At 41.0% G+C, this 230,686-nt stretch carries 186 protein-coding genes, 1 other RNA gene, 4 pseudogenes and 1 riboswitch (2 of these 192 only partly in view); of the genes and pseudogenes, 33 read left to right on the top strand and 158 right to left on the bottom strand.

The window, feature by feature from the left end; translation table 11 throughout:
• The 5 genes from HMPREF8571_RS04910 to HMPREF8571_RS04890 all read left to right on the top strand — a co-directional run.
• Positions 1-543: the 3' portion of a metal ABC transporter permease gene (locus tag HMPREF8571_RS04910; RefSeq protein WP_000559774.1), read on the top strand. The gene continues 306 nt to the left of window position 1, outside the view; only the last 543 of its 849 coding nucleotides appear in the window; its start codon lies beyond the left edge, outside the window; its stop codon occupies positions 541-543.
• A 25-nt stretch (positions 544-568) separates the two neighbouring features.
• Positions 569-1,501, top strand: a complete 933-nt coding sequence (locus tag HMPREF8571_RS04905) for a metal ABC transporter substrate-binding protein (protein ID WP_000733054.1) — start codon at positions 569-571, stop codon at positions 1,499-1,501.
• A 114-nt stretch (positions 1,502-1,615) separates the two neighbouring features.
• Positions 1,616-2,110 (top strand): thiol peroxidase, encoded by a 495-nt coding sequence (gene tpx / locus HMPREF8571_RS04900; RefSeq protein ID WP_000206539.1) that lies wholly within the window; start codon positions 1,616-1,618, stop codon positions 2,108-2,110.
• A gap of 83 nt (positions 2,111-2,193) precedes the next feature.
• Positions 2,194-2,844 (top strand): metal-dependent transcriptional regulator, encoded by a 651-nt coding sequence (locus HMPREF8571_RS04895; protein WP_000188534.1) that lies wholly within the window; start codon positions 2,194-2,196, stop codon positions 2,842-2,844.
• Positions 2,845-2,951: 107 nt separating this feature from the next.
• Entirely contained in the window at positions 2,952-3,365 is a 414-nt protein-coding gene (locus tag HMPREF8571_RS04890) for a hypothetical protein (RefSeq protein WP_000732799.1), read from the top strand.
• Positions 3,366-3,395: 30 nt separating this feature from the next.
• Here the strand turns inward: HMPREF8571_RS04890 and dtd are convergent, their stop codons facing one another.
• The 19 genes and pseudogenes from dtd to HMPREF8571_RS04795 all read right to left on the bottom strand — a co-directional run bounded on the left by dtd (position 3,396) and on the right by HMPREF8571_RS04795 (position 25,529).
• Positions 3,396-3,839: a D-aminoacyl-tRNA deacylase gene (gene dtd, locus HMPREF8571_RS04885; RefSeq protein WP_000691424.1), complete on the bottom strand. Its 444-nt coding sequence runs from the start codon at positions 3,837-3,839 to the stop codon at positions 3,396-3,398.
• Positions 3,840-3,857: 18 nt separating this feature from the next.
• Complete coding sequence (locus tag HMPREF8571_RS04880) at positions 3,858-6,074, bottom strand: RelA/SpoT family protein (RefSeq protein ID WP_001123769.1); 2,217 nt, start codon at positions 6,072-6,074, stop codon at positions 3,858-3,860.
• Between the two features lie 148 nt (positions 6,075-6,222).
• The gene (locus HMPREF8571_RS04875) at positions 6,223-7,353 is read right to left on the bottom strand and encodes an ABC transporter ATP-binding protein (RefSeq protein WP_000229943.1); all 1,131 of its coding nucleotides are present in this window, start codon (positions 7,351-7,353) and stop codon (positions 6,223-6,225) included.
• A 113-nt stretch (positions 7,354-7,466) separates the two neighbouring features.
• On the bottom strand, positions 7,467-8,336 hold the full coding sequence (locus HMPREF8571_RS04870) for a helix-turn-helix domain-containing protein (RefSeq protein ID WP_000879847.1): 870 nt from the start codon (positions 8,334-8,336) through the stop codon (positions 7,467-7,469).
• Between the two features lie 2 nt (positions 8,337-8,338).
• Positions 8,339-8,725, bottom strand: coding sequence for a Mini-ribonuclease 3 (locus HMPREF8571_RS04865; protein WP_000567922.1), 387 nt, complete (start codon positions 8,723-8,725; stop codon positions 8,339-8,341).
• On the bottom strand, positions 8,718-10,061 hold the full coding sequence (gene cysS, locus HMPREF8571_RS04860) for a cysteine--tRNA ligase (RefSeq protein WP_000591117.1): 1,344 nt from the start codon (positions 10,059-10,061) through the stop codon (positions 8,718-8,720). Before cysS ends, HMPREF8571_RS04865 begins: the two co-directional genes overlap by 8 nt.
• 17 nt (positions 10,062-10,078) lie before the next feature.
• Entirely contained in the window at positions 10,079-10,600 is a 522-nt protein-coding gene (locus HMPREF8571_RS04855; protein ID WP_000301980.1) for a dihydrofolate reductase family protein, read from the bottom strand.
• Positions 10,601-10,608: 8 nt separating this feature from the next.
• Positions 10,609-10,869, bottom strand: a pseudogene (locus HMPREF8571_RS04850) (phosphorylase); the annotation flags it as partial.
• Between the two features lie 2 nt (positions 10,870-10,871).
• Complete coding sequence (cysE, locus tag HMPREF8571_RS04845; protein ID WP_000539990.1) at positions 10,872-11,489, bottom strand: serine O-acetyltransferase; 618 nt, start codon at positions 11,487-11,489, stop codon at positions 10,872-10,874.
• Positions 11,490-11,503: 14 nt separating this feature from the next.
• Positions 11,504-13,717 carry a polyribonucleotide nucleotidyltransferase gene (gene pnp, locus HMPREF8571_RS04840; protein WP_000166432.1) on the bottom strand — a complete coding sequence of 738 codons (2,214 nt, stop codon included), beginning with the start codon at positions 13,715-13,717 and terminating at the stop codon, positions 11,504-11,506.
• Positions 13,718-14,506: 789 nt separating this feature from the next.
• Positions 14,507-15,373 (bottom strand): methylenetetrahydrofolate reductase [NAD(P)H], encoded by an 867-nt coding sequence (gene metF / locus HMPREF8571_RS04835; protein WP_000089957.1) that lies wholly within the window; start codon positions 15,371-15,373, stop codon positions 14,507-14,509.
• Positions 15,374-15,465: 92 nt separating this feature from the next.
• Positions 15,466-17,715, bottom strand: coding sequence for a 5-methyltetrahydropteroyltriglutamate--homocysteine S-methyltransferase (gene metE / locus HMPREF8571_RS04830; RefSeq protein WP_000108256.1), 2,250 nt, complete (start codon positions 17,713-17,715; stop codon positions 15,466-15,468).
• Positions 17,716-17,974: 259 nt separating this feature from the next.
• The gene (locus tag HMPREF8571_RS04825) at positions 17,975-18,268 is read right to left on the bottom strand and encodes a helix-turn-helix domain-containing protein (RefSeq protein WP_000797751.1); all 294 of its coding nucleotides are present in this window, start codon (positions 18,266-18,268) and stop codon (positions 17,975-17,977) included.
• 188 nt (positions 18,269-18,456) lie between these two features.
• On the bottom strand, positions 18,457-18,822 hold the full coding sequence (locus tag HMPREF8571_RS04820) for a TIGR02328 family protein (RefSeq protein WP_001241807.1): 366 nt from the start codon (positions 18,820-18,822) through the stop codon (positions 18,457-18,459).
• Entirely contained in the window at positions 18,806-19,210 is a 405-nt protein-coding gene (locus HMPREF8571_RS04815; protein WP_000435149.1) for a YbgA family protein, read from the bottom strand. The genes HMPREF8571_RS04820 and HMPREF8571_RS04815 overlap by 17 nt, the downstream gene beginning before the upstream one ends.
• A gap of 171 nt (positions 19,211-19,381) precedes the next feature.
• Positions 19,382-20,287, bottom strand: a complete 906-nt coding sequence (locus tag HMPREF8571_RS04810; RefSeq protein ID WP_080542776.1) for a DUF4238 domain-containing protein — start codon at positions 20,285-20,287, stop codon at positions 19,382-19,384.
• Positions 20,288-20,309: 22 nt separating this feature from the next.
• On the bottom strand, positions 20,310-21,566 hold the full coding sequence (locus HMPREF8571_RS04805) for a hypothetical protein (protein WP_001166912.1): 1,257 nt from the start codon (positions 21,564-21,566) through the stop codon (positions 20,310-20,312).
• 119 nt (positions 21,567-21,685) lie between these two features.
• Positions 21,686-22,447, bottom strand: a complete 762-nt coding sequence (locus HMPREF8571_RS11405) for a DUF6261 family protein (RefSeq protein WP_000167732.1) — start codon at positions 22,445-22,447, stop codon at positions 21,686-21,688.
• Positions 22,448-22,895: 448 nt separating this feature from the next.
• The gene (locus tag HMPREF8571_RS04795; protein ID WP_000901158.1) at positions 22,896-25,529 is read right to left on the bottom strand and encodes a DEAD/DEAH box helicase family protein; all 2,634 of its coding nucleotides are present in this window, start codon (positions 25,527-25,529) and stop codon (positions 22,896-22,898) included.
• Positions 25,530-25,662: 133 nt separating this feature from the next.
• Here HMPREF8571_RS04795 and HMPREF8571_RS04790 point away from each other — a divergent pair, with 133 nt between their 5' ends.
• Positions 25,663-26,280 (top strand): TVP38/TMEM64 family protein, encoded by a 618-nt coding sequence (locus HMPREF8571_RS04790; protein ID WP_000076178.1) that lies wholly within the window; start codon positions 25,663-25,665, stop codon positions 26,278-26,280.
• A gap of 277 nt (positions 26,281-26,557) precedes the next feature.
• Here the strand turns inward: HMPREF8571_RS04790 and scrK are convergent, their stop codons facing one another.
• Together scrK and HMPREF8571_RS04780 are read right to left on the bottom strand one after the other, a co-directional pair.
• Positions 26,558-27,445: a fructokinase ScrK gene (scrK, locus tag HMPREF8571_RS04785; protein ID WP_000164304.1), complete on the bottom strand. Its 888-nt coding sequence runs from the start codon at positions 27,443-27,445 to the stop codon at positions 26,558-26,560.
• A gap of 158 nt (positions 27,446-27,603) precedes the next feature.
• Positions 27,604-29,490, bottom strand: coding sequence for a sucrose-specific PTS transporter subunit IIBC (locus tag HMPREF8571_RS04780; protein WP_001064513.1), 1,887 nt, complete (start codon positions 29,488-29,490; stop codon positions 27,604-27,606).
• A gap of 376 nt (positions 29,491-29,866) precedes the next feature.
• Here HMPREF8571_RS04780 and HMPREF8571_RS04775 point away from each other — a divergent pair, with 376 nt between their 5' ends.
• Together HMPREF8571_RS04775 and HMPREF8571_RS04770 are read left to right on the top strand one after the other, a co-directional pair.
• On the top strand, positions 29,867-31,321 hold the full coding sequence (locus tag HMPREF8571_RS04775) for a sucrose-6-phosphate hydrolase (protein WP_000455346.1): 1,455 nt from the start codon (positions 29,867-29,869) through the stop codon (positions 31,319-31,321).
• The gene (locus tag HMPREF8571_RS04770; protein WP_000225975.1) at positions 31,302-32,267 is read left to right on the top strand and encodes a LacI family DNA-binding transcriptional regulator; all 966 of its coding nucleotides are present in this window, start codon (positions 31,302-31,304) and stop codon (positions 32,265-32,267) included. The genes HMPREF8571_RS04775 and HMPREF8571_RS04770 overlap by 20 nt, the downstream gene beginning before the upstream one ends.
• A 35-nt stretch (positions 32,268-32,302) precedes the next feature.
• Here HMPREF8571_RS04770 and HMPREF8571_RS04765 read toward each other — a convergent pair whose 3' ends face one another.
• From HMPREF8571_RS04765 to HMPREF8571_RS04650, 24 genes are all read right to left on the bottom strand, one after another.
• Entirely contained in the window at positions 32,303-33,577 is a 1,275-nt protein-coding gene (locus tag HMPREF8571_RS04765; protein WP_000704360.1) for a hydroxymethylglutaryl-CoA reductase, degradative, read from the bottom strand.
• A complete protein-coding gene (locus tag HMPREF8571_RS04760; RefSeq protein WP_025168432.1) occupies positions 33,577-34,749 on the bottom strand; it encodes a hydroxymethylglutaryl-CoA synthase in 1,173 nt (390 codons plus the stop codon). The genes HMPREF8571_RS04765 and HMPREF8571_RS04760 overlap by 1 nt, the downstream gene beginning before the upstream one ends.
• Positions 34,750-34,867: 118 nt before the next feature.
• Positions 34,868-35,323 carry a threonine/serine exporter family protein gene (locus HMPREF8571_RS04755; RefSeq protein WP_000176906.1) on the bottom strand — a complete coding sequence of 152 codons (456 nt, stop codon included), beginning with the start codon at positions 35,321-35,323 and terminating at the stop codon, positions 34,868-34,870.
• Position 35,324: 1 nt separating this feature from the next.
• Entirely contained in the window at positions 35,325-36,083 is a 759-nt protein-coding gene (locus HMPREF8571_RS04750; RefSeq protein WP_000344544.1) for a threonine/serine exporter family protein, read from the bottom strand.
• A gap of 87 nt (positions 36,084-36,170) precedes the next feature.
• Complete coding sequence (pknB, locus tag HMPREF8571_RS04745) at positions 36,171-38,084, bottom strand: Stk1 family PASTA domain-containing Ser/Thr kinase (protein WP_000614507.1); 1,914 nt, start codon at positions 38,082-38,084, stop codon at positions 36,171-36,173.
• On the bottom strand, positions 38,081-38,821 hold the full coding sequence (locus HMPREF8571_RS04740) for a Stp1/IreP family PP2C-type Ser/Thr phosphatase (protein WP_000401535.1): 741 nt from the start codon (positions 38,819-38,821) through the stop codon (positions 38,081-38,083). Before HMPREF8571_RS04740 ends, pknB begins: the two co-directional genes overlap by 4 nt.
• A 15-nt stretch (positions 38,822-38,836) precedes the next feature.
• Positions 38,837-40,150, bottom strand: coding sequence for a 16S rRNA (cytosine(967)-C(5))-methyltransferase RsmB (gene rsmB, locus HMPREF8571_RS04735; RefSeq protein WP_004239843.1), 1,314 nt, complete (start codon positions 40,148-40,150; stop codon positions 38,837-38,839).
• A complete protein-coding gene (gene fmt / locus HMPREF8571_RS04730) occupies positions 40,143-41,078 on the bottom strand; it encodes a methionyl-tRNA formyltransferase (protein ID WP_000163716.1) in 936 nt (311 codons plus the stop codon). Before fmt ends, rsmB begins: the two co-directional genes overlap by 8 nt.
• Before the next feature lie 12 nt (positions 41,079-41,090).
• Complete coding sequence (locus HMPREF8571_RS04725; protein ID WP_000951896.1) at positions 41,091-43,487, bottom strand: primosomal protein N'; 2,397 nt, start codon at positions 43,485-43,487, stop codon at positions 41,091-41,093.
• 65 nt (positions 43,488-43,552) lie between these two features.
• Positions 43,553-43,867: a DNA-directed RNA polymerase subunit omega gene (rpoZ, locus tag HMPREF8571_RS04720; protein ID WP_002875802.1), complete on the bottom strand. Its 315-nt coding sequence runs from the start codon at positions 43,865-43,867 to the stop codon at positions 43,553-43,555.
• A 24-nt stretch (positions 43,868-43,891) separates the two neighbouring features.
• Complete coding sequence (gene gmk, locus HMPREF8571_RS04715) at positions 43,892-44,518, bottom strand: guanylate kinase (RefSeq protein WP_000775041.1); 627 nt, start codon at positions 44,516-44,518, stop codon at positions 43,892-43,894.
• A gap of 134 nt (positions 44,519-44,652) precedes the next feature.
• Positions 44,653-46,266, bottom strand: coding sequence for a ribonuclease Y (locus HMPREF8571_RS04710; RefSeq protein ID WP_000404961.1), 1,614 nt, complete (start codon positions 46,264-46,266; stop codon positions 44,653-44,655).
• Between the two features lie 202 nt (positions 46,267-46,468).
• Positions 46,469-46,723 carry a Txe/YoeB family addiction module toxin gene (locus HMPREF8571_RS04705; RefSeq protein WP_000924735.1) on the bottom strand — a complete coding sequence of 85 codons (255 nt, stop codon included), beginning with the start codon at positions 46,721-46,723 and terminating at the stop codon, positions 46,469-46,471.
• A 3-nt stretch (positions 46,724-46,726) separates the two neighbouring features.
• Complete coding sequence (locus tag HMPREF8571_RS04700; RefSeq protein ID WP_000388572.1) at positions 46,727-46,981, bottom strand: type II toxin-antitoxin system Phd/YefM family antitoxin; 255 nt, start codon at positions 46,979-46,981, stop codon at positions 46,727-46,729.
• Positions 46,982-47,113: 132 nt separating this feature from the next.
• The gene (locus HMPREF8571_RS04695) at positions 47,114-48,211 is read right to left on the bottom strand and encodes a nucleotidyltransferase (protein WP_000028743.1); all 1,098 of its coding nucleotides are present in this window, start codon (positions 48,209-48,211) and stop codon (positions 47,114-47,116) included.
• Positions 48,212-48,220: 9 nt separating this feature from the next.
• Complete coding sequence (locus HMPREF8571_RS04690; RefSeq protein ID WP_000257064.1) at positions 48,221-48,961, bottom strand: class I SAM-dependent DNA methyltransferase; 741 nt, start codon at positions 48,959-48,961, stop codon at positions 48,221-48,223.
• A gap of 321 nt (positions 48,962-49,282) precedes the next feature.
• Entirely contained in the window at positions 49,283-49,636 is a 354-nt protein-coding gene (gene rsfS, locus HMPREF8571_RS04685) for a ribosome silencing factor (RefSeq protein ID WP_001003009.1), read from the bottom strand.
• Positions 49,637-50,230, bottom strand: a complete 594-nt coding sequence (gene yqeK, locus HMPREF8571_RS04680; protein WP_000331219.1) for a bis(5'-nucleosyl)-tetraphosphatase (symmetrical) YqeK — start codon at positions 50,228-50,230, stop codon at positions 49,637-49,639.
• Positions 50,230-50,859, bottom strand: a complete 630-nt coding sequence (locus tag HMPREF8571_RS04675) for a nicotinate-nucleotide adenylyltransferase (protein ID WP_000963694.1) — start codon at positions 50,857-50,859, stop codon at positions 50,230-50,232. Before HMPREF8571_RS04675 ends, yqeK begins: the two co-directional genes overlap by 1 nt.
• A 50-nt stretch (positions 50,860-50,909) precedes the next feature.
• Complete coding sequence (gene yhbY / locus HMPREF8571_RS04670; RefSeq protein WP_000060171.1) at positions 50,910-51,221, bottom strand: ribosome assembly RNA-binding protein YhbY; 312 nt, start codon at positions 51,219-51,221, stop codon at positions 50,910-50,912.
• 214 nt (positions 51,222-51,435) lie between these two features.
• The gene (gene yqeH / locus HMPREF8571_RS04665) at positions 51,436-52,542 is read right to left on the bottom strand and encodes a ribosome biogenesis GTPase YqeH (RefSeq protein WP_000391179.1); all 1,107 of its coding nucleotides are present in this window, start codon (positions 52,540-52,542) and stop codon (positions 51,436-51,438) included.
• A gap of 2 nt (positions 52,543-52,544) precedes the next feature.
• The gene (locus HMPREF8571_RS04660) at positions 52,545-53,072 is read right to left on the bottom strand and encodes a YqeG family HAD IIIA-type phosphatase (protein WP_000963746.1); all 528 of its coding nucleotides are present in this window, start codon (positions 53,070-53,072) and stop codon (positions 52,545-52,547) included.
• A gap of 14 nt (positions 53,073-53,086) precedes the next feature.
• Entirely contained in the window at positions 53,087-53,995 is a 909-nt protein-coding gene (locus HMPREF8571_RS04655; protein WP_000497409.1) for a magnesium transporter CorA family protein, read from the bottom strand.
• 57 nt (positions 53,996-54,052) lie between these two features.
• Positions 54,053-54,613, bottom strand: a complete 561-nt coding sequence (locus HMPREF8571_RS04650; protein WP_001154833.1) for a mechanosensitive ion channel family protein — start codon at positions 54,611-54,613, stop codon at positions 54,053-54,055.
• A 179-nt stretch (positions 54,614-54,792) separates the two neighbouring features.
• Here HMPREF8571_RS04650 and HMPREF8571_RS04645 point away from each other — a divergent pair, with 179 nt between their 5' ends.
• Positions 54,793-55,746 carry an aromatic acid exporter family protein gene (locus tag HMPREF8571_RS04645; protein ID WP_000029013.1) on the top strand — a complete coding sequence of 318 codons (954 nt, stop codon included), beginning with the start codon at positions 54,793-54,795 and terminating at the stop codon, positions 55,744-55,746.
• Positions 55,747-55,948: 202 nt separating this feature from the next.
• Here the strand turns inward: HMPREF8571_RS04645 and asp5 are convergent, their stop codons facing one another.
• From asp5 to HMPREF8571_RS04515, 27 genes and pseudogenes are all read right to left on the bottom strand, one after another.
• Positions 55,949-56,173 carry an accessory Sec system protein Asp5 gene (gene asp5 / locus HMPREF8571_RS04635; protein WP_000129745.1) on the bottom strand — a complete coding sequence of 75 codons (225 nt, stop codon included), beginning with the start codon at positions 56,171-56,173 and terminating at the stop codon, positions 55,949-55,951.
• Positions 56,174-56,177: 4 nt separating this feature from the next.
• Positions 56,178-56,357 carry an accessory Sec system protein Asp4 gene (gene asp4 / locus HMPREF8571_RS04630; RefSeq protein WP_001278707.1) on the bottom strand — a complete coding sequence of 60 codons (180 nt, stop codon included), beginning with the start codon at positions 56,355-56,357 and terminating at the stop codon, positions 56,178-56,180.
• A 1-nt stretch (position 56,358) separates the two neighbouring features.
• Positions 56,359-57,696, bottom strand: a complete 1,338-nt coding sequence (gene gtfB, locus HMPREF8571_RS04625) for an accessory Sec system glycosylation chaperone GtfB (RefSeq protein WP_000571765.1) — start codon at positions 57,694-57,696, stop codon at positions 56,359-56,361.
• Positions 57,689-59,200 carry an accessory Sec system glycosyltransferase GtfA gene (gene gtfA / locus HMPREF8571_RS04620; protein WP_000158448.1) on the bottom strand — a complete coding sequence of 504 codons (1,512 nt, stop codon included), beginning with the start codon at positions 59,198-59,200 and terminating at the stop codon, positions 57,689-57,691. Before gtfA ends, gtfB begins: the two co-directional genes overlap by 8 nt.
• 11 nt (positions 59,201-59,211) lie before the next feature.
• Complete coding sequence (secA2, locus tag HMPREF8571_RS04615; protein ID WP_000489761.1) at positions 59,212-61,584, bottom strand: accessory Sec system translocase SecA2; 2,373 nt, start codon at positions 61,582-61,584, stop codon at positions 59,212-59,214.
• Positions 61,577-62,017 carry an accessory Sec system protein Asp3 gene (gene asp3, locus HMPREF8571_RS04610; RefSeq protein ID WP_000587533.1) on the bottom strand — a complete coding sequence of 147 codons (441 nt, stop codon included), beginning with the start codon at positions 62,015-62,017 and terminating at the stop codon, positions 61,577-61,579. The genes secA2 and asp3 overlap by 8 nt, the downstream gene beginning before the upstream one ends.
• Positions 62,014-63,549: an accessory Sec system protein Asp2 gene (gene asp2, locus HMPREF8571_RS04605; protein WP_000032129.1), complete on the bottom strand. Its 1,536-nt coding sequence runs from the start codon at positions 63,547-63,549 to the stop codon at positions 62,014-62,016. Before asp2 ends, asp3 begins: the two co-directional genes overlap by 4 nt.
• Positions 63,533-65,113: an accessory Sec system protein Asp1 gene (gene asp1 / locus HMPREF8571_RS04600; protein ID WP_000291165.1), complete on the bottom strand. Its 1,581-nt coding sequence runs from the start codon at positions 65,111-65,113 to the stop codon at positions 63,533-63,535. The genes asp2 and asp1 overlap by 17 nt, the downstream gene beginning before the upstream one ends.
• Positions 65,114-65,122: 9 nt before the next feature.
• Entirely contained in the window at positions 65,123-66,340 is a 1,218-nt protein-coding gene (gene secY2, locus HMPREF8571_RS04595) for an accessory Sec system protein translocase subunit SecY2 (RefSeq protein WP_000161865.1), read from the bottom strand.
• A 56-nt stretch (positions 66,341-66,396) separates the two neighbouring features.
• Positions 66,397-67,299, bottom strand: a complete 903-nt coding sequence (locus HMPREF8571_RS04590; protein WP_001292318.1) for a glycosyltransferase family 2 protein — start codon at positions 67,297-67,299, stop codon at positions 66,397-66,399.
• A 75-nt stretch (positions 67,300-67,374) separates the two neighbouring features.
• Positions 67,375-68,601, bottom strand: a complete 1,227-nt coding sequence (locus HMPREF8571_RS04585; protein ID WP_004239824.1) for a glycosyltransferase family 8 protein — start codon at positions 68,599-68,601, stop codon at positions 67,375-67,377.
• A 102-nt stretch (positions 68,602-68,703) separates the two neighbouring features.
• A complete protein-coding gene (locus HMPREF8571_RS04580; RefSeq protein WP_000444658.1) occupies positions 68,704-69,576 on the bottom strand; it encodes a glycosyltransferase family 2 protein in 873 nt (290 codons plus the stop codon).
• Between the two features lie 228 nt (positions 69,577-69,804).
• Entirely contained in the window at positions 69,805-72,246 is a 2,442-nt protein-coding gene (locus tag HMPREF8571_RS04575; protein WP_001044149.1) for an SP_1767 family glycosyltransferase, read from the bottom strand.
• A 9-nt stretch (positions 72,247-72,255) separates the two neighbouring features.
• Positions 72,256-73,266 (bottom strand): sugar transferase, encoded by a 1,011-nt coding sequence (locus HMPREF8571_RS04570; RefSeq protein ID WP_000766251.1) that lies wholly within the window; start codon positions 73,264-73,266, stop codon positions 72,256-72,258.
• Positions 73,267-73,294: 28 nt separating this feature from the next.
• Positions 73,295-74,170 (bottom strand): glycosyltransferase family 2 protein, encoded by an 876-nt coding sequence (locus HMPREF8571_RS04565; RefSeq protein WP_000426746.1) that lies wholly within the window; start codon positions 74,168-74,170, stop codon positions 73,295-73,297.
• Positions 74,171-74,405: 235 nt separating this feature from the next.
• A complete protein-coding gene (locus tag HMPREF8571_RS04560; RefSeq protein WP_000163337.1) occupies positions 74,406-75,617 on the bottom strand; it encodes a glycosyltransferase family 8 protein in 1,212 nt (403 codons plus the stop codon).
• A gap of 12 nt (positions 75,618-75,629) precedes the next feature.
• Positions 75,630-76,850 (bottom strand): glycosyltransferase family 8 protein, encoded by a 1,221-nt coding sequence (locus tag HMPREF8571_RS04555; RefSeq protein ID WP_000709336.1) that lies wholly within the window; start codon positions 76,848-76,850, stop codon positions 75,630-75,632.
• Position 76,851: 1 nt separating this feature from the next.
• Positions 76,852-77,745 carry a glycosyltransferase family 2 protein gene (locus HMPREF8571_RS04550; protein ID WP_000613914.1) on the bottom strand — a complete coding sequence of 298 codons (894 nt, stop codon included), beginning with the start codon at positions 77,743-77,745 and terminating at the stop codon, positions 76,852-76,854.
• A 62-nt stretch (positions 77,746-77,807) separates the two neighbouring features.
• Entirely contained in the window at positions 77,808-78,695 is an 888-nt protein-coding gene (locus tag HMPREF8571_RS11565) for a glycosyltransferase family 2 protein (protein WP_033682714.1), read from the bottom strand.
• Positions 78,696-79,040: 345 nt separating this feature from the next.
• A pseudogene (locus tag HMPREF8571_RS11560) lies at positions 79,041-79,535 on the bottom strand (glycosyltransferase family 2 protein); the annotation flags it as partial.
• Positions 79,536-79,546: 11 nt separating this feature from the next.
• Positions 79,547-80,755 (bottom strand): glycosyltransferase, encoded by a 1,209-nt coding sequence (locus HMPREF8571_RS04540; protein ID WP_000379908.1) that lies wholly within the window; start codon positions 80,753-80,755, stop codon positions 79,547-79,549.
• 9 nt (positions 80,756-80,764) lie between these two features.
• Positions 80,765-81,643, bottom strand: a complete 879-nt coding sequence (locus HMPREF8571_RS04535) for an acyltransferase (RefSeq protein ID WP_000739281.1) — start codon at positions 81,641-81,643, stop codon at positions 80,765-80,767.
• Complete coding sequence (locus tag HMPREF8571_RS04530; protein WP_000341090.1) at positions 81,640-83,724, bottom strand: glycosyltransferase; 2,085 nt, start codon at positions 83,722-83,724, stop codon at positions 81,640-81,642. Before HMPREF8571_RS04530 ends, HMPREF8571_RS04535 begins: the two co-directional genes overlap by 4 nt.
• 148 nt (positions 83,725-83,872) lie before the next feature.
• Positions 83,873-85,792, bottom strand: coding sequence for a sialoglycan-binding domain-containing protein (locus HMPREF8571_RS11555; RefSeq protein WP_419991868.1), 1,920 nt, complete (start codon positions 85,790-85,792; stop codon positions 83,873-83,875).
• Positions 85,793-85,846: 54 nt separating this feature from the next.
• A pseudogene (locus HMPREF8571_RS11550) lies at positions 85,847-88,354 on the bottom strand (accessory Sec-dependent serine-rich glycoprotein adhesin); the annotation flags it as partial.
• A 624-nt stretch (positions 88,355-88,978) separates the two neighbouring features.
• A complete protein-coding gene (locus HMPREF8571_RS04520) occupies positions 88,979-90,523 on the bottom strand; it encodes a peptide chain release factor 3 (protein ID WP_000155099.1) in 1,545 nt (514 codons plus the stop codon).
• A gap of 143 nt (positions 90,524-90,666) precedes the next feature.
• Positions 90,667-91,359 (bottom strand): TIGR02206 family membrane protein, encoded by a 693-nt coding sequence (locus HMPREF8571_RS04515; RefSeq protein WP_000468952.1) that lies wholly within the window; start codon positions 91,357-91,359, stop codon positions 90,667-90,669.
• A gap of 165 nt (positions 91,360-91,524) precedes the next feature.
• Here HMPREF8571_RS04515 and gatC point away from each other — a divergent pair, with 165 nt between their 5' ends.
• The 9 genes from gatC to nusB all read left to right on the top strand — a co-directional run bounded on the left by gatC (position 91,525) and on the right by nusB (position 98,850).
• The gene (gene gatC / locus HMPREF8571_RS0101870; protein ID WP_000705414.1) at positions 91,525-91,827 is read left to right on the top strand and encodes an Asp-tRNA(Asn)/Glu-tRNA(Gln) amidotransferase subunit GatC; all 303 of its coding nucleotides are present in this window, start codon (positions 91,525-91,527) and stop codon (positions 91,825-91,827) included.
• Positions 91,827-93,293 (top strand): Asp-tRNA(Asn)/Glu-tRNA(Gln) amidotransferase subunit GatA, encoded by a 1,467-nt coding sequence (gatA, locus tag HMPREF8571_RS04510; protein WP_000143682.1) that lies wholly within the window; start codon positions 91,827-91,829, stop codon positions 93,291-93,293. Before gatC ends, gatA begins: the two co-directional genes overlap by 1 nt.
• A complete protein-coding gene (gene gatB / locus HMPREF8571_RS04505; protein WP_001008664.1) occupies positions 93,293-94,738 on the top strand; it encodes an Asp-tRNA(Asn)/Glu-tRNA(Gln) amidotransferase subunit GatB in 1,446 nt (481 codons plus the stop codon). Before gatA ends, gatB begins: the two co-directional genes overlap by 1 nt.
• Before the next feature lie 56 nt (positions 94,739-94,794).
• Complete coding sequence (locus HMPREF8571_RS04500) at positions 94,795-95,190, top strand: hypothetical protein (RefSeq protein WP_001031998.1); 396 nt, start codon at positions 94,795-94,797, stop codon at positions 95,188-95,190.
• Positions 95,191-95,289: 99 nt separating this feature from the next.
• The gene (locus HMPREF8571_RS0101865; RefSeq protein ID WP_000715070.1) at positions 95,290-96,246 is read left to right on the top strand and encodes a zinc-ribbon domain-containing transport protein; all 957 of its coding nucleotides are present in this window, start codon (positions 95,290-95,292) and stop codon (positions 96,244-96,246) included.
• An 8-nt stretch (positions 96,247-96,254) separates the two neighbouring features.
• Positions 96,255-97,382 (top strand): SPFH domain-containing protein, encoded by a 1,128-nt coding sequence (locus HMPREF8571_RS04495; RefSeq protein WP_000505826.1) that lies wholly within the window; start codon positions 96,255-96,257, stop codon positions 97,380-97,382.
• An 81-nt stretch (positions 97,383-97,463) separates the two neighbouring features.
• Entirely contained in the window at positions 97,464-98,024 is a 561-nt protein-coding gene (efp, locus tag HMPREF8571_RS04490; protein ID WP_000568640.1) for an elongation factor P, read from the top strand.
• Positions 98,025-98,045: 21 nt separating this feature from the next.
• Positions 98,046-98,435: an Asp23/Gls24 family envelope stress response protein gene (locus HMPREF8571_RS04485; protein WP_000510587.1), complete on the top strand. Its 390-nt coding sequence runs from the start codon at positions 98,046-98,048 to the stop codon at positions 98,433-98,435.
• Complete coding sequence (nusB, locus tag HMPREF8571_RS04480; protein ID WP_000203658.1) at positions 98,428-98,850, top strand: transcription antitermination factor NusB; 423 nt, start codon at positions 98,428-98,430, stop codon at positions 98,848-98,850. Before HMPREF8571_RS04485 ends, nusB begins: the two co-directional genes overlap by 8 nt.
• Before the next feature lie 49 nt (positions 98,851-98,899).
• On the opposite strand, the gene HMPREF8571_RS04475 is transcribed toward nusB, so the two are convergent.
• The 17 genes and pseudogenes from HMPREF8571_RS04475 to HMPREF8571_RS04400 form a co-directional block, all read right to left on the bottom strand.
• Positions 98,900-99,625 carry a CPBP family intramembrane glutamic endopeptidase gene (locus HMPREF8571_RS04475; protein WP_025168430.1) on the bottom strand — a complete coding sequence of 242 codons (726 nt, stop codon included), beginning with the start codon at positions 99,623-99,625 and terminating at the stop codon, positions 98,900-98,902.
• Between the two features lie 198 nt (positions 99,626-99,823).
• Positions 99,824-100,545 (bottom strand): annotated as a pseudogene (locus tag HMPREF8571_RS04470) (CPBP family intramembrane glutamic endopeptidase).
• Between the two features lie 17 nt (positions 100,546-100,562).
• A complete protein-coding gene (gene briC, locus HMPREF8571_RS11255) occupies positions 100,563-100,748 on the bottom strand; it encodes a biofilm-regulating peptide BriC (RefSeq protein WP_025168429.1) in 186 nt (61 codons plus the stop codon).
• Positions 100,749-100,967: 219 nt separating this feature from the next.
• Positions 100,968-101,693 carry a CPBP family intramembrane glutamic endopeptidase gene (locus HMPREF8571_RS04465; protein WP_000732992.1) on the bottom strand — a complete coding sequence of 242 codons (726 nt, stop codon included), beginning with the start codon at positions 101,691-101,693 and terminating at the stop codon, positions 100,968-100,970.
• A 231-nt stretch (positions 101,694-101,924) separates the two neighbouring features.
• Positions 101,925-102,692 carry an acetyl-CoA carboxylase carboxyl transferase subunit alpha gene (locus HMPREF8571_RS04460; protein WP_001017369.1) on the bottom strand — a complete coding sequence of 256 codons (768 nt, stop codon included), beginning with the start codon at positions 102,690-102,692 and terminating at the stop codon, positions 101,925-101,927.
• Entirely contained in the window at positions 102,689-103,555 is an 867-nt protein-coding gene (gene accD, locus HMPREF8571_RS04455; protein ID WP_001173373.1) for an acetyl-CoA carboxylase, carboxyltransferase subunit beta, read from the bottom strand. The genes HMPREF8571_RS04460 and accD overlap by 4 nt, the downstream gene beginning before the upstream one ends.
• 35 nt (positions 103,556-103,590) lie before the next feature.
• Positions 103,591-104,958: an acetyl-CoA carboxylase biotin carboxylase subunit gene (accC, locus tag HMPREF8571_RS04450; protein WP_000488665.1), complete on the bottom strand. Its 1,368-nt coding sequence runs from the start codon at positions 104,956-104,958 to the stop codon at positions 103,591-103,593.
• Between the two features lie 11 nt (positions 104,959-104,969).
• Entirely contained in the window at positions 104,970-105,392 is a 423-nt protein-coding gene (gene fabZ, locus HMPREF8571_RS04445) for a 3-hydroxyacyl-ACP dehydratase FabZ (RefSeq protein ID WP_000565515.1), read from the bottom strand.
• Positions 105,389-105,877, bottom strand: a complete 489-nt coding sequence (gene accB, locus HMPREF8571_RS04440; protein WP_001052294.1) for an acetyl-CoA carboxylase biotin carboxyl carrier protein — start codon at positions 105,875-105,877, stop codon at positions 105,389-105,391. Before accB ends, fabZ begins: the two co-directional genes overlap by 4 nt.
• A gap of 2 nt (positions 105,878-105,879) precedes the next feature.
• On the bottom strand, positions 105,880-107,115 hold the full coding sequence (gene fabF / locus HMPREF8571_RS04435; protein WP_000774042.1) for a beta-ketoacyl-ACP synthase II: 1,236 nt from the start codon (positions 107,113-107,115) through the stop codon (positions 105,880-105,882).
• Between the two features lie 25 nt (positions 107,116-107,140).
• Positions 107,141-107,872, bottom strand: coding sequence for a 3-oxoacyl-[acyl-carrier-protein] reductase (gene fabG, locus HMPREF8571_RS04430; RefSeq protein ID WP_001176207.1), 732 nt, complete (start codon positions 107,870-107,872; stop codon positions 107,141-107,143).
• A gap of 43 nt (positions 107,873-107,915) precedes the next feature.
• Positions 107,916-108,836, bottom strand: a complete 921-nt coding sequence (fabD, locus tag HMPREF8571_RS04425; RefSeq protein WP_000167646.1) for an ACP S-malonyltransferase — start codon at positions 108,834-108,836, stop codon at positions 107,916-107,918.
• The gene (gene fabK / locus HMPREF8571_RS04420) at positions 108,829-109,803 is read right to left on the bottom strand and encodes an enoyl-[acyl-carrier-protein] reductase FabK (protein ID WP_000857459.1); all 975 of its coding nucleotides are present in this window, start codon (positions 109,801-109,803) and stop codon (positions 108,829-108,831) included. The genes fabD and fabK overlap by 8 nt, the downstream gene beginning before the upstream one ends.
• Before the next feature lie 119 nt (positions 109,804-109,922).
• Positions 109,923-110,147: an acyl carrier protein gene (locus HMPREF8571_RS04415; protein WP_000257839.1), complete on the bottom strand. Its 225-nt coding sequence runs from the start codon at positions 110,145-110,147 to the stop codon at positions 109,923-109,925.
• A gap of 56 nt (positions 110,148-110,203) precedes the next feature.
• Positions 110,204-111,178, bottom strand: a complete 975-nt coding sequence (locus HMPREF8571_RS04410) for a beta-ketoacyl-ACP synthase III (protein WP_000852938.1) — start codon at positions 111,176-111,178, stop codon at positions 110,204-110,206.
• Positions 111,178-111,612 (bottom strand): MarR family winged helix-turn-helix transcriptional regulator, encoded by a 435-nt coding sequence (locus HMPREF8571_RS04405; RefSeq protein ID WP_000386339.1) that lies wholly within the window; start codon positions 111,610-111,612, stop codon positions 111,178-111,180. The genes HMPREF8571_RS04410 and HMPREF8571_RS04405 overlap by 1 nt, the downstream gene beginning before the upstream one ends.
• 89 nt (positions 111,613-111,701) lie before the next feature.
• Positions 111,702-112,487 (bottom strand): enoyl-CoA hydratase, encoded by a 786-nt coding sequence (locus HMPREF8571_RS04400; protein WP_001015591.1) that lies wholly within the window; start codon positions 112,485-112,487, stop codon positions 111,702-111,704.
• A 277-nt stretch (positions 112,488-112,764) separates the two neighbouring features.
• Between HMPREF8571_RS04400 and HMPREF8571_RS04395 the strand changes: the two genes are divergently transcribed.
• From HMPREF8571_RS04395 to serS, 3 genes are all read left to right on the top strand, one after another.
• Positions 112,765-114,129, top strand: coding sequence for an aspartate kinase (locus tag HMPREF8571_RS04395; RefSeq protein ID WP_000869648.1), 1,365 nt, complete (start codon positions 112,765-112,767; stop codon positions 114,127-114,129).
• Between the two features lie 2 nt (positions 114,130-114,131).
• Positions 114,132-114,503: a DUF956 family protein gene (locus HMPREF8571_RS04390; RefSeq protein ID WP_000079375.1), complete on the top strand. Its 372-nt coding sequence runs from the start codon at positions 114,132-114,134 to the stop codon at positions 114,501-114,503.
• A gap of 215 nt (positions 114,504-114,718) precedes the next feature.
• A complete protein-coding gene (gene serS / locus HMPREF8571_RS04385; RefSeq protein WP_000884226.1) occupies positions 114,719-115,993 on the top strand; it encodes a serine--tRNA ligase in 1,275 nt (424 codons plus the stop codon).
• A 24-nt stretch (positions 115,994-116,017) separates the two neighbouring features.
• Here serS and HMPREF8571_RS04380 read toward each other — a convergent pair whose 3' ends face one another.
• From HMPREF8571_RS04380 to zapA, 6 genes are all read right to left on the bottom strand, one after another.
• Positions 116,018-116,917 (bottom strand): TDT family transporter, encoded by a 900-nt coding sequence (locus tag HMPREF8571_RS04380; RefSeq protein ID WP_000735942.1) that lies wholly within the window; start codon positions 116,915-116,917, stop codon positions 116,018-116,020.
• 111 nt (positions 116,918-117,028) lie between these two features.
• Positions 117,029-117,577, bottom strand: coding sequence for a carboxymuconolactone decarboxylase family protein (locus tag HMPREF8571_RS04375; protein WP_000196656.1), 549 nt, complete (start codon positions 117,575-117,577; stop codon positions 117,029-117,031).
• 130 nt (positions 117,578-117,707) lie between these two features.
• A complete protein-coding gene (locus HMPREF8571_RS04370; RefSeq protein WP_000891452.1) occupies positions 117,708-119,030 on the bottom strand; it encodes an alanine/glycine:cation symporter family protein in 1,323 nt (440 codons plus the stop codon).
• A gap of 89 nt (positions 119,031-119,119) precedes the next feature.
• Positions 119,120-119,208: riboswitch (glycine riboswitch) on the bottom strand.
• 168 nt (positions 119,209-119,376) lie between these two features.
• On the bottom strand, positions 119,377-121,713 hold the full coding sequence (locus tag HMPREF8571_RS04365) for an endonuclease MutS2 (RefSeq protein WP_001092919.1): 2,337 nt from the start codon (positions 121,711-121,713) through the stop codon (positions 119,377-119,379).
• Positions 121,714-121,813: 100 nt separating this feature from the next.
• Positions 121,814-122,362: a CvpA family protein gene (locus tag HMPREF8571_RS04360; RefSeq protein ID WP_000623535.1), complete on the bottom strand. Its 549-nt coding sequence runs from the start codon at positions 122,360-122,362 to the stop codon at positions 121,814-121,816.
• Entirely contained in the window at positions 122,359-122,661 is a 303-nt protein-coding gene (gene zapA, locus HMPREF8571_RS04355; protein WP_000002028.1) for a cell division protein ZapA, read from the bottom strand. Before zapA ends, HMPREF8571_RS04360 begins: the two co-directional genes overlap by 4 nt.
• Before the next feature lie 86 nt (positions 122,662-122,747).
• Between zapA and rnhC the strand changes: the two genes are divergently transcribed.
• From rnhC to HMPREF8571_RS04340, 3 genes are all read left to right on the top strand, one after another.
• Positions 122,748-123,629: a ribonuclease HIII gene (gene rnhC / locus HMPREF8571_RS04350; RefSeq protein WP_000146897.1), complete on the top strand. Its 882-nt coding sequence runs from the start codon at positions 122,748-122,750 to the stop codon at positions 123,627-123,629.
• Between the two features lie 3 nt (positions 123,630-123,632).
• On the top strand, positions 123,633-124,247 hold the full coding sequence (lepB, locus tag HMPREF8571_RS04345; protein WP_001083993.1) for a signal peptidase I: 615 nt from the start codon (positions 123,633-123,635) through the stop codon (positions 124,245-124,247).
• A 127-nt stretch (positions 124,248-124,374) separates the two neighbouring features.
• Positions 124,375-126,744, top strand: coding sequence for an ATP-dependent RecD-like DNA helicase (locus tag HMPREF8571_RS04340; RefSeq protein WP_000454532.1), 2,370 nt, complete (start codon positions 124,375-124,377; stop codon positions 126,742-126,744).
• A 47-nt stretch (positions 126,745-126,791) separates the two neighbouring features.
• Here HMPREF8571_RS04340 and tig read toward each other — a convergent pair whose 3' ends face one another.
• The 18 genes from tig to HMPREF8571_RS04255 form a co-directional block, all read right to left on the bottom strand.
• On the bottom strand, positions 126,792-128,075 hold the full coding sequence (gene tig / locus HMPREF8571_RS04335; protein ID WP_000116500.1) for a trigger factor: 1,284 nt from the start codon (positions 128,073-128,075) through the stop codon (positions 126,792-126,794).
• 90 nt (positions 128,076-128,165) lie between these two features.
• Positions 128,166-128,822, bottom strand: coding sequence for a DNA alkylation repair protein (locus tag HMPREF8571_RS04330; protein WP_001054497.1), 657 nt, complete (start codon positions 128,820-128,822; stop codon positions 128,166-128,168).
• Positions 128,823-129,455 (bottom strand): response regulator transcription factor, encoded by a 633-nt coding sequence (locus tag HMPREF8571_RS04325; RefSeq protein ID WP_000698422.1) that lies wholly within the window; start codon positions 129,453-129,455, stop codon positions 128,823-128,825.
• A 10-nt stretch (positions 129,456-129,465) separates the two neighbouring features.
• Positions 129,466-130,464 (bottom strand): sensor histidine kinase, encoded by a 999-nt coding sequence (locus HMPREF8571_RS04320; protein ID WP_000744924.1) that lies wholly within the window; start codon positions 130,462-130,464, stop codon positions 129,466-129,468.
• Complete coding sequence (gene liaF, locus HMPREF8571_RS04315; protein WP_000714495.1) at positions 130,461-131,159, bottom strand: cell wall-active antibiotics response protein LiaF; 699 nt, start codon at positions 131,157-131,159, stop codon at positions 130,461-130,463. The genes HMPREF8571_RS04320 and liaF overlap by 4 nt, the downstream gene beginning before the upstream one ends.
• A gap of 117 nt (positions 131,160-131,276) precedes the next feature.
• Positions 131,277-132,278 (bottom strand): type 2 isopentenyl-diphosphate Delta-isomerase, encoded by a 1,002-nt coding sequence (fni, locus tag HMPREF8571_RS04310; RefSeq protein ID WP_000210632.1) that lies wholly within the window; start codon positions 132,276-132,278, stop codon positions 131,277-131,279.
• Complete coding sequence (locus tag HMPREF8571_RS04305) at positions 132,262-133,269, bottom strand: phosphomevalonate kinase (RefSeq protein WP_000562388.1); 1,008 nt, start codon at positions 133,267-133,269, stop codon at positions 132,262-132,264. The genes fni and HMPREF8571_RS04305 overlap by 17 nt, the downstream gene beginning before the upstream one ends.
• On the bottom strand, positions 133,256-134,209 hold the full coding sequence (gene mvaD / locus HMPREF8571_RS04300) for a diphosphomevalonate decarboxylase (protein WP_000375375.1): 954 nt from the start codon (positions 134,207-134,209) through the stop codon (positions 133,256-133,258). The genes HMPREF8571_RS04305 and mvaD overlap by 14 nt, the downstream gene beginning before the upstream one ends.
• On the bottom strand, positions 134,191-135,069 hold the full coding sequence (gene mvk, locus HMPREF8571_RS04295; RefSeq protein WP_000163325.1) for a mevalonate kinase: 879 nt from the start codon (positions 135,067-135,069) through the stop codon (positions 134,191-134,193). The genes mvaD and mvk overlap by 19 nt, the downstream gene beginning before the upstream one ends.
• 117 nt (positions 135,070-135,186) lie before the next feature.
• Positions 135,187-136,206 (bottom strand): choline-binding protein CbpC, encoded by a 1,020-nt coding sequence (gene cbpC, locus HMPREF8571_RS04290; RefSeq protein ID WP_000771068.1) that lies wholly within the window; start codon positions 136,204-136,206, stop codon positions 135,187-135,189.
• Positions 136,207-136,223: 17 nt separating this feature from the next.
• Positions 136,224-137,234 (bottom strand): choline-binding protein CbpJ, encoded by a 1,011-nt coding sequence (gene cbpJ / locus HMPREF8571_RS04285; protein ID WP_000670352.1) that lies wholly within the window; start codon positions 137,232-137,234, stop codon positions 136,224-136,226.
• Positions 137,235-137,333: 99 nt separating this feature from the next.
• Positions 137,334-138,023: a response regulator transcription factor gene (locus tag HMPREF8571_RS04280; protein WP_000518001.1), complete on the bottom strand. Its 690-nt coding sequence runs from the start codon at positions 138,021-138,023 to the stop codon at positions 137,334-137,336.
• An 11-nt stretch (positions 138,024-138,034) separates the two neighbouring features.
• Positions 138,035-139,459, bottom strand: a complete 1,425-nt coding sequence (gene gndA, locus HMPREF8571_RS04275; protein ID WP_000158765.1) for an NADP-dependent phosphogluconate dehydrogenase — start codon at positions 139,457-139,459, stop codon at positions 138,035-138,037.
• A 75-nt stretch (positions 139,460-139,534) separates the two neighbouring features.
• A complete protein-coding gene (gene mapZ, locus HMPREF8571_RS04270) occupies positions 139,535-140,974 on the bottom strand; it encodes a cell division site-positioning protein MapZ (RefSeq protein ID WP_000039237.1) in 1,440 nt (479 codons plus the stop codon).
• 12 nt (positions 140,975-140,986) lie between these two features.
• Positions 140,987-142,144, bottom strand: coding sequence for a THUMP domain-containing class I SAM-dependent RNA methyltransferase (locus HMPREF8571_RS04265; RefSeq protein ID WP_000711365.1), 1,158 nt, complete (start codon positions 142,142-142,144; stop codon positions 140,987-140,989).
• An 84-nt stretch (positions 142,145-142,228) separates the two neighbouring features.
• An RNA gene (rnpB, locus tag HMPREF8571_RS11055) (RNase P RNA component class B) lies at positions 142,229-142,609 on the bottom strand.
• Between the two features lie 28 nt (positions 142,610-142,637).
• Positions 142,638-142,967 carry a cell division regulator GpsB gene (gene gpsB, locus HMPREF8571_RS04260; protein ID WP_000146521.1) on the bottom strand — a complete coding sequence of 110 codons (330 nt, stop codon included), beginning with the start codon at positions 142,965-142,967 and terminating at the stop codon, positions 142,638-142,640.
• Between the two features lie 69 nt (positions 142,968-143,036).
• The gene (locus tag HMPREF8571_RS04255) at positions 143,037-143,564 is read right to left on the bottom strand and encodes a DUF1273 domain-containing protein (protein ID WP_000556609.1); all 528 of its coding nucleotides are present in this window, start codon (positions 143,562-143,564) and stop codon (positions 143,037-143,039) included.
• Between the two features lie 67 nt (positions 143,565-143,631).
• Here HMPREF8571_RS04255 and recU point away from each other — a divergent pair, with 67 nt between their 5' ends.
• Complete coding sequence (gene recU, locus HMPREF8571_RS04250) at positions 143,632-144,228, top strand: Holliday junction resolvase RecU (protein ID WP_000248765.1); 597 nt, start codon at positions 143,632-143,634, stop codon at positions 144,226-144,228.
• Positions 144,225-146,378, top strand: coding sequence for a penicillin-binding protein PBP1A (gene pbp1a / locus HMPREF8571_RS04245; RefSeq protein ID WP_001041269.1), 2,154 nt, complete (start codon positions 144,225-144,227; stop codon positions 146,376-146,378). Before recU ends, pbp1a begins: the two co-directional genes overlap by 4 nt.
• A gap of 170 nt (positions 146,379-146,548) precedes the next feature.
• On the opposite strand, the gene HMPREF8571_RS04240 is transcribed toward pbp1a, so the two are convergent.
• The 21 genes from HMPREF8571_RS04240 to HMPREF8571_RS04140 form a co-directional block, all read right to left on the bottom strand.
• Positions 146,549-154,804 carry an SIALI-17 repeat-containing surface protein gene (locus HMPREF8571_RS04240; RefSeq protein ID WP_000373800.1) on the bottom strand — a complete coding sequence of 2,752 codons (8,256 nt, stop codon included), beginning with the start codon at positions 154,802-154,804 and terminating at the stop codon, positions 146,549-146,551.
• A 141-nt stretch (positions 154,805-154,945) separates the two neighbouring features.
• On the bottom strand, positions 154,946-161,371 hold the full coding sequence (locus HMPREF8571_RS04235; RefSeq protein WP_000361149.1) for a SpGH101 family endo-alpha-N-acetylgalactosaminidase: 6,426 nt from the start codon (positions 161,369-161,371) through the stop codon (positions 154,946-154,948).
• A 276-nt stretch (positions 161,372-161,647) separates the two neighbouring features.
• Entirely contained in the window at positions 161,648-163,630 is a 1,983-nt protein-coding gene (locus HMPREF8571_RS04230; RefSeq protein WP_000842549.1) for a peptide ABC transporter substrate-binding protein, read from the bottom strand.
• 204 nt (positions 163,631-163,834) lie between these two features.
• Positions 163,835-164,863: an acyltransferase family protein gene (locus HMPREF8571_RS04225; RefSeq protein ID WP_000837703.1), complete on the bottom strand. Its 1,029-nt coding sequence runs from the start codon at positions 164,861-164,863 to the stop codon at positions 163,835-163,837.
• A 25-nt stretch (positions 164,864-164,888) separates the two neighbouring features.
• Positions 164,889-165,893 carry a glycosyltransferase family 2 protein gene (locus tag HMPREF8571_RS04220; protein ID WP_000823374.1) on the bottom strand — a complete coding sequence of 335 codons (1,005 nt, stop codon included), beginning with the start codon at positions 165,891-165,893 and terminating at the stop codon, positions 164,889-164,891.
• Between the two features lies 1 nt (position 165,894).
• Positions 165,895-166,932: a hypothetical protein gene (locus tag HMPREF8571_RS04215; RefSeq protein WP_000384542.1), complete on the bottom strand. Its 1,038-nt coding sequence runs from the start codon at positions 166,930-166,932 to the stop codon at positions 165,895-165,897.
• A gap of 15 nt (positions 166,933-166,947) precedes the next feature.
• Complete coding sequence (locus tag HMPREF8571_RS04210; protein WP_000789629.1) at positions 166,948-167,739, bottom strand: DUF4422 domain-containing protein; 792 nt, start codon at positions 167,737-167,739, stop codon at positions 166,948-166,950.
• A 15-nt stretch (positions 167,740-167,754) separates the two neighbouring features.
• A complete protein-coding gene (locus HMPREF8571_RS11050; RefSeq protein ID WP_000708844.1) occupies positions 167,755-168,900 on the bottom strand; it encodes an SDR family NAD(P)-dependent oxidoreductase in 1,146 nt (381 codons plus the stop codon).
• A gap of 14 nt (positions 168,901-168,914) precedes the next feature.
• The gene (locus HMPREF8571_RS04200; protein ID WP_000455729.1) at positions 168,915-169,964 is read right to left on the bottom strand and encodes a hypothetical protein; all 1,050 of its coding nucleotides are present in this window, start codon (positions 169,962-169,964) and stop codon (positions 168,915-168,917) included.
• 4 nt (positions 169,965-169,968) lie between these two features.
• Entirely contained in the window at positions 169,969-170,898 is a 930-nt protein-coding gene (locus tag HMPREF8571_RS04195) for a LicD family protein (protein ID WP_001170757.1), read from the bottom strand.
• A gap of 13 nt (positions 170,899-170,911) precedes the next feature.
• Positions 170,912-172,330 (bottom strand): oligosaccharide flippase family protein, encoded by a 1,419-nt coding sequence (locus tag HMPREF8571_RS04190; RefSeq protein ID WP_255261431.1) that lies wholly within the window; start codon positions 172,328-172,330, stop codon positions 170,912-170,914.
• 1 nt (position 172,331) lies between these two features.
• On the bottom strand, positions 172,332-173,273 hold the full coding sequence (locus HMPREF8571_RS04185) for a hypothetical protein (RefSeq protein ID WP_141553696.1): 942 nt from the start codon (positions 173,271-173,273) through the stop codon (positions 172,332-172,334).
• 247 nt (positions 173,274-173,520) lie between these two features.
• Positions 173,521-174,630, bottom strand: coding sequence for a UDP-galactopyranose mutase (glf, locus tag HMPREF8571_RS04180; protein WP_000528847.1), 1,110 nt, complete (start codon positions 174,628-174,630; stop codon positions 173,521-173,523).
• Positions 174,631-174,709: 79 nt separating this feature from the next.
• Positions 174,710-176,077 (bottom strand): sugar transferase, encoded by a 1,368-nt coding sequence (locus tag HMPREF8571_RS04175; protein ID WP_000391459.1) that lies wholly within the window; start codon positions 176,075-176,077, stop codon positions 174,710-174,712.
• Between the two features lie 22 nt (positions 176,078-176,099).
• Positions 176,100-176,792, bottom strand: a complete 693-nt coding sequence (locus HMPREF8571_RS04170; RefSeq protein ID WP_001142577.1) for a tyrosine-protein kinase — start codon at positions 176,790-176,792, stop codon at positions 176,100-176,102.
• Positions 176,793-176,801: 9 nt separating this feature from the next.
• Positions 176,802-177,494 carry a capsular polysaccharide biosynthesis protein CpsC gene (cpsC, locus tag HMPREF8571_RS04165; RefSeq protein WP_000660475.1) on the bottom strand — a complete coding sequence of 231 codons (693 nt, stop codon included), beginning with the start codon at positions 177,492-177,494 and terminating at the stop codon, positions 176,802-176,804.
• Positions 177,495-177,502: 8 nt separating this feature from the next.
• Positions 177,503-178,234 (bottom strand): capsular polysaccharide biosynthesis protein Cps4B, encoded by a 732-nt coding sequence (gene cps4B, locus HMPREF8571_RS04160; protein ID WP_000565335.1) that lies wholly within the window; start codon positions 178,232-178,234, stop codon positions 177,503-177,505.
• A gap of 1 nt (position 178,235) precedes the next feature.
• Positions 178,236-179,681, bottom strand: a complete 1,446-nt coding sequence (locus tag HMPREF8571_RS04155; protein ID WP_001082011.1) for an LCP family protein — start codon at positions 179,679-179,681, stop codon at positions 178,236-178,238.
• A gap of 192 nt (positions 179,682-179,873) precedes the next feature.
• A complete protein-coding gene (locus tag HMPREF8571_RS04150; RefSeq protein ID WP_001056337.1) occupies positions 179,874-181,832 on the bottom strand; it encodes a peptide ABC transporter substrate-binding protein in 1,959 nt (652 codons plus the stop codon).
• 148 nt (positions 181,833-181,980) lie between these two features.
• A complete protein-coding gene (locus HMPREF8571_RS04145; RefSeq protein ID WP_001256760.1) occupies positions 181,981-183,948 on the bottom strand; it encodes a peptide ABC transporter substrate-binding protein in 1,968 nt (655 codons plus the stop codon).
• Positions 183,949-184,117: 169 nt separating this feature from the next.
• On the bottom strand, positions 184,118-185,728 hold the full coding sequence (locus tag HMPREF8571_RS04140; RefSeq protein ID WP_001170330.1) for a glycoside hydrolase family 13 protein: 1,611 nt from the start codon (positions 185,726-185,728) through the stop codon (positions 184,118-184,120).
• Between the two features lie 152 nt (positions 185,729-185,880).
• Between HMPREF8571_RS04140 and HMPREF8571_RS04135 the strand changes: the two genes are divergently transcribed.
• Together HMPREF8571_RS04135 and HMPREF8571_RS04130 are read left to right on the top strand one after the other, a co-directional pair.
• On the top strand, positions 185,881-187,365 hold the full coding sequence (locus HMPREF8571_RS04135; protein ID WP_000743593.1) for a DUF1846 domain-containing protein: 1,485 nt from the start codon (positions 185,881-185,883) through the stop codon (positions 187,363-187,365).
• A 94-nt stretch (positions 187,366-187,459) separates the two neighbouring features.
• Positions 187,460-187,942 (top strand): S-ribosylhomocysteine lyase, encoded by a 483-nt coding sequence (locus tag HMPREF8571_RS04130; protein WP_000032557.1) that lies wholly within the window; start codon positions 187,460-187,462, stop codon positions 187,940-187,942.
• Positions 187,943-187,996: 54 nt separating this feature from the next.
• Here the strand turns inward: HMPREF8571_RS04130 and HMPREF8571_RS04125 are convergent, their stop codons facing one another.
• From HMPREF8571_RS04125 to pflB, 3 genes are all read right to left on the bottom strand, one after another.
• Positions 187,997-190,102 carry an ATP-dependent Clp protease ATP-binding subunit gene (locus tag HMPREF8571_RS04125; protein WP_001063447.1) on the bottom strand — a complete coding sequence of 702 codons (2,106 nt, stop codon included), beginning with the start codon at positions 190,100-190,102 and terminating at the stop codon, positions 187,997-187,999.
• Between the two features lie 451 nt (positions 190,103-190,553).
• Entirely contained in the window at positions 190,554-194,960 is a 4,407-nt protein-coding gene (locus tag HMPREF8571_RS04120; RefSeq protein ID WP_025168428.1) for a Spy0128 family protein, read from the bottom strand.
• Between the two features lie 320 nt (positions 194,961-195,280).
• Positions 195,281-197,596, bottom strand: coding sequence for a formate C-acetyltransferase (gene pflB / locus HMPREF8571_RS04115; protein WP_000260647.1), 2,316 nt, complete (start codon positions 197,594-197,596; stop codon positions 195,281-195,283).
• A 236-nt stretch (positions 197,597-197,832) separates the two neighbouring features.
• Between pflB and dinB the strand changes: the two genes are divergently transcribed.
• From dinB to HMPREF8571_RS04105, 3 genes are all read left to right on the top strand, one after another.
• Positions 197,833-198,894, top strand: a complete 1,062-nt coding sequence (gene dinB / locus HMPREF8571_RS04110) for a DNA polymerase IV (RefSeq protein ID WP_000904540.1) — start codon at positions 197,833-197,835, stop codon at positions 198,892-198,894.
• A 532-nt stretch (positions 198,895-199,426) separates the two neighbouring features.
• Positions 199,427-199,750 (top strand): hypothetical protein, encoded by a 324-nt coding sequence (locus HMPREF8571_RS0101850; RefSeq protein ID WP_000748279.1) that lies wholly within the window; start codon positions 199,427-199,429, stop codon positions 199,748-199,750.
• A 99-nt stretch (positions 199,751-199,849) separates the two neighbouring features.
• Entirely contained in the window at positions 199,850-200,482 is a 633-nt protein-coding gene (locus HMPREF8571_RS04105; RefSeq protein ID WP_000226067.1) for a TetR/AcrR family transcriptional regulator, read from the top strand.
• A 156-nt stretch (positions 200,483-200,638) separates the two neighbouring features.
• Here the strand turns inward: HMPREF8571_RS04105 and HMPREF8571_RS04100 are convergent, their stop codons facing one another.
• A complete protein-coding gene (locus HMPREF8571_RS04100; RefSeq protein WP_000273572.1) occupies positions 200,639-201,484 on the bottom strand; it encodes an undecaprenyl-diphosphate phosphatase in 846 nt (281 codons plus the stop codon).
• 59 nt (positions 201,485-201,543) lie between these two features.
• The gene (locus HMPREF8571_RS04095; protein WP_000747711.1) at positions 201,544-203,439 is read right to left on the bottom strand and encodes a DUF2207 domain-containing protein; all 1,896 of its coding nucleotides are present in this window, start codon (positions 203,437-203,439) and stop codon (positions 201,544-201,546) included.
• Positions 203,440-203,569: 130 nt separating this feature from the next.
• On the opposite strand from HMPREF8571_RS04095, the gene HMPREF8571_RS04090 reads away from it, so the two are divergent.
• Positions 203,570-205,132, top strand: a complete 1,563-nt coding sequence (locus HMPREF8571_RS04090) for an ABC transporter substrate-binding protein/permease (RefSeq protein WP_000732053.1) — start codon at positions 203,570-203,572, stop codon at positions 205,130-205,132.
• On the top strand, positions 205,132-205,872 hold the full coding sequence (locus HMPREF8571_RS04085; protein ID WP_000081948.1) for an amino acid ABC transporter ATP-binding protein: 741 nt from the start codon (positions 205,132-205,134) through the stop codon (positions 205,870-205,872). The genes HMPREF8571_RS04090 and HMPREF8571_RS04085 overlap by 1 nt, the downstream gene beginning before the upstream one ends.
• A gap of 90 nt (positions 205,873-205,962) precedes the next feature.
• On the opposite strand, the gene HMPREF8571_RS04080 is transcribed toward HMPREF8571_RS04085, so the two are convergent.
• From HMPREF8571_RS04080 to rpmB, 19 genes are all read right to left on the bottom strand, one after another.
• Complete coding sequence (locus HMPREF8571_RS04080; protein WP_001130043.1) at positions 205,963-206,178, bottom strand: hypothetical protein; 216 nt, start codon at positions 206,176-206,178, stop codon at positions 205,963-205,965.
• Between the two features lie 107 nt (positions 206,179-206,285).
• Positions 206,286-207,182 (bottom strand): SPFH domain-containing protein, encoded by an 897-nt coding sequence (locus HMPREF8571_RS04075; protein WP_000242872.1) that lies wholly within the window; start codon positions 207,180-207,182, stop codon positions 206,286-206,288.
• Between the two features lie 77 nt (positions 207,183-207,259).
• The gene (gene ilvA / locus HMPREF8571_RS04070; protein WP_000947310.1) at positions 207,260-208,510 is read right to left on the bottom strand and encodes a threonine ammonia-lyase IlvA; all 1,251 of its coding nucleotides are present in this window, start codon (positions 208,508-208,510) and stop codon (positions 207,260-207,262) included.
• Between the two features lie 77 nt (positions 208,511-208,587).
• Positions 208,588-209,610, bottom strand: coding sequence for a ketol-acid reductoisomerase (gene ilvC / locus HMPREF8571_RS04065; RefSeq protein WP_000290689.1), 1,023 nt, complete (start codon positions 209,608-209,610; stop codon positions 208,588-208,590).
• A gap of 91 nt (positions 209,611-209,701) precedes the next feature.
• Entirely contained in the window at positions 209,702-210,178 is a 477-nt protein-coding gene (gene ilvN / locus HMPREF8571_RS04060; protein WP_001253812.1) for an acetolactate synthase small subunit, read from the bottom strand.
• The gene (locus HMPREF8571_RS04055; RefSeq protein WP_000411728.1) at positions 210,171-211,871 is read right to left on the bottom strand and encodes an acetolactate synthase large subunit; all 1,701 of its coding nucleotides are present in this window, start codon (positions 211,869-211,871) and stop codon (positions 210,171-210,173) included. The genes ilvN and HMPREF8571_RS04055 overlap by 8 nt, the downstream gene beginning before the upstream one ends.
• A 324-nt stretch (positions 211,872-212,195) precedes the next feature.
• Positions 212,196-214,277, bottom strand: a complete 2,082-nt coding sequence (fusA, locus tag HMPREF8571_RS04050; RefSeq protein WP_000090334.1) for an elongation factor G — start codon at positions 214,275-214,277, stop codon at positions 212,196-212,198.
• A 388-nt stretch (positions 214,278-214,665) separates the two neighbouring features.
• The gene (gene rpsG, locus HMPREF8571_RS04045) at positions 214,666-215,136 is read right to left on the bottom strand and encodes a 30S ribosomal protein S7 (protein ID WP_000087874.1); all 471 of its coding nucleotides are present in this window, start codon (positions 215,134-215,136) and stop codon (positions 214,666-214,668) included.
• Positions 215,137-215,155: 19 nt separating this feature from the next.
• Positions 215,156-215,572: a 30S ribosomal protein S12 gene (gene rpsL, locus HMPREF8571_RS04040; protein ID WP_001142333.1), complete on the bottom strand. Its 417-nt coding sequence runs from the start codon at positions 215,570-215,572 to the stop codon at positions 215,156-215,158.
• 319 nt (positions 215,573-215,891) lie between these two features.
• On the bottom strand, positions 215,892-216,491 hold the full coding sequence (locus HMPREF8571_RS04035) for a response regulator transcription factor (protein WP_000772060.1): 600 nt from the start codon (positions 216,489-216,491) through the stop codon (positions 215,892-215,894).
• Position 216,492: 1 nt separating this feature from the next.
• Positions 216,493-217,590 (bottom strand): sensor histidine kinase, encoded by a 1,098-nt coding sequence (locus HMPREF8571_RS04030; RefSeq protein WP_000890464.1) that lies wholly within the window; start codon positions 217,588-217,590, stop codon positions 216,493-216,495.
• Between the two features lie 4 nt (positions 217,591-217,594).
• On the bottom strand, positions 217,595-218,329 hold the full coding sequence (locus HMPREF8571_RS04025) for an ABC transporter permease (RefSeq protein ID WP_000794229.1): 735 nt from the start codon (positions 218,327-218,329) through the stop codon (positions 217,595-217,597).
• A 12-nt stretch (positions 218,330-218,341) separates the two neighbouring features.
• Complete coding sequence (locus HMPREF8571_RS04020; protein WP_000268378.1) at positions 218,342-219,217, bottom strand: ABC transporter ATP-binding protein; 876 nt, start codon at positions 219,215-219,217, stop codon at positions 218,342-218,344.
• Positions 219,204-219,398, bottom strand: a complete 195-nt coding sequence (locus tag HMPREF8571_RS04015; protein WP_000709166.1) for a hypothetical protein — start codon at positions 219,396-219,398, stop codon at positions 219,204-219,206. Before HMPREF8571_RS04015 ends, HMPREF8571_RS04020 begins: the two co-directional genes overlap by 14 nt.
• Positions 219,395-219,601, bottom strand: a complete 207-nt coding sequence (locus HMPREF8571_RS04010; protein ID WP_000390696.1) for a hypothetical protein — start codon at positions 219,599-219,601, stop codon at positions 219,395-219,397. The genes HMPREF8571_RS04015 and HMPREF8571_RS04010 overlap by 4 nt, the downstream gene beginning before the upstream one ends.
• Positions 219,602-219,712: 111 nt before the next feature.
• Positions 219,713-228,163 (bottom strand): YSIRK-type signal peptide-containing protein, encoded by an 8,451-nt coding sequence (locus HMPREF8571_RS04005; RefSeq protein WP_004239759.1) that lies wholly within the window; start codon positions 228,161-228,163, stop codon positions 219,713-219,715.
• A gap of 176 nt (positions 228,164-228,339) precedes the next feature.
• The gene (locus HMPREF8571_RS04000; protein ID WP_000036664.1) at positions 228,340-230,004 is read right to left on the bottom strand and encodes a DAK2 domain-containing protein; all 1,665 of its coding nucleotides are present in this window, start codon (positions 230,002-230,004) and stop codon (positions 228,340-228,342) included.
• A gap of 2 nt (positions 230,005-230,006) precedes the next feature.
• Positions 230,007-230,372 (bottom strand): Asp23/Gls24 family envelope stress response protein, encoded by a 366-nt coding sequence (locus HMPREF8571_RS03995; RefSeq protein WP_000216432.1) that lies wholly within the window; start codon positions 230,370-230,372, stop codon positions 230,007-230,009.
• Between the two features lie 152 nt (positions 230,373-230,524).
• Positions 230,525-230,686: the 3' portion of a 50S ribosomal protein L28 gene (rpmB, locus tag HMPREF8571_RS03990; RefSeq protein WP_001140948.1), read on the bottom strand. 27 nt of this gene lie beyond the right edge of the window; the window shows 162 of its 189 coding nt (coding positions 28-189); the start codon falls outside the window, past its right edge; its stop codon occupies positions 230,525-230,527.

Below are 230,686 nucleotides of genomic sequence, written 5' to 3'. Positions count from 1 at the left end.
TTCTTAGCCTTAGGTGTCATCTTGATTAGTGTTGCCAAGAGTTCGACAGACCTCTTCCATATCCTTTTTGGGAATATCCTCGCTGTCCAAGATACGGACATGTGGATCACCATTGGTGTGGGGGCATTGATTCTCTTGATTATCGGGATTTTCTTTAAACAACTATTGATTACATCCTTTGACGAGCTTTTGGCTAAAGCCATGGGAATGCCCGTCAATTTCTACCACTATCTGCTCATGGTGCTCTTGACCCTTGTGTCAGTCACTGCCATGCAAAGTGTTGGAACGATTCTTATCGTAGCCATGTTGATTACCCCAGCTGCGACGGCTTACCTTTATGCGAATAGCCTAAAGAGCATGATTTTTCTTTCATCAACCCTAGGGGCAACCGCTTCTGTTTTGGGACTCTTTATCGGCTATAGCTTCAATCTCGCAGCAGGATCCAGCATCGTGCTCACATCTGCCAGCTTCTTCTTAATCAGTTTCTTTATCTCTCCAAAGCAACGATACTTGAAACTAAAAAATAAAAAAATCAATAAATAAGGGGAAACCCTTCTGGAGGAATCTAATGAAAAAATTAGGTACATTGCTTGTTCTTTTTCTTGCTATCATTGGATTAGCTGCCTGTGCTAGCGGAAAAAAAGACACAGCATCTACAAACCAAAAACTAAAGGTTGTAGCAACTAACTCTATCATTGCTGATATTACTAAAAATATCGCTGGTGACAAGATTGATCTTCATAGTATCGTTCCTGTTGGTCAAGACCCACACGAGTACGAACCACTTCCTGAAGACGTAAAGAAAACTTCTGAGGCTGACCTCATTTTCTATAACGGTATCAACCTTGAAACAGGTGGCAATGCTTGGTTTACCAAATTGGTTGAAAATGCCAAGAAAACTGAAAACAAAGACTACTATGCAGTTAGTGATGGCGTAGATATCATCTACCTTGAAGGTCAAAACGAGAAAGGTAAAGAAGACCCACACGCTTGGCTCAACCTTGAAAATGGGATAATTTATGCTAAAAATATCGCTAAACAGTTGATTGCAAAAGACCCTAGCAACAAGGAATTCTACGAAAAAAATCTCAAAGACTATACTGAAAAGCTAGACAAACTGGACAAGGAAGCTAAAGAGAAATTTAACAATATCCCTGCTGAGAAAAAACTCATTGTAACCAGCGAAGGATGCTTCAAATACTTCTCTAAAGCTTACGAAGTTCCAAGTGCCTACATCTGGGAAATCAACACAGAAGAAGAAGGAACACCTGAACAAATCAAGACCTTGGTTGAAAAACTTCGCCAAACAAAAGTTCCATCACTCTTTGTTGAATCAAGTGTCGATGACCGTCCAATGAAGACTGTTTCACAAGACACAAATATCCCAATTTACGCGCAAATCTTTACTGATTCAATCGCTGAAGAAGGTAAAGAAGGTGACAGCTACTACAACATGATGAAATACAACCTTGACAAGATTGCTGAAGGTTTGTCAAAATAATCCATTAAAAACGTCATTCTCACCGAATTGGCGTTTTTTTACACTTTCCGGTCAAATCATTGGAAAAATCTGACAATTCTCGGTAAAATGAAAGAAAAAAGAATGGAGTAGTTTATGACCACTTTTCTCGGAAATCCTGTAACCTTTACAGGTAAACAACTGCAAGTCGGAGACAAGGCACTTGACTTTTCTCTTACGACAACCGATCTCTCTAAAAAAACGCTAGCTGACTTTGATGGAAAGAAAAAAGTCTTGAGTGTTGTCCCATCTATCGATACCGGTATCTGCTCAACGCAAACACGTCGCTTCAACCAAGAACTTGCTAACCTTGATAATACCGTCGTTCTTACCGTTTCTATGGACCTACCATTTGCCCAAGGACGCTGGTGTGGGGCTGAAGGTCTTGACAATGCCATCATGCTTTCAGACTATTTTGACCATTCTTTCGGACGTGATTATGCCCTCTTGATCAACGAATGGCATCTCCTTGCACGTGCCGTCTTTGTTCTCGATACTGACAATGTCATCCGTTACGTAGAATACGTTGATAACATTAACACGGAACCAGACTTTGAAGCTGCTATTGCTGCAGTTAAAGAACTAGACTAAAATCACAAGCATTATGACAGAAAGCTAGAGAAATCTAGCTTTTTTTGGTATACTAGATGGAGAGAATGAACAAGAGGAAACGAATGACTCCAAATAAAGAAGATTATTTAAAATGTATTTATGAAATCGGTACGGACATGCAAAAAATCACCAACAAAGAAATTGCTGCCCGTATGCAGGTCTCTCCACCTGCTGTAACAGAGATGATCAAACGCATGAAAAGTGAAAATCTCCTCCTCAAGGATAAGGAGAACGGCTATCTATTGACAGATATTGGCCTCAAACTGGTCTCTGAGCTCTATCGTAAACACCGTTTGATTGAAGTCTTTCTAGTTCACCATTTGGACTATACTAGCGATCAGATCCACGAAGAAGCTGAGGTCCTAGAACACACAGTCTCTGACCTATTTGTAAAGAGACTGGATAAACTGCTGGGTTTCCCTCAAACCTGCCCCCACGGTGGAACCATACCAGCCGAGGGAGAACTCTTGGTTGAAATCAATAACCTGCCACTAGCAGCCGTCCAGGAAGCTGGAACCTATCTCCTGACTCGCGTTCATGATAGTTTTGAACTACTCAAATATCTAGAAAAGCACGCAATTCATATCGGTGACCAACTCCAAGTCAAGCAGTTTGATGGCTTTTCCAATAGCTTTACTCTAGTCAACAAAGACGAAGACCTCCAAGTTAGTATGGATATCGCCAAACAACTCTATGTCGAAAAAATCAACTAACCCCTTATTCCTGAAAGAAATTCCTTTCAGGGATTTTTTATTATGTTAGTTGCAACTCCCATTCATTTGGTGTAGAATGAAGGTAGATAAAAGAGGGAGGTCATCCTATGAAAAAGCTCTTTAGACTCCATTTTGCAGCCATTGCAGTCAGCGATTTGCTACTATTAGCAATTTTTATCTCCAAAACCGATCTCTCTGTAGACTGGCTCCTGCTGTCTGGTTTTATTTTCATCCTTGCTCAAGGACTACTGCTATTTCGCTTAGTCAACCGACTCAAACATCATTTCGTTGAGATTTATCCTCAAATCAATAAAAAGTTTCGCTTCTACTATTTAGGGGTGCTCATTAGCGATTTTCTATTATTTGTCCTTTTAGCCTTCACTAGTTCTCAGCAATTTTCATCTCTTATGCCAATCGTCACTGGTTGTCATTCTACTTTATATTATATGACGGCTAGCCACCTAAGGGAAAACTATCCAGACTTTTACGATAAACACATCTCTTTCTGGGAGTGTTTCTAAACAAAAACCAAGCTGACTGGCTTGGTTTTCTTATCTATTTTTTGTATCAAGGATAATGGTGACCGGTCCGTCATTGACCAGCTCCACCTGCATATCCGCTCCAAAGATACCTGTCTGAACAGGTACTTCTTGTACTAGTTTTTGATTAAAAGCGTCATAGAAGTCTGATGCCCTATCAGGCTTGGCTGCTCCTGTAAAGGCTGGACGATTGCCCTTCTTAGTATCTGCAAAAAGGGTAAACTGAGAAATCGAAAGGATTTCGCCCCCAATATCCTTAACAGACAGATTCATCTTGCCTTCTGCATCTGAAAAAATCCGCATGTTGACAAGCTTTCGGACAGCATAATCCAGATCTTCCTCTTGGTCCTCTGGGCCTACACCGACCAACAGTAAAAGCCCCTGATTGATTTTTCCCTGAACCTGACCTTCGATACTCACTTGGGCTTTTTTAACCCGTTGAATGATGATTTTCATAAGCGCCTTTCTATTCAATTATCCGTTGGTTCGTTTGACTGAGTATACCTCTGGCACACTCTTGATTTTGTCAACGACCGTTGTCAGCGTAGAAAGGTTTGAGATTCCAAAGGACACATGGATATTAGCAAATTTCATATCCTTGGTTGGTTGGGCGTTAACGGTTGAGATATTCTTAGTGGTGTTGGAAAGAACTTGCAGAACATCATTTAAGAGACCTGTACGGTTGAGGCCATAGATATCGATATGGGCGATGTATTCCTTGCTTGAGTATTGGTCTTCCCATTCCACATCAAGGAGACGTTGCTCGTAGTTTTCTTGGGCACGGAGATTCATACAGTCCACGCGGTGAATAGCCACTCCACGGCCCTTGGTAATATAGCCAACAATATCATCACCAGGCACTGGATTGCAACACTTGGCAATCCGTACTAGGAGACCTGAGGCTCCTTCAATGACCACACCACCCTCATGTTTGACCTTGAGGGTTTCTTTATTCTCAACCTTAACCTCGCCACCTTTGACAAGCTCTTCTGCTTCCGCCTTGGCCTTGGCACGCTCTTCCTCACGGCGTTCCTTTTCGGTCAGACGATTAAAGACCGTAATGGCACCGATTTCTCCAAAACCAATGGCCGCAAAGAGAGACTCTTCTGTCTTGTAGCTAGTCTTTTGAAGGACTTGGTCCATGTGACGCTTGTCCATAAATTTATTGGCTACATAGCCGTTTTCTTGGAACTGAGCCATCAGCATTTCACGGCCCTTGTTAACAGACAATTCCTTGTCTTGGTTTTTAAAGAACTGACGAATCTTGTTGCGTGCCTTGCTAGTCTTGACCATGTTGAGCCAGTCACGACTCGGGCCAAAGGAGTTAGGGTTGGTGACAATTTCGACCTGATCCCCAGTTTTGAGCTTGGTTGTCAGAGGAACCATGCGGCCATTGACCTTGGCACCAGTTGCTTTTTCACCGACTTTGGTATGAATTTCATAGGCGAAGTCAATCGGGCCTGAATCTTTTGGAAGGGAACGTACAGCCCCATCTGGGGTAAAGACGTAAATCTCCTCAGCTAGGTAGTTTTCCTTTACAGAATCCACAAATTCCTTGGCATCATCAGCCTGGTCTTGCAACTCAATCATTTCCTTGATCCAGTTCATCCCAATAGCTGATTCTTTGCTGTTGACCTGCCCCTTGATTCCTTTTTTATAAGCCCAGTGAGCCGCAACCCCGTACTCAGCAACCTCGTGCATTTCCTTGGTACGAATCTGGAATTCAATCGGCCCTTTTGGTCCATAGACAGTCGTATGGATAGACTGGTAACCATTGGCCTTACGGTTAGCGATATAATCTTTAAAACGCCCAGGCATTGGTTTCCAAAGCTCATGCACATAGCCAAGCATGGCATAGACATCACTATGAGTCTCTAAGATACAGCGAATGGCAATCAGGTCATAGATTTCCTCAAAGCGTTTCTTCTTATCCTGCATCTTGCGATAGATAGAGTAGATATGTTTGGGACGGCCATAGATTTTCCCTTTTAGATTGCGTTCGGAAGTGTAGTCCTCTAACTTTGTCACGACTTCATCGACCAAAGCCTCACGCTCTCTGCGTTTTTCCTTCATCATGTGAGTGATCTTGTAAAACTCAGTTGGATTGAGATAGCGGAAGGACAAGTCTTCTAACTCCCACTTGACGCTGGAAATCCCCAGGCGATGAGCAAGTGGTGCATAGATTTCCATGGTCTCTCTGGAAATCCGTTCCTGCTTGTCTTTTCGTAGGTGGTTAAGCGTTCTCATGTTATGCAAGCGGTCAGATAGTTTAACCAAGATAACGCGGATATCCTCAGACATGGCCATGAGCATCTTACGGTGGTTTTCCGCTAATTGCTCCTCGATCGATTTGTACTCCACCTTACCAAGCTTAGTCACTCCATCAACAATAATGCGAACATCATGACCAAACTCTTGCTCTAAATCATCCAGTGTCGCATCCGTATCCTCAACCACATCATGCAAAAAACCACAGGCAACCGTCACGGCATCTAGCTTGAGCTTAGCTAAAATCCCTGCCACCTGAATGGGATGAATAATATAGGGCTCGCCAGATTTACGGTATTGACCACTATGGCATTCAACGGCGTAAACCAAGGCTTTATGTACAAAAGCAACATCTTCTTTTGATAAATATTTTTGCGTTAAAGCGACAACCTCATCGCCCGTCAAATTCACTTCTTTCGGCATCTATTCTCTCCAATTCTTCCTACCATTTTATCACTTTTTTAAGAATATTAAAACTAGAAAAACCTATTTTCATGCCTAGTCTATGCATTTAAAAGAAAAAGCACTGCAAGAGAAACTCTGCAGTGCTTTGCTATTCTATTTATTTATCTTAGTAGATAGTTTTCTCAGTTTCTACGTCGAAGAAGTGCGCTTTGTTCAAGTCAAATCCAAGTTCAACTGTTGCACCTGTTTGCAAGTAGTCACGAGCATCCACTTTTGCAACAAATTCATCTTTACCAACTTGGCAGTAAAGGTGAGATTCTGAACCAAGCAATTCTGATACAGAGATAGTTGCTTTAACAACTGATTCTGGGAATGTTTCAAGGAAAGCAGGTTCTGCATTCACATCTTCTGGACGGATACCGAAGATCAATTCTTTACCTTCGTAGCCTTTATCACGAAGAACTTTCAAAGCTCCTTCTGGAACTTTCAAGCGGAAACCGTCAGAAACAATTTCGCTACCAACCAATTTCACATTGATGAAGTTCATAGCTGGGCTTCCGATGAATCCTGCTACGAATTTGTTAACTGGGTTTTTGTAAACTTCTTGAGGAGTACCGATTTGTTCTACACGTCCGATAGTACCTGTACCAGCAGGGTTCTTAGTAGCTGACATGATAACGATACGGTCTGCCAATGTCATCGCTTCTGTTTGGTCGTGCGTTACGTAGATGGTTGTAGCACCGATACGACGGTGGATCTTCGCAATTTCAGCACGCATAGATACACGAAGTTTGGCATCCAAGTTTGACAAAGGTTCGTCCATCAAGAATACTTTTGCATCACGGACAATCGCACGACCCATGGCAACACGTTGACGTTGACCACCAGAAAGGTCAGCAGGTTTACGATCCAAGAACTCTTTCAAGCCAAGGATTGCTGCAGCTTCTTGCACACGTTTGTCGATATCTTCTTTGCTGTATTTACGCAATTTCAAACCGAAAGCCATGTTGTCATATACAGTCATGTGTGGGTAAAGAGCGTAGTTTTGGAATACCATGGCGATGTCACGGTCTTTTGGAGCTACGTCGTTGACAACCACGCCATCGATAGATGCAGTACCTTCTGTGATGTCTTCAAGACCTGCAATCATACGAAGAGTTGTTGATTTACCACATCCTGAAGGACCTACGAAAACGATAAATTCCTTGTCTTTGATGTCCAAGTTGAAGTCTTCAACTGAGTAGTGTTCGCTGTTTGGATATTTTTTGTAAATGTTTTTAAGATTTAATTCTACCATCGAGGTAAACTCCTTTTGTCTTTTGATAGTTTTATTATAGATGAAAACGCTTTACTTTTCTATGGCAAGGTGACCAAAAAAATAAAAAAGTTCTGTGCAACTTGCACAAAACTTTAGAGAATATCTGGTAAAATCAACTGATAACAAAGGCTGAGATCCGTCAACTCCTTCAACTGAAGTCCTGTTAATTCTTCCCATTTATCAATCTTGTATTGGAGAGAATTGCGATGCAGATAGAGTTGCTGGGCTGTTTTAGTTAAGACAGCACTGTTTTCCCAGAGAGTAAGAATGATCTCCTGAATCTGATCTTGGTCCAGAATCAACTGACGAAGGTATTCTTTGATAATTCTATGGTCAACCAGCCCTTCCCCAAGACTCCAAAGATAGAGCTGTGAAAAAGTATGAACCCCTTGATGCCCCTGACGCCACCAAGCCTTAAACAAGTCCCGCTCTGCTTGGATTAAATCTGACAAAGCCTGATACCCAGTCTGTGACCAAACCTGCCCCAACATGATAGACAGACGAAGACCAAAGTCATACTCTACTGCCTCAATCGTATCGGATAAGATTGAGCGAACAGAGCTGTATTTATCTTGCTGGAGAATAAAAACATAGTCCTGAACTCCGACCTGCAACACTGTCTGGCAGTTAGGAAAGAGGGTCTGCATCATATCCAGCCAAGAGGCTAGATTTTCCTGTTGGTAATAGGATAGATGGCAATAAACCAGTTGTATCTTTTTAAAAGTTTGAGGTGCCTGCCCCTTTCCCTCGATCAGATAGGAATACCAAGGATTGAGTGAACTAGCCTGCTCCTGCTGGGTTAAAAGGGCAATTAACTGCTTTTCACGCTCGCTGAGCCCAGTTTCTTCCAGTAAAATCCACTGTTGAGAAGATAGAGGAAGTGTAAGATATCCTAGTTTCTCTATTGGCTGATCTGAAATCTGAGCCTCAGGAAACCAGTCTAGTAATTCTTTTGCAAGCATTTCTACGCCTCCACTTTTTGGATACACCACGAAATCAAGGTCTCTAGACGCTCCATATTATCAGTCAGATGAAGATAACCCATGACAGCTTCAAAGCCAGTCGACATCCGATAAGTTACGACATCTGCATTTTTAGCCTTTGTGTGGCTATTGGTATTGCGCCCACGTTTATAGATTTCTTCTTCTTTTTCCGTTAAAACTTGCTCCTCCAACATGAGGGAAATCAGGCGAGCCTGAGCCTTGGCCGAGACATACTTGGTCGCCTCTTGGTGAAGTTTATTGGGCTTGGTCATGCCTTTTAGGATGAGGTGGCGGCGAATATACATGGAATACACCGCATCCCCTTCAAAGGCTAGCGCAATTCCGTTAATGAGATTGACATCAATCACGTGTCCACCTCACTCCATCCTTGGTATCAAGGAGCTTAATCCCTTGAGCAGCCAGTTGATCACGGATTTGGTCTGCTGTCGCAAAGTCACGATTAGCACGCGCTTCTTGTCGTTTTTGGATCAAGGTTTCGATCTCTGCATCCAAAACTTCCTCGACAAAGACAATTCCGAAGACCTCTAACATAGCCGCAAGAGCTTCCTTGACACTTGCATCATAGTTACCTGAATTGATCCATTTGGCCATTTCAAAGACAACTGTGATACCATTGGCAGCGTTGAAGTCCTCATCCATAGCCGCTACAAACTTATCTTTAAAGTCTTGCAACTCTTGAATGTCTACAGTCCCAGAAAATGGTTGCTCGTAAGTGTTTTTCAGATACTTGAGATTGGTCTCGGCATCCCGCACTGCTTTTTCCGTAAAGTTGATTGGTTTACGGTAATGCTGAGTCGCAAAGAAGAAACGCAACACTTGACCATCAAGAGTTTTAAGGGCATCATGGACTGTGATGAAATTCCCCAAGGATTTAGACATCTTGACATTATCGATATTGACAAAGCCATTGTGCATCCAGTAGTTGGCGAAAGTCTTGCCTGTTTTTGCTTCTGACTGGGCAATTTCGTTGGTATGGTGAGGAAACTCCAAATCAGCTCCACCACCGTGGATATCAATGGTATCTCCCAAAATCTCTGTTGACATGACCGAACACTCGATATGCCAGCCCGGACGACCAGGTCCCCAAGGACTGTCCCAAGAAATCTCACCTGGTTTTGCAGCTTTCCATAGGGCAAAGTCCACAGGATTTTCCTTGCGAGCCGTTTCTTCATCGGTACGACCTGAAGCACCCAGCTCCAAATCTTCCAAGGTTTTATTGGCTAACTTGGCATAGTTGTGGGATTTTTCCACACGGAAGTAAACATCCCCTTGACTCTCGTAAGCATAACCTTTTTCAATCAAGTCAGCGACAAAACGAATGATGTCCTCCATAAACTCCACCACACGCGGATGGCGAGTCGCAGGTTTCACGCCCAAGGCCGTCACATCCTCACGAAAGGCAGCGATGTACTTGTCCGCAATCTCCTGAGGTGTGATGCCTTCTTCCTTGGCGCGATTGATAATCTTATCATCTACATCTGTAAAATTGGAAATATAGGCAACTTCGTAGCCACGGTATTCGAAATAACGACGAATGGTATCAAAAGCTACCGTCGAACGTGCATTCCCCACGTGGATATAGTTATATACGGTTGGCCCACAAACATACATCTTGACTTTGCTGTCCTCAATCGGGACAAATTCTCGCAAATCACGAGACATGGTGTCATAAATTTTAATCATGCGGTCCACTCCCTTCTCTATTTCTGACTTTTTCGGCTGAAAACCAGCTCTGCAAAAGGGCCAAATTGTCTGAGGCTATCCAGTTGGTAAAAGCGCTGCCCTTCCTCTTGAGTAAAGAGGGGAACTCCCTTTCCTAGGATAAGGGGCGCTATCTGAATAATGAGGTGGTCGAAAAGATCCGCATCCAAGAGCGGTCCTACCAAGGAATTACCACCAATCACAAAGACATTTTTGCCTTTGTCAATCTGCTGAACAAAGTCCACCACATCCCCAGCTACTGGCTGGTAATTGCTGACAGGCAGGTGCCTATCATGCGTAAAGACATAGTTTTCCGTAGCTTGATAAAAACTTTCTACATCTTGCAAATCTTGGATTTCCTCAAAGGTCCGCTTGCCCATGATGGTGATATCCATTTGCCTGTAAAAGTCATCATAGCCTGTATCCTCTACAGAACCAAGCTGATGCAGCCAGTCTATCCTGTGCTGGCTGTCTGCCAAGTAGCCATCCATGGTGATACAGCCGTAAAAATATACTGCCATTCTTGTAGTTACCTTTCTAGTTCCTTTGCTATTATCAAAGCGATAGTGAAAAAAGTCATGGCATCAGCTGTCCGCTCTTCATGGCGGGCATCCCAGGCTCGGTTATGATGATCCACATAGTCAGCTGTGTAGAAGAACTGATAGACTTTACTCTTGCGAAATTGACTCCAAGCCATGATAGCTGAAGCTTCCATGTCCACCACTTGTGCACCAGCAGCCAAGCGACGCTTGACCTTATCAGGCGTTTCTCGATAAAAGGCATTACTACTCTCTACAACCCCGACGATCTGTGGCTGGCTTCTCTAGCCTGCTCGAGTTTATTGACGTAGTACTCTCGTTTTTCTTCGACTTCGTGGATTGTTGGTTCATCCTTCTGTCCATGAACTCGGACGATCTTGGCCGGAATTCCGACAACTGTCACATCACTAGGAACATCTGCCACAACTACTGCTGCTGCACCGACTTTGGCATTTTCACCGATTTCAACGGGTCCAATGACTTGGGCATGAGCCGATATGAGAGCTCCCTTTCGAACGGTCGGATGGCGTTTGCCACAGTCTTTCCCTGTCCCACCAAGAGTAACCCCATGGTAGAGAAGAACACCTTTTTCAACGATAGCTGTCTCCCCAATCACCAAGCCAGAACCATGGTCGATAAAGACACCTGATTCTATCTGAGCACCCGGATGGATCTCAATCTGAGTCCAGAAGCGCCAAAACTGACTGTGCATCCGAGCCAAGAGTTTAAAGCCATGCTTCCAGAGAAAATGCGAGAGACGGTGGGCAGCCAAGGCCTTGACACCTGGATAGGTCAGTAGAACCTCCAAAGTAGTGCGCGCCGCTGGATCATTTTCTTTTACGATATCAATGGTTTCGCGCCACCATCCCATACATTTCTCCTTTCTTATTCTGAATCTTTTGGTTTGTGTGTAAATTCTTTTTTCGGTTTGTGGTCCTTGTGATGACGTGGACGGTGAGGACGTTCAGACTTTTCACCTTTTTCGTCACGCTCTGGTTTTGGTGGACGAGGAAGAAGAGCCTTCATAGAAGCATCAACACGTCCTTTTTCATCAATCTTGATAACTTTGACATCGACTTCGTCTCCAATTGCCACCAAGTCTTCGACATTATTGGTACGCGTCCAAGCCATTTCTGAAATGTGAACAAGTGCATCTGTCTTGTCAAAGAGGTTGACAAAAGCACCGAATTTCTCGATACGAACAACCTTGGCATGGTACACTTCGTCCACTTTGGCTTCACGCACCAAGCCAGCAATGATTTCTTTGGCACGGTTAATAGCATCTTGGTCGCTCGAGTAGATAGACACATTTCCTTCTTCGTCGATATCAATCTTAACGCCTGTTTCAGCGATAATCTTGTCAATCGTTTCTCCACCTTTACCGATGACAATCTTGATCTTGTCCACATCAATCTTGATGGTATCAATTTTCGGTGCAGTTGGAGCCAATTCTGGACGAACTTCTGGGATGGTTGCTTCAATCACATCAAGGATTTCAAAACGGGCTTTCTTGGCTTGGGCAAGGGCTTCTGTCAAGATTTCTGCAGTAATTCCTTGAATCTTGATATCCATTTGTAGGGCTGTAATCCCGTCACGAGTACCTGCAACCTTAAAGTCCATGTCTCCAAAGTGGTCTTCCAAACCTTGGATATCTGTCAATACGGTATAGTTGTTTCCGTCGGAGATGAGACCCATGGCAATACCAGCTACTGGCGCCTTGATTGGTACACCACCAGCCATAAGGGCAAGAGTTCCTGCACAGATAGAGGCTTGAGAAGAAGAACCATTTGATTCCAAGACCTCTGCTACCAGACGGATAGCGTATGGGAATTCTTCCAAACTTGGCAAGACTTGGGCAAGAGCACGCTCACCAAGAGCACCGTGACCAATTTCACGACGACCTGGTGCACCGTAACGACCAGTTTCCCCTACAGAGTATTGAGGGAAGTTATAGTGGTGCATAAAGCGTTTCTTGTACTCTGGGTCCAAACCATCGATGATTTGAGTTTCTCCCATCGGAGCCAAGGTCAAGACAGAAAGGGCTTGAGTTTGACCACGAGTGAAGAGACCGGAACCATGTACACGAGGAAGGAAGTCAACAACCGCATCCAAAGGACGAATTTCATCGACCTTACGTCCGTCAGGACGAACCTTGTCTTCTGTGATCAAACGGCGCACTTCAGCGTGTTCCATTTGTTCCAAGATTTCAGCCACATCACGCATGATACGGTCAAATTCTTCGTGGTCTGCATATTTTTCTTGGTAAACTGCAGTCACTTGGTCTTTAACAGCTTGAGTAGCAACTTCACGCGCTAATTTTTCTTCTACTTGAACCGCTTTTTGGAGGTCACTGTTGTAGGCTGCGATGATTTCAGTCTGTAATTCAGCATCCACATGAAGCAGTTCCACTTCTGCTTTTTCCTTACCAACCGCAGCAACGATCTCTTCTTGGAAAGCAATCAATTCTTTGACTGCTTCGTGCCCTTTGAGAAGAGCTTCCAACATGATTTCTTCTGACAATTCTTTGGCACCAGACTCAACCATGTTAATAGCGTGTTTGGTACCAGCTACTGTCAATTCAAGAAGCGAACGCTCTGCTTGTTCTTGACTAGGGTTGATGATGATTTGACCATCGACATAGCCCACTTGTACCCCAGCGATTGGTCCGTCAAATGGAATATCTGATATAGAAAGCGCCAAGGATGAACCAAACATAGCTGCCATTGGTGCAGAGGCATTTTCATCATAAGAAAGAACCGTATTGATCACTTGCACTTCATTACGGAAACCTTCCGCAAACATTGGACGGATTGGACGGTCAATCAAACGCGCTGTCAAAGTCGCATCAGTTGAAGGACGTCCTTCACGTTTCATAAAGCCACCAGGAAACTTCCCAGCTGCATACATTTTTTCTTCGTAGTTGACTTGAAGTGGGAAGAAATCCCCAGTTGCCATTTTCTTAGACATCACGGCTGCAGTCAAGACAGTTGACTCACCGTAACGCACGACAACAGAGCCATTTGCTTGCTTAGCAACCTTACCAGTCTCTACAACCAACTCACGACCCGCAAAAGTCGTTTGAAATACTTGTTTTGTCATGTTAATCCCCTTTGGATTGATAATATTATACGCCTTGCCTACAAAAATCAGGATACTAAGCCGTTAAGCAACTCAAAGGAAAATAGGAGTCGAACGACGGAGCGACTGCTCCTAGGTAGATTTATCTTTTTCCACAGAGTTGTAGGCGTGTTCAATTAATCAAGATATTTTGGACGGTTCGGCTTGCCGAACATTTCTGTAGAAAAATAGGAAGCTTGTCTTTTTTCCTAAGAAATGAGGCCAAAATTCAATTAAGTAGTTTTTTTGATATTTCACTGGAATAGTGCGGACGGAAGGTAAAATTATCCAGTGGATGATTTTAGAAATCCAGGGAATTTCATTCCTAATTTTTGAACACTTCGCCTTTTTATTTCTATGCTCAGGCTAAAATAGTTCCCCGAACTATTTTACTCTCAAAAATTCCGTCCTAGAAAATAACAGAGTTATTCTCTAGGATACCACTATAGCGTGAAATATCTTTTAAATACTCACTCCGTTCGCGTTTTTTGAGACACCTATTATCATATTCTGTTTAAAAAATAATCCACTTTAAACAAACTTCTACAACCTAAATACCCTCATCTTTGTATCAAGTACGTACAGAGTCTATTTTATCATATTTTTCTTAAAAAGTGCGGGCTTTTCTATTAAAAAGGAACCATTCCCCCATGAAAAGAGGAATGGTTTGTTGTTTATTTTATTTAGCAAACTCTTTGGCTTTCGCAACTGTCATTTTTCATTTAAAAGCATGTAAATGACAAGCTGTCGTCTCAGTGGTTAAAGAATCAATTACCCTAAAGACTGATGATTAAACAAGGCATGGGTTGCTTGGTGGATGTATTTTGCTGTTTCAGCATTGTTCATGGTGTAGAGATGGACACCTGCAACATCCTGGGTCACCAAGTCCACTATCTGGTCCACGGCATAGGCAAGTCCTGCTGCTCTGAGCGACTCAGGGTCATGCTCATACTTGTCTAAGATGGCCTTAAATTTACGTGGAAGGTGGATATTCTCACAAGTCTTCAAGAGACGAAGCGCTTGGTTACGGTTCAGAATGGGCATAATCCCCGCATGAATAGGAACATCAATCCCTGCCAAGGTACACTTGTCTTGGAAATCATAGAAACGCTCATTGTCAAAGAAAAGCTGCGTTACAAGGCTTGAACAACCTGCATCCACTTTCTTCTTGAGATTTTGGATATCCGAGATCTGGTTTGGCGAGTCAGGGTGCCCTTCTGGGTAACAAGCTCCGACAATCTCAAAGTGAGGGGCTTGTTCCTTGATGAACTCGATCAAGTCCGTTGCGTAGCGGAAATCCTTTTGTGGTTCCACATCAGGGATAATATCTCCACGCAAGGCCAAGATTTTCTGTACCCCAACCTTATCCAAGTCTGCAATGGTTTCAGCAACCTTTTCCTTGGTCAGATAGATAGCTGGCAAGTGGGCAATAGTTGGAATCGCCAAATCATTCTGGATAAAGTCAGCCAAACGAACCGTCGTTTCCTTGATATTAAATTTATTATTGCTGGCAGTCACACTGATAAAGTGAGGTGCTAGCTCCTGCATATCTTGAAGAGCAGAAATAATCTTATCATTACCCACAGCTGGGTTGGGAGGGAACACTTCAAATGAGAGTGACGGTGTTTGGCGTGACATAGTTTTTGTCCTTTTCTTTGATTTCGATATTGCTTAGCTAGATAGGGCTAAGCAGTCCCTTGATCAAACAGTGTCAAGCGAGAAATCGAATCTTACAATTTCTCACGCGCAGCTTTAGCTGCTTCGACAAGGCGGATCAAGCTTTCTTTTGTTTCTGGAATACCACGTGTTTTCAAACCACAGTCAGGGTTGATCCAAACTTTTCTGCTTGGAACTTTAGCAAGAATAGCATCGATTGTGTGGTCGATTTCGCCTTCATTTGGCACACGAGGAGAGTGGATATCGTAAACCCCAGGTCCCACTTCTGTTTGGAAGTTTTTCGCTTTGAGTTCGTCCAAAATTTCAAGGTTTGAACGGCTTGCTTCAAAAGAAATAACGTCCGCATCCATGTTGTCGATAGCTGGGATGATATCTGTAAATTCTGAGTAACACATGTGAGTGTGGATTTGAGTATCTGGTGCAACTGTAGAGTGGACCAAGCGGAAGGCTGGAATAGCCCAGTCAAGGTAGTCTTCGTACCAGTCGCTACGACGAAGTGGCAATTTCTCACGAAGAGCAGCCTCATCGATTTGGATAATCTTCACGCCTGCAGCTTCAAGGTCAAGAACTTCATCCTTGATAGCAAGGGCGATTTGAAGAGTTGAGTCCTTGATAGAGATGTCTTCACGTGGGAATGACCAGTTGAGGATGGTAACAGGTCCAGTCAACATACCTTTAACAGGTTTGTCAGTACGGCTTTGAGCATAGCTAGACCATTTTACAGTGATAGGGTTAAGACGAGTGACATCGCCCCAGATGATTGGCGGTTTCACCCCACGCATACCGTATGATTGTACCCAACCATTCTTAGAGAAGAGGTAACCTGACAAGTTTTGACCGAAGTACTCAACCATGTCGTTACGCTCGAACTCACCGTGTACAAGCACGTCAAATCCAACTTCTTCTTGCCATTTGATCCATTCGTCGATGGTTTCAGCAAGGAAGGCATCGTATTCTTCTTGTGACAATTCACCCTTACGGAAGGCCAAACGTTTCGCACGAACTTCTTTAGTTTGAGGGAATGAACCGATGGTTGTTGTTGGAAGTGCTGGAAGTTTGAAGGTTTCTTCTTGGATCGCTTCACGTTCTGCAAAGGCTGGCAAACGAATGTAGTCTGCATCTGTCAATCCAGCAATACGGGCACGAAGTTCAGTATTTTCACCCACACGCTCAGTCGCAAAGAGTTCTTTGTTAGCTGCAAGAGCTTGTTCACCTTGACCGTTGCGAATAGCATCCAAATCACGAATTTCATCCAATTTTTCAACTGCAAAAGCAAAGTGGTTCAAAATTGCTGGTTCAAATTCTTCGTTAGCTGTTGTAAATGGCACATGAAGAAGTGAACATGAGCTTGTCAAGACAATGTTTTCAGCTGGGATTTGCTCAAGAACAGCCAAGCTCTTTTCGTAGTTGTTTCGCCAGATGTTTTTACCATTGACAATCCCTGCATAGAGAGTCTTGTCAGATGGGAAACCACCTTTAACGAGTTCAAGAGTTTTCTTACCTTCAACGAAGTCCAAACCAATGGCATCTACTGGCAAGTTCACAAGATCAGAGTAGACGTCACGAACGTCACCGAAGTATGTTTGAAGCAAGACTTCAAGACCTTTTTTGTCAGACAAGAGTTTGTTGTAGAGGTTCAAGAAGAGAGCTTTTTCTTCAGCTGTTAAATCTTTTACAAGAGCCGCTTCGTCCAATTGGATACGAGTCGCACCAAGTTCAGACAATTTTGCAAAAACTTCTTGGTAAGCAGCGACAAAGCTATCTACGAAGTCTTCTGCTTTCACCCCTTCTTCAAAGTCTGACAATTGAAGGAAAGTGAATGGTCCTACAAGGACTGGACGAGTGTTCAATCCAAGTTCTTTGGCTTCTTGGAACTCATCAAAGATCTTGTGACCAGCCAATTTTACTTGAGTGTCTTTTTCAAATTTAGGCACGATGTAGTGGTAGTTGGTGTTGAACCATTTCTTCATCGGAAGGGCACGAACATCCCCTTTTTCTCCTTGGTAACCACGCGCCAAAGCAAAGTAGCGCTCAAGGTCAGACAAGTCCAAGTTTTGAACAGAAGCTGGCACCACGTTGAAGAGGAAGGCTGCATCTAGGAAGTTGTCATAGTGAGAAAAGTCATTTGATGGGATTTCAGTGATGCCTTTTTCTTTGACGATGTTCCAGTGTTTCGCACGCAATTCTTTTGCTGCTGCAAGGAGTTCTTCTGCTGTGATTTCTTTTCTAAAGTATTTTTCAGTTGTAAATTTTAATTCGCGGAATTCGCCCAAACGAGGGAAACCGATGATCGTAGTTGACATGATGTGTCCTCCAAAATTTGTTGTTGAAACTATCTTAACAGAAAAGAAAGCGCCTGTATAATTGTAAAAAATTAGGATTTGATATAGTTTGAAACTATATCTCTCTTTTAAACAAAAGAAAAGGACTTGAGACCAGTGCCTCAAATCCTTTGTATAGCTTGCTTTATGTTGTCTTTTAGTTGAAATGCTCAAACGAGCTATTGACTATTCTTATAAGTTCCTATGGCTTGTTATTAAAAAAGACTATAGGTCAGTTTAATCAACTTTTTTCCTGTTCAAGTGGAACGACAGCTAGTGTCTTTCCTAAACTGGCTAAGACTTTTAAGACCGTATCCAACTGAGGACTGGTCTTTCCTGTCTCCATCCTAGCTATAACAGGCTGGCTTACTCCACTTAGTTCCTCTAGCTTTTTCTGACTGATACCTTGCTCATGCCTAGCCTCAATCAACTCACTCATAATAGCCACTCGCATATCACTTTCAAGGATTTCCTCCTTGGTAAATAGTTCTGTTCGAACATCCTTCCAATTACTTCCAATAGCACTATTCTTCATCACTTAACCCTCTTTCTTTTAAGTCCTTCAGTTCACGCTTGGCTTTTTAAATTAATTATAACTCAAAAGTTATTAAAAGTAAATCTTAACACTCATAAAAAGAAGACCTTAGAATCATTCTAAAGGTCTCATATTTATTATTCGAAAAAATTACGAGAAGAGTTATAATATGGAGCTAATCCTGACTCTTACTCCAGCTCAATGCCTTTCTCTCGGAGATTAGCTAAGCACTCCTCATAGTATCCTGCATCATGCTCACTATAGATGGGCTTGCCTAGCTTCTCCTCAGGCAAGTCTTCATAGGGAGTGCAAATTTTGCCACGGTAGTTCTTGTCCAGCCACTCTGGACTGACATTATAGCCACGGTTAGTCATCTCCTCCATGATCAAGCGATGATAGGCATAGAGACGATAGGGCGAGTGGGTAAAGACATAGTTCACCGTCGCATGCTTTCTACCCCAGCCATTGCCACGCAGGGCGCAACATTCTCGATGTTGCCCCAAAAGCTGAGGACGGGGAAGTTGTGAAATCAAAGCCTCATGCCAAAGTCTCATGGGAGTCTCCTTTCAGTAAAGTCGAATGTTGCAAATAGGTATTGGGATAGTGATCCAGCAAGTCTCGGGTCTTAGCGATTAAGTCTTCCTTAGAAGCCTGACCAAAGCGGTAGTGATCCAGCAAGAGCATGTAGTCCTTGCGCTCAGCATCAGTCGCTTTCTTTTTAAAATAGCCCCAAATATGCTGAAAGGCATTGCAGACCTGACCTCTGTGTTCTGGGATTTGACAGGCACGGTTGATCAGTTCTTGAACATGACTTACTTCCACCTCTTCATTCTTGAGATACTGACGAATCTCATTGTAAATATTGCTAGAATGGCTCAAAACAAGGTATTTGTTTCTAGCCCAGAGTTGTTGGCAATGGGATTTTTGATTAATTTGTTCCATGATTCTCCTTGCTTTTTATCAGTTTCCAGGAAATATGGAAACAAAGTTGTAAATTAATTTTTTAAGGAAATGTATTTTCTCTCTATTTTATCAATTTTTTGTAAAAAACGAACTATGAGAGACAAGAGCCTTATATCTTGATATAAAAATGAAAATATCAAGTTATTTTGGTTATGTATTAGAAATAGTCTTTAAGAAATCCATGAAATCTGGATGAACAAATATCTGTCTTTCAGAGTGCCTAACTTGAAGATTATTAACTGAATTTATAAAAGGAGTATCATGATTCGAAAGAACTGCTCGTGTATTATTCAAACTTTCCCCTTTTACTCCCAAAAAGTTCCTTGGTACTATTTTAATAAGAATTTTACTAGATAATGGATAGTAGATAAATGTATCATCTCTTCCTACACCATTGTCAGCGTAAGAAACTGAGTTTCTAATAAAATTATACATCACAACCGGAGAGTCGCTTGTAATAAATGGAACACTAGAATTATTGAAACAAACTAACCAAATTTTATCAGCTAATACCTTAGAAAGTTTTTCCAGTCTATCTACCTCTGCAATTAATGGAATAGTCATATCTCTTATAAAGTCATTTTTATTATTTACAAAATCTTCTAATATGCCTTTTATTATTTCAGGATGTAATTCAAACTGTTCTGATGTTTCGTTGATCTTTTCATCAAAAATAATTTCCCCATGTTCAAATCTACGTTCTAAAAATCCTGGTACTCGTAATATTTGAAAGGAGATCATTTTAGATAACGAGTGAATCTGAGAAACTGTTAAAACATCATTCTTTTTTTGAGATAACGTTAGTGAAGCAATTATGTTATTCATCTCTGGTCCATATAAAGGTTCAATCTCGCTGGAGAAAAATTTCTCCCAATGTTTAGAATCTTTTTTATCACTAACGTCATAAAAGTTTTTCCTGAACGCCACATTATCAACTGAATCTATAAAAATTTTATTAGATTTCAATTGTTTAACTGCTATATTATAGCCTTTATTATTCAGATTTTTCTTACCGAATCGTTTCAAATAACTTTTAGGAACAACGTGCTGTTTAATATTTGATTTAATCGTATTCCTCCTATCTATCTAATTCACACAAGCCGACTTCTCGGAAACGAGATAGTATATCTTCTGAACTTAATTTTCCTGTTTTAAACTGTTCAAACATTTTTAAGAAAATAAGACTATCTACTATCAACACATTATTAGCCGCATTCCTGGCTACTTCAATAACATTATTGCTAACAGGTAGCCGTTCCTCAGGTTTTATATCTTTAAATCGATTTACTATGATTATCTTTTTAATTACGTCTGGAACAACTTCTTTTGTTTCTTCATAAATATGTCCGTGAGTCACTAATTGTGAAACATTTGATTTTTTTACATCTTTTGTTAACCCTTTAAATTCAAAAATGTAATGAATCCCATTTTTCTCGAAAGAATAATCTTCATTTTTTCTATCTTCGAATTCACTTTGAGCATCACACATTATTTCTAACATTTCTATCAAAATTACTTCTAATTCCGATCCTGATTTAAATAAAATTGATTCAAAACGTTTATTTTCACGAATAATTTCTTTTGAAATTTTTATTTTATCTTTAGACTCTTCAATCTTTTTATTTTCTATTTGTATAGCTTCATTTTGATTAATATCATCAAAAAAATGTAGTTCTTGAAACCAGTCAGGTGCCTCTTCTTTGGTTTCATCCATCAAAACATTTTGTACCAAGACTGATAATTCATCATTATTTTTAGCTTGTAGAGTAGTTAATGAATACTTGCCATGTGATACAAATACTAATTTTTCGCTTCCGTCTGAATAGACCATATCCTCTGGTAGATTATAACCGTCATAATAATTCTCCCCCATTTTTGAGTCAAAGTAGAAATCAGCTGATAGTTTAGTACCTGACAAATTTGTATGAGTTTTTTCGTAATACAAATCAATATCTGTTGGTATAACTTTTTCTAAATTATGAACCAAATACCTGATAATATCTTTAAGTTGCTCCCTAGCCAAAAAATCTTTGCCTCTTCCTCTAATTGGTGTTGCATATTCCGTTTTAAAGCTAATATTTGGTGGTAGAATGTATAAGAATTTTGTCTTAGATGAGTGACAAACGCTAGTTAATAGCGTTTGAAAGTCATTATCGCAGTCTAGTTTTTCAAAATCCTTATTATAACAATGGTTTAACCAAATTGAGGAATCAGTCAAATCGATAATATTTAAATCATAGGAATCTAATGAATGAGCCTGTCCAAATGAATTACACTCCGTTACACTATAATCATTTTCATTACGTCCATTATAATTTATTAACTGTATCTGCATTCTTTTCCTTTCTATCTTACATCGAATCTATTTTCTCTTTTTAATTTTCCTACCAAAATTATACCACGAATCCACCAAAAAACGCCTTTAGATAATAATATATCTAAAGACGTTTATTTTTATCCTGCTACTTGTGTATTTTCTTCTGTTTTCACTTTCTTCTCCTTCTTACCTGAACCAGTCAATCGACGTTTACTGTCTCGGATTGTGTTCAAGTCTTTAAGGAGTTTGGTCAGGTGTTCTTTTTCAGGATAGGCTTCTGCACTGGCTGCGGTATAGCGCATAAATAGGTCGTAGATGCTGGTTAGTTCGGTACGGACTTGTCTGGTCTTCCCGACCTCCTTAGCAGACTTATGCGCACGCGCCTGACTTTCGACCTTATCATACTCTTCCTGCGCACTAGTGACTGCAAGGAGCATGGGTGTCAGTCCTAGGCTAGTAACTGCCGTCTGGTAGGGGTCTTCACTTAGGGTTTTGAGCAGACTCTTGATTTCTGCCGTTTCCACATCATTGCTGTGCTTAGTGATATCCTTGTACTTAGTAAAGACTGGTTTCAGAGTCTCATGAGCTTCTTTGAGCTTGGTCTCCTTAATCTTAGCAAAGCCCCTATGAAGAGTAAAGAGACCGACTAGGGCACTATCACGATTGCGATCGACTTCGGTCAGGTTCGTCGCCTCTTTCTTTTCCACGATAGCGAGTTGGCCTTGGAAGTCTGCTAGCTTGCTCTTGAAGGAATCGAGATGCTTACTATACATAGGCTCGTCCTTATGTGCCTTGGCAAAAACTTCTAGTAGCTGACCCGTATCTACCATGAGACTTTCAAACTCACGGTTGGTAAAGTTGGTGTAGCTTAGCGGACGGATGGTAAATGTTTTTGTCATGATGATAACCTTTCTTTTTTCATTATTTCAAAAAGGAGTTTTCCCTTAAATTTATAAATCCATTCTAACAGTTACCTAAAAAATTTTGTCTCTCATCCGCTCAACTGTCTACTTTATCATCCCAACAGCACTTTTTCAGTCTATTTCTTACTTTTACTGGATAAATCAGTCATTTCAGAAATAGAAAATCCCTATCTGACTGGAAACATACCCGTCTGTCAGATAGAGACTCTTACTATTTTTAGATTTTAACTTTACTAACTTTAGAATACATCTAAACTTTAGGAAAGATGGCTATTCGAAAGCTAGAAGACCTCAAAACTTTCTCATATAGACTATTCGAAGCTCAGAATACTCATAAATTTATGTACTTCTTGCTATTCTAAGTTTAGAATACATGTAAACTTTAGGAAATTCATATCTTCGAAACTTCGAATAGCTACCTACCCTACTCGAATCGGCTTTTAACCTTCTTCTTAGTCAAGGTACGGTCATTTTTATTGGAGAGAGCTTTGATACGAGCTTCGAGAAGAGTTTTCCGTCCTGCCTCTGTTCGTGTGTAGACGAGATGATAACGTCCGATAGTCGGCGTCAGAAAGTCGAGGAATTTCTGTGCTTCATCCTTGCGCTTGTCAAAAAGACTAGGCACGACATAGTAAGGTGACTGACCTTGTCGGACTTTCTCTGCCTTCAAGAGATAGCGCTGGTTGTCCACTGGAGCAAAGAACTCTCCCACTGTCTGAGCAAACAACTCCTTGTCCCTCATGCTTCCTCCCTTGAGATAGGCGAAAACCATATAATTTTCCTTGTCCTCCTCTACATGAACACGGGATTGATCGTCCGTTAGATGCCCCGAATCTAGCAGAGCCTTTCGGATCTGCTCACCCAGAGATTGCAAACGTTTATAGGGACTTTTATAACGGAGGTAGCGCCAAGATGCAAAGACCAAAAAGAGGAGACAGGCTGCTGTAAGCCACCAAACACCAATCAGTCTCAGTCTAAATAGCAAGACCAACAAATCTACTGCCAACAAGAGCAATGACATGCGAACCCATTTTAATGCATCAAGCAAGAGCATGACTGGGACCTTCTGTTTTTGAGTCGCGACTTCTGTAACTATCTCAAATTGATCCGCTACGACAAGAGCTTCCTGCCATTTTTGTCTCAAGCCTGCTCGATCCTTGGAGAGACTCTTAACTCGCTCATTGTACTCACTAATTTGCTTTTTCTTAAAAGGGGGCTTTGGAAAATCCAAACGATCCAAACCGGTCTCAATACTCTCCTGATTATAAGCCAATCCAAGAAAATGCTCCATCCGTCGCGACAAGGTCTGCAGATCCTGATTGCTCTCTGGTCTAGGCTCCTCACCAGGAAGAGTGATAAGTGCTTGCGCTTGAACGGCTACCAGATGCCAGATGTTGCTGGTCTTTTCTGGATGCCCCGGCCAGATACGAATGGCACGCCCGCGCATCTGGTTACTCAGCATAAAGCTCCCCACAAAGCTTCCGAGGATTAGGGAATTAACACAAGGAGCATCCCAACCCTCTCCGAGGAGAGATTTGGTTCCGACTAGGACTTGAATCCGCCCTCGTTGAAAAAGCTCCGTCACTGTCGCTACGATTCCCTTAGCTGAGCTTGGAAAACCAACCTGCACATAATCTTTTTGATCTAAGTGACCAATAGATGAGAAACTAAGAGGAACCTGAGGCAAGAGTTCCTTCAACTCTGCTGCCACATCGGTAGGCAAAATAACGACACTACCTGACAAGACAGCCAAAGACACAGGTATCTCTTGCTCCTGAGCTTTTCGACGAATGCTTTCAAAATAAGGGAGTACCCCCAACTGAGAAATGGTTGCCTGATTATCTCCCAGATAGGTAGCAAAATCCTTGCGAATATAGTCAGCTAGTACTAACTGTCTCAGTTCCTGACCTAGACTCTCATACTCCGTCAAAAAGATATCGGCAATGGCAGACAACTTCCCCAGAGATTGAGTTAAAAGCTGGTCAGAAGCCTTAGACTTAACCAGATAAACCTGACGTTTTTCCACCAACCCACGCGCCTTCAAATCAGCCTCTAACTTTTTCTTATATCCATCTGGATCCTCATACCAATCTGGTGTCTGATAGAGTATGCTCTGCAACAGCGTCTCCAGCCAGTAGGAGGTCAATGCTGGAAGCTTCTGGGTTCCCAGTAAATTTTGCAAAGAGGGAGGAATCGTTAGCCCCTGAGAATGCATATAAATCAATATAGCGGATAAGTACTTGGGATCTTCTAAGAGCAAATCAGATGAAATATCCCCTTTGAGGACCTTAGACCCTGCTACAAATGTTTGAAAATAAGGATCGACTATAAGGTGATGAATATAGTCCCACTTAGTCTCCTCAAACCGTTTGAGACGTTCCGCCTCTTCAGCTGTTGGTGAACACATATAGACAAAGTCCTGATGAGGGCAAAGAGTGTCTTCCTTTACTAGTTCAGGTACCGTGATTTCTTGGTCGATCTCCCCGCACATACGGATATAGCGTTCCCAGAGTTCAGGATCGCTGTCATAAGGTGGTGTCGCTGTCAGGGAGATGAGTTTCAGCTGTCCATACTGCTTGCGAAAGGCTTCAAGACTTTTCCACCATTCATTGCGCAGGTGGTGGCATTCGTCCAAACAAAGAGTCGCAACTTTCTGAGCTCTTAGGCTTGCAAGCAAATCAAACCCCACAAAATCCTCTACTTCACCATCTTCTTGTGATTGCAATTGGTTCATGGCGCTATGAAAAGCCTGATAGGTCACAATCGTTAATGCCTTCATCTCCTTTAAGTTTTGGGAAACGAGGTCTGAAATCTTCTGTTCGTTCTCTAAAAAGGCTGTTTGAATCCTCTCTACCCATTGTTCGCGAATGGTGACAGTCGGAACCAAGATGAGGGCTGGGTTGCCAAAACGAGCGATTAGCTCGATACCAATGGTTGTCTTTCCAGACCCTGGGGCAGCCACTAGATGAACATGACCGTCTGCTTGATAGTCCTGAAAACGATCCAAGACCTGTTTTTGATATTGGCGCCAGCTTCCTTTAAAGTTTAAACCTAACATGATACCCCCTCATTCTATACCGTCATTTTCTTATTCTCATTTTACCACACTTATTTCACCAGTCAGATAATCCAGATAGTTTTTATTATCAAAATATGGTATAGTAGTATCATACTATCTATGAGGAGTTTACATGTCACAGGATAAGCAAATGAAAGCTGTTTCTCCCCTTCTACAGCAAGTCATTAATATCTCATCTATCGTCGGGGGAGTCGGCACCTTGATTTTCTGTATTTGGGCCTATCAGGCGGGTGTTTTACAGTCCAAGGAAACCCTATCGGCCTTTATCCAGCAAGCTGGGGTTTGGGGACCACCACTCTTTATCTTTTTACAGATCTTACAAACCGTTGTTCCGATCATTCCGGGAGCTTTGACCTCAGTGGCTGGGGTCTTTATTTACGGCCACATCATCGGAACCATCTATAACTATATCGGCATCGTGATTGGCTGTGCCATTATCTTTTATCTCGTGCGCCTCTATGGAGCTGCCTTTGTCCAGTCCGTCGTTAGCAAGCGCACCTATGATAAGTACATCGGCTGGCTAGATAAGGGCAATCGTTTCGAACGTTTCTTTATCTTTATGATGATCTGGCCTGTTAGCCCAGCTGACTTTCTCTGCATGCTGGCAGCACTGACCAAGATGACCTTCAAGCGCTATATGATTATCATTGTTTTGACCAAACCCCTTACCCTAGTGGTTTATACTTATGGTTTGACCTATATCATTGATTTCTTCTGGCAGATGTTTTGAGAATAGGAAATAGCCTGATACTAAATATACTTTGGTATGGAAATCATGCTTATTTGTCGATAGTGAAGCGAGGACTTACCTAGCCTTTCCGCCGTGATAAAAACACCTGAAGTCTAATGGTTTCAAGTGTTCGGAAACTTTGAGACATTAGGCTCAAAGTTTCGATATGGATTTTCGAAGAAAGTCGCTACCGTCCGTCATCACTAAAGGAAAGGCTCAAAAAAATTGTCTTCAAACAAAACATCCGTTTGGTTGCCCAAGCGGATGTTTTTTTGTTTTATTTTGCGACACTCTTAGCAAGGACAAAGTTCCCCAGTGTAGCAGAACCATTGCCTGCGACTGCTGGAGTCACGATATAGTCACGCACGTCTGGTACGGGTAGGTAGCCATTGAGAAGAGCTGTGAATTTCTCACGTACACGGTCCAGCATGTGTTGTTGGGCCATAACCCCACCACCAAAGACGATCACATCTGGACGGAAAGTCACTGTTGCGTTGACCGCAGCTTGAGCGATATAGTAGGCTTGAACATCCCAAACAGAGCTATTAAGTTCGATGTTTTCACCACGAATACCTGTACGAGCTTCAAGACTTGGACCAGCTGCGAAGCCTTCCAAACAGCCCTTGTGGAAAGGACAAACACCATTAAACTCTTTCTCCTCGTCCATTGGGTGTTTGGCTACATAGTAGTGCCCCATTTCAGGGTGACCTGCACCACCGATAAACTCGCCTCGTTGGATGACACCTGCACCGATCCCTGTACCGATTGTGTAGTAAACCAAGTTTTCGATACGGCCGCCAGCATTGTTACGGGCAACCACTTCACCATAAGCAGAGCTGTTTACGTCTGTAGTGAAGTACATGGGTACGTTGAGGGCACGACGAAGGGCACCAAGTAGGTCTACATTTGCCCAGTTTGGTTTTGGAGTCGTTGTGATAAAGCCATAGGTTTTTGAGTTTTTGTCGATATCGATGGGACCAAAGGAACCGACAGCAAGACCAGCAAGATTATCGAATTTTGAAAAGAACTCGATGGTTTTATCGATTGTCTCGATAGGAGTTGTTGTTGGAAATTGTGTTTTTTCCACAACATTAAAGTTTTCATCACCGACAGCACAGACAAACTTTGTACCGCCCGCTTCTAAGCTTCCGTATAATTTTGTCATGATAAACCTCTTGTTTTTATTTTCTTTATTATAGCACATTTTGAAAGTCTAGATTTCTCTATATTTTAGATTTTCCTCTGTAAATCTTACCATTCAAGCAAAAACGAACAAACATGTCATTTGTTCGTTTTGTTTTTAGATTTGATTTTTAAAGAGGATTAGGCTTTCACTTCGATGATAGCGTCACCCTTGACAACTGAACCACTTGCGACTGGTGTCACAGAAGCGTAGTCTGCTGTGTTGGTTACGATAACCATTGTTGTGTCGTCAAGACCTGCAGCAGCGATTTTGTTTGAGTCAAAGGTTCCAAGAAGGTCACCAGCTTTGACCTTGTCGCCTTGAGCAACTTTTTGTTCAAAGCCTTCACCGTTCATAGTCACCGTATCGATCCCAACGTGGATCAAGATTTCAGCTCCATTGGCTGTCTTCAAACCGTAGGCATGTCCTGTAGCAAAGGCGATCGATACTTCTGCATCAGCTGGTGCGTATACCACGCCTTGGCTTGGTTTTACAGCGATTCCTTGTCCCATTGCACCACTTGAAAAGACTGGGTCATTCACATCAGCAAGCGCTACGACATCACCAACGATAGGAGTTTGGATTGTTTCATTTTGAGGAGATAGTGGAATGTTACCAGTTGTTTCTTCTTGGACCAAACGTTCTGTCGCTACTTCAGAAGCAACTTCTTTTTCATCCTCGTAACCGAACATGTAAGTAAGGGCAAAACCAAGTACAAATGATACACCTACCATGAGAAGGTATTGGAACAATTGACCATTCCCAACGTAAAGCATTGTACCAGGGATGATGGTGATACCATTACCAGTACCAGCAAGACCAAGGATAGAAGCCAAGCCACCACCGATAGCACCAGCGATCAATGAAAGGAAGAATGGTTTACGGAAGCGCAAGTTTACCCCGAAGATAGCAGGCTCTGTAATACCGAGGAAGGCAGAAAGAGCAGCTGGGAAAGCAAGTGTTTTTAGTTTAGGATTTTTCGTTTTAACACCAACGGCAACTGTCGCAGCACCTTGAGCTGTCATCGCTGCAGTGATGATGGCGTTGAATGGATTCACATGGTCAGAAGCAAGCAATTGCACTTCAAGCAAGTTGAAGATGTGATGCACACCTGATACGACGATCAATTGGTGAACCCCACCGATGACCAAACCGCCAAGACCAAATGGCAAGGCAAGAATCGCTTTTGTTCCGAGAAGGATGTAGTTTTCAACCACGTGGAAGACTGGTCCGATGACAAAGAGTCCAAGGATAGACATAACCAAAAGTGTCACGAATGGTGTCACTAAGAGATCCAAGACATCTGGAACTACTTTGCGGAGAGCTTTTTCAAACTTGGCTCCGACTACCCCGATGATGAAGGCTGGAAGAACGGAACCTTGCAAACCAACAACAGGAATGAAGCCAAAGAAGTTCATAGCTGTTACTTCACCACCTGATGCTACTGCCCAAGCGTTTGGAAGCGAACCAGAAACCAGCATCATACCGAGGACGATACCAACAGCTGGGTTACCACCGAATACGCGGAAGGTTGACCATACAACCAAACCTGGCAAGATGATGAAGGCTGTATCTGTAAGGATTTCTGAGTAAATCTTCACATCATCTGGAAGTGTCATTCCAAGAGCGTTCATGAGACCACGAAGACCCATGAAGAGACCAGTCGCTACGATAACTGGGATGATTGGCACGAAGACGTCACCGAAAGTACGGATAGCACGTTGGAACCAGTTTCCTTGTTTAGCAGCTTCTGCTTTCATGTCTTCTTTAGAAGATGTTGGCAAACCAAGTGCAACCACTTCGTCGTACATCTTGTTTACTGTACCAGTACCAAAGATGATTTGGTATTGGCCTGAGTTAAAGAAAGCTCCTTGAACTTTATCCAAGTTCTCAATCACTTCCTTATTGATTTTCCCTTCATCTTTGACCATGACACGTAGACGAGTCGCACAGTGGGCTACACTGTTGACATTTTCACGTCCGCCAAGGGCTTCGATGACCTTTTTTGCAATATCCTGATTGTTCATTTGCAAAAATCTCCTTATAAAATTTTGTTCTTGTTTGAAAGCGATTTTATTCGCCCTACGACTATTATTTTATCACGTTTCTAAAATATGTCAAGCGTTTTGCAGAAATTTTTATTTTTCTCCTCTTCTTTATATTCCTTTATGATAGTTTTTGAATGAGTTCTTCTTTTTACTCATAAAAATATCTTGTTATTAGAGGGTTCAAAGCTTTTATTTTTCAATCTCTTTCATATTTTCGTGAAAATTAACCGAATCCTCTTCTTGTATTTTGTGGCAATCGTTTGACATATTTTTCTATTTTTTAACATAAAAGACTTGCTTTTTTGGTCGAAAACGTTTACTATTAAGATAGTAGAACTTTCGGAGGAATGATATAATGGAATGGACAACAGAGCGTCGCTACAGACGCTACGAGGATTGGACAGATGATGAAGTCAAGGAAATCAAGGAAAAGATGGCACAATCTCCATGGCACACTCATTACCATGTTGAGCCAAAAACAGGACTTCTCAACGACCCAAATGGCTTTTCTTACTTTGATGGCAAATGGATTCTCTTTTACCAAAACTTCCCCTTCGGAGCAGCTCATGGCTTGAAGTCTTGGGTGCAGCTTGAAAGTGATGATTTGGTGCACTTTTCAGAAACTAATGTCAAAGTCTTGCCTGATACAAAACTAGATAGTCACGGTGCCTACTCTGGTTCTGCCATGCAATTTGACGATAACTTGTTCCTATTTTATACAGGCAATGTCCGTGATGAAAACTGGATCCGTCACCCTTACCAAATTGGCGCTCTTTTGGACAAAGGTGGCAATCTTTCGAAGATTGACAAGGTCTTGATTGACCAACCAGCAGACTCTACTGACCACTTCCGTGACCCACAAATTTTCAACTTTAAGGGTCAATATTATGCTATCGTTGGTGGACAGGACTTGGAGAAAAAAGGCTTCGTCCGTCTCTACAAGGCTGTAGACAATGATTACACAAACTGGCAAGCAGTTGGTGACCTTGACTTTGCTAACGATCGCACTGCCTACATGATGGAATGCCCAAATCTGGTCTTTATCGGTGAACAACCTGTCCTTCTCTACTGCCCACAGGGATTGGACAAGGATGTTCTAGACTATGACAATATCTACCCAAACATGTACAAAATCGGGGTTTCCTTTGATCCTGAAAATGCCAAAATGGTAGATGTGTCACCCCTTCACAACCTAGACTATGGTTTCGAAGCCTATGCGACTCAAGCCTTTAACGCTCCAGACGGACGTGCATTGTCTGTCAGCTGGCTTGGACTACCAGATATAGCCTACCCATCTGATCGTTTTAACCACCAAGGAACTTTCTCCTTGGTCAAGGAACTCACTATTAAAGATGGCAAACTCTATCAATACCCTGTCGCAGCTATCAAAGAACTTCGTGCCTCTGAGGAACCCTTTTCAAATCGTGCTCAAACCAATAACACCTATGAACTGGAGCTCAACTTGGAGGCCAATAGCCAGAGCGAGATTGTCTTACTTGCTGATAAAGAAGGCAAGGGACTTTCAATCAACTTTGACCTTGTAAATGGTCAAGTTACAGTAGACCGTAGCCAGGCTGGAGAACAGTATGCCCAAGAATTTGGAAGCACTCGTTCTTGCCCAATCGGCAATCAAACTACTACTGCTAACATCTTCATCGACAATTCTGTCTTTGAAATTTTCATCAATAAAGGAGAAAAAGTATTTTCTGGTCGCGTCTTTCCGCATGCCGTTCAAAATGGTATCCTGATCAAATCTGGAAAGCCAACCGGAACCTACTATGAATTAGATCATGGTCGCAAAACTAACTGATGTCGCCAAACTTGCATGCGTCAGCCCCACTACCGTCTCACGGGTTATCAATAAAAAAGGCTATCTGTCTGAAAAAACCATTCTCAAGGTCAATGAAGCCATGAGAGAATTGGGCTATAAGCCCAACAATTTAGCTCGTAGCCTCCAAGGAAAATCAGCTAAGCTAATCGGCTTGATTTTCCCAAATATTTCCAATGTTTTCTACGCAGAATTGATTGGTAAGTTGGAACACCAACTCTTCAAAAATGGCTACAAGACCATCATCTGTAACAGCGAGCACGACTCTGAGAAGGAACGGGAGTACATCGAAATGCTGGAGGCCAATCAGGTCGACGGTATCATTTCTGGAAGTCACAACTTGGGAATCGAAGACTACAATCGTGTGACGGCACCGATCATTTCCTTTGACCGAAACTTGTCTCCAGACATTCCTGTTGTCTCCTCTGACAACTACGGTGGCGGGGTTCTCGCAGCTCAAACCTTGGTCAAGACAGGTGCCCAGTCTATCATCATGATTACAGGGAATGACAATTCCAACTCGCCTACTGGACTGCGTCATGCTGGCTTTGCATCCGTTCTCCCAAAAGCTCCTATTATCAATGTTTCGAGTGACTTTTCTCCCGTCAGAAAAGAAATGGAAATCAAGAATATCTTGACTCATCAGAAACCAGATGCTATCTTTGCTTCAGATGATTTGACAGCCATTTTGGTTATCAAAATCGCTCAGGAACTGGGAATCTCTGTTCCTGAAGAGCTCAAAGTCATCGGCTATGACGGGACTTACTTTATTGAGAACTACTATCCTCAACTCGCGACCATCAAGCAACCCTTGGAAGAGATTGCCCACCTCACTGTTGATCTTCTCTTGCAGAAGATTGAAGGCAAGGAAGTCGCGACAACTGGTTACTTCTTACCAGTCACCTTATTACCAGGAAAAAGTATTTAAGTACAAAAAACTCAGACGAATTCGTCTGAGTTTTTTTATGATCTTAAGTTTTCTAGATAGCGCTGGGCTGTCTCTAAGTTAAAGGTTTTCTCTGCGATGAGGCGCTCAACTAGGGGAGCAACTTCAGACTCACTAGCACCAGCTAGGAGAGCTAAGGATTTGGCCTGCAATTTCATGTGGCCCTGCTGGATGCCCGTACTCACCAAGGCTTTCAGAGCCGCAAAGTTTTGTGCAAGACCGATGGACACGATAATCTGGGCTAATTCTTTGGCTGAAGGATTTCCCAGTAGTTCATGACTAAGAGCTACACGGGGGTTGAGACCGATAGAGCCACCCTTGGTCGCTACAGGCATTGGTAGTGTCATCTCACCGACCAATTCTTCTGTGTCCCTATCTAGACTCCATCGACTAAGTCCTTGATAGCGTCCATCTCGACTGGCAAAGGCATGAGCCCCAGCTTCGATAGCACGCCAGTCATTACCAGTGGCGATTAAAATGGCATCGATACCATTAAAAATCCCTTTATTGTGAGTAGCTGCTCGGTAAGGATCAGCCTGCGCAAACTGGCTAGCCAAGGCTATTTTCTCTGCTATTTCTCTGGCTTCATCCTTTTGTCGGCTCAAGTAGCGAAAGGCAAGACGACAGCTTGCTGTCACTAGAGAATCTGTCGCGTAATTGGACAGGATTCCCATGAGACTCTGCCCCTGACTGAGTTCTTCTAAGACCGGCTTCAAGGCTTCTAGCATGGTATTGAGCATATTGGCTCCCATGGCTTCCTGGGTATCGATATGGAGATAGACGACGAGAAAGTCTGTTTCTCCCTTGATCTGCTCTACATGCAAATCACGCACCCCACCACCACGTTTAACGATGGAGGGATAGGCTTGATTGGCAAGTTCCAAGAGTTCGGCTTTCTTACTAGCAATCTTCGCTTGCGCTTGTTCAGGTTCAGCAACTTGGTAAAGGGCTACCTGACCAATCATCTGGCGCTGATGAACCTGAGCAGTAAAACCTCCTGCTCGCTTGATGATTTTGCTGGCATAGCTAGCCGCAGCAACCACTGACGGCTCTTCTGTGACATAAGGAACTGTATAATCCTGACCATTCACCAAAAGTTCTGGAATGATCGAATAAGGCAGAGAAAAAGTTCCTACCACATTCTCACTCAGCTGATCAGCAACAGCCAAGCTGACTTGTTCATCCAGCTCCAGACTCCTTTGCTTTTCAGGACTAAGGAGCGCCTGAGCTCGCAACAACTCAAGGCGCTCATGGTATGATTTTTTAGAAAATCCATTCCAACTTATCTTCATTATTTTTCAACCTTGCTATAACGGCGTTGGTGGTCGACAATCTCCACCAAGGCATAGTCTTGATGTTCATAGGCTGCAAATTGGGCTGAACCAGATTCATCCAACTGCACTTCTTCGAAGAAGACTTTTTCATAGTCTGCAACGGATAGGACTGTGCGTTGTTGGAGTTTGCTCAAGCGCTCTTTGTCGAGATAAGCTTCATAGCCTTCGACCAATTCACCACTAAAGAACTCTGAAACAGCTCCGCTTCCGTAACTGTAGAGGGCAATTTTATCGCCAGCCTTCAAAGTCTCTGCATTTTCCAAAAGGGAGAGGAGCCCGAGGAAGAGGGAACCTGTATAGATATTCCCAATCATCTGACTGTAGAGAATTGATTTGTCAAAGTTTTCTTGCAAACTATCCTGTTTTTCCTGAGATAGAGTCTTGTCCATCATCTTGCGCAAGCCTTTTAGGGCAAGCTTAGGATAAGGCAAGTGGAAACAGATGGCCGCAAAGTCACCCATGGTCCAATCGTAGCGCTTCTTGTATTCATCCCAAGTTGTCATGAGACTGTCCAGATATTGCTGGGTTGAATAAACACCATTGACATAAGGAGTCGTTGAATAGTTTGGACGCCAGAAATCCATGATGTCACGAGTTTGAGCAACATTATCATTGTTAAAGGCCATGATGCGTGGATTTTGCGTGATTAGCATGGCCACACTTCCAGCACCCTGAGTTGGTTCGCCCGGAGTTCCGACACCATACTTGGCAATATCACTGGCAATGACCAAAACCTTAGACTCTGGAGAAGTTTCCACATGTAACTTGGCATAATGAAGGGCAGCTGTTGCTCCATAGCAGGCTTCTTTGATTTCAAAGCTACGGGCGAAAGGCTGGATGCTTAACAGACCATGAACAAAGACTGCTGCCGCCTTACTCTGGTCAATTCCTGACTCGGTCGCCACGATGACCATGTCGATTTCTTCTTTATCTGTATCTGTGAGGATAGAGTCGCTTGCACTAGCAGCCAAGGTAACAATGTCCTCAGTCAGTGGTGCAATGCTAATTTCATTTAACAAGAGTCCCTTGCTAAATTTTTCGGGGTCAACTCCCCTTGCTTCTGCTAGGTCTTGTAATTTCAAGACATATTGACTGGTTGCAAAACCAATCTTATCAATACCGATTGTCATATTTACCTCTGTTTTTTCATTCATTGTAAAAAATCGTTTCATTCTATTTTATCACAAATAGGGGCAAAAGAGAGAAAAAAGACTTGATTCACCAAATCAAGCCTTTGCTTTGACTGCATTAGGAAGAGATTCCTCGTTGTTTTCGGATGTAGTAATAAAGCTTTAGAATTACCGTTCCACTTGCCATTCCAATAGAAATAACAAGGGCTAACATAACTACCAAAGTCGCGCTGGCAAGGGCATGACTGTAATCGCCTGTCACAAAGAAAGCTGTCGTCCGATAGGATAAATAACCTGGCACCAAGGGGGCAAGAATGGCCAAGACAAATACCACCGCTGGTGTCTTATAGACAATACTTAAAATCTGACTGATACAAGATCCAACCACCGCCGCGATAAAGGTCGCAACGATGACATTGGTCGGTTCTTTTAGAACAAGATAGAGGAGCCAAACGCCCATTCCCAAAATACCACCAGGTAGGAGCATGGAGCGTTGGACATTCAGTACGATTAAAAAGGTGATAATGGCGAGTAAACTCGCCACCGCTTGGAGTAAAATACTTGTTAGAGTCATCTTATGTCATCAAAACCAGGGCGACCGAAGTGCCGGCCCCTAAAGCGAGGGTAATGAGCAGAGATTCAAACATCTTGCTCATACCAGAGTTGATATGGTTAGTCATGATATCCCGAACCGCATTTGTCAGAGCAATCCCTGGAACAAAGGGCATGACCGCTCCTGCTATAATCAGGTCTGCTGTCGAAGGAAATCCAGTGTAGCGGGCCCAGAACTGGGCAATCAAGCCAAAAACAAAGGCACCCGCAAAGGCCGTTACAAAAGGAATGCGGACAAACTTCTCTACGTAGAGAGAGAAGGCAAAACCAAATAAGGTCGCAATAGCCGCACCAAAAGCGTCATAGACATTGCCTCCAAACATAATCGAGAAGAAAGGGGCACTGAGGGTCGCTGCTACAGTCACTTGGAACTTGGTATAAGGAAGGGCTTGATTGCCGATTTCTTTGAGCTTATTAAAGGCTGTCGAGAGATCAATCTGCCCTCCGACGAGCTCCCGTGATACTTGGTTGACATCACAGACTTTTTCAATGTTATAAGAGGATGAGGTCACCCGTTTCATCCGAGAAATATTGGTGTTTTCAATAGAAAAGAAAATAGCTGCGGGCATGGCAAGAACATTGCAATCCATTATTCCTTGCGAATGGGCAATACGGATCATAGTATCCTCAACCCGATGAATCTCTGAGCCACTTTTCAGGAGAATGGTTCCTGCTAGCATAATCACATCAATGACGGCATTCAACTCTCTCGATTCGTCCATTTTCTCCTCCTTTTTTCTACTTCCTATATTTTATCACAAAATCTTGTGAAAAAAAATCTTTGTCATGATTTCATGACAAAGATTCGTTTAATCTCGAGAACTTTCGCGGTTTCCTTCATTGTTTGGTTGATTCGTTGGAGGATTATTTCCTTGTTGATTTCCTTGCTGGTTCCCTTGTTGATTCCCTTGTTGGTTCCCTTGATTTGGTGTTGTTGTAGAACCCTGGTTCCCTCGTTGAGCAGGGGTAGAGGATGAAGTTGACGGCGGTGTTTTCGGTTTGTAAATCGAAATCTTGATACGTGTGTATGTAAGGTCAAGCTTTTCTCCAGCTTTTGGTGTTTGATCTACAACCGTACCCTCTGCTGTTCCTTCAGGAGCAGTCGATACTTCAATAACCTCGATATTAGCCTCTTTTACTCCGACAATCTGAGTCAGATTATTCTTAGTAAATTCGAGACTTGAACCGATGTAGTTCGGCATGCCCTTCTTAGCAACTGTTAAGGTGATCGTAGTGGCTTTTGAGAGATCATAGGTCGAACCCGAAGCAGGAGTCTGTCTGAGGATAGTTCCCGGTTCGCTTTCGCTGGATACTTCCTCTTCCATCTGGATTAGATTTTCTGGTACCTTTTTCTCCTTGAGCTCAGCTACAACTTCTGTATACTTGCGTCCGACGTAATTGCTCAATTGGAAGGATTGCTTGCCTGAAGAAACAATCAAATTGACCTTGGTCCCTTCTTTTCGGCTGCTGCCTGCTTCAGGATCGGTTCGAATAACGCGGCCTTCTGCTACTGTATCACTAGCCTCCGATTTCTCCTCACCAGCTTCAAACTTGGATTTTTTGAGTGCTTCTTTGGCCTCTGCAACGGTTTGTCCAGCTACGTTAGGAATGGCAATTGTTGCAGGTGTTCTTGACAAAATCCAGATTAAAGAGGCTGCAACCAATAGAAGGCTAGCTAAAAGAATCATATAGCGAGCTTTAAACTTCCGTTTTTTAGCTGGCTTTGGTGCAGGTGCTGGCTCAGCGACTGGTTGAGTTGCTTTCTTTGGCTGAGGGCGTTCTTCTTGCGCAGGCGCTTTAGGAATAGATGTCAGTGTACTTTGTGGAACTTTAGGCAAGGTCTTGGTATCTGCCTTGCTGGCATCATCAAAGACCAATTTTGGTTCATTTCGGCGATTGTAGGACAAACTACTCGATAAATCTACATACATCTCCGAAACAGACTGATAGCGATCCGTCAATTTCTTGGCCGTTGCCTTGATGACAACATTTTCTAAAGCCTGAGGGACAGATGGATTTTCAGCAATGACTGATGGAAGTGGCTTCTGGAAATGCTGGAGAGCAATCGTAACTGCACTATCCCCATCATAAGGGATATGTCCCGTCAGCATCTCATAGAAGATAATCCCCATTGCATAGATATCGCTCTGGAAAGTCGCTTTAGAACCACGCGCTTGCTCTGGTGACAAATAATGAACCGAACCCAGCATCGAGTTTGTCTGGGTCAGACTGGTCTCCGCAAAGGCTACTGCAATTCCAAAGTCAGTGACCTTGGCTGTGCCATCAGGTGTCAGTAGGATATTTTGAGGTTTCAAATCGCGGTGTACAATGCCTCTAGTATGGGCTAAGCGCATCGCCAAGAGGATTTGTCCCATGATTCGAACTGCTTCTTCATTTGAAAGAGGATGGTGTTCTTTGATATAACGCTTAAGATCAAGCCCTGCTACGTACTCCATAGCTAGGTACTGTTGACCTTCTTCCTCACCAATATCTGTTATCCGAACGATATGAGGATGGTCCAGATCTGCCATAGCCCTCGCTTCACGCTGGAAACGTGCTACAGCAATCGGGTCTGTCTGGTAGTTGGTCCTCAGGACCTTGACCGCCACTTCTTCCCCGTCTAGGATCAAATCCTTGGCCAGGTAAACATCTGCCATGCCCCCTCGACCAATCTGTTTGATAATCCGATACCGCCCGGCAAAAATCTTGCCGATTTGGATCATTCTGCTTCCTCCTCGTTCATGTAAACAAGGGCAACCGTAATGTTGTCTAAACCTCCTGCATTGTTAGCGAAACGAATGAGGGTTGCCGCCTTGTCTGCTAAGGAAATATCGCTGGTTACGATATCATAAATCTCGCTGGCCGAAATCATATTGGTTAGGCCGTCACTGTTGAGCAGGAGATAATCCCCTGACTCAAGTGTAATCATTCCAAAATCTGGTTGAATCTCATCTTTTTGTCCGATGGACTGAGTGATGATATTTTTTTGGGGATGCGCTTCAGCTTCTTCTGGAGTCAACTGGCCAGCCTTGAGCAATTCATTGACCAAGGAATGGTCACTGGTCAACTGGTGGTACTCTTCTCCACGAATCAAACCAATACGAGAATCTCCAATATGAGCATAGATAGCTTGGTTGCCAATAATAGCCATGGCTTCTAGCGTAGTTCCCATACCTTTGTAGTCTTCGTCCTGACCTAGTTGATGAATTTTTTGATTTTCAATCTCTAGGTAGTGGGCAAACCACTCACGAACTTCATTAACTGAGTCGATTTGGGTATCCACCCAAGCCACGCCTAGGTCTGTTACCGCCATTTCACTAGCGATATTTCCTGCACGGTGCCCTCCCATCCCGTCAGCCAAGAGGATCATAGTGCGTCCTGCTCGGTTGACAAAGTGATTGACATAGTCTTGGTTATTTGTTCGTTTCTGACCAACATCTGTTAATAATGCTATTTCCATTGTGTCAGTTCCTTCCTAATCTGATATCTTACGAAATTGGCTAATGAAGAATCCATCACTTCCGTACAATTCTGGAGTAATCAGGATACAGCCATCTTTCAGGATATCTATACATTCGTGTTCTAGTTTAACCTGCTCGAACTCGGGATGACTTTCTAAAAACGCCTCAACGACTTGAAAGTTCTCCTCAGAGACAATAGTACAGGTACTATACGTTATTATACCACCTTTTCGTAGTGTTTGACAAACACTACCTAATATTTCCAGCTGAATTTCCTGTAGGGACGTGAAATCTGCCGTTTCCTTATTGTATTTGATATCTGGTTTGCGGCGCAAGAGGCCGATCCCAGAACAAGGGGCATCTACTAAAATCTTATCAAAAGAGTCTTTTTCAAAAAACTCATGCACTTTTCTGGCGTCCAATTTTTGCGTTTGCACTCGATCCGCCACACCCAGACGTTGGGCGTTTTCTTGGATCAAGTCCAACTTGTGATCATAAAGATCCAAAGCCGTCACCTTACCAGATGTGAGGTAAGAGGCCATATGGACTGTTTTCCCGCCCGGAGCCGCACAGGCATCCAGGACCTGTTCATCACCCTGTAGATCAAGAGTCGGAGCAACCAGTTGACTGGACTCATCTTGGATGGTAATAGCACCCTCTGAAAACAAATCATGTCCCGCAAAGTGTCCCTGCTCCTTGACCAAACCAGAAGCGGCCAAAGGTGAATCATTCGCCTCTAACACGGCCTTGATTTCCTCCTTTCGGCTCAAGTCTGTCACTCGAATACTAGCTTTGTTGCGCACCAAGAGGCTTTCAAAGATGGCTTGGGCTCGCTCTTCACCGTATTCTTCCTTGAGTTTAGACACTAGCCAAACTGGGAGAGAATAGGCAATGGAATCACGCTTGTTTTTGCGTTTGATAGTTTCAAAATCTGGCCACCCTTCTCTCAAGATACGACGAAGGACAGCGTTGACCAATTTTTCACTGCCTTTTTTACGTGCTTTAGCTATTTCCACTGCTTCATTGACCACAGCATGGTCAGGCACCTTATCTAGAAAACGGACTTGGTAGGCGCTCATGAGAAGAAGGACATAGAGCCAGTTATCTAGCTTGTCTCGGTCTTGGATAAAGTGGGACAGATACCATTCTAAGGTGAGTTTGCGGGCTACCGTTCCGTAGACAATCTCTGTCACCAAACCCTTGTCTGCTGCTGAAAGTTGACTGCCCTTGAGGTGTTTATTTAAGGCAATATTGGAGTATGCTTGGTTGACAAAAACATCCTCTAACACTGCTAGAGCTAGATTTCTAGCCGTTTCTACTTTAGTCACCAAATCGTTCTCCTACAGTCAATGTCCTTCCAACTCCGTTGAGGAAGGAAGCAATGTCCATCTTAGGCTTACCTGCTGGCTGCACTTGCTTGAGGGATAGAGCTCCTTCAGCCGCTGCAACGATCAATTCTTTCTTGCCAATAGAGAGGATCTCACCTGGATCTCCCTGACCTTCTACTGGTAGGGCTTCATAGATTTTAAAGCGGTCTCCCTTGAGAAAAGTGTGGGCAACAGGCCATGGATTCATGCCACGGATTTGGTTGAAGAGTTGACGGTTAGTCTTATTCCAGTCCAACTTTTCTTCCTCTGGCTTAATATTTGGTGAGAAAGTAACCTGACTTGGATCTTGTGGTTCAGGTTGGATTTCTCCTGCTAGGTAGCCAGGTAGTGTATCCAAGAGTAAATCACGGCCAACGATTGCCAATTTTTCAAACAAGGTGCCAACATTGTCCTCATCTGTGATGGGAATACTGCGACGGGAAATCATATCCCCTGCATCCATTTCCTTAACCATTTCCATGATAGTCACACCAGCCTCCTCATCTCCTTGAATCAGGGCATAATGAATGGGAGCGCCACCACGGTGTTTGGGAAGAAGGGAAGCGTGAACATTGACCGCAAAGTCCATGCTATCAAGAAGTTTGCTTGGGAGAAACTGCCCAAAAGCAGCGGTCACAATCCCATCCGCTCCTAAATTCATAATAGCTTCCAGCTCTGGACTTCCAGATAATTTTTCAGGTTGGTAGATAGGGAGACCCGCTTCTTTGGCAGCCTGCTTGACTGGGGTTTCTTGGATTACTTTTTTACGGCCGACAGCGCGGTCTGGCTGGGTCACAACAGCTAGGATCTCGTAACGGTCGTCTGATAACAACCCCTTCAAAACTGTCGCTGAAAATTCAGGGGTCCCCATAAAGATTAGTTTTGTCATTTCTTCTCCTTCTTATAAAAATTGCTGCGGTTCGTGGTCAATGCTGAGACGAAGCTCGCTATTTTCACGTTCTTGAGTCAAGGCCAAGACCTGATTGAGGGTTGGACCCAGCTCATCTTCTAAACGGTATTTAATCAAAATCTGGTAATGATAAAGGTTGTGGGTACGGGCAATGGGTTTTGGCGTTGGTCCAAGGATTTTACTAGTTTCCGATAAACCTGAGCGCAAAATCCCCATAACTTCATAGGCACGTTTGACAACCTCTTCTTCTTTCTTGTGAGAGAGGGTAATCCCAATAGTGAAATAATAAGGCGGGTAGCCAAGTTGGCGTCTGATACTCATTTCATAGGCATAAAAACCTTCATAGTCCTGTTCCTTGGCAAAACGAATGGCATAGTGATCAGGATTGTAAGACTGGATCAAGACCAGTCCAGCTTTTTCCGCTCGACCTGCACGGCCTGCCACCTGGGTTAAGAGCTGGAAGGTTCTCTCAGAAGAACGGAAATCAGGCAGATTCAAGGCCGTATCTGCATTAAGCACTCCAACTAGGGTCACATTTGGAAAATCCAAACCCTTGGCAATCATCTGAGTTCCCAGCAAGATATCTGCTTGCCCTTGGCCAAACTGGTCAAGAAGAGCTTGGTGACTACCCTTCCTACGGGTCGTATCCACATCCATCCGCAGAATGCGTGCCTGAGGAAAGAGCTCTGCTAGCTCATCATAGGCTTTCTGAGTCCCCGTCCCATAGTATCGAATACTGCGACTCTGACAGTTAGGACAGACATGAGGAATTCCCTTCGAAAAGCCACAGTAATGGCAATTCATAGTCTTGGTATCCATGTGGAGAGTCAGAGAAATGTCACAGTTGGGACAAGTATCCACCGTCCCACACTCCCGACACATAACAAAGCTAGAATAACCCCGACGATTGAGCATGAGGACTACCTGCTCTTTTTTATCCAAACGGTCTTGGATGGCCTCTAGCAAAGGAGGTGTAAAGTTTGATGTCTCATTCTGTCCGATATAGTCCCGAAAGTCAATCACTTGAACCTCAGGAATAGTGGCTAAAGGATTGGCCCGTTGGCTTAGACGTAAGTGGTGATAGACACCTTTTCCAGCTCGCGCACGACTCTCTAAGCTCGGTGTAGCCGAACCAAGGACCAGGGACGCTTGATTGTACTGGGCCCGTAGAATGGCGACCTCTCTAGCATGGTAACGCGGATTGCTATCTTGCTTGTAACTAGATTCATGTTCTTCATCGATAATGATGACACCTAGATTTTTCAGCGGAGCAAAGATAGCTGATCTAGCGCCAACGACAACTTGAGCATCTCCACGCTCGACCTTGCGCCATTCGTCGTACTTTTCACCATTGGACAGACCTGAGTGGAGAATGGCTACTTTTTCGCCGAAACGAGCAATAAAACGCTCCGTCATTTGCGGCGTCAAGGAAATCTCAGGTACCAGCAAAATGGCTGTCTTGCCCTTGTCCAAGGCGCCTTGGATAATCTGCAAGTAAACCTCTGTTTTCCCACTTCCTGTAATCCCTTGAAGGAGGAATGGTGGTTGCTGACTGCCAATAGCACTGATAACAGCATCGCGAGCTTGTCTTTGTTCAGGATTCAATTCCAAAGGTTGGCTGGCTTCAATGCCTTCAAAATAAGCGGCTGAGCGTTGCACTTCCTTGTGGACAAGGCTTAGAGCTCCTTGCTCCACAAAGAAGTTGATTTGCTCTCGCGAATAAGACTCTAATAAGCTAGCCAGAGGAGCACTTTCCGGATGAGCCAGTAAATAGTCTCTCAGCTCTGCCTTTTTCTTAGCACGCGCAGAAATCTCAATCTGCTCTAGTCGATTATCATCAACCTCATACCAAGACTGGGTCTTGACCTTCTTTTGATCAACAGCCTGGTACTCTAAGCGGAGCAGCCCTTTTCTCGTCAAGCGCATCATTTCTGCCTGCTTGGCCAAATCTAGAGATGAAAAGGCTAGCGAATCTCCTGAACCGAACAAGCGCTCTCGGTCTGCCTGACTCAGACCTTCCACAGGATAGAGAATCTTATCATAGCTAGAGTTTAAAAAGCCTGGAAGCATGGCTTTTAGAATGGAGATTTTGTAAGAAAAGACAGACTTACGTAGCTCCTCAGCTAGCCAGAGTTGCTCTTGGGTCAAGACTGGAGAAAAGTCTAGCACCTCCGCAATCTCTTTCAAGTCCTGATTGACAGCTTCTTCATCCGAATGGGACTCCAAGCCTAGCACAATCCCTTGGATCAAACGATTGCCCTTGCCGAAGGGGACATGGACCCGCATACCGACTTCCAGCATCTCTACAAATTCCTCAGGGACCTTGTAACTGTATGGCTGATCCGTCTGCATCAGGGGAACATCCACGATAATCTTTGCGATAGCCATCTTCTCACCTCCTTCTTGTCACTACATTCTTGTAATAGAAAAAATAAGATTGAGTCCCCCCAACCTTAAATTTTTTCACCATCTTCTTTTTCTTTAGCGATTTGCTCTTTGATTTTCTTTTCTTCTTCTTCTCTGCGGCGTTTTTCTTCTTCGATACGGAGACGAACCGCTTCACGTTTTCCTTCTGGATCTGGGTGAATGGTTACATTTCCAGACTCGATTTCTTCCAAAGCACGAAGAGTTGATTTTTCAGACTTAAACTCTTGAGTTGCAGGTGCTCCAGCTTCTAATTCGTGGGCACGCTTTGCTTCCAAGATTACGAGTGAATATTTTGATGGCACCTTGTCTAGCAAGGTATCGATAGAGGGTTTTAACATCATTTGCTTGTACCTGTTTCCTATAGTTTATCGAGTAGTTGGAGATTTTGGCAACATCTCCTGGTAGTGACCAATGACACGGTCCACACGGAAGTGTTCTGCTTCGATCACACGCTTGACACGTTCAGCAGCGAGGGGCACCTGATCGTTGACAATGGCATAATCATACTCACGCATGAGAGCAATTTCTTCCTTGGCTTTTTCGATTCGTTGGGCAATCACTTCAGCGCTATCTGTTCCACGACCTACCAAACGATCTTGCAATTCATCCAAATCTGGTGGTGTTAGAAAGATAAAGACAGCATCTGGAACCTTTTTCTTAACCTGAAGGGCTCCTTGGACTTCAATCTCAAGAAAGACATCGATTCCCTTGTCCAGAGTTTCATTGACATAGGTCAGAGGAGTTCCATAGTAGTTACCGACATATTCTGCATATTCCAACATCTGGCCTTGACGGATCAGCTCTTCAAACTCTTCACGAGTACGGAAGAAATAGTCCACCCCGTCCACTTCACCAGGACGTTGCGCACGTGTCGTCATCGATACAGAGTATTGAAATTGATTCTCAGAACTCTCAAAAATCTCTCTTCTAACCGTTCCTTTCCCAACTCCTGAAGGACCAGAAAAAACGATTAGCAAGCCTCGGTCTGCCATTATGTCTCCTTTAGTTAGTCTGTGAAATAAAGTAAAATTTCTCTCGGATACTGATGATAGCGTCAGTTATCCTTCTACAGTCTTTCTATCTAGTGTAACAAAAAAGCAGTAATTTTTCAACTGCTCTTTCTTATTTATTTAGCATAATCTACTGCACGAAGTTCGCGGATCACGGTTACCTTGATATTTCCTGGGTAATCGAGATTATTTTCAATTTTCTCACGAACTTTGTGAGCCAAGATTGTGACTTTGTCGTCTTTGATTTGTCCTGGATTAACCATGATACGGATTTCACGTCCTGCTTGAAGGGCAAAGCTATTTTGCACTCCTTCAAAGCCATTGGCGATTTCTTCCAAGTCATGGAGACGCTTGATATAGCTTTCAAGAGATTCACTACGAGCACCTGGACGCGCTGCACTCAAGGCATCTGCTGCAGCAACAATCACTGCAATGACACTTTCAGCTTCGACATCGCCGTGGTGGCTAGCAATCGTATTCACCACAACTGGGTGTTCCTTGTACTTACGAGCCAACTCCGTACCAATCTCAACGTGACTGCCTTCAACCTCGCGGTCAATAGCTTTCCCGATGTCATGAAGGAATCCAGCACGACGGGCAAGAGCTGCATTTTCACCAAGTTCACTCGCGATGATACCAGATAACTTAGCAACTTCAATCGAATGACGCAAGACATTTTGTCCATATGAAGTACGGAACTGCAAACGTCCCATAATCTTCATCAAGTCTGGATGGAGGTTTGGCGCACCAATCTCATAGGCAGCAGCCTCCCCATATTCACGGATTTTATTGTCTATCTCCTGACGGTTTTTCTCAACCAACTCCTCGATACGAGCTGGGTGGATACGGCCATCCTTGAGCAACATTTCCATGGTCATACGAGCAATTTCACGACGAATCGGATCAAATCCTGACAAGGTTACCACTTCCGGAGTGTCGTCAATGATGACATCTACCCCTGTCAAACTTTCAAAGGTACGAATGTTTCGACCTTCACGACCGATAATGCGCCCCTTCATGGTATCATCTGGTAGGTGAACTGTAGAGTTTGTTGACTCCGCTACATAGTCACCAGCGATACGCTGCATAGCCTGAACCAAGATATCCTTGGCAATCTTGTCTGAACGTTCCTTGACTTCTTGCTCAGCCTCACGAATACGGCTAGCAATTTCCTTGGTCAAGTTTTCCTCTGTCTGAGCCAAGATAATATCTCGAGCCTCAGTTTGGGATAGGGAGCTGATACGTTCAAGTTCGGCTTCTTTTTGTCTTTCGACTTCCTCTAATTGCTCTTCACGTGCATCAAGGTTTTTTGCTCTATCAGAAATACTTTGTTCTTTTTGTTCAAGTGTTTTTTCTTTGTTCGTCAAATTGTCGTCCTTACGGTCAAGGCTCGTAGCTCTCTCCGTCAAACGACTTTCAATTTGCTTGAGCTCCTGACGTTCTGACTTAAATTCAGCGTCCACTTCTTCACGGTATTTTCTGGCTTCCTCTTTGGCCTCCAATAGTGCTTCTTTTTTAAGAGACTTGCTTTCGCTCTTGGCTTCATTTAGCAATAAATCCGCTTCGCGCTCAGCTTGTCCTCGTAAATTAGTTGCTTCTTGTTCAGCATTTAGAAGCATCAACTCTGCAGCCTCTTGAGATGATTTCATCTTAGCTGAGATGCTGACATATCCAATGACTAAACCAATGATGACGGCAAAAACAGCAATCGCAAGTGTCATGATTTCCATGTTTTTACCTCATTAAATTTGTTTATCGAATGACATACATTCCTTAATATTCTATCATAAAAAACCGATTTTCACAAACCCAAATTGAAGAGTTTTGTGTGAATTTTAGGAGAAAGTTCTGAAATCCCCAAACAAACTTTCTAACACTTAAAAATGACATTTTCATTAAAACATACAATAAAAAGCCTACCTTTTAGTAGACTTAGTAGTGATCTTTGAAGGACAAGAAAACGATGTTATCCCCATCCATCATATAAATCAATCGATTTTCTGCATCAATACGACGTGACCAGGCTCCTTGGTAGTCATACTTGAGTGGTTCTGGTTTCCCAATTCCTGAAAAAGGATCACGTTGAATATCCTTGATTAATTTATTGATTCTTTTTAATGTTTTCTTGTCCTGAGTTTGCCAGTAGCAATAATCTGCCCAGGCTTCTTCTGTAAATTTGAGCAGCATTTCTCACTCCTCAATCACATGTACCTGAGTGCTTCCAGCTCGGACTTGAGCCATTCCTCGCAAAACCTTATCAGAAAGTTCCTTATTTTGAGCGATTCTCAGGGTTTCCTGAATACTGTCCCATTCGCTCTTTGAAAGGACTACAATATCCTCGTCTGGATTTTTATTGACCACCGTTAAAGGTTCAAACTCATCGTTCACCTTCTTCATGTAGTCTTTTAAATGATTTCGGAATGTTGAATAAAGAACTGCTTCCATAACCATACCTCGTTTTACCTCTTTTCCACTATTATACACAAAAAGAAAGGAATTGTCAGGAACTTGTACAAGATTTTTCTTTTCTATCTATTTATTCGAAAATATGCTAAAAAAGCCTACCTTTCTGTAGACTTAGTTTGTTTCTATTCTAATCGGCACTCTGCCGAAATTCTGCTCTGCGATGCTTGGGTGTCCTAGTTGGTAAATCTGGTCCGCCTTTTGGGTTATGGCATCCCAGGGTTCTTTACCGATACGGCTGACGAGATTGACCTGCTCCTTGAGAGCTTTAAGGTGCTGTCTGCCTTTTTCTGTAAATCCTAGGACATGGATGCCCTCTGGCAAGTCACTTTCTCTGGCCTGGACAAAGATATAGGTCAAGAGGCGTCTGACACGCGCCTTGGTATAGCGCTTGGTAGCAACTGCCTCGACCAATTCGTCAACAGACTGGGCTGTCTTGATAGCTTCCTTGATGCGCACAGCCATTTCTTGATTGACCTGATAAATTGTGGTTAGATCTGGATTTGACAAGATTTGATAGCGGAGCAAGGGAAAATAGTCATCCCAGCTCACCTTACAGGCCTGCTCAAAGAGGTCAACAGAAGGCATAAAGCATTCTAAGAAATCTTTGTCCCTCTGGTGCTGACGGAGGGCTGTCGCCGAGGCGAAGTCCACATCCTTATCCACAGAATGATAACCCGCTCCCTGACGCTGAATCGGATGCAGTTTGATGTTGCGTCCCGCAACCGCCTTGGCATAGGCCAGAGCAAGGACATGATTAGGCGTATTGCCTGAAAAATCTAGATCTGCAAATTCTTGCCACATAGCTTGGGTTTTCTGGGGATAAGAAAGGGAATCAGGTAGATTTTCCACAAAACTCTCCATCTCAGTACCTTGCTCTGTGTATAAGTCAGATATCTTTTGATAATCCAGAACTTCCTCTGTCCCGAAAGCTAGCCTATCAATCCCCAAGCGAGCCAAGATATCCACAGCTCCTTGGCCAAAGAAATCTGCCGCCTGAACACTGACTAAAAAGGGCAATTCCACTACCAAGTCTGCACCATTTTCCAGTGCCATCTGGGCCCGTACCCACTTGTCCACGATAGCCGGCTCTCCTCTTTGCATGAAGTTCCCAGACATGGCAACAATTTTCAGCCCCTCTGCCTGATCCAGCAGGTATTTGTGCCCATTATGAAAAGGATTGAACTCCGCGATAATACCTGTGATGCTCATAGAAATCTCCTACTTCTGTGCGACAAAAAACCAACGTCTACTGTTTTCTGTCGGTTCCTTGTCCTCAAAGTCCGCATAGAGTCTGAAAGACTTGAAGCCAGCTTGTTCCAGCAAAATATCATAGGTCAAAACCTCATAAGTCCGCTCCTCATGCACTTCATCGTGGCGACTAAAGGACCCGTCAGCCTCCTTGACAAAGAAAGTCAACTCATGCACGATGGAGTGAGGAGCTTCGTCCTCATAGGTGTCCCAAAGCATGGCGAAATCTTCCGCATTTTCATGGTAGGAATAGCCTGGAAAAACTTCATCTGTCTGGTAGGTCGAATGCACATCAAAGATAAAGACACCATCTTCGTTGAGGGAATTATAGACTTCTTTAAAGACATCCCCTACTTCCACCTCATCCTGCATGTAGCAGATAGAATCTGAATAGCAGGTCACGAAGTCGTATTTACCTGCCTTGGACAAATCTAGCATATTGCCTTCAATAAAATCAATCTTTTGCTTGGCTGAAGTAGCTCTCTTCTCGGCAATCTTCAACATATCAGCACTCAAGTCCAGTCCAGTCACATCAAAACCAGCCTGAGAAAAGCGAACAGACTGGATCCCTGTCCCACAAGCCAATTCCAAAAGCTTCTTTCTCCCCTTGGTCTTAGGCAAATGTCGCAGCGAAAAATCCGTCCATTTATCGTATAAACTATCGTCCATCACAGCATCGTAAACAGCCGCAAAGGTTTCATATGTAGCCATAAATCAAGATACCAAGTCCGCCCGTAATTCGATAGAAAATTAGGAGCCTGACGATGGAGCCGAGCTCCAAGGAAGGCTGTCTATTTTCCGACGATTACAGGACGGGTTCAAATCCTTTCTAAGATACAAAGAGCGTTAAAAGTAAAGAGAAAATAGGAAACTTTCTGCTGTATCGTCAGATACAAAGGAAGTTTATCTTTTTCTCGCAGCTTTTAGCTCGTGTTCAGTTCTGAAATAAACAAAACACGACGCCCTCACCTTTCCATCAATTTCTTTTAAAATAAGCAAAGAAACCCAGTTGACTACAACTGAGTTCATCTCCTATGCCAAGGCTTCTGAAATGTCTACTGAATCCGCCTCATGCCAGAGTTTTTCTAGGTTATAGTGGGCACGCATTTCTTCTGAGAAGATATGCACGACGACACCACCGAGGTCTAGCAAGACCCAGCCTCCAGCTGCATCACCTTCAACATGGCTGCCTTTAACACCAGCTTCGGCTACTTTTTCACGGATATTATCAGCGATAGCGTCCAACTGACGGCTATTCATCGAGCTAGTGATAACAAAGTAGTCTGTCACACTGGTCAAATCTTGTACATCAAGTGCAAGGATATCCTCCGCACGTTTCTCATCAGCCGCTTTCACGACTAGTTCTAGTAATTCTTTTTCGTTCATTTAGTCCTCTTTCAAATAGTGCACAAAGGCGTTATAGGTTTCAAGGGTTTGGGGATAGATGGGGAATCCCTGATGAGCTAGATGCTCCACGGTACGAGCTGTTTCGTAGGCCACTGCCTTATTGAGCGATGAACTTGCAATCTCACGCGCCTGGTCCACTCCTGGAAAGGCACGATTGTGCTCGATGTAGTCTGCTATATAGATGACCTTGTCTAAGTCCGTCATCTGACCAGCCCCGACTGTATGGATTTCAATGGCTCGCAGGATTTCAGAATCTTGTAAATCCAAATCTTCTTTGATTTTATAAATTCCGACCATGCCATGCCAGACATTATTGCCCCAGTTTTTGAGGTCAGGGTCTAGCTGATAACGGTCAATCAAGTTTAGGAATTCCTGATCTGACAACTTTTTAGCATAGTCATGGAGAAGACCTGCTAGTCCTGCTTTCTCGGCATCGACTCCAAATCTCTCAGCTAGTTCTATGGCTGCACGCTCTACACCCAGACAATGAGTTAAACGTTTTTCAGGCAGAAGCTCTGCCATTTTTTCCAACAAAGCCTCACGGGAGCAGTTGATATAGTCTTGATAGGCCATCAGTAGAGCCCCTCCTTCTCGATGTAGTCTAGCACTGGCTGAGGTAGGAGAAAGTTGGGTTTCCGACCTTGGGCAAGGAAATCGCGCACCATGCTGGATGAGATATCCATGAGAGGTACATCCACCCAGATAACTGGATAGGAAGTCCCTGCCTTGTAGCGTGGGCGCTGGACCCCCACAAACTGAACCATATCGACTAGCTCATCAATTCGGTACCACTTAGGCAGATAATCCACCATATCAGCTCCGATAATGAAGTAATAATCCGTATCTGGATGTTGCTCTGTCAAAATCTTCATGGTGTCGTAGGTGTAAGAAATGCCCTTGCGCTCCAGCTCAATAGTTTCAATAGCTAGACCGTCAATCCCCTCAATCGCTAATTCAAGCATCTTGAGACGGTGATGTTCAGGGATGGTTTCTTTTTTATCTACATGAGGTGGTTGGTATTCGGGCATAAGCAGGACCTGGTCCAGTCCTAACTGTTGTCGTACTTGGTCCGCCACAACAAGATGGGCATGGTGAACAGGGTTAAAATTCCCTCCTAAAATCCCAACTTGTTTGCGTTTTTTCTCCTTGATTTCTGGCTCCAACTCTACCTTGGTAAAGGGAGTCAATAATTCGATTGCCATAGGCTCGTCTTCCTTTAATTCTCTGTAAAAACAGTTGTTTGGAGTAGGTTTTAGATTTCTTTGACTTTCTTGGAAATCTTGCGATTTTCTTTCTTGCTGGATTGTTTATACAAAATCAAGATGCGTCCGATTTTTTGGACTGTATCCACACCGATTTCTTCTTCCAAGATTTCAGCTACTTCGTGGATGTTTTCATCTGTGTTTTGCAAGAGAGTAACCTTGATCAATTCACGCGCGTCAAGAGCTTGACGGACGCTGGTTTTGATTTGGTCGTTGAGACCATTTTTTCCAATTTGAATGATGGGTTTGAGGGTGTGTGCCTGGCTGTTGAGGAAGGCACGTTGTTTTGATGTTAATGACATAATTTCTTTAAAAGAGTTTCTTTTTATACTTTTATAAAGTGGTGACGGACGTCAGCAAAGTCCTTCGGACTTTCATGACTAAAATTTGAGTCTAAGGTCTCAAATTTTCCGCAGTTGGTACAATCACTTGTACCAACTGACACCACAGCGAAAAGTATTCTCCATGGGGCTCGCAATGCTCGCCTTAATAAAGACAACCCTTTCCTTTCTGTGTTTAAATAATTGCTTTTCGTGTGACGACTGCGACGCCTTCTGGTGCCCAGACGGCGACTTTGGCGGTGCCTGTTACTCGGATCCAGCCGAGTCCTGAGATGACTAGGTCAGTCTTGTCCTTGATGGTAAAGACATGCTCAACCAGTTTTGGAAAATCTTCCTTTTCCTTGCTATTTGGTGGAGTCAAAAGGGTTCCTAGGTGCTTGTCATAGAAAGCACTAGCACCTTCTAGCTTGGTACGATGGAGTTTGAGTTCATTGTCAAAGAAGGCAGTAAAACCTTGCTTTTCTCCTGCAATAAAGTCAAATCGTCCTAAACCGCCTAAAAACAGGGTTTGCTCCGAATTGAGCTGATAGGTTTTAGGCTTGATTTCCTTTTTAGGGCTGACATACTTAAGATTTTTAGCCGTCAAGTAGTGAGCCATCTGGTGGCGGTGGATAATCCCCGGCGTATCGTAGATATAAGATCCGTCATCAAGTGGGATCTCAATCTTGTCCAAGGTTGTCCCTGGGAATCGCGAAGTCGTAATGACATTCTGATCACCCGTGATTTCCTGGATGATGGCATTGATGAGGGTTGATTTCCCAACGTTTGTCACGCCAACGACATAGACATCGCGGCCCTTACGGTAGTGTTCAATCTTGTCAATGACTTCCTTGATGGCATGTTTATTTTGCGCCGAAGTTAGAACGACATCTACTGGACGAAGTCCTTCTTCGTGGGCACGTTCCAGGAGCCACTGGCTAATCTTGCCCGGTTTAACAGACTTGGGCAGGATATCTTTTTTATTTCCAACCAAGAGGACATCATTGCCCGATACAAAGCGTGGCAAGCCTGGGATGACAGAGCCATTAAAGTCAAAGATATCAATGACATTGACCACCAAGGCATCACTGTCTCCAACCTCGTGCAAGAGTTTGAGGAAATCATCGTCCGTCAACTGGACATCTGTGATTTCATTGTAATGACGGAGACGGAAACAGCGTTGGCAATAGACTTCGCCTGTCTCCAATCCTTTTTCGAGTGCCGACTGGGGAGTAAATCCAAGACCAGCCTTGTCTGTCGTCTGAATGGTTGCTCCACAACCAATACAGAGAATTTCTTCCATAGTTAGATTCCTTTTTTATATGTAATCGGTCCGTACTTTTCAGTAATTTGCTTCATGACACGGCGCTCGCGAGCCCGGTTAATCTGCGTCTTGACAGAGTCATGTTGAACCAAGGGTTTGACTAAGATCGAGCGAATACCCGCACGATGCGCTGCCCGAATATCGGTCATGAGCTGGTCGCCGACCATGACCACTTCATTTTTCTCATAGTGGAATTCCTTCATGGCACGGTCAATCCCAAATGTGAAGGGTTTCAATGCCCAATAAACGTAATCAATCCCAAATTTCTCAACTGCGCGTTGAACTCGTTTTTTGGTATTATTTGAGACCACGATGATGCGAATACCTGCATCCCGAAGGTCATGTAGCCACTGTTTCATCTCTGGTGTCCCATCAGGGTTGTTCCAAGCAATGAGGGTATTGTCCAAATCGACCAAAACAGCCTTGATCCCCTGCGCCTGCAGGCTTGGGACTGTCAGATCATAGACTGCTTCCACAGCAAAATCTGGCATATAGTTTTCAATCGCCATTCTGGCTCCTTTTCTTAACTTTTTTTCGCAATTTTTCTCAAAATCAATGACAAGACCAGCCATAAAACTGCACTAGCCAAGCTGATGTAGACCCAAGCATAGGGCTCGTCTGTGAAGGGGAGGGGAACATTCATCCCGAAGAAGCCCGTCACTACTGCCAAGACTGCTAGTAAAACTGAAATAATGGTCAAGGTTGTCAAGTTATCATTCAGGTTGTTGTTTAGGATATTGTTGTAAGAGGCTGAGAGTTGTTTCAGAACTTGAGAAATCAAATCGGTCATCGAAACCAGCTGGTGAGCCTCAATCATGGCATCATCAAACTGTTCTCTCTCAACTTCGTTAAATCTGCGATAAAGGGCATGTCCTTGGATATGTTCTAGCAACATGCGATTTTGCTTGGCAGCCGCTGTCAGATAGACCATACCAGTCTCCAAGTCGGAAAGGGCAAAGAGGTTTTTCTTGGTCGTTCGCTGACGCAAGAGGCCATTGACCTCATCCTTACTTTTATCCATCTGTTCGATGACAGGATAGTAGGCATTGCTGATGATTTCCAGACTAGCAAAGAGAAATTTGTAGATAGAAAGCATATCATGACTCTCTAAATAACGTGTCATCTGTTCAATCACATAGGCATTTTTCTTATTACTAATCGTAATCAAGCGATGATGCTCCACGATAAAGGTCATGGGAAAGGCTTCATAGTATTCCTTGTCCTTTTTCAAATCCAATACATTGTAGATAAAGGTGACGGTTCCACTTTCGCGGTGGTAGTCCATGTGGGCGCGCTCATTTCTATCCAGTGCGTATTCGATGGTTTCCTTGTCCAATCCATAGATTTCAGAGAGATCTTCTAGTTTTTTCAATTTTCCCAAATCTAGGTTAATCCAAGTGCATCCATTGCCCAACTGCTTTTCTACAAACATATTTTCTCCTTTACCAAACTCTTTCTATTGTACCACAAATCTGCCAAAATAGCAGACCTACTCTGTGCGGGAAAAGTTACTGACAACAGTGATATTTCGGTTTGGAACAAAGTGAAGGGCTTGGTCCTCACTTCGAAGTTGGGTCGTGCGGATTCCGACACTGACAACCTTGCCAGAGACGGTAATCGGTCCATTTGTGAGAACCACCTCGTCGCCCACATCGAGCTGGCGTTCAAAGAGGATGAAAAAGCCATTGATGACATCGGATAGAAAACCTTGCGCCCCCATCCCAATGGCAACCCCAGCAATTCCTGCCCCAGCAAGGAGGCTGGAAACTGGCAAACCTAAAATGGACAAGATACAGTAGATTAAAAAGAAATAAAGGGTATAGTTAAAGATATTCTCAAGCAAACGAGAAATGGTCTTCTGTCTGCCAGCATCTCGATTTGAGAATTTAAGCGAGGGCTTGACAATCTTTCGGACAGTCGCATGGAGGATCTTTTTGGCTATATAAAATAGAAGGATGAGAATCAAAAGAGAGATTAACTTGGTCAAAAGATTCTCTAACATGGTTGTTAAATCAAGTTTATCAAAATAACGTTGAAAAAATTCTTGCATACAAAACTCCTTTTTCCTATTATACCATAACTTATCTGAAGACTATTCCCTATAAATATTCAAATTTCATTTGATTATTTAGTCAAATCTTGATTTTATGGCATATTTATACTATAATCAACAAAAGCGTGGGATTTGCTCCTTTCCGCTCTCTATTATCAACTTTTTAGGAAATTCTCATGTCTATCACCCAACGTACGACAAAACTGATCTTGGCGACCTGCCTTGCTTGTTTTCTCGCTTATTTTTTAGATTTATCATCAGCAGTTTCAGCTGGAATCATCGCTCTCTTAAGCCTCTCCGACACGCGCAGAAGCACGCTGAAATTAGCACGCAACCGCCTCTTTTCCATGCTCCTAGCGCTCGCGATCGGTGTTCTAGCCTTTCAGCTGACCGGCTTTCACATCTGGAGTCTAGGCCTCTATCTGGCTCTCTACGTGCCTCTTGCTTACAAAATGGGCTGGGAAATCGGCATCACACCTAGCAGTGTCTTGGTCGGTCATCTCTTGGTACAGGAGTCTACTTCTCCAGCTCTCTTGCTCAATGAAGTGTTCCTCTTTCTCATCGGGACAAGCTTTGCTCTGTTGGTCAACCTTTACATGCCCTCTCGGGAAAAGGCCATTCACAGCTATCACCTTCAGGTCGAAGAAAAGTTAAAAGACATCCTGCTTCGCTTTAAATACTATCTGTCAAGAGGAGATGGGCGCAATCAAGCCCAACTCGTTGACGAGTTAGATAGCCTTCTTGATGAAGCCCTCAAGCTGGTCTATTTGGACCACTCGGACCACCTCTTTCACCAGACGGACTACCACATCCACTACTTTGAGATGAGACAGCGACAAAGTCGTATCCTGCGAAATATGGCCCAGCAGATCAATACCTGTCATCTGGCTGCAAGTGAGAGTTTGATTTTGGCCCAACTCTTTTCTAAGATCGCTGCCCAACTAAGCCAGACCAATCCTGCTCATGACTTACTTGATGACATCGAACGCTATCTACAAGTCTTCCGCAATCGGAGTCTCCCTAAAACACGCGAGGAGTTTGAGACCCGTGCCACCCTCCTACAGCTACTACGCGAAGCCGAAACCTTTATCCAGGTCAAGGTCGATTTTTACCAAAAATATGGACAGTAATACTCTTCGAAAATCTCTTCAAACTACGTCAGCTTCACCTTGCCGTAGGTAAGGTTACTGACTTCGTCAGTCTTATCTACAACCTCAAAACGGTGTTTTGAGCAGCCTTCGGCTAGCTTCCTAATTTGCTCTTTGATTTTCATTGAGTGTAAAAAATAAAACTTCAGACCAATCACAAAAGGTGAATATCTGAAGTTTTCTTTTATTTATAAGTTATTACCATAAAGGTTAATAGTAAGACAAATAAGGACAAACTCACCAATAAAGTGAGAACCTTGACCAAGGTGTTGCTCTGCCAGTAGCTTGGTTTACCAATATTACTGGTCGCATCCATGGAAAATAGTTGATTTTGACGAGGTTGTATGGTCACCAATACAATCAAAGCAAGAGAGAAGACAATAGCTAAAACAATCAGTATGTCAGTCATAGGCCTACCTCAAAATTCCCAACAAAGTAAAGAGTAAACCAATCAGAATCATTAAACCCAAGATGAGTGAAAAAGTTTTACTAATCTTTTCCCCTCGGGTTTCTTTTTCTTTCTTGATAGGTTTTTGTTTCAACTCTTCCATGCGACCTTCAACGTCTTTGTAAAATAAATCTTCGTCTGACATGTTAGCCTCCTAAAACGGTTTGCATGGTTTCCTGATATCTCACCAAGTCAACATAGTTTGCATGTTGGCCTTGCTTCCCAAGTGCCTGACTCATTTGAGCAACATCTGAAAGGGCCAGTTTAATGGTCTCAACCAAAGGAGCAACCTCACTACTTTCAAATAGATGATCAGGAGCGATATAGAGTCTATTGTGTACCGTTTGGTTGAATCCCAGAATCAAGAGATTGTGCTCAAAGGCATGACGCACTGCATGCAATAACTCATTGCTGTGGTTTATATCCAAATAAATATCAGACAACTGATACAACTCCTGAATCTTCTGTGGACTAGCGTTCTGGTAAAGAACCACATTAGGATAGTGAAGCATATCTAATAATTTAGAAGACATCTCTGTCACCGCTGCGATACGGAAGGTAACATCAGGCAGGGCTTCTACGATTGCTTCCACTTGCTCAATCTGATCTGAGTTGGTCAAGATTAAGGCATCTCGTCTTAGGAAATTATCACGTTTGAACTGATAATGGTAACCCAGGTGCACAAACTGATCATGGTATTTCTCGTCAGTCAACTCTAAAGCGCGTTCATAAGTCGCCTTGTTGGGAATGATGATTTTCTTAGTACGCACATCAGCGCTTTCCAAAATTAACTGCATATTGCCTGGAATGGTGTCATAGAGAGGTTCCTGCCACACCAAAACATCTGAACCAGATTTATCTGGATGATAGAAGGAAACCAAGAAAGCAGTCGCTAAAGTATTAAAGATAAGCTGACTTGTATCTATTTCCAAATCTTGCAAAAAGAAGGTAATAAATTCAACCTTATTTGCAAAGTAACGTATGGACTGACCAGGTAAGGTCAATAAGATATCACCCGTCACATGGTTTTCAAGTAAAACTTCCTGACCATTGACATCTTGGTAAACCGTCATCACCGACTCACTATCTGCGCTATAAGTCGTTGTAGCAAAACAAGCTCCGAAACGATTGTAATGATCAACTTGACGGACTCGACCTTCCAGGTCTTTCCAATCTACTTGCTTAACCAAGCGAGCCTGCATTCCATCAGCATAATGAATAACGGCCCTCTCCTGTGTCACATCCTCAATACGAGCAGACTGATTATTTCCTGAAATTTCCCAAAAAGCTGGAACAGGGACTTGGTTAAAATAGAGAGGTTTTCCATCCTCGTAACCTAGATAATAGGTAAAATGAGAAACCAGACCATCAGGCAAAAAACCATCTGCATCGATAACCACTCCAAGTTGAGAAAGACTAGTAGCGACTAGACTTTCATGTAAATCTCGACTTTCCTGACTATAACGATCATAAAGTTCAATCATGGAGCACCTCCTCTACTGTTTTCTTCCACTTTTCTAAAATTTCTTTGGTTAAAAAGCCTTCTGCAATTTGATAAGAATGGGCACGCATAGCTTCCAAACGATTTTCTTGATACAATTGGCAAATCTTCGCTGCATAAGCTCGCTTGATTTGGTCTTCTACATGGTCAGATGAACTTGGAATCAGATAACCATTTTGCCCATCTTCTATAAAGGTCTGATTGCCATAAGGCACATCAAAACCGATTAGTGGTAGACCTGAACCAATAGCTTCCATCAAGGTCAAACCAAAGCCTTCGCTGGTAGATGCCGTCAAGTAGACCTCATACTGGCTATAAATCTGCGCAAGATCCGCATGCCCCTTGAGCTGGATATAATCCTCAGCATGATGAGTTGCAATAATTTCTCTGAGCAGAGAATCTTCTCCACCACTACCATAAATATCAAAGGTTAATTCAGAAATTTCCTTACGAGCTTCAATGACCGCCTTGACCAACCAATCAATGTGTTTTTCTTTGGCAAGACGTGAAGCCGTAATCAATGAAAATGGCTTGCGCCCTTGACTTGACTCAGTTAATGCATCAATACTACCAACAGGAATGGTAACAACCTTTGGTTGGTACTGGGTGTATTTAGCAAATTGCTCTTGCAGAACTTCTCTCTGCTTATCAGTTGATACGATAAAGAAGTCAACCTTATCTGCATTGGTAAACTGATAGTCATAATAGTTATTCCAAAGGATATAGTCCTCATTTGTAGCATTTTCACTATAATGCTCCGCATGAACAACTACCGCTAGATGCGCTGCCTGTGCTTCCTCAAACACAACCTGACCAATGCCTGTCTCCCTATCGAGAATGACCAAATCAGACTTATTCAAATTCAAGGATTTCATAAAAGCACGCATGAAAGCTTGTTTTCCATAGAAAATCTTATCCTTAAAACGATAAACTTCTTCCTTGCCTTGATTCATCAAGATATCATAGGCTGGAGCCCCGTCTTCATTGTAAAAAGTTCGTTGGTATAGGACTGCAACATTGTCCTTTGGAGCAAAGAACTCGCTACAATAACGCGTATAAGAAAAGTAATCCTTACGAATCAGTTTTCCTTTAAAAACATACTCAGCATGCTGGACCAAGTCCTTGTTCTCATCAACCAAGTAACAGGTGACAAACTTATCTTGGTCTGAAAAGAAGATACGCAAAGTCTTGCCATTCTTTTCTCTACGACTTTCAACACCGTCAAACCTAGCTAAGACATCAGCCACTGTCACGCTAGTCGGTGCAATCTTGATATCTGTAAAGTAATTATAAAGCCAGATAACTTGCTCATCATCAAAACCAATATTGGCTGTTAAGTGCTGAATGTTATCCGCTAAAATCATATCTGTAAAGATAAATTTAGAGGGTAAATTCAAACTTCGAAAAATACCGGCACGATAGGCTTGGGCATATTCTACACCGCTACTGGCCCAACCAATTCCTAAATTTATATTGTAAATTGTCATATTTTCTCCTCTTATGGAAAATGAGTCACGATTTCACCTTTTGGAGTGACCTCAACCAGCCCCATCAGGAGATTTCGTACCATATCAGCACGAATTTGCTCTTTCATCGTTTCAAAGCCCGCATAGGCTTCTTGATAATATTCTACAATTGGGTTTTTCTGTGCAGCAGATTGGCCACCTATCGCCATAGACAATTGTTGTAGATAGTCTACTTGCTCCACCCAGTTATCATCAATAGCCTTCAGTAGAGAGAGTCGTAAATACTGTTCATACAAGTCATGTTTCTCAAGTAATGCTTTCTTTTCAGAAAGTTCTCTATGCACAACTTGTTGAATAAAGGATTGGACTTGCTTCTGATCAGATAAGTCTAGATTATCTGGAATTTTTTTTACATGGAAACTGATATTGGTAACGATAAAGTGAAACAGTAATTCACGACTGGCATAGTGTTTAGACGCTACCTCTTCTGTATATCTCTCAATGATATCCACAACTACATCTTCTAAGTCACGAGAACCATCTATTAGACGATTACGTTCCTTATAAACCATATCGCGTTGGATATTCATGCTCTCAGCATACTCTAAGGTCTGACGACGAGCAGTTCGACCAGCACTGTCACTGGCATGTTGAGCCCTTTCAACCAGGTTACGATACTTACGACCTTTGAGAATTTCTGGTTGCGTCATATCTTGAACTTGATAATCTTTATACTTCTTGTGAACCCAAGATGGCCCAAATTTCTTAATAACATCGTCCTCTAAGGATACAAAAAACTTACTCATACCAGGATCTCCCTGACGACCAGAACGTCCACGGATTTGAAGGTCAATACGTTGACTTTCCATCCGCTCTGTTCCAATGACAATCAAGCCACCAAGTTCAGCGACTCCCTTACCGAGTTTGATATCCGTCCCACGTCCGGCCATAGAGGTTGCTACTGTTACGGCTCCCATCTGACCTGATTCAGCGATAATTTGGGCCTCACGAGCAGCATTATTTGCATTTAAGACATTGTGGGCAATCCCTTCACGAAGCAAGAGAGATGAATAAAGGTGAGACATTTCAACTGAGCCTACAAAAACAAGTAGGGGATTTCCCTTAGCATGGTATTCCTTGATGTACTCCAAGGACGCATATACTTTTTCAGGTAAAGTGACATAGAGATTATCTGGATAATCAATCCGTTGTCTAGGACGATTGGTTGGAATACATACTACAGACATATTGTAGGTTTCAATAAACTCTTTTTCCGCTACCTTACCTGTCCCTGTCATACCAGATATCTTATTGAACATTTTAAAAAGACTCTGATAGGTGATGGAAGCCATGGCCCTCGTTTCAGGAGACAACTTCACATGTTCCTTGGCTTCAATGGCCTGATGAAGGCCTCCCTGTAGTTTTGTCTTCTCCATTAGACGCCCTGTCCCTTTATCAACCAGTATCATTTCATTCCCTCGAATGACATAGTCCTTATCTTTTGTAAAGAGTTTATGGGCTCGTATCGCATAGACTAAATGACGAGCAAAGGACGCATGTTCTTCCTTATACAAATTATCAATCCCTAGGAAACTTTCAGCAGACTTAGCCCCCTTAGTAGTAAGCCAAATCTCTTCCTTCTCCTCTTTGAAAATATAATCTTCTCCTTCGACTAGCGTTGTCACTAGTGCATCAATGATTGCATAGTAATTAGACTGAACACGGGGAGAACCCGCAATAATCAAAGGAGTTTGTGCACTATCAAGCAAGATATCGTCAATTTCATCAATGATGACATAGTTAAAAGGTCGCAAAAACTTACCTTCTTCATTAGAAGCTAGATTATCATTTAGGTAATCAAAACCTAAATTACCATTGGTTGTGTAAATGATATCCGAAGCATAGATCAGTTTCTTTTCTTCTGCTTTCATTTCCTTCTTTGGATCCCCTGTAAATGGGACCCCAATAGTCAAGCCTAGGAAACGATAAACTTGGCCCATTTCCTCTGCATCCCGCTTTGATAAATACTCATTAGGCGTAACAACCATCACACCTTGACCTAAAAGAGCGTTCAAATAGACCGGCATGGTGGCTGTTAGGGTTTTACCTTCACCTGTATTCATCTCAGCAACATTTCCGTAGTGCATGACAATAGCTCCCATGACCTGAACATCATAGGGGAACATACCTAAAATCCGCTTGTCTGCTTCACGCACCACTGCAAAAGCTTCTACTAAAAGGTCATCTAAACTTTCTCCCTTGGAAAGACGCTGACGAAACTCCACTGTTTTAGCGACTAATTCTTGATCCGAAAGAGAGGACATCTTGCCTTTTAAGGTATTGATCCTCTTTAAAATATTTTTCACTTTCTTAAGCTGGAAATCTTGACTGAATCGTCTAAACACTTTTTATCTCCTTGATTGAAAAATCATAAAAGGTTAATTCTTGAAAACCAGCACTCAAAAGGGAAATGCGATAAGTATAGGTATCCTCTGGATAAGTAAAGGTAAACTCTCTTGCCTTTTCAACTTTTTCTTCCAATACATCCTCATAACGATTTAAGAAGAGCAGTTTGATATAGACACCATTCTCAGGTTGACAATCAAAATGCATCGCTAAATGATATTGATGATTTCTTTTGAGTAAAGGAAGTTGTGGCTGGGTCCTAGCACCTTGGTAATTAACACTAGAAAACCAAGTCTTCAAAACTTCACCAGATGGCAGGAGGGGGTTATATAAACGCACACTCTTGTCTGGGTAGTAGGATACATTTGAACCGTACATATAGGTCCCACCTATCTCACCCCAATAAATAGTCTCTCTCTGCGTGATAATCATTCTTTTTCCCTTCCAAAACCACTTGCTAGTACCATCCGATAAAAGTGGATAAACCAAGCAACATTGGTATCTGTATCATCATTGTGTCGTCCAGCAGTTCCTTTAGACAAAATCTTTGCACCCGTATTACACAAATAAGTAACTAGTTTCTCATAAGCCTGAGGATCCATTTCTTCATCCTTCATATAGGACAAACCAAAAGTTGTCTTTGAAAAATTTGCTTGTTTAAAGATTTTCCAAAAACGCTGATCCAGCTCTGTCATATCTTGCCAACTCGTCCCACCTGTATGGTGAATTAAACAATCAAAAGCTAAGTTAGAGACACCTGGTGCGTCCAAACGTCCACGACCAGCTATGGTTCCTAAGTTTGCCAAGGGCTTACCAACTATGATAGCATGAGGTTCAAAAAAAGCACCATAATAGAGAGCTGGAAACGTTCCCATAGAAAGGCCTGATAAAATCAAATCCTTGCGATCAAAGCCTAAATAATCAAGATAGTGAGCAATCGTCTCTTTGACTTTTCCCTCTAGCTCATCGGTTCCTAGATAAAAAGCTCCCCCCTCTAAACGTGGATCAGAAAATAAAATAAAGGGACATCCTAGATTTTTCATCATAAAGTAGCCCTCGAATCCTTCTGCGGGTCGATAACCTGCAAAATAGACAGCCAAAGGCGGTTTAAAATCACCTGGATGGAAGAAATAGTTTATTTCATCGCGCTTGGAATCATGTAGGATATTTCCACCAAGTACAAACTTACCAAATTGTTTTCGACTCCAACGTTGGTGAAGATTACCTAGTTTGATAGTTCCATGACCTCTTGCTTCAACAGATATCGAGATAATGTAGTCACCATCTCTACTATCCATAAAAAGTGCTTGCTCCAAGTCTTTTTCAGACACTATTGTCTCTTCAAAAACATCATCAACAGAACCACTCCATATTTTACGGATGACCAAACGAAAGTCACAATTTCCTTGCTTTTCATATTCAAGCCACAACTCAATAGGAAGTGTTTTGTAAACTACTATATTATAAGCCCAATATGCAAGTTGAGAAAAATCTTGACCAAAACCACCTTCCAAACTCACATAATCCAATCCTTGATAAGAAATAGCTCCCGTAAAATTTGGATTCACTTGTATCGTCGAAGGAAAGAGTTTGTCACCATACCCACCGCCAAAAAGCGATTTACTCAAATCATTGATTAATTGTTGGGGACTTGAAAAATCAATTGCTTGTGCACATCGTTTTTTTAGAAAATCCACAACCTCTCTATCATTTATTTGTAGATTCTGGTTATAGAACAAAGTATAAGGTTCAAAATAATTTACAAAGGGAAATAAGTCTTTGGCATACTGACAATCTTCTATTAAAACAGCATGAAAACGGCTAATATCCTCTTTTTCTATTATTTCACGAAGGGATACTGATGAGTTGGGGTAAAAATGATACCAAGTCATATTTTCAGGTATGTCATACTGATTTCCCCAATTGGTTAGTCCTATCTGTAAAATATTAAGTTCCTTTGACATTTTTAACCCCCTCTATCCATTTCTCTAATTTTTCAAGAAATTGTTGTCCTGTGTGCTCCTTAATCTTATCAATCGAATAAATCAAGGACTCATTCCACTCTTTCAACCTATCTGTGTAATAATGTGCAGCCTTAGAAAATTCTGTCACATCTGTCAGCAAATAACCATTTTTTAAATGTTCAACATAGACGGTTTCAACTAGGTTGATTTGAGGAATTCCTGCACTAATACCAGCTATCTGTATGTAGAGATGAGGATGTCTATTTAAATCCACAATCAAACGGACAAATTCTAGTGTTTTTATCAAATCTAACTCATCATTCAAATTGACAAACTGTATGCGTAAGTCCTGGTGTTGATTTTCTTCCAGAGGATTTTCTGCGTCACCATAATCAATCTCCTTCCCCAGATTTTCAGATTGAATGTTTTCTTGGATGAAAGACTCAACAATCCCTTCCACCTCATTCATTTGCTCCTGACTAGCAGCATATGCTCCAAAAATCACCTCAGTATCCTTATTTTCAGCGACAAAGGCCAAGACTTGAAGTAGAGCTTGGTTATCAATTCCCTGCTCAAAATCCAGTTGATAATAAATGATAGATTCTTTCTTAGTTTGGCTTCTCCCCAATCGTAAGCGGGTGTCAAAAGATGATAAATGATAAAATTGATGCATTCGTTTAGGATACAACTCCTGCAACAATCGTAAACTATCCTCTCTATCCACCAAAATCAAATCAGACTTTTCAAAAGTTAAATCTAAATCTCTAAAGGTATCTTGAGGATTACGTCCAATGAAAAGACTCAATAGTTTCGGATTTTCTCTTGGTAAACGGTCTAATACAAACTGGTCATGGTGAGAATGAGATGGAACCATAAAAATATCCATATCCTTCACATATGTTTGCAGATAATTCTCAAAAAATTCTGCCACCAAATCTCCCATGTCTTGATAGATAAGCGCTTTAAAGCGGTAACCAAAAATTGGATTGACTTCTACCCGTCCCCCTTCTTTTATATGCTCTCTAAATTGCCACACTCCCTTGGAATTCAGATATTCTTGATAAGCGGCTTGCCCATCTTCAAAAAAGACAACACTTGATACAAACCCACGATCATCCATGATATAGTGCGTATCTACTTGTCCATTCGGTTCAAAATACTGTATATCACTGATGAATCCTTCGACCCCATGTTCAACCTTAGCAAATTTCTTCCTATTTTTTTGAACAATAATTGTAAAGGGACTATAAATAAATTCACAGTCATTATCCCACTCAATATCTCTAATGGTTAAAACTTGGGTATGGAGATTATGAAAATCTTGCATAACGTCAAAAATAGAATATGTTTCTGTTTCCAAAACCCCATGCCTATGTAAAAAATAACGCAAATGAGGCTGGTAAGCTAATACTAATAGACGAGAATCTATATCTTGCTCTTGAAAAATCCGAATCTGATGAAAGGTATCATCAAATTCAAAACGAAAATGAGAAAAATACCATGGAGTGATATTGGTATGCCATGTTCTTTCTGAACCATACCAAGCTGGAATAAAATAATACATAAAAGCCTCCTAAATCAAGGGTTTATAGGTTTCATTTAACCGTAGAGCCTTGACCTCGTCTCGAATCGTAAAAATCATGCCTCCAAACATCATAAACAAGCCTGGAATCATTGCTAATCTTAATAACTTTTCATCAAACAAAACAAAAAGCATAGGGCCACCTGCCATAATCACATTAAAGAGACCACCTATGACTGCGAAACGAAGGACCAATCGATTAATAAATCGACTAGTGTCCTCGCCTGGATAAATTCCATAAATGTATTCTCCAGATTTTTTCATGCGGTCAGCAATCTCTTCTCCATTCATAGTAACAAATGCAAAAATGATACTAAATAAAAATAAGACCGAAATATAAACATAGACCCACAAAGGCTTTCCAACCATAAATTCCTTTGATAAAGCCACTAGCCCTGAATGATTAGGGAAAATAAATCCCAACAAGATGAACAGATAAGCTGGTACACTAAGAAAACTCATCACATACATATAGGGCATCCCACCTGCAGGATTCAACATGATTTCGAGATAAGAATAGCGTTTAAAACGATTATGTAAGCCAATTTTATTAACAGGAACCAAATAGCGAGCTCGATACATAAGGGCAAGCAAGTAAGAAAATATAATGGACATAAAAACAAGCAAGACAACAATCCCTGTAGGGATATGAACCAGTTTAAAAGTTTCAATAACATCCTGAGGGATATTTAAAACAATGCTGGATAGGAGGATTACAATAGATCCCCCAATCCCCATACCAGCATTTAAATCTGACAACCAAATAAGGAAAAATGCCCCTGCTATCAGCAACAAGGTATTCATCCCAACAACCAAAAATGACGAGTAAGAGGATTGTACTGGTAAGCTCAAGCTAACTGCCAATGACTGAATAACAGCAATCAGCAAGGTCAGATACATTTTTCGACGATCTTGAATTTCAATCGCTGTAGAACTCAAGCCTAATTTTTTCGAAAAAGAAAACATCTGCCATAAGATCATAGATGACATCCAAGGTGATAATCCTATAGAAAAAATTGACAAACTTCTTAGATTTCCACCTGTTAGGGCGGCTGAGAAGGCTAGATAAGCTGTTGAACCTCCTAAAAAATCTTTACTATTTAGGTCAACAAAAGGGAGAGTAATACGACTTCCCAATACATAGATAAACAGTAGAAATAAGGTAAATAGTCCTTTTTTTACTGCTATTGACGAATAAATCTTAGTCACAAAATACTCCCCTTACCTTCATTATTTGTGATCTGGTAAACAACAATCTTTTTATTTCAACTTTTACTATTTCTTTGCTCTGCTTCAAAAAAGAGCTTCAATCTAAAACAAATATCTTTATATTCCTCAGTATCTGTTAATTGATGGTCTTCTAAAGTTTGCTTATAATCCTTTAAAAGATTGACAAATCGAATACGCAGAACGGAGACATCCAAATCAGCCAAGACACAATCCGATATTTTCTTAGAAAACACTTCAACAATATCTCTTGCCCAAGAAAGATCAAATTTAGATCTCATAATACTACCTGAACGTCTTCTATATAGATAAAGATTAGCGTTTATAAAGACGATTTTAGACGCTAAAAGATAAAAGCGATGCATGGTTGCTTCATCATCAAAGCGGCAACCATTTGAAAAGTGAACTTCATTAAATAATTCTTTTTTAATCAACTTAAATGTCGGCAATATAAAGGCTGAACTATTGAATTGCCAATCTCTTGCTTGACGGTTCATAATTTCTTGTATAGATAGTTCTGCGACACAAAAATCTTGCCCTGTTACATAAAAATAAAAATTCCCATCACTTTCGTCATAATTATAGTAATTTCCTATCACTATGTCCGCATTTTTCTCTTTAACTTGCTGATAAAGAGTTTCAATCATATTTTCTTTTACAATATCATCGGAATCAACAATCGTGATATATTCTCCTCTAGCTTCACGCAGACCTACATTTTTAGCTTGTGCTGCTCCCTGATTTTCTTGATGAAACACTCTGACACGCTTATCTTGCATCATAAAAGTATCACAAATTTCCCCAGAATTATCCGTCGAACCATCATCAACTAAAATAATTTCTATATTTTGATAGGTTTGCTTTAGAATATGCTCGACACACTCCACTAAATATTTCTCTGTATTGTATATCGGTACCACAACACTAATTAATTCGCTCATTATTTTTTAGCCTCCAAATATGTCAATAAATCTTTATCTAGCCATTCACAGGAGTAACTCGTTTATCAACATTATTTACTTGTCTGTCATATAATGTCTGATTGCGTCAACTAACTCCCAGGGAGCTTGATTAGAGTAAAGTCCAGCATACTGACTATTCGAAAGTTCTTGATATCTACTGCTTTCAAAACTAAGCATGGGTTTATTGTATTTCTTCACCAAATCATAAACATATACTAGCTTTTGATCTAAATTCAAATCCAAATAAATATCTGAATTCTTTAGAATTTTTTCTACCAAAATAGGAAAAGAATTAGGATAAAGGGTCACATTTTGATACTTAGATAATCTTTTTAATTCATCCGACATAAAAGTATGAGCAGCAATATAAAAATGTACTTCTGGTAGTTGCTCAACTAGATAATCAATTTTTTCTACACACCAAGAATTAGTTAAATTCATACAAGTTAATTTTGGTTTATAAATATCTGCAGAATAAAAAACACCCTTTTCTTTCCAGCTAGATACTATATAACTCCATTCCATAAAAGAGTATTTCCACCACTCTTCTCTCAAACGTCCAACAGAAAACTGCTTCCACGGTTTATCAGGAGAAATATAGTGCAAAATTTTAGGAAGAGGAGTCAATGGAATTTCAAATATAAAAGCATGATTCTTCTCAGCTGCACCAGCATCAAAACCTATTTGAAAATTATATTTATCCTCAAGCAGGCTATACTGATCTTTAAACAACATATTTAAAATTGATTGATCCCCCTCCTTGACATTCTTATGTTCTTTTTCTGTTAATTCAATTAATTTTTGTCGAATAGTTTCTGATTTCCATTTTTTATTGTTAATCAAGAGAACACCAGCATTGAAGCCAAGACCTGCTCCAAAACAAGAACGAGCCGCGGCCAGATAGTTTTCGCCTAAATCTAATCCAAACAAATCGGTCAAATCACCAGTCACAATCAAATCACTATCTAGATAGAGAACTTTATCTTCTGTTACAAAATCTGGAATAAAATAGCGTGCAAAGGTCATATGATTGATATGAGGCAGTTTATTAGACCAGTTCATTGTATACTGTGAGCCAATCAACTTGCAATCAATCAAATCGCCCCCAATCTCTTGTACATACATCCTTAATCTACTGAACCATTCCTGAGGAATGTCTTGATTTAGTACATAAATTTTAACATGACTATTATGCCTACAAAGTGACTTCATTGCCGTTTCGATTTGTCGAATATAAGAGTAATCACCTGCAAATACTACTGCACGTTTGGTATTTCCCATTTTAAATCCTTATCATTTATTCTAACTAACACTATTTATTGTCCTACATAAATTAAACCAAATAGATTTTTTATCATCTTTACATAAAATCAATCTGTTCACTTACTCATCAAGTAAATATAATGTTTCCTTAATCCATTTCATCGTATCTGTTAATGATAGATCTTTATCTTCAAGTTCTTTTTTTCTAAATTTTAACAGGGATACAAAATTGTCTACGTATCGACCGACATCTATTTTTCGAGCAGCAAGAAGAGCTATAAAATTTTCACGCTGTTGTAAATCACACCTGACCTTGAGTAAACTAAAATGTCTCGTAGAGCCTTCACCTATTCTATAAACATAACTATCTCTATTGATATAGACAGATTTAGGTGAGATTAGATAGATTTTAAACCAAAATTCCATATCTTCACCTAAACTAGTTAGAGAATTAAAACGAATGTCCCCCACAACTTCTCGTCTTACTAACTTTCCACTTACAAAACGATACGAATGATCGAAAGAATCCAAATCAATTAATTCATTGATTAATTCTAGATGATGAAAGACTCGTTTATCGTAACCTCGTTGAAAAGAATGAACATACCAAGTATTATCTTCCATAGAAAATCTTTTATATGTTGAAATTGAAACTGACGCAGATTCGGATACTAGAGTAGAATATAGAACTTCTAAATAATCCTCCTCTACCCAGTCATCTGAATCAACAAAAGTTAAATAATTACCTCTGGAGTATTCAATCCCCAAATTACGAGCAGAGGAAACTCCGCCATTTTCTTTCCTATAGTAATGAAAACGGGAGTCACTCTCTGTATATTCCTGACAAATTCTTCCTGAATTATCTGTAGAACCATCATCAATCATAAGCACTTCAAAATTTGTATAAGTCTGTTTAACAAGACTTTCCAAGCAAATTCCAATATAACTTTCAGTATTATAAACTGGAATAATAACACTAATCAAAGATTCCATACATTTCACCTACAATCTTAAAATTATAGAATAAATCTTTATTTATCTAGCAATATAGTTGTCGGGCAGTCTCTATGTAAATCTTGAAAAATTTCCATCAAATTCCTGTTCATAATAGACTCATTTTATTTAAAATATCTATTCTTTTAGAGAGATACCCACATGAATTTCTTTATTTTTCTAAAAATGTTCAATCAAAATTGAGAACTTATTAATCATACTTATAAGTTATTCTAAAATCCTTGCAACAATCTGATTGTTATAGTTTTCATCCTCTATAAATTCAATATTCTGATCAAAATTATGCTCTGCCGTATGTTTATGAGAAAATTTAACCTTTGTATCAACTCCCATTTTCATCCATTCATACTCTGAATCAATATGACCAATATCTAGAACCCGATATCCCTTCTTAAAAAGATTATAGGATAAAATTTTGGCTGTAGGACCAAGCATACATAAAATAAGGCGATTTTCAGCATACTGTAATACAGCTTCTTGAATCTCTTCTATACGCGAATAAGCATTATGGGATGGACAGATAATTCGCTTAATTGAATTTGCTCCATCAAATAAATCATTACCTACACCTGAACGAGAAGTTACTCCTTCTACAATCAGAATGTCCTCATTCTTCCAAATTTGTTTTAATTTTTCAAACTGACTAAATGATTGCGATTTATCCATATAGTCAATGTATGGTCGAGATACAAATGTAGTCCCATACCAATCTGCTCTAGCTAATTCTAGATAATCTTTTAAATGATGTTCTAAATGTCCCTTCCAGAAGACTTCCGCTGCTGGTGTAAAATTAGAACGACCAGCAAATACATTTGGTAAGCCGATAACTAATTTTTCATTACTTTGAAGAGAAATAATCTCTTTCAACTGACTTGCAAGATTCTCATCATAGACTTGATAAGGAATAGATTTTCCTAACATTAAATCCATCTCTCCATCTCCAAAACGAATAATAGAAGATTGGTTTTCTATTATATAATCTAGAGTTTGATCGATATCCTTAACCATAATCGCTGGTCTTCTTGCTTTGAATGTTCCAGAAATAAGATTTTTAATATCTTCTACCATACGTTCAGGTGATTTTGAAGAGTATATCAGTTGTCCAAAAGAGCCATGTTGGGTACTCTCAAAAGAGAAAATGATTTTATTCATTTCATAAACTGAATTCACTACATCATGTGTCGAATGACCACAGCTAATATCCAAATACAAGCCCATTCTTACTTTTAATTGTTCTAATTTTTCTGACGTTATAGCTGGATGTAAACGAATATTTTGATAGTTATTTTGTAGTTCATATAACTTAGGGCCCATATCTGTCCAGGCTGCTACATCAAAGATAACATGTGGAAGATATTGAGCTAAATAATCTAATTGTTCAATGTCCTGTGTATCAGTAAATATTAAGCAATGAAATGTCTCCTGATTATAATCTTTTAAAAACCGAGAATGACTAGCATAGTCTTTGATAGCTTCTATCATTAAATTGATATTTTCTTCATCAAATACTATTTGATTATACATTCCATGCTGTGTATTAGAAAAACTTAAGATAGGAATCCCAAAGTTAAGAACATCTCTCAAGATACTTTCAACTTCGGATCCCTGATGGATATCCAAATAAAGATTTGTGGACTTTTTCAACTTATCTAATACTGGCGGAACAATCTGTGGATGCAATCTCACATTATCATAGACAGCTAATTTTATCAGCTTATCACCCATATCCGTCCAAGCCGCGATATGAAATACCACATCTTGTAAAGTTGTAACTAACTCTTCTATCCCTTCTAAATCTTGGGAATTTGTCAAAGTTAAACAAGAAAATTCCTTATCTAGAGGCGATGTCATTTCAAACTCTCCTATATGGTGTTGTAAAATCTGACTCCACTCCAAATCATGAAATTCCCACCATAAATCACGATAACGATTGGCTATCAAGGTAGTCCATGGCTTTCTGTAGGTTGTAAAATGAATCACCACTGGTTTGTTATTAAAAGTTAGATGTTCCTGCCAATTATTATACAAAGCAACAATATCATGTCCTACTTGTAAATTATAAGCTCGACCTAGTTCTAACCAATCATCTTGTAAGACCTGATTGAAAATCGTTTGATCACCATTAAAATGCTCAAAACGGCCTTCTTCAACTTCCTTTGTTGTTATTATAGACTGTTCAATTAACCGTTCTTTTAGATTCTCTTGACGCCATTTTCCATTGTTGATTAGTAGAACACCAGTATTAAAACCTTGACCATTTGCATCTCTAATCGCTGCTATATAATGTTCTTCTATATCCTGCTCAAATAAACTGTCTAATTTATCATTGATAAGCAAGTCACAATCTAAATACAAAACCGTATCTTCTTGTATATAGTCTGGGGTAAAATACCTAGCATAGGCAATTGAACTAATGTGAGCCTGTTTTTTCCAATTCTGAAACACAGCCTGTTCTGGCAACTTCACATCAATAATCTCACTACCTAACATACGAGCAATTTTGCGTGGCTTACGAAACCAATCTGGCATAATATCTTGATTTAAAATATAAATCTTAACATCTCGATTGTGGTATAGGATAGATTTTATAGTTGTTTCTAACTGCGTGGTGTAATTGCGATCCCCAGCTAATACAATTGTTTTGTTCATCTCATTCCCTTAATCAATTCCCAAATGATAGATTGCATCTACCAATAGCTTTTTAGTGAAATAGCCCTCTTTTAGCAGATAACTAAATGTCTTGATACGATTCGTCATTTCTTGATATTCTTGTAGATTCATTTTATCAACTATCTCATGAACTTCTTCTAGACTATCCGCCACAAAACCTAGACCTTGATCTACTATAAATTTAGCAGTTGACAAGCTACTTGGTACAATGACTGGGATGCCAGCTGTCAGGTAGGTACTCACCTTATGAGATATATTTAAAGTATAGTATTGGTTACTTTCTCCATCATTTTGATGAGTTCCCCATACAAGACCAAAGCCACCTTTTGATAATTCTAGCAATAGTTCCTCGTCTTTTTTCCATCCTTCAATGCTAAGATTTCTAGCACTAGAACTAGCTTCTCCTTTATTTGAAAATACTCTCATAAGCGTGTCTTGAGACCAATTTTGCAAGTCTGGAAAACGCTCTAAACTTCCTGCAAAAAAAAGTTCTTTTTTAAAAGTCGGAGTGTATAAGGATAAATCATGAGGATGATCCCACATCCCTTGAATAAGAATCTTCTTGGTTGTCAAGCCTTCTTCAATCAAGCGCTCTTTCATCTGTTCAGATGGAACAATCAAAACGTCCGATAGATTATACATGTACATATACTCTTTCATGAGATAATAGTTACTATCAAACATAAGGGGAACAACATCATGAATAAAACAAATAATCTTTACTTGCATATCCTTTAATTTGTCAAAAAAGATACGATCGAATTCAAAGCCATTCCAGGTTGGAGACTGAAAGACTAAGATATCTCCAATAGAGATACTGGCCATAATGCCATCCAGACGCTTATTCATCTCAGAAGGGCTATCTGAAGCAATGTTGTAAAAATAGATACCAACCTCTCTAAATCCCAGTTGACTTGCTATTTTTTGTACAGCATTTTGGGCTAGAATAACAGTACTATCACCAGCCATGCCGTATAAGTTTGTTAAATGTAGTTTCATATTGTATTATCTCATTTGTTATTAGTATTCACGGAAGTAAAGACAATTTTTCCATCATTCTTCTATAAATCTCTGTGAACTGCATATTTTGTTCTTCTAATTTTGCTATTACTCTTTGTAATCTATTTTTATAAGTCAAAATATGATTGGTCAAGTCGTAATTCAAACTGGCTAAAATAGCTAGCTTTTCTTCCCTAGCCTCGATTTCATCATACATACGCTTTTCACTCCATATATTTGATAAAGTATCAGATAAACCAATACGGTACCAGTATACACACCGATTCAAATAAACTATCTTCGAAGCTCTTAGAAGTACCTTCCATGTCCAGTAAGTATCCTCTGCAATTTTACCTATAGGAAATGGTGAATCTTGTAACAACTCTCTCTTGAATAACTTCAAGACAGCTACAGTCCAATTCCCATTTCTGACTTCCTCGACACCTTCCCTATCCATGATTGCTTTTCCTTCTATCACTTCCAGAGAATCATCTGGATCCGTAACATAAGTCATATACACATAGCGTGTTTCATCATAAGAATTATAACGCCCGATACTAATATCTGCATTTTCCTTTTTCAAAGCACCATACAATCGGTCTAAAGCATCATGTTCCAACCAATCATCCGAGTCTACAAAAGTAATGTACGTCCCCCCCGAACGTTCAATACCTAGGTTACGTGCTGAGGAAAGACCTCCATTTTCTTTTTCAAAATAACGGAAACGAGCATCCTTAGTAACATATTCTCTACAAATATCTGCTGAATTGTCTGGAGAGCCATCGTTGATTAATAAACACTCAAAATTTTGATACGTCTGATTCTGAATGCTATCCAAGCACATTCGCAAATAATTCTCAACGTTGTAGATTGGAACTACAATACTAATTAGTTCATTTTCCATTCATCCTTCACTCTACACTTGTATAGTTTCATCAAGCTTATTTCCTACATCATTATTCATATAATTTATCATTCTAACAAACAGATGATTCTTCGTTTATGTCATTTTCAAACAACTGATAAATAATATATATATATATTCCTAAAAAGTGTCAAATTCCCCTAATATAACTACTAATCATTGTTTTCAAACACTTTAACCCAGTAATTGCAAAGTATCTTTAATTATCTATATTTTAGTATCCATCAATATTCAATAATTCTTTAATCGTATCTACCATCTTTTCCGGTCTCTTAGATTCACAGATAAAACTTGCTTTTTCTACATTATGACAAGTATTATCAAATGAAAGAATAGGTTTTCCAATTTGATACACCTCTTCAATAATATTAGCAATTTCATTTTCATGATTAATATCCAAATAGAAATCAATCTTTTCTAAGGCCTTCCTGAAATTCATCGGATTAAACGAAGGTAGTATTCGTACATTTAAATATCGTTGTAAATCAACAATTTCAGATGCAAAACCTGTATGAGCAAGAATTGAAAAGTGAACCTGCGGTAATTCTCTAATCAAATATTCCAGATGCTCTATGTGACAAGTATTTGTAAAAATAGCTGTATGATAGAGTGGTGCTTCTATGAGTGAGTTTAATCCCTTCTTAAAATCAGCCTTTCTCATCACAATATCAGACCATTCTAAAGAATAATAGAACCACCACTCTTCTCTAAAGCGATTTAAGTTCACTTGATACCACGGTTTATCTCCTGTGAAATGAATAATTTTAGCAGTCTTTTCTAATTCTAATGAATCAGTATACCAATTTTCAATTTGATAATTTCTTGCAACTGTATCCATTCCAACCATAAAATTATAAGAAGAATCTAAAGCATACCAACGATTTTCAAATAATTTATTTAAAATCCCCTGATCTCCGAAAGTACTAGTATGAAATTCATTTGTCAACTCAAGAAGTTTTTCTGTTGCATTTTCTTTTCTCCATAAAGCAACATTAATTAGCATAACTCCTGAATTAAAAGTAGATGGAACTAAGGCATCTGCTACAGCCGCTAAAGGGTAATCTGTAATATCCTCTAAAAATAATTCATCGATGTTTGATCTAACTATAATATCTGAATCCAAATACAATGCCTTATCTTCCTTCACAAATTGAGGAATAAAATAACGAAAAAATGCAGCATAACTCAAATGAGACAACGGAAGATTATAGTCTCGTAGACTATGATTTGTTATTTTCACATTAACAATCTCTGATGATAATAACTCTAGTCTTTTAGACATTAATTGAAACCATTCTGATGAAATATCATCATTAAAGACATAAAATTTCAAATTACGATTGTGAGCACAAATTGATTTAATTGTTGTCTCTACCTTATCTTGATAGCCATTATCTGCACCTAAAACAATAACTTTCTTTGTCATTTATCCCTCCTCTTAATCTATATACTTTCTAATTTCTTGAACCATTTTTTCTGGCTCGGTAGGAGAAAATACTTGAGCTCCCTCGTTGCAATGATTCGTATTTGAAAAAGAAAACACTGGTTTCCCCATACTCTTTACCACATTTGTAATATTGTCAATTTCATCATAATGGTTTATATCTAAGTAAAAGTCTAACTTTTTCATCACTTTATCATAAGAAAAATGATTGTACTGTTGATAAACTGTCACATTAGGATATCTCATCAAATCAATAACATTAGAAGCAACCCAAGTATGAGCAAATATATAAAAGTGAACATCAGATAAATTCTCTATCAAGTATTCTACTTGTTCCAATTCACAACTATTGGTAAAAATAGCTGTATAAGCCTTTGGTACAACTGTCAAATCTTGATAGGTCTGAAATACTCTTTCTTTACGTAACAAAATATCAGACCATTCCAAGCCTTGATAAAACCACCAAATATCTCTATAACGATTTTGACTTAAAGGTAACCAAGGTTTTTCTCCAGTGTAGTGAATAATATAAGGTAATAGATCATCAGGAAGGGCTGAATTATACCAAGATGATAGTGCTTCTGGAGTCGTCTCAACTGCAATATGAATCAAACTATCTAAACCAACCATAAAATTGAATTTACGATCCAGTTTTTTCCAGTTTTCTCCAAATACCATATTGAGAATACCTTGATCTCCAAAAGCTTCTTGATGATGTTTATTTGTTAGTTCAATTAGTTTTACAGAAATATTTTCTCGTCTCCATTTACTAACGTTAATCAACATCATTCCCGCATTAAAGCGATTTTCGTATCCTTTTACAAAATAATCCCGAACACCAGCAATCCAATAGTCTCCTAATTCTTCCTGGAATAGTTCATCCAACGAATGAGTCACTACTATATCCGAATCAAGATATAAAGCTTTTTCTTCCACTACAAAATCTGCTATAAAATATCTAAAAAATGTAGCGTAGGATAAATAAGCAATTGGAAGATGATAGCCTTTTAATTGATGATTCGAAATCTTAACATTGACAATTTCTGAATCAATTGCTTTTAAGCGTCTATTCATAACTTGAAACCATTCGCTCGGAAGATCGTCATTAAAAATATAAAATTTTAAATTTCTATTATGCGTACACACCGACTTAATTGTAGTCTCTAGCTTATTTAAATAACCATTATCTGCCCCAAGAACGATTGCTTTTTTCACTTTATTTCTCCTCGTAGATTTTCCCTGTTAATAAAAAATCTAACTCCTCTAACCTCTTTGTTTCGATACTATTTTCTAGTCCTTTTTCATTTGCTATTCGACGCCAATAGTCTAGATAAAATTTATGTTGTTGAACGTACTGACTTATATCGTAACCCTTTAAAGCTACCATCGCAATCCGTTCCAATCTCAAATCATGATCGTCCCTCATCATTTTTTCTGAAAAACCACTATTTGAAATGCTAGTCTTTCGAATGCGATAGATATATAGATTTTTATGTATGTAAGCTATTGTTCTAGCTTGCATAAATAACTTATAATTTGTACCTATATCTTCGTTAATCCTTCCTACCGGAAATGTTATTTGGTCAAATAATTCACGTTTTGACAATATCCCCCATGAAGTTTGAAAGGTTAAGTCTCCCCCTTCAAATTTAGGTAACTGTTCAACTACCTCTCTACCACTATAAACTTTCTCATACTCATCTCCGTATGCATAAAAAAGAAAGGTTCCTCTTTCTTCAGCAAAAGCACCGTAACAAGCTACAGAAACATCTGCATTATGTTTTATCATTATGTCATATAGAGTTTCTATATAATAAGAATCTAGCCAATCATCTGAATCAACAAACGTAAGATAAGAGCCTTTGGATTGTCTTATTCCATAATTACGCGCATCTGATAATCCACCATTTTCTTTTTCAAAATAACGGAAACGAGAATCTTTAGAAACATATTCTCTACAGATATCTGCTGAATTATCTGGAGAACCATCATTTATTAATAAACACTCAAAATTTTGATAAGTCTGACTCATAATACTATCTAAACACATACGTAGATAGTTTTCTACATTATAAACAGGAACTATAATACTAATTAATTCTTGAATCATTTATTTCTCCTTCAATTCAACAACTTTAAAATCCTGACCAAGTATATTGTCTACTAGTAATTCTATAAATTATGAAAAATTTCTTTATATAACTGTATAGCATTTGTATTATCAATACCAAATTCAACTTCATTGTCAATATGATATTTCAAAAATTCTTTTGTTTTAGCTAAATAAAGATTAGTATCAACAGTTTTCCCAATCAGAAATGGTAGACGACCCAACCTTATTTCTATATCATCCATCAAATACTTATCACTAATTTTTCTCGCCCTAGTAGATAAATGATGCTGTCGAAAATTATAAAGGGCCTTATTGAGATAAATACAACTCTTGATTTGTAAAAAAATCTTAAAATTAAACTCTAGGTCTTCTCCCATTATTCGTTGTTCATTAAAGGTAGCAGTTTCTAAAAAGTTACGTTTAAATAGTTTCCCCCACGATACATTAAATGTACTGTCATAATTCTCTAATTTTGGTAGTGAATTTAACAACTCGTTTCCACTATAATATTTTTCGTAATAATCTTGTTCCCAAACATGCAGATAAAAACATCCATCGTTCATACTGTATTGTTTATATGTCAGAACTGCCAAATCTGCATTATATTCATTTATTTTTATATACAACAATTCTAAATAATCAGAATCTACCCAATCATCCGAATCAATAAAGGTGATAAATTGCCCTTTTGAACGTTCTATACCTAGATTACGTGCTGAAGAAACTCCACCATTTTCTTTTTCAAAATAACGAAAACGAGAATCTTTAGAGACATACTCTCTACAAATATCAGCGGAGTTATCTGGCGAACCGTCATTTATTAATAAACACTCAAAATTTTGATATGTTTGATTCTGAATACTTTCCAAACAATGTCTCAAATAATTTTCAACATTGTAAATGGGTACGATAATACTTATCAGTTCCCCCTTTTCATACTCTTCGATTTGTAATAATATTTTTTCTTTTTCTTTTTGATATCTCTCTATATACTGAGTAGGTATTTTCTCGATTCTATAATTTATATGTAGTAGTTTTAATCTTTCTAACCAAATTTTTATGTTACGTGATTCGTCTTTGAAAAAACAATCAAATTTTTCAAAAATTTTAAATATATCTAAATCTTTCTCCGAAAACGAACTTGTAATAATAGAGTTTTCACGAATTCTATAAGTATACACAGTCTCCTGTATTTTAACCCACTTATTTGAACTAGTCACGAACTCTGGTACGACAGCTAAATCCTCAAAAATCCATCCTTCTGGAAAAAAACTGCCGTGCAACATTTTCCTTCGAATTAGTTTCCCACAGGAACTATTTCTAATTTTTTCTAATGCTAGACACTTTAATTTTTCTACCGTAGTTTCTAGAGCTACTTTATGTGGTCCAGATTGAGGAAAATAATAGATATTTCCATCATGATAATGTTCAAACAATCCCTCTATAATATCAACACCTTCTTCAATTTGTCTCGTCATTTTTTCTAAAAATGTAGAATGAATATAATCATCACTATCCACAAAACTCACAAAAGAAGAATCAGCATTCAGATGTTTGATTCCTGTATTTCTAGCCGAACTTAGACCTTGATTACTTTGATTGATTAGCTTAAATCGAATATCCACCAGATACTCTTCTGCTATTTGTTTCGAATTATCTGTAGAACCATCATTAATCATGATACATTCAAAATTCGGATAAGTTTGTTTTTGAATACTATCCAAGCACTCTCTCAAATACTCTTCAACATTATATATTGGAACTATAATACTAATTAATTCATCCATAAGCTATACAATTATTCTCCTAAAAACTGTTTAATAACTTTTACCATTTCCTTTGGCTCTGTTGAAGGCAATATCTGACTTCGATTATTTGTATCATGACTCGTATTCTCGAAAGCAAATATCGGTTTCGATATGTCATGAACTTTTGAAATTATATTATCTATTTCCTGATTATGATTGATATCTAAATAAAAATCTAACTTACTCAGTATTTCTTGAGATTGATACGGTGTATAATTGGGATAAAGAGATACATTTAAAAAACGGTTCAACACTTGTACTCTCGGACCAAAATAACTATGGGCAAAAATGTGAAAATGAACATTTGAGAGACTTTCTACTAGATATTCTATGTGTTCCAAATCTTGTGTATCTGTAAAAATAGCCGTATGGAATAAGCAAACTGATGCAATTTCACTAAACATAGTTGGTTTGCTATCAACTTGCGACAAAATAGTTTGCCAATCCAAACCATTGTAAAACCACCACAATTCTCTATATCTTGTTTTTAACGAATCATTCCACGGTTTATCTTTACCTTCAAAATGAATAATAGCAGGTTTATAGTTCCCATCCCAACTATTTAAAAACCACTCTGGCTTTTGAGCCCAATAAGCTAAGGTATCAAGTCCAACCATAAAATTATAATGAGGAGATACTTTCTTCCACTTATTTTCAAATAATAGATTTAAGACTCCCTGGTCACCATAAACTTCTTGATGTTTTTCTGCAGTCAACTCTAAAAGATTTTGACAAATGTTATCAGTTTTCCACTTGTGAACATTTACCATCATCATTCCTGCATTAAAAATATTTTTATACCAACCATCTGGAACGGCAATTATATATTTTTCTTCGAAATCTTTCTGAAATAATGGATTTATATTCCCATGAACAACCATATCACAGTCCAAATACAAGGCTCTATCTTCTTTTACAAATTCTGCAATAAAATAGCGAAAATAAGTCATGTACTTGATATGTGTATCAGGAGTAGAAAAATGCTTTACTTTTTCTGCATCAATTTCTATATTCAAAATTTCACAATTCATTTGTCCTAATCTCTTCTCCATGAGATAGAACCATTCTTTAGGGATATCTTCATTAAAAATATAAAATTTCAAGTCTCTATTATGGTAACAAATTGATTTAATAGTTGTTTCCAATTTGTCTCGATAATTATTATCTGCTCCTAAAACGATTGCTTTTTTTGTATCCATAGCTCCAAATTATCTTCTTTCTTTTACAACAAGATTCCCATCATTATAAACCACACTGTTTGCCGGAACATCATTGCGTATGAGACATCCTGCTCCGATAATGGTATTGTCCCCAATCGTCACTCCTTTTAAAATCGTGACATTACTTCCTATCCAACAATCTCTTCCAACTCTAATCGGAGCTGTAGTCCACTGCCACTTTTCTATCTTTTCAGCGGTATAAATATGGTCGTGATCATAAAAACGAACACCCTCTCCCATCATGGTACCTGAACCAATTTCAATTCTTTCCATACAGTTAAAACTACAGGAGTTATTGACAAAGACACCATCATGCAATATTAACTTGCCAGAAGAAACATGAAAATTTTCAAAATTTCTACAAATGACATTGCTTCCGACAATTAAATCCGCTTTATTATTAATTTGAAATACATTCCAAGTCCCATCTTGGACGATTTTTTCTTGATGATTGACTCCCACTCTGACTACATTCAGATACTCTCTCACTCTAGAAACTAATTTATCTGGTGCATTTGATAAAAAAACTTCCTGTCCTTGATTTCCGTGGACTGTATTGTCAAAAGCCAAGACCATTTTACCAGCCTGGACAAATTTGGAAACAATAGAATCAACTTCTTGAAAATGATTGATATCTAATAGAAAGTCGCACATATTCACTAGAGTATCAATTTGCTGTTCAGTTGTAACTGTCACAAGGCGGACATTATATTTAGTTTCTAATTTACGAATTTTCTCTGAAAACTGTACAGGTGCTGCAATATAAAAACAGATATTTGGCAAGTTTTCAAGGAGATAATCCAACTCTTCAATCTGATCACTAACAGTTAAGATTAGTGCATCACCTACTAAATGATTTTTCTTCATTTGCTTATTTCTCTTAATTTTTCAATCATTGCTTGAACTTGGTCAACAGCATATACCTCCTGACCTACTTCGTAAGATTTGGTTTTTTCAAAAGATAAAATAGGTTTCCCAAGTCTTGCAAATTGATTGAGAATTTCCTCTGTCTTTTCACCATGATTAATATCTAAAAGGACTTGACTAGTTTCTACCAATTCATTATCGACATCTACCAAATAGTGAATCCCGTTAAATATGGTCACGTTTGGATAAACGGTCAGTTGTGCTAATCTATCACTAACCATCACTCTAGCCGCGATTTTAAACTGAATATCTGGTAAAGATTGAACCAATGTTTCAATTTGTTCAATATGGTCTGAGGCTGTATAGATGAGACAAGTGAACGGTTCCTTTACAGGATAAATATGAGATTTTTGTAATGGATGTAAATGATGATTTTGTCCCAACTCTGTCCATTCAAGGCCATGATAGTACCACCAGACATCACGATAGGTTTGTGCAGCCAAATCTTTCCACGGTTTCCTATGAGAAAGGTAGTGAATAATAGCAGGATAGTCCTGACCTTCTGGCAATTGATAATCAGTAAACTGCTTATGAATGACAATATGATTATAATCGAATTCCAATTCCAGCCATTTATGTTCAAAAAGCATATTCAAAATACTCTGATCAGCCTGTTCCACCTTATCATGCCATTCATTGGTTAAATCAATTAATTTTTGGGTCATATTCTCTTTTTTCCAAAAAGCTTTGTTTACCAATAGAACACCAGCATTAAAAATTTCCAGACCGAAATAGGCTCTACCCCCGAAATCTCGAACAGCAGCCAAAGGATAATCTTGTAAATCTGTAGCAAACAAGTCATCTAGATTTTTCGTTACAAGTAAATCACAATCCAAATAAAGAGCTTTGTCTTCTTTCACGAAATCAGCTACAAAATAACGCAAAAAAACAGTGTAACTAATATCTGTTTTATAACGTGAAATTTGCTCAGATGTTACTCGGCAATTGATAATTTCTGAATCAAACTTTTCCAATCGCTTATTTATTTGCTTGATCCATTCATTAGGAAAATCGCTATTAATCAAATAGAAACGAATTGAGCGATTGTGATAACAGATAGACTTGATAGTAGTCATTACTTGGTCTACATAGGCATAATTTGCTGCGAGGACAACAGCCTTCTTTTCCTTTTGCTCCTGTATTGATAACTGATTTAAAAGAGTTCTTTTCATTTCAAACTCTTTATACGTGGCTGTATCAGATAAGCCACTAGCTTGACCATTCGCTAGACTGACTTCCAACATCTGACGATAAACTGCCAAGTGTTTCTCTAGAGGATACCCCATATTAGCCAGCAGAGTAATACGTTCAGACATAGCATCAACTAAGGCGTGCATCCACTTCTCTGTCCAAGTTTTTGTAATACTCCCACTTCTCTGGCGATATGCGTACAGACCTTGATTTATATAGACTACTTTTTGAACCAATAAATATAGTTTTTGATTCATATACCCATCTTCACCAAGTTTACCTTTATCAAATCGAATATAATCGAACAAACTCGCTTTATAGAGTTTACCACAGGCAGATATTAAAGCAAAACTCTTCATTTCTTGAGACTCATACAAGTTTTCAAAGATGGACATATTATCATATACCTTCTCGTAATAGGAGTCTCCTGATATATGAAAGTAGAACATTCCTTCACTTTCGTTGAAAGAATAATAATTCCCAACTGCAATATCAGCCTGATACTCTGATATTTTTTTGTATAGGGTTTCTACATAATCTAACTCAATCCAATCATCCGAGTCAACAAAAGTTACATAGGAACCAGTCAGTCTATCTAAACCTGCATTTCGTGCGTCAGATAAGCCACCATTTTCTTTTTCAATATAGACAATACGATTATCTTTTTTTGCATACTCTTGACAAATTTTACCCGAATTATCTGTAGAACCATCATTGACAACAATAATTTCAAGATTTTTGTAAGTCTGGTTAATCAGACTATCCAAACATTTATTTAGATAATTTTCAATATTGTAAACTGGTACAATGACCGTTATTTTATCATCCACTAGCGTTTTTCTCCTTATATTTATTATACAATTTTTTAGTCAAAATTTCAGCTATGTAATAGTAAAAACCCCTTGAAAATTCTACTCTTTCAAGGGGTTTTTATTATTTACGTGCATGAGTTAGTTTGTCCTAAAATTATAGGTTATCTTACTCTTCTTCATCACGTTTACGGCGTTTCACAACCATACCTAGACCAGTCACAGCTGCCAAAGCTCCTAAAAGCACGGATGATTTGGAAGCTTCTGTACCTGTATTCGGCAATTGCTGTCTAGTCTTACCTGCTGATTCTGATGGTCTTTCAGAAGATAATGTGTCTACTACTGCCGACGCACTTGTCGATGCTGAATCAGATGCACTTGTTGATGCCGATTCAGAGGCCGATGTGCTTGCTGAAGCTGATGCACTGGTTGATGCCGATTCAGAGGCGCTTGTTGATGCTGATTCAGAAGCTGATGTGCTTGCTGAATCAGATGCACTTGTACTTGCTGACTCTGACGCGCTTGTTGATGCTGACTCTGACGCACTTGTACTTGCTGATTCTGAAGCACTTGTTGACGCTGACTCTGAAGCACTTGTTGACGCTGACTCTGAAGCTGATGTGCTTGCTGACTCAGATGCACTTGTACTTGCTGACTCAGATGCAGATGTTGATGCTGACTCAGATGCTGATGTGCTTGCTGATTCTGAAGCACTTGTTGATGCGGATTCAGATGCTGATGTGCTTGCTGATTCTGACGCACTGGTTGATGCCGATTCAGAGGCCGATGTGCTTGCTGACTCAGATGCACTTGTACTTGCTGATTCTGAAGCACTTGTTGACGCTGACTCTGAAGCTGATGTGCTTGCTGACTCTGACGCGCTTGTTGATGCTGATTCAGAAGCTGATGTGCTTGCTGACTCTGAAGCACTTGTTGACGCTGACTCAGAGGCTGATGTACTTGCTGATTCTGACGCACTTGTCGATGCTGATTCTGACGCACTTGTTGATGCCGATTCAGAGGCCGATGTGCTTGCTGAAGCTGATGCACTTGTTGATGCCGATTCAGAGGCGCTTGTGCTTGCTGACTCTGACGCGCTTGTTGATGCTGATTCAGAAGCACTTGTACTTGCTGACTCTGACGCGCTTGTTGACGCTGACTCTGAAGCTGATGTGCTTGCTGACTCTGACGCGCTTGTTGATGCTGACTCTGACGCACTTGTTGAAGCACTTTGGCTTGCGCTTGTTGAAGCGGACTTAGACGCACTCGTTGAGGCACTTTGACTCGCACTTGTCAATGCGGATTTAGACGCACTCGTTGAGGCACTTTGGCTTGCACTTGTCGATGCGGACTTAGACGCGCTCGTTGATGCGGACAGCGATTTATACTCTGAATCATCCACCGTAATAGTAACTGGAACTTCATCTGTCGAACCATCTGGATAAGTTACTATAACCGTGCGTGTTAATTTACCATTTATAACAGTTGAGTTCTCGCCACTCTTCCAAGTATAAGTCGTTTTTGCACCTGGTGTTGTACCTAAAGTTGGCAAGTCAGACTTGTTAGCAATATAAGTCTCTGGTAATCCCAAATCTGGAACAGTTCCATTTGAAGTCACCTTCACTGTAGGATTTGTTGCTGTCGGAGTGTATTTATCAGTCTGCTTACGGAATTCAATCAGGACATTGGCATTATTGGTAGCACCATTACTTCCACTATTATTCGTTAAGTTCGATTGATCATATCCACTAATATAACGATTCCAAACGTTACTGCTAGCGTTAGGATTAACTTGCTGATTTTTGCCTACATGACCTGAAATAGTCACTTTATACGGATTAGCATCTGTCGCATTACCATTTTGTCCCAAATTGTTAGATTTATTGGTAAATTTGATACTTGTGCCATTCGCAGGAATCTCTAGACGCCCACCATTCGTAACTTCGAAGTTTCCTGACGGAGGAGTAATTAAGGCATTATCGTGAACTTTAATCTTGTCCAACTGACCATGGTCATCAGTTAAGTGTACATCCACACTAAATTCTTCTTCACGATAGACGATTATCTTACGCGGATTCGCACGATCAATTTCTGCATTACGGATAGGAGTTAAGTTTTTAATTATTGGTCGCTCATTAACTGTAGCTGACTGTGGAATTGGAGTGCTACGTGTTTCATCCTTGTAGACAATCGTTGCCGTACCATCTGCCTGAACTTCAATGTCCTTGATACGGTGAGTTTCCTGATTATTTTTGGCATAGATGGCATTCTTGACAGCAGCCTTTTCCTCTTCTGTCAAGCTGTTTTTATTTGCAACAGTTGTTAATTCAGGATTCGTCACTGGAAGACGATCCTTGAGCTGACCTTGAGTGATTCGAACATTCCCACTTCCACCAGCACCATTTTTATTTCCATACTTATCTGTAGCAATAGCATTTCGTTGCCATGTGTTTCCAGATTTCCACTCCAGATCATCCTTCATATAAGCGTTAACGGTGATACGGGCAGGAGTTGAAGTTGAAGCCGTAATATCTCCTGTCAAATGTTCTACTCTACCAGTCCCATATTGAGAACCATCATCATTACCGTCCCCTCTGAAGAAATTATCTGTAAGAGCCGGTAAGCCTCCATCCGCTTTTGGAACAATTTTAAATTCTGATAATTTATTGCTGTTATCTGTCGCCGTGAACTCAATAGTAAAATCATCTCCAGCATAGACAATATGTTCACTACCTCTACCTACTGGACTTTGTGTTGTAGGAATAGTTTCCCCACCTCGTGTAACCTTAACACTTGGAACTGGCGGAATTTGCTCAAATAGATTAGCTTGAACTGTATCCACAGTATTATCGCGATATGTAAGGGTGATGAGGCCTGTATCAGATACCGTAATTCTTTTACTACCTTCAGAACCTTTCACGTAGTCAGTTCCTGAGAGGATAGTAGCATTTTGTTTCTTGAAGTTTTCAAGGATTTGATCTTTTTCAGCCTTGCTCAAAGATAATGGATTGTTGACTTTAACAGTATCACCACTAACAGGGTTATTGCGTTCATTAAACCCTTTAATAGTAAACTCGGTAGTGGCTTTAGCAGTTTGACCATCACTATCTGTAACGGTATATTCAAGAGGATAGGTACCTGGTTTATACGGTTCCCAAGCAGTACCTTTACGACCAACTGTCCCTGTTATATCAATATTGCGGGAGGTTTGATATCCTGTTTGCCTTCCTTGATAATCATAGGTCCACAAATCCCCTGGTCCTCTTCTATTAGTAGCAGGGTAGTTTGGGGAAGTTACACCTGTAATAATCTTATTAGATTCAGAAGCCTCGATCTTATCTAGCCCTCTATCATCACGTAATTGTATCTTAAAACCAGTGACTGCATCATCATTATACAAGGTAAGATTCTTTGGCATCGTAATCGTAGGTGGATTAGAAGCTGCACGGTCCTGACCTCCCGCACTTCTAGACTGACCCGCCCTACTAGTTGGAACAGTTGAGCTTATTAAACTGCTATAATTACCAGACTCAATTGAAGCTATCCTACCATTGCTAGAGAATGATGCTCTACGCGAAGCCCCCTTCTCTATCGCTTTACCATTACGAGCATCACGCGCACCTGAATTAGCTCTCAAAACAGCATTGGCAATGGAATTACGAGCTAGAGTCGCTTTTTGTACTACTGCTGTCAAATGACTAGTTGGATCAGCCAAGGCTTTTTCAATTTCAGTTACCGCAGCGTTGACCTTAGTGATGGCTGAATCAGTATTTGGTAAGCCAACAGCTTTAGCTAAATATTCACCCATTTCAGCTGAAATTTTAGCTAGTTTTTTACGATCTTCTTCATTTTTCTTTGTAGATACTTCTACAGATGACAAGGCACCAGAAGTCACTCCCGCCAAACTTGTTAATTCTGCATTTTTAGCTGTCAAAGATGTCTCTGACTTAGCCGCATCCAATACAGGAGCGGAAAAATTAGAATTCGACAACCTTTGATTCGCAATCGATGCAGATTCTGATTGTCCAGAAGTTTCAACACTAGTAGCGCTTGTAGCAGCCGAACTACCCCCAGAATTAACCATCAACTGACTAGAACTTACAGAAGTACTTGCTGACACACTAGCTGAAGTTGAAGCACTTGTCGACGCACTAACAGAAGCCGAAGTGCTTGCTGACATACTTGCAGAGGCACTAACACTCACTGATTGGCTAGTAGAGGTTGATGCTGAGGTAGATACACTCTCGCTTTCTGAGTGTGATAAACTTGCCGATTCTTCTGGATTTGCTTTCGAAACAGATCCAAGAACGACTGAATCATTTGTAGCTAAAACATCCGATGACTCTAATGTCTTTTCAAGAGCAACCGCATCATTGGCATGAACAGTAGTTTGTGTTGCCACTGCTCCGCCTAATACAGCTCCTGTAGCTGCAAGCCCCCTTATAATATCTAGGCCGGTAATTGTATTGTTTGTTTGGTTTTCAACCACTTCGGTCATAACTTGGGTAGTATCGACACTACCACGGAAAACCTTAAACAAACCAAATAAAGAAGTTGAAGCCCGTAGCCAATGCTTACCGGATTTCACCAACTTATAGCGGGTCACACGATCAGTTTCACGATATTGACCCTCTTGACGTCTGAAAAACATTCTATCTCCTTTTCTAAATTTAATTATAGGATATAGTTTCCCCCATTTTAAGTTATTCCCCGTCATTATAAAGAAAAACAATCTAAAAATCAATACATTTCATAAAAATAATTCTATTATAATGACATTTTTTGTTTAAAACAAATCGTTTTATGAAAATATCAAATCTATATTTAATATATATCGCTGTTTTTTTGATATATATTTATATTTTGACATTGAATAAATTTATAAAATTTTCTATATAGGAAATTTAGATAAAGCACTATAGTAGCTACTGATTCAAGACCAAGACATCGAACTTGGCAAGTCAACTTGCAATTCGCCACAAGGAAAAAGCCCATGAATATAGCATTCCTGGACTTCTCTTATTAGAATATTTAGATCAACCAACATAAAAGTTAAAGATTGTTACACTAGGACACGGAGTTTAGCAAATCGATCATATTTGCTAAACGTAGTTAGTGAGGCAGTTAGAATAACCTTACCATCGGACTGTTACGACGTAAAGTTTTACGAATCGATAATATTCGTAAAACTTTACTAGTGGAGCGCCTAGCCAAGTTCCATAGAAACTTGGCGTTAGTTACTTAGATTGTTACACAATCAAGTAACTTTGGCGATTTACATTTTTTCTTCCAATTCTACATCTGGATACTTATCCGCAAACCAGCGGAGGGCAAAGTCATTTTCAAAGAGGAAGACAGGTTGGTCGAAGCGGTCTTTTGCCAAGATATTGCGGCTTGATGACATGCGCTCGTCTAGGTCCTCTGGCTTGATCCAACGAACTGTCTTCTTACCCATTGGAGTCATGACAACTTCAGCGTTGTACTCACCTTCCATACGGTGCTTGAAGACTTCAAACTGGAGTTGTCCGACAGCGCCCAGCATGTACTCGCCCGTTTGGTAATTCTTATAAAGCTGGATAGCCCCTTCTTGTACCAACTGTTCCATTCCTTTGTGGAAGGATTTTTGCTTCATGACGTTCTTAGCAGAAACTTTCATGAAAATCTCAGGTGTAAAGGTTGGCAGTGGTTCAAACTCAAACTTGTTTTTTCCAACTGTCAAGGTATCCCCAACCTGATAAGTACCGGTATCGTAAACACCGATGATATCTCCTGCCACGGCATTAGTAACATTTTCACGACTTTCCGCCATAAACTGGGTGACGTTAGAAAGTTTAGCCCCCTTACCAGTACGAGGCAAATTGACACTCATACCGCGCTCAAATTCACCCGATACAATACGAACAAATGCGATACGGTCACGGTGTCGAGGGTCCATATTAGCTTGGATTTTAAAGACAAATCCTGAGAAATCCTTGTCATAAGGATCCACAATTTCTCCATCTGTTTTCTTGTGTCCATGTGGCTCTGGAGCAAATTTCAAGAAAGTCTCAAGGAAGGTCTGCACACCAAAGTTAGTGAGGGCTGACCCAAAGAATACCGGAGTCAAATCACCTGCAAGAATAGCTTCCTCTGAAAATTCATTCCCAGCTTCTTGAAGTAATTCAATATCATCTTTGACTTGCTCGTAGAATGGGTTGCTAGCAAAGAGTTTATCTCCATCTTCTAGACTGGCAAAACGCTCATCCCCTTTATAAAGTTCTAAACGTTGGTTATAGAGATCATACAAGCCTTCAAAGGCTTTCCCCATCCCGATGGGCCAGTTCATTGGATAGCTGGCAATACCTAGGACTTCTTCTAGTTCTTGCAAGAGGTCCAGTGGCTCACGGCCATCACGGTCCAGCTTGTTCATAAAGGTAAAGACTGGAATGCCACGGTGCTTGACAACCTCAAACAATTTCTTGGTTTGGGCCTCGATACCCTTGGCAGAATCGACGACCATGACCGCAGCATCCACCGCCATTAAGGTACGATAGGTATCCTCTGAGAAATCCTCATGCCCAGGAGTGTCTAGGATATTGACGCGTTTGCCGTCGTAGTCAAATTGCATCACAGATGATGTGACCGAAATTCCACGTTGTTTCTCAATGTCCATCCAGTCAGACTTGGCAAAAGTCCCTGTTTTCTTCCCTTTTACGGTACCAGCCTCACGAATCTCACCTCCAAAATAGAGCAACTGCTCAGTGATGGTCGTTTTACCCGCGTCCGGGTGGGAGATGATGGCAAAGGTACGGCGTTTCTTGATTTCTTCTTGAATAGTCATAAGTTCTCTTTCTTTGATTTTCTATTTTTAGTTGTTTCAGTAGCTAAGAATGATTTTTACATTGGATTTTACCATTCCTTTCAACTCTCCATTATATCGGATTTTGGGGAGTTTTTCAATTGCTCATCCGATGAAAAGGCGAGCTAGAGCACAGATTGCGCCCGAGTTCTCTTTTGCCACCGTTTCTTGAACAAGATATCAAAAAGAACCAGAGCCAGCGAAAGGATGACGGATACAAGAAGGTACTTTAGCCACAAGGGAGAATCCAGAATAAAAGGTGTCTTGTTTAAGAGACCATAATTTCCACCCGTCACCTGATTAACCCCAACTAGAAAGAGATTGAGGATAAAGGTATAGGCTACAATCATATATTTCTTGAGCAAGGTCTTATCATAGTGATTCATCAAGTAAACCAAGGAATTCACTAGAAGGGCATAGTGCCCAATCAAAAATGAAAAACTGGTAATATGGGGGAAATCATAGGGATCAAAAACAGGGTAAACCAAGGCAAAGACCGCTCCACTTGCTCCTAAGAGAGCAAAATATTGCTTACTCCGCCATTTATCTGGCAAGAAAACCACCGCAAACATAGCCAAACGGCAATGGTAAAATGGAAGGCTATTAGAAAATGGAATCCCAAAGCCAACATACCAGCTATATAGGGCTAGTAACTGGAGGATCTGAATCCCCTTAAACAAGCGGACAAATTTCGGATTTTGGTGATAAGCAAGTGCTCCATAAATACAAAGCACTAATAGGAGCATCATAATCCCATACCAAAAGAGCGAAATGGGAGGAGGAACCGTCTGAGATCTGGTGATAAATTGATGGAACATATTTCTATCCTAACTCTTATTTTTTCTATTCTCTAGTTTAACCATTATAGCGAATTAAAAGCGATTTTTCAATTTCTATTTCTTTTCAGTTTGGCTCCCTTATTTATAGGAAAATATGGTAAAATAGAACAGACTAAAAATCATCATTTCACGAAAGGATGCAAGATGAAAATTACGCAAGAAGAGGTAACACACGTTGCCAATCTTTCAAAATTAAGATTCTCTGAAGATGAAACTGCTGCATTTGCGACAACACTCTCAAAAATTGTTGATATGGTCGAATTGCTCAGTGAAGTCGACACTACTGGTGTTGCACCTACTACAACGATGGCTGACCGTAAAACTGTTCTCCGACCTGATGTGGCCGAAGAAGGAACAGACCGTGACCGCTTGTTTAAAAATGTACCTGAAAAAGATAACTACTATATCAAGGTGCCAGCTATCCTAGATGATGGAGGAGATGCATAATGACTTTTAATCATAAAACCATTGAAGAGTTGCACAATCTCCTTGTCTCTAAGGAGATTTCAGCAACTGAATTGACCCAAGCTACACTTGAAGATATCCAGTCTCGCGAGACAGCTATTAACGCTTTTGTTACCATCGCTGAGAAGCAAGCCCTTGCTCAAGCTAAGGCTATTGATGAAGCTGGAATTGACGTGGATAATGTCCTTTCAGGAATTCCACTGGCAGTTAAGGATAATATCTCTACAGACAGTATCCTCACAACTGCAGCCTCAAAAATGCTCTACAACTACGAGCCTATCTTTGATGCGACAGCCGTTGCCAATGCAAAAGCCAAGGGCATGATTGTTGTCGGAAAGACCAACATGGACGAGTTTGCCATGGGTGGTTCTGGTGAGACTTCTCATTACGGAGCGACTAAAAATGCTTGGGACCACAGCAAGGTTCCTGGTGGTTCATCAAGCGGTTCTGCCGCAGCTGTAGCTTCTGGGCAAGTCCGCTTGTCACTTGGTTCTGATACTGGTGGTTCCATCCGCCAACCTGCCGCCTTCAACGGGATTGTTGGTCTCAAACCAACCTACGGAACAGTTTCACGTTTCGGTCTCATTGCCTTCGGTAGCTCATTAGACCAGATTGGACCTTTTGCACCAACTGTTAAAGAAAATGCCCTCTTGCTCAACGCTATTGCCAGCGAAGATGCCAAAGACTCGACTTCTGCTCCTGTCCGCATTGCCGACTTTACTTCAAAAATCGGTCAAGACATCAAGGGCATGAAAATTGCTTTGCCTAAGGAATACCTTGGTGAAGGAATTGCCCCAGAAGTTAAAGAAACCATCATCAAGGCAGCCAAACACTTTGAAAAACTTGGTGCTATCGTCGAAGAAGTCAGTCTTCCTCACTCAAAATACGGTGTGGCAGTCTACTACATCATTGCTTCATCAGAAGCCTCATCAAACTTGCAACGTTTTGACGGTATCCGTTACGGCTACCGCGCAGATGATGCGACCAACCTTGATGAAATCTATGTAAACAGCCGTAGCCAAGGTTTTGGTGATGAGGTCAAACGTCGTATCATGCTGGGTACTTTCAGCCTTTCATCAGGGTACTACGATGCCTACTACAAGAAGGCTGGACAAGTCCGTACCCTTATCATCCAAGATTTCGAAAACGTCTTTACGGATTACGACTTGATTTTGGGACCAACTGCTCCAAGTGTTGCCTATGACTTGGATTCTCTCAACCACGACCCTGTTGCCATGTACTTGGCCGACCTCTTGACCATCCCAGTCAACTTGGCAGGTCTTCCAGGAATTTCTATTCCTGCTGGATTTGTTCAAGGTCTACCTGTCGGTCTGCAATTGATTGGTCCTAAGTACTCTGAGGAAACCATTTACCAAGCTGCTGCTGCATTTGAAGCAACAACAGACTACCACAAACAACAACCCGTGATTTTTGGAGGTGACAACTAATGAACTTTGAAACAGTCATTGGACTTGAAGTCCACGTAGAGCTCAACACCAATTCAAAAATCTTCTCACCCACTTCTGCCCACTTTGGAAATGACCAAAATGCCAACACTAACGTGATTGACTGGTCCTTCCCAGGAGTTCTGCCAGTTCTCAATAAAGGTGTTGTCGATGCAGGTATCAAGGCTGCTCTTGCCCTCAACATGGACATCCACAAAAAGATGCACTTTGACCGCAAAAACTACTTCTACCCTGATAATCCCAAAGCCTACCAAATTTCCCAGTTTGATGAGCCAATCGGCTACAACGGCTGGATTGAAGTGGAACTAGAAGACGGTACGACTAAGAAAATCGGTATCGAACGTGCTCACCTAGAAGAAGACGCTGGTAAAAACACCCACGGTACAGATGGCTACTCCTATGTAGACCTCAACCGCCAAGGGGTGCCATTGATTGAGATTGTATCTGAAGCTGACATGCGTTCTCCTGAAGAAGCCTACGCTTATCTGACAGCCCTCAAGGAAGTCATTCAGTACGCTGGCATTTCAGACGTTAAGATGGAAGAAGGTTCTATGCGTGTGGATGCCAACATCTCCCTTCGTCCTTATGGTCAAGAGAAATTCGGTACCAAGACTGAGTTGAAAAACCTCAACTCCTTCTCAAATGTTCGCAAGGGTCTTGAGTACGAAGTCCAACGTCAAGCCGAAATCCTTCGTTCAGGTGGTCAAATTCGCCAAGAAACACGCCGTTACGACGAAGCTAACAAAGCAACCATCCTTATGCGTGTCAAGGAAGGTGCTGCAGACTACCGCTACTTCCCAGAACCTGACCTACCACTCTTTGAAATCTCAGATGAGTGGATTGAGGAAATGCGTACAGAATTGCCAGAGTTTCCAAAAGAACGCCGTGCGCGCTACGTATCTAATCTTGGCTTGTCAGACTACGATGCTAGCCAGTTGACTGTAAACAAAGTCACTTCTGACTTCTTTGAAAAAGCTGTTGCCCTCGGTGGCGATGCCAAACAAGTCTCTAACTGGCTCCAAGGCGAAGTCGCTCAGTTCTTGAACGCTGAAGGTAAGACACTGGAACAAATCGAATTAACACCAGAAAACTTGGTAGAAATGATTGCCATCATCGAAGATGGTACGATTTCTTCTAAGATTGCCAAGAAAGTCTTTGTCCATCTGGCTAAAAATGGCGGTGGCGCGCGTGAATACGTGGAAAAAGCAGGCTTGGTGCAAATCTCTGATCCAGATGTCTTGATCCCAATCATCCACCAAGTCTTTGCGGATAACGAAGCTGCCGTTGCCGACTTCAAGTCAGGTAAACGCAACGCAGACAAGGCCTTCACAGGATTCCTTATGAAGGCAACCAAAGGCCAAGCCAACCCACAAGTCGCCCTTAAACTGCTTGCACAAGAATTGGCGAAGTTGAAAGATAGTGAGTAATTTACTCTTTAAACACTTTTTCTACTTTTAAAACGAGAATGAGACAAGGGGAATAAATGAACAAATTTTTACGATTGCTATTTGTCTTAGTCATCATCGCTATGTTAGGTGCTTCTATACTACAAATTTTCTTTCCATCATACATGGGAAGTCACTCCGGGTACGGAATATCTGCTGGTTGGCAACGAGAAATTGGAATATGGAATCTAGCTGTATTGATTATTATTCTCGCTATCAATATTAAATACGATTGGTTCTATCTACGAATCGCACTTCTTGCTCTCATTATTGGCGGAATTGGAATAGGAACAAATCACTTACTCAATTATATGGAGTATCACTCTCCTGTAAATGCTATCGGTGCTTTTGAAAATTACTTGCTAGCAATAGGATGGATTGTGGGATGGCTCATCGAGCGCCATTCCATAAAGAAGCTAAATGCTAGTAAATAACGCCTAGTCTATCTTAGATGATTTTTAAAGGTTATTAAATAGTTTAATAATCATTCAAATTCAGAATTCTACCTTTTCAATCATATAGTTAGGAGACACATGAAAAAGTTTTACGCTCTTTTAATGACCTGTTTATTACTTGTTTTTCTATCCGTGCCTCAAATCGTTGATGCGGGTGTCGGACATTCCAGAAGTGGTAGCAGCAGTCGCAGTAGCTCCAGAAGTAGTAGTCGTTCAAGTGGAGGAGGAAGTCGCTCTGGTGGCTCATCTTATCACTACTACCGCTCTGGATACGGGTCATCCTCTAGTAGTTCTGATAGCTCACCCTATCTAGGATTTATGGTAATATTTGTGGGTGCCATTGTTTTAGTTGTTATCGTTGAATCCTTAAAAAATAAAGCAAATAATTCAAGCACAAGCCACAGTAATACCAACTATCAACCAATCCACCGACGAATTGAACATAACACTTTGGCCATTAGTCGTGTAAAATATGGGGATCCAAACTTTGACGCTAATGCCTTCATTTCTTGGGTTAAGGAAGTCTACCTTAAATTGCAGGTTGCCTGGACTGAGAAAAATTGGAACTCTGTCCGAGCTTTAGAAAGTACTAGTCTCTATTCACAGCACAGCACGCAATTAGAAGATCACATCCGAGCTAAGACAACCAATGTTTTAGAGAAAGTTTGTATCGAAAATGTTCGCATCAAGGAGTTCATTGAAAATCCTGACGGAAACGATACCTTAGTCGTAATCCTATCGTCTACCTTGCGGGACTATGTCATTGACGATGAGACTCGCCGTGTCATTGAAGGAGATCCTAAAAAAGATCTCTTCACCGTGTATCAATTGAACTTTATCCGTCAACACGGTAGCCAAACGCAAGCAGTCAATCCAGACCAAGTTGTGAGTGACCACTGTCCAAACTGTGGCGCCCCATTGAAAATCTCTGCAGTTAGCGAGTGCGACTACTGTGGTGCCAATCTCTCTCGCAGTCCAAACCAATGGGTACTGGATACCTATGATGTTGTGGATGAAGACGAGCTTTATAATTAGGAGGAATTATGGGATTTATAAGTGCAGCCTTATCAGCAGGCTTAAATAGTTTTAATGATAGTAAATTCAAGGAAGCCATTGTCCTTCCAGACAATGTCTCTGGCGACGCCTTGGCCGTCAAGGGTCAATTGCTCACAAAAGACCCAGATGGACGTTCTCGTCACAGCAATCAAAATACAGGCCTCTTGTCAGATGGCAGTGTGGTTATCGTTCCCCAAGGCTATACCGCTATTTTGGTAAACAACGGTACCTTCCTTGGTGAAGTCCTCGAAGCTGGTAGCCACGAATGGCAAGCTGGTGATAACGCCTGGCTCCTTGAAAAAGGTGGTTTAAAAGGCACTTGGGAAAACTTTAAAAACCGTTTCTCTTTTGGTGGACAAGTCATCACCCAACAAGAAATTATCTTTATCCGCATGCAACCCATCGCGGGCAATAAGTTCGGCACACAAAATGCGGTCGAATACTTCAGCGAACGTTACCAACAACTGCTCAACATCCGTTTCTATGGCTTGTTTGATGTAAAAATAGCAGATCCAGTCCTCTTCTATGTGAGTTCTGTTAGCCGTCAAATTACTGACGGACAGCCATTCACTCTCCAAGATGTAGCTCAAGGAACGCTCCGTCAAAATATTGCACCGAAAATTGCGATTGCCATTGCCAAATACACCAACGAAAACAAGGTTGATATCTATAGCCTCAATGCCAATCAAGACACCTTTAACGAACTCGCTAAACAAGAGGTCAACAAGGTTTGGACAGGTCTCTACGGGATTGAAGCAACCAATATCTTACTTGAAGACCTCAGCTACGACCAAGAAAGTCTTGCCATTGTCCGCAAACTTGACAGTGAGCTCGCTGCCATGAAGTATAACACGATTGAGATTGAAGAACGCCGTGCGCGTAACGAAGCCCTCATTGCCGCAGCCGCCAATGAAGGGAATGGCAATGGGATGAACATGTTTATGGGAATGAATCTTGGCCAAACTCTAGGTGGTCAACTTAGCCAACAAGCTCAAACCCAAGCACCGACTCAAAATGCTGGGCAAGCTACTAGCAAGAATTTTTATATCGAAGTTGATGGAAAATACGTTCTCGTCACCAAAGACGAAGATGGAAATATCGTACCAGTCAACTAATCAAGAACCTTCTGACATTTGAGTAATGTCGTCTTTTATGGTACAATAAAGAGTAAATTATTTTATTAAAGAGGTAAAAACATGATTGAAGCAAGTAAATTAAAGGCTGGTATGACCTTTGAAACAGCTGACGGAAAATTGATCCGCGTTTTGGAAGCTAGCCACCACAAACCAGGTAAAGGGAACACCATCATGCGTATGAAATTGCGTGATGTCCGTACTGGTTCTACATTTGACACAAGCTACCGTCCAGAGGAAAAATTTGAACAAGCCATCATCGAGACTGTCCCAGCTCAATACTTGTACAAAATGGATGACACAGCCTACTTCATGAATACAGAAACTTACGACCAATACGAAATCCCTGTAGTCAACGTTGAAAACGAATTGCTTTACATCCTTGAAAACTCAGATGTGAAGATTCAATTCTACGGAACTGAAGTGATCGGTGTCACAGTTCCTACTACTGTCGAATTGACAGTTGCAGAAACTCAACCATCTATCAAAGGTGCTACTGTTACAGGTTCTGGTAAACCAGCAACGATGGAAACTGGACTTGTCGTAAACGTTCCAGACTTCATCGAAGCAGGACAAAAACTCGTTATCAACACTGCAGAAGGAACTTACGTTTCTCGTGCCTAATCTCTAGAAAGAGGTCATTCTATGGGAATTGAAGAACAACTTGGCGAAATCGTTATCGCCCCACGTGTACTTGAAAAAATCATTGCTATTGCTACTGCAAAAGTAGAGGGTGTTCACTCTTTTTCAAACAAATCAGTATCTGACACCCTTTCAAAACTTTCTCTCGGCCGCGGCGTTTATCTTAAAAACGTGAACGAAGAACTCACAGCTGATATCTATCTCTACCTTGAGTACGGAGTAAAAGTTCCTAAAGTAGCTGTTGCTATCCAAAAAGCTGTCAAAGATGCTGTCCGCAACATGGCTGATGTAGAACTAACTGCTATCAATATCCACGTTGCAGGTATCGTTCCAGATAAAACACCAAAACCTGAATTGAAAGATCTATTTGACGAGGACTTCCTCAATGACTAGTCCACTATTAGAATCTAGACGCCAACTCCGTAAATGCGCTTTTCAAGCTCTCATGAGTCTTGAGTTCGGTACGGATGTCGAAACTGCTTGTCGTTTCGCCTATACTCATGATCGTGAAGATACTGATGTGCAACTTCCAGCCTTTTTGACAGAGCTAGTTTCTGGTGTTCAAGCTAAAAAGGAAGAACTAGACAAGCAAATCACACAGCATTTAAAAGCAGGTTGGACCATTGAGCGTTTAACGCTCGTGGAGAGAAACCTCCTTCGCTTGGGAGTCTTTGAAATCACTTCATTTGACACCCCTCAGTTGGTTGCTGTTAATGAAGCTATCGAGCTTGCAAAGGATTTCTCAGATCAAAAATCTGCCCGTTTTATCAATGGACTGCTCGGCCAGTTTGTAACAGAAGAACAGTAAACAGAAAAAGTGTTTGATAATTATCAAACACTTTTTTCTTTGCCTTCCACTATCTAAAAAAACGATAATAGATTAAATTAGAAAGAAATAACCAGATGAAGTCTGCATGTATGAGAAAATTTATAAAACTGTGGCACAGAATGGTGATTTTTAGACTCTTTGTCCAACGGTAAACTAAAGCAAAGAAAAAACCGAAAAAACTATAAACCATCAAACTGATAAGGTCACGATGGGACAATACCAAATGACTGAGCCCAAAAATAAGAGCAGATAAGATGACATCCAAGTAATATTTGGACTTAGGAAAGAAGGAATTCATAAAATATCCTCTATGAACTAGTTCCTCCAATATAGGCCCCAAAATGACAACTGAGATAAAAGAGAAGCAAGTCGTTAAAATAGTAGATTGCTCACTGAAGGATAGGACCGAAAGAAGGTCTTCAAAGATATAGTGATTATTAATGAAGCGACTAAACTGTATGTAAAAAGCACTTAACAACTGACGGACAAAATAAGCAGCCACTAAACTAACTAAAAGGTAAAAGAATCTGGATTTCTTCGAGCCCTTTTTTTCAAAAATATAGAGCATTTTTTTCTTTTTTAGCCAATAGATAAATAGTCCTAAAAGAGCTAGTTGCTCTACTGCTACAATAATAGAATAGCCATCCATACCCCAGACAAACATCTTAGCCAGATAAAGACTACTCAAATCTAGTAGATAAATTGATAGAAATACCAGTAATGTATAGATTCCCAAATGACCTAGTTTTTTCATACTTACTCCAAAAAATCTTTGTTGACTTATTTTTATAGCATAAATATCTTTTATTATATTAACAACTATTTTTAAAAAAGTCAATTTTTCATCCTGAAGGGTACGACTATCAATAACATAAAAAAGCATCTCTCAATCTTCCTATCAAATTAGAAAAAGTGTTTGACAATTATCAAACACTTTTTTCTTTGCCCTCTACTATCTAAAAAAATGATAATAGACATAATTAGAAACAAAAATCCAGATGGGCTTTGCATAAATGAGAAAGTTGAAAAAACTATGGCACAGAATGGTGATTTTTAGGTTCTTTGTCCAACGGTAGACAAGAGCGAAAAAGAAACCAATCAGACTATAATATAATAAACTAATTGGGTCCCGGTGAGATAGTATCAAATGACTAAGTCCAAAAATAAGGCCTGATAAGATGACATCTAAATAATACTTTGACTTAGAAAAGAAGATGTTCATAAGATACCCACGATCGAGCGTCTCTTCCAAAATAGGACCAATAACGACAGTTAAGATAAAACTAAGAACTGTAGATAGAAAAGTTGGTTGACCATTTGAAAGAATCAACGCAAAATAGACATCATGAATATTCCGATGATTAATCAAATGAGCAAAACGTTCCCAAAAATTACCGAGTACCTGATGAACCACATAAGTTGCAAACAAGTAAAAGATAGTTGACCAGTTCCAGCTCTTTTTCTCAAAGATAAAGAGCATCTTTTGCTTTTTTAACCACCAAATTAATAGAAGGAAACTTCCCACTAATCCCATTGTTAAAATAAGAGAGTAGACATCAGCGCCTAACCCTAAAATGATCGCTACATATAAACCAATTGTTTGTGGTAAATAGGTAGATAGTAAAAAATAAGCAAAAATATTCCAAATTGTCTTAGTTTCTTTGTGTTTCTCATCGTACTTTTTTGAAAGATTATCCTGCCCGGAAGCCGTACTTCCAAGCATCTCTATAAGAATTCAGTGCCCCTTGCCCCATACAGGGAGCAAATTCTCTATAATATAACCATCTACCATAACCATCTTCCCAAACAGCAAGACCGCCTGAGATTTGGTCTAAGCCTTCTGACGAAAGAGCTGTAAATGTTTCTGTACCTACCATTGCAAGTACATCCTTAAAATTATTTTTTGTAAGCTTACATCTACAGTATACCTCTTTTTTGTCTATTTTATAGTCTATCTCCTCAACTGTCAATTTTTCGTCCTGAATAGTTGCTTTACCCATTGAAAAACAAGAAAATGATAAAAAAGATTTCTCTATCTTCCTATCAAATTAGAAAAAGTGTTTGACAGCTATCAAACACTTTTTCTTTGCCTTCCACTATCTAAAAAAGTGGTAATAGACATAATTATAAACAAAAATCCAGATGGGTTTTGCATAAATGAGAAAGTTGAAAAAACTATGGCATAGGATGGTGATTTTTAGATTCTTTGTCCAACGGTAGATCAGGGCATAGAAAAGACCGCCTAAACTATAAATAATCAAACTGATAGGATCTCGGTGAGTTAGGATCAAATGACTAAGTCCAAAGATAAGAGCAGATAGGATAACATCCAGATAGTACTTGGACTGGGGAAAGAAGGTATTCATAAAGTACCCTCTATGAATCAGTTCCTCTAATATAGGTCCGACGACTACTGTTAAATTAAAACTGAGAACAGTTGATAGAAAAGTTGGTTGACCATTGGAGTATAGAGTCGAAAGAAGGTCCTGAAAGATATACTTGTTATCAATTAGGTGATGAAACTGTAACTGAAAAGCATCCACCAATTGACGATCAAAATAAGTAGCCACTAGACCAACTACAAGGTAAAAGAATCTTGACTTCTTTGAACCCTTTTTCTCAAAAATATAGAGCATCTCTTTCTTTTTGAGCCAGTAGATAAATAATAGCAAAAGAGCTATTACTTCAACTGTTAAAAAGATAGAATAGCCATCTATCCCCCATCCTAAAAACTTAGTTAGATGCATAATCCCTAACTCTGGTAGATAAACCGATAAAAATACCAGTAAGATAAAGACTCCCAAATGCCCTAGTTTTTTCATTTTTACAAACTTCCTTAACTTCTTGTTCCGCTATTCAACTTTTTCCCGTAATTTTGATTTCTAATTTCCTTTTGAGTTTGAAAATCATTCAAACAGTACAAGTTTCTATATCTAGTATAAATCATTTTTTACCAGTGTGCCATCCTTCTCCTCAACTGTCAATTTTTCGACCTGAAATGTATGTCCTCTAGAAAAAAATGCTAGAACCTTTACTCAGTTCTAGCTTTCTTTTTAATATTTTCTAAACCGTTGGTAACGTTCTTCGAGAAGCTGTTCCAAGGCTAAGCCTCGCAAGCGGTCAAACTCTGCACGCAATTCATTTTTAACACAAGCTAGTAGTTCTTTACTTGAGAGGCCTGCCTCTGAGATTACCTTGTCCACAATTCCCATTTCTAGGAGTTCATGTGAAGTGATTTTCATCAACTCTGCCGCCTCCATGGCACGGCTCCCATCCTTCCAAAGGATAGAAGCAAAACCTTCTGGACTGAGTACGGCATAGATCGAATTTTCCAGCATCCAGACACGGTCAGCAACGGCTAGTGCTAATGCACCTCCAGACCCTCCTTCACCGATAATAATCGCGATGATTGGAACCTTGAGGTCGCTCATTTCCATCAGGTTTCGAGCGATTGCTTCCCCTTGTCCACGTTCCTCAGCTCCAACACCTGGGTAAGCTCCAGCAGTGTTGATGAAGGTTACAACTGGACGACCAAATTTTTCTGCCTGTTTCATCAAGCGAAGAGCCTTGCGATAGCCTTCTGGATGGGGTTGCCCAAAGTTCCGTTTGAGGTTATCATGAAGACTTTTTCCCTTTTGGATTCCGACGACTGTTACTGCTTGATCACCTAACCAGCCAATTCCACCAATGACCGCACCGTCATCTCTGAAAGAACGGTCTCCATGCAATTCGATAAATTCATCGAAGATTCCATTGGCAAAATCAAGGGCTGTCAAGCGACTCTGCTCGCGTGCCTCTCTGACAATTTTTGCAATATTCATCCGCGACTTCCTCCATGCAATCTCACTAATTTAGCAATTGTATCTGGTAGTTCTCTACGTTTGACAATTGCATCCACAAATCCATGTTCAAGCAGGAACTCTGCCTTTTGGAAGTCATCCGGCAAGGTCTCACGAACTGTATTTTCGATAACACGACGTCCAGCAAAACCAACCAAACTCTGTGGCTCCGCTAGGATAATATCCCCTTCCATAGCAAAAGAAGCGGTCACCCCACCTGTTGTCGGATCGGTTAAAATAGTTAGGTAAAAAAGTCCTGCCTTGGAATGACGTTGAACTGCCGCAGAAATCTTAGCCATCTGCATCAAGCTCATGATTCCTTCTTGCATACGGGCTCCACCAGAAGCTGTGAAGAGAACGACTGGCAAGTTTTCTACCGTTGCATACTCAAACAAGCGCGTGATTTTTTCACCCACAACGGTTCCCATAGAAGCCATGATAAAGTTTGAATCCATGATCCCAAGGGCAACTTTTTGTCCCTTGATGCTAGCTGTACCAGTCAGTACTGCTTCATCCAAACCTGTCTTTTCACGCATACTAGCAAGTTTTTTCTGGTAGCCAGGAAAGTTCAAGGGATCTTGAGTTTCAATACCCGTAAACATCTCCACAAAGCTGTCAGAATCAATCGTCAAATCCAAGCGTTCCTGAGCTGAAATACGGAAAGTATAGCTACAATGGGGACAAATTCGTTCGCTCCCAAGATCCTTTTGGTAAATGGTGTGTTTACAACCAGGACACTGGGAGAAGAGTTCATCCGGAACCTCAGGCTTGGCTTGTGGTTTCTGCCTTACGGAACGGTTAGGATTGATCCGAATATACTTATCCTTTTTACTAAATAGAGCCATAACTCCCCCTTTTAGTTCTCATACTGTTTGAAAGTCTATTCTTTTTCTTGGTATTTTGGCAAGAAAGTTTCCATCAAGAAGGAAGTATCGTAGTCACCAGCGATAACTCGGCGGTCTGAAATCAGATCCAACTGGAAGTCTGCATTGGTTTGCACTCCTTCAATATCAAGTTCATAAAGTGCCCGTTGCATCTTCATAAGAGCATCAAAACGATTCTCCCCATGAACAATGATTTTAGCAATCATACTATCATAGTAAGGGGGAATGGTATAACCTGGATAAACTGCTGAGTCCACGCGCAAGCCAACTCCACCACTTGGTAGATAGAGATTGGTAATTTTACCTGGGCTTGGAGCAAAGTTAAATGCTGGATTTTCCGCATTGATCCGGCACTCGATAGCGTGACCTCGTAGGACAATATCTTCTTGTTTGAAAGGTAAAGGTTGCCCGGCAGCAATGCGAATCTGCTCTTTCACGATGTCAACACCTGAAACAAACTCTGTGACTGGGTGTTCAACTTGCACACGAGTATTCATTTCCATGAAGTAGAAATTGCCACTGGCTTCATCGAGAAGAAATTCAATCGTCCCTGCATTTTCATAGCCTACAGACTCTGCTGCACGAACGGCTGCAGCACCAATTTCATTACGAAGGGTTTTGCCAATCGCGATGGACGGGCTTTCTTCTAAGACCTTTTGGTTATTTCGTTGAAGAGAACAATCCCGTTCACCAAGATGGACAACATGACCCTCTTGATCTGCAAGAATCTGAACTTCGATATGACGAGCTGGATAAATCACACGCTCAAGATACATAGCGCCGTTTCCAAAGTTGGCCTTGGCTTCACTGGACGCTGTCTCAAAGGCTGCGACCAAGTCTTCTGCCTTTTCAACCTTACGAATCCCTTTTCCACCACCACCTGCCGATGCCTTAAGCATGACTGGATAGCCAATTTTTTCAGCAACCGCAAGGGCCTCTTCAGCTGTGTGAACTTCACCATCAGATCCTGGGATAACTGGAACCCCAGCCTTGATCATTTGCTCACGCGCATTGATCTTATCTCCCATGGTATCCATAACAGCCCCAGAAGGACCGATGAACTTAATCCCCACTTCATCACACATCGTGGCAAACTTGGAATTCTCGCTAAGAAAACCAAAACCTGGGTGGATGGCTTCTGCTTCTGTCAAAACTGCAGCAGATAAAATCGCATTGATATTGAGATAAGACTCTGTCGCCTTACCAGGTCCGATACAGATAGCTTCATCCGCTAGGAGTGTGTGAAGAGCTTCCTTATCAGCGGTTGAATAAACTGCTACGGTCGCAATGCCCAATTCACGCGCAGCTCGGATAATGCGAACCGCAATCTCACCACGGTTGGCAATCAAAATTTTACGAAACATGGAGAACCTCCTTAGTTTCCAATTGCAAAGGTAAGAGTACCACTCGCTGCAAGCTTGCCATCCACTTCAGCCTTTGCTTCAACCACAGCAATCGTACCACGACGTTTGACAAAAGTAGCCGTCATGACTAATTGATCACCTGGTACAACTTGCTTCTTAAACTTGACCTTGTCCATGCCAGCGTAAAAGACTAACTTTCCCTTGTTTTCAGGCTTGGACAATTCCAAGACACCCGCAGTCTGTGCCAAGGCTTCCATGATAAGGACACCTGGCATAACTGGGTATTGAGGAAAATGACCATTGAAGAAAGGTTCGTTGATGGTGACATTTTTAATGGCAACAATAGTATCTTCGCTCACTTCCAAGACACGATCCACTAGGAGCATAGGATAGCGATGGGGTAGAGCTTCTTTAATTCCTTGAATATCGATCATTTGATACGTACCAATCCTTTACCAAACTCAACCATTTCTTCATTTGAAACGAGAATTTCTGTTACCACGCCATCCTTAGGCGCAGGAATCTCATTCATGACTTTCATGGCTTCGATGATCACCAAAGTCTGACCTTTCTTGACACTTTCACCAACCGTCACAAAGGCAGGTTTATCTGGTCCAGCAGCTAAGTAAGCAACCCCAACAAGTGGGCTTTCAACGACATCTCCCTCTGGGCCAACAGTCGATTCAGCTGGTGCTGGTGTTTCTGCTACTGGACTCTCTACTGGAGTCGAAGGAGCTGAAACCGCTGAACTAGCAACCACTGCAGCTGGCGCTGAAGGAACTGGAGTTGGTGCTTCAGAAACTATTCTTGCTTCATTCTTGCTGAACTGCAATTCGTCCTGTCCGTTTTTATAAGAAAATTCTCTCAAACTTGATTGGTCGAATTGAGCCATCAAGTCCTTGATCTCATTTAAATTCATAATTATTTATTCTCCCAACGTTTGAAAGCAAGAACCGCGTTGTGTCCGCCAAAACCAAATGTATTTGAAATAGCATAAGGAATTTCTTGCTCCAATCCTTGTCCATAAACAACATTCGCTTCGATATAGTCTGACAACTCGCTTGTACCAGCTGTCATTGGAACAAAGTTATGACGCATGGCTTCGATGGTAGCAATCGCTTCTACCGCTCCTGCAGCTCCAAGCAAGTGTCCTGTAAAGGACTTGGTTGAAGATACTGGTACTTCTTTACCAAAAACAGCTACGATAGCACCACTTTCTCCTTTTTCATTAGCAGGAGTTGAAGTTCCGTGGGCATTGACATATGCTACTTGCTCAGGAGAAATTTCTGCCTCTTCCAAAGCCAGTTTCATAGCCTTGATTGCACCTTGACCTTCTGGATGAGGTGAAGTCATATGGTAAGCATCACAGGTATTTCCATAACCAACTACTTCTGCCAAGATGGTCGCCCCACGTTTTTCAGCGTGTTCAAGACTCTCAAGAACCAGCATCCCTGAACCTTCTCCCATCACAAAACCGTTACGATCTTTGTCAAACGGAATAGAAGCACGAGTTGGATCTTCTGTAGTTGATAGAGCTGTCAAAGCTTGGAAACCAGCGATAGCAAAAGGAGTGATAGATGATTCTGATCCACCAACTAACATGACATCTTGGAAACCAAACTTGATGGAACGGAAGGCATCTCCGATGGCATCATTTGATGAGGCGCAGGCTGTATTGATTGATTTACAGATACCATTTGCTCCGAAACGCATCGCAACATTTCCTGAAGCCATATTTGGCAAGGCTTTTGGAAGTGTCATTGGTTTAACACGTTTTGGACCTTTTTCATGAAGACGGATAACCTGATCTTCGATTTCTTTAATTCCCCCAATACCGGAAGCAACGATGACACCAAAACGATCTTTATCTACCGTTTCTACATCAAGGTTGGCATGTGTCACTGCCTCTTGCGCTGCATACAAGGCATACAAAGAATAATCATCAAAACGGTTGGTATCTTTTTTGACAAAGTATTTATCAAATGGGAAATCTTGAATTTCAGCCGCATTGTGTACGGCAAATTCACTATGATCAAACTTAGTGATTTCACCAATTCCAATTTTTCCAGTTTGCAAACTGTTCCAAAATTCTTCTGGGGTATTTCCGATAGGGGAGGTCAATCCATAACCTGTTACTACAACTCGATTTAGTTTCATCTGTCTTACCTATATCTTTCTTTTTTTACATGCTAAGTCCGCCATCAACAGCGAGAACTTGTCCAGTCAAATAATCTTGTTGGGCTAAGAAGACCGTGGCATCCGCGATATGGTCCGCCTGGCCAAACTGTTTCATAGGGATTTGCGCTAGTGTTGCTTCCTTGACCTTATCAGATAAAACAGCAGTCATATCTGACTCGATCATTCCTGGTGCAAGAGCATTTACACGCACATTGCGATTGGCAACCTCACGCGCTACTGACTTGGTAAACCCAATCAACCCAGCCTTGGAAGCCGCATAGTTGGCTTGTCCGATATTTCCCATCAGACCAACCACACTGGACATGTTGATAATCGCACCTTCACGCGCCTTAATCATCTGTTTCAAGACAGCTTGCGTCATGTTAAAAGCCCCTGTCAGATTAATCTTAAGCACTTTTTCAAAGTCTTCTTCGGTCATCTTGAGCATGAGCATATCTTGAGTGATCCCAGCATTGTTTACCAAGACATCAACCGAACCAAGTTCTGCGATTGCTTGTTCCACCATGCGTTTTGCATCTGCAAAGTCTGAAACATCACCTGAGATTGGCACCACCTTGACACCGTAGTTTGAAAACTCAGCCAGCAATTCTTCTGAGATTGCCCCGCGACTATTCAAAACCACATTGGCTCCTAGTTGAGCAAATTTGTGAGCAATAGCAAGTCCGATACCCCGACTTGAACCTGTAACAAAGATATTTTTATTTTTTAGTTGCATTCTGTTCTCCTGTTTCCTGTTGTATTTGTGGGAGAAGGGATTACTAGTTTCCTAGCAAAGCATCCAAACTTGCCAAATCTTCTACATTGGCTAGCTGAGCTGTTTTATCAATCTTTTTGACAAAGCCTGACAAGACTTTTCCTGGACCAATTTCAATGAAGTTGGTCACACCAGCATCCTGCATGACTGCGATACTTTCGTAGAAACGAACCGGTTCCTTCACCTGACGCGTCAAAAGCTCTTGGATTCGATCTTTTTCCATGATTGCAGCTTCTGTATTGCCGACTAGAGGGCAGTTAAAGTCTGAGAAACTAATCCCCTCAAGAGCCCCAGCTAGCTGTTGGCTAGCCGGCTCTAGAAGGGCTGTGTGGAAAGGACCCGACACATTTAGGGGGATTAATCGTTTGGCTCCTGCTTCCTGCAAGAGTTGGACCGCACGGTCAACTGCAGCCACTTCTCCACCAATGACGATTTGGCTTGGAGTATTGTAGTTGGCTGGAGTGACTATACCGACTTCAGAAGCAGTTTTGCAAGCTTCCTCTATCACATCTACTGGAGTATTGAGGACGGCTACCATTTTACCAGAACCAGCAGGCGCCGCCTCTTCCATATAAGCCCCACGCTTGGCAACCAAGGCAACTGCCTCTTCAAAGTCCAAGGCTCCGCTAGCTACTAAAGCAGAATATTCACCAAGGGATAAGCCTGCAACCATATCTGGCAGATAACCCTTTTCTTTCAATAGACGGTAGATGGCAACCGAAGTCGCTAAAATAGCTGGCTGCGTATAGCGAGTCTGGTTTAACTTGGTTTCTTCCTTATCAATCAAATCACGAAGGTCATAACCCAAAACCTGACTGGCTTGGTCAATGGTTTCCTTGACGATAGGGTAGCGATCATAGAGATCACGTCCCATTCCTAGATACTGAGCACCTTGACCGGCAAATAGAAAGGCTGTTTTAGTCATTTCTTACAACTCCTGCCCAACGAGAGGCTTCTTCTTGAATTTTCTTGGCTGCGCCATAGTATAGATCTTTTAGGATTTCTTCGACGGTTTCTTCTTTAGAGACCAAACCCGCAATCTGACCCGCCATGACAGAACCGCCTTCTACATCTCCATGAACAACGGCTTTGGCAAGAGCACCAGCTCCCATTTGCTCAAAGATTTCTAAATCTGGGTTTTCTTGTTTAAAGGCGTCTTTTTCAGCCTGCTCAAAGTCACGTGTCAACTGGTTTTTAATGGCACGAACGGCATGACCAAAATGCTGAGCTGAAATGGTTGTATCAATATCGCGCGCTTTGAGGATTTTTTCCTTGTAGTTTGGATGAGCGTTTGATTCCTTAGCTACTACAAATCGTGTACCAACCTGAATAGCATCCGCGCCTAACATAAAGGCTGCTGCTGCACCTTCACCATCAGCAATTCCTCCAGCAACAATAACTGGAATCGAAACAGCTGCAGAAACTTGACGAGCTAAGGTCATGGTTGTCAACTTACCAATGTGTCCACCAGCTTCCATTCCTTCTGCAATGACCGCATCCGCACCGATTTTTTCCATCCGTTTTGCCAAAGCAACACTTGGAACAACAGGGATGACTGTGATACCTGCCTCGTGGAAACGAGACATATATTTACTTGGATTTCCAGCTCCTGTTGTTACTACCTTGACTCCTTCTTCAATCACAAGATCGACAATGTCATCTACAAATGGAGACAGGAGCATGATGTTGACACCAAAAGGTTTATCAGTCAGCGCTTTAATCTTATCAATATTTGCCTTCACGACCTCTTTGGGTGCATTTCCACCACCGATAATCCCTAAACCGCCAGCTTTAGAAACAGCTCCGGCCAAGTCGCCATCAGCGACCCAGGCCATCCCTCCTTGGAAAATTGGATATTTAATGTTTAATAATTCTGTAATACGTGTTTTCATAGTGCCTCCATCAGTCCTTGCTTACGTAATAGTTCGATTAGTATATTATTTGAGTCTCAAACTATTACCTAAACAAGAGGGAGTGGGTTTCCCCTACTCCTTCTATATCTTATTCGCTCTTATTTTGTTTTCTCTTCAACGTAGGCAACCAAGTCACCAACAGTTTTCAAGTTATCTTCTGCTTCGATTTGGATGTCAAAAGCATCTTCGATTTCAGAGATTACTTGGAACAAGTCCAAAGAATCTGCATCCAAATCATCAAAAGTAGATTCAAGTGTTACTTCTGATGCATCTTTTCCAAGTTCTTCAACGATAATTTCTTGTACTTTTTCAAATACTGCCATGATAGGACTCCTTTAAAATATAAAAATTTATAACAATGTGTTCACCACATGATTACCTAGATTGTAAGAATGAGCGTGCCCCAGGTCAAGCCTCCACCGAAGCCTGATAAAAGAATCGTCTGGCTGCCGTCTACACGGATCAACCCCTGATCCACACACTCTGATAGTAAAATCGGGATGCTAGCCGCACTGGTATTCCCATACTCCATCATATTGGCTGGAAGTTTGTCTCGGTCTACACCGATTTTTTTAGCCATCTTATCCAATATGCGGATATTGGCCTGATGAAGTAAGAGATAGTCCAAATCAGATGCCCCTACTGGACCTTCGTCAATGGTCTGCTTGATTGACCTAGCAACATCTCGAATCGCAAAATCAAAAACTGCTCGCCCATCCATCTTCAAAAATGCAGGAACTGCTTCTTGATTAGAGAAGGGGGAAGTCAAGGTCGTTTGCCCATAAGTTAAGCACTCGCTTCGAGCACCATCACTGTGTATACTCTCTGCAAGGAAGTGTCGGTTGTCACTTGTTTCCAAGAGAACTCCACCAGCACCGTCCCCAAAGAGTACAGCAGTCGATCGATCTGACCAATCAACCGCCTTGGACAAGGTTTCAGCACCGATAACAATCCCTTTTTTGAACTGTCCAGATGTCAGAAACTTCTCAGCAGTTGAAAGTGCAAAAATAAATCCACTGCAGGCAGCTGTGAGATCAAAAGCAAAGGCTCTGTTAGCACCAATATTGGCCTGAACTCGCGCTGCTGTAGAGGGCATCATTGAGTCAGGTGTGATCGTTGCTACAATGATAAAATCGATCTGCTCAGCTTTTATGCTCGCCTTAGCCAGTAAGCTTTTGGCAACTTCTGTCGCCAAATCACTCGTTGACTCCGTTTTTGAAATATGTCTCTGTTTAATTCCTGTACGACTTGAAATCCACTCATCGCTTGTATCCATGATTTGAGCCAAGTCTTGATTGGTGACCACTTGCTCTGGTACATAATGAGCAACATGGCTTATTTTAGCAAAAGCCATTATTTCAAATCCTCCAAAAATTGATAAAGGTTAGTCAATCCTTTGCCCATAACATCCATCTCCTCAGGACTCATACCGTCGATAATTTTTTCGACCATGGCCTTGTGGAAACGTTTATGAAGGCGGTGGACTAGACGACCTTTCTTTGTCAAATGTAGATAAACCACACGACGATCCTGTTCGGAACGAATTCGCTCAATATAACCTTTTCTTTCCAGGTTATTCAAGCTCGTTGTAACCGTTCCAAGAGTTACCATCAGTTCCTTTGAAACCTTGCTTGGTGTTGCCTCCGGGAACTTCCCAATCACATCGATCGTGTGCATTTCTTTGATGGAGATGTCTTTGAATCGACTACCTCGTAAGCTAACCTCCTCGATCACAAGGACATTATTAAAAATGGATGTTAAATAATCATTTACTTGTTGGTAATCCAAATCCTTTCCCTCCCTCTAAAAAACTTTCATAATCAAAACATTTGATAGAGAAAGTATATCAAACTTCAAAAGATAGTGCAAGTATTTTTTTACTTTCCTGAAAATTTTGGTCGTCTTCTTTCTGAATGAGCGCGAACTCCTTCTTTGAAATCTTCGGTTTGAGCCAAGGATTCCTGCAACTTCAACTCTAATTCAGCATAATTTTGCCAATCCTTAAATTGGCTTTCCCAAACCAACTTTTTAATCGCTGCATAGGAATTAGCTGAACCGCGTCTGAGTTTTTTTAGAACTTGATCTCGTGTTTTATCCAGCTTATCTGCCTCACAGACTCGATAAACCACGCCCCACTCCAGAGCTTTCTCTGCTGTCAGGGCTTCTCCTGTCATGGCAAGCTGGGCTGCTCGTGTTACTCCTATACTACGACTTAGGAGATGAATGCCTCCTGCATCAGGAGCCAAGCCAACCCCGACAAAGGCTTGAATGAACTTAGCCTTGTCTGTTGCTATACAAAAATCAACCGCTACTGCCATATTGGCTGCAGCTCCTGCAACGGCTCCATCTACTTCCATCAAAACTGGTTTGGGTATTTGCTTGATCTTATAGGAAATTGTATTGACCAATTCAGCGATTTTTGTCAATGAAGGAATATCATCCTCATCCACCGCCCGCTTCATCTCGACCAGGTCTCCCCCCACTGAGAAAACTTTACCGTTCGCGTTAATCAAGATATACTGTACTGCTTGGTCCTGCTCTGCCAAGGTCAAAGCTTCTAAGATTTCCTCACACATTGGGATGTGAAAACCATTTGCCACTTCAGGACGATTCAGAGTAATAATAGCTAGATCATCTACGATCTGGTATAGGATATGATTCATAGCTTCTCCTTTTGTATGGTGATAAAATTATTTTATTATCAAAGTATACCTTTTTTGGGATAAAGGAACAAGAAAAAATCAATTAAAAGTGTCTCAGCCGATTATTTTACCTTCATTTATGAATTTGAGGAAAATTGACTTTCTTACTTTTTATCTATTTATCGATTCCCAGAATAAATTAACTTTTGCTTCTATTAAAATAGGAAGATATTTTCTTCATTGAAAAAAGCCCCTCTTTCTGCTATAATCGTATAAAATACTTACTTGAGGAGTCCCTATGAAGGTTGTAAAATTTGGTGGAAGCTCTCTTGCCTCTGCTAGTCAGTTAGAAAAAGTTTTAAATATCGTTAAAAGCGATAAAGAGCGCCGTTTTGTGGTTGTTTCTGCACCGGGTAAACGCAATGCTGAGGATACCAAGGTTACAGATGCCTTGATCAAATACTATCGTGACTATGTGGCTGGAAATGACATCAGCACTAGCCAAAATTGGATTATCGACCGCTATGCGGCTATGGTGAGCGAACTAGGCTTAAAACCAACTGTTTTAGAGAAAATTTCTAAAAGTATCCGCGCCTTAGCGACTCTTCCTATTGAAGAAAATGACTTTCTCTATGACGCCTTCCTAGCAGCTGGAGAAAACAACAACGCCAAATTGATTGCAGCCTACTTTAACCAAAACGGCATTGATGCACGCTATGTTCACCCAAGAGAAGCTGGGATCGTTGTCACAAGTGAACCTGGAAACGCACGTATCATTCCATCTAGTTATGATAAGATTGAAGGCTTGGCTGATAGCAACGAAGTCCTTGTCATCCCTGGTTTCTTTGGTGTGACTAAGGAAAATCAAATCTGTACTTTTTCACGTGGAGGTTCAGATATCACAGGTTCTATCATTGCAGCAGGTGTTAAGGCTGATCTCTATGAGAACTTTACAGACGTAGATGGTATCTTTGCTGCCCATCCTGGTATTATCCACCAACCACACTCCATTCCTGAATTAACCTACCGTGAAATGCGTGAGTTGGCTTACGCTGGATTTTCAGTTCTTCATGACGAAGCCCTTCTTCCTGCCTACCGAGGAAAAATTCCTCTTGTCATCAAGAATACCAACAACCCTGACCACCCAGGAACACGCATTGTTTTAGAACACAGTAGTGATAAATTCCCAGTAGTAGGGATTGCAGGTGACTCAGGATTCGTCAGCATCAACATGTCAAAATACCTCATGAACCGTGAAGTCGGGTTTGGTCGCAAGGTTCTGCAAATCCTTGAGGACCTCAATATCGGTTGGGAACACATGCCTACAGGTATCGACGATCTTTCAATCATCCTCCGCTCCCGCGAATTGACTCCTATCAAAGAAGAAGAAATTCTACGTCAACTCGTTCAAAAGGCTGAAGTGGACCATGCTGAAATCGAACATGACCTTTCCATCATTATGATTGTAGGAGAAAAGATGAAGAGCCATATCGGGGTAACTGCTACTGCAACACGTGCTTTGTCTGAGAATAAAATCAACATCCAGATGATGTCCCAAGGTTCAAGTGAAGTTTCCATCATGTTTGTTGTCAATAAAGACCAAGAAAAGGCAGCTATCAAGGCTCTCTACCATGCCTTTTTCGATGAAAGTAAGGAAGACTAATCATGGCACAATCTCTCAATAAAGTCATTGACCTGCAAACTACTGGGACATCTTATCTCTCTATCTCGGGAAAGGTTGGAAAATTTCTAGTCGGAGACCAAGCCTTGGAGTTTTATCCTGATGTCAATGTCGAACAATATATCCAAATCCCCTGGTCTAGCGTCAATCAAATCGGAGCAAACGTAAGTGGACGTAAAATCAGCCGTCACTTTGAAGTCTTTACCGATCAAGGTAAATTCCTCTTTGCCTCAAAAGACTCTGGGACTATCCTCAAAATTGCTCGGGAAAAATTAGGAAACGACAAGGTCGTGAAACTTCCGACCTTACTCCAGACCATTGGACAAAAACTTAAAAATCTATTTGCAAAAAAGTAGAAACTTTAGTATAATCATAGCAACGGATAAGTAGGTTATCTCCTTCTTTCAGAAAGTCTGCGGGTGCTGCGAGCAGATAGGAGGGATAGGTGAAATTCTACCGTTATTCACAATTACATACACAATCAAGTGCACACCTGTGAAGTTGGATGGAACCGTGGCCCTGCCACTCCAACACTTTGTCAGGTGTGCTTTTTTCATATAAAGGAGGACTTATGTTAGATATCAAACGTATTCGTACAGACTTTGATGCTGTCGCTGAAAAATTGGCTACACGTGGTGTAGATGCTGCAGTCTTAAACGAGATGAAAGAAATCGATGCTAAACGTCGTGACATCTTGGTCAAGGTTGAAACTCTCAAAGCAGAACGTAACACAGTTTCTGCTGAGATTGCCCAAGCCAAGCGAAACAAGGAAAATGCCGATGACAAGATTGCTGCGATGCAAACCCTATCTGCTGAAGTCAAAGCCTTGGATGCTGAATTGGCAGACATCGATGCTAAATTGACAGAATTTACCACTACTCTTCCAAATATCCCTGCTGACAGTGTTCCTATCGGAGCTGATGAAGATGACAATGTGGAAGTTCGTCGTTGGGGTACTCCACGTGAGTTTGACTTCGAGCCAAAAGCTCACTGGGATCTTGGTGAAGACCTTGGTATCCTTGACTGGGAACGTGGGGGAAAAGTAACGGGCGCTCGCTTCCTCTTCTATAAAGGTCTTGGGGCTCGTTTGGAACGTGCTATCTACAACTTCATGTTGGATGAGCATGGTAAAGAGGGCTATACGGAAGTCATCACGCCTTACATAGTTAACCATGACTCTATGTTTGGTACTGGTCAATATCCAAAATTCAAAGAAGATACTTTTGAATTGAAAGACACTAATTATGTCCTCATTCCCACAGCTGAAGTTCCTCTTACAAACTACTACCGTGATGAAATCCTTGACGGAAAAGACCTACCAATCTACTTTACCGCTATGAGTCCATCTTTCCGTTCTGAGGCTGGTTCAGCTGGTCGTGATACACGTGGTTTGATTCGTCTGCACCAATTCCACAAGGTTGAAATGGTAAAATTTGCCAAACCAGAAGAATCTTACGAAGAATTGGAAAAAATGACAGCCAACGCTGAAAATATTCTTCAAAAACTCAACCTTCCATACCGTGTCGTTGCCCTCTCTACTGGGGACATGGGCTTCTCAGCTGCTAAAACTTACGACTTGGAAGTTTGGATTCCAGCGCAAAATACCTATCGTGAAATCTCAAGCTGTTCAAATACAGAAGATTTCCAAGCCCGTCGTGCTCAAATTCGCTACCGTGATGAAGCCGATGGCAAGGTGAAACTCCTTCATACCTTGAACGGTTCTGGACTTGCAGTTGGACGTACAGTGGCTGCAATTCTTGAAAACTATCAAAATGCAGATGGTTCTGTAACTATTCCAGAAGCACTTCGTCCATACATGGGTGGCGCTGAAGTTATCAAACTATAAAAAATAAGGCCTAGCTATTTCTAGCTAGACCTTTTTTCGTAACCAAATCAGATAAGCACCCAATACAAAGAATAAAATAGTGAGGCATATAACAGTTTCAGCCAACACCAGATAATCCAGAAATGGAAGTTTCAAAATTCCCTGAGCCATCTTGAGCGAAGTAGCTGTGATAACGGTTGGGAAGGTGAGGGCTGAGAAGGCTGGTTGAAAGCCTTGTTTTAAAATATTAGGCAAGCGAGTTAAAACAAAGAAAAAGAAGGATTGAGAGGCCAAAATCATGACGATCAAGAGCCAAGTCGGTAAACCTGCTCCTCCAACTCGAACTAGGGATGCCAGGAGTAGAGAAAAGGGAGCACAGTAGATTCCTTCCTGTCCAAGCAAGGCCGCTGGGAGTGGAGTTTTCTTTAAATCCCTATAAATAAGGGGATAGAGATAGAAGGTCAAGACAAAACCAAAACTCAAGGTCGCATAGGCAATCTCAATAATGCCTACCAGAGGATAGGTCAAGGCCGCTACTGCTATCCCCACATAGAGCACCGTCCAGCTTGGAGTCGCATTGACCTTCCGACCTGGACAGGCAAATTTGATGGTAAAAGTAGCAATCAAAGCCAAATCCAAGAGAAATGAAAACCACCAGATCCCTTGTGCTACCAAAGGAAGAGCAGGGAATACGCGAAAGACATAGGTCGACAAAATCATCCCAGCCATGGGAAAGGTAGCCATCCCAGACAAAAGAGGGGGCTTGGTCAATTCTTGCTTGGTTTCAGACCAATTTCTTAGATGAAGAAGGAGAAAGAAAATCCACAAAACTAATCCAGTCAAACTAAATAAATGAGAGAGAACTGGCCAAGTATCTGCAATCAGATTTCCTGCACCTGCTAGACCTAATAAACAGCCAGAAAATACCAAGGGGAGCTTTTTCATCCGATCCTCCAATAATCATGTTATTATTAGTATAGCATAAAAGCGCTTAAAATAGCATAGAAAAATGAAGACTGGATTACTCAGCCTTCATTTTTTTCTTCATGATTTCAACTAGGCATAGGGTTGCAATTCTGGATTAATTGGTGTATTGGCTAGGTTGTTGGCATAGTTGCAAAGGCTGGCTAGGCTGACACCGAGAACAACATCCAAGGCATTTTGCTGGGTATAACCGACTTCTAAAAATTCACTAAGCGCTTCATCTCCTACACGACCCTTGGTATTGATGACTGCCAAGGTAAACTTGGCTAGGGTATCTAGCTTAGAATCTGACTCGATTGGAGTTCGGTTGCGGAGGGCTTGGAGAAGATCATCATTCATTTGGATCTGTTTGATCGAAAAGGCAGTGTGACCTGCGACACAGAAGGCACATCCATTGGTTACCGCAGCTGTGATTTGCACCACTTCTCTCTCAACTGGGGTTAGGCTATTACGGCGGTTGATGGCTCCGACAGTTCGGTAGGCTTCTAGAGCAGTAGGAGCATTGGCCAAGAGACCAATCAGATTGGGAATATAGCCATTGTTGTCTTTTTGTACTGTTTCCAGAACTTCTTTTACTTCTGCTGGAGCAGATTCTACTGTGTGGATGGTAAATCTTGTCATAAGAAACCTCTTTTCATTTTATTGTCATTTAGTCTATCATAGAATTTCTTCTTTGGATAATATATATTTTCAATTGCCATGATAGGAAATGTTTATGAAATGAAAAAATCACACTAAAAGTGTGATTGGATTAGTTCTTAAAATACTTCTTAGTCTCGGCAACAACGACTGGTGATAAGACCAAAAGGGCAATCAAGTTAGGTAGAGCCATCAAGGCATTGACAATATCAGCAATAATCCAGACCATGTCCAACTCGATAAAACCTCCCAACAAGACCATGAGCACAAAGACCACTCGATAGAGCCAGATAAAGCGAACACCAAACAGAAACTCGAAACAGCGCTCTCCGTAGTAATTCCAGCCGAGAATTGTCGTAAAGGCAAAGAGAACCAAAAATATGGTCAAAAGAGCAGGGCCAAAATGCGAAAAAATTGTTGAGAAGGCTGACTGGGTAAGCGCTACTCCATTCAAATCACCGCTCCAAACCCCAGTTACCAAGATTGTCAGACCTGTCAGAGTACAGATAATCAACGTATCAATAAAGGTCCCTGTCATAGAAATCAAGCCTTGCTCAACAGGCTCATTTGTCTTAGCCGCAGCAGCTGCGATCGGAGCTGAACCAAGACCAGATTCGTTAGAGAAGACTCCTCTCGCCACACCATTTTGGATTGCAGTACGGATAGTCGCACCTGCAAATCCTCCTACTGCAGCTACAGGGCTAAAAGCAGAGGTAAAGATGAGGGCAAGTGTGGCTGGGATTTTCTCGATATTAAAGAAAATCACAATCAAGGTTCCTAGAATATAGACAATAGCCATAAATGGAACAACTGCTGTCGAAACTTTTGATATGGATTTGAGTCCACCAAAGACTGCAATCGCGACAAAAACAGATAAAACGAGAGCTGTGATAGCTGGATCAATTTGAGCTGTATTTTGGATAGATTCTGTAATTGAATTGACTTGGGTAAAGGTACCAATTCCTAGAAGGGCTACCAATACACCCGCTAGGGCAAAGAAGATAGCAAGTGGACGCCACTTTTCTCCCATTCCCAAAAGGATGTAGTGCATGGGGCCTCCAGCTACAGCTCCATTTGCATCCTTGGTGCGGTACTTGATAGCCAGCAAGCCTTCAGCATACTTGGTTGCCATCCCAAAGAAGGCTGCCATCCACATCCAAAAGAGAGCACCTGGCCCCCCAACCTTAATAGCTGTCGCAACTCCAATGATATTTCCCGTACCAACGGTGGCAGCTAGAGCTGTACAAAGAGCTGCAAAGCTCGACACATCGCCATGTCCCTTGTCCTTGGTAAAAATCAACTGAAAGGCCTTAGGGAGACGAGTTACCTGCAAAAGGCCTAGTCGGATGGTCAAATAGATACCCGTTCCGACCAATAAGATTAAGAGGGGAGGTCCCCAAACGAAAGCATCAAGCGCTTTTAGCAATTCTAACATGTCCTACTCCTATCTTTCAACCCCAAAAGAAAGAGCACATGCAAGATACATGTACTCTGGAATGCTTAGATAAATGCCAAAAAGCGGTCTATCCTAGCTCTGTCCTTTTACCTGAGAGTTTGAGCAGTTTTCTGCCTTGCCCCTTCGGTGCCTTTACGGTCTCTCCAGAGTTCCGTCCATTTACAGTCATGGAAAACAAACCTTTCTCCACTTCTATTAAACTTCATTCGGTGTTGGTATTTAATTTTTTATTATTTTACAAGAAAAGTTAGCTTTTGTCAATATATTATTTGAAAAAAGATGGATTTTCACTTCTTTTTCAAAAAAAGAGAAGCACTCTTTTTTTCTAACCTTTAAAGATCACAATGGTTGCGCCACTGCCCCCAGCATTCTGAGGAGCATAGCCGAAACTCTTGACATGCTTGTTTCTTTGCAGGTATTTGGTAACTCCTTCACGGATGACTCCCGTTCCGATACCGTGGATGATGTCTACCTGAGCCATATTATTAAGCAGGGCTTGGTCAATAAAGGCGTCCAGCTCATTCATGGCTTCTTCATAACGTTTGCCTCGGAGATCCAGTCTTGCTTGCGGACCACGTCCAGAAGCACGTTTCACGACATTGACTTGTTTTTTCTTGACTGGGGCTTCTTGTTGAGTCTGAACAAGATCAAATTCTTTCTCTTCCAAGGTCATCTTGATCAAGCCGACTTGAGCTTCCCAACGGCCATCCTTTTGCTGATTAGTCAAGGTTCCACGCTGACCATAACTGATAACCACGATATCATCCCCCACCCTCGGAGCTCGTTTTTTCTTGGCTTTTTGAAGGACCTTGTTTTTAGACAAGTAGACTTTTTCAGGGGCCAGTTTTTTCAGCTCAGCCTTGGCTTCAATGATTTCATGGGGTTTGAGTTGAGATTTGCTATGGAGATTTTTGAGAATCTGGTCACTCTCACTTAGAGCGAGTTCCACAATCTCAGCAGCTTGTTCACGCGCCTTGTTAAGCTCTGTTTCCTTCTCGCGATTGAGTTCGTTGTAGAGTTTTTTGAGTGCTCGGTTCATCTTGAGGTTTTCTTGCTCCACCTCACGGATATTGTCCAAGCGTTTACGGCTTTCAAGCGTTTGCTCTTCCAATTGTTCAATGATGCGGTTGACATCATTATCTTGGTTGACCTGCTGGCTGGCATCCCCGACAATGACATCTGACAAGCCAAGGCGTTTAGCAATTTCAAAGGCATTGCTTCGGCCAGGAACTCCCTGCATAAAGCGATAGGTTGGACGCAGAGTGGCTGTATCAAACTCCATGCTGGCATTTTGCACAAAGGCTGTCTCAATACCGTAGGCCTTGAGTTCTGGATAGTGGGTCGTCGCCATGGTCTTAACCTGACGTAAACGAAGATCCTCCAAAATAGCCATGGCAAGGGCTGCACCTTCCTGCGGATCGGTCCCTGCCCCAAGCTCATCTAGCAATAAAAGCGAGTGTTGGTTGACCTTGCTAAGAATATCTACTATATTGGTCATGTGGCTGGAAAAGGTAGACAAGCTTTGTTCGATAGACTGCTCATCCCCAATATCTGCGAAGATTTCTTCGAAAATACCGACTCGGCTCCCCTTATCAGCTAAAATGGGCAAGCCTGACTGGGCCATGAGTTGAGTCAAGCCCAGAGTTTTGAGCATGATGGTCTTCCCACCAGTATTGGGACCTGTAATGACAATGGCCGTTAATTCCTTACCAAAGTGTACATCGTTTGCGACAGCATTTTTGACCAAAGGATGGCGAACATGAAGGAGTTGAATCTCTTGATTCTCTGAAAGTTGAGGAACAACTGCTTGTCTTTCTTGGATGAAACGCACCTTAGCACGAATCAGATCCAGATGGCCGATAATCCAAGCGTCATTAGCAATTTCTGCAGCATGAGGACGGACCCGTTCCGATAATTCCTGCAGGATGCGAATCATCTCATAGCGCTCATCAGCTCGCAGACTCGCGATTTCTTCGCTCAGTTTCACGACCTCACGGGGTTCGATATAGACTGTATTCCCACTGGCAGAGATGTCATGAACAACACCCGCAATCTTGTTGCGGTAGGTATTCTTGACGGGTAAGACTTGACGCCCATTTCTACTAGCAATAATCCCTTCCGTCAACATCTGAGCTTTATGCTTGAGCAGGTCGTGTAAAACATCTCGGACCTGACTCTCGCTATCATGGATTTTCCGACGAATGTGTGCTAGTTCTTCGCTGGCAAAATTCTCGATAAATCCTGCGTCATTTAGGGCTTGAAGATTCCCCTGCAAGTGTGGAAAATCATGCAGTTTTTCAAACCATCTCGCCAACTGTGCCAAGCGTACGTTTTCGAGATTGGCATAAAAACTTTGCAACTCTCTGCTAGCAAGCAAGACCCGTTTGATGAGTAAAAATTCCTCGATATTGAGGTCCGCCCCCATCTCCAGACGCTTGCAAACAGCTGATATCTCACGCGTCGCTAGGATGGTAAAGTGAGGTTGCTCCACAAATAGGGCTTGCATTTCCTCCATCTCTGTAAAGGCTTGTTTGATTTTATCCACCTTGGCAGTTGGAGCTAAGCCTTTTAGCTCCTCTAAGCCTTGTTCAGTCAGGAGATGGGGTTCAAACAAGGCTTTGATTTTATTAAATTCTAAGGTTTCTAGTATTTTTGTATTCATATTCTTTCCTTGTATGCTTGTTTATAAGATTATAGCAACTAGAGGTTTTGACCTAGTCCCCAAATCTGTAAACAAAGGGCTAGGAAAAATCCCGCCCTTTTTATCCGATTAAATTTGTCACCCAGAGTTGTTTGATAAAGTTTGTCGTAAAAGGGACACTTTGGATGATGTTTTTGGCTACTATACTTTTTTCGAGTGAATTTTGAATGACTGCCAGAGGCACTGTTGCGAGAATGGTCAGAGCCATTTGTAAGACAAATAAGGTTACCAATAGAGACAAAACGCCTGCTCCGATACGCAACCATTTGACATCGAGCTTTTTAGTTGGAATCAAGTGCAGGAACAAACCGATAAAACGTCCGATACTGTAACAAATTCCGAAAACTAAAAGGTAGGCTAGACCCGCATAAAAGACCTTGTCTAGGTGAAACAGCTGGTCTGAAGGGAAGAAAAAGGTGCCCTGTCCTTCCTGAGGATTGGCATAAGGGACAAGCAAGTGGAAGTGGTCACCCAGTGATTTATAAAACTGTCCCGCAACAAAGGCTGAAATCACTGCCACGAGGAAATAATAAACTTGCAGGACCAAACCTCTACGGTAGCCGATGTAAAAGCCCCAAGCCAGAACCAATAAGAGTAGGATTGAAATCATAGGGAGTCCTCAATCTTGCTCTGTTCTTGTTTGACAGCAATCAACTTGTGACGGAGTTCTAACAACTCTTGCTCCTTGTCATCAAATTCAATTTCACGATTGAGCTGTGTAGACAGACAGTTGACCGCCAAAAGAAGCGCAATGGTCTCATCATCCGCCCCAGGCATTTGTTCTTTAATTGCTTGGTATTTTTCAGTCGCAACCTTGGCAATTTCCTCCATAAAGAGGTTGTCATGCTCGGTTGTCAAGGTTAATGTCTTTTTCCCGAATGTAAACTTATATCGATTTAGATTTGCCATAAAATTCACCTCACGATATTATACCAAATTTCGCTAACTTTGTCAGTTTTTACCAATTCTCCTGCTTTTGTGGTACAATAGAGACTATGGCAAGTATCACACTCACACCCAGTGAACAGGAAATTCAGAGCTTTTTAAGTCAGTATCAGAAGGCTCTCAGTCCTAGTAAAAATCCCTATATCCGCTATTTTTTGCGACTGCCTCAGGCAACAGTTTCCATCTATACTTCTGGAAAAGTCCTCCTGCAAGGCGAAGCTGCTGAGCACTACGCTAGTTTCTTTGGTTATCAAGTTCAACAAGAAAACAGTGGACAAGATTTTCCTATGATTGGAACTGATGAGGTGGGAAATGGTTCCTACTTTGGCGGGTTGGCTGTCGTGGCTTCCTTCGTGACACCTGACCAGCACGACTTCTTGCGAAAACTCGGCGTGGGGGATTCCAAGACTCTGACAGACCAAAAGATTCGTCAGATTGCCCCTATCCTCAAGGAGAAGATTCCACACCAAGCGCTCCTCCTTTCACCGAGCAAGTACAACGAAGTTATCGGAGAGCGTTACAATGCTGTTTCTGTAAAGGTTGCCCTTCACAATCAGGCTATCTTTCTCCTGCTTCAAAACGGAGTCCAGCCAGAGAAAATCGTGATTGATGCCTTTACTAGTCCAAAAAACTATGATAAGTACTTAGCGCAAGAAGCCAACCGTTTCCCAAACAAGGTTAGTTTGGAAGAAAAAGCCGAGGGCAAATACCTGGCTGTTGCGGTTAGCTCCATCATCGCTCGTGATCTCTTCCTTGAAAACTTGGAAAATCTGGGACGAGAACTGGGCTATCAACTGCCAAGTGGCGCTGGAACTGCATCTGATAAGGTTGCTAGTAAAATCCTTCAGGCCTATGGCATGAAAGGACTTCATTTCTGCGCCAAACTTCACTTTAAAAACACTGAAAAAGCCAAAGCACTTCTAGAAAGGTAAATTATGAATTCGTTTAAAACATTTCTAAAAGAATGGGGAGTTTTCTTCCTGATTATCGCACTGGTAGGTCTTAGTCGTATCTTTCTTTGGAGCAATGTCCGTGTAGAAGGACACTCGATGGACCCTACCCTAGCCGACGGAGAGGTTCTCTTCGTTGTCAAACACCTCCCAATTGACCGCTTCGACATCGTGGTTGCGCATGAGGAAGACGGAAATAAAGACATTGTCAAAAGGGTTATCGGCATGCCTGGAGATACCATCCGCTACGAAAATGATAAACTTTTTATCAACGGTGAAGAAACGAATGAACCCTACCTAGCTGAATACCTCAACTTGTTCAAAACAGAAAAGTTGCAAAACACCTATACTGGAAAGGGATTCGAAGGAAACAAAGGAGTTTACTTTAGAGAACTTGCTCAAAAAGCACAAGCCTTTACGGTCGATGTCAATTCCAATACCAGCTTCAGCTTTACTGTCCCTCAAGGTGAGTACCTTCTCCTTGGTGACGATCGTCTAGTCTCTAGCGACAGCCGCCATGTTGGTACCTTCAAGGCCAGCGAAATCAAAGGCGAAGCAAAATTCCGTTTCTGGCCACTTAACCGTATCGGAACATTTTAAGATAAGGAAGAGGCCGAGAATGCTAAGTCTCAGTCTCTTTTTCTATTGTGAGAATAAACCGTTTAGTCATCTAGTTTTTTCAAAATTGCTAAGAACCAACTCTCACGAACTTATGTAAAGGAAACCTATGGAAGTTTATTTTTCAGGCACCATTGAACGCATTATTTTTGAAAATGTCAGTAATTTCTATCGCATCCTCCTCTTAGATATCGAAGATACTAATGCGGAGGACTTTGACGATTTTGAAATCATCGTTACAGGAACCATGGCGGACGTGATTGAGGGCGAAGACTATACTTTTTGGGGGCAAATCGTTCAGCACTCCAAGTATGGGGAACAGCTACAAATCAGTCGTTATGAGCGAGCAAAACCCACTAGTAAGGGCTTGGTCAAATATTTCTCTAGCAGTCATTTTAAGGGAATTGGACTCAAAACAGCTCAAAAAATCGTTGATAGCTACGGTGACAATACCATAGACGAAATTCTGGAGCATCCTGAAAAGCTGGAAAGCATTGCTGGACTCTCTGCCAAAAACCGTGAGGCTTTTGTCTCCACCCTCCGTCTCAACTATGGGACAGAAATGGTCTTGGCTAAACTTGCCAACTACGGCATTCCCAATAAACTAGCCTTTCAGATTCAAGATTTTTACAAGGAAGAAACGCTGGATATTGTCGAAAATTATCCCTATCAACTGGTTGAGGATATCAAGGGTTTGGGCTTTACCATTGCTGACCAATTAGCCGCCGAACTAGGTATCGAAAGCCAAGCTCCCGAGCGTTTCCGTGCTGGCCTTGTCCACAGTCTCTTTCATGGTTGTATGGATACGGGTAATACCTATATGGAAGCCCGTGATTTGCTGGAACAGACCCTGACTCTCCTCGAGTCTTCCCGTCCCGTGGAACTGGATCCCAGCCAAGTCGCTCAGGAATTATCTCATCTGATTGAAGAAGACAAGGTTCAGCAGATTGATACCAAAATCTTTGATAACAGCCTCTTTTTCGCTGAAGAAGGCATCCGCAGTCACTTGGTTCGTATCCTTGAAAAAGGGAAGCAGAAAAGTCAGGATCTAGAAACCATTCACAAGCATATCTCTACTGTCGAGCAAGAACTGGGGATTCAGTACGATAGCATTCAAAAACAGGCTATCTGCGACGCTATCCAGAACAAGGTCTTTATCCTAACAGGTGGACCTGGTACAGGTAAGACGACTGTTATCAATGGGATTATCGCTGTCTATGCCCTGCTTGAAGGACTCGAACTCAAGAAAAAGAGCAACTTACCTATTCTTCTCGCCGCACCAACTGGTCGAGCAGCTCGGCGCATGAATGAATTGACAGGTTTGCCTAGCGCGACCATACACCGTCATTTGGGGATGACGGGAGACGATGATACTAGCCATCTGGAAGATTATCTGGATGCCGACTTTATCATTGTAGATGAGTTTTCTATGGTGGACACTTGGCTAGCCAACCAACTTTTCTCCAACATCTCTTCTAACAGTAAAATTCTCATCGTAGGGGATAGCGACCAATTGCCTTCTGTTAGTCCCGGACAAGTCCTTGCAGACCTGCTCCAGATACCTCTGATTCCGCAGACTCGCTTGGAACGGATTTACCGTCAGAGCGAAGAATCAACTATCGTTACCTTGGCGAGTCAGATTCGACAAGGCATCTTGCCAGCTGACTTTACCCAGAAAAAAGCTGACCGTTCTTACTTTGAAATCGCTAGTGGCCATATCCCAGCTACGATTGAGAAAATTCTTGGTGCTGCCCTCAGAAGTGGCATTCCGGCTCGTGATATTCAGGTGCTAGCGCCCATGTATCGAGGAACTGCTGGTATTGACGCCATCAACCAGCTTATGCAAGACCTGCTCAATCCTCAGCAAAAGGGGCAAGTTAGCTTTGAAGCAACTCAGTGTCACTATCGAACAGGAGATAAGGTCATTCACCTAGTCAACGACGCCGAAGTTAATGTCTTTAACGGAGATCTAGGCTACATCACAGACCTGATTCCTGGAAAATACACCGAGTCCAAACAAGACGAGATTGTCATTGATTTTGATGGCAATGAAGTCGTCTACCCACGTAATGAATGGTACAAAATTCGACTAGCCTATGCCATGAGTATTCATAAGTCTCAGGGAAGTGAGTTTTCTGTTGTCATCCTGCCCATCACCAGTGCTAGCAAGCGCATGCTGGAGCGAAATCTCATCTACACAGCCATTACACGGGCCAAGAGCAAGCTCATCCTTCTTGGTGAATTACAGGCCTTTGACTATGCAGTCAAGCATATCGGGACTGCCCGCAAGACCTATCTGATTGAGCGTTTCAGTGATTTAATTGAAACTAATATTGAAGAAAGTAAACAAGTTTTCTCTGAAACTGCCACACCAAGTGACTCTGAACAATCCTACATCCTCACCGAGGAAAACTGGTCTAGTATTCCCGCTATGATTGGGATTACAGACGCAGACCTTAAAGAGATTTTTGGAAAATAGTGCACCAAAAAACCCACCTAGTCAGGTGGGCTTTTTCTCTTTTAAGATTATTTTACTGTTGCAGTGCTTGTGATCAATTCAACAGCTTTTTTGATAGTGATATCGTGTTTCAACATGTCAGCTGAAAGCAAGTTTTGCACTTGTGCAACTTCCATGTTGTAGTCTGCTGCCAATTGCTCGATTTCTTTTTGGATTTCTTCTTCTGAAGCGTCAAATCCTTCAGCTTTGGCAACTGCTTCGATAACAAGGTTAGTCTTCGTACGTGACTCAGCTTCTGCTTCGTATTGTTTGTGAAGGTCTTCTTGAGTAGTTCCAGTGATTTGGAAGTACATGTCAGGGTTGATCCCTTGGCGTTGCAAGTTTCCAAGGAATTCATTTACTGAACGGTGAACTTCTTCGTGGATCATTTCTTCTGGAAGTTCTACGATTTCAGCATTTTCTACAGCTTTATCGATTGCTGCACCTTCAACGGCATCTTTGTATGCTTCTTCTTTCGCAGCAGTCAATTCTTTGCGGTATTTTTCTTTCAATTCGTCAAGAGTTTCCACTTCTTCGTCGATATCTTTTGCAAGTTCATCATCAAGAGCTGGAACTTCTTTAGCTTTTACTTCGTGGATAGTTGTTACGAATTTAGCTTCTTTACCTGCAAGGTCTTCTGCTTGGTAGTCTTCTGGGAATGTTACGATAACATCAACAGTTTCACCAGCTGAGTGTCCAACCAATTGGTCTTCGAAACCAGGGATGAATTGACCTGATCCAAGTCCAAGTGAGAAGTTTTCACCTTTTCCACCGTCAAATTCAACACCGTCGATAGAACCAACGAAGTCAATCACAACAGTGTCGCCATTTTCAGCAGCGCCTTCTTTGATAACCAATTCAGCCAAGTTGTTACGCTCGCGTTCGATACGTTCTTCAACGTCAGCGTCCGTTACTTCTTTTTCTACATCTACTGATACTTCAAGGTTTTTGTAGTCACCCAATTTAACTTCAGGTTTTGTCACGACTTCAGCTGTGATAACCCAGTCTTGACCTTTTTCCATTGAAGTCACATCGATTTTTGGTTGTGCAACGACTTCAAGACCAGCTTCTTTTACTGCAGCTTCATAAGCGTTTGGCAAAAGAGCGTTCATAACGTCTTGGTAAAGTGACTCTTCACCAAATTTTTGGTCGAAGATAGGACGTGGAAGGTGACCTTTACGGAAACCTGGAACGTTAAGAGATTTCTTTACTGAGTTGAAGACACGGTCCAATTCTGGTTTGATTTGGTCTTGAGAGATAGTGAAAGTCAAGACACCACGGTTTGTTTCTTTGTTTTCAAATGATACAGACATTCTGTCATTTCTCCTTAAATTTTTTAATACAGTCCATTATATCATAGATTAACCTTATTTTTCAAGTCATGAATGCGCTTTTCAATGATGCTAAAGGTACTTGCTTGCTTCCCTAATACTGAGTTCAGCCATTCTTTCCCTGTTTTTTTCGATGAAGCTTGCTACCCATTCCGGATTGGTTTTAGAGTAGTCTCTTAGAGCCCAGCCGATGGCTTTGTTGATAAAAAATTCTGTCTGGTCCAGATTGTTGAGCAGGATCTTTTCCATCAGTTGGACATTTGTTTTCTCTTTCCTTAACAACTGGTGGTCAATAGCGACTCGTCTCAGCCAGATATTATCTGATAAACTCCATTGGAGGATGATTTCTCCCAGTTCTGGCTTGTCATATACCAAACTTCCTACTACTCGGTCTAGAATATCTACCGTATCCCACCATGACTTGGTCACAACCAGGCGCTCAAGCTTAGGCAAATCGTCCTTCGTTAGATAAGACTGCATGGCTTTCAAATAGTTGGCAGCCACATATTGGTATTCTCTAGGCTCCTTTTCCCAGCAAGTGTCTATAAAATCCCAATCGATAATCTTTGTTTTTTTCGCTTCTGGAAAATACTTTTTATAGAGTGAATTTCTTTCAGGACCTGCAATGCCTAGAAAGGGAAATTGATGGCGCATATAGGCTTCCATTGGGCCTGCTTTCTCAGGGTCTTTTCCCGCTTCTAGCTCCACAAGTAAATCTGTAAGATTCATCTAAAAATCCTCCTGCCCTACCAAGTGGTGCTGAAAGGCATAGACTGCAGCCTGAGTGCGATCGCTGACCTCAAGCTTGGCTAGGATGTTGGACACGTGGGTCTTGACCGTCTTGAGAGAGATAAAGAGTTCATCTGCGATGCGCTGATTTTCGTAGCCCTTGGCGATGAGTTGAAGCACGTCTCGCTCACGCGCAGTCAGTTCTTCATGAAGCTCGATATGATTGCGGTGGTATTCGACCTTTTTGCTGACCTCTTGTTCAATAGCAAGCTCTCCAGAAGCAACCTTACGAACAGCGTGGAGCAGTTCGTCTGCACTTGAAGTCTTGAGCATATAGCCTTTAGCACCCGCGTTCAAGACCGGCATGATTTTTTCATTGTCTAGGTAAGAGGTCACAATCAAAATCTTGGCTTCAGGCCATTCTTTGAGAATAGCCAAGGTTGCATCAATCCCATTCATCTCAGGCATGACAATATCCATGACAATGACATCTGGGCGCAGTTCCAAGGCCAACTCAATACCTTGAGATCCATTGGCTGCCTCGCCCACAACTTCTACATCGTCTTGGAGGTCAAAGTAGCTTTTCAAGCCCAATCGGACCATTTCATGGTCATCTACCAGTAAAATTTTCATCTATACTCCTTTATGATTCCTTATCTAGCAAGGGGATACGGATATCAACCGCCAATCCTTGCTTTGGAGCTGTCAAGAGTTGAACCGTCCCTGCCATATCTTCTACCCGCTCCTTGATATTTCGCAGTCCATAACTCAAGTCGTCTAAACTCCCTAACTGGAAGCCAATCCCATTATCCACCACCTTCAGCTGCAATTCAACATCTGTCTGATAGAGGTAGACATCCAGACAAGATGCCTGGGCATGGCGGAGGGTATTGCTGATCAATTCCTGCAATATGCGGAAGATATGTTCTTCAATCTTCTTCGGCAATTTAGACACATTTTGCTTGAGACTGACCTTGAGATCACTCTTGTCCTCAAGCTCTTTTAAGAGGATTTGAATCCCCTCAACTAGACTCTTCTCTTCCAACTCCACTGGGCGCAAATGCAAGAGCAAGACCCGCAAATCTTTCTGGGCTGTTTCAAGAATAGCTGCAACACTTTGCAACTGGGTCTGCATCTTTTCTCTATCCAGCTTCAAAGCCTGCTGGATGACACCTGATAAAATCATATGGGCTGCAAACAACTCCTGACTAACTGTATCGTGCAAGTCACGTGCTATCCGTTTGCGTTCTTTCTCGATAAGTGCTTCTTCCCTGACCAGGCCTTGATTTTCAGCCTTTTGAACAGCTTCTGTCAAGAGATTGAGCTTGCCAGATAAGGACTTGAAACTGGCATCCAAGTCTGGATCTGCAAAAGAAACCACCTCTTTTCCTGCTAGCAGTCGCTTGAGATTGATCTGCATTTTTCTGCGAGAAATTTCTTCCATCACCCGCCAAAAAAGGACAAAAAAGAAGGACATGGAAAGGCTAAAGACCAAGATCAAGAAGATGAGTTTCTCTGTTTTCTCGATATCCTGTAGCAAATAGGACCAATCAAGATTGAGAATATCAAGCAGACTATTGGTCAAAAAGAGAATAAAAAGGAGAGCAGTCAGGCCGATCAACAGATAAGATTGCTTTTTCATCCTCTGACCACCTCCACATCTCCAATCATACTGGTTAGGAAAATTTTGACGCTCTTGTTACTCTTGAGGTAGTCTCTGGTTTCCTGATGATAGTGTTCATTGCGAAGGGATCTCTTAGGTTGATGAAGGAAGGTAAGATCTCCATAAAGACAGTTAACACTAAGACTAATTTCCACATCTACAGGTACGATAATCCTAGTCGTTCCGACCATTTTTCTAAGGATAATGACATTGTCATGATTGGTTAGGATAACTCTTTCCAAATGAATGGTGTCCTTGCCCATAAGGCGAAAGAGATTGATATCATCAAACTGGCAGGTCTGGTGACTAGAAAAATGATGAAGATTGCCAAACCAGGGATTGCGTTCATTTTTTACTGTCACCACCTCTTCAAAAACCAGGTCAGTCTCCTCTTTTTCTTGGTTCATCATTGGGTAAAGAAGAAAGAGACTGTATATGACTGCTACAAAGATAGCTAAAATCACAAAGGGATTAAGCATGACGATGAAGAAGAAGAGAATGGTCGCCACAAGGAGGAAGACGTTGTTGCCCTCTTTACCTGTATAATAGCGCAGTAAGAGTAAAAAGAGGAACAGAATCAGCAGAAAACGCGAAAAATGCTCTGATACCATCAAAATCAGAGCTCCCGTCAACAGACAGGATTCGATAAATAAAAAGATTTGAAATTTTTTCATAGCTGCATCCTCTCCCTTCTATTTTATCACAATTCAAAAAAGTCACCTCGGTCTGAGGATGGAAAAAAGCGGTTGACAGAAGGCTACAAAAAGGGCGGGATTCTTGTCCCGACCTCTTTATTTCTGATCATTCGCTTCTTTTAGTTTTCCATATAGAATGTAGTCTACTTTTTGCAGATCCGCTATGGCGGTACAGTTAAGAGCACACATGATCAAACGTAGATCTTCTTTCCATCCTTGGATGATGCTAATCACTTCCTCGACCGAGTAGGTTTCAACCAATTCCAGAATGGTTCGTGACAATCCCACAGCCTTGGCGCCAAAGACCAGACACTTAATCATATCAAGCGGGTTCCGAACACCTCCACTGACCAAAAGTTCAACCTTGTCTTTCCAGTCTTGGGCATTAAGAAGGGCTTGCATAGTAGACTGCCCCCATTGATTAAGGTAATCACGTTGGCCACTGCGACGGTTTTCGATATAGGCAAAACTGGTGCCACCACGACCTGACAGGTCAAAGGTTCGAACCCCCAGTTCATAGGCTCTCTCGATGGTCTTGGCATCCATGCCAAAACCCACTTCCTTTAAAATGATGGGAACGGGAATTTGCTTGCTATAGTCTGCCAGATGCGATTGCCAGCTTCGGAACTTCCTTTCTCCCTCAGGCATGAGCAATTCCTGCATAACATTGACGTGCACTTGCAGGAGAAGAGGATTCATCGCTTCTACAGTCTGAAGTCCCAACTCAACCGGCTTGTCCAGACCAATATTGGTTCCAAGGAGGAGATTTGGATGGCTAGATTTGACAGAAAAAGAGTCGTCTGTTGGATCCTTGAGGGCTGCGCTATAAGAACCCGTCACAAACAAAATCCCACAGGCTTCTGCCACCTGAGCCAACTTTTGATTGATTTCTCTCCCCTTATCACTTCCACCCGTCATGGCATTGATATAAAAAGGAAAGTCCCACTTGCGACCTGCAAATTCTGTAGACAAATCAATCTCATCTAGGTCATAAAGGGGTAGGGATGAATGAATCAACTCCACCTCATCAAAGCTATTATAGGAGTTTTTTTGCTCAAGGGCATAGCGGATGTGCTCGTCCTTACGATTTGTCGTCATGTCCAATCCTTTCTTGGTATAAGAGCTCAATCCCCAGATCGGCCCAGCGATTTTTTAAGGTTTCAGTTGATTGCACATCAAAACTCAAGGCAATCCCACAGTCACCACCACCAGCTCCACTGCTCTTGGCAACGGCTTGCAAATCTTGACTGGCTTCTTTCAGCTGTCTCAGCGAAGGTGTGTAAATATCTGGGCTCAAGCCTTCTAAGAGCTGGCTGGCTGTTTCCACCTGCTCGATGATGTTTTCTGCATCCCCCTGCTCCAAGGCTTCTACCAAAGCAGTCACCGTTGCTTTTGAGGAAGTTAAAAAATTCGGATTGATATTTTGTTTGATTTGTTGGACCATATTACTAGACACAGCCACTTCCTTGGTCCATCCCACTAGAAAATCACATTCTAGAGCTGGTTGCACTTGTGAGATAGAAAAGCCCCAATCACGCTCTAAAACTGTCGCCAAGTTTTCTTCTTCCAACCAAGCAGCTATCTTCTTTCGATCAAAAGATTGGTAGAGAACCAAATCCTCTGCCACTATACAGGCAAGGTCTCCCATGGAGCCATTATCGCCTCTCTTGAGCAAGACCGAGCTAGCCAGCTTGAACAAGAGTTCCTGATCAATCGAAAGATTATACAGAGCTAGCAGAGCCTTGACAACCAAGACAACGACACTGCCACTAGATCCTAGACCAAACTTTTTCCCTTCTCGTTCCATTTTCCCTCGGATTTCCAAGGAAAAAGGACGCAAAGTCTGACCACGATTAGCAAGGAAATCATTCATCAAAGCAATTGTTTCTTGAATCAAACTGTAGGCAGGATTTGGCGTCAAGTCCACTGCGAAATCAAACATATCTGAGTAGATACGGTAGCTGTCTGAAAAAGCAATCTCAGCCTTCATATAGATAGGTATCGCCTTTATCAAGGCCAACTGCCCTGGCTCTAAAATGGCATATTCACCTGCCCAGTATAGTTTTCCGCAAGTTTTAACAGCAATCATCTTGGCTCAAATCCTTTGTTTTTGACACAATCAAGCGATAACGTTGACCTAAGAGTTCTGAGAGGTGTTCCAAGTCTTTCTCCTGACAGAGGACCTTGACATTGGGACCCGCATCCATGGTAAAGTAGCAGGATTCCCCTTGCTCACGAAGCTGGCGGACAAAGTCCATGGCCTCATAAGTCGCATCCGTCAGATAAGAAAAGGCTGGTGATGCTGTTTTTGTCGTAGCGTGCATAGCAAGGGCATTTTCCTCCGTTAATTCCCCAACTTTGGTAAAGTCATTTTCCTTGAGATAAAGCAGCATATCCTGATAGTCCTTCTCAGACTGACGCACCCAGTCATCAAAAGTCGTCGAAGTTTCCACACAAAGTTTCATCCCATCACGGCTAGAGATTGGTTTTTTCTTGTCTTCTAGCACCAACATAATCATAGCTAGTTTCAAGTCTGTCTCTACAGGGTAAATCTCCCCACTATCCTTGTCCCAGGCACCGAGTGGTCCATAAAAACTACGAGAGGAAGAACCTGAAGCGAACTTAGCCTCCTGTGCCAACTGACTCCGATCCAAACCAAGCTGGAAATAAGCATTGCAAGCCTTTACCAAGGCGGACAAACCGCTGGAACTGGAGGATAAACCCGCTGCAGTCGGCATGTTGTTTTGGGTATCGATACGGACAAAGCCCTCACCTGCTGGACGATAGCGGTCGATGATTTTGCTCATCTTGGCATGCTCCGCCTCATTTTGGAGCTGACCATTGATATAAAAGGCATCAGCTGTCGCATGGGCTGGCAGAGGTGACAAGGTCGTCTCTGTATACATATTTTCCAAAGTTAAAGAAATACTGCTAGTAGCAGGAACCATCTCTTTTTCTTTTCTCTTTCCCCAGTATTTGATAATGGCAATATTTGCGTAGGAACGTACTGTTACAGGCTTTCGATCCATGTCTGAACAGCTCCTTTCTCTTCTAATCGTTTTGCTAGTTCTTGCGCTTGGTCCAGATTGGCTACCAAGGCGATAATACAGCCTCCTAGCCCACCACCACTCATCTTGGCACCTAGAGCACCATGGCTAAGAGCCATTTCAACGAGGGAGTCTGCCTCAGAGCTACTAACACCAATTTCTTTTAAATGTAAATGCGCTTGACTGAGGATTTGTCCCAGCCCTTCAGCATCTTTTCGTCTAATTGCATCTTCTGCTTGCTGGGTCAATTCTCCCAAGGCATGCAAAAACGGTAGGGCATCCTTCCCCTTGCTTTGAACCACTTGGATGGCTTCACGAGTGTGACCATACACGCCCGTATCTGCAATGACCAAATAAGCGGATAGTTCCATCTTAAGCTCTGTAAATCCAACATTTTTAATAAAGCGAATAGGTTGGTCACTGAGGCAGGTCTTAGCATCCAAACCACTCGGATTCATATGGGCAATCATCTCAGCCCGATTGACCAAGATTTCTAGTATATCATGAGGCAGGTCAGCTTGATAGTAGTCAAAAACAGCTCGAATGGCCGCTATACTGATAGCCGCTGACGAACCCATCCCTCGTTTTTCAGGAATAGCCGAATCAATCACACAGCGAATGCAGGCATCCTTGATATTTAGATGTTCAAGTGAAGCATACACCGCCATGGACAAGGTATCTTCCTCATAAAGACGCCATGGACTTTCAGAAGGGACTACCTTACAAGTCACTTCCACCTCTAAGAGAGGTAGGGAAATGGCAGGATAGCCATATACAACAGCGTGCTCTCCTATTAAAATAATCTTACTATGTGCCTGACCGACACCAACTTTTTTTGTCATGTTTTCCTTTAACCAGACGAAAAGACCGTCTCATTTCATACAGTAGTATTTTCTCCTATCTATTTTATTATATTTTCACAAAAAAAGCGATTGTTTCCCTCACAATCGCCTCTTTCATTATTGGACCCATTCGCCATTATAGTTGACCGTATAGCCATCTACAGTGGTATTCACTGCTAAGGCACCTGAGCTATAAGCATAGTACCATTTTCCATTAACCAGGAACCAGCCTGTCTTCATATCGCCATTACTTGTATGTAGATAATACCAAGTCGAACCTTCCTGATACCAGCCAGTTGCCATAGATCCTGATGAACGGAGATAGTACCATTTGTTCCCAAGGTTTTGCCAACCAGTTTTCATATCGCCATTTGGTTGGTCTAAATAATACCAAGTGGTACCTTCCTGATACCAGCCAGTCGCCATAGATCCTGATGAACGGAGATAGTACCATTTATTACCAAGATGTTGCCAACCTGTTTGCATGATGCCAGTTGTTGGATCTAAGTAGTACCATGGAGCAGGTTTGCTTCTATCAATGCCAAAAGTAACATGGAAATCTTGAGTCCAACCCTTAGCAACTTCACCAATTGGTAGTGGATTGTAAGAATCATCGCCAGAAATTCCTAGCTTATTTAAATAATACCAATTGCCGTCTTCATAAGTCCAGCCAGTCTTTACAGCATAATTATTATCAAAATAATAAGTTCTCTTTTCAGCAGATGGAGTATATTGTTCACCGTATACTTTTCCTGTATTTTCAGACGTTTTTGCCTCTAGTACTTGTTTATCTGTTTGTTCTAGCAAAGCACCATCTTGTCCAAAATAGTACCACTTTTGTTGAAGGCCTATTTCATTAACTGGTTGGTTATCTAATAAATTATCACGATAACCTGTTCCAGGAATTTCTAAGTATTGCCATCCAACTACCATTTCTCCTTTATTACCAAAATAGTAAGTTTTTCCGTCTATTTTATGCCAATAGATTGCTTTATGATCATCTTTTACATAATATTTTCTATTGTCCTTATCAACAAATTGGCCACCTGTGGTATCCGCAAATACAGTATTTGTAGCTAGCAAACCAAAGAAAAATGTTGCTAGTGCGACTTGCATCATTTTTTTCAAAAGCTTCATTTGTATCTCCTCCAAGATTAAATCCACTCACCAGATGAAGCAAAGTTATAAACTTTACCATCGATAGTTTGGCTACCTGTAACCATTGCTCCATTTGAATTGAGATAATACCAGTTTCCATTTACTTTGGTCCAACCTGTCTTCATATCTCCATTACTTGCATTTAGGTAGTACCAAGTTGAACCGTCTTTCACCCAACCAGTTGCCATAGCTCCTGATGAACGGAGATAGTACCACTTGTTACCAAGATATTGCCAGCCTGTTTTCATATCGCCATTTTCAGCATCTAAATAGTACCAAGTTGAGTCTTCCTGATACCAGCCAGTTGTCATAGCTCCTGATGAACGGAGGTAGTACCACTTATTGCCAATTTGCTTCCAACCAGTTTGCATGATACCAGTTGTTGGATCTAGATAGTACCAAGCTGAACCATCATTTATCCAACCTGAACGTCTTTCACCACCAATATAGTTTTCTCCATTAATTTCCGTTTTAGCTAGATAATACCAATTAGACTGATCATAAAGCCAACCTGTCTCTAAAGAATGATTTCGATTAAAGTAATAGTTCGTGTAAAAACTCTTCTCTTCTTTATCTTCCGGATTTGTACGTTTTTCCCCATACTTTCTTCCAACACTGTCTTTAGTTTTAACCTCTAATGCTTTCCAACCAACAAACTCTTGTAGCACTCCATTTTTGTCAAAGTAGTACCATTCTGGCATTGGGGAACCTTCTAATCTGATACCATTTGGGTAAGGACCAATTGTACTACCTTTAGATGGAAACGGGATATATTGCCAGCCGACCACCATCTCTCCAGATAAAGGATCAAAATAATAGTACTTACCATCAATCACTCGCCAGTAGGTTTCTTTGAGGTCCCCCTTCTTGTAGTAGGTTCTACCATTTTCTTGGACAAATTGCCAGCCTTCTGAATCAGCATCATCCGCAAAGACGGTGCTTGTCGCTAGCAAAGCAAAGAAAAAGACTGCTAGTAGAACTTGCAACATTTTTTTCAAAAATTTCATTAAATCTTTCCTCCATAACTGATTGTAGCAAAGACCCGACTGTATGTCAATATATAGAAGCCCCTCAAAAAAAGCAGTTACACAACTGCAACTGCTTTTCTATTCTTGCATGGTGTAACCAACACCACGCACGGTTTTAATGTAGCTTTTTTGACCTTTTACATCAAGCTTGCTACGTAGATAACGGATATAGACATCCACGATATTGGTCTCTGTCGCACTTTCGTACTTCCAAACACTTTCCAATAACTGCTCACGAGTCAAGACTTTCTTGCTTCCCATGAGAGTAGCCAAGAGGTCATACTCACGACGCGTCAGAGCAATCATCTCCTCGCCACGATAAACGGTATGATGTTCTACATCCATACGTAGGTTGCGGTATGACGTTGGAACCTTCATCTGACTACAGTGTTGGTCAATGAAGTCCCGACCTCGGAAAATCGCTGAAATACGAGCTACTAGATTATCAATAATCACTGGCTTATAGATGTAAGAAACGGCGAAGCGCTGGATTGTCTCAATCTGGTCTTGCAATTCTTCGCGATGGTCCAAGACCATAATCACTGAGGCTGGTTTTGTCCGACTCAGCTTGTCTGCAAAATCCTGGGCCGTCATATCCCCCAGATGAGCATTCAGTAAAATCAAGTCATAGTCCGTCTGGAGAGCCATGGAGAGGGCTTTTTGCCCCTCCTCTACCAAATCGACTCGGTATTGCTCTTTTTGGAGTTCCAGACTGAGAAAATGAGCTAGATTTCGTTCTTTCTCAAGTAATAAAATCCGTTTCCCCATGGCAGACCTACTTATTTTTCGTCATACCAAGAGTAGTGGAATGTTCCTTCTTTGTCTTTACGTTGATAAGTGTGAGCACCGAAGTAGTCACGTTGTGCTTGGATTAAGTTAGCTGGAAGGTCAGCTGAACGGTAGCTATCAAAGTAAGTAATGGCTGCTGAGAAGGTTGGTACTGGTACACCAGCTTGAACAGCAAGAGCTACGATATCACGCACTGCTTGTTGGTACTGAGCAGTGACATCCAAGAAGTACTCATCCAAGAGAAGGTTGGCAAGGTCTGCATCACGGTTGTAAGCATCAGTGATCTTCTGCAAGAAACGTGAACGGATGATACAGCCATCGCGCCAGATAGATGCGATGTCCGCAAATGGCAAGTTCCAGTTATTTTCTTTAGAAGCCACACGCAATTGAGCAAAACCTTGTGCGTATGAGATAATTTTTGAGAAGTAAAGGGCTTGACGGATCTTTTCGATCAACTCAGCCTTGTCACCTTCAAACTTGAAGGCAGCTGGTTTTGGAAGCACCTTGCTAGCATGTACACGCTCTTCTTTGTATGTAGAGATGTAGCGAGCAAATACTGACTCCGTGATAAGTGACAATGGCACACCAAGGTCAAGAGCTGATTGGCTAGTCCATTTACCAGTTCCCTTATTACCTGCGGCATCAAGGATGTAGTCTACGATTGGTCCATCTTGACCTTCATCGTCTTTGCGTCCAAGAATATCAGCTGTGATTTCAATCAAGTAGCTATCCAATTCACCCTTGTTCCACTCAGTAAAGATTTCAGCCATATCTTCTGCAGAAAGACCGAGCAAGTGTTGCATGAGGTCATAGCTTTCTGCGATCAATTGCATGTCACCATACTCGATACCGTTGTGGACCATTTTCACATAGTGACCAGCTCCATCAGGACCGATGTAAGTCACACATGGTTTACCGTCTTCTGGTGCTTTGGCTGAGATTTCTTCGAGAACATCAGCAACCAATTCGTAGGCTTCTTTTTGTCCACCAGGCATGATAGAAGGACCTTCAAGGGCACCTTTTTCACCACCAGAAACCCCAGTACCGATAAAGTTGATGCCTGAGTTAGCCAACTCTTCGTTACGACGGATGGTATCTTTGTAGAAAGTATTTCCTCCGTCGATCAAGATATCACCCTTGTCAAGGTGTGGAAGAAGGGCTTGGATAGTTGCGTCTGTACCAGGTCCAGCTTGAACCATGAGCATGATACGACGAGGTTTTTCGATTGAGTTTACAAAGCTTTCCACGTCATAGCTTGGCACAAAGTTCTTTTCAGGATGGCAAGCAATCACATCTTCTGTTTTTTCTTTACTACGGTTGTAAATGGCAACTGTATAGCCACGAGATTCGATATTTAGGGCAAGGTTACGACCCATTACGGCCATACCTACGACACCAAAGTTAGCTTTTGTCATGTGACACTCCTCTTGTTTAATATGTTTTATTTTATCATTTTTACCTATGAAAGGAAAGAATTTTGTAACGGTCTCCTAGTAGTCCAAGTCATCAGCGTGACCAGAACCATTCCCTACAAAGTAACCCGTCTTACAGTTGAGGGTGAAGAGATAGGTTCCATCTGGTTTGTAAAGGTTGTAATAACCATTTCCGTTTACGATATTGACCCGTTCTAGGATATATTGGTTGCCAGTTATATAACCGCGAGCACGTGATGTTGCTAGGATTTGTTCCAAAACACCATCTGCAAACGTCCAAGCAGGGTTGTTGCTATCGTCTACAGCTGTTTGGTTGTAGGGTACACGACTAGCACTTCTTTGAAGGTTAACCCCATCGCCAGACAAACCACCATTGGTATCTCTAGCTGGTGCGGTGGTACTTGTTGAAGGTGTCGTGCTGCTCGCATTGCTTTCTGTAGCTGAACTTGAACTTGCTTGACTAGAGCTTGAACTTGAACTAGAAGCACTGGTTTGTTGGCTCTTACCGAGGCTAATGGCCTTATCCAAGAGCTTGTCTAATTCTGTGTTACCTGTTTTGATTTCTGTAAACTTAGCGTCTGCTTTAGCTTTCGCATTGGTATCCAAGACACCGTCAGTGATTGCCGGACTTTCAAAGAGGGCATTGACATCTTGGATGGCCTTGATTTGGGTTGCTAAACTATCGTATTTTGACTTAGCTAATGTATGATTACGACTACCTTCTAACTTATCTAGCAAGGTTTTCAGTTGACTCAACTTATCGAACTGGCTATTTTTCAAAGCTGTCTTATTTTCATCTGTATAAAAGGCATCATAGAGCGTATTAAACTCTTGCAAGTCGGTTTGCGATTCCTGATTGCCTGAAGATGATTGAGAAGCCTGAATTTCTTGGTTTGAGCGAGATACTTGTCGGTAGACGTAATACGTTCCAGCAAGAACAAGAATTGCAGCCACCACTGAAGCAATGATGATCATTCCCTTTTTCTTGGAGTCTTTCTCAGGTTCCGCCTGAGCCGAGCGTGATAGAGGAACAATCACTTCCTCCTCTTCTGGACTTTCTGTCTCTTCTTCTGTTGCTGTGTTGGTTAATACAAGTGGTTCCAGTTCTTCATTTTCCTCATCTAGAGGAGACAGAACAACACTAGCAGCCTCCGTTTCTTCTGTATCGCCAGAAACTTCCTCCGTAACAAGATGTGATTCTTCAACTTCTTCAGAAGTCTCGCTAGATTCTCGCACTTCTTGAATCATATCTTCTAGACTTTGAGTGGAAGCTAGTTCTTCTTTTTTAAACTGACGAGTTTCAAACTTGTCAGCTTCAATCTCTTCACGGTGTTGTTTGATGTATTTGTCCAAGATGTTGTCCTCAGGCAATACTCCAGCCTCCACCTCTTCATTCTTACGAATCACTTGACCAACAGTCAAATCTTTTGCTTCATCAAAGTCAAATTTGGGTTCTTGATGTCCTTTTTTATGACGATCACGTCTTTTCTTACTCATGAGTTCACCTTTCTATTTTAACTCCTGACGTTTGACACGCTGACCAAAGTATTGATACAAATCCACTTTTAAGGTCCCGTTATACAGTTTTCGTTTTTTATCAGCTGGACTTCCGTACTTACTTTCAAATGCTTCATCACTGGTCAGGATAAATTTACTCCAGGTTTTCAGTGGCGCAAATACCTGTCCCATCTCAGCATAAAGCTTGGTAACTCCTACATCATCAGACAAACGCTCACCATATGGAGGATTGGAGATGATGACACCATTTACCTTGTCCGAGCGCAAGTCTTGTACCCGCGTTTGTTTAAAGGTGATATCACCTGCCACACCTGCTGCTTGAGCATTTGCCTTGGCAATTTCAACCATACGAGCGTCTATATCACAGCCCATGATATCCAGTTCCAGTTCACGGTCAATTTTCTTGGCAGCATCCGTACGCACTTCTTGAATTAACCGATCGCTGACCCAGTTCCATTCTTCAAAAGCAAAGGAACGGCGAAGACCAGGGGCCATCTTCTTAGCTATCATAGCCGCCTCGATGCAGAAGGTTCCTGAACCGCAGGTCGGATCAATCAAAGGCTTGTCTGGATACCAGTTTGAAAGTTGTAAAATGGCTGCTGCCATGTTTTCTTTGATAGGAGCTCCACCCTTTTCCGTACGATAACCACGTTTAAAAAGGCTAGAACCTGTCGTGTCAATCATGACAGTTGCCACATCTTTCAGGATAGATACCTCAATCTTAAACTCGGGACCAGTTTCCATCAAGGGAACACCTTCTGGGCGGGCATAGTGTTTTTGTAATTTCTTTACAACAGCCTTCTTGGAAATAGCCTGCACACTGGGCTCATTATGAAGTTTAGACTTGACACATTTGGCCTTTGAGATAGGGAAACGCGCCCCAAGTGGGAGATAGTTTTCCCAATCTAGAGCAAAAACTCCTTGAAAGAGCTCTTCAAAGGTCTTTGCAGGGAAGCTTCCAACTACAATCTTGATGCGATCCGCTGCACGAAGCCAAAGGTTGGTCTCGATGATTGCCTTCACATCTCCTTGAAAGCGGACACGCCCATTTTCAACCTGGCAATCATAGCCTAGTTCTCGCACCTCACGTCCAACGACAGCCTCAAGACCCGCTGCAGCAGTTGCGATTAAATTAAATTCTTTTTTCATTTTACAGTCTTGTAAGACCTTTCTTTTGTTCACTTTAAAAAATGAGGTTGAGAAAGATTTCTCAGCCCCAACCTATATGCAATTTTCTATAAGCCATGTTTTGTTCCAGAAGTGACTAGGACCACTTCCTTCGATAATCATCTGTCTACCACTAACAGCGATAGCTGCTAACAGTCAGAGTACTACGTTCGTTTCCGTGCACTCCATGCCCCGACCAAAATTTGGGTTGCTAGCTTGAGGGGTTTACCGCGTTCCACTCTCTCCGTTTCCAGAGAGACTCCGTCACTGTGGCACTTTCAAGCCTAATCTGACTTATCCGAAGACTTAGCCATTTCGACTGCCGTAACGATCTCTCGTCCCTAGGCTTATGGTTTCGCCTAGCACAAACACTACAGGCATCACAGCCTGTGCTAGCATGGACTTTCCTCATGAAAAGAGAATCTCTTCACGCGATTATCCAAAAATTGCATTTATGCACTTGATAGACACTCAATTATACATCTTCATTGTCTAAAATTTGTTTACCAAACACTTCTTTTTCAAGTCGATTCAATCGTTTCAAGATATCAAAGTTTGTCATCGAGGTAGAAGCGGTAACTTCGATAGAATCAGGCTGAGTGGGAACTGACTGTGGTTTACGAGACAATTCATCCTTCAAATCCGCTATCTCTTGACGAAGAGATTTGACCAAAGCTGCATAAGTCTCATAATCCTTAATCACATCATCAAGGAATTCATCCACTTCTGCTTTGCTATATCCACGAACTTCACGTCCAAAGTCTTGTTCAAAAATATCTTTCGCTGAAAATATAATACTTGCCATGTCTCTCTCCATTCTGGGTTACTAGTATTATTATATAAAAAAAGATAAGTAAAAATCAAGGTCAAAGCCTTACTTTTCGGAAAAATTTTCTACTATTTCATTCAAGTCCTCAAATGTTAATCGTCTTGTAACATAGTCCGCTTGATTTTTCATCATTTGGTAAAAATATCGTAACTTGGTTTCCTTTTCTTCGTCGTAAAAAAGATAACAACTATCTGTATTCTCCAGCAGAAATTTCTGATAATCACGCAGTTGCCCCTTGTGCTCATATTGTGGATAGGCATATTTGACAAAGTCAACCTGCTTGAACTCACTCAATTTGGCTTGATTTGCTTCATTCCAATTACTGCCATGGGTTTCAAAATCAAAAATGGTCGCCAATTGAAATCCATACTCTTCTTTCATTTCTTTAGCTACTTGAAGCACCCAGTATTCAAAGCCCAGAGTCCCTGTAAAGACAAGCCAGGTCACCCCTTCCTCTGCTAGACCTTCCAAGTCTCTACCAATGGCTTTTTTGATAATGTCAATACGAATATCCTTGTCATTAAAGAGACCAAGGTCGAAGGCGGAATAGCCTAAAATCAAGGCTGTATGCATTTTTTCATCCTTTCTGTATACTTTTATGGTATAATAGAGTGATGTTATTGTACCAATAAGGAGAATTATGGTCAACTATCCACATAAAATTTCATCACAAAAAAGACAACCATCCCTTTCAAAAACTAAAAATTTCGCAAATCGGGGGATGTCCTTTGAAAAGATGATCAATGCTACGAACGACTACTACTTGTCGCATGGGCTGGCTGTTATCCACAAGAAACCGACTCCCATCCAAATCGTACGTGTCGATTATCCCCAAAGAAGTCGAGCCAAGATCGTTGAAGCCTACTTCAGACAGGCCTCAACAACAGACTATTCGGGGGTTTATGATGGATATTACATCGACTTTGAAGCAAAGGAAACTAGGCAGAAACATGCGATCCCGATGAAGAATTTTCATCTCCATCAGATCCAACACATGGAACAAGTCCTTGCCCAACAAGGGATCTGCTTTGTACTCCTTCACTTTTCTTCTCAGCAAGAAACCTACTTATTGCCGGCCATTGACTTGATTCGTTTCTATCATCAAGATATGGGACAAAAGTCAATGCCACTTGGATATATTCAAGAAAATGGATATAGGATTGAGCCTGGTGCCTTTCCTCAGATTCCCTATCTCGATATTATCAAAGAACATTTACTGGGTGGTAAAACAAGATGAACAAACAAATTTTCCTGCGAATAGCTAAGTATGTCAGTATCTGTCTCTTAACTGTATTTATCGCAGCAGTTGTGCTAGGCGGGGGACTCTTCCTCTACTATGTCAGCAAGGCTCCGGCCCTATCTGAAAGTAAACTAGTCGCTACAACGTCTAGCAAGATCTATGACAAAAACGATGAACTCATTGCCGATCTTGGATCAGAACGTCGGGTAAATGCGCAAGCAAATGAAATCCCTACTGAGTTGGTTAATGCCATCGTCTCAATTGAAGACCATCGTTTCTTTAATCACCGTGGGGTTGATACTATTCGTATCCTCGGTGCCACTCTACGAAATCTTCGTGGTGGTGGAGGCCTTCAGGGAGCTTCAACCTTAACGCAGCAGCTGATTAAATTAACTTATTTCTCTACATCAACGTCGGACCAGACTCTTTCACGTAAGGCTCAAGAAGCTTGGCTGGCCGTTCAACTTGAACAGAAAGCAACCAAGCAAGAAATCTTGACCTACTACATCAACAAGGTCTACATGTCAAACGGTAACTACGGTATGCAAACTGCTGCCCAAAATTACTATGGCAAGGACCTCAAAGATTTGAGTATCCCGCAGTTGGCTCTCCTTGCTGGAATGCCTCAGGCGCCAAATCAGTATGATCCATACTCACATCCAGAAGCGGCTCAAGAACGACGCAATCTCGTCCTCTCTGAGATGAAGGGACAAGGTTACATTTCAGCTGAGCAATATGAAAAAGCGATTAATACTCCAATTACGGACGGACTTCAAAGTCTAAAATCGGCTAATAGTTATCCTCCACACATGGACAACTATCTCAAAGAGGTAATCGATCAAGTCGAACAAGAAACAGGCTACAATCTCTTAACGACTGGTATGGATGTCTACACCAACGTTGATCCTAAAGTTCAACAACATCTCTGGGATATCTACAATACTGACGAGTATGTCAACTATCCAGATGATGAAATGCAAGTGGCATCAACAATCGTTGATGTGACAAACGGGAAAGTCATTGCTCAGTTAGGTTCTCGTCACCAATCAAGCAATGTTTCTTTTGGAATCAATCAAGCTGTTGAAACCAACCGAGACTGGGGATCAACGATGAAGCCAATCACAGATTATGCACCTGCTTTGGAGTACGATATCTATGATTCAACTGCTTCAATTGTTCACGATGTTCCTTACAATTATCCTGGAACAGATACTCCTGTTTACAACTGGGATAGAAGTTACTTTGGAAATATTACATTACAGTACGCCCTACAACAGTCACGAAACGTGCCAGCTGTAGAAGCCTTGAACAAAGTCGGCCTGGATAAAGCCAAGACCTTCCTAAATGGACTTGGTATTGATTACCCAGATATGCACTATGCAAATGCCATTTCAAGTAATACAACTGAATCAAACAAAAAGTATGGAGCAAGTAGTGAGAAAATGGCTGCTGCTTACGCTGCCTTTGCTAACGGTGGTATCTACCGCAAGCCAATGTATATCAACAAAATTGTCTTCAGTGATGGCAGTTCAAAAGAATTCTCTGATCCTGGTACTCGTGCCATGAAAGAGACAACAGCCTATATGATGACGGATATGATGAAAACTGTCCTGGCATATGGAACTGGTCGAGGAGCCTACCTCCCATGGTTGCCACAAGCTGGTAAAACTGGTACATCAAACTACACAGATGATGAGATTGAAAACTACGTCAAGAACACTGGTTATGTAGCTCCTGACGAATTGTTCGTTGGCTATACTCGTAAATATTCAATGGCCGTTTGGACTGGTTACTCGAACCGCCTGACTCCTATTGTTGGTGATGGCTTCTATGTTGCTGCTAAGGTTTACCGTTCGATGATGACTTATCTATCTGAAGATGATCATTCTGGCGACTGGACTATGCCAGAAGGACTCTACAGAGGTGGAGAATTTGTCTTTAAAAAAGGTGCACGTCCTGCCTGGACTGCTCCTGCTCCTCAGCAAAGTCCAACACCTGAAAGCTCTAGCTCAACTTCAGAGAGTTCTAGTACACAAGCAAGTACAACAACTCCAAATTCAGGTACAAGCGAGAACAATACGCAACAACCAAATACCACTCCTGGTCAACAAAACCAAAACCAGAACCCGCAACCAGCACAACCTTAAAATATGATCCACCCAAAATTGGGTGGATTTTTTCATACTATACAAACTTTCTTTTTTATTAAATTCGAAAAACCTGAGAAGAAATCTTCTCAGGTTTTTCTATTCTATGAACCTCACAATTATTGATTTAGAGAATATACTCTTAGTCAATCTTAGAAGGTTTTATAATCCTAATCTTTCTTCGTTTTTGCTACAAAGAGAGCAGATAAGGCTAGGCTAACTCCTGCTAGGAAGAGGGCTGTGTCAGATTGACTCTCACCTGTTGCTGGCAAGCTTTGTTCAGCTGTTTCTCGGTTCGTCACTTCTTGTTTTAGATCTGGCGCCGGTTTCTTACCTTCATCTGAAGCAAGTGAGCTAAGTTTAAACTCAGGTTTCTCTACTGTTGGAGCGGCTTGGTCGCCTACTGTCGCTACTGGGCCTGTGTACTCTGGCAATTCATGTACCAGTGCCATAACAGCATTGACACCGCCCTTGAACTCAGGTTTCTCTACTGTTGGAGCTGCTTGGTCACCTACTGTTGCTAATGCGCCTGTGTACTCTGGAAGCTCATGTACCAAGGCTTCAACTGCATTGACGCCACCCTTGAACTCAGGTTTCTCTACTGTTGGAGCGGCTTGGTCGCCTACCGTTGCTACTGCGCCTGTGTACTCTGGAAGTTCATGTACCAAGGCTTCAACTGCATTGACACCACCTGTGAATTCAGGAACCTCAAGAACAGGTGCTGGTTCTTCACCCTTGCTTGATTGAACAGGTTCTTCTGTTAATTCTTGATAGAAGCTCGCCAATTCATAAAACTCAGCCTTGCCACCTTCCCAGACGAGTTTAACATCTAGAAGAGAGCCACCATTTCGGATAGCAAAAGTTTGGAGACTAGATGTAATGGCACCGAGGTCTGCCCAACTGTCTTGACCATCCTTGAGTGTTCTAGCAAGAACACGTGCTTTCGCTCCTTCAGGAAGACTGGAAACGAGACGAAGGTGGTTGGCATTGGTAGGCTCAGACAAGTGATACACCAATTCGCCCTTGTCTTTTTCAGACTTATAGCTGGTCAAGACTTTGCCGTCTACAAGATTATTATAAAGGTTGCCTTGGCTTTCTCCACTACTTCCTTCTACTGTTGGATCATTGATTGGTTTGACAAATTCACCATCGTTGATGACCAATTCTGTAAAGCCTACAAAACGGGCATCATAGTCTGCTGTATAGAGGACACGGAGATAGTTGGCTTTGACTGGTGTCGTCAATTCACCTTCAATGTAGCGATTTCCTGGCATCTTAGAATCATGTGTCCAACCATCTGTCAGAGAATCATCGTGTTGGCTATTGGCCACACCATCTCCTACTGTAACGACATCAGTCCAAGTTTTACCGTCTTGGCTGACTTGGATCTTACCATCACGAAGGTAGTTTTGAGTTCCGTCTTGGATATAAGCTCTAATCTTCTTGATAGTGCGTTCGCTGCCAAGTTTCAAGGTCACATGACCATCTTTATGGGCGTAGTCTGAAAACTCAACGAAGTTGTTATAAACACCATCAAATAATTGATCTAGGTTGTTCAGTTTACGAACATCATTGCTTCCATATGCTGGGTGAATTCCCATTGAAGTTGATTCCAATTTTGTTGGTTGCACTTCTTTGGTTGTCACAAGGAGAGAAGTGGCTGTCACAGCTTGTTCCTGATCTGTTTTATTGACCAGACGAACATAACGCACCAAGTGGCTCACTACAGATCTGTCTGTCAACTGGCTAGCTGGCGTCCACTCTTGCGCATTTGCAGAGTACTCTAGAGTAAGAGCAGGGTTGGCTTGGCCTTGGAGCTGGATGCTCTTGACCTGATGGATACGGTCAAGTTTCATACCTAGATAGCTATTTGCAGGAAGTTTGGTTCCAGCTGGAATTTGAAGCTCGTAACTACCCAAGCTATCCACTACCGGAGTTTCCTTCAAGGCATCAACGTTGGTGTCCGTTAACTCACTGTTTCCAGAGCGTGTCTCAACAGAGAAGTCCTGGATACGCCACCAGAGGTCGAGGGCCTTGGTATTGCGTACTCGGATATAACGAGCATTGATTGCTCTAGTCACTTCCTTGGTTTGCTCACCTGACAAGCGATCGAGTTCCTGCCAAGTAGTACCGTCTGTAGAATACTCAAGCACACCTGCTGCAAGTTTATCACCTGTTCCTTGACGAAGACGAACTTTAGTGACTGACTTGACTTCACCGAGGTCAAGTTGTGCCCAGGCATCTACTGGAGTGGTATTGCTACCGTCGGCGTTCGCCATCATGGCTTCTGTATTGTCCTTGCCATCAGTGATTTGACGAGCTGAGGTATTTAGTTTGTAAACTAAGTTTGAGCTTAGACTAACTGTCGTTGCTTGTTGGCTACGAGCTTTTTCAACTGGACGGTTAACTGCAATTTCCTGAACTGCAAACCAGGTGTTCTCGCGGTCTGCTGTCGCAATCATACGAACTGCCTTAGCCTTGATAGTGAGATTCTCAAACTTAAGAAGGGATTCATTTCCGACATAGCTTGGCTCTTTCAAGGTTACCCAGTTGTCATTTTCATCTTGATACTGCACTTCTGCCTTACTAAAGGTATCACGTGGATTTGCCTGCGTTCCCATTGCAAAGGTCAAGGTTTGGATTGATACCGGCTTGTTGAACTTCATACCAATATAATCACCTGTCTTGATGTTGTTTGGTGATTTAATAATCGCATGAGTTGCCAAATCACCATCCGTCACTTCTGCCAAACCACCTTCTACACCTGTTCGATTGGTGATAAAGGTGCTGATGATTTGATCTGGATGCAAGACTTTTTGAACTTCAGACGCTAGAACTTCCTTCAAGGATAGGATAAATGGACGAATATGTTGAACACCCAATTCAGCTTTTTCCATATGGTCTACATAATGGAAGGTGTGCGTTTGAGACTGTTCGTACAATTTCAAACCTTTGTAGTAACTATCCCAGAGTTTAGCTGCATCGTTTGTAGCCATGGCTTCAGTTCCTGTAAGGAAGGAATCAAGGGCATTCATTTGGTCAATTGCATTATCCAACCAATAGTGGATTTGGGCAACCATTTTTTTATCGCCTGATGCTTTATAGAGTTCGGCTGCTTCTTTAATCTTGGCAAATTCTGCACGCAAGGCTGCACGTTCAGCAGTCACATCCTGACCTGCTTTGAGCTTGGTCATGAAGTCTGTCAATTTTGGAGCCAAGTCTACAGATTCTTCTAGTTTGACGACACGATTATCCATGTTTTGGTTGATCATGTGCTTACCAAGTTCGCGGAAGGCTGCTGATACCTTGCTATCTTCAAAATGACCATTTTCTACAAAGTTGAAGGCAATATCATTGATTTTCTTAGCTTCTTCTTCTGATTTCCACTGTTTCCATGAGTATTGAGCTCCTGAAAAGAGGGCAATCTTAGATGGTTCAGACTGTTGCATTGGGTTCAACATGATACCAGATAGCAAGCTTGGATCCACATTTGGATGAAGGAATTTCTCACCACCACCTAGAATCAAGTGTTGTTTAGAGTTATCTGTTACAGGCCAGTTAATCCAAAGTGAAACTGGGCGATAGGTCTTGCCTCCTGCGGATAGATTGTTCTTGAGAGTTGAAAGGAAGCTTTCAGAGACTTCACCCCAAATCTTACCACCCGTCAAGGTCATGGATGTTGAACTTGGGAGATTTTCATTGAGGGATTTCAGCTCATCCTCACGTCCATTACCCCAATACTGGCCAGGAACAAAGATCATTTCTTTACGAAGACCGCTGTAAGTTCCTTGCATTTCTGTCAACCACTTGGTCATATCTTGCATCAAGCGGTTGTAGCTATTGTAGCCTCCGACTGGGCTTGGAGCATCATCTGCAAGAATACCAAATTCGCGGACACCCACTTTCATCAACTGGGTAAATTTAGCCTTGATGGTTGCCAAATCTTCTTGATAATGCGCTTCATTGCCAAAGCGGATGCGGTTGTTCATGAATGGATGGATAGTCCAGACATAGCGAGTTTTACTTTGATTTCCGACACGAGCAAGTTCACGAATTTCAGCTAGTTTTTCTTCTGGATAGAGTTCTCGCCATTTCTTGTTGTGGTATGGATCATCTTTTGGTGCAAAGAAGTATTGGTTCAATTTCAAATCGCCACCAAAACGCATGAGTTCTGCACGATCTGCGTTAGACCATGGGTTTCCATAGTAACCTTCGATGAAACCACGGTTCTTGAGCTCTGCGTAATCTTCTACTGTCACATTGCGAAGAACTGGAACTTGACTTTCCTTGAGCATGTGTTTCAAGGTTGTCAAACCATAGAAGACCGCATCTGTGTCTTTTCCGACGATGGAAATCGAGTTATCCTTAATCGTCAAAGCATAGGCGTCGATCTTATCAAAGAGACCTGCTGAAACATTGGACAAGTTTTGCTCTGCTTGTGAACCTTGTCCATGCACTCCAAGATAGATATTGGTTGCGCCAGCGATTGCAGATTTACCTGTTGTATAAGATACTTGATTGTCCTGTAAGACACTCTTCAAGCGATTGCGGGTATAGATATCGAGTTGATCGCCCATAACCAGATTGACTTGCTTACGAAGAGCTGTAACACCTTCGCCATAGGTTACTTTTTGTGGCGTTGGGAAGACCTTGTACTCTTTCTTGAGATAGTCCGCGCTCTTGCTGGCAGCTGCAATGCTATCTTCGCTAGCTGGTTTGCTTGCAGTGAATTGATCCGCCAATTCAACTGTTCCATCACCGGTCTGGTCTACTTTTGGTTTTTCAGGTGTAGTTGGTTTTTCTGGTTGACTTGGTACAGGTGTTTCCTGTCCTTCTTTGGCAGGTTTCAATAGATGAACTTCAGCCGCACTTGCAAAACCACCAACGCCTTCCAATACTTTCAACTCAATCTTGTTGGTATCTACCGCCGCAAAGTTGACTGTTTTTTCTTGGGCGTTGTTGTCCCAGCTTCCTTCTGAAACCTTGACCATTTGGCCATCTTTTTGTGCGTAGATTTCATAGCGTGTCACGACACCATTTCCACCACCTGGACGTGGGAGGTACGTCAAACCATTGACTTTTTCTGCTTCTTTCAAGGTCATCGTAAGGGTGAATGGCGCAGTGTCACCAGTCCATTTAGTATGCCAGAAGGTATTTGGATCATTGTCAAAGGCCTTTTCAACAGCGCCTTCAGTCGCGTTTCCTGGAAGTTGCTGACTGCTTGCCGTTGCCGTAATCTTATCATTTGAAATCAAACGAGGATTTACAAATGGTTTGTCTGACAACTCTGCACTATGCAGGATTCCTTTGAAACCACCAATGCTTTCAAGCGGTAGAACCAAGCTATTGTGGGCAAAGCGAGGGTATTCTGGATTTGCGATACGCTCAATTTTCTCACCATCCACATAGACTTCTGTTGATTGTGGTTTGGTCACAATAGAGATTTGATAACGTTTGTTCTTTTCAAGTTTTTTCTTGAACTGGATATGGAACTGTTCAAATTGATAAGCAAGATAGCCATCTTTATCAGCTAGATAGATACGGTTGTCCCCACTTGTTGAGAAGGTTTGTTCACCGTCACCAGTGACAGTCACATCAAACTTCAAGACATGACTTGGACCAACATCACCAGCCAAGCCTTCGATGCTGCTGTCTTTCTCAAATGCCAATCCTTGCTCGCTTGTCTTCACTTTCTTGCTTGCATAGTCCTTCACTGTCTTAGGATTGATAGTAAACAAATCACTTTGATCAATCGCTCTATCAGGATTTGACTGTGGTGCATAAGGGCTAGCTGGTAGGGTACGTTCTGCAAAGGTTGCAGCCGCACGATCGGATCCCCAAGTACGTTCTGCAGTAGTTTGCATGCTCTTGAAGAAGCGTTTAAAGATATCATAAGAGGTCAAACCTGTCTCATGAAGGTCGATATTGTCATTCCAAACTGCGTGCCCGCCACCAATAATACTTGGATGAGAAGCTGGTAGAAGTGGACCTCCACCTGTTCTAAAATCATTCGGTGTCCAGCTATTGTACTGACGTTCGTAGTTAGCATAGTCCCCATAGGCTGCTTGACTATTGCTTCCACTTGGTACACTGTATGTAGGTACATCCGTGATGTTGATAATCTTAGCTCCCTGAGCAATGGCTTCATTTGGTCGTTGCCATCCGATACTCCAGATATCAACTTCTACTCCGTTCCAATCAACCGCTGTTTTACCTCGTTTCGCACTGAGCGATCCCCAGATACGAGGGGTATAGCCTTTAGACTTGATATATTGAGTCAAGTCATTGACATAGCGGCGATAGCTTTCGCGACTGCCGTAGTATTCGTCCGTTCCGATATGAACAGTGGATACACCATGCAAAGGAGCATCTGGTCCATCTAGGAGTTTGTCATAGACGGATTTGACAAATTTAAGAGTTTCCTCATACTTAGTATCCAAGTCTAGCATGGCAACTCGTTCGACATTGTGCTTGCCTGCATAATCGCTCAGACTACCTTGATACATGAGGTCTGGACGAACTTTAACAAATGAAAGTGCGTGTCCTGGCGTGTCAATTTCAGGTACTAGGTTGATATGAAGAGCCTTGGCCAATTTAATCAGATTTTGCATTTCTTCCTTAGTATAATGCTCATCTGATGTTAATTTTTGACCATTCTTACCGACAATATCTGTCTCCAAACGGAAACCAGTCTTGGCATGTTCAAGTACATACTTGAGTTGTTCTTCTGGACTTAAATTCTTACCTGCCAAGTGTTCCTTGAGGAAGATATAGTTATCATTAAGGTGCAACTGCAAGTCGTTCATCTTGTAGTAGGCCATGTTTAGCATGATGTCTACAAGGGTGTCATAAGGGATAAATTTACGACCTGTATCCAGCATAAAGCCACGGTGGCTGAAACTTGGGAAATCACGAATTTCGCCATTTTGTAGGTCTGTTTCTCCCATTTGAAGAAGAGTACGAGTTGCGTAGAAGGCACCTGTATTCGTTGCAGCTTCGATGGTAATCACATCATCTTGGATAGTGATGCCGTAGCCTTCCTTACCATAACCTTTGTTTTCAACCTTTTTAAATTCGATTCGTTTTTGAGCCTGTTTGTCACCTGTCGCCAGTTCCAATCCACGGCTTGCAAGGTCTGACTGGTAGAAGGTTGCTGCCTGATCAAATCCTGAATCTCCTGTCGCAAGAACTGTATCTGAAGTGATAGAAGATTGGCCTTCTTTCCCATACCATTGTTGAACAGCTGGTGCTACTTTTGGTTTCACACCCACACCTTCGTCCTGATGTAGGCCCTTGATGACTACTTCAAATTCCTTAGTGAAAGTATGGCTGTCTTTGATTTGCTGCACCATAACCTTAACACGTTGATCTGTTAGAGGTTTATGGATACGATTTTGAAGGTCAATTACACCTTGTTTATTGCTTCCGATGAGACTGACTTTTCCTGATAAAGTTGGCAAGACAAGAGATTGTCCGTCTTCTGCTACTGTTAGTTCTGTTACTTGGCGGATATCCGTTACCTTACTATGGTCCGGAACATTCGAATAGGCTCGAATTTCTTGGATCCCAACATTTCTCCAGCCCATTGTTCCCGCTTGGTAATCATTGATCTCAAGTTTGAGATACTTAGCTTGGATACTGTCAGCTAGGTCTACTTTCTCGTCTAAAATTGGATCTCCAGTTTTGGTATGAGCTAGTTTCCATTGTTTTTCTCCATTAGCGCCCACGTCTTCTTGACCTGCGTAGTAGAGACTCCAAGATTTGATATTGGGGTCATTTTGCCCATTACGAAGACGACGATCCCAATCAATTTCTACATGTTTGATCAAGGTAGTCTTTGGAAGAGTTAGTTCAAAAGTTGGTTTTACTGCGTCTCTATCTGTAGCCCATCGAGTATTGTCATCTCCGTCGATAGCCTTATCCGCAGTAAAGTTGGTCCCAGTCTCATGGTTGCTCGCCTGAGCAGTAGCACCTTCGAGATGGTTGACATCTTCTCTATCTTCGATTGGATTTTCAGCTGGTTTTGGTGCGGGCGTAGCAGTTTCAGCTGGTTTATTGTCTGCCTTTGGTGTTTCAACCGGTTTCGGCGTTTCTGCTGGCTTGGGACTTGTAGGACTTGTCTCTGGTTTTGCCTCTTCACTTGATGTAGGATTGCTTCCTTCGTCAGTCGCTGGAGTCTCTTCATGACTTGCTTCTGTTGCAGCTTCTGCATCCGCCTTTTTAAGCGCATCGGCTAAATCATCGGGTAACTTATCCAGCGCTTCAACATGGGTGATGCTTCCCTCTGTTTCTGAAGGCGCTGCTGTTTCTGCTGCCTGAACCATATTGGCTCCAAAGATACTAGCACCAATCATAACGGAGGCTGCACCGATTGCAAATTTTCTTATACTATAGTGACAGCGTTTCTCAAAAAAATGTCTATCCATCTTTCTCCTATTCCTTTCATCCGCATACATGAGTAAGCGGTATCATTTCTCCTTTGAAAAAAGGAGAGAACCTAGAGGTCCTCTCCGGCTGTTTGATCCTATTTGATTCTAGATCTTTTGGACTTCTAAAATCAAATCTGTTTAGTCTTCTTTTCGTTTTGTCGTAAGAACAGCAGCAGATAAAGCGATACTCACACTTGCTAAGAAGAGGGCTACTTCTGAGCTGTGTTCCCCTGTAGCAGGAAGTTTCTCTTCATCTTTAGCTCTTGGAGTTTTGGCATCAGCTACTGGGCTTGGAGTGAGCGGGTACTCAGGTTTTTCAACTGTTGGAGCTGCTTGATCTCCAGCAGTAGCCAATACACCTGTGTAGGCTGGTTTTTCATTTACCAAGGCCTCAACTGCATTGACTCCACCTCTATACTCTGGAACTTCATTTGCAGCTGCTAGAACTGCATTGGCTCCACCTTTATATTCTGGCAATTCGTTTACCAAGGCTTGAACAGCATTGACTCCACCCTTGAACTCAGGGACTTCATGTACAACTGCTTCTGCTGCATTGACTCCGCCCTTAAACTCAGGTAGGTCATGAACAGCCGCTTCTTCTCCAGCTGTTCCGTAAGGGCCTGTGTATTCAGGAACTTCAAGAACTGGAGGTTGCTCTTCACCCTTGCTGCTTGTAGGAGTGTCTGGTTTAGCAGCCTTATCTTGTAATTGGTTGAGATAGTCTGCGAAGAACTCGACCATTCTTTCAGTCAAGAGATGATTATCCGTCGCATATTTCATGCTGGCCTGAACTCCAGCCACTTCCTCTTGATTTTCTTTGTCTGTCAATTTCTGCGCCTTAGCTAAAGCCGCTTCATAGCCTGACAAGTCAAGAGGTGTCTCTGCTACTTGTGGACGAGTAAAGATGAGTTCCGCTGCAGATTGGTATTTATCTCCACCATCTCCGTATGTCTTGGTACCAGTAAGGACAATTTTCTTAGCCTTGATTGTCTTACCAAAATCAATGTCTTTTGGCTTGTTGTTATCTGGCCAATCAGTTGCAGTAAAGGTATACTCCTTGCCAGACTCATCTGTGACAACCAGTTTTACATCTCGCAAGTTCCCATTTGAACCTGAACCACGTGGTACATAACGAAGTCCTGTGATTTCAGTAGGTTCTTTCAAGACCATAGTTGCAGGCTTGCCTACATCTCCTCCATTCCAAGATGTATGCCATAGGCTAGATACATTACCATCAAAAGCATTCTCTAGACCTTCACCTGGTTGGGCAGGCGCATCCAAACTTTCAAAGTCTTCTGCTACCAAGGCTGTTTTCTTCTGAACTAAAGCATTCTTCAAGGCTTCAATCTTGGCAATCTCTGCACGCGCTTCTTCAACACTGATATCATCATCGGCCTGACTGAGGTTAAAGACCGCCTCTTTCAAAGCATCCATAGACTCTTTGGTGTAGTTGGTCATGGCTACAGTTGGCAAGTAGTTTTTCAGAGCATTTTCTGTCAACATCTTACCAGTTAGGGTAATTTCTTCGATTTGAAGATTATCCATCATGAAGTCGTTATAACCACGGAAGTTGGCATTTCCACCAGAATCACCACGAGTATTGCTTGCGTTTCCAGTTGAGTAGATACCTACCCAAGTATCGCCTGTTTCTGCACCTGTCACGAGGAAGGTTGCCTTCTTGGCTTTCTTAGAATCCGTCCAAGTATTTGGCAATTCATGCATTTCCAAGTTGCTTGCTTGAGTACCACGACGACCTGACTGGAATTCTCCCTTACCAACTACAAAGGCATAGGTATTGTCTGATCCTGCTTCGTATTCAAAGGTTACACGGTAGGTCTTACCAGCTTCAAAGCGGAAGTTTTGTGGGATGGTTTGGTAAACCAAGTTACGACGGCTAACCAGTCCATTGGTCTTGAGTGACCAATTTCCATCGATAACATCATCAACTTTCTTACCGTTCCAACCACGTTGTGTATATGGATCATGCTTTTCAGACAAGTGAGTGCGGTTGTCTTCAACACCTTCGACACCGCCCACTACGAATGGGAAGATACCCTGAGCGACATTTTCAAAGTCTTGTTTGAAGGTGCCTTTACCTGTATCATGGTTTTCTCCGTACATGCTTGAATTATTTTCAAAGGTACGAATTTCATCAAAGTAAGTTGCCTCATCACCAGCTTCACGACTCAAAGTAAGAGTAACATTTGAGACGTCAGATCCAGTTGTAAAGAAGGCGTACATGTTTTGGAAGTAACTTGTATTGTCAACTGTAGCATTGTCACGACGATTGTTATGAGCATATGCTTTGATATAGTTGAGAGCGAGTGACTTATTGGTATAAGTAGTCACTTCTTTGTCACCAGTGTTTACAGTGATGCTCGCCTTGGCATTACTACGGTTATCGACACCGACATAAACAGCATACTTAGTATTTGGTTTCAAGCCAGTCAGTTTCTGAGTAAGGCTGACCTTGCTCTTATTGCCTTGGATACGAAGCATTTCATTTGCACCCTGTGATTTGACAATTTCTGCCTTAGAAGCATCACCAGAAATGGTCCAGTGTTTCAAGGTTCCGCTGTTAAATCCTTGGTCATAGATGTGCATGCCTTCGCTCCATGACATTTCAGGATTGGTTTGTTTTGAACGGTAAAGTACGTATGGTTGATTAGCTAGAAGATCTAGGGTAATCTTACCATCTGTTACAGTTAGTTCTTTCTCTTCTGTCTTACCTTGGTCCGTTAGCTTGTAAAGGTAAACCTTGCTATTTGCCCAATCGCTTGGAAGTGTCCAAGTTGTTGCACCGGCCTGCGTATTGAAGTAGTACATTTTTTCCTTATCAGTAGGAAGTTTCTTACCATTTGCATCCCAGTTCCAAGGAGTCAAGTAAGCTGAACCATCTTGGATGACACGTCCGTTGAGCGTTACTGTACGTTCGCGGTATTGCGGGCTATTGACATCGTTTGACTTACGAGTCACAACAACCTTGTTACCTGCTGCATCGACTAGCTCAACCTTCATTTCTGGTGTCCATTTATAGGTGCTACCGTTGTCTGTCATGGTAACTGGTGTACCATTTTCCCATTTACTTACAGTGAAGTGTTGGAAATACTTGGTCATCAAGTCATGGGCAAACAAGTTGGTTACATAACCATTGTAGTCGCTTCGTCCTTGCCAGCCTTCAAAGTCTTTCATGCTATAGCCACCTAGAAGTGGATAGTTGGCTGCACCACCGTAACTTCTGTAGTCCCCAACCCAAGAATCTTTTTGGTGGTTACGGATAAAGCGCGTGATGGCGCTGTTGATACCTTTATTAGTGTAGCCACCATAGGTCAAATCAGCTGCCCAGTGTTGGAAGGTAGAGTCATATTCACCACCATGACCCCACTCGATCGCAAAGCGCCAGCCTTGTTTGTTGATTTCTTTTGCAAGAACGTGGGTAGCCCAGGCACCGTTATCACCAGATTGACCATTGCCCCAAACGTCCACATAGATAAAGTCGAGACCATCACCAAGTTTTTTCTTCAAGTCTTCCCAGCGAGCCAAGCGTCCATGCGCCAAGTCATAAGCAGCATCAATGTTAATACCTTGGTCTAGCCAGTTCCAACCATAGCTGTAGCTTCCATCTGGATTCTTACGGAGAATTTTTTCATTGAAGTATTTAGATTCTGGGTAAGTTTCAGAAGCGTTAACGTGGATACCAAGATGAGCTCCATATTTCTTCGCTTTTTCGATCAAGGCCTTGAAGTCTTCGACACCACCAATACGTTTACCAATATCAGCATAATTCAAGTGGCCTGAGTCATGACCTTCACTACCATATCCTTTAAGGAGAACACCTTGCCCAAGACCATCTGTGTGGAGATTGATTTTCTTGATACCATCCAAGGTCATAAGGAATGGATTTTGGGCTTGAGAACCAAAGTTCATCGCGATACGATAAGCTGTAATATCCTTGACTTTTTCCCAACCTTGAGGGTTGTTCATAATGCTACGATAAGCAATGGCACCATCTTGCCAATCGACTTTATTGTCAGCATTGGCATCTTCAGTGATAACAACCTTAGCGCTTGGAAGTTCCTTGGTGTATTCTGGGAAGACAATGCCCTTATAAGCTTTTTCCCATTGCCATTCAGAACTTTGGATTCCCACATAGTTGGCATTTCCGACTGTTTCCTTGTAGGCTGTCAAACGAGTCCAGTCATTCGAACCACCACCGTAGCTGTTTTGAGAGTTACTCCAAACACCCGCAGCAAGCTTATCTGTAGAAACAAAACCATACATGTAGCCCTTAGCCAAATCTTTCATTGGATTGGTTACAGGAATATGTTCATCTCCACTGATATGAGTGTTGTTTGACATAGTTGCCCCGTCAAACTTAGCCCCAGTTTGGTCGCTTGAAACCGACACAAGTGAGTTCCCTAAGAAATTGATAGAGGAGAGAAGCTTTCTTTCATCATCAATCTTCTGACCTGGAGTAACTTGGTTGTGGTTGACAATCTTGGTCACATCAAAATGCAATTGATTGTCAACAACTTGCAAGCGTACAGTCATATCTGCATTGATGAAATTCTTCTCGTCACGAAGCTTCATCAAGTACTCTGCAGTAGTATCATTGATCTTCTTATAGGTGACTTCTGGTGTAATTTCGTGATTGTTTACCAAGATTTTCTTAAGTTGTTGAACTTGTCCTGGCAAAGTATGTCCATTCAAGGTGTATTCCTTGACACGAGGAAAGGCTTGGTCAATTACCGCCTTGAGGACCTTAGACTGGATCGTATCATAAGTCACCTTGCTATCATCAACGGCTGGACCTGTTTCTTTCTGGGCAGGAGTATCATCCGCTTTTACGCCTTCTTGATTGTCTGTTTTAACGCTGACAACCGTACGATCATTGCCATAAGTTCCTGCTTTGAGAAGGATCTTCTTCTCATTTTTAAGATTATCATTGACCGCCCCTGGCAAGGTCACTGTATCAAAGAGATTGACATCGTTATTGCTGGCATTAAGCTGGCCATCTGACTTAAGAGTGATTGATAGACGGTTTACAGAACCTGTTTCTGGTGCTGCTACACGGTTGCCTTTATACCAAGTGCTATTTCCTGGGGTTTTGTATTCCCAGAACCAACCACCTGAGTCGTATCCTACAAAAACATTGTTGTTGGTGTCTTTAAATTTCAAGAAAACACCAAAACGTGATTTGCCTTTTTCAGAATCTTCTTTGAAGGTTAGAGCAACAGTCGCATTTCCATTAGCGTCAACTGTCAATCCTTGTTTTTCAAACAAGGCTGGTTTATCGCCATTGTCATTCTGTGCAGTTGAGGACAATTGATTGTAGCGGACACCTTTTTCTTCACGAACAGTAACTGTTCCCTGTTGTTCTTTATTCGCTACTGTTTGCCATTCAGGGGTTACCGTCTTAGGTGTTTCAGGTTTCGCAGTTGCAGGTTTGTCCTCTTTTGGTTTTTCTTCAGCCGGTTTTTCTTTCTCTTCCAAGTCTGCTGGCTTCACACTTGAAATTCCCTGCATATGGTCTTGGATCCATTTTAGTTGAGCTGGTGAGAAGAGAATGCCTCCACTACGTTTTCCAACTACACCATTTTGGTGAACACCGACGAGTTTTCCTTCTGTATCAAAGATACCGCCGCCGCTAGCTCCCGGTTTTCCTCCTTGGTAACCAATCCCTTGGACACCTTCTCCGTATGGTTCCGCAAAATCAACTGTAGTATTGACAATCGGATTCAATTTCCCTTCTGGATAACCAAAGACATGGAGCTTATCTCCGATTTTCTTAACTACTGGCTTTTTAGTTACTTCAACAGGCGTATTTTCTAGAACTGTACGCAATCTCACAAGCGCCAAATCATTCTTGAAGCCTTTTAGATAGCCCTCACGATCCCAGTGGATGACGTCTTTCTTGCCAAACTTAACATCTGGCATACCTGGGTAGGAAATGCTATAAATATCTCCATCCCCTTGATCATTGTCAACAACCTTGCGGATATTTCCATCTTGGCTGTCCTTGATAAAGTTATGGGAAACAGTCAAAACAAGGTCTTTCCCAATAACAATACCGCTACCCTCGCCAGATGGTGTCTTGATTTTAACAGTTGCTCCGTAGTTTAATTCCCCGTTAGTCGTTTTAGCTACATCTTCTGGAACAAGTTTCCCAGTATCTTGAGCCAATTGATCCTTGTCAACTTCGCGTCCATTGTCTTCAGCTTTCTCCAACTTATCTTCTAGTTCTTTTGGAAGATTGCTTGGTTTGTCTGACTTTTCCTTTTCTTGAGCTAACAATTCCTCTTCAGTCTTAGGTCCGTCAGTTATTTCATCAGAACCAGGATTCTGAGCAGCAGCTTCCTGATCAAAATCTCGCCCCTCATCACTAGACCGCTTGTCCAAATCAGCCAGTTCGCTCGGTAAATTATTTGTTGAGCCAACTCTTGCTTGATCTGCTAAGACTGGAACAGCAGCAAAGAAAGTCGCCCCAATCATTACCGAAGCTACTCCAAGCGTAAACTTACGAATACTGAACTTACAGCGTTTTTCAAAAAATCGTTTATCCATGAACTCCTAAATCCTTTCGTTTTCACGTAAGCGTTTACATTTCTTTTTTAAAAAATACTCCTTCCTCCGAAAGTGCAATGCTTAAGCGTAATTAAAAAAATAATTGTACTTTTAATATAACAAATAATGAGGAAGAAAGCAATAGGGAAAAACTAAAAATGAAGAATTTTTTCTCTATTCTGAAAAATTCTGTTTCTCATCTTACAGAGCCTTATAGCAAATATAAAAAAGGACCTAACCATCATCTCAATGGCTAAATCCTTTATTTTTAAAAAGTTATTTCACATGGTTTGCGAGATTTTCTTGAGCCTTTTTATTTGACTCTTCTTTTTCTTTCAACCAGTTTTCTTGAGCTTTTTGGTATTCTTCTGTTGTCACGGCTTTATCTTGTACATCTAGGTATTTATACAAGAGGGCTTCGCTCGTACCCTTGTTACCAGAGTATGCAAACGGAAGTGTAAATGGTACCATCTTAGACAACATTGGATGACCAGTTTGAGAAGTTGTTGGGATGAGCAAGGCACTGTCTGTCAACCAAGCTTGGGCAGCAGCATATTTTTCATAACGTTTTGAAACGTCATTCACTTCTTCACCAGCTTCAACAACCATTTTTTCGTAGTCTTCCAAACCAACTTGCTTCGCTGCAGCGTTGTTTGTTCCAGAGTCAAATCCTAGGTAAGTCTTTGTATTTTCCCCTACAGATGGCTTGATGATATCAAGGTAAGTAGATGGGTCTGCAAAGTCTGGAGACCATCCAACATTATCTGAGATATCCCAGTCTTCTCCAGCAGCTGTTTCAGCAAAGTAAGTGATATTCAAGACATCATCTTTTTGAAGTTGTTGGATATCGACAACGACGTTCTCTGCCCCTAGAGTAGCTTCAAGCGATTGTTTGAAGGATTGAACACGTTGAACTTTTGTTGTATTGGTTTGGTCTACAGGCATATCCAAGTGAATTGGGAATTGCACACCTTCAGCTTGAAGAGCTGCCTTAGCTTTGGCAAATTCTGCTTTGGCCTTATCTGGGTTGTAGAGTCCATCTTGAGCATCGGCCAAGTTCACGTTGCTCCACTCGTCACCATAAGTCACCAATTTTTCTTTGACCATTTCGCCAAAGTTCTTTCCATCTGCCTGCACGAATGCTGGCGGTACAAACAAGTTACGAAGAAGCTTAGTAGCACCACTTGCACCATTGACTTGAGAAGCATAGGCTGTTCTATCAAAACCAAAGGCAAGTGCTTGACGGAAGTCTTTGTTTAGAAGAGCTTTCTTGGTAGAATTTTTTTGTTCATCAGTTGTTTTAGATGAGTATTGATAAGACTGACGATCGATATTGATACCAACTAAGAAAGTTGATGAGTCTTGTTGTGTATAAACAATATTGTCTTTATATTCTTTTTCAGTCTCTGGGTAGCTAGCGCTTGTTGGGAAGAGACGGGCCATTGTAAAGCTGCCATCTTTGAAGGCTTCGGTTGGTTTGTTGGTATCTTGACCATCCCAGTAGGACAATTTCACTTTATCAAGATGAACATTGTCCTTATCCCAATAGTTTGGATTTTTTTCAAACTCAACAGAAGATTTGGCTACGATAGATTTTAGCAAGAATGGGCCATTATATAGGATGCTACTTGGATCTGTTCCTTTAGCGAAATCATCCCCTTTAGAGTTTAAGAACTCTTCATTAACTGGAGCCATTACCCCCATCGTTGTCTTAGAATTCCAGAAGCTTTCTGGCTTGTTCAAGGTGTACTGAATAGTGTGGTCATCAAGAGCCTTAATACCTACTTCAGCGAAATCTTTGATTTCTCCTTTCACATAGGCATCCAATCCTTTGATTGATTCCTGAACAAGGTAAAGACCATCTGATTTTTTATCAGCAGCATATTTTAGACCAGTTACAAAGTCTTGCGCTTTAACCGTTGCGTATTCTTCTCCTTCAGAAGTATACCATTTTGCATCCTTCCGAATGGTATAAGTATAGGTCAATCCATCCTTGGATACTGACCAATCCTCGGCCATTGACGGTACGAAATTACCATAGCGGTCATTTTCTAGCAAACCATCAACAACGTTACTGGTAATATTTGCAGTAGCTGCCTTACCAGTTGTCAAATAGTTAAGGTTGTCAGGATCTGTTTCATAGATATATGAGAATGTTTTCTCAGTTTTTGCACTCGATCCTGATCCAGAGCAAGCAGCTAGAGTCGCTGCCGCCAATAAGGTTACACCCGCAAGGGCAAATATTTTTGAACTTTTCATTTATTTCTCCTTTAAAACTTTCTCTCCATTATAGACTCTTTTTAGAGAGATGTCAACAGAATTTTCTGAATTTTTTACTTAATTTGGTAAATTCTGATAAAAGTTAATAAAAAATTCTATAATATCTTCGTGGTTAATAATGAATCCACTGAAGATATTATAGAACTTCTTCTTCCTTTAAATTACATCATAAGTTCAAAATTACTATTCAGTTTTTTTCTTTAAATACTTCATAGGATAGAAAACAAAATCAATGTAAGAAACTTTCTTGATAAGGTAAAGAATAAATAGTGAACCATACCAGCCTAATAATAATCCTAGTATTAAATGAACATAAATGTTACTAATATTTAATTTTAATAAAATAATGCGGGTTATAGAAACAATTGGTGCATGTAATAAGTATATGACCAAACTATTCCTCCCTATCTTAGAAAAATACGTCCCAAATCTTTTGAAGTTATTTAAAATCGGATAGCAAGTAAAAGCTAAAACGACCGACACGGAAAAGATTAAACCCCATAGACCAGGAGTGTCGTAAGAAATATAGAAACTAGGAGATGATTGTTGCCAAAATATCAAAAACATTATAATAACTCCTATACTTAAAGAAGTTATCCATTTCCACTGCTCCTGCAAGAACATTGTCAATCCAGATTTTTTCAGCCAATAACCAAAGATAAAGAAGAAGGACCAGAGAAGTACTTTTTGGATAATATAAATATTAACTGGAAAAAATAAAGATAAAATATAGGCAAATAGACTAATTAGAAATAATTGATTATAAGATTTAACCTTAATAGAAATCAAACCAACAACTAAATAAATCCACCAAAGAACATAAAGGTACCAAGAAACGCCTAAAGGTGTTTTATAAATCTGTAGCAGATCAGCAAGAGATGCTGCATTTCGAACACTTTCTCCACCTATTGTTTGCAAAATAAATTGAAGAACTGAGTAAAAGAGATATGGCACACCTAGGATTATTGTTTTTTGCTTAAAATAGTTCCAAAATTTTTTTAAATCTACCACTGGTTTGAAGAAAAAACCTGACAATGCGTAAAAAACAGGAATATGGAATAAGTAAAAAACTTGTGTTAGGAATAGAAGCACAGTATTGCTATTTTCGAATTTCCTAGATTCAAAAAGACCTAAAACAACATGTCCTAAAACGACCATTAGAATGGTGAGCCCTTTACCAAAATCTATCCATTCAATACGTTTGCTTTTCATTTTCACCTCTTAAATTTCCTTGTAATCAGAGTAAAGATAAACAGTAGTTTTTAATACGAACTATGAAATGAATTACAGGTGCTATCCATGTATAGTGACTACAAAACAATATAATAAGTATTTTCCTATTCAAAGATATCTTTTCTACGAGTAGGCTTTTTTTGTTTTTCTTCAAACGAATAAGCATCTCTTTAATTTGATTAGCATACTTTCTCTTTAAACTATAAAAATTTTTGTCCATTGCGAGCATCATCAGCAAAGATAAATCAATTCGTTTAATATTTATATCAATCCACTTATCATATATTGGATTGGTATTAATTTTTTCAACAATTGCCCAAGCTTTATAGACATCAAATTTTTTATCTGTAAAAGTTGCCGTTACACTTTTGGGATTGTTATAATAGTTGTACGTTATTTTGTCAGATATCGCAATTATTTTTGAATATAATATGTATTCAAAAACAAATGGAACATCCTCTGCTATTCGTAATTCAGCTACAAAGCGAATCGATTTTAATATACTAGCTTTATATAACTTATTCCAAGGATAATATTCTATGGATTGAGACTCAATTTTTAAAAATTTTTTAACATATTCGTCTTGTTCAAGTAGCTGTTCCTTCACATTTTTTGATGTTGATACCTTTGAAGATAATTTACTTGTCCGATGATAAGAAGCTACAACTAGATCAGCAGAAGTTCGTTCCTGCAAATTAATCATATACTGAAGCGCATCTTCTTCTAGCCAATCATCTGCATCTAAAAAAGTGATGAACTCTCCTAAAGCTAAATCTAAAGCATCATTCCTTGCTGAGCTAACTCCTTTATTTTCTTTGTAATAAATTTTAATACGATTATCTTTATTTGCGTAAGAACTTACTATCTGTCTACTAGAATCATCACTACCGTCATCAATAACTAAAACCTCAAAATTAGGGTAGGTTTGAGCTAATAAAGAATCTAAACATCTTGTCAAAGTATTCTCGCTATTAAAAACAGGGAGAATTACACTAATTTTTCTTTTCATATTATTTTAAAGCATCCAATGCCGTATTAAAGTAATAACCTTGGCGAATCTTTTTACCTATCATTCTCACATTCTGCTGCATTTCTTGATAATCTTTCTCTGAAACCCCCTTTAGGCTTTCCGAAAGATGATGAAGATCATCAATTACGATACCAATATTATTTCGTTTAACAAAATCAGCCATAGCCGCTTGTGACCAAATAATAACAGGAAGATTCGCTGCCAAATACAATGATGTTTTATGTGGATTATTATATTTAAGATAGGCACCTGTATTACCAGTACATTTCTCTACTGAAGTTCCATCCCAAACTAATCCAAAGTTTCCCTCTAAATGTTGAATCAATTCATCTGGTGAAAACGCTCCCTTATAAATATCATCAGGAATATCCCCTTCATAATTGACACCATACAAACACATATCTACATTCAGTTCCTTTAACTTATATACATAACCACTTTTTTCTCTCGTAAGATTTCCTGCAACAATCACCTTCTTTCCATTATTACGGATTATTTCAGGAACTGGTTCATTATATAAATAATCAAAAATTTCAAGATTTACAATTTTTTCTGAAGATATTCCAATTGAATGGAGATATTCTGACATAAATTTATTATGACTAATAACATAATCAAATCGAGGTAATAATTTTAAATCCGCTATGATTGCAGTAGATTTTCTTTGTTGCCCAATACCATCACGTAGTGTCTCCAAATCGTGAATTAACGCAATGAACTCTACTTTCTTTCTTTTTTTTATCCAGGGAATAAATCTATTCGCATATCGTACTCCAGGAGCAGGATGTTGCCAGATAACACGGTCTCCATTCTTTACAGTCTTAGCAATATGAATCCACACTTTAATACTCTCAATTAAAAGAACGAATTGACGATAAAATAAATTTTTATCAAAAGGCATTGGTGGAATTACAAACGATTTCATTCCCCTTCGACGACAAATTTCAGCAATATCGTCGGGCGCCTTTGCTCCCGCATGTGCTTCTCCTTTATTACGAACCTCAATAATATAGTCCATTTTTTCTCCCTTCACCTAGAAACTTTTTCCATACTTTTGGTTGAAGAATTTAGCAAATAAGAACGATTTTAACTTCCTAATAAAATCAACTTTATCCATATAGATGAATGGCATTTCTTTCACAGTCAGCTCATTTTCTACTATCCAAACATTAAACAATAATTCACTTATACGACCAAACAAACGCGCTTCAAATGGTGTATATTCTGAAACATCTATTCTTTCATATAACTCTTTAATGATAGGAAATAACCAACTACAATATCTGTCTGTCAATTCTTTGCTCATAATAAACATATTAAACATATAGCCGCTATTTTGCTTCATAACCTTATCATAGCTAGTTAAGTAATCAGGAGTCAATTCACTTATAACCTTACGTGTTTCATCTAAATGACTTGAATCATGGGTGTTTGAATAATGAGAATATAGAGTTTCTATATAGTAACGTCTTTTTTTAGGAACAATCACATCTGCCTGCTCCAATTGTTTCTCAACATCTTCTTGATTTAAAATCACTTGATTTATATCGATATTTTCTTTATAGAATATTGTTTTTCTAGCAAAATACCTTCTATAATGTACCAAACCTAGATAGTCAACATCAAGATTCTTCCATGCCCAATATAGCCCTGTTAATTCACAATAATATGGATTTAAGTTTGAAATATTTTCTCCAGTATTATCTCCTTGATAACCCAAATCATTTTTCCCTTCTCTACCAACATGGATTGGTAAGTAAAGTTGTCGATCCTTAGGCATTTGAAATTGTTTATGTGTTGCAATAATTAGCTTGATATTTTTCACTAACTTTTCTATCCCCTAATCTACATTTTTCTCTGAAATTAGTGCCCTTAGTTGACTACTACTTGTTCCATCTGTATAAGGGAAATAGATTATCTCAACTCCCTTTTCCCCTAACTCTCTCTCATAATTTTTAAAACGTTCTGTTCCCTTATAATCACTACCAACAAATAGCTTATCATAATGATAAATATTCCAAGCATCACTGTCTTCTGGAAATGATTCAACTGCTTTATCTACATAAGAAATAGAAGCGATAATATCTAAACGTTCTTGAAAAGATATAAATGTCTTCTTTCCTTTATGTGAAGCATTAGGATGTACTCCGACAATTAAATAATCACATTGCTCCTTGGCACGTCTTAACAAATTCAAATGTCCAACATGAAATAAATCAAATGTACCAGACAAGTAGCCTATCTTATCTTTGTGGTAAATGTCATCATCAAGGTTACTATTTTTTTTACAGTGATTATGCATCAAATCAAATTTACGAAATTCTAATAGATGACTTTCCAGTAATTCCCTTACAGATTTATCACAATATGAAACATATAATTCTGCTTGTTTATATAATTCTTCAATGATTGATACTGATAATCTTTCAGTTTCCTCATCAATATGAAGAAATTCAATCGAATCTAAAATGACACTTAAGATTCGATTATTAATTTTACTGCGTCCAAGTTCCATATTGATATCCTTAATCATTTTAATCAATGCAACTTGAGAACCAGAATATATGGAAGAGGATGCAGAAGAAAACATTCCTAAATCTGGAATCACTACACCTGTATAAAAATTTTGTTTTGATAGAATTTTATCATAAAGATAGTGTATGATCTTCATAACAGAAGTTACATTAACAGTTATAATTCTCTGTATTTCAGTAATACTCAAAGAATCAAATGGCGTAGTCTCACTAAATTCTGTAATAACTAATAAAATTTCAAACAGTGGATCCTCTTTTATAATTTCAATTTTAGTGATATCGACAGCTTGTAAATCAATAGAATTATATTGAATTCTATCTTCTTTTAAGATAACACCTTTTGGAGGCGCAACTGAATCAAAGACGTGCACAAAATAACCTTTTTTAATCAACTGATTAACTAAAGCCACACCTGTTTTTGTACTTCCTCCGAAAACTGCAGCTTTTTTCATAATTGCCTCCAAATTCAGTGTTTAGTTTGATCCATAGCAACACTAAAATAATGTCCTGCTTTTACTTTTTTTGAAATTTTTTTAATATTATCTAACATTTTTGTATATTGGTCATCAGTTACTTTAGCTAATGTTACTTCCAGATGATTTAAATCATCAATAACAATACCTACACCATTCTCCTCTACAAAATCAGCAAGCGCCGCCTGTGACCAAATAATAACAGGTAACTGTGCTGCCAAATAAAGTGAAGTTTTATGAGGATTATTATACTTCAGATATTGTCCTGTATTCCCTGCACATTCTTCTAATGAATTACCATCCCAGACTAACCCAAAAGCACCTTCTAGGTGCTCAATTAACTGATCTGGGCGAAATGTTCCTTTATATGCAGAGTCATTTTCATCACCCTCAAAAAACATCCCATACAATCTTAAATCTACATTTAAATTTTTCAAATCATAGATATAGGCACTTTTTTCACGTGATAAATTGCCAGCAATAATAACTGATTTATCATTTATACGAGATATCAGATTTGGAGTTCCTTCATCTAAGTAATCAAAAACTCCTAAATTAATTAACTTATCAGATTCAAAGCCTTGCTCCAACAAATAGGCCGTCATTTTTTTATTATGACTTATTACATAATCAAATTTAGAGAGTAACGAATTATCTGCAATCTTTGCTCTAGATTGATCCTTTGAATCATAAGAACCAATCCCCTCTCTCAATGATTCTAAATCGTGAATTAGAGCTACAAAGGTTATTTTTTTGCGCTTTTTAATCCATGGGATAAAATAATTTGCATATCGAATACCATAAGCTGGATGTTGCCAGACTACAATGTCTCCATTTTTTACAGTGAGAAACACACGAGCCCACAATTTAGTACAAGTAATAAACAACCAAATTAAAATGTAAATTCTTGAAGTTTTGTTTGGTAATACTGGAATTGTAAAAACTCCCATACCTCGTTTTCTGGCAATTGATACAATATCATCTGGTGCTTTTGCACCGGCATGCGCCTCACCAACATTCCTAGTTTCTATAATATATTCCATTTACCTACCTACTTTTATTAAATTTTTCTAAATAATCCGTATACGGTCTATCAACATCAAAAATAATTTTCCCATGCATAGAACCTCCTTTTACAGGCTTCATATAATCTCCATAGCGGTCAGTGAGAATATGATCATATCCTTTTGGCACAGGCATCTGCATAAATTCAAATGGCATATAGACAATATCATCATAGTCTGCACGTGATTGAAAATGAATCGGATCAAATTGAAAACTCAAAAGAGAAATTTGGGGTGTCTGAATATTATTGTATCGCGCACATTCCCTTTCAAAAAGTCTATAAGGTTTTTCGCAATTCTTATTTTTCCATCTATAATATGTACTTCTTAACGGCGCTAATATATTTTTAGGAAATTTGTACTGCTTCTTTTTATAATTGTATATCACGTCTCGAAGATACAGGCAATGTCTACGATATGATTCAGCTCTTTCTTTTTGCTCCTCAAACAACTTTTTATCATCTATAACAGAATCAAAAGGGAAAATATCAATAAAAATCCCCTGATTAAATTTCTGAAGACCTTTTTCAAACTCAAGGATTGCAGTTGTGGAACTATTTCTTAGTTGAGCATGTCCACGAAGGCTACCCGGATCCGTATACTCTGTTTGCCAAAAATAATTTTCTGTAAATTCCTTTGGTGCAATTTGACAAAGTTTTTCATAATTTTCTCGACTTAACTTCACATCTATATCATCATCCCACGGAATAAACCCCTTATGCCGAACGGCTCCCAACATTGTTCCCGCATCTGCATAGTATGTAATATCATATTTTCTGCATACACGATCAAATTCAGCAAATAAATCAAGCTCTACTGCCCATACTTTTTTCATGTCAGAGGTAACTAGGTACCCTTCACGTATCTCTTCATCTAAAAAACCGTCTGGAAGATCAATTTTTAGTTTTTGCATTTTTATCCTCTCTTTACCTTTTTGATATTTTTGCCTTCAATATTTGAAGAATATTATCTTTTTGTAAATAAGTTATCATAAAATAGGTCATACCTCCAATAAGCACTTGAATTAGCAGTCCCAGTAAATCATTTGGTAAATATTGTTTTATAAATAAAACAATTAAACACATAATGAAACCCGCTATAAACCTAGGATTGAAATAAAAAGCTAATTGTTTAAAATCTACATAACCATTTGAATTTTTCACATATAGAAATGTGATCAATGATTCGGCTAGCACTGAAGAAATAACTGCTCCTTTACTTCTAAATACTGGAATAAATACTAAATTGAGTAGAAGATTAAAAACTGATCCAATTATTATATATTTAGCACTCTGACTACGAAGTCCGGCAGGTGTATAATATTGTGAACCCAAACAATTACTTACACCTATAATAACTACAATCGGAGAAAATACATAGAGCAAATAAATAACTTGATCATAACCTTGCCCGAAAAATATAGGAACAAAAGTTTCTGAAACAGATAGAAGTCCAAAGAAAAATGCCATTCCTATGAAAAAAATAAAGTCTAGAGACAATGCTATTCGTGACTTAATTTCATCATACTTTTTCTCAGAAAACAGATAAGCGATACGTGCTCCTAGCACAGAGTTCAATGCAGTAAAGGTTATTGATTTCAATATATTAATAATTTTTGTCGCTTGTTCGTAATAACCATTCTCATTAGCATTTTGAGTTATCACACCAATCATTGTCTTGTCTAATACAGTATAGATAGAGGTTGCTATAGTTGGTACAAAATATATCAATGTTTGTTTTAAGTGCCCTTTTAAACTTAGAGTATTCAAAGATACTTTTACCAATATTCTAGGAAGATAAATCCATAAAGAAATGCTTGATAGCAAACTAGTAGAGGCGATAATAAAAATATAAGTATTCAAATCCGATGGTTCTTTTATAAAAGTAAAGATTGCAATAGTACCAAATATTTTAAATAAGGCATTTAATCCAATTGTATACACGAATTGTTCCAAACCTGTATAAAACCATGATATATCAAATAGAACAGCAAATAAATTCAAAGTCAAAATCAAATAAATTAATTGAAACTCTTTCGAAAAGATAGCCCATATAAGCCACAAAATAATTGCGACAGAACTTGTTAAAACCGTAAGTAATTCAATTTCCCAAAATAGGGTGGAATACTGTTTTTTATTATTTCTCTTGCGAGCTATCTCACGAACACCATATACTCCTGTACCCAAGGCGGCAAATAATGTAAAATATGCTTGAATAGATGAGGTATAACTAAAAATCCCTGTTCCCTCAGCTCCTAAAACCCGTGAAACATAAGGAGCCGTAACTAATGGCAAGAATAAGGTTAGTAGCTGATGTATTGAGCTCAAAATAATATTAAATTTCAAACTATTGTTTCTCATATCTTACATTTGAAGCCAACAAGCTCCCTCCCAACATGAAAAGTAATGGGTTATATGTTATGTTTACCCAAGTGTTATTTATAAATGAAAAGAAGAATATTACCATACACCATATATATATTGCCTTATCGTTATTTTTATAAGCCTTATAAAAAATTGATGTATATAATACTATTAATAGTGTTGTAAATAAAATGCCATATCCTAGCCAAGAATATAAAAAACCAGAATCTAAGTAGAAACTATTTTCTGTAACAATTCGATTCAAAATTTCAATCTCATAATTTCCAACCATTTGAATATCATTTCCAAATAACTGAGGTTGATATAAAGCAAATGCAAGTTTTTGAAAACCTAGACGATTACTCAGTAAATGATTTAAGTTTCTCCAAATTACCTCACCCGGATCATAATGATTTGCTATATAAATAGAGAGCAAAAGTCCGACTGAGTAGGAACATAATGAAAAAATTTTAAAAAAATATGATTTAAATTTAATCCAGTTTAATTTAATTGCTAATACAAACATTAGCAAAACAAAAATTCCGAGATAATGACTTAATCTGTTAGTTGTAGTTGAATACACAAGATAGTCGATAGCAAATAATCCTATAATTTCAAAATAAGTAATGCTTTTACCTCTTAAAAATAAATAATTAAGAAATAAGTACAATACTAAAAATGATAGATGAGAAAAATATGAAAAACCAAAGCTATGTGATATACGTCCTCCCGTAATATAAACAAGGTCGCTTAATATTCCCATTTTTGATGCCCCAACTACTGTTAGTGTAGCAATCAAAGTCCCCCAGAATGAACTATTAACAATTTTTCTAAAATCCACAGTCATTCCATTAATTATAAAAAGTGCATAATTTATTAAATATAATCTTTTTGTAACAACTGCTGAAATAAGAAATAGTGTCAATATGAGAACAGATATCGTAAAATATTTTATATTTTTTAAATATCTTAAATTCTTCCCAAAGAATATTATCATCAAAAATACGAATAATATCATTTGCACAACATTATTTAATTGAAAAGTATTAAATAACGATAGGTCTATAACATAGAAAAATGAATACAAGAAAAATAGTAATAATAACAAAAAATTCAGATTAAATTTTATATAAAATTTCAAGTTCAAACCTACATTTTCTTTTTACTAATTATCACTTAATCTCACTACGAACGCACTGTAAAGCCGCTGCTATAACTTGATGCATATCATAATATCGATAATGTCCTAAACAACCGCCAAAAATAATATTTTTATGTGCTTCTGCAAGTTTCTTATACGATTGGTATAAACGATTGTTACAATCATTATTAACCGGGTAGTATGGTTCATCTCCCTTTTCCCATGTTTTAGAATGTTCTTTAGTAATAATAGTTTTTTCTTGATTCCCAAACTCAAAATGTTTGTGTTCAATAATGCGAGTATATGGGGTATCAGCATCCGTATAGTTCACAACTGCATTTCCTTGGTAATTCTCCATATCCAAGGTCTCGTTTTCAAAACGAAGACTACGATACTCTAGTTCGCCCAACTTATAGTCGAAGAATTCATCAACCATACCCGTAAAGACAATCTTAGGAAACTCTTTTAGATATTGCTCTTTATTCGCAAAGAAATCAACATTTATTTCTACATCAATATTTTCATGATCCAACATTTTTTCAACTATTTGAGTGTAACCACCAATTGGAATCCCCTGATAGGTATCGTTAAAATAGTTGTTATCGTAGGTCAGGCGTACTGGTAAACGGCGAATGATAAATGCTGGAAGTTCTGTAGTTGGCTTGCCCCACTGTTTCTCTGTATAGTCTTTGATTAATTTTTCATAGATGTCTGTACCTACAAGAGAGATTGCCTGTTCTTCCAAATTTTCAGGAGTTTTCCCATTTAAAACTGCACGTTGTTCATCAATCTTAGCTTGTGCTTCTGCTGGCGTTACAACTCCCCAAAGTTTATTGAATGTATTCATATTAAAAGGAAGGTTATAAATCTCTCCCTTATAGTTTGCAACAGGAGAATTTGTATAACGGTTAAACTCTGCAAATTGATTTACATAGTCCCAAATTTCTTTATCAGAAGTATGAAAGATATGTGCACCATACTGATGAACTTGGATTCCTTCCTCTTCACGAGTATAAATATTTCCCGCGATATGATCGCGTTTCTCAATCACTTTTACTTTTTTCCCTTTAAGCGCAGCCTCATGTGCAAATACTGCACCAAAAAGTCCTGCACCTACAATAAGATAATCATAATTTCCCATTTTTTCTTCCTCTTTCACTTTCTTTATCACACTTACAAAAGACGCATTATAATATGAGTAGTAGTTGAATTTAAACTCTCTACTTCGCCCCTTCCCTCATAAAGACCACTTTAACAGTCTTTAACAATATTTCAATATCTTTCCAAATTGTCCAATCATCAATATAGGCCACATCTAATTTGACAACTTCATTGAAATCCGTGATTTTACTACGACCACTTACCTGCCATAGGCCAGTAATCCCTGGCTTAAAACTGAGACGACGTTTCTGTTCAGGTGTATATTTCTCGTACTCATCCACTGTTGGAGGACGGGTACCCACCAGACTCATATCTCCCATTAAAACATTCCAAAATTGTGGCAATTCATCTAGGCTAGTCTTACGGATAAAGCGACCTATTGGTGTGATACGAGGATCATCATCGACTTTAAACATACCACCTTGCATGGTATTTTGTATCAAGAGTTCTTGCTTTCTCTCCTCAGCATCTACACGCATAGAACGAAATTTATAGAAAGTGAAATGTCGACCATTCTTTCCAATACGAGTTTGAGAAAAAATCGCTGGTCCACCATCTTGTCTGATCATCGGAACCAGAACAATACTCACCAAACCACAGATAATCAATCCGACAATCGCACCACAAATATCAATGATCCGTTTAGCGACCACATGACTAGGTTTATAAAATTTTGTTGAAAAAGTTACGACATTCAAACCTGCCATTTCACGAATTTTTTTATCACTACCTAAATTATCGTTAAAAGCATTAAGATTGACTGTCACATCTATCCCCATTGTTTCAAAGAGCGAGATAAATTCCCCAATATCATACTCTTCACTAGGTAGATTGATAAAGACTTCATCAACAACTTCATGGGTTGTATAGTCTAAAATATTTTCAGCAGGAATAACTTTTAAATGTTCATGACGGAAGTTAGGCTGATCTAAAACACTAACTGCTTCTAACTCCCATAAAATGTCACTAGCTTCTATCAGTCTATCCGTTACTTTCTCAACTCTAGAAGTTGCCGTTATCAAAAAGACTTTCTTTCTTCCTTTTAAGTTTGGGAATAGGCGTTTCCAATAACGTTTGATATATACATTCATCAGATAAAGCAAAATGGAATGTATTATCAAAAAATAAACCATCCCTCGTCTTGAAATGCTAAAACGCTCTTCTAAGAAAAAATTCGAGATGCTAATCGCTAAAGCAAAATAAATGATATATTTTGCTGTTCTGATAAACTCAGCCAAGTACCCTCTTTTGAAAAAATCTTGTCCATAATCACTAATATGAAAGACAAGATAATGGAGAATGTACAGAATTACCATTGAGGTATATACAATATCTGTTTCTTTAACAAAACTGAGCAAATAAGCTAAAATAATGACAAGAAAACTCTGGAAAACTGCCAAAGAAATCTTCAATCCCTTTTCTTCCATAATATCTTCCCTAGGCTATTTGTTATTTTTTGCCATAATTTCCGTAAGAGCCATAAGCACCGTAGGAACCATATTTTTCAACAGAGGTATTCAATTTATTGAGCACAATTCCTAAGAATGGTTTGCTTGTTTGTTCGAGCTGCCCTTTCGCCTTTTGAACATCTCTTCTATTAGCTTCACCTACTGCCGTTACCAAAACAGAAGCATCACATTTTTGGGTGACGATAGCTGCATCGATGACAACTCCGATTGGCGCTGTATCCACGATGATATAATCAAAGTACTTACGCAAGGTATCCAGCATGGTTGCAAAATTTTCACTTTGTAGCAAGGCTGTTGGGTTGGGCGATATAGAACCCGCTTGAATAACAAACAAGTTTTCTACATTGGTGTCACATAGCCCTTGTGATAGGTCTGTCGTCCCAGATAAGAACTCTGTTAGTCCAGTAATCTTCTCGCGTGATTTAAAAACACCTGACATGACAGAATTACGAATATCGGCATCGATTAACAGCGTCTTATAGCCCGCACGCGCAAAGGCCCAAGCAATATTTGTAGAAGTAGTTGACTTCCCTTCACCCGGTTTCACAGACGTGATCGAAATAACTTTCAAATTATTCCCACTCAACTGTATATTGGTACGAAGCGCATTGTAATACTCTTCAGCTTTTCTTGCCAAATCTAATTTTTTTTGTACAATCTCTAATGTTGGCATCTCTCTCTCCTATTTCAATTTATCCAAATTTGGAACTACTCCCAATAGCGCAATTTGCATCACATCTTCGATATCTTCTGGACGTTTTACTCGTGTATCCAAGAGCTCAACTAGGAGAACAGTGACAACCATTACAACCGCTCCAGCAAGAAAGCCGACCATGGTATTGCGACGGATATTTGGAGACGATGGGGATGTTGCAGGACGCGCTTCTTCAAGTGTTGTCACATCTGAAACTCGCGTGACACTGATGATTTTTTGAGCAGCAACCTCTCTCAAAGAGTTAGCGATACGGCTAGCTTCCTCAGGTGCACGGTCTGTAACAGAGATAGATACAATACGCGTATCCACTGGAACTGTTACCTTGATTTTAATAGCTAGATCTTTTGGAGGGAGTTCTAGTTTCAAATCAGTCGCAACCTTTTCTAAAACGTCTTGTGAGAGAATGATTTCACGATAGTCTTTTACCAAGTAAGATCCCGCTTGCAAGTCTTGGTTAGTCAAACCAGGCTTATCTCCCTGATTACGGTTGACCACATAAATGCGGGTCGTACTGGTAAACTCTGGTTTCACAATAAAACTACTGTAGGCAAATGCTACTGCCCCTGTCACGAATGCTACCAAGACAATCAGCAATTTTCGTTTCCATAGAATTTTTAACAAGTGGAATACATCAATTTCCATAACATTCTTTTCTTTCATTTTTTCTCCTAAATTAGTTGATCCATTATGATTTTTCTTGGGTTCTCTTTAAAGAGTTCCTTGGCCTTGTTTTTACCGTATTTTTTGGCAATGATATCATAGGCTTCTTCCATATGAGGCGGTCTATGATCCAAGTTGTGCATATCACTAGCGATTACATGAACGAGGTCACGCTCTAAGAAATACTGAGCTCTCTTTTTCATGAATTTATAAGTTTCTCCGAAGAGTTTAGGTTTCAAGACATGAGAACTATTGACTTGAGTATAACACCCCATGTCAATCAACTCTTGCACGCGCTTTTCATTATTTTCTAAAGCATCATAGCGTTCAATGTGGGCAATGACTGGCGTAATACCCAGCATTAGAATATCACTCAATCCCTTATGTATATCTCGATAAGGTGTATTCATGCTAAACTCAATCAAAGCATAGCGACTATCGTTGAGGGTGGGGATTAATTTCTTTTCTAACTTCTCAACGACATCCGGAGTATAGTAGATTTCAGCCCCATAGGCAATGATTAGGTCATCAGCAACTTCCTTAGCCATTTCTCGCACCTTGAGAAAGTTGGTTGCGATCTTTTCTTCAGGAGTTTCAAACATTCCTTTTCGTCTATGCGATGTTGAAACGATAGTTCGCACTCCTTGACTATAGGCCTCTCTTAGAAGGTTTTTACTTTCCTCTATCGACTTTGGACCATCGTCCACATCAAAAACGATGTGCGAATGAATATCGATCATTCTACTTCCCCTCCATCACATCATTGATAGCAGCTTTCGCAGCAGCCAAACTACTATCGTCGATTTCCATCATGTAGAGGTTACTATCTGGCATGGCGTAAGAAGGAAGATCCATACGACCAGTCCCCTTCAAGTCTTGAGAGTTGACTTTGTAATTTCCTCCACTCTCTAACTGAGTATTAACTAGATCCATCATAGTTTCCAAAGGCATATTGGTTTGAAGAGAATCTTGCAATCCTTTAATGATATTGTCATAGTTCTTCAAAGCCTCGGTTGATGTTAATTTCTGAATAACAGCTACAATAACCTTTTGTTGGTTTCGTCCACGGTCACGATCTCCATCTGCTAGAGAGTAGCGCTCACGAACAAATCCCAGAGCCTGCTCAGAATCTAAGTGGACATTTCCTACTGGATAGTACTTCCCATTAGTGTGTGCGGTAAATTCTTGATCATTATAAACATCAATCCCTCCTAAAAGGTCAATCAACTTCAAAAAAGAAGTGAAGTTCAAACGGACGTAGTAATTGATATCCACACCATATAGGTTTTCCAGGGTATGAATCGACGAGTCTACTCCATAAATCCCTGCATGGGTCAATTTGTCATTTTGATTGTTTCCTCCATCTGCGATTGGCACATAGGAATCACGAGGAGTTGTAGTGAGAAGGATTTTTTTGGTATCACGGTTCACCGTCATCAAAATATTGACATCTGAACGCGAAACTGAGCTGATTGGACCGTAGGTATCAATACCACTCACATAAATATTGAAAGCTTTATTCTTCGATACCTTAGGTGCAGCAACTTCTTTAATCAAATTTTTAGTGTAAATCTTCTTGATTTTAGAAGCATAGTCAGGATATTCTGCTTCAATAATATTTTCAAAGACACTATTTAAGACGATTGCTTTCGTTTCACCAGAAAGCAGACTCTTATAAGCTGCTAGGTAAGAAGTCGCATTCTCAACCATCAAGTCCTTACTTTGGCTGGTCTTAATATCTGCCAACAACTTTTGAATATTGTCATTGTCTGTCTCTGTTGGCCCCGTAACCGTATCCAGTTGGGTCACATTATTGATCTCACTATCTTTCAAAACGACCACACTAATCGAATACTCTGAGTAATTTGACGTCGAATTGATATGATTGGTAAAACCGACAAACTGTTGCAAAGCATAGAGAGAAAATGAACTAACTAAGATGGCAAGCGTCAAAAAGAAGACCGTAAACTTCTCGGCTTTTTTATAAACAATCAGCAGTAGACCTACTAGAGCAGCTAATAAAACGAGAACCGCAGAAATAATATTCAGGTATCTAAAAGCTAAAATGTTGTGTCTAAAAATCAAGAACAGTAAAAAACAACCCAACAATAGGTAAATGGTTAATAAGACTATGTTAATATTTCGTTTCATGTTGCCAGAACGAATTCTCTTTGAACGTCTATTCATGTTAATCCCCTATACGTTAATAATTAGGATTATTATATCACAATTATGAAAGAAATTCCAATTATTCCCACCATTCTCAGCGTTTTCATTCACTTCTGTATGCTTTATTTACTCAAAATTATACTAACTTCATTTTTCGATGACAAATTAAAAAGACAAGGGCATTTTGTCGTGCCAGCTTGTCTTTCATTTTTATTTAACGTGGTTTAAAAATTCTTTTTGACTCTTCTCGATAGCCTTTTTACTTTCTTCTTCCCACTTAGTCTTAGCTTCATCAAATTGTTTCTTGGTAACAGGATCTTTTTGCAGTCTCATGTACTTATAGTTATTTCCATCACCTTTAATTCCCACTAGAGAGTAGGCACGTGTAAAGGGAGTTACTTTGATCACAGAGGCTGTACCACCATTTGACATCGTAGACATGATCAGAGAATTGTCAATCATCCAAGCTTGAGCTTCAGCGTATTTTTCATAACGCTTAGCAACATCTTGATTCTCAGCGTCTGCTTCTTTTAGAAGTTTCGTATAGGTATCAAGTCCTAGACTCTTGATGAGTTCTTTGTCTTCCTTAGCATCTAAACCGAAAATTTTGAGATAAAAACCATCTTCGGCATTAAATGGATCCAGATAAGTTGACGGATCTTGGTAATCACCAACCCAGCCATCAAAGTTCAAATCGTAATCACGAGCTGCTGGATTTGGAGCTAGGAAAGCAACATTCCCAAAGTCATCCGTTGAAAGTTGCTGAACATCAATAACGACATTATCAGAACCTAGTACTGTTTCAAGTGTTTGTTTAACCGAATTCATACCAGAAACCGCATTTTTATTGGTTTGATCAACTGGGATGTCCAAATGAATCGGGAAGGTCACCCCTTGGGCTTCCAATTCCTTTTTAGCTTCCGCAAATTTGGCTTGGGCTTTTTCCTTGTTGAAGTAACCGTCTTGAGCATCTGCTAAGTTGATTCCTGACCATTCCGTTCCATACTGAACAAGTTTAGAAGAAACCACTTCTCCAAAGCTCTCATCTCCCACTTGCACAAATGTAGGGGGAACAAGGGTATTACGAAGGGTCTTACTTGCTGCTTCTTGCCCGTTAGATTGAGCAGAGTAGGCTGTCCGATCGATGGCAAAGTTCAAGGCCTGACGGAAATTTTTATTTAAAATCGCTGTTTGCGTTGATTTCTTTTGCTCATCCGTCGTTTTTGCAGTATGGTTATAGGCTTTTCGATTAACGTTAAAGTTGAAGTACCAAGAAGTCTTGTCTTGTAAGCTATAAACGATATTGTCTTGGTATTTTTCTTTTGTCTTGGCATAGCTCGAACTATTTGGATAGACTCCCGCAAGCGTATAGGCGCCGCTTTCAAAGTTACGAATGGTCATCTCCTGATCAGAGCCATCAAAGTAAGCTAATTTAACTTTCTCAATGGTCACCTTGCCATGATCATAGTAGTTAGGATTCTTCACATACTCGATGGAAGATTTTGATGTGAAATCTTTTAACAAGTAGGGTCCATTGTAAAGGATGCTGTTTGGCGTCAAGGTTCCAAATTCTTTATCCTTTGATTTCAAAAACTCTTCGTTAACCGGGAAAAGGATACTGTTGGTTGTCTTTGAATTCCAGTATGGCTCTGGTCGAGTCAAAGTGTACTCAACTGTATAGTCATCCAAGGCTTTCACACCAACTGTTGTGAAGTCATTGGTCGCACCTGTCACATAGTCATTCAATCCCTTGATAGAGTTTTGGATGAGATCCATGGCTTGACCCTTGTTGTCCGCAGCATACTTAATCCCAGTGACAAAGTCTTGGGCTTTAACTGGAGCGTACTCTTCTCCATCAGCAGTGTACCACTTGGCGTCTTTTCTGAGTTTATAAGTATAGGTTAAACCATCCGCCGAAACTGACCAATCTTCAGCTAGAGCTGGCGTTAGATTGCCATAGCTATCATTTTCTAGCAAACCATCTACAAGATTAGTAATCACAGCAGTGTTATCTGCGTAATAGTCTAAAAGATAGTTAAATGTCGTTGGGTTTGCGCTAAATGTTGATGAGAAGGTGCTTGTGTCTGTATTGGACTGTCCACAAGCTGAGAGTAAAATCCCTGTAGCTAGGACAAGACCAGTTCCGATAAGTCTTTTTTTCATGTTCATCCTCTACTCCTTTATGTCACTTTTTATAACATGTACATATTTTATCAAATTTATCCTAAATTGTAAAGTTCCTAGTTTTACGACGACTGATGTCTCAAAACAAAAAAGAAGCACAGTTTTTCTGCAACTTCCTTTTCTTTGTCATAGATTATTTAACGTGTTTTTCTAGCTCTTTTTGGTATTTGGCATTTGTTTCAATCTTTTCTTTCTGCCATTTCTTGAGAGCTTCTTCGTATTCTTTTGTAGTCACGACATCATTTTGCAATTCCAAACCTTTGAACACAAATGGGTCTCCCTTGATTCCGACTTGAGAGTATGCTTTTGTGAATGGCACAGTACGGCTAACCGTTGGAGAACCACCTGAAGAGGCAACTGGAATCAAGAGCGAACTATCAGATACCCAAGCTTGCGCTTTAGCGTATTTTTCGTAACGCTTATTGAGGTCGCTTGTTTCAGCTGCGGCATCATCCAAGAGTTTCTTGTATTCGTCTAGACCGACTTGAGCCATCACTTCTGGATCTTTTCCACGAGTGATACCCAAGTGTTTAAGGGCAGAACCCTTCTTAGCATCAAGAATGTTTAGGTAGGTAGCTGGGTCTTGATAGTCTGGTCCCCAACCAGTTCCATTCAAGTCGTAGTCTTTTTGTGCTGGAACCTTAGCTTGAGACGTAATGCTCATTTTCTCATTATCTGTCATTTGAAGGACATCGACAATGACATTCTCCGTACCCAGTGTTGATTCGATAGACTGCTTGAGTGAGTTGGTTTGTTGAACAGCAATGACATCAGTCTGCTCAACTGGAACATCCAAACGGATTGGGAAGGTCACACCCTTAGCCTGCAATTCTGCTTTAGCCTTTGCAAAGGCTGCCTTGGCTTTTTCAGGACTGTAAAGCGTATCCTTACCATCAGTAAGGGCTACATCTTTCCATTGGTCTCCGTAAGAAACCAGCTCTGCCTGTGCCAACTCTCCAAATGTCTTTTCACCTACTTGAACATAGTCATGAGGAACTAGACTGTTACGGATAATTTTGTCCGCACCTTCTTCACCATTCAACTGAGCCGTGTAAGAGTGACGGTCAAGGGCAAAGTTCAAGGCCTGACGGAAGTTCTTGTTGAGAAGAGCTTCTTTTGTTGATGTTTTTTGAGCCTCGTCAGTTTTGGCTGTTTTATTGTAAGACTGGCGGTTTACGTTAACAGTGAGGTAGTAGCTTGTCGCTTCTTGTGGACTGTAGACAATCTTATCTCCGTACTCTTGCTTAGTTGACTCAAAGTTTGAGCTTGTTGGGAAGAGACGAGCTGTTGTATAGGCACCTTGTGTAAAGCTACGAATCAAGGATTCTTGGTCGGAACCATCATAGAAGGTTAGTTTGATGTTGTCAATCTTAACATTGTCCTTGTCCCAATAGTTTGGATTCTTTTCATACTCAATGACTGATTTTGAAGTCAATGATTTCAAAAGGTAAGGACCGTTATAAAGAATACTTGATGGTGTTGGCGCACCGTAGTCGCCCCCTTTAGAATTCAAGAATTCTTCATTAACTGGAAGCATGGTAGCAGTTGTAACTTTAGAGTTCCAGAAGCTTTCTGGTTTGTTAAGCGTATATTCAACCGTGTAATCGTCAACAGCTTTCACTCCTACAGTAGAGAAATCATTGCTTTCCCCACTGATATACTCTGCCAAACCTTTGATAGAATCTTGAAGGAGAGAGAGGCCGTCTGATTTGCCATCAGCCGCGTGTTTCAGACCCGTAACAAAGTCCTGAGCCTTGACTTCAGCATACTCTTCTCCCTCAGAAGTATACCATTTTACACCCTTACGAAGTTTGTAGGTATAAGTCAAGCCATCTTTAGAAACGGACCAGTCTTCTGCAAGCGATGGAATTAAGTTTCCATACTTATCATTTTCCAAAAGGCCATCGACAACGTTCGCTATAACATCAGAAGTTGAGCTCTTGCTCGTCACACTGTAGTCCAAAGACGATGGATCCATAGCGTAGACATAAGAGAATGTCTTGGGCGCATCAGCCTTCTTTTCACTTTGCCCACAAGCAGTTAAAAGAAGGGCTGTGCTCAGGACGGCACCTGCTCCTAAGAGCCACTTTTTCGATCTCATAAGTAAATCTCCTTAAAGATAGTGTTTTCACCATTATACCCTATTTTCTCATAAAAGCAAGGACTTTCGACAGATTTTTTAGAAAATTCTAACAAATATTTTTTAAAGATTTTTCAATACAATTTTTAGTAAAAAACCTCAAGCTTCAAAAGCTTGAGGTTTGTTCATTTTAGTCAGTCAGTTCCACACAGAAGGCATCCCATGGAGCCAAGACCTGTTTTTCAACTGCTTCTTGAGTCACAGTGTTTTCAATCAAGACAGATTTAACTTTTCCTTCTACTGAAAAGTTTTGTTTTTCATTGGACAGGTTAGCCACAACTAAGAAACGACGGTCACCGTCCTTACGGATATAAGCAAAGACCTTATCAGCTGTATCAAGCAATTCAAAATCAGCTCGAATCAGCCAGTTGTTCTCCTTACGGATTTGAACCAGTTTTTGGTAGGTATAAAAAATAGAATCTGGATTTGCTAGTGCTTCTTGAACGTTGATTTCTTCGTAGTTTGGATTAACTGCCAACCAAGGTTGACCAGTTGAGAAACCAGCATTTTTGCTTCCATCCCATTGCATCGGGGTACGGGCATTATCACGTCCGATGACACGGATACTATCCATAATTTCCTCTAGTGGAACACCTTTTTCAAGAGCCTCACGCGCATAGTTGAGGGATTCAATATCTTCTACTTGATCCAGTGTTTCAAACGGATAGTTGGTCATCCCAATCTCTTCACCCTGGTAGATATAGGGAGTCCCTCTCATGAGATGAAGCAAGATTGCAAAGGCTTTGGCAGATTTTTCGCGATATTCTTGATCATTTCCCCAGATAGAGACGACACGAGGAAGATCATGGTTGTTCCAAAAGAGGGAATTCCAACCATCTTCAACTCCCAACTCTGTCTGCCATTTGTTGAAGATTTCTTTCAACTTCCCTACATTTAACTCTTTTTGATAGTGCCACTTAGGTTGCCCTTCCTGATACTGAAGACAGATATGCTCAAACTGGAAGACCATAGACAATTCTTGACCCTTTGGATCAGAGTAGAGTTTGGCAATTTCTGGTGTCGCCCCCCAAGTTTCTCCCACTGTCAAGAGATCTTTATCCCCAAAAGTTGCCTGATTCATTTCCTTGAGATAAGGATGGAGCATAGGACCGTTATTAACTACCTTCTCATCAGGAATCTTACCAATCATATCAATGACATCCATACGGAAACCACCAATACCTTTATCAATCCAGAAGTTCATCATCTCGTAAATTTTCTGGCGTAGTTTTTCATTCTCCCAGTTGAGATCAGGCTGTTTCTTGCTGAAAAAGTGGAGATAGTATTGACCCGACTTTTCATCATATTCCCAGGCGGACCCACTAAAGATAGACTCCAAATCATTGGGCTCATCTCGCCAGATATAGTAGTCTCGTTCGGGGCTGTCAGGATTTTCACAAGCCTCGACAAACCAAGCATGCTCATCCGAGGTATGATTGACCACCAAGTCCATGATGATACGAATATCACGCTTCTTAGCTTCTGCGATCAGTTGGTCCATGTCCTCCATGTTCCCGAAAATAGCAGCAATCGCTTGATAATCAGCAATATCATAGCCATTATCATCCATAGGACTATCATAAACAGGAGAAAGCCAAATTGCTGTGATTCCTAGCTTGGCTAGATAGTCTAACTTACTCGTAATTCCTGGCAAATCACCAATTCCATCTCCATTACTATCCATAAAACTCTTTGGATAGACTTGATAAACTACGGCATTGTGCCACCATTTTTTTTGCATATGTTTACCTCATTATTTTAATATTCTACAATCTATGATAGCGCTTTTTAAAACTTAGTGCAAGCGTTTGCCTAATATTTTTGATTTCTTTTTTAGCTCCGTAGTTTCCTAACTCCCAATTTTTTTATATAATAGAGGTCAGAGGTAAAAAAATGAAAAAACAAGCTTTTAGTTCTGAACAATATTTAAATCTACAACGCGACCACATTTTGGAGCGCATTAACCAATTTGACGGCAAGCTTTACCTAGAGTTTGGCGGCAAAATGTTAGAAGATTTCCACGCTGCTCGTGTACTGCCTGGTTATGAACCTGACAACAAAATCAAGCTCTTGCAAGAGTTGAAGGAGCAAGTTGAGGTTGTGATTGCCATTAACGCTAGCAACATCGAACATTCCAAGGCACGTGGCGACCTAGGCATTTCTTATGACCAAGAAGTGCTTCGTTTGATTGACAAATTCAATGAGCTGGGGATCTTTGTCGGCTCTGTTGTCATCACACAATACGCAGGACAACCCGCTGCAGATGCCTTCCGCAACCAGTTAGATAAAAACGGGATTGATTCCTATCTTCATTATCCAATCAAAGGATACCCGACTGATATGGACCACATCATTTCTCCAGAAGGTATGGGCAAAAACGACTACATCAAAACCAGTCGCAACTTGATCGTCGTAACAGCTCCTGGACCTGGTTCTGGAAAATTGGCCACTTGTATGTCCAATATGTACCACGACCAACTCAATGGCATCAAGTCTGGTTACGCTAAGTTTGAAACCTTCCCAGTTTGGAACCTGCCCCTTCATCACCCAGTCAATTTGGCTTATGAAGCTGCCACCGCAGACCTTGACGATGTCAATATGATTGACCCTTTCCATCTCCAAACCTACGGAGAAACCACTGTCAATTACAACCGTGATATCGAAATTTTCCCAGTGCTCAAACGTATGTTGGAACGCATTCTCGGTGAATCTCCATACGCTTCACCAACAGACATGGGTGTCAACATGGTTGGCTTCGCTATTACAGATAATGAGGCTGCTGTCGAAGCTTCTAAACAAGAAATCATCCGTCGCTACTATCAAACTGTTCTTGATTTTAAAGCTGAAAAAGTCGGAGAAACTGCTGTCAAGAAGATTGAACTGCTCATGAACGACCTCGGTATCACACCTGCAGACCGTAAAGTTGCTGTTGCTGCACGCCAAAAAGCAGAAGAAACTGGTGGCCCTGCCCTAGCTCTCGAATTGCCAAATGGGGAAATCGTGACTGGTAAAAACTCTGAACTCTTTGGTCCTACAGCTGCCGCATTGATCAATGCCATCAAAAAATCAGCTAACATCGCTAAGGAAGTGAAACTAATCGAGCCTGAAGTCGTCAAACCAATTCAAGGTCTTAAAATCGATCATCTAGGTAGCCGTAATCCGCGGCTGCATTCAAATGAAATTTTGATTGCACTAGCCATCACAGCTATGGAAAATCCTGACGCTGCGCGTGCCATGAAGGAACTGGGTAATCTAAAAGGTAGCGAAGCCCACTCTACCATCATCCTGACTGATGAAGATAAGAATGTCCTTCGCAAACTAGGTATCAACGTAACCTTTGACCCATTCTATCAATACGATCGCTTGTATCGTAAGTAACGATTCGAACCTCTCCACCCTCGGAGAGGTTTTCTCTCTGTTTCAATAGCAGTCTTTATGATATAATGAAAGAAGAAAACTGAAAGGATTTACCATGTCAAAAGAAGTTATTGTTGAAAGTTTTGAACTTGACCACACCATTGTTAAAGCACCCTATGTCCGCTTGATTGGGGAAGAAACAGGGCCAAAGGGAGATGTCATCTCCAACTTTGATATTCGCTTGGTGCAACCAAATGAAGACTCTATCCCTACCGCTGGCCTTCACACCATCGAGCACCTCTTAGCCAAACTCATCCGTACCCGCATTGACGGCATGATTGACTGTTCACCATTTGGTTGCCGTACTGGTTTCCATATGATTATGTGGGGACGTCACACCAGTGCTGAGATTGCTGCTGTTATCAAAGATTCGCTCAAGGAAATCGCTGAGACCACTACTTGGGAAGATGTCCCTGGAACAACCATAGAATCTTGTGGAAACTACAAGGACCACAGCCTCTTTTCTGCTAAAGAATGGGCTAAACTCATCCTGGAACAAGGTATTTCAGATGATGCCTTTGAACGCCATGTCATCTAAACGCAAAAGAACCAGTTACAATAACTGGTTCTTTTTTATTCTCAAAATCTTGAGTTAGGCTTTTTCACGAATGACCAAAACGCCATCTTCCATATCTGCTTCCAAATGTTTGGCATCTAGATGATCCAAGTGGAAATCTGTTACCTTATCACGAATTTGTTGTTCAACCACACGACGGAGAGGACGAACACCCATGACTTCATCATAGCCTTCTTCTGTGATAAAGTCCTTAGCTGCTTGGCTGACTTCCAAATCAATGTCTTTCTTGGCCAAGGTTTGGTTGACCTCAGCCAACATCAAGTCCACAATCTTAGAAAGATCTTCCTTATTTAAGTGTGAGAACTCGATAACAGCGTTAAAGCGGTTGAGGAATTCTGGACGGAAGTATGGTTTCAAACGATCCATCAATTCTGGTTTATCCGCATCTTCTGTCAAGTTGGCTTCATAACCAAATCCAGCATTTGATGTCGCGATAATGACAGTGTTCTTGAAGTTCACTGTATTTCCTTGACCATCAGTCAAACGACCGTCATCCAAGACTTGGAGGAGAAGGGTGATTACTTGAGGATCAGCCTTTTCAATTTCGTCCAAGAGAATGATAGAGTATGGATTACGACGAACTCGTTCTGTCAAGGTATTGCTATTGTCATCATACCCCACATAACCGGCTGTTGTACCGATTAACTTAGAAACAGCTGTGCGGTCACTGTATTCAGACATATCCAAACGAATGATAGCATCCTTAGTTCCAAACATATCCAGTGCCAATTGCTTAGCGAGCTCGGTCTTACCAACCCCAGTTGGACCTACAAAGAGGAAGCTACCAATTGGGCGATTGCCTTCATCAAAACCAGCACGGTTACGACGGATAGCACGAGCCACTGCTTCTACTGCCTTATCTTGACCAATAACCTTGTGTTCCAAACGATGAGCCATATCCTTGAGACGCTCGATGTCTGACGCTCCCATTTGAGATACTGGAATACCTGTCATTCGTTCCACAGATTCGGCCACATCATTGACAGTGGCAGTCACTTTCATATCTTCTGTGTGGTTTTCGACTTTTTTCTCCAATTCTGCAATGCGAGTTTTAGCATTAAGAGCCGCTTCAAAATCTTCTGCCTCAACTGCTTTTTCTTGCTTGTCTTTTTCTGCCTCAATTTCCCGTTCAACAGCATGAACATCTGTTACTGGATGTTGAGCTGCCAAGTGAGCAGCCGTTACATCGACAAGGTCGATAGCCTTATCAGGCAAGCTACGTTGAGGAATGTATTGGATCGAATAATCCACTGCTGCTTTCAAGACTTCATCTGGCAAGATGACATTGTGGTGTTGTTGATAGAGGTCACGAATGCCTTGAAGGATTTTAAAGGTATCCTCTGCTGAAGGAGCATTGACCTTGACTTCGTTGAAACGACGAGCAAGAGCCGCATTCTTCAAAATCGTGTTACGGTATTCGTCCTGAGTTGTTGCCCCAATAACGGTCAACTCACCACGGGAGAGAGCTGGCTTGAGAATATCCGCAAGCCCTTTAGATCCACTATCTCCACCAGTGCTACCAGCACCGAGGATTTGGTGAATTTCATCAAAGAAGAGGATAATATTCCCTGCTTCTTTCACTTCGTTGACTAGATTTTGCACATTTTCTTCAAAGCTACCACGGTATTGAGTACCAGCCTCAAGACCTGAGATATCAATGGAAATGATTTCCTTGTTCTTAATAGCAGCTGGAACATCTCCGTTCACAATGGCTTGCGCTATACCTTCGACAACTGCTGTCTTACCAACACCTGCATCTCCGACCAGAACAGGATTGTTCTTGGTACGACGTGAGAGGATTTCAGAAGTTTCTTGAATTTCCTTGTTTCGACCGATAACAGGATCCAACTTGCCTTCACGAGCTTCCGCTGTCAAGTTACGACCTAGTTTAGCAAGGACACCGTCTTGTTTCATACCTGAAGCGTGTTGTTGCATTTGCGCATCAGATTCAGCATTTCCTGGTAATTTCCCAGTTGCACGATACTGAGCAAATTCCTCAGGTGTCACTTCGCGTCCATTAATCAAGTAGCGACGGTTTTCAGAACTGTACCCTCGCATACCACCCATCAATTGGTTAAATAAATCATCCATGTTGTTAAAGTTATTAAAGTTGTTGTTCATATTTTTTACCTCGTTTATTGTTTATTATTTGCAATCTCTGATATTGACTATCTTTGACCTTTATTTTAAAAATTTTAGACTAGCTAACTCGCTACTCTACGTATAATTTCTGGTTTTTCTTTCTTAAATAAGCCTTCTATAATCTTCTTTTCAAAGTCTGTTAGATTTAACATAGGCCTCACCCCTTTCTAGGGTATCTATCGTACATTTTCAAGAAATAGAATCATTGAAAATGAAGTTTTCTAAGGAATTCATTTTCCTTATGTTCCTACTATATCACATTGGTCAGTAAAAGTCAATAGTTTTTTGACCAAATTTGACTATTTTTTAAAAAATTTTTTGAAGTACAAAAAAGCCCCTAGAAAACGAATTTTCTAGAGACTTTCTCTATCAAGTCTAAGAGAGAAGTAGAATTCTCACTGACCAAGTTTCATGTTTCTTCTACAAAAGCTTAAGCTTTACGTTTTACGAAGAATACCAATCCACTCAATGCCAAGACTACAAATCCAATTGCTGAAAAGATAGAGGTTGCTTCACCTGTTTTTGGAAGTTCAGCTTTACCTTTAGTCTCCGTAGCTGGAGATGTTTGTTTTGGTTCCTCTTTTTGTCCCGGAACATTTGGTTTTGCTCCTGGTTTATTTGGATCCGGCGTTGGGTTTGGATTTGGTGTTGGGTTTGGATCTGGTGCTGGGTTTGGATCCGGTGTTGGTTTTGGATTTGGTGCTGGGTTTGGATCTGGCTGTGGTGTTGGAACAGTGTATTTATTTGTAAATACAACTGCTTTGCCATCCGCATACGAAACAGTCGCTGTCAAGAGACCTTGACCATCCGCAACTACAGTGACTGTTACAGTGTGCTCAGTCTTATCGTATTCAATACCCTCTTCAGTACCAACTTTTTCAACCAAGGTATAAGTGTAAGTACCTGCTTCTTCGAATGAACGAACAAAGGCCACTTTACCTTCAGCAGTATTCTTAGCTTCTGCCACAACGGCGCCTTTCTCTTTCAATTCGAAAGTATAAGCGTCTGCCGCAAGTTCTTTACCTTCAAGTTTCTTAGTTGCTTCAATCGTAGCTTCTACCGCTGGTGCTTTGAAGCTATTCTTGAAGACATTACCTGCTGGATATCCAACAGTTGCCTTCAAAGCGTTGGTTGCTGCATCTTTGGCTACTTTTACCTTTGCAGTCTTTTCTGTATCGTAAGTAATACCAGTTGCTCCGGCATTCACTTCTTTTACAGTATAAGTATACTCACCTTCTGCATCATAGTTGATTGCATTAAATGTTACTTTTCCACCTTGGTTTGTTTTTGTATCAATCTTTTGTCCATCTTTGTACAATTCAAATTGGAACTCACCATCAACCAAAGTACGACCAGTCAATTCTTTCGTAAACTCAAGTGTTGCTGATGTAGCTGTTGGAGCTGGTTCTTTATAAGTGTTAGTGAAGACACGTTCTGCATCTTCTACAGTCGCAACCAATTGACCTTGGCCGTTATCCACTACGTTCACTTTAACTGTGTAGGATTCTGTTGAGTATGTCACACCTGCTTCTGTTCCTGCTTTCTCAGTAATAGTGTAAGTGTGCTCTCCTGCTTCTGTGTAGTTGACGTTGAAGACAACTTCGCCTGAAGCAGCGTTCTTAGCTTCTGCTACAACTGCATCTTTTTCTTTCAATTTGAAAGTATAAGCATCAGCCACAAGCTCTTTACCATTCAAGACTTTCTTAGCTTTGATTGTCGCGCTTGTTGAAGCTGCTTTATAAGTGTTAGTGAAGACACGTTCTGCTTCATCTACAGTCGCAACCAATTGACCTTGACCGTTATCTGCTACAGTCACTTTAACTGTGTGATATTCTGTTGAGTATGTCACACCTGCTTCTGTTCCTGCTTTTTCAGTGATAGTGTAAGTGTGCTCTCCTGCTTCTGTGTAGTTGACGTTGAAGACAACTTCGCCTGAAGCAGCGTTCTTAGCTTCTGCTACAACTGCATCTTTTTCTTTCAATTCGAAAGTATAAGCATCAGCCACAAGCTCTTTACCATTCAAGACTTTCTTAGCTTTGATTGTCGCGCTTGTTGAAGCTGCTTTATAAGTGTTAGTGAAGACACGTTCTGCTTCATCTACAGTCGCAACCAATTGACCTTGACCGTTATCTGCTACAGTCACTTTAACTGTGTGAGATTCTGTTGAGTATGTCACACCTGCTTCTGTTCCTGCTTTTTCAGTGATAGTGTAAGTGTGCTCGCCTGCTTCTGTGTAGTTGACGTTGAAGACAACTTCGCCTGAAGCAGCGTTCTTAGCTTCTGCTACAACTGCATCTTTTTCTTTCAATTCGAAAGTATAAGCATCAGCCACAAGCTCTTTACCATTCAAGACTTTCTTAGCTTTGATTGTCGCGCTTGTTGAAGCGGCTTTATAAGTGTTAGTGAAGACACGTTCTGCAGTCGGATTTTCTACAGTCGCAACCAATTGACCTTGACCGTTATCTACTACATTCACTTTAACTGTGTAAGATTCAGTTGAGTAAGTCACACCTGACTCTGTTCCTGCTTTTTCAGTGATAGTGTAAGTGTGCTCGCCCGCTTCTGTGTAGTTGACGTTGAAGACAACTTCGCCTGAAGCAGCGTTCTTAGCAGTAGCTACAACTTTACCTGTATCTTTTTCTTTCAATTCGAAAGTATAAGCATCAGCTACAAGTTCTTTACCTGTAATCATCTTAGTTGCTTTGATTGTCGCATCTGTTGAAGCGGCTTTATAAGTGTTAGTGAAGACACGTTCTGTTTCATCTACAGTCGCAACCAATTGACCTTGACCGTTATCTACTACATTCACTTTAACTGTGTAAGATTCAGTTGAGTAAGTCACACCTGACTCTGTTCCTGCTTTTTCAGTGATAGTGTAAGTGTGCTCTCCTGCCTCTGTGTAGTTGACGTTGAAGACAACTTCGCCTGAAGCAGTATTCTTAGCCGTAGCTACAACTTCATCTTTATCTTTTTCTTTCAATTCGAAAGTGTAAGCGTCAGCTACAAGCTCTTTACCATTCAAGACTTTCTTAGCTTTGATTGTAGCGCTTGTTGATGTTGCTTTATAAGTGTTAGTGAAAGTTGGTTCTGCTGAAGTAACAGAAGCTTTCAATACGCCACCTTGGAATGTTGCTGTTACAGTAACTTCCTTGCCTTCCTCATCAAATGTGATACCATCGATTGCTTTTGAAGTATCTTCTTTGATGATGTAGTGATAAGTTCCTACACCTTTCAACTCGATATTCTCAAAGGTAATCGTTCCGTCAGCTTTTGATTTCGCTGTAGCTACTGGAGTCTTCAAGTTCTCTGCTGTGTATAGGTTGAAAGTAAACTCATCTGCTTTAGGAAGTTTATCTGTACGACCTTCTACCACTTTCTTAGCAGTCACATTGAATACAGCTGGAACTGGTTCATCTTTAAGATTAATAGTAGAACCTGCTGCTCCGAGTTTAACTGTATACTCTTTCTCATCTAGCTTATAGCCAGCTGGAGCTGTCTTCTCTTTAATCTTGAAAGTTTTACCTTTCCATTTCTGATCATAAGTTCTAGTCAGTGCTACTCCTTTTTCATTTGTAGTCACTTCTGTTGTTTCACTTGCATCATCTGCTGCCGTTACAGTATAAACTGCTCCTTGAACAGGTTCAAGAGTGAAGGCATCAGTCTTACGGATCTTAATTTGGTAAGCTGTAGAAGCCACGATAGTCCCTGAAATCAAGGAAGTCGCTTCTGCTTTCATGCTAAGAGCTCCTGGACGACTTGTATTTTGAGCCAGTTTTGTTCCGTCTGCTAGAGACAAGGCGGCGATATTTGCTACTTTAGTACCATTATTTGGAGTTGTTGTATTATAAGTAACAAAGTAAGATGTCGTTCCATCTTTAAAGGTTATATCGAATGAAGTATAGTTTTCATTCCAAGCAACAGTATATTCTTTCCCCTCAGATAATAATACAGCATCATCAGGAACAGCGGACGTTCCACCTGTAATATCCGCCCTGTAAACTCTCAAAGTTTCTGGTATGTATTGAGCAGGAGTATAGGATGTATCGTCGTTTGGAATCGTATCGTGTAGTACAATGTTTTGTCCAAAATCTTGTTTTTCCGTATTCACACGTACACGCCAGTTTGAAACAGCATCTCCTTTGCTAACTGATCCAATAGCTGCTAATTTTTCAGAAGTCCAATTGTCACGTGATGCTTGACCCCCTGCCTTTGCATAGTTCTCAGTCCCAACTTTAGGACCTGAAATCGTTTTCGAACTATAAACATGTTTAATTTCTTGCTTCATTGAAGAAGAATTAAAATTAATTAGAGTCTTATTCTGATCCTTTAAGAATCTAAATGATGCAGAAAAGTTACCAGATACATCCTTTACTGTGTCTCCTTCAGTTTTAGCCAAGTATTTATCCAGGTTCTTCAAGGTTATCTTTGCCTTGCCACCTTGGTCATTACCATTTGATGTGACTACTACATCACCAATAGCTACTTGAGTAGCCGGATCAATCAACTCCTGATTACCATTATAAACCGTCATGGGAGCCGGAATATCAAAAGTAAAATAATCCCCGTTATTCAAGTTCTCATTGTACTGCTTGAGATCGAAGGTCACGCGAAGCTTATATGCTAAATTCGTACGAAGCGAGAAATCTCCTTCCGAAGTCACATTCTGCTTAGTATCTGATGCATCTAACAGATCAATACCTGTAATCACTTGTGTCAATTCTTTTGAGACCGGATTATCTGCCCTAACAACGCCTATCAAAACAGAAGCTAGACCTAAAATAGCAAAAGCTAACGCAGAAAATTTAGATAGCATTCTTGACGTTTTGCTTGTCGACATCTCTTTCCCTCTTTTCTATATGAAATTTCTAATTTTAATCCCCCTGTGAGATTAAAACATGCCATTCTGACAATCTCTATCACTAATTAGAGTTTATCTAATATATTATAACATCTCAATACAATCTATTCAAGTATATTAACTTAAAAATACATGTATTTGCATCATTCTATAACCTAGCCATTCAATTTTGAGCTATTTATATCGGAGAACTAATATGAATAGCTTAATATATGTTATATCTGTAATTAGGTCAATCTTTGATATTATAGTAAAAAGCCAGTCATTTTGACTGGCTTTCTTATTATTCTAATTGAATCTTAGCTCAATGCATCATCCATTGAAAGAACTTCGTGGAAGACACGTTGTGTCAATTCAGTTTTTTGTTCTGGAGTGAGGTATTTAGTGTTTACACAGTATCCAGAGATACGTACGATAACGTCTTCACCTGACATGATCTTTTCGTAAACATCGTTCAAGTCCATAACGTTCAAGTTAACGTGTTGTCCACCGTTTTCGAAGTAACCATCAAGGATTGTTACCAAGTTATCCACTTGTTCGTCACGAGTCTTACCAAGAGCACGAGGTGAAACTTGAGTTGTCAATGAAATACCGTCAGCTGCGTAACCAAAGTCAAGGCTAGCAAGTGAGTTCAAGTTTTGCAACCATCCACCTTTAGCTTTGTTAGATGGGTTAGCACCTGGTGAGAAGAATTCAAGTTTAGACAAGTTCACAGAACCATCTTCGTTGAGGTATACACCTTTGTGGACTGGTGAGTTACCAGTTTGTTTAGAGTAAGCAACGTTAGATGTGATAGTCAAGAGTGATACTGTAGCTTCAGCGTCTTTGTAAAGCTTGTGGCTACGTAGACGAGTTGTGTAAGCTTCGATCAACCATTCTGCCAATTCGTTTGAACGTGGGTCATCTTCACCCCAACGTGGGTATTCACCGATTGTTTCATAATCGTAGATGTAGCCATTTTCGTCACGGATTGGTTTAACTGTAGCGTACTTGATAGCTGACAATGTATCAACTGTGTTAGCAAATCCACAGATACCGAATCCCATGTTAGCGCGTTGTTTAGTTGGCAAGAAGGCCATTTGAACAGCTTCATAGTTGTACTTGTCAGTCATGTAGTGGATGATGTTCAAAGCGTCTACGTAAGTGTCAGTCAACCAGTCAAGAGATTTTTCGAAGTTGGCTTTAACTGATTCGAATTCAAGAACTTCGTCACGGATAGGATCGATGTCAAATACCTTGTAGTCTTTGTGAACATCGTCGTAACCACCGTTCAAACCAGTAAGAAGGGCTTTAAGAACGTTTACACGAGCACCGAAGTACTGGATATTGTGACGTTGATCTTCGTTTTCTGGGTCAAGTGGAGATACACAACATGAGATACAGCTCATTTCACCGTATCCGTCTTTAGCCATTGTTGTTACACCTTCGTATTGGATAGAAGAGTGTTTGTGGCTCATGTGCATACAGTAGCGACGGAAGTTGTATGGCAATTTGTCAGTCCAAAGAACTGTCAAGTTTGGTTCTGGTGAGTTACCGATGTTGTCAAGAGTGTTCAAGAAACGGTAGTCCATCTTAGTAACACGATGACGACCGTCGTTACCCATACCAGCCATAGAAGTTGTGATGAAGGTTGGGTCACCTGAGTACAATTGGTCATAAGCTTTTGTACGAGCAAATTTAACTGTACGAAGTTTCATAACGAAATCATCAACGAACTCTTGAATTTCTGATTCAGTAAATGTACCACGAGCAAGGTCACGTTCTGCAAAGATGTCCAATACGATTGGCACACGACCTAGAGATGTAGCGGCACCATTAATCACACGGCAGACAGCCATGAAAGCGATATTAACCCATTGGATTGCTTCTTTCACGTTCATCGCTGGTTTGCGAACATCAACCCCGTAAAGGTCACCCAAGCGAACAACTTGTTGCAATGCTTGGTATTGAAGGTTGATTTCTTCACGAAGACGGATTGTTTCTTCATCGATTTCTTCGATTGAGTTCCAATCGTTTACTTTTTCTTGCATCAAGTAGTCTGCACCATAAAGAGCAAGACGTGCGTAAACACCGATGATACGTCCACGTGAGTATGCATCTGGAAGACCAGTTACAGTGTGAGCGTGGCGAGCACGACGGATGTTTGAAGTGTAGGCACGGAAGATACCGTCGTTAACTGTTGTTACATATTTAGTGAAGATTTCGTGAACAGCTGGATCTGGTTCGTATCCATTTTCTTTCAAAGTAGTTTCAGCCATACGGATACCACCTCTTGGCATGAAGTTCAATTTGAAGAGTTCATCGTTTTGGATACCGAAGATAACTTCGTTTTCTTTGTCGATAAATCCAGCAGGAATATCAGCAATAGATGTTGGACGAGTGTCCATTGGGAAACGAGTTTCTTCGTAGTGAGCCTTAGTTTCTTCTACAATCTTTTTGATGTGAAGTGAACGTTCTGTTGGTCCAGCAAGGAAGCTTTCATCACCATCATAAGGTGTGTAGTTAGCTTGAACGAAGCGAGAAACGCTTGCTTTTTCTTTCCAATCTACGCCTTTGAAGCCTTCCCAAGCTTTATCAAAAATGTCTTGTGCTTCAACAACTGTCTTAACAACCATGTTAATGTCCTCATTTTTCTTTCTAGTAACAGCCATCTGTTACATTCATGAGTCAAGTATACCATACAGTAACCGATTTCAACAAGCGAAATCAGGCTTTTATGTTACTTTCTTTTCTAATACAGTCTATTTTTAGACACAATCTGTATTATATTTTTGAAAGTAGGATTACTCTTTTCCATTTTTTCAGAAAAAAAGGTATAATGAATAGAAAATGACGCTAGAAAGGAGCAGAAATGCTCATATTTCCATTGATCAATGATCTGTCAAGAAAAATCATCCATATCGACATGGATGCCTTTTTTGCTGCGGTGGAAATACGAGACAATCCTAAATTAAAAGGAAAACCTGTCATCATTGGAAGTGACCCTAGACAAACTGGCGGACGAGGAGTTGTTTCTACTTGTAGCTACGAAGCACGAGCCTTTGGTATTCACTCTGCCATGAGTTCTAAAGAAGCTTATGAGCGTTGTCCCCAAGCCGTCTTTATCTCCGGGAATTATGAAAAGTATAAGGCAGTTGGACTTGAGATTCGAGCTATTTTTAAACGGTACACTGATTTGATTGAACCCATGAGTATTGACGAAGCCTACTTGGATGTGACAGAAAATAAACTCGGTATCAAGTCAGCAGTTAAAATAGCTCGCCTCATCCAACAAGATATCTGGCAGGAACTGCACCTGACTGCTTCTGCTGGCGTTTCCTACAATAAATTTCTAGCTAAAATGGCTAGTGATTATCAAAAGCCACATGGTTTGACAGTGATTTTACCTGACCAAGCCCAAGAATTTCTCAAACAAATGGATATTGCTAAATTTCATGGTGTAGGTAAGAAAACAGTAGAAAAGCTTCATGAAATGGGCATTTATACTGGTGCAGACTTATTGGACGTTTCAGAAGTTACTTTAATCGATCGCTTTGGCAGACTCGGTTTTGATCTTTATCGAAAGGCTCGTGGTATTCACAATTCTCCAGTCAAGTCCGATCGCATCCGCAAATCAATCGGCAAGGAGAAAACCTATGGTAAGATTCTCCAGGATGAAGAAGATATCAAAAAAGAGCTGACTCTTCTCTCTGAAAAAGTAGCTCACAATCTCAGCAAGCAGGACAAAGCTGGAAAAATCATTATCCTAAAGATTCGTTACACCGACTTCTCCACTCTGACTAGACGAAAAAGCCTTTCACAAGCAACACAGGACGCTAGTCAGATTTCTCAAACTGCCCTTCAACTCTACGAAGAGCTAGCTGAAAAAGAAAAAGGTATCCGTTTACTAGGAATTACAGTTACAGGATTTTAAATCCTTGAGGGGATTCATTGGTTTAAATCAAATGAGGTTGGAACAAAAGTGTTTCAGCCTCATTCTGTTTTAAAAATAATTCTTAGATCGTGACAGCTAACCACTAAAACAGTCAGAGGTAATACCTTAAATTACTGACCAACATGCAGCAGGCTGTATCAGTATTATTCCCCTTTTAGACTCTAATAATTCCTAATTCAAGAAAACCTCTTCCTCTTACTCCCTCTCTCTTTTATTAGAAAACTGAATGCTTTAAGGAGTTATAGTTTAGTTTGATGTCCTACCGCATTTGTCCAAGGATATATACTTGGACTACAATATTATTTGACAATTTATTAATGAAAAGGAACAGTTGGTTTTAATTAAGTATTAACTCTAACACTTAAAACTAAAAATGTGAGATAGATTTCAAATAGCTCCTAGTTAAAAAACTTTTTCTCATAAGTGTTAGGTGTTGACACCTTCATTTTTATTTGTTAAACTAGAAAATATAAAAGTACCGACCGGTCGGTTTTCAAAGAAAGGAATTAACATGAAAAAATCTATCCTAGAAAAAACAATCGATTCTATTGAAAAACAAAATCAACGAGTACGTCATCAACAAATACGTCATCACGAAACCATTCAAAAGCAAATAAAACTGCAAAAAAAACGGTTTGATCGATTATCACAAGGAGAGAGTGGTATCCGACATTCTCGTTTGGGAGTGAAATGTGGGTATGCTACAATCACTGGTGGGCTCATCACTACTTTGTTTAGTCCTTGGAATGGTTTAGGAATAATGACCATCGGTGGGATTACAGTCCTCTCAAACTTGTATCACATCAAACGTATAGAAGCAAAATTAAAAAAGTAGAGTGGTTTTCTTAAGAAGGAGGCTTGTTAGACGCTCAAATATTACCTTTTCTTCTTTTTTTGATAAAATAAATCTAATATAACAGAGAGAAGGAACCCAATGGTCGCAAAAACAGAAAAATCTCAAGCAATGATTGAAAAAATTTTATCAACAGCTTCACAGCTTTTTATTCACAACGGCTATGAAAAAACAAGTGTACAAAACATAGCGCAAACAGCTAGTATTTCAAAAGGAGCCATTTATCACCATTTTCAATCAAAAGATGAAATTCTTTTTGCAGTTTTAAAACAGCGTTATCAATTGATGGAAAAGGAATTGCTAGACTGGCTTGAATCCACCAGTCATTTAACTGGAAGAGAACAGCTCAAAGAAATCTTTCAGTTTTGTTTAAAAAGTCAGAAAACTAACTACGAAATGTTGAATCACGCGCCTCTTGATGCAGAGTTCATGCTGACTATTATCCGTTACAATCTGCGTATAGGAACTCCCCTTATTGCAGATATTATAAAAAAAGGAATAGAAGATCAGTCCATTCAACCCATCCCCTTCCCTAATGAAGCGGCCGAGACAATCTTGCTTTTGACTAACTTTTGGGTAGAAGGAAGTATTTTTGAAAATTCTTCCGAAAAAATTGTCGATCGGATCTATTTTTTACAATTTATGCTTCAATCTATCGGCTTAGATATTTGTGATGAATCTTTGATCCAAGAAATTTTAAGTCAATCAAATTAAATACAATCTTTTCGTTTACTTTTAAAACCGTAGACAAACGTCGGGCAAGGCGACATAATAAGGTAATATAAAATAAACTAAACGATTATAAAAAATAGGATAGTTCCCCAAATGTTTTTTTTTGGGCGAACTATCCTATTTTATTCTATTTTCAACTTATACAAACAAACGCACAAAACTATAGAGCAACAAGACACTACCTAGTACGATACGGTATTTCCCAAAGAGTGTAAAGTCGTGTTTCTTCACATAGCTTGTCAAGAAACGAATAGCAACCATGCTGACCGCAAAGGCTACTCCCATGGCTACAAGAAGCAAGAATAGTTGACCAAAACTCAAAAGTTGACCTGCTTTAATAAATTTGAAAATCTTTAAAGCACTGGCTCCGAACATAACAGGAATTCCGAGATAGAAGGTAAACTCTGTTACGACAGAGCGACTTGTTCCATTCAACAACCCACCGACGATAGTGGCACCTGAACGACTTGTTCCTGGAAAGAGAGCGAGGACTTGGAAGAGTCCAATGTAAAGGGCTGTTTTATAAGGCAACTTATCTAGCTCTGTTACTGTTGGTTCAATAGCTTGGGCCTTATTTCGTTTTTCGAGATAGATAAAGGCAACTCCATAGATAATCAACATGATCGCAACCGAAACCATGTTATGGAAGTTGGCATCAAACCAATCATCTAATTTAAAGACCAATAGCAAAGGTAAGGTCGCAACCAAGACTTTTGACCACAACTGCCAAGTTCTACGAACTTCTACCTTAGTTTTACCAGGTTTGAAGGGATTGAGCTTATTAAAGTAAATGACCATAACTGCTAAAATGGCACCAAGCTGAATGACAACATTAAACATGGACATGAAGGCTTCATTTTGGTCCTTGTATTGTACAAATTCTTCAACCAAGATCAAGTGGCCAGTACTTGAAATGGGCAACCATTCTGTAATTCCTTCAACAATCCCAAAAAAGATTGACTTCAAAATTTCAATAAAATACATACATTACTCCTTTTTCTGTTCTCTATTATAGCATAATTTCGGATGTTGCGATAGATTTTTTAGAAGGCGCCGATGCTACCACCGCCTCCGCCTCCTGAGAATCCTCCACCTGAAGAACCACTTCCAGAAGATACAGAGTAATTGCTAGCTGTATTCGCGACAGCAGTATATTGCTTGATTTGTGCAGTTGAGGTGTAGAACTGTGAGTGCCAACCATAGGCTACATAAAGATTCAAATCTGGATTTTCAAGCTGAATATGGCGAACTTTCATTAACTTACTCACCTTCTTAGCATAACCAAAGAGAGTCGCATAGACCAATAGACGGTTCCAAAGGACGATACTCTCTAGCTCGGCCTGATCCAGATGAGCGATGTCGCGAAGCATATTTTCAAAACTCGTCCAGAGATAGAAGATTTCTGCTCCTTCCTCTGTTAGAACTCCATCGCGATAGGCTCCTCGCGTGGAAAGGTAAACCCAGAAACTAGCCCCTAATCCTGTCAATCCTAAGAGTAGAAATGGGATCGAAAAGAAACCATGTGTTTGCCAGCTATAGTAAAAGAATAGCAGTCCACCTAGAGCTGTTATGGCTGAACAAACTCGCATCCCGAGAGCAAGGCGGCGTTCCTCGCTTGTCAAGGGACGATAGTAGCTTGGGATACGAAGTACATGGACCTTATCTTTGACACAAGACTGAATGCGTTGAAGTCTTCCTTCAAAGGAGCGTTTGAGACGCGAGCCTGTTTCTCGGATATGTTTTTCATCTGACTCTTTGGCACCACGGTAAAGGGAAGAGGAGACTTGGTAATCAGGGAATAGCTCTGAAATAGCCAATTCTTTCTTATTTGACAAAGTCATGCGCAGACATTCCTTCTCAAAATTGGACAAACCCTTTTCACTGATAATGCGCACATAAGGTTCCTCATCCCCTTGGAAAATAGATAAATGGCCTCGATCTACTAAATCCAACAAGGTTGCCTGAATCAAACGTTCAAAAGTAAATTTGCCAAAACCCGATTTGTTTAGGGGATTGACTTCCTCTAAGGAAGTTGAATACACTGCTTCTGCTAGAACCATTGGAGGCAAATCCATCGGCGGTTCATAAAGCCTGTGGTCTTTTGGAAAGACCTTTTTAATGGTTGTACTCTGACGAAACATTCTATAAAAGATCGGAATTGGAAGTAAGAGACTCATAAAAATGACCGGGAAGACCCATTTCATCATAATCTCACTTTGCGCTTTTTCTGTCGCTATATTGCTTTCAATCCGGTTAAAATCCGTTAAACGTTCTTCCTCTAATCCTTGATCTGGAGCTCCTGCAAAAGCACTTCTCGGCCAGTAAGCATGTAATTCGATCTGTCGCTTTCTAGGAAGGTCTTTCATTTTGATATGATAGAGATTATTAACTTTTTCAACACTAGAGTCCCTTAGGAGTTGTCCTGCATGAAAATAGAGTTTCTCCGCTGGATGGTCCGAGCTGACCTTGAACTCAATCTCTTTGATGTCTCCAGTACTATCTGTCAAGGGTTGCCAATTTAGTTCTGCGATATCCTTATATAAGAAGAGAAGGTTTGATAGTTTCCAGGTAACCGTCACCCGAACAGTATCTCCAGCATATCCAGCATTATAAATTTTTACCTTGTAGCCGTCCTCTTCCTCCATAGTATAGTAGGAAATATTTTGCACAATTTTTCCATTTTTAGAGACCTGAACGGTCGGGTCAGGATCAATAGCAAATCCTTCTGGCATTTTCCCAGCTTTGCCGAGTCCAACTAACTGACCATTATAATCATCACCAAAGCGGTAGGTGATTGTTTCCTTAAAAATTGCAGTATTATCTGCATGAATATTCAAATCACCTTGATAGGATAAGACATCAAAGTCTACCGCAAAAACCAAGCTCGGGATAAATAATAAACAAGTAAGTAGCAGAGTCAGTAGCCATCTTTTCTTCATAACAATTTCCCTTTCAATCTTTTCCCTATTATATCATTTTTTATAAGTAAAGGCTTACTTGTATTGAAAATCTCACTATTTTTAGATACAATAGAGAGAAGTCATTTTTAGACTAGAAATAGGAGAAAACATGAAAAAATTATGCTTATCTGTGCTTGCTAGCCTAGCCCTCACACTGGGACTAGTTAGCCAGGTCCAAGCCGATGAATATCTACGCATCGGGATGGAGGCAGCTTACGCCCCTTTCAACTGGACCCAAGACGATGATAGTAATGGCGCTGTCAAAATTGATGGTACCAACCAATATGCCAATGGCTACGATGTCCAAATCGCTAAAAAGATTGCCAAAGACTTAGGTAAGGAGCCTTTGGTCGTTAAAACCAAGTGGGAAGGACTTGTCCCAGCCCTTACTTCTGGCAAAATCGATATGATTATTGCAGGTATGAGCCCAACGGCTGAACGCAAACAAGAAATTGCCTTTTCAAGCAGTTACTATACCAGTGAACCTGTTCTATTGGTCAAAAAAGACTCTGCCTATGCCAATGCCAAATCTTTAAACGACTTTAGTGGAGCAAAAATCACGTCCCAACAAGGTGTTTACCTCTATGATTTGATTTCCCAAATCCCTGGCGCCAAGAAAGAAACAGCCATGGGTGACTTTGCTCAGATGCGCCAAGCACTTGAAGCAGGTGTTATCGACGCTTATGTTTCAGAACGTCCTGAAGCCCTGACCGCTGAGTCTGCTAACGCTAAGTTCAAAATGATCCAACCTCAACCAGGATTCAAAACTGGCGAAGAAGATACAGCTATTGCCATTGGACTTCGTAAAGATGACAGCCGCATCAGTCAAATCAATGCCAGCATCGAAACCATTTCTAAAGACGAACAAGTAGCTCTCATGGATCGGATGATCAAAGAGCAACCAGTAGAGGCGACAACAACGGAGGAAGACAGTAGTTTCTTTAACCAAGTCGTTAAGATCCTTTCTGAAAACTGGCAACAACTCCTGCGCGGCGCTGGTATCACACTCTTAATCTCCATTATCGGAACTGTCACAGGGCTCATTATCGGGCTTGCAATCGGAGTCTTCCGAACAGCCCCTCTATCTGAAAACAAGGCCATCTATGGCTTGCAAAAGCTACTTGGCTGGATCCTCAATGTCTATATCGAGATCTTCCGTGGTACACCGATGATTGTTCAATCTATGGTTATCTACTACGGTACAGCGCAAGCTTTCGGTATCAACCTTGACCGCACACTAGCTGCTATCTTTATCGTTTCAATCAATACGGGTGCCTACATGACAGAAATCGTCCGTGGAGGTATCCTAGCAGTTGACAAGGGACAATTTGAAGCCGCAACCGCTCTTGGTATGACCCATAATCAGACCATGCGCAAAGTTGTCCTACCTCAGGTCGTTCGCAATATCTTACCTGCTACTGGTAATGAGTTTGTCATCAATATCAAAGATACCTCTGTACTGAATGTTATCTCTGTGGTAGAACTCTACTTCTCTGGTAATACTGTGGCCACCCAAACGTATCAATACTTCCAGACATTTACAATCATTGCCGTGATTTACTTTGTCCTCACCTTCACAGTGACCCGTATTCTACGCTTCATCGAAAGACGTATGGACATGGATACCTACACTACAGGTGCTAATCAAATGCAAACGGAGGACTTGAAATAATGAGTCAACCTATTCTTGAAATCAAACACCTCAAAAAATCCTATGGACAAAACGAAGTCTTAAAAGATATTTCTCTATCAGTCCACAAAGGAGAGGTTATCTCCATCATTGGGAGCTCAGGAAGCGGAAAATCAACCTTCCTACGTTCGATTAATCTACTTGAAACACCTACTGAGGGGGAAATTCTCTACCGAGGAGAAAACGTCCTTGCAAAAGGCTATGACCTTACTCACTATCGTGAAAAACTCGGTATGGTTTTCCAGTCCTTTAACCTCTTTGAAAACCTCGATGTTCTCGAAAATACTATTGTCGCCCAAACGACTGTCCTTAAAAGAGAACGCTCTGAAGCTGAAAAAATCGCCAAAGAAAATCTTGAAAAAGTTGGCATGGGGGAACGCTACTGGCAAGCCAAACCGAAACAACTTTCTGGTGGGCAAAAGCAGCGTGTAGCCATCGCACGCGCCCTCTCCATGAATCCTGATGCCATCCTCTTTGACGAACCAACGTCTGCTCTGGATCCAGAAATGGTTGGTGAAGTCCTTAAAATCATGCAAGACCTGGCTCAGGAAGGATTGACCATGATTGTCGTAACCCACGAAATGGAGTTCGCCCGCGATGTCTCTCACCGTGTTATCTTTATGGATAAGGGCGTCATTGCTGAAGAAGGCAAGCCAGAAAACCTCTTCACGAACCCTAAAGAAGAACGGACGCGCGAGTTTCTACAACGCTATCTCAAATAAGATAAAAGACTGCATAAAGAATGCAGTCTTTTTTAGTAATTAGGAAAAAGAAAGACAGATCCGCTTTAAGAATCTGCCTGTAAGCGTGGTTTAATCTTCAAATTTTTCATGATTTTTTTCATAGAAATCAATTAAACCTAGGGCTGTTTCAAATGAAATATTTTTCACTTTCGCACGTCCTTGAGCTAAAGCAATGATAGACATCTCACGCGCATTCGTTTCCTTAGAAATACGATACCCTGTAATTTTCTTGTCACGAACCCAGCTGACAACTGATTCTACTTTTTCGAAGTTAGATTTAGCCATATTTCTCCTCCTATTTTATTCTTTACAATTTTTTATTGTAAACGTTTTAATAGTGTTTGTCAATAAAAAAACATATATTCGTCCAAACTATAATATTCTGCATATTTTTATTTGGCTTTTAAAGCCGATAATATATGAGTTCTTATATCCTCAACTCCATTAGGATTCGCTGGTAGGAAGATTGTATTATTACCCTCTTTATCTGCAAAATTATTCAATGTATCTAAGTACTGGTTCGTTAATAGGATCGACATGATTTGTTCTTCAGTTAGTTCGACATTGGCTCCTTTTAACTCTTGGATAGAATCAGCAAGTCCGTCAACAATCGCTTTACGCTGCTCTGCAATCCCTACCCCATGTAGGCGATCTTTTTCTGCTTCTGCTTCTGCTGCGGTCACGATCTTAATCTTATCTGCTTCAGCAAGTTCTTGCGCTGCAACTCTTTTACGTTGTGCAGCATTGATTTCATTCATTGATTGTTTTACTTCAGCATCAGGTTCAACCTTAGTAATCAGCGTTTTGACAATAATATACCCATATGTAGACATTTCTTCTGCTACTTGTTTTTGAACTTCTAATGCAATTTCATCTTTCTTCTCAAATAACTCATCTAAGGTTAACTTGGGTACAGATGAACGTAAAGCATCTTCGATATAGGATTTAATCTGGGCTTCTGGACGCATCAATTTATAATAAGCATCCGTAACGTTGTTTTCATTAACTCGATATTGAGTAGCCACATTCATCGTCACAAATACATTATCCTGCGTCTTAGTTTCTACAACGATTTCACTTTGCAACAATCGTAGTTGGACTCTAGCCGCAATCCTATCAATTCCAAAAGGAGCTCGTACATGAATACCACTATTACTCAACTTTTGGTATTTACCAAAGCGTTCAATAATAGCGACAGATTGTTGCCGTACTACATATACAGAACTAATTACAATCGCTGATACTATCAGCACTAGAAAAAATAGAACAAGTAAAACATGTAAAACCATGGGAATCTCCCCCTTTCATCACCCTCATTATAGCACCATCATATTAATTACGCAAATAATATGATAATAATTTTATTTTACACTAACATATTATACAAAGTCTCATTCCCATTCAAATTAATATAAGATGGGTCAAACTTTTCCATCCGACGAATCAAGCCATTATAATCATGCTTATCCGCAAGAGCAATCCCGATCAAGACTGGCCCTGTCCCCTTGCTGGCTCGTTTGATATACTCAAAACGAGTAATATCATCATGCGGCCCCAAGATATCATTTACAAACTCTCGGAGAGCCCCTGGACGTTGTGGGAAATTGACTACAAAGTAATGCTTGATACCATCATAAATCAAGGCACGCTCTTCCATTTCCGGCATACGGTTAATATCGTTATTGCCTCCAGAAATGACGCAGCAGATTGTTTTGCCTTTGATATAGTCCGATAGAACTTCCAAGGCTGCAACACTGGCAGCTCCAGCCGGTTCGGCGACAATCCCTTGCTTGGAATAAAGATCAATCAAGGTCTCAGAAATCAAGCCTTCATCCACTCCTATAAGAGTTTCAACATTCTGACGTGTCGCTTCATAGGTCAACTGTCCAACTTTCTGTACAGCTATACCATCAGCAAACTTGTCGATTTCCTTTAATTTAACTGGCTCTCCAGCTTCAAAAGCAGCCTTCATCGAACGGGCACCATTGGCTTCAACACCAATGACTTCCATTTCCGGATTTGTTTCCTTGATATAGGTAGAAACTCCCGCAATCAGACCTCCACCACCGACTGGAACGAGAACAGTGTCAAAGTCGATTGACTCTTTCCGAGCATCTTCTAAAATTTCATAGGCAACTGTTCCTTGTCCTGCCTGAACGTGGATGTCATCAAAAGGATCAATAAAGGTTCTATTTTCTGAAACAGTGAACTCTTGGGCTGCCTTAGCCGAAGCGTCGAAAGTATCTCCGACCAATTTGATCGTCACATAGTCACCTCCAAAGAAGCGAACTTGCCCAATCTTTTGTTGAGGCGTTGTGATGGGCATAAAAATTGTCGCAGGAATTTTCATCTCGTTACAAGTGTATGCGACACCTTGAGCATGATTCCCCGCCGATGCACAGACCACACCACGCCCACGTTCTTCTTTTGTCAACTGTGAAATGGCATAATAAGCTCCACGAATTTTAAAAGAGCGAACTCGTTGCGCATTTTCCTTTTTCAGATAGATCTTAGCTCCATACTTTTCTGATAAATAATGATCATATTCCAGTGGTGTATTCACTACTACACCACTTAAAACTTTGTGGGCTTTCACCACATCTTTTGCACTTAGCATGTCTCCTCCTCAAATACTTTACAAGGTAAAAAGCAAGTTAGGTACCCCCAACTCGCCTTCTGTCTTTATTCTAAGAATTAGTTATAGATTTTGAAAGCATCATCATCGTTTTTACCAACGAATGGCATTGCTTTACGTAGTTCTACACCAACTTTTTCAATTTCAAGATCTGCAGCTTGCTCACGGTAAGCAGTCAATTTTGGACGACCAGCCTTGTAGTCATTGACAAAGTCATTGGCAAACTTGCCATTTTGAATATCTGCAAGAACAGCCTTCATGTTTTCTTTGACTTGGTCAGTAATGACACGTGGACCTGATACGTAGTCACCAAACTCAGCAGTGTTTGAGATAGATTGACGCATTTTCTTAAATCCACCCTCATAGATCAAATCAACGATGAGTTTCATTTCGTGAAGGACTTCAAAGTAAGCCAATTCTGGTGCATAGCCAGCTTCTGTCAAGACTTCGAAACCAGCTTCCATCAAAGCAGTCAAACCACCGCAAAGAACCGCTTGTTCACCAAAGAGATCTTCTTCTGTTTCTTCCTTGAAGCTTGTTTCAAGAAGACCAACGCGTGCTGAACCAACACCCTTAGCCCAATCCATAGCGATATCTTTGGCATTTCCAGTAGCATCTTGGTAAACTGCGTAAAGGGCTGGAACACCGAATCCTTCTTCAAAGGTACGACGTACCAAGTGACCTGGTCCCTTAGGCGCACACATAAAGACGTCTACACTCTCTGGCGCTTTGATAAATTTGAAGTGAATGTTAAAGCCATGAGCAAATCCAAGTGCGTTACCAGCTTCCAAGTTTGGAGCTACTTCTTCAGCATAAAGGTCTGCTTGAATTTCGTCTGGTGCCAAAATCATGATCACATCAGCCAACTTAGTCGCTTCTGCTACTGTATAAGTGTCAAAACCGTCTTCTTTGGCTTTATCAAAAGATTTACCTGGACGCACACCGATGATCACATCGTGTCCTGTATCACGCAAGTTTTGCGCATGAGCATGACCTTGTGATCCATACCCAATTACGGCGATTTTTTTACCGTCAAGTGCTGCTACTTTTACATCTTTTTCGTATTCCATTTGTACTGCCATAGTTTTTCTCTCTTTTCTATTATTTATTGCCTTTTAGACTTGTTTAACAAATTTAAGTTGTTTTCTTATACTCAATGAAAATCAAAGAGTATTAGTCACGGGTAAATCCAGTTGCTCCCGTACGAGCAATATTCCTAATTCCATAAGGACGGATTACTCGCAAGAGTGCCTCGCTCTTTTCAGCATTCCCAGTCATCTGGATCGTAATCGAGCTTGGAGCCACATCCACCACCGTTGCACGGAATGGTTGAATAATAGCCAAGATTTCTGCACGCTTTTCAGCAGGCGCAGACACCTTCACCAAGATAACTTCTCTTTCCAAGTGAGGTTTATCTGTAATATCCCGAATGCGAATCACATCGATCTGGCGGTTGAGTTGCTTGATGATTTGCTCGACCTCATCATGAGAAGCTACATCAATGATGATGGTAATCCGTGAAACGTTTGGATCCTCTGTTGCACCGACCGAGATACTCTCAATATTGACCTGACGGCGAGAAAGGACACCCGTAAAACGGTTGAGTACTCCTGAGCGGTTTTGTAGTCTTGCTGTTAACATTCTACGCATGGAACTTTACCCCCAACATCTCATGATTGCTCTTCCCAGCAGGTACCATCGGTAAAACCTGTTCCTTACGAGAAATATCCACCTCGATAAACATCGGCACATCCTCTAGAATGACCTCTAGATCCTTCTCTATCGTCTCTGGATTATCAAACTTGTAGTTTTTGATTCCGTAAGCTTGTGCCATTAGCTGGAAGTCAGGAAGAGTGTCAAAGACTGACTCTGAAGTTCTACCCTCATAGAAGGATTCCTGCCACTGACGAACCATTCCTAGTGAGTGGTTATTTAGCATCACGACCTTAATCGGTACCTTGTAAATGTTTAGGATGGCTAGTTCCTGGTTGGTCATTTGGAAGCCACCATCACCGACAAAAAGAACTACTTCTTTTTCCGGATTGGCAATCTTAGCTCCGATAGCTGCAGGAACTCCAAATCCCATGGTACCCAAGCCACCAGATGTGACCAATTGGCGTTCATTCTGATATGGGTAATACTGGGCTGTCCACATTTGGTGTTGGCCAACGTCAGTAACGACAATAGCTTCGCCATTCGTCAACTCACCGATGCGTTCAATGACTGCCTGCGGTTGAACCACACGTTCTTTCTTATCATAAGAACGAACACGGTTCTTGTCCTTGGTGACTTTGTCAATCCACTTTTCAGTATTGTTATGAACAGTTGGTTCTGCTAGTAGCATCTGCAAGGCTTTCTTTGCGTCCCCAACCACTGGAATGTCTGCACTAATAATCTTACCAATCTCTGCTGGATCAATATCGATATGAGCAACCTTGGCATTTTTAGCAAAGGTCTTAGGATTTCCAGTCAGGCGGTCATCGAAACGGCAACCAATACTAATCATAAAGTCTGCCTCGGTCATGGCAATATTAGCTGCGAAAGAACCATGCATGCCTCCCATTCCGAGGAAGAGTGGATGGCTTGTTGCAATTGTACCTTGTCCCAAAAGACTGGTAACGACTGGAATTTGATAGCGTTCAGCAAATTCATTGAGCTCCTTAGAAGCTTCTGCATAGCTGATACCGCCACCTGCCAACAAAACAGGTTTCTTAGCCTTAGACAATTGTTTCAAGATTTTCTTGATTTGCATGTCGTTTGGTTCTATCGTCGGTTGATAACTCGGTAAATGCACTTCGGGCGAATAGATGAAGTCTGTTTCGAGGGCAGATACATCCTTAGGCAAGTCAATCACGACTGGACCTGGACGACCTGTGGTCGCGATATGAACAGCTTCCGTAATGATACGAGGAATGTCAGCTGTCTCACGAACTTGGTAATTGTACTTGGTAATGGGCATAGTAATACCGACAATATCCGCCTCTTGAAAGGCATCCTTCCCAATTCCCGCTCGAGCGACTTGTCCGGTAAAGACCAAAAGGGGAACGCTATCGCTCATGGCATCCGCAATCCCTGTAATAGCATTTGTTGCTCCTGGCCCACTTGTGACGACTGCGACACCCAACTTTCCAGTTGATTTGGCATAACCTTCAGCTTCGTGCAAACAGCCTTGCTCATGACGACCCAAAATGTGACGAATACCTTTGAAATTATAAATCGCATCATATAATGGCAAGACAGCCCCACCAGGATAACCAAATATGGTATCAATTCCTAAATCATGGAGGGTTTCCAAAACTAGGTCCGATCCCGTCTTAGGAGCGTCTAAACTGATTTTCTCCATTGTTCCCCTTTCTCTTCTCTTAAAAAAATAGCTTGTTACTATCATACCATTTTTTCAAATATTTTCAAGACAAAAGTATCAATTTTCTGAATTTTCTATCTAAGAGTGTATTTATGAGTGTTTTTCTAATTTTTATTAACAATTTAAACAAAATCGGATTCTTTATTAACTTTCATTTATTAACTTTCTCTATTTTCTTAGTAAATAGACTTTCTAAAATCCTTACTAGATTTCTTTCATTTTGCAAATATAGACATACAAGATGCTTGAGAAAGGCATAAAAAAGGAAGCCACTAAGTGACTTCCTTCTAGAGCGACGACTAATTAGTCTTCACCTTTGTTTTTCTTAATGATTTCTTCTTGTACTGACTTAGGTACATCTTCGTAGTGGTCAAATACCATCATGAAGGTACCACGTCCTTGTGATGCTGAACGAAGAACAGTTGCGTAACCGAACATTTCAGCAAGTGGAACGTAAGCACGAACAATTTGGCTGTTACCGTGAGCTTCCATACCATCTACACGTCCACGACGAGCAGTTACGTGACCCATAACATCACCAAGGTTTTCTTCTGGAACAGTGATGGTTACAAGCATCATCGGTTCAAGGATAGCTGGTTGTGCTGATTTAGCAGCTTCTTTAAGGGCAAGTGAAGCCGCGATCTTGAAGGCAGTTTCAGATGAGTCGACATCGTGGTATGAACCATCGTAAAGCTTAGCTTTAACGTCAACCATTGGGTAACCTGCAAGAACACCGTTAGCCATAGATTCTACCAAACCTTTTTCAACCGCTGGGATAAATTCACGAGGAACCACACCACCGACGATTGCGTTTTCGAATTCGAATCCTTTACCTTCTTCGTTTGGAGTAAATTCAATCCATACATCACCGAATTGACCTTTACCACCAGACTGACGTTTGAAGAATCCACGTGCTTGAGTAGAAGCGCGGAATGTTTCACGGTAAGATACTTGAGGAGCACCTACATTCGCTTCAACTTTGAACTCACGACGCATACGGTCAACAAGGACATCAAGGTGAAGCTCACCCATACCTGAGATAACTGTTTCACCAGTTTCAACGTTTGTTTCAACGCGGAATGTTGGATCTTCTTCAGCCAATTTTTGAAGAGCGATACCCATCTTATCTTGGTCAGCTTTAGATTTTGGCTCAACCATTAATTGGATAACTGGTTCTGGAACGTTGATTGACTCAAGGATGATTTTAGCTTTTTCATCTGTCAATGAGTCACCAGTTGTAGTATCTTTCAAACCAACGGCAGCAGCGATATCACCTGAGTAAACAGTGTCAATTTCTTGACGGCTGTTAGCGTGCATTTGAAGGATACGTCCGATACGTTCACGTTTACCTTTAGAAGTGTTCAATACGTATGAACCTGATTGAAGAACACCTGAGTATACACGGAAGAATGTCAAACGACCTACGAATGGGTCAGTCATGATCTTGAAGGCAAGAGCTGCAAATGGCTCGTCGTCAGATGCTGGACGAGTTTCTTCAGCATCTGTATCTGGGTTGATACCTTTGATTGCTGGGATATCAAGTGGGCTTGGAAGGTAGTCGATAACCGCATCAAGCATCAATTGAACACCCTTGTTCTTGAAGGCAGAACCACACAATACTGGGAAGAATTCAACATTGATAGTCGCTTTACGGATAGCAGCTTTCAATTCTTCGTTAGTGATTTCTTCACCTTCAAGGTATTTCATCATCAAGTCTTCATCAGTTTCAGCGACTGCTTCAACCAATTTTTCACGGTATTCTTGAGCTTGGTCAAGGTATTCAGCTGGAATATCTTCTTCAAGGATATCTGTACCAAGGTCGTTAGTATAGATTTCAGCTTTCATCTTGATCAAGTCGATGATACCACGGAAGTCATCTTCAGCACCGATTGGCAATTGAATTGGGTGTGCATTTGCTTGAAGACGATCGTGAAGTGTGCTTACTGAGTAAAGGAAGTCAGCACCGATTTTGTCCATTTTGTTGGCAAATACGATACGTGGAACTCCGTACTCAGTTGCTTGACGCCAAACTGTTTCAGTTTGAGGCTCAACACCTGATTGTGAGTCAAGAACAGTAACCGCACCGTCCAATACACGAAGAGAACGTTGTACTTCGATTGTGAAGTCCACGTGTCCTGGTGTGTCGATGATGTTTACGCGGTGGTTGTTCCATTGAGCTGTTGTCGCAGCAGATGTGATAGTGATACCACGTTCTTGCTCTTGCTCCATCCAGTCCATTTGTGACGCACCTTCGTGAGTTTCACCGATTTTGTGGATTTTACCAGTGTAGTAAAGAATACGCTCAGTAGTTGTTGTTTTACCGGCATCGACGTGAGCCATGATACCGATATTACGAGTTTTTTCAAGTGAAAATTCGCGTGCCATGAGGTTTGTTTCTCCTATTTATTTTAATTTCTATTCTATTATAACACGATTTTAATAAAAACGGATAGGCAGGACCTACCCGTTCTCAATGTTTTCATGTTATGTGTTGGTTTCAACTTGTGAGATGGGAAGTTGAATTGAACTTAAGCTAAAATTAGTTAGCCGATTTGAGCTAGAACGGGATGCGGGGTGAAAAAGATAAATTTTCTTGTATTCATCGAATACTGCGTCAGTTTCCTATTTTCACTGTGCATCCTTACCGTTCCTAGCATCATAATTGAACTCGGGCTAAAAGCTTGGAAAATAGATAAGCTTTCCTAGAATCTTTGATTCCGCGTCAAGCTTCCTAATTTTCAGTCGCTTTTTTAACGCCCTCAGTATCTTATTCTTACCAACGGAAGTGTGCGAAGGCACGGTTTGCTTCAGCCATACGGTGAGTGTCTTCACGTTTCTTAACTGCTGCACCAGTGTTGTTTGCAGCATCCATGATTTCTTTTGCAAGACGGTCTTGCATTGTGTGTTCACCACGAAGGCGAGCGATTGTTACCAACCAACGAAGTCCAAGTGTTGTACGACGTTCTGGACGAACTTCAACTGGAACTTGGTAGTTAGATCCACCAACACGACGTGCACGTACTTCAAGTACAGGCATGATGTTTTCCATAGCTGTTTCAAATACTTCAAGTGCATCGTTACCAGTAGCTTCTTTGATTTGCTCAAAAGCACCGTAAACGATTGAAGCAGCTGTACCACGTTTACCGTCAAGCATAACGCGGTTGATAAGACGAGTAACTAATTGTGAATTGTAAAGCGGATCTGGCAATACATCACGTTTTGGAGCTCTATTTTTACGACTCATTTCTCTTTATCCCCTTTCCTTATGCTTTTTTCGGACGTTTAGTACCGTATTTAGAACGGCCTTGTTTACGATCGTTAACACCTGCAGTATCAAGTGCACCACGGACGATATGGTAACGTACCCCTGGAAGGTCTTTTACACGTCCACCGCGAAGAAGCACCACGCTGTGCTCTTGCAAGTTGTGTCCGATACCTGGGATGTAGGCAGTAACTTCGATAAGGTTGCTCAAACGTACACGAGCGAATTTACGAAGGGCAGAGTTAGGTTTTTTAGGTGTCATTGTTCCAACACGAGTTGCTACACCACGTTTTTGTGGTGAAGAAACGTTTGTTTGAACTTTTTTATGACTGTTGTAACCAACGTTCAAAGCTGGTGATTTAGATTTTTCTACTTTTGATTTACGCGGTTTGCGAACCAATTGGTTAATTGTAGGCATCTACATTCTCCTGTGTTTTTTTATTTTTGGTGATGATACACTTGGTGACAGCTACCATCTGTGTGTACTTTTGCAACATTTGTCAGCACGTCCCTGTACACTTTTGAGAGACCAAAAGTAAAAAGTACCGTCTATTATTGTAACACATTTTTTCTATCCTTGTCAATATTTTTTTCGTTTTTATTCTGATCTTTTAACTCTTTGAAACTAGTTCTTACCGCTTTTCTAAACCAGAAAAGGAGGCAGTTTTGCCTCCTACTTTCTGGTATGAATTTCCTTCGATTAAACATTCGTTTGAGATGTTTTTTTATCTTTCTTATCAAAGCCAACCTGATTCTGTTGCGATGTTAGCTGCCTCTGTTCGATTGCCTGCATTTAGCTTGGAAAGAATATTGGTGACATAGTTTCGAACGGTTCCGTTTGATAGATAGAGTTGGTCTGCAATTTCTTGGTTGGATAGGCCCTGAGCGATTCCCTTTAAGACAGCAATCTCTTGTTCTGTCAATGGATTGGGATGCGTCATCACCACTTCCATCAATTCAGGCGAATATTCCTTGCGCCCTTCGAGAACAGTGTGCAAGGTTTGCATGAGATCTGCAATACTTCTTTCTTTCAAGACATAGGCATCCACTCCAGCCTTAATCGCGCGTTCAAAATAGCCAGGGCGCTTGAAGGTCGTTACGACGACTACCTTAGTTTCTAGCTTTTCTGCTCGTATCCACTCCAAGACTTCAAGGCCAGTCTTAACAGGCATCTCTACATCAAGAATGGCGATATCCACAGACTCTTTTTCTAAAAGTTGAATTGCCTCTTGGCCATCCTTGGCTTGTAGGACAGAATCTACATCTGGTTGAAAGGTAAGCAACTGGCACATGGCATCTCGCAACATACTTTGGTCTTCTGCAACAAGTAGTTTCATCTTAGTTCCTCTCTTTATAAGGTAGTCGTACTTGCACTTCTGTTGGAGAATTCTGACTGATCACCTTTACCTCTCCCGAAAATGGAAGGACACGATCTCGGACTGTATGGAGTTCATCCCCCTTTAGAGAAGGAAAGCCACAGCCATCATCTCTCACTGTTAAAACGAGTTCTTTCTCTGTTCGTTCTACTTTTAAAAAAGCTTTAGACGCTTTAGCGTGTTTGATGATATTGGTCACTAACTCAAGTAAAATCATGGAGGCCGTTGATTCTAATTCCTGAGTTAAGCTAGCAGTATCTAATTGGTGATTGATTTCCGTTTCAATTCCTGCAATTTCCAGCATTTTTTTAACAGTCGTAAATTCAGAAGCAAGGGTTCTGGTTTTAAGATTTTCGATAATTGTACGAACTTCATTCATGGATTCTTTACTGATCTGATGAATTTCTTTTAATTCTTTTTCCACTTGAGGATAGGCCTGCATTTGAAGAAGCTGGAGGGCAAGGTCCGTCTTCACACTCAACATGGCAAAGGTATGCCCCAGACTGTCATGGAGATCCTGACCAATCCGACTGCGTTCATTTTCAGCCAAGAAAAGACTGAGCTTGGCATTTTGTTTCATCTTTTCTTCTTTTATCTGTTCAGATACCTGAATCCGATAAAGACCGAAGGTCAAGGCATCAGAAACGATAAAGGTCACCAAGAAAAAGAGGAGGTGCCAGGGACTAACTTGACCAACCATAGAGATTCCAGTTAAAATCATCGGTTGTAAGACAACAAAACTGACAAAACGCCAAGAGTGGAAAGAAACCTCATCCAGCTCATAAATAAGGAGATTAGATAAATAAAAGATAAACCAAGCGAAGCTCGCATTTAACCAGATGGAACTGTAAAAAATGTAGGCAAGCATGATCCACCAAGCTAGCCACTGCACGGTGCGGTTCTGACTGATTAAAACCGAGTAGAAAGCAAGGACAAATAGTAAGGTCCATAACAAGGTTAAAAGCGGGTACTCTCCAACGATGACACCCGCTATAGGAAAGATGATAAACACTATTGAAATATGAAACATATAATGAGTGTTTTTTAATTTTTCCAACATAGATTTATTTTACCTCGATCCGTTTTTTCAGTTGGATTACCAATACACCAAAGAAAACTGTATAACCTAGCACAACTAAGGCAGCAAGAATATTAAATTCATGGTGTTCCAAATAGGAAGAGACTACCTGCATCAGTTGATAGGTTGGAGTCAATTTTCCAATAGATTGGAGCCATTCTGGGAAGGAATTCAAGGGAAACCATAGTCCTCCTAGGACAGCCAAAGCAATATAGGCAATATTTCCAATAACCGTCATCAGTTGAGCACTGGGAAGCAAGCTCACCAAGACCCCCATGCTGATAAAGACCACGCTTCCGACCAACAACATAACTCCAATCACCAACCAGTCAAGCCAAGGCAGGGTCACTCCACGGACAAAATGACCAACCGAAAAGACAACTATAATTGATAACAAGAAAGTCAACAGAGTGCTGAACAGTTTTGATACATAATATTCTACCATAGATACAGGAGAATGTTGAATCAATTTTTGCCAGTTGTTTGTCTTGTCAGATTCGAGTGTGCTAGGGATACTGAAAAAGGCGCTTGACATGATACTAAAGAGCGTCATGGCAAAAAGATAGGCTTGAAGAACAATTTCTGGAACATCTGACCCTGACATCATACCAGAAAAGATAAGGTAAAACACACTTGGGAGTCCGATGGACAGCAAATAGTAGACGGCTTGCCGTTTCATCAGAATGATTTCCACTTTCATGAGACTTGTCATATTTTTCATCATCAATCTCCTTTAGTCTTGAGTCGTTTCGAAAATACTGTCTAAGAGAGTTCGATTGCGAACTTCAATTTCTTCGATTGTGCAGCCCTGTTCTTGCAAGGCTTCCCATACCTGGCTGGCTTCTTTGGTTGTGAAAGAGAGGGCATTTTGCTTGATTTCAATCTCTTGAACCTGGTCCAAAGTGCTGATAAATTCCTGATAAGTTAGAGGTACCGTAAAATGCTTTTCTTGTTCTTCACCACGCATAGCATAAGGAGTCGTATCGCGAATCAATTCACCCTTGTGGAGGACCAAAATGCGGTCAGCCGTATGTTCTACCTCTTCTATATAGTGAGAAGAATAGACAATGGTCACACCATTTTTCTTTAATTGATTAACAATTTCCCAAAAATGCTGACGTGTCGAGGTATCCATGGCAGCAGTTGGCTCGTCTAAAAATAGAATTTTCGGACGACCGATTAAAGCCAACACGAAAGAGAACAAACGTTTTTGCCCACCAGACAACTTGCCCGCTAGCTGATTTTTCTGCTTGTCTGAGAATCTCAGCAAGTCATCAATTTCTTTATCTGAAAGACTGTCGGGATAAAGTGACTTGAAAAATGATAGAAGTTCTTTCACTTTCAAGCTTTGGACAACTGCATTTTCTTGGGGCAAGACAGAAATAAGCTGCTTTAATCGAGGATCTGTTGGCGCAAAGCCTTGAATGGCGACCCGACCTGAGCTCATGAACTTGTCACCCAAGAGGCAATCAATCAAGGTTGTTTTTCCTGCTCCGTTAGGTCCAATCAAGGCGACACATTCACCATGATGGATTTCAAAAGAGATGTTCCGCAAGATCTCCTTGTCTTTTATTTTCTTACTCAATTTCTCAACTTTAATCACAGCCATGAGATTCTCCTTTCAACCACTTCATTCCCATAGGGAAAACAACGAAAATCATAAATCCAAAACCCCAAGCACCACGAATGAATTGGCCAAGCACGGTTTGGTCAAACCAACCAGTAAACATTTCCACTAACCATACCAAGAGTGACAGGCCGATAAAGAAATAAATGATTGCCTTTTTCATTCCTCAAACTCCTTTTTCGCATCTCTGACCAATTTCAAACCTTCTCTGACAACCCAAGACATCATTCCAAAGCCAGCAAAGAGCTCCCAAGGAAAATGGTAGAAACCCTCGTCCAATCCTGAAAACATGAGATAGGTCATAACTCCTGCTGCTACTAAACCCACTGCGACAATCATTTTATTTTTCATTTCTTCTTCCTCCATTTCCTACTTCAATTATAGTCTTTTGAAGTTGACGGAGCTAGATGCTTCTGTCACTAGGAAATATGACAAATGTCATAAAAAAAGAACCGATTTCTCGGTTCTTAAAAATGATTAGTCTGATTCATCGTTTCGTTTCTTTTTACCTAGCAATCCAAGTGTCATGACACCTGCTAGGGCGGTTAGAATTCCTAGATTTTTCAAACCATCTTCTTGACTTCCTGTATTTGGAAGTTGATTTTTTTCTACAGAGATGTTTTGAGTCAATTGATCTGGTTTTGAATCAGCTACTGAAAGTTCTTTTTTATCAGACGGCTTCACTTGCTCTGGAAGTTCTACTACTGTTGGAGTATAGAATCCTGAAAGGTTATTTCCATTGCGATCTTTACGGATCACTTTCACACCTTTTGCTTGTCCTACAAAGTCTGCCTCAGGGGTAAAGGTGACGGTGCCATCTGGTGAGATTACATAAGTTCCTTCACCTGGAACGACTTTTTCAGTTGTTCCATCTTCAAAGGTTGGCGGAACTGTCAGATCGACATCACCTGTAAAGTTTGGTTTACCAGTCTGAGTTTGACCTTTAAGACCTTCTGATGTCGCATCACTCACTTGTGTTTGTCCAAGGACAGTTGGTGTGTAGCGAGCAGTAACTACATTTCCATACATATCCAAACGTTTCACAACCAATCCTTTGGCTCTACCAACAAAGTCTGGTTCTGGAGTAAAGGTAATCTTACCATCTTTATCAATTGTATAGCTTCCTTCACCCGGAACAACCATAGTCGTGCTACCATACTCAAAGGTTGGTGGAACAGTCGAATCGATATGTCCTTCAAACACTGGTGTTGCCACTTGTGGTTGGCCTTTTGCTCCTGTAGAAGTCGTGTCATGACCAGTAGATGGATCTACAACTGTTGGACGATAGCTTGCAGTAACTGGAGTACCGTTCTTATCCTTGCGAACAATCGTTACGCCTGTTCCTTTTCCTACAAAATTAGCTTCTGGAGTGAAGGTGACAGTGCCGTCTGGTGAGATTACATAAGTTCCTTCACCTGGAATCACTTTTTCAGTTGATCCATCTTCAAAGGTTGGCTCGACTGTTTCATCGATTGGAACCAGTGGATCACCACCTTGGAAGCTTGGAGTTCCTGTTTGTGGAACACCTTGAGGGCCTGAGCTGGTTGCGTTAGTTCCTGTAGGAGTGACTTCTTTCACTACTGCTTGGTACTTGACAGTAACAGGAGTTCCGTTGGCATCCACACGAGTCAATTCAAGCTCTGGTGTTTCACCCTTGAACTGTTTGTCTGGAGTGAAGGTTACCTTACCGTCTGCGTCCACTTCGAACTTACCAACATTTGGCACTTCTTTCACAGTTGTACCATTGTCAAATAGTGGAGTTGAATCAGCTGGGAATGGAACAGAATCATGACCTGGGGTGAAGCTGACTTTACCTTCTTGGACCTGACCTTGAAGGCCTTCTGTCTTATCACCTGTACCAGTCGGTGTTACTTTCGTAAACTCTGGACTGTAGGTTGCAGTGACTGGGGTGCCATTCTTATCTACACGTTTCACTGTGATTGGATCTGGACTACCTACAAACTGCTTGTCTGGAGTGAAGGTTACAGTTCCATCTGGTGCAATCGTGTAGGTTCCTTGTCCTGGAATCACTTTTTCCTTGCTTCCATCTGCGAAGGTTGGCTCGACTGTTTCATCGATTGGAACCAGTGGATCACCACCTTGGAAGCTTGGGGTGCCCGTTTGTGGAACACCCTGAGGACCTGTGCTGGTTGCGTTAGTGCTGGTTGGTGTTACCTTAGTCACTGTTGGGGTATAGGTCGCAGTGACTGGAGTGCCATTCTTATCTACACGTTTCACTGTAACTGGATCTGGGGTGCCAACATATTGTTTTTCTGGAGTAAAGGTGATAGATCCATCTGGATTGATGCTGTATTCACCTACACCTGGAACTGTTTTCGTTGACTGTCCATCTTCGAAAGTCATTGGTTTCGTATCATCAATTGGAACCAATGGATTACCTTCTGTGAAGGTTGGGGTACCTTTTTGCGGTTGACCTTGGATACCATTTGAAGTGGCGTCCGTTGAAGTTGGAACTACTTCTTTCACTACCGCTTGGTACTTGACTGTAACAGGAGTGCCATTGGCATCCACACGAGTCAATTCAAGCTCTGGTGTTTCACCCTTGAACTGTTTATCTGGAGTAAAGGTCACCTTACCATCTGCGTCCACCTTGAACTTACCGACATTTGGCACTTCCTTCACAGTTGTACCATTGTCAAATAGTGGAGTTGAATCTGCTGGGAATGGAACAGAATCATGACCTGGGGTGAAGCTGACTTTACCTTCTTGGACCTGACCTTGAAGGCCTTCTGTCTTATCACCTGTAACAGTCGGTGTTACTTTCGTAAACTCTGGACTGTAGGTTGCAGTGACTGGGGTGCCATTCTTATCTACACGTTTCACTGTGACTGGAACTGGACTACCTACAAACTGCTTGTCTGGAGTGAAAGTTACAGTTCCGTCTGGTGCAATCGTGTAGGTTCCTTGACCTGGAATAGACTTCTCTTTGCTGCCATCTTCGAAGGTTGGCTCGACTGTTTCATCGATTGGAACCAGTGGATCACCACCAGCAAACGTTGGAGTCCCGGTTTGTGGAACACCCTGAGGACCTGTGCTGGTTGCGTTAGTGCTGGTTGGAACTACTTCTTTCACTACTGCTTGGTACTTGACAGTAACAAGAGTGCCGTTGGCATCCACACGAGTCAATTCAAGTTCTGGTGTTTCACCCTTGAACTGTTTGTCTGGAGTGAAGGTTACCTTACCGTCTGCGTCCACTTCGAACTTACCAACATTTGGCACTTCTTTCACAGTTGTACCATTGTCAAATAGTGGAGTTGAATCAGCTGGGAATGGAACTAAGTCATGGCCTGGAGTGAAGGTCACTTTGCCTTCTTGGACCTGACCTTGCAGACCCTCCGTCTTATCTCCCGTACCAGTTAGAGTCACCTTAGTAAACTCTGGACTGTAAGTCGCAGTAACCGGAGTGCCATTCTTATCCACACGCTTCACTGTAACTGGATCTGGACTACCTACAAACTGCTTATCTGGAGTGAAAGTTACAGTTCCATCTGGTGCAATCGTGTAAGTTCCTTGACCTGAAATAGACTTCTCTTTGCTTCCATCTTCGAAGGTTGGCTCAACTGTTTCATCGATTGGAACCAGTGGGTTACCACCTTGGAAGGTTGGAGTACCAGTTTGTGGAAGTCCTTGAGGACCTGTACTTGTTGCACCGGTTCCAGTTGGAGTCACCTTAGTAAACTCTGGACTGTAAGTCGCAGTAACTGGGGTGCCATTCTTATCCACACGCTTCACTGTGACTGGATCTGGGTTTCCGACAAACTGTTTGTCCGGAGTGAAGGTCACTGTGCCATCTGGGGCAATCGTGTAAGTTCCTTGACCTGGAATAGATTTCTCTTTGCTTCCATCGTCGAAGGTTGGCTCGACTGTTTCATCGATTGGAACCAGTGGATCACCACCTTGGAAGCTTGGAGTGCCTGTTTGTGGGACACCTTGAGGACCTGTGCTGGTTGCATTAGTGCTGGTTGGAACAACTTCTTTCACTACTGCTTGGTACTTGACAGTAACAGGAGTTCCATTGGCATCCACACGAGTCAATTCAAGCTCTGGTGTTTCACCCTTGAACTGCTTATCTGGAGTGAAGGTTACAGTTCCGTCTGCTTCTACTTCGAACTTACCAACATTTGGCACTTCCTTCACAGCTCTACCATTGTCAAATAGTGGAGTCGAATCAGCTGGGAATGGAACTAAGTCATGGCCTGGAGTGAAGGTCACTTTACCTTCTTGGACCTGACCTTGCAGACCCTCCGTCTTATCTCCCGTACCAGTTGGAGTCACCTTAGTAAACTCTGGACTGTAAGTCGCAGTCACTGGAGTTCCATTCTTATCCACGCGTTTAACCGTTATTGGATCTAGCTTGCCGACAAACTGCTTGTCTGGAGTGAAGGTCACTGTGCCATCTGGGGCAATCGTGTAGGTTCCTTGTCCTGGAATCACTTTTTCCTTGCTTCCATCGTCGAAGGTTGGCTCGACTGTTTCATCGATTGGAACCAGTGGATCACCACCTTGGAAGCTTGGAGTGCCCGTTTGTGGAACACCTTGAGGACCTGTGCTGGTTGCACCGGTTCCTGTAGGAGTCACCTTAGTAAATTCTGGACTATAAGTCGCAGTAACTGGAGTTCCGTTCTTATCCACACGTTTCACTGTGACTGGATCTGGTTTACCGACATACTGCTTGTCTGGAGTGAAGGTCACTGTGCCATCTGGGGCAATCGTGTAGGTTCCTTGACCCGGAATCACTTTTTCCTTGCTTCCATCTGCGAAGATTGGCTCGACTCTTTCATCGATTGGAACCAGTGGATCACCACCTGCAAACGTTGGAGTGCCGGTTTGAGGAAGGCCTTGAGGACCTGTGCTGGTTGCGTTAGTGCTGGTTGGAGTGACTTTCTCAACAACTGGAGCATAAGTTGTTACAGCCGACTCTCCATTTTTATCCACCACTCCAACTTGAACTGGAGTTGCTGGACCATAGAATGTTTTTAATGGAGTAAAGACGATTGTCTTATTTACAAGATCTAATTCGTAAGTTCCCTGATTAGCAATGGTTAGCGAAGTTACCTTCTGCCCATTCTCATCATAAAGAAAGACACTACTTTGGACTAGTTCAACGGATTTCTTTGCTCCATTAATGGTTGTTGTCCCTTTTGTAAAGTGAACCTCGCTCTCGCTTGCTCTATCCTCATCAAACCGAATCGTTGCTAGCTGCTTCTGCCCTTGAATCCCCTTGGATTTCGCTGCGCTTGCTGAAGGAACAACTGGAAGTGGAACATAATACACCAATCTATCCCAAGAGAATTCTCTTACCAAATCTTCATCGCTCTGATTTATCGCACTAAGCCAATATTGATCAAGAGCCCTATCTCCCGACATTGTATTTGCGTCAATATCTTCCCCTGCATAATAGCCAGGAATTTCAGGCGAAATCACCTGAGACCAAGTTTGGTCTGCAGACCAGGCTGAGTAAGTCACACCTGCTGTCGTATCATTTGGTTTCATTTTTGCCAAAACCTGATCGATTCTCTTCGTTCGGGTAAACGAATGGGATTCTACATGTCTGGGAGGCAGGAGCGCTAAATCAGGATTTTTTGCTTTTCTGTAATACTTATAATTAATTACGCGAGTTCCACGGACAGTTTCAATTGTTTCTATAACCTTATGTCTAAACTGAAACTTAAATTGTTTTGGACTAGTCAAATCACCAAACACATGATCTGTAAAATCGTTACGGATCAGTTCATAGCCCGCATCTTCTAATTCCTTAATTCGACGAGCAGGGTCATAAGAAATTGATCCGTTTGGTTTGCCTACAACTGTGTCTACCTGTCCTAGTTGCACTTCCTTAGACGGATTGTTTATATCCACAAAAGTAAAGCTTGCAGTTGACAGTTTGGTGGTCATTTGAATTGAAACATTATTGGACTCAGTGTACCTGGAACTGCCATTTGCCAGAGCCGAAGAAAGATAAGCCGTAGCACCTGGGGCAGTATCTTGCCCGATAAGTGCTCCATCGATAGGAAACTGAACCCTACTTCCAGCAGCAACCGGAGCAATCGAATGCCAACGAACTGCACGAATCTCCGACCAATCCGATACCTGTTCTGCTGTCAACCATTGTGAAGCATTAATTTCTGCGGCAGTACCTGCAGTACGGCTATACTGAACCTCCCATCCTTCAGGAGCTGTCAGAGCTTTTGTCAAACGAACGGTGAACTCCGATCCACGATTCCTTGATTCCAGTTGTTTATCACCTTTCAGCGGCAAAGAAGATAAGACATATACATCTGAAACAGGCTGTTTCGCTGCGTTTTTATAGGTTACTCTAAAATCAATCTCATCATTTGGATAATGTTCTTGGGTATTATAGGCAAAGTGTTGTTCTGTAGCCCTTTTCACTTCAGAGTAGACACCGCTCGCTTCTGAAGCCTGTACTACCACATTGAAGTCATGAGAGGTCGAATTTTTCGAAGTAACGGTAATACCATCCAATTCACCTAGATCATAACCATTTTGGGCTTGAACATCTGGAAGTTCTTCATCCCAGAAAGCAATTGCTTTATAGGTATAGGTCCCATTTGGAATCGTCTTGTTTTCTAATTTCAAAAGAGTTGGGGGCATAGTTGAGTCTGGAGTTCCCTTTACTTGAGCATAGTAGAGAGTTTTCCCAGTATCTTTGTAATTATAATAGACCTTAAAATTAAGGTTTCCACTAAAGTTTAATTGAGGGTCAGCCAAATAGGCTAAATGGTAAACTCCCGTCAAGTTTGCGAAGTTCTGAGTAGGGGTGTCTTTACCCGCAGTCCTTGTGATAAAATCTTCTTTAAAACCAGAAGCATCTGTGTGTCGATTAAAGACATCTGTCCGACGGCGTCCAACCATTGAAATTTGCTGGATAACACGCGTCAATTCGGCTGAGGCAGTTTGAGAGAAGGAAACAGTGTTTCCAGTATTCTTAAAAGTGAAATCCGTTCTAGAATCCAACTTACTAATCGTCGAGTCTTTATAGAGACTTTCCCAATTATTAAAACGTGTTTTTGTCTGGAAAAAAAATGCCGAAGTATCATTTGTTGAGGACTTCCTCATCTTGATATTTTTAAACTTGTACTCCAGTTCCTTCACATCTTGCTCTTCCGTCAAACGTAGACTACGGGTGTTACTATTAAAAGTACCTAATAACTCACCTGTAGCTTTATTGTATACTTCTACGGATGCGTCCGGTGAAGAGAAAAATTCATTCCATTGACGCTCCTCAATCACGTTTACTTCTCGATAAGACTCTCGTGAATCCTGTATTTTATGGGTGACCGTATAGTCATTGATAGGATAATCTTTTTCAACCTGAGCAACTGATGAAAGTCGAACATTAGAACGGTATTCTGTTTCACCATAAGAACGAATCATCTCCGAGTCAGACTGATTATAGTGTCTAAATTCAAAGAGAGAAGACTCTGGTTGGTCTGTTTTTTGAACAAAGAGAGTATAGGGGAGAACAGCCGTATTTTGATAACTAGTTCCATCTGCTTTTGTATAGATACCCGTCACAGTTAGCTTTTGCGCTTTTCTATTGATATCTGCTACTTTGGCATTCTTTAACTTGAAAGAAATTGGAATGAGCTTATTTTTATTGTTATTAATATCTTGAAGCGGATTGTTAGCTCTGTTAATCGTCAGATGATAACCCGTCGCATCAGCAGTCCAACCCAGAGCTTTCGCTTCATCTGTCAATTCATAACCTTCTTTTAACTCTATATTATAGGTATAAGAAGTGACAGGATCAATGATATGCCCTCCGACATCACTAATCCCCATACCATTGATCATACGACCATCAAAGACACCATTTCCATAGTTGAAGTAATCATTTCTTGCCGTATTATTCTTAGGATCTTTCGCGCCATTAAATAGATAGAAGGACACACGAGACGAATCTTCATCAACGATACCATCATTATTTCGATCGTAGCCAATGACCTGATGGTTAGACATTGGTGTCAGACCACCTACCCCGTTTTCTAAGACTTTCCATGTGTGTTCAATACTTCCAAGTTCTTTGAGGACATTGCCATTTTTGTCATAGAGCTTAGCAGTTGCGGTCACCTTGTGGTCTGGCCCAATGGCTTGGACAGCACCTCCCCAGTTCTGAGTCAAAGGATCTATCTGAAAAGTATAGACGAAGTTATAGTTTGCTCCACCTCTCAGATTAACGGGTTCTATCTTTAAATCAAGGTCTCCATTTATTTTTTCTTGACTGAACTTTACACCACCGACAGGAGAAGGGGTCAATTTAATAGCTTTCCCATTTTGGAAATGAATTTTGATATACCCACCAGAATAGTCTGCTTCGTGTCCAGTAATACTAAAGGACAAGGATTCACGGACACTATCTACCGCATGGATATCCTTAATTGGCGAATGAGCTTGAAATGCAGCATTGACTTCATCTAGCGATCTCTTGCGTCTAGAAGAAGTTTTTCCGCTAGAACCGCTTTCTTCCTTGCTTTTCTGCTCAGTTTGAGTTGATTCTAGAGATTGCTTTTTCTCCTCATCTAAAGAAGGCTGACTCGCTTCCTTCGTATTATCAACTTGTGAAACTGGTTGGCTCTGAACAACTGGTGCAGATACTTCTGTTTTGGACGATTCAGTTTTATCCTTCTGGTCCTTAACTGCTTCGTTCTGTATTACCTCTTTTTGAGGTTCAGAAAGGACTTCCTGCCCATTCTCAGCACTTTTTTCCTTCTGTTGAATTTCCGCCTGGGTTTGCAGTTCCTTATTGTTGACTTGAGCTTCATCCGCTTGCACTGGAGAAGTAGCCATCACCATAAAGGTTCCTAGCAATACCGAACAGGTCCCAACACTTAACTTTCTAATCGAAAAGCGGGAAAAAGATTGATTAAAAAATTTTTTCTTCATCATTTCTCCTTTATATTCATACTTAACTCAATATAACAGCTTTATCATTATAACCTATCGTAATTAGAATTTCCAATAGAAGGTTTGTTTCAATATAAATTTATTGGTAGGTCAAATTGCATAGAAAAAGGAAGCTGTCAGTTCAGCTTCCTTCTGTTATTTTCATTCAAGTTTCACTCTTATTCCACACTGAAAAGATATGGGTAAACAGGTTGTTGACCTTGGTGGATTTCGACTTCGACATCTTCGAATTCTTCTGCGATTTCTTGGGCAATTTGGTTAGCCAATTCTTCGCTTCCGTCTTCTCCAACATAGAAAGTCACGATTTCACTATCTTCGTCTAGCATGTGTTTCAATGTTTCAGTCAAGGTTTGGTGCATGTCAGGATTTGACACGAGGATTTTCCCATCTACCATACCAAGATTGTCATTTTCATGAATTGCTAATCCATCGATAGTTGTATCACGAACGGCTGTTGTTACACTACCGCTGACTACATCAGCAAGAGCTGCAGTCATACGTTCTTTGTTTTCTTCGATAGACTTGCTTGGATCAAAGGCAAGAAGACTAGTCAAACCTTGAGGAAGGGTACGAGCTTCTACCACTACTGCTGGTTGATCCAATACCTCTGCAGCAGATTGGGCCGCCATGAAGATATTTTTGTTGTTTGGCAAGAAGATGATGTTGCGAGCATTGACTTGCTCAACAGCCTTGATAAAGTCTTCTGTCGAAGGGTTCATGGTTTGTCCACCTTCGATGACATAGTCCACACCTTGGGCACGGAAGATATCTGCCAAGCCTTGACCTGCTACTACTGCGATAAGGGCGTATTCCTTCTCTTCAGCTGGCTTGCTGACTTGAGCTTCTTTTTCTACTTGAGCTTCGTGTTGGTTGCGCATATTATCTACTTTAACCTTGACCAAGCTACCATATTTAAGGCCTTCTTGCATAACAAGACCTGGATCTTCTGTATGGACGTGGACTTTGACGATTTCATCATCGTTGACGACAAGAAGAGAATCCCCTAGGTCATTCAAGTAGTTGCGGAATTCATCATAGTCAAAATCTTTGGCATAAGTTGGACCTTGCTTAAGGGCAACCATAATCTCAGTACAGTAACCAAAAGTGATATCTTCTGTTGCGACATGTCCAGCTACTGACTTGTGGTGTTCAGCATTGATCATTTCACCCATATTAGCTGGAGTTGCTACAAAGTCCTCAGACGCACTGTATTCACCAGTAAGAGCTGATAGGAAACCTTCGTAGATGAAGACCAAACCTTGACCACCTGAGTCCACAACACCAACTTCTTTCAAAACTGGAAGCATGTCTGGTGTTTTGGCAAGAGCTGTTTTAGCTCCTTCCAAGGCTGCACGCATGACCTCAACGGCATCATCTGTTTGCTCAGCTTTTTTCTTGGCACCAATGGCTGCACCACGAGAAACTGTCAAGATAGTTCCTTCGACTGGCTTCATTACAGCCTTGTAGGCTACCTCGACACCAGATTGGAAAGCAAGAGCCAAGTCTTGACCTGTTAACTCGTCTTTATCTTTGATAGCTTGAGAGAAGCCACGAAAAAGTTGAGACGTGATAACTCCTGAGTTTCCACGCGCACCCATCAAGAGCCCCTTAGCAAGAATGCTCGCCACTTCTCCAACTGTAGAAGCCGGCTTATCTGCTACTTCTTTGGCACCATTTTCGATGGTCATTCCCATGTTTGTCCCAGTATCTCCATCTGGAACTGGAAAGACGTTTAATGAATTGACATATTCTGCTTGCTTATTCAAACGAGTTGATGCAGCCTGCACCATCTCTTGAAATAAGCTGGTAGTAATTTTTGACACGATTATTCTCCTACAACTTTGATATTTTGAATGTAGACATTCACAGTCTGAGCAGTAATTCCTAGTTGGTTTTCCAAACTAAAACGAACGCTCTCTTGGATGTTTTTTGAGACTTCACTAATCTTTGTTCCGTAGCTCAACACGGTATAAACATCAACTGCAATGCTGCCATCTTCGGCTGCTTTTACGACAACGCCTTTTGCATAATTTTCCTTACCAAGAAGGGCTTGGAAATTATCTTTGAGGGCATTTTTACTAGCCATACCGACCACACCAAAAATCTCAGTTGCTGCACCACCTACAACGGTTGCAATCACTTCATCTGTCAGTTCGATTTGACCATCTTTTGTATTAATTTTTACAGTCATTTTTTTTACCTCAAATTGTTGATACTCTATTTTATCATATTTCAGCCCAAGTGTAAAAGCAGAATGCTGTATCGGCGGATATTTACTCTATTTTTCAAATGGTTTTATCCTTAGAGCAAAAGAAAAAGACCAGTTAGGTCTTTTCATTTTTATTAAACGCGTTCAACTTTACCTGATTTCAAAGCACGAGCTGAAGCCCAAACTTTTTTAGGTTTACCATCGATAAGAACAGTAACTTTTTGAAGGTTTGGTTTTACGGCACGTTTTGTTTGGTTCATCGCGTGTGAACGGTTGTTTCCTGATACAGTCTTACG

The organism is Streptococcus mitis ATCC 6249 (assembly GCF_000146585.1).
In the GTDB taxonomy this organism is placed as follows: domain Bacteria; phylum Bacillota; class Bacilli; order Lactobacillales; family Streptococcaceae; genus Streptococcus; species Streptococcus mitis_AZ.
The sequence above is the reverse complement of the archived record's forward strand: the minus strand, read 5'-3'. Positions and strand labels throughout refer to the sequence as shown.

Excerpts from the sequence above, each read along its gene's own strand:
- HMPREF8571_RS04085 (WP_000081948.1), top strand. The coding sequence starts at position 205,132 with ATGAGTCAACCTATTCTTGAAATCAAACACCTCAAAAAATCCTATGGA.
- HMPREF8571_RS04410 (WP_000852938.1), bottom strand. The coding sequence starts at position 111,178 with ATGGCTTTTGCTAAAATAAGCCATGTTGCTCATTATGTACCAGAGCAA.
- HMPREF8571_RS04655 (WP_000497409.1), bottom strand. The coding sequence starts at position 53,995 with ATGTTTGTAGAAAAGCAGTTGGGCAATGGATGCACTTGGATTAACCTA.
- HMPREF8571_RS04875 (WP_000229943.1), bottom strand. The coding sequence starts at position 7,353 with ATGGTAGAATTAAATCTTAAAAACATTTACAAAAAATATCCAAACAGC.
- HMPREF8571_RS04100 (WP_000273572.1), bottom strand. The coding sequence starts at position 201,484 with ATGTATTTTATTGAAATTTTGAAGTCAATCTTTTTTGGGATTGTTGAA.
- HMPREF8571_RS04155 (WP_001082011.1), bottom strand. The coding sequence starts at position 179,681 with ATGAATAGACGTTCAAAGAGAATTCGTTCTGGCAACATGAAACGAAAT.
- HMPREF8571_RS04690 (WP_000257064.1), bottom strand. The coding sequence starts at position 48,961 with ATGGCTACATATGAAACCTTTGCGGCTGTTTACGATGCTGTGATGGAC.
- asp5 (WP_000129745.1), bottom strand. The coding sequence starts at position 56,173 with ATGACTGACATACTGATTGTTTTAGCTATTGTCTTCTCTCTTGCTTTG.
- tpx (WP_000206539.1), top strand. The coding sequence starts at position 1,616 with ATGACCACTTTTCTCGGAAATCCTGTAACCTTTACAGGTAAACAACTG.
- dinB (WP_000904540.1), top strand. The coding sequence starts at position 197,833 with ATGCTCATATTTCCATTGATCAATGATCTGTCAAGAAAAATCATCCAT.
- accC (WP_000488665.1), bottom strand. The coding sequence starts at position 104,958 with ATGTTTCGTAAAATTTTGATTGCCAACCGTGGTGAGATTGCGGTTCGC.
- HMPREF8571_RS04265 (WP_000711365.1), bottom strand. The coding sequence starts at position 142,144 with ATGAAAAAAGAATTTAATTTAATCGCAACTGCTGCAGCGGGTCTTGAG.
- HMPREF8571_RS04880 (WP_001123769.1), bottom strand. The coding sequence starts at position 6,074 with ATGCCGAAAGAAGTGAATTTGACGGGCGATGAGGTTGTCGCTTTAACG.
- HMPREF8571_RS04710 (WP_000404961.1), bottom strand. The coding sequence starts at position 46,266 with ATGGAAATCATGACACTTGCGATTGCTGTTTTTGCCGTCATCATTGGT.
- gatB (WP_001008664.1), top strand. The coding sequence starts at position 93,293 with ATGAACTTTGAAACAGTCATTGGACTTGAAGTCCACGTAGAGCTCAAC.
- pnp (WP_000166432.1), bottom strand. The coding sequence starts at position 13,717 with ATGACAAAACAAGTATTTCAAACGACTTTTGCGGGTCGTGAGTTGGTT.
- liaF (WP_000714495.1), bottom strand. The coding sequence starts at position 131,159 with ATGAAAAAATTTCAAATCTTTTTATTTATCGAATCCTGTCTGTTGACG.
- serS (WP_000884226.1), top strand. The coding sequence starts at position 114,719 with ATGTTAGATATCAAACGTATTCGTACAGACTTTGATGCTGTCGCTGAA.
- HMPREF8571_RS04010 (WP_000390696.1), bottom strand. The coding sequence starts at position 219,601 with ATGGAGGAAGAAGAAATGAAAAATAAAATGATTGTCGCAGTGGGTTTA.
- cpsC (WP_000660475.1), bottom strand. The coding sequence starts at position 177,494 with ATGAAAGAAAAGAATGTTATGGAAATTGATGTATTCCACTTGTTAAAA.
- HMPREF8571_RS04475 (WP_025168430.1), bottom strand. The coding sequence starts at position 99,625 with ATGAAAAAACTAGGTCATTTGGGAATCTATACATTACTGGTATTTCTA.
- HMPREF8571_RS04400 (WP_001015591.1), bottom strand. The coding sequence starts at position 112,487 with ATGAATCATATCCTATACCAGATCGTAGATGATCTAGCTATTATTACT.
- HMPREF8571_RS04105 (WP_000226067.1), top strand. The coding sequence starts at position 199,850 with ATGGTCGCAAAAACAGAAAAATCTCAAGCAATGATTGAAAAAATTTTA.
- HMPREF8571_RS04235 (WP_000361149.1), bottom strand. The coding sequence starts at position 161,371 with ATGGATAAACGATTTTTTGAAAAACGCTGTAAGTTCAGTATTCGTAAG.
- HMPREF8571_RS04170 (WP_001142577.1), bottom strand. The coding sequence starts at position 176,792 with ATGCCAACATTAGAGATTGTACAAAAAAAATTAGATTTGGCAAGAAAA.
- HMPREF8571_RS04540 (WP_000379908.1), bottom strand. The coding sequence starts at position 80,755 with ATGGATACAAAAAAAGCAATCGTTTTAGGAGCAGATAATAATTATCGA.
- HMPREF8571_RS04820 (WP_001241807.1), bottom strand. The coding sequence starts at position 18,822 with ATGAGACTTTGGCATGAGGCTTTGATTTCACAACTTCCCCGTCCTCAG.
- HMPREF8571_RS04135 (WP_000743593.1), top strand. The coding sequence starts at position 185,881 with ATGAAAAAACAAGCTTTTAGTTCTGAACAATATTTAAATCTACAACGC.
- HMPREF8571_RS04500 (WP_001031998.1), top strand. The coding sequence starts at position 94,795 with ATGAACAAATTTTTACGATTGCTATTTGTCTTAGTCATCATCGCTATG.
- HMPREF8571_RS04035 (WP_000772060.1), bottom strand. The coding sequence starts at position 216,491 with ATGAAACTACTTGTTGCAGAAGACCAAAGTATGTTGCGAGATGCCATG.
- HMPREF8571_RS04890 (WP_000732799.1), top strand. The coding sequence starts at position 2,952 with ATGAAAAAGCTCTTTAGACTCCATTTTGCAGCCATTGCAGTCAGCGAT.
- fni (WP_000210632.1), bottom strand. The coding sequence starts at position 132,278 with ATGACGACAAATCGTAAGGACGAGCACATCCGCTATGCCCTTGAGCAA.
- accD (WP_001173373.1), bottom strand. The coding sequence starts at position 103,555 with ATGGCTCTATTTAGTAAAAAGGATAAGTATATTCGGATCAATCCTAAC.
- HMPREF8571_RS04340 (WP_000454532.1), top strand. The coding sequence starts at position 124,375 with ATGGAAGTTTATTTTTCAGGCACCATTGAACGCATTATTTTTGAAAAT.
- cbpC (WP_000771068.1), bottom strand. The coding sequence starts at position 136,206 with ATGAAGCTTTTGAAAAAAATGATGCAAGTCGCACTAGCAACATTTTTC.
- HMPREF8571_RS04320 (WP_000744924.1), bottom strand. The coding sequence starts at position 130,464 with ATGAAAAAGCAATCTTATCTGTTGATCGGCCTGACTGCTCTCCTTTTT.
- HMPREF8571_RS04805 (WP_001166912.1), bottom strand. The coding sequence starts at position 21,566 with ATGCAGATACAGTTAATAAATTATAATGGACGTAATGAAAATGATTAT.
- HMPREF8571_RS04750 (WP_000344544.1), bottom strand. The coding sequence starts at position 36,083 with ATGGACGAATCGAGAGAGTTGAATGCCGTCATTGATGTGATTATGCTA.
- HMPREF8571_RS04090 (WP_000732053.1), top strand. The coding sequence starts at position 203,570 with ATGAAAAAATTATGCTTATCTGTGCTTGCTAGCCTAGCCCTCACACTG.
- HMPREF8571_RS04825 (WP_000797751.1), bottom strand. The coding sequence starts at position 18,268 with ATGAAGAATAGTGCTATTGGAAGTAATTGGAAGGATGTTCGAACAGAA.
- dtd (WP_000691424.1), bottom strand. The coding sequence starts at position 3,839 with ATGAAAATCATCATTCAACGGGTTAAAAAAGCCCAAGTGAGTATCGAA.
- gpsB (WP_000146521.1), bottom strand. The coding sequence starts at position 142,967 with ATGGCAAGTATTATATTTTCAGCGAAAGATATTTTTGAACAAGACTTT.
- rpsL (WP_001142333.1), bottom strand. The coding sequence starts at position 215,572 with ATGCCTACAATTAACCAATTGGTTCGCAAACCGCGTAAATCAAAAGTA.
- HMPREF8571_RS04575 (WP_001044149.1), bottom strand. The coding sequence starts at position 72,246 with ATGAACAAAACAATTGTATTAGCTGGGGATCGCAATTACACCACGCAG.
- HMPREF8571_RS04150 (WP_001056337.1), bottom strand. The coding sequence starts at position 181,832 with ATGAACATGAAAAAAAGACTTATCGGAACTGGTCTTGTCCTAGCTACA.
- HMPREF8571_RS03995 (WP_000216432.1), bottom strand. The coding sequence starts at position 230,372 with ATGACTGTAAAAATTAATACAAAAGATGGTCAAATCGAACTGACAGAT.
- asp2 (WP_000032129.1), bottom strand. The coding sequence starts at position 63,549 with ATGTCAAAGGAACTTAATATTTTACAGATAGGACTAACCAATTGGGGA.
- rsfS (WP_001003009.1), bottom strand. The coding sequence starts at position 49,636 with ATGAACGAAAAAGAATTACTAGAACTAGTCGTGAAAGCGGCTGATGAG.
- HMPREF8571_RS04695 (WP_000028743.1), bottom strand. The coding sequence starts at position 48,211 with ATGAGCATCACAGGTATTATCGCGGAGTTCAATCCTTTTCATAATGGG.
- HMPREF8571_RS04870 (WP_000879847.1), bottom strand. The coding sequence starts at position 8,336 with ATGCTTGCAAAAGAATTACTAGACTGGTTTCCTGAGGCTCAGATTTCA.
- mvk (WP_000163325.1), bottom strand. The coding sequence starts at position 135,069 with ATGACAAAAAAAGTTGGTGTCGGTCAGGCACATAGTAAGATTATTTTA.
- cysS (WP_000591117.1), bottom strand. The coding sequence starts at position 10,061 with ATGATTAAAATTTATGACACCATGTCTCGTGATTTGCGAGAATTTGTC.
- fmt (WP_000163716.1), bottom strand. The coding sequence starts at position 41,078 with ATGACAAAACTAATCTTTATGGGGACCCCTGAATTTTCAGCGACAGTT.
- HMPREF8571_RS04535 (WP_000739281.1), bottom strand. The coding sequence starts at position 81,643 with ATGAAGAAAAATCATTTAGTAGGTGATGCACTAATCTTAACTGTTAGT.
- briC (WP_025168429.1), bottom strand. The coding sequence starts at position 100,748 with ATGGTAGGTACAGAAACATTTACAGCTCTTTCGTCAGAAGGCTTAGAC.
- asp3 (WP_000587533.1), bottom strand. The coding sequence starts at position 62,017 with ATGATTATCACGCAGAGAGAGACTATTTATTGGGGTGAGATAGGTGGG.
- HMPREF8571_RS04725 (WP_000951896.1), bottom strand. The coding sequence starts at position 43,487 with ATGGCTATCGCAAAGATTATCGTGGATGTTCCCCTGATGCAGACGGAT.
- HMPREF8571_RS11405 (WP_000167732.1), bottom strand. The coding sequence starts at position 22,447 with ATGACAAAAACATTTACCATCCGTCCGCTAAGCTACACCAACTTTACC.
- HMPREF8571_RS04120 (WP_025168428.1), bottom strand. The coding sequence starts at position 194,960 with ATGTCGACAAGCAAAACGTCAAGAATGCTATCTAAATTTTCTGCGTTA.
- gmk (WP_000775041.1), bottom strand. The coding sequence starts at position 44,518 with ATGGCAGACCGAGGCTTGCTAATCGTTTTTTCTGGTCCTTCAGGAGTT.
- fabF (WP_000774042.1), bottom strand. The coding sequence starts at position 107,115 with ATGAAACTAAATCGAGTTGTAGTAACAGGTTATGGATTGACCTCCCCT.
- HMPREF8571_RS04740 (WP_000401535.1), bottom strand. The coding sequence starts at position 38,821 with ATGGAAATAGCATTATTAACAGATGTTGGTCAGAAACGAACAAATAAC.
- HMPREF8571_RS04760 (WP_025168432.1), bottom strand. The coding sequence starts at position 34,749 with ATGACAATCGGTATTGATAAGATTGGTTTTGCAACCAGTCAATATGTC.
- yqeK (WP_000331219.1), bottom strand. The coding sequence starts at position 50,230 with ATGGCCTATCAAGACTATATCAACTGCTCCCGTGAGGCTTTGTTGGAA.
- gtfA (WP_000158448.1), bottom strand. The coding sequence starts at position 59,200 with ATGACAATTTACAATATAAATTTAGGAATTGGTTGGGCCAGTAGCGGT.
- HMPREF8571_RS04325 (WP_000698422.1), bottom strand. The coding sequence starts at position 129,455 with ATGAAAATTTTACTGGTAGATGACCATGAAATGGTCCGATTGGGCTTG.
- fabG (WP_001176207.1), bottom strand. The coding sequence starts at position 107,872 with ATGCAACTAAAAAATAAAAATATCTTTGTTACAGGTTCAAGTCGGGGT.
- HMPREF8571_RS04905 (WP_000733054.1), top strand. The coding sequence starts at position 569 with ATGAAAAAATTAGGTACATTGCTTGTTCTTTTTCTTGCTATCATTGGA.
- HMPREF8571_RS04755 (WP_000176906.1), bottom strand. The coding sequence starts at position 35,323 with ATGACTCTAACAAGTATTTTACTCCAAGCGGTGGCGAGTTTACTCGCC.
- HMPREF8571_RS04705 (WP_000924735.1), bottom strand. The coding sequence starts at position 46,723 with ATGCTGCTCAAATTTACAGAAGAAGCCTGGGCAGATTATTGCTACTGG.
- HMPREF8571_RS04020 (WP_000268378.1), bottom strand. The coding sequence starts at position 219,217 with ATGGCTGTGATTAAAGTTGAGAAATTGAGTAAGAAAATAAAAGACAAG.
- HMPREF8571_RS04140 (WP_001170330.1), bottom strand. The coding sequence starts at position 185,728 with ATGCAAAAAAAATGGTGGCACAATGCCGTAGTTTATCAAGTCTATCCA.
- HMPREF8571_RS04700 (WP_000388572.1), bottom strand. The coding sequence starts at position 46,981 with ATGGAAGCAGTTCTTTATTCAACATTCCGAAATCATTTAAAAGACTAC.
- HMPREF8571_RS04390 (WP_000079375.1), top strand. The coding sequence starts at position 114,132 with ATGGCACAATCTCTCAATAAAGTCATTGACCTGCAAACTACTGGGACA.
- HMPREF8571_RS04220 (WP_000823374.1), bottom strand. The coding sequence starts at position 165,893 with ATGAAAAGAAAAATTAGTGTAATTCTCCCTGTTTTTAATAGCGAGAAT.
- zapA (WP_000002028.1), bottom strand. The coding sequence starts at position 122,661 with ATGGCAAATCTAAATCGATATAAGTTTACATTCGGGAAAAAGACATTA.
- HMPREF8571_RS04775 (WP_000455346.1), top strand. The coding sequence starts at position 29,867 with ATGGAATGGACAACAGAGCGTCGCTACAGACGCTACGAGGATTGGACA.
- scrK (WP_000164304.1), bottom strand. The coding sequence starts at position 27,445 with ATGACAAAATTATACGGAAGCTTAGAAGCGGGCGGTACAAAGTTTGTC.
- efp (WP_000568640.1), top strand. The coding sequence starts at position 97,464 with ATGATTGAAGCAAGTAAATTAAAGGCTGGTATGACCTTTGAAACAGCT.
- yhbY (WP_000060171.1), bottom strand. The coding sequence starts at position 51,221 with ATGTCATTAACATCAAAACAACGTGCCTTCCTCAACAGCCAGGCACAC.
- HMPREF8571_RS04460 (WP_001017369.1), bottom strand. The coding sequence starts at position 102,692 with ATGAATATTGCAAAAATTGTCAGAGAGGCACGCGAGCAGAGTCGCTTG.
- cps4B (WP_000565335.1), bottom strand. The coding sequence starts at position 178,234 with ATGATCGATATTCATTCGCACATCGTTTTTGATGTGGACGATGGTCCA.
- HMPREF8571_RS04495 (WP_000505826.1), top strand. The coding sequence starts at position 96,255 with ATGGGATTTATAAGTGCAGCCTTATCAGCAGGCTTAAATAGTTTTAAT.
- HMPREF8571_RS04570 (WP_000766251.1), bottom strand. The coding sequence starts at position 73,266 with ATGAAACTACATTTAACAAACTTATACGGCATGGCTGGTGATAGTACT.
- HMPREF8571_RS04395 (WP_000869648.1), top strand. The coding sequence starts at position 112,765 with ATGAAGGTTGTAAAATTTGGTGGAAGCTCTCTTGCCTCTGCTAGTCAG.
- glf (WP_000528847.1), bottom strand. The coding sequence starts at position 174,630 with ATGGGAAATTATGATTATCTTATTGTAGGTGCAGGACTTTTTGGTGCA.
- HMPREF8571_RS04195 (WP_001170757.1), bottom strand. The coding sequence starts at position 170,898 with ATGCAAAAACTAAAAATTGATCTTCCAGACGGTTTTTTAGATGAAGAG.
- HMPREF8571_RS04175 (WP_000391459.1), bottom strand. The coding sequence starts at position 176,077 with ATGGAAGAAAAGGGATTGAAGATTTCTTTGGCAGTTTTCCAGAGTTTT.
- HMPREF8571_RS04360 (WP_000623535.1), bottom strand. The coding sequence starts at position 122,362 with ATGATTTCAATCCTACTCTTATTGGTTCTGGCTTGGGGCTTTTACATC.
- HMPREF8571_RS04255 (WP_000556609.1), bottom strand. The coding sequence starts at position 143,564 with ATGCATACAGCCTTGATTTTAGGCTATTCCGCCTTCGACCTTGGTCTC.
- yqeH (WP_000391179.1), bottom strand. The coding sequence starts at position 52,542 with ATGGAAGAAATTCTCTGTATTGGTTGTGGAGCAACCATTCAGACGACA.
- HMPREF8571_RS0101850 (WP_000748279.1), top strand. The coding sequence starts at position 199,427 with ATGAAAAAATCTATCCTAGAAAAAACAATCGATTCTATTGAAAAACAA.
- pknB (WP_000614507.1), bottom strand. The coding sequence starts at position 38,084 with ATGATCCAAATCGGCAAGATTTTTGCCGGGCGGTATCGGATTATCAAA.
- HMPREF8571_RS04055 (WP_000411728.1), bottom strand. The coding sequence starts at position 211,871 with ATGGAGAAAATCAGTTTAGACGCTCCTAAGACGGGATCGGACCTAGTT.
- HMPREF8571_RS04015 (WP_000709166.1), bottom strand. The coding sequence starts at position 219,398 with ATGAAAAAGGCAATCATTTATTTCTTTATCGGCCTGTCACTCTTGGTA.
- asp1 (WP_000291165.1), bottom strand. The coding sequence starts at position 65,113 with ATGTATTATTTTATTCCAGCTTGGTATGGTTCAGAAAGAACATGGCAT.
- HMPREF8571_RS04660 (WP_000963746.1), bottom strand. The coding sequence starts at position 53,072 with ATGGCGATTGAAAACTATATGCCAGATTTTGCTGTGGAAGCAGTCTAT.
- fabZ (WP_000565515.1), bottom strand. The coding sequence starts at position 105,392 with ATGATCGATATTCAAGGAATTAAAGAAGCTCTACCCCATCGCTATCCT.
- HMPREF8571_RS04280 (WP_000518001.1), bottom strand. The coding sequence starts at position 138,023 with ATGGGGAAACGGATTTTATTACTTGAGAAAGAACGAAATCTAGCTCAT.
- pbp1a (WP_001041269.1), top strand. The coding sequence starts at position 144,225 with ATGAACAAACAAATTTTCCTGCGAATAGCTAAGTATGTCAGTATCTGT.
- rpoZ (WP_002875802.1), bottom strand. The coding sequence starts at position 43,867 with ATGATGTTAAAACCCTCTATCGATACCTTGCTAGACAAGGTGCCATCA.
- HMPREF8571_RS04145 (WP_001256760.1), bottom strand. The coding sequence starts at position 183,948 with ATGAGATCGAAAAAGTGGCTCTTAGGAGCAGGTGCCGTCCTGAGCACA.
- tig (WP_000116500.1), bottom strand. The coding sequence starts at position 128,075 with ATGTCTGTATCATTTGAAAACAAAGAAACAAACCGTGGTGTCTTGACT.
- HMPREF8571_RS04485 (WP_000510587.1), top strand. The coding sequence starts at position 98,046 with ATGGGAATTGAAGAACAACTTGGCGAAATCGTTATCGCCCCACGTGTA.
- HMPREF8571_RS04025 (WP_000794229.1), bottom strand. The coding sequence starts at position 218,329 with ATGAAAAATATGACAAGTCTCATGAAAGTGGAAATCATTCTGATGAAA.
- HMPREF8571_RS04855 (WP_000301980.1), bottom strand. The coding sequence starts at position 10,600 with ATGGCAGTATATTTTTACGGCTGTATCACCATGGATGGCTACTTGGCA.
- nusB (WP_000203658.1), top strand. The coding sequence starts at position 98,428 with ATGACTAGTCCACTATTAGAATCTAGACGCCAACTCCGTAAATGCGCT.
- HMPREF8571_RS04765 (WP_000704360.1), bottom strand. The coding sequence starts at position 33,577 with ATGAAGATAAGTTGGAATGGATTTTCTAAAAAATCATACCATGAGCGC.
- gatA (WP_000143682.1), top strand. The coding sequence starts at position 91,827 with ATGACTTTTAATCATAAAACCATTGAAGAGTTGCACAATCTCCTTGTC.
- HMPREF8571_RS04650 (WP_001154833.1), bottom strand. The coding sequence starts at position 54,613 with ATGCAAGAATTTTTTCAACGTTATTTTGATAAACTTGATTTAACAACC.
- HMPREF8571_RS04095 (WP_000747711.1), bottom strand. The coding sequence starts at position 203,439 with ATGAAGAAAAGATGGCTACTGACTCTGCTACTTACTTGTTTATTATTT.
- fabD (WP_000167646.1), bottom strand. The coding sequence starts at position 108,836 with ATGACTAAAACAGCCTTTCTATTTGCCGGTCAAGGTGCTCAGTATCTA.
- HMPREF8571_RS04240 (WP_000373800.1), bottom strand. The coding sequence starts at position 154,804 with ATGGATAGACATTTTTTTGAGAAACGCTGTCACTATAGTATAAGAAAA.
- mvaD (WP_000375375.1), bottom strand. The coding sequence starts at position 134,209 with ATGGATCGAAAGCCTGTAACAGTACGTTCCTACGCAAATATTGCCATT.
- rpsG (WP_000087874.1), bottom strand. The coding sequence starts at position 215,136 with ATGAGTCGTAAAAATAGAGCTCCAAAACGTGATGTATTGCCAGATCCG.
- HMPREF8571_RS04815 (WP_000435149.1), bottom strand. The coding sequence starts at position 19,210 with ATGGAACAAATTAATCAAAAATCCCATTGCCAACAACTCTGGGCTAGA.
- HMPREF8571_RS04125 (WP_001063447.1), bottom strand. The coding sequence starts at position 190,102 with ATGAACAACAACTTTAATAACTTTAACAACATGGATGATTTATTTAAC.
- HMPREF8571_RS04365 (WP_001092919.1), bottom strand. The coding sequence starts at position 121,713 with ATGAATACAAAAATACTAGAAACCTTAGAATTTAATAAAATCAAAGCC.
- HMPREF8571_RS04585 (WP_004239824.1), bottom strand. The coding sequence starts at position 68,601 with ATGGGAAATACCAAACGTGCAGTAGTATTTGCAGGTGATTACTCTTAT.
- metE (WP_000108256.1), bottom strand. The coding sequence starts at position 17,715 with ATGTCAACTACGATCATCGGTTTCCCTCGTTTGGGCGAATTCCGCGAA.
- HMPREF8571_RS04770 (WP_000225975.1), top strand. The coding sequence starts at position 31,302 with ATGGTCGCAAAACTAACTGATGTCGCCAAACTTGCATGCGTCAGCCCC.
- HMPREF8571_RS04795 (WP_000901158.1), bottom strand. The coding sequence starts at position 25,529 with ATGTTAGGTTTAAACTTTAAAGGAAGCTGGCGCCAATATCAAAAACAG.
- ilvA (WP_000947310.1), bottom strand. The coding sequence starts at position 208,510 with ATGCTAAGTGCAAAAGATGTGGTGAAAGCCCACAAAGTTTTAAGTGGT.
- ilvC (WP_000290689.1), bottom strand. The coding sequence starts at position 209,610 with ATGGCAGTACAAATGGAATACGAAAAAGATGTAAAAGTAGCAGCACTT.
- pflB (WP_000260647.1), bottom strand. The coding sequence starts at position 197,596 with ATGGTTGTTAAGACAGTTGTTGAAGCACAAGACATTTTTGATAAAGCT.
- HMPREF8571_RS04895 (WP_000188534.1), top strand. The coding sequence starts at position 2,194 with ATGACTCCAAATAAAGAAGATTATTTAAAATGTATTTATGAAATCGGT.
- HMPREF8571_RS04370 (WP_000891452.1), bottom strand. The coding sequence starts at position 119,030 with ATGTTAGAATTGCTAAAAGCGCTTGATGCTTTCGTTTGGGGACCTCCC.
- HMPREF8571_RS04520 (WP_000155099.1), bottom strand. The coding sequence starts at position 90,523 with ATGACTATTCAAGAAGAAATCAAGAAACGCCGTACCTTTGCCATCATC.
- HMPREF8571_RS04790 (WP_000076178.1), top strand. The coding sequence starts at position 25,663 with ATGTCACAGGATAAGCAAATGAAAGCTGTTTCTCCCCTTCTACAGCAA.
- HMPREF8571_RS04030 (WP_000890464.1), bottom strand. The coding sequence starts at position 217,590 with ATGTTGGAAAAATTAAAAAACACTCATTATATGTTTCATATTTCAATA.
- HMPREF8571_RS04375 (WP_000196656.1), bottom strand. The coding sequence starts at position 117,577 with ATGACAAGATTTACCATCCACACAGTAGAATCTGCTCCAGCAGAAGTA.
- rnhC (WP_000146897.1), top strand. The coding sequence starts at position 122,748 with ATGGCAAGTATCACACTCACACCCAGTGAACAGGAAATTCAGAGCTTT.
- HMPREF8571_RS0101865 (WP_000715070.1), top strand. The coding sequence starts at position 95,290 with ATGAAAAAGTTTTACGCTCTTTTAATGACCTGTTTATTACTTGTTTTT.
- HMPREF8571_RS04005 (WP_004239759.1), bottom strand. The coding sequence starts at position 228,163 with ATGATGAAGAAAAAATTTTTTAATCAATCTTTTTCCCGCTTTTCGATT.
- accB (WP_001052294.1), bottom strand. The coding sequence starts at position 105,877 with ATGAATTTAAATGAGATCAAGGACTTGATGGCTCAATTCGACCAATCA.
- fusA (WP_000090334.1), bottom strand. The coding sequence starts at position 214,277 with ATGGCACGCGAATTTTCACTTGAAAAAACTCGTAATATCGGTATCATG.
- cysE (WP_000539990.1), bottom strand. The coding sequence starts at position 11,489 with ATGGGATGGTGGCGCGAAACCATTGATATCGTAAAAGAAAATGATCCA.
- HMPREF8571_RS04200 (WP_000455729.1), bottom strand. The coding sequence starts at position 169,964 with ATGGAATATATTATAGAAACTAGGAATGTTGGTGAGGCGCATGCCGGT.
- HMPREF8571_RS04215 (WP_000384542.1), bottom strand. The coding sequence starts at position 166,932 with ATGGACTATATTATTGAGGTTCGTAATAAAGGAGAAGCACATGCGGGA.
- HMPREF8571_RS04330 (WP_001054497.1), bottom strand. The coding sequence starts at position 128,822 with ATGAATCTTACAGATTTACTTGTGGAGCTAGAAGCGGGAAAAGACCCT.
- gndA (WP_000158765.1), bottom strand. The coding sequence starts at position 139,459 with ATGACAAAAGCTAACTTTGGTGTCGTAGGTATGGCCGTAATGGGTCGT.
- HMPREF8571_RS04550 (WP_000613914.1), bottom strand. The coding sequence starts at position 77,745 with ATGATTCAAGAATTAATTAGTATTATAGTTCCTGTTTATAATGTAGAA.
- cbpJ (WP_000670352.1), bottom strand. The coding sequence starts at position 137,234 with ATGAAATTTTTGAAAAAAATGTTGCAAGTTCTACTAGCAGTCTTTTTC.
- HMPREF8571_RS04230 (WP_000842549.1), bottom strand. The coding sequence starts at position 163,630 with ATGAAAAGTTCAAAAATATTTGCCCTTGCGGGTGTAACCTTATTGGCG.
- HMPREF8571_RS04080 (WP_001130043.1), bottom strand. The coding sequence starts at position 206,178 with ATGGCTAAATCTAACTTCGAAAAAGTAGAATCAGTTGTCAGCTGGGTT.
- HMPREF8571_RS04465 (WP_000732992.1), bottom strand. The coding sequence starts at position 101,693 with ATGAAAAAACTAGGGCATTTGGGAGTCTTTATCTTACTGGTATTTTTA.
- gtfB (WP_000571765.1), bottom strand. The coding sequence starts at position 57,696 with ATGATTGAACTTTATGATCGTTATAGTCAGGAAAGTCGAGATTTACAT.
- HMPREF8571_RS04380 (WP_000735942.1), bottom strand. The coding sequence starts at position 116,917 with ATGAAAAAGCTCCCCTTGGTATTTTCTGGCTGTTTATTAGGTCTAGCA.
- HMPREF8571_RS11050 (WP_000708844.1), bottom strand. The coding sequence starts at position 168,900 with ATGAAAAAAGCTGCAGTTTTCGGAGGAAGTACAAAAACAGGTGTGGCT.
- HMPREF8571_RS04645 (WP_000029013.1), top strand. The coding sequence starts at position 54,793 with ATGTCTATCACCCAACGTACGACAAAACTGATCTTGGCGACCTGCCTT.
- HMPREF8571_RS04130 (WP_000032557.1), top strand. The coding sequence starts at position 187,460 with ATGTCAAAAGAAGTTATTGTTGAAAGTTTTGAACTTGACCACACCATT.
- HMPREF8571_RS04590 (WP_001292318.1), bottom strand. The coding sequence starts at position 67,299 with ATGAGCGAATTAATTAGTGTTGTGGTACCGATATACAATACAGAGAAA.
- HMPREF8571_RS04780 (WP_001064513.1), bottom strand. The coding sequence starts at position 29,490 with ATGAACAATCAGGATATTGCAAAAAAGGTCATCGAAGCCCTTGGCGGA.
- mapZ (WP_000039237.1), bottom strand. The coding sequence starts at position 140,974 with ATGAGTAAGAAAAGACGTGATCGTCATAAAAAAGGACATCAAGAACCC.
- HMPREF8571_RS04560 (WP_000163337.1), bottom strand. The coding sequence starts at position 75,617 with ATGACAAAGAAAGTTATTGTTTTAGGTGCAGATAATGGCTATCAAGAT.
- HMPREF8571_RS04415 (WP_000257839.1), bottom strand. The coding sequence starts at position 110,147 with ATGGCAGTATTTGAAAAAGTACAAGAAATTATCGTTGAAGAACTTGGA.
- HMPREF8571_RS04675 (WP_000963694.1), bottom strand. The coding sequence starts at position 50,859 with ATGGCAATCGAATTATTGACTCCCTTTACCAAGGTAGAGTTGGAGCCA.
- fabK (WP_000857459.1), bottom strand. The coding sequence starts at position 109,803 with ATGAAAACACGTATTACAGAATTATTAAACATTAAATATCCAATTTTC.
- HMPREF8571_RS04565 (WP_000426746.1), bottom strand. The coding sequence starts at position 74,170 with ATGGAAAATGAACTAATTAGTATTGTAGTTCCAATCTACAACGTTGAG.
- HMPREF8571_RS04305 (WP_000562388.1), bottom strand. The coding sequence starts at position 133,269 with ATGATTGCTGTTAAAACTTGCGGAAAACTATACTGGGCAGGTGAATAT.
- metF (WP_000089957.1), bottom strand. The coding sequence starts at position 15,373 with ATGTCACGCCAAACACCGTCACTCTCATTTGAAGTGTTCCCTCCCAAC.
- lepB (WP_001083993.1), top strand. The coding sequence starts at position 123,633 with ATGAATTCGTTTAAAACATTTCTAAAAGAATGGGGAGTTTTCTTCCTG.
- gatC (WP_000705414.1), top strand. The coding sequence starts at position 91,525 with ATGAAAATTACGCAAGAAGAGGTAACACACGTTGCCAATCTTTCAAAA.
- HMPREF8571_RS04580 (WP_000444658.1), bottom strand. The coding sequence starts at position 69,576 with ATGGAATCTTTGATTAGTGTTATTATTCCAGTTTATAATACTGAAAGT.
- HMPREF8571_RS04075 (WP_000242872.1), bottom strand. The coding sequence starts at position 207,182 with ATGGTTTTACATGTTTTACTTGTTCTATTTTTTCTAGTGCTGATAGTA.
- asp4 (WP_001278707.1), bottom strand. The coding sequence starts at position 56,357 with ATGTCAGACGAAGATTTATTTTACAAAGACGTTGAAGGTCGCATGGAA.
- HMPREF8571_RS04515 (WP_000468952.1), bottom strand. The coding sequence starts at position 91,359 with ATGTTCCATCAATTTATCACCAGATCTCAGACGGTTCCTCCTCCCATT.
- HMPREF8571_RS04225 (WP_000837703.1), bottom strand. The coding sequence starts at position 164,863 with ATGAAAAGCAAACGTATTGAATGGATAGATTTTGGTAAAGGGCTCACC.
- recU (WP_000248765.1), top strand. The coding sequence starts at position 143,632 with ATGGTCAACTATCCACATAAAATTTCATCACAAAAAAGACAACCATCC.
- ilvN (WP_001253812.1), bottom strand. The coding sequence starts at position 210,178 with ATGCGTAGAATGTTAACAGCAAGACTACAAAACCGCTCAGGAGTACTC.